Raw genomic sequence first — 223,544 nt, 5'->3', positions numbered from 1 at the left:
CTCCTGGATCAGGCCTTGCTGGAGGCCATACAGCGCAATGAAGTGGACCCCGACGATGCCTACCAGTACGCCACCGACAAGCAGGCCTTCCAGCGGTTCGTCACCGACTCCAGCCTGTTACCCCGGATCAACCTGGCGGGAGGGTGAGTGATGCATCAGGTGGATGGTTATCTGCGGGAGCTGATGGCGCGGGGTGGCTCGGACCTGCACCTGATCGGCGGGGACCCGCCGCGTGTGCGCATCAACGGTGAGTTGGAAAATCTGTCCGAGGAGGCCCTCACCTCCCAGGCGGTGAATGACCTCACGGCTGAGATCCTGCCCAATGCGGCGCGCCAGACCTTCGAGCGGGAGGATGGCGCGGATTTCGCCTATGCCATTGAGGATCTGGCACGTTTTCGTGTGAACCTCTCCCGCCATCTCAACGGCCTGGCGGTGGTCTTTCGTGCCATCCCCGCCCGGGCCCTGTCCCTGGACGAGCTGAAGATGCCGCCGGTGATCGCCAGCCTGGGGATGCAGCGCCACGGCCTGATCCTGGTGACCGGCAAGACGGGTTCGGGAAAGTCCACCACCCTGGCAGCCCTGGTGAATGACATCAACGAGCGCCGTCGTGGTCATATCATCACCATTGAAGACCCCATCGAGTTCATCCATGAGCGCAAGCGCTGTCTGATCAGCCAGCGTCAGCTGGGCCTGCACACACCCAGCTTTGCCGCCGCCCTGCGCTCGGCACTGCGCGAGGACCCCGACGCCATTCTGGTGGGGGAAATGCGTGATCTGGAGACCATTTCCCTGGCAGTGACGGCAGCCGAGACGGGCATCCTCGTGCTGGGCACCCTGCACACCAACGGGGCCGCCGCCACTGTGGACAGGGTCATCAATGCCTTTCCGGCCATGAAGCAGGCGCAGATCCGCACCATGCTCTCCACCTCGCTCAGGGGGGTGATCTCCCAGCAGCTGGTGCGGCGGGCCGATGGCGGTGGCCGAGTGGCTGCGGTGGAAATCCTGGTCAATACGCCCGCCGTGGCCAATCTGGTGCGCGAGGGCAAGACTGACCAGTTGCCCGGCACCATGCAGTCCGGTGCGTTGGTGGGCATGCAGACCATGGATACCGCCCTGCGGCGATTGGTGGATTCAGGCCAGGCCACCCCCGAGGAGGCCCGGCATCATGCGATCAACAAGTCCGACTTTGGCGGCAGTGCTCCGCCTTGAAACCCAAACCCCACGCTCTCGAGTTGCCCTGATGACCCTGCCCGCCCCCGAAGATCTGCCATTGGATGCCGTGCCCAAGGCGGCCCGCGCGAGTGTGAGCCATCTCGCTGACGACTTCCTCAAGGCCTGCGAGCGTGAGGGGCTGTCCCTGGATGCCTGGCCGGCGTTCACGGGGACCATCTGGTATTACAGTGACTTCGTCGCCCGGGCCTGCGTGCGCCGGCCGGCCTTGTTGGTGGACCTGGTGACCTCCGGTGACCTGGAGAGGGTGTATGAAGACGGTGAGATGACCCGTCACGTGGCGGATGCCCTGCAGGATGCCGCCGACGAGCCGGCCCTGATGCGTGCCCTGCGCCGGGTGCGCAATCGGGAGATGGTGCGCATTGCCTGGCGTGACCTGGCGGGCCTTTCCGACCTGAATGAGGCCCTGGAGGATCTGACCTGCCTGGCCGAGCATCTGATCGACGAGGCCCTCACCTGGCAGCATCGGGAACTGGCACGCCGGCACGGCGAGCCCCGGGATGCCCAGGGCCATGCCCAGCGGCTGGTGGTGCTGGGCATGGGCAAGCTGGGGGGGCGTGAGCTGAACTTCTCCTCGGATATCGACCTGATCTTCGCCTACCCCCAGCCGGGGCAAACCGATGGGGAGCGCTGCCTGGAGAACCAGCAGTTCTTCATTCGCCTGGGCCAGCGCCTGATCAAGGTGCTCAACGAGAAGACCGCCGATGGTTTTGTCTTTCGCGTGGACATGCGCCTGCGGCCCTTTGGCGATGCCGGCCCCCTGGTGATGAGTTTTGACGCCCTGGAGGACTATTACGAGAGCCATGGCCGTGAATGGGAGCGCTATGCCCTGATCAAGGCCCGGGCCGTGGCTGGAGATCGGGAGAGCGCCGAGCAATTGCATACCCTGCTCAGGCCCTTCGTCTACCGCCGCTATCTTGATTACGGGGCCTTCGCGTCGCTGCGGGATATGAAGGCCATGATCAACCGCGAGGCGGCGCGCAAGGGCAAGGAGCGGGACGTGAAGCTGGGCGAGGGAGGCATCCGCGAGGTGGAGTTCGTAGGGCAGGCCTTCCAGCTCATCCGTGCCGGCCGTGACCCCTCGCTGCAGTTGCGCGGTATTCGCCCGGTGCTGGATCAGCTGGCTCGCCAGGAGGTCATGCCGGAATACGCCGTGGAGCAACTCAAGGAGGCCTACGCCTTTTTGCGGCGTACGGAAAATCGTTTGCAGATGGTGGCGGATCAGCAGACCCATTGTCTGCCGTCCGACAGTGCGGGTCAGCTGCGCCTTGCCCTGTCCATGGGTTTTTCCGACTGGGAGGAGTTCGAGGCTGCCCTCGGGCGCCATATGCGTCGTATCCACGGGCACTTCGAACAGGTGTTCGCCGCGCCCCAGCGCGCCGACGAGGAAGAAGAGGCCGCCGCCCAGCCCGAGGCGCAGCGTGATCTGGCGGCCCTGTGGGCCGGCAGCCTGGGGCAGGAGCGTTCCCTGAGCGTGCTCGTTGGATTGGGGCTGAAGGACCCGGAGGCGGCCCTGAACGCCGTGGAACAGTTGCGTGAAAGCAGCGCCTGCCGTTCGCTCACCTCCACCGGGCGGGAGCGTCTGGACCGCCTGATGCCCCTGATGCTGAGCGTATTGAATGGCCTGGAGGAAGTGGATGCCACCCTGATCCGGCTGGTTCGGCTGGTGCAGACCATCGCTCGGCGCTCCGTATACCTCTCCCTGCTGGTGGAAAACCCCCTGGCCCTGTCGCAGCTGGCGCGTTTGTGCGAGGCCAGCCCCTGGATCGCCGATCACCTGACGCGCTACCCCTTGTTGCTGGATGAACTGCTGGATCCCCGCAGCCTGTATGCTCCGCCGGATCGTCAGGGGCTGCGCCAGGCGTTGGAAGATGAGCTGGTGCAGGTGCCCCTGGATGACCTGGAACAGGTGATGGACCGCCTGCGCATGTTCAAGCAGGTTCAGGTGCTCAAGGTGGCAGCGGCTGACATCATGGATGTGTTGCCGGTAATGAAGGTGAGCGATCACCTCACCTGGATCGCCGAGGTGGTGCTGGAGAAGGTGCTGGCGCTGGTGCTGGAGCAGCTCATCGCCAAGCATGGCCGCCCCCGCTGCATCATGGATGGCGAGCCCTACGAGCCGGGTTTCGCCGTGGTGGGGTATGGCAAGATGGGCGGGCTGGAACTGGGCTACGGTTCCGATCTGGATATCGTCTTCCTGCACGATAGCCGGGGTGAGCAGGCCATGACCGATGGTGATCGCCCCCTGGACAATAGCGAGTTCTTTGCCCGGGTGGGGCAGCGCATCCTGCATTTTCTGGGGGTGTTCACCGGGGCCGGACGGCTCTACGAGGTGGATACGCGCCTGCGCCCCAGCGGTGCTGCCGGGCTATTGGTGATCGGCCTTGAGGCCTTTGAGGACTATCAGATGAATTCCGCCTGGACCTGGGAGCATCAGGCCCTGGTACGGGCCCGCCCGGTGGCGGGGGATGCCCGCATCGCCGAGGCCTTCCAGGCCATGCGCCAGCGCGTGATGGAGCGGGAACGCGATCCTGAAGAGCTCAAGCGCCAGGTGCGGGAGATGCGCGAGAAGATGTGGAAGGAGCACGCCAGCCGCGATCCAGCGCGCTTTGACCTGAAGAGAGACCCCGGCGGTATCGCGGATATCGAATTTATGGTGCAATATCTGGTTTTGGCGCATGCCAGAAAGTATCCGGAGTTGTCCACCTATCCGGACAATATCCGTATCCTGGAATCACTGATCGAGACCGATCTCATGTCCAGGGACGACGCCGTGTTCCTGATGGATACCTATCGGGCCTTCAGGGATCGCATCCACGAACTGACGCTTCAGGATCAGACGACACGGGTGGATGCGACCCAATGGTCCCGGGAGCGGGACCAGGTGCGCGCTTACTGGCAGCAATTGATGACCTGACCCATCGCCCCAACCGGCGATGTTCCATCCCCCGGTGGGGGACCGATGACCGAATATTCAAGAGGAAGCATTGCATGTCCATCATGGCCGATCGCGATGGTCTGATCTGGTACGACGGTGAGATGGTGCCCTGGCGCGAGGCCAAGACCCATGTGCTCACCCACACCCTGCACTATGGCATGGGGGTGTTCGAAGGCGTACGCGCCTACCTGACCGACCGCGGTCCGGCCATTTTCAGACTGGGCGACCACACCCGTCGTCTGTTCCGCTCTGCCCACATCCTGGGCATGACCATTCCCTATACACCCGACGAGCTCAATGCCGCCCAGGTCGCCGCCGTGCGCGATAACAAGCTCACCAGCGCCTACCTGCGCCCCATGTGCTTCTTCGGGGCCGAGGGCATGGGTCTGCGGGCCGACAACCTGAAAGTGCACGCCATCGTGGCTGCCTGGGAGTGGGGCGCCTACCTGGGAGATGAGAGCCTGGAGCGCGGCATCCGCGTGAAGACCTCCTCCTACAGCCGTCACCATGTGAACGTGACCATGTGCAAGGCGAAGGCCAACGGCAACTACATGAACTCCATGATGGCACTGCAGGAGGCCCAGGGTTGCGGCTGCGACGAGGCCCTGCTGCTGGATACCGAGGGCTATGTGGCCGAGGGCAGTGGCGAGAACTTCTTCATGGTGTACGACGGCGTGATCTACACCCCCGAACTCACCTCGGCCCTGGATGGCATCACCCGGCGCACCATCATCACCCTGGCCGATGAGTGCGGCATCGAGGTGCGCGAGAAGCGCATCACCCGGGACGAGGTCTATGTGGCTGACGAGGCCTTCTTCACCGGTACCGCCGCAGAGGTGACCCCCATCCGCGAACTGGATGGCCGCAGCATCGGCAATGGCAGTCGCGGGTCCATCACCGAGAAACTGCAGACGTTGTATTTTGATGTGGTCAAGGGCCGCCATCCCAAGCATGATGAGTGGCTGACCTATATCTGACGTGCCCCAGGAGTGAGACGCCATGCCCAATCCGAATACCGCACTGCATCAGGATGAGTATCAGGTGGCCAACCAGCAGACGGCCATCCGGGTGACCCGCAAGGATCTGCCCCTGCATTGCCCCATGCCGGGCACGGCGCTATGGGCATCGCACCCGAGGGTGTTTCTGCCCATCGAAGACAGCAAGGATGGCCGGATCCTGTGCCCCTATTGCAGCACGGAGTTCACCCTGGAGGACTAGCGGTCGGTATCCCTTCGGCTTCCCCCTGCCTCTCTCAAGGGGCAGGGGCGTCAAACCGGTAACCGAACATCTCGATATCCGGTCGGTAATGGGCCTCGACGATGCTGGCCGTCTCGTCCGTGTAGTAGCGCCGGTAATCGTCCCGCCCCTCCGCCTTGCGCCGATGGGGTAGGGCAATCCGGGGAATGCCGATGCGGTCGCAGGCCGTGTCGAAATCCGCCTGCAGGCTTTCGTAGTGGCCGATGAAGTCGACGATGCACCGCCCGCTCATGTCGGTCACGTAATCCCGTTGTAACTCCTTCGAGGTATCCAGCATGTAGTTCCACTCCCGCTCGGGATCGAACTTGAGCTTCACGAACTGCTCGAAGGTTTCCACCCCCTCCAGCACATGGGGCCGCTCCCTGCGGATATGGAAGAAGGAACTCACCTGAAGATCCCAGGGGTTGCGCACGAACACGAACTTGAAGAGGTTGTCATACACTTCCGCCGGCAGCATCTCCCGGGCAGCGATGGCCTTGGCATGACGCGGGAACTTGGCACCGATCCGGTGCCCGCTCATCTGATCCAGCTTGTCGGCCAGGAACAGGGGCACGCCCCAGGGGCCCCGGTAACGGTAGCGGGACAGCGCCGCCCGCACGCTGGTGCCACCGGTCTTGGCGATGTGGACGAAGAGGAAGTTGTGCTTGAGGGAGAGGAGCATGGGGATCAGCGGGTTTCGACGTGGGGGCGACGGCAAGGTATCGAATTCAAAGGTGCCAGTGTATCACTGATGCTCCCTTCTCCACGTTGACCCCAGGGGCGCCCCTCTCCATGATGAAGATCCAACGATCTTCATCATGCCAGAAGCTGATGAGCGAACTTTCCTTCGATCCGCAGGCACTTCACGCCGTCGCCGCAGGCCTCGGCCTGAAGCTGGTCGTGCTCTACGGCTCCCATGCTCGCCAGCGTCCTCCCCCGGGCCCGGATAGCGACGTGGACCTGGCTCTTCTGGGATGCCCACGTGAGAAGTTGCTGGAGGCAGATCTCCAGCTTTCAGGCCTGTTCCCCAACCACGATCTTGACGTGGTGCGACTGGAAGACGCCGATCCCCTTTTTCGTCAGGAGATCATGTCCGTGGGACGCCTGTTATGGGGCGATCCGGACCTTTTCTGCGAATACCGGGTCTACGCCTTCCGCGACTATGTGGATTCCGCCGACCTGCGTCGACTGGAGCGGGCCCTGCAGCGTCGCAAACTGGCCTGGCTGGAGGAACAGCTGCGTGATTCGTGAGGATTTTGTTCGTCGCAAACTGCAACTGATCACGGATGACCTGGTGCGTCTGGTGCGTTTCAAGGAGCTCACCCTGGAGGAGCTGCTGTCTGATGACATTCGCCTGGCCGCGGTGGAACGCATCATCGAACGCATCGTCATGCGCGCCGTGGATGTGAACGAACACCTGCTGGCGGAATGTCTGCCACCCCAGGCCCGGAGCACGCGGATCACCTACCGGGACACCTTCCTCATGCTGGCGGACCTGGGCGTCTGTGACGCGGACTTTGCCCAGGCCATCGCCGGCAGCGCCGGTCTCAGGAACATTCTGGTCCACGACTACAACGACGTGGACCGAAGCATCCTGCATCGGTCCATCGGCAGTTGCCTGCGGGATTACACGGCATACGTGCAGCAGGTGGAGGCATTCATTTCGGGACCTGAAGGCCCATGACTTCCAGGTAGCGGCGTGCGCTGGTTTCGGCGTGGTATTCCTTGACGCCGTCCTTCAATACGGAGGCGTGGGTGGGGTGATCCAGCATCTCGCGCATGGCGCGGGAGAGTGCGTGATCGTCACCCACCGGCACGAGGGGGCCCAGGCGGCCGCCATCCAGCAACTCCCGGGGGCCACTGCGGCAATCGGTGGAGACCACCGGGATGCCCAGGGCCATGGCTTCCGTGAGCGCGTTGGGGGAGCCTTCCCAGGCGGAGGAAAGCACGAAAAGGCTCGCTCGGGATAGCCAGGCATAGGGATTGGGGTCGAACCCGGGCAGCAGGACCCGGTCCAGGATGCCCAGTTCCCCCGCAAGATCTTCAAGTTTCCTGCGGTCTGCGCCGTCGCCCAGAATCAACAGCCGAGCGGGCCTCTCGAGCAGGAGGCGTGCAAAGGCACGCATCAATGTGGGAAAATCCTTCTGGCGTGTGAGTCGGCCCATCCCCATGATCACGGGGTCGCCGTGATCGCTGAGCCAGGGGTGGGGGGAGGAGGCGGATGCCTGCCTAGCAAGACCCTCTGTGATCACGGGGTTGCGCACAATATGCAGGTGGCTGGCCGGCAGGCCGGCGATTTGCCTGACGTCCTCGGCCACCCCATGTGAGACGGCAATGATACCGGCAGATTCAGGGTAGCGCCGCCGCATCGGTCTGTAACGCAGCCATTTTCGGATTGCCGAGCGACCCTCCAGCGCTTGCGTCAGGGTCGTACCCAGTCGAATGTAGATTCGCGTGTCAACACCGGCCAGCCTGCGGGCCCTGAGTGCCGCGCGGCCGGCACGGTCCTTTGCGGCCAATAGGGTCTGGGGTCGATGCTGCGACAAAAAGCGCGCCAATGCGGGTACGCACAGTCCGGTATGGTTGACTCCCAAGTGGTGTACCTTGACGTGGTCGTGCAGGTCCGTCAGATGTCTTGTGTCTGACCGGATCAGGATGAGATTCACTGTTCGGTTCATCGCCGCCAATTGATTGGCAAGATTCAGGATCATGCGCTCGACGCCGCCCTCGCCGGATAACGACATCAAGATGTTAACTGTCTCATCTTCAGTTTTTTCAGATTTCAGCATGTATGAATCCTTCAATTGTAGTCGCATGCCGGGGGCGCTATGAAGACAATCACTTGGCGTGCACTAAGGTTGATTGAGCGAGAGCTCGCTCCACAACTGCGTAAGAGGTTGCTGCCCGAATTGCCCGGCAGCATCGTGATTGGCCAAGAAGAAATCACAAATTTGCGGCCACTTGGCTTTCGAACCCCAGGCCGAACCCGAGCGGGTCGGCTTTCGCTATCTGGTCGCCTGGGGGATACAAAGGTGAAAGTATACACTGCGCGCAATGAACAGCATGCAAATATTCGTCTGGCCCTGCAGGATGGAGCGCTTGGGCGTTTGAGGCTCCCGGATGTATTGGTCAATCATGGCGATTTGATAGTCGAGCGGTGGATCGATGGTGAGCCCCTGTCAGGGCTGACTTTAACCGATAAGGCCAAGGCGGCAGAACTCGTCCATGAGGCCTTGCTGTCCAAGTCGCTCACTGAGCTGCCATCCGGGTTTTTGAATGATCCTGGCTTCTGCTACCTCGTCGATTATCTTCTCGAGCGCATTGGTCCTTGGGTGCATTGGGATTCGGTCGATGATTTTGTTGCTGAATGGAAATGTCGATATTCCAGCCTGTCCCCCGTCATCCCCGCGAGAGTATGTCACCCCGATCTCTCCGAAGCGAATATCATTCGTGAGTTTGAATCCGGTGATCTGTATGTAGTGGATAATGAATTGCTCGGGGTCGGGCGCGGCTGGGTGCTTGACTACCAAAACTCGTTTGTCCATGGCTATGGGTTTTCCGAGTTGGACCATGAAGTCGCGGTTTTGACCTTCATTGATTATTCATGGCGTCTGCGGCATCTTAGTAAGGCGCTTGCGCTCGGTGATTTTTCAAGAGCAAAATCCATTCTGGAGCCCTCGGTGATGAAATGATCCCTTGGCTATCGGTATGTGTCGGGGCGATGGGGGTTGGTGTGAGGGTTGTAATGGATAGTTCTGTGGTTGAATTGGGTGCATGGGAAGATGCGTTTTCTGATGCCTTCAAGATTGTCAGTGGTGCGGTAAATTTGGGGCAGCCCACTGTTTACTCGGTCGTTCGCGATGAGATGTTTTTCCTCCCGGCATTTCTGAATCACTATCGATCTATCGGTGTTGAGCAGTTTCTTTTCTTTGATGATCAATCTCAAGATGGTTCAAGGCAGTATCTGGCTGCTCAGCCGGATTGTGTGGTGATTTCGAGTGAGATCAAGTATGGGGATGTCGTTGAGTTGTTGCCTGTGCCAGGCTACTCGGTAAGAAGTGGCAAAAAACGCTTTGGAGTGTTGCTTAAATCCCTTATTCCACGTGTTTTCCTGAAGGAGGGGTACGCCATCTACGCTGATGCAGATGAGTTCCTCGTTTTGCCTGAGCCATTTGAGAGTGTTTCAGAGCTTTTTGCCGCATTGGAGAAGAACCGGATAAGCGTCGTGGCGGCATCGTTAGTCGAGATGTATCCGGAGTCATTGGCCGATCTGGCAGAAGAGGCGGGCCAGCCGGAAACACTCCATGACCTGTTGGCGCTTGCGCCGTTCTTCGATGCGAAAGTCTTGCTCGAGTTGAGCCCCGGCTCGCAGGCAAGGACTGAATATCGAGGCGCATCATGGCGCCTTTTTAACCATTACGGTATTTCCAGGCGACACTGGATTAACCGCCACGCTCCAGCACTGATCGTGAAAGCGCTCGGCCTTGGAAATCCATCGACTGCCTGTGTGAAGACGCCAGTCATCTGCTGGGGGGGGGGTGTCTGTCTGGAGGGCTCGCATCGTGCCAATAAGCCACCTGGTGAGGCGATATTGCTGGCTCTTATGCATTTCAAGTTCACCCCCGACCTTTGGCGCAGGATGGGGTTTGCATTGAAGTCTGGTGCCTACGCCGGGGGTAGTAAGGCCTATAGATATTACGATGCGCTCTTCAGGCGGATGGCCAGGGAGGATGGGCTTTTTCTGGGAGAGGTTTCGGTGCGTTATGAAGGCCTGGAAGCGTATTCAAATGCTGGGCTGATCTTCAATAACCTGGGCAGTGATAGATGAATGTTTTATTCCTGACGGCCAAGCCGATACATGCGCTGGTATCGTCGATGCTGGCATCACACTTTGGCCGTCACGTAGAGTCGCATCTGCTTCAGGCATCTCGTAGAGAAGAATTCAATGATTTTGCGCCGAAGGTGCCAGGATTTGAATCTTTGGCTGCTGTTCATACGCCGGGCTTTGGGGTGCGCCAAAGCCGGGCATGGGGCCAGAGAAACGAGCGGGACTTCAAGATTATAAGACGTGAGATTGATCGGGCCTCTCCGAGCCTTGTATTTGTCTATTCGATTAGCAAGCCATTGAATTTGATGGTGGCTGAATATGCCAAGGATCAACATGATGCGAAAGTTGTTTTCCTGGAAGTATCGAACAGTATTTACGCCACCCTTGCCTCAAGAAAATTTGGTTTTTTACGGCGTTATTTGGGGCGCGCACCGCGGTTGGCTCAGGTCGATCAATGCGCTGTGAGGCGGCCGGACGATATACCCGTCTGGTTTCATGAGTCTCATGTCGTGACAACGCTCCCGGCAGGTTTTTTTCAACAGGGCGTGGCAGACAGGATCCTCGCGTCGTGTGGTGTCAATTCGGACGCGTTAATGGCGCTTGAGGCAAGAAAGGTGATCGTGTACCTGGGTGCGGCGCCAGGTAAAGAAAATCAAGGGCCGGTCAGGGATGCCGAGGCCCGCTCCATCGAGGAGCTGATAAGGCTTTGTGGTAAGAATGGCGCGGCCTTGTTGTATAAGCCGCATCCTAGAATGCGAGGAAAATTAACGTTGCCTGCATCATCTGACATCTTCCAGGTGGCTGAAGATACCTCGGTGCCTGCTGAGTTGATACCCGGGCTCTGTGAGGTTGCCGGTGCGGTGGCGGTTGATTCCAGTGCTGCCCAGAATCTTAGTTTTTTTTATGGTATCCCTTCCGCATTTCTCTATCCGCGGTTGGGTTTGCAGCGGCTTTGCAAGCCGGCTTCCAGTCAGGAATTCCTCATTTGGACAGCGGAGGATCTTGATCAATTCATTGGAGGCTGCCTGTCCGTGGGTGATGGCGCGCCTGGCCAGGGCAGCCTGTCGAACGACTGTCGGACCTGGCTGTCGAGTCACGGATTACTATGAATCTTTGACCGTGGTTCTATCCCGGTATGGCGCATGCTTATTGATGTCCCGCAATGCCCATGGCCTTGAGATATGAGTTTGCCGATGTATGGGCAGCAAATCGAGAAGCGCCTGCTTTCAAGGCGTCTGAGTCCATAGGGGTGTTGTAGGACCTTATCAGGGCTTGGGCGAAACTCTCGGCGTCCCCTGGCTGGACTAATTCTCCGAGCCTTCCGCCTTGCAGGGTATCGGCAGGCCCGGTGGGGCAGTCAGTGGCCACGACAGGAACGCCGAGCGCCAAAGCCTCGACAATCACCGCGCCCAAGCCTTCCCTTCTGGATGTGTGTGCAAAAATGCGGCCTTTGGAAATGTATTTGTAGGGGTTTTCCACGAATCCCGGCATCCACAGATGCTCTTCCACTCCGAGCGCCTTGGCAAGCCCCAGCAGTCTGCCTCTCTCAGGACCTTCGCCAAGAATGACCAAGTGCGCGTTGCCGATGTGTGTCCGGGCTGTCGAGAAAGCGCTTATAAGCGTTGCAAAGTCCTTGTTGGGACTGAGGGAACCGCACGCCACGACCAGTGGAGGACTGCCCGGAATAAACCAGGGATGGTCGACCGGCGCCTTTGCCTGAACGTAAAGAGATTTGTTAACGATAGGGTTGGGTATCGTTTCAATGGAGACGTTTGGCGTCCCGATCAGGCCCCTGAGGTCTTGCGTCACTCCTTCACTTGGCGTGATCAGCGCATTTGCTCTTGGGTAATGCCTGGCAATCTCCCTGGACAATTTCTTGAATCGTTTGGGCTGTTGTTCGGAAAGGGCGCTCAGTGATGTGCCTATTCGTAGGTGAATGCGTGTAGAGGCACGTGCCATCCTGCAGGCCCGAAGCACCGTCATGTTCAAGCGATGATGGTCTGAAAGTATATGAGTGGGGCGGTTCTTCCAAAGGTAGGCGGCCAACGGCAGCACTGCTGTGTTTTTGTGGTTGGCGGGTATTCTGACATGCCGTATGTTGGGGTGTTCTGCTAGGTATCGAGGGCCGTGGCCACCGATTTGTAGAAGGTGGTACGTATAATGGGTGTCTGCGAATTCTGGTAGCAGGTTGCTAACCAGTCTGTCGACACCGCTGGTTCCTGAGGTCGCAAAAAATAAGGCAATCTTTGGCGTCTGCTGCATGATTTAGGCCTTTGGAGATCTGCTCTGTGAAATAGTCGCGCTCAGGCTCTCGCCGCGTCTGTTCAAAAAATATGCGGCAATAGTGATTCCCAGTAAAATGGTGAAGGGTGCGCGAACATACATCTGCCAGAGCTTGGATTCTCCCATGAGCCAGATGGTTGAGAAGACCAGCGAGAGCGCCAGCCACGTGAGGATGTCATGGGTATTGTTGTGACTGCGGTATTGATGGTAGAGAGCGCGTAGTAAAATCAGGATCGCGACCAGGGTGAGTGCCACCCCTATCACGCCGACCTCAACCAGGTAATGAGCTGCAATGTTGTGCATGTGGGAATAGTGTTCGGGGAGAATTGCGCCCGCGCCAACCCCTTTCCCAAGCAGGGGTGATTCCGCCCAGTTCTCGATGCCTTGCTGAAACATATCAAAGCGCAAGCCGATAGATCGCTCTCCCAGTTGATCGATTTTCAGGGTGGCAAGCGAATGTAGCGCGCCATCCTCCGCAGAAAGCCGCTGAGTAAGTGTGTCCTGCTGACTTACGATCAAAGCCGAAAATGCGAGCAAGGCGATAATGGCGGGAGCATAAGAATAGCGTGCCCTTACGCGTGGGATGCGGGTGTCGCGCATAAAGGCGTAAGCCAGTACCGGGAGGATCGGGAGCAGGGCAATCCACACCATTCTGGTCTGGTTGAGTATGAGTGTGTAGCAAATCAACAAGAAGACCGCATAACCGAGGATTATCGTCATGATCCGTAACCCGACGGCATCCTGTTTTAGAATCAACCTTCGCATGAAGATGATAATGCCGATGGCCATTGGGACCGAATATAGTGGATAGTGTATGACCGATAACCCGAAGCCGATGCGGCCATAATCTTGTAGCCAGCCCACTGGGCTGCTCCAATCTACATAGAGTACGATGCGAGTCGTCAGGCCGATCATCGCCGTGAGTAAAAGCGGAAACAAAAGCCATGGTTTCCTGGATATATACCAGCCGATTCCCAGTCCCACCAATATGAGTTCCAGATACGCCCGCAGGGAGGTAACTATATCGCCGATATTGTCTGGGAAATGGTGGGTTGCGTATATTGCGGAAAAAACAAGATAAATGGAAATCATCGCGAGCGTGGCGATGAGCGGGTGTCCTATGAGTTCTCGCGTGTTTGTGAACGCCGTTAGGATAAGCGTGACACTAAGAAATGCGCCACCGACGTAGGCGAAGGAGGAACCCAGAGGTGCCAAAAAGTAGAGAAACAGGGCTGGGACTGAAGCTTTGGTTATCCACGATTCGACTTTAGCCCGCCAAGGCTGCCTGCGAACAAACCCGGGCGCTTGCCCATCCTGCGCACTAAATGCTTTAATGTGCATGGTGGTTGAGAGTGAGGTCGTGAGATGGTCTTGGTTGATTAGTCATTGTTCGTGCAGGGTCGAAGGCCAGGTGGTCGCGGCAGCGTGAGTCGCATGGTAGCGGATTGCGATGGTGGCTGTCGAGTTGTCTGGATCACAATGTCCAGCAGGTAAGATGACGATAGGTTTGGTATGGTTGAGGGTGATTGTGGGGTGGAGGTTCCGCTTTTGGTGGAGTTTGTCGGATTTCCCGGAGCTGGTAAGACGACAATTGCGAAGTCAGCGGTACGTCGCATTAGAGGGGACGCCTGTGGCGTCAATGTTGTGCATTATAACAAGGAGATCAAGGCGAGGTTCAGGGTTTCCGAGACACCAGAGGTGCTTGATCTTTTGAGAGGGACGATAAGGAGGCTGTGGAGAGAGCGGGGGGTCCGGGAGTTCATGAGGCTTTCGTCGGTGCTTGACCGGGTTCATGCGATTCGTCGTTGCAGGCGAATGCTGAGAGGGTGTGACATGGTGGTCCATGATCAGGCTCTGCTCCAGAGGCTTTACTTGATGCGAAGGCGTGAGCGTTTGGAGCGAGAGGGTCTGGAGGCGGTATTAAGGACGATAAAGCCGGATCTTGCGAACGTCTATGTCGTCTTGGAAATACCCCCAGAGGTCGCGGCGTCGCGGTATGCAAATCGTGGGAAGACCTCTTCGCGAAGGCCATACCGATTATGGTCTTTGGGAGCAATAACGGATATGTATCGTCGGTATGAGGAATTATTGGCCTGGTTGGCGGTGTGGCTTGAGAGGCAGGATAAGATAACGGTGATAAGATTGGATGCTCGTGTCGATGCTGAAGAGAATGGGCGTATCCTCGCGGAACGTTTGGTGCAGCTTGTCCGTGGCCCGGACTCTGCAGTAGGCCAGCAATGACATCGAAAGTGCCGACTTTTTTGTTCATCCGACTCTCAGCGATCGGTGATATTGTAATGGCGTCGCCGCTTCCGGCAGCACTGAAGTCAGCGTATCCTGATGCGAAAATCGTTTGGCTGGTGGAGCCGCAGGCAAGGCGTCTGGTGGAGCAGCATGAGCATGTAGATCGAGTCGTGGTATGGTCCAAGGATCGTTGGGTAGCATTGCTCAGAAAGTTTTCCTGGTTTCAGTTGATCCGGGAGGTGCGCGGGTTCCATAGGGAACTGCGTGGAGAACGCTATGATGTGGCGGTAGATCTGCAGGGCCTTCTCAAGAGTGGCATATTGGCGCGGCTCTCGGGGGCGCCCGTAAGGGTTGGTCTTGGAGCGCGTGAGGGTGGCCAGTATTTGATGACCCACGTGATCCCCCGAGGGGGTGACCCGCGTCGGATTGGATCGGAATATTTGTTCCTGGCGCAAGAGCTGGGCTGGGAGTCGGATGAATTCAGGATGCATGTGGGCCTGTCGGCGAGTGATGAAGAACAGGCTCGAGTGCTGTCACGCTCACATCCCACAGGGTATATTGTAGCTTGCCCCTTTACAACGCGTCCGCAGAAGCATTGGATAGAGGACAGGTGGGCAGAATTGGCCAAAAGGCTCAACGGTATATATGGGCTCACTGTCGTGCTGTTGGGTGGGGGCGGTGACAAGGCATCCGCTGAGCGTATCGCGGCCCGAGCGGGCCCCGCAGTGGATAACCAGGTGGGCGCAACCACGATCACTGGGGCGGCAGCGATCATCCGGCATTCACGCCTTCTGATTGGTGTGGACACGGGCCTCACCCACATGGGACCGGCCTTCGATGTTCCTACGGTGGCCCTGTTTGGTTCCACCTGTCCCTACCTGGATACTGGTAGGGACAACACCGTGGTCATTTACCATGATCTGCCCTGTTCTCCCTGCAAGCGTAACCCAACCTGTGACGGACGATTCGACTGCCTCAGAAATATTCAGGTGGATGAGGTAATTCGCAGTATTGAGGGTCTGCCGAGGCTTGGCAAAGGGCGGTAGATGTGATCTGGTGTTGGGCGAATTTCGGCGGTTGTGATCGCGGGGCTTTCTCGAATTAAACTTTACCTGGGTGCGCTGGGGGCGGGTTGTTGGCATGCTTTTGAAGAGAAAGGACAAGATGCGTAAAAGACTGCATCGTGTGGCTCGCGATGCGCATTTCCGATTGGTTAATGCGCTTTCGGATTTGGAGGGCGGGTCCGCCCCCAACGCCCGCAATGTGGTGCTTTATACCCAAGCGAGGATGGCTTATAACAGGATTAAAAAAGCGGCGAATTCGTCTACGCTGGCTTTTAATGCGGAAGTGTTATCAAGGAATGATTTGGTCAAGCTTGATTTTGAAGGGCTCGATTATTTGTCCGCGAAAAAAGCGGCGATCGACGTGGGTATTCAATTGCCTGATCTTTGGAAGTTTTCCGAAATCTCCAGCCTCGGGTCATACTATTGGTTTACGGTGGTTAGAGATCCATATGCGCGGTTACTCTCTGCTTTTCTGGAGAAGGGGAGCTAGGCGAAACGCGGGGCGCCGCGCTATCAGGATATCCCGGGGCTTGGTAATGACTCCTCTGCGGGGTTTAGGGATTTCGTGTGTTTTTTGGAGTCTGGCGGGTTATATGTGAATCGCCACTGGTGGCCGCAGATTGAGCTGCTATACCTGCCAGTGGAGAGATTTGATTATGTCGCGAAAGTCGAGAGTCTGCGCGACGACCTTTTGTCCATATACAACTCTGTGGGACTGGATGTGCGAGGTTGCAGGGGGTTTGATGAGCCACACTTGGCGGAGGCGCAAGCACAGGGCAAAATAACCGGGTCGGCAGGTCAGATGGATAGATACTATACCTCGGAGATCTATGGCCGTGTGTTTGAGCTTTATTCGGAGGACTTTAAGAAATTGGGCTATCCGGGATAGGGATCGTTGAGGGTCGGTCGTCCAGGCTGGGGTGATCGGCCAACTGAGGGAAATGTACCCCGAGCCTGGGAAAATAAAGGTCTTTCCTTCGCATAAGTCGAAACGGGCTTCTTGTGTAGTTAAAAGGGTCAGCATGAGTCTTACCGTCCTTCATGTGGAAGCGGGTCGCCACCTTTACGGGGGTGCGCTTCAGGTGCGTTATCTCATTGAGGGACTCTCAAAAAGGGGGGTCATCAATATATTGGTGTGTCCCCATGGCGCGGCGCTTGGCAGAGCGGTTGAACCATCGGGTGCTCAGGTACACGAATTACCGATGAGTGGAGAGTTGGATCTGGGTGCTGTAGGCCGACTGCGTCGCCTGATCCGGCAGGTTCAACCCGATCTGGTGCACTTGCACAGCCGCCGGGGTGCGGATGTATTCGGCGGTGTGGCGGCCCGCCTGTGCCGGGTGCCTGCAGTGGTGTCCCGGCGCGTGGACAACCCGGAGCGGGCCTGGGTGGCCCGTCTCAAGTACCGACTCTTCCATCGGGTGATCACCATTTCCCAGGCCATTCGTGAAGTTCTGGTGAGGGAGGGGGTGCCGGCGGACAAGGTGGTCTGCGTGCCCAGTGCCGTGGATGTGGCCGCATACGGCGGGGCGTGTGATGGGAGCGTGCTGCGCGAGGTCTTGGGGTTTTCCGGCGACGAGACGGTGGTGGGCGTGATTGCCCAGTTGATCCCCCGCAAGGGGCACCGCTATCTGCTTGAGGCCGCTCCCCGGATCCTTCAGGCACACCCCGGGGTGCGCTTCGTGTTCTTCGGGCAGGGCCCGCAGGAGGGCGAGATCCGGGAGCTGGTGTCGCGGTTGGGGCTCGATGCACATGTCCTGCTGGCAGGTTTTCGTGACGATCTGCCCCGTATCCTCCCGTGTCTGGATCTGGTGGTGCATCCGGTGGAGATGGAGGGACTGGGGGTGTCGCTGCTCCAGGCAGGGGCGGCGGGGGTGCCCATGGTGGGGGCCCGGGCCGGCGGCGTGCCCGAGATCCTGGGAGACGATGCCGGTCTCCTGGTGCCACCAGGCGATGTGCCGGCTCTGACGGAGGCGGTACTGTGTCTGCTGGACGACCCGGATCTGCGCCGGCACCTGGGCCGTGCGGCCCGGGAAAGGGTGAGCCGGCGGTTTTCCCTGGATGCCATGGTGGAGGGCAATCTGGCGATATACAGGGAGGTTATCGGCCAGGATGCCAGGCCCGACGGGCCGTGAACCCTCGCTCCTCCGTTCCATGAAGAAGATCCTTGCATGAACAAGACTCACCCTGCCTGGGGGGCCTGGCTGCTGCTTGGGCTCGCTGCCTATTTCCTGTTGCACACCGTGATACGTGCCACCGGCTCATCCGTCCTGGAACTGGACGAGGCGGAACTGATGGTGGTCACCCAGTGGTGGGCAGCCGGATATTCAGGCCAGCCGCCCCTGTATGCCTGGCTGCAGGCGGTCGCCTTCCAGGTGCTGGGCGCGAATACCGGGTCACTGGCCCTGGTGAAGAACACGCTCCTTTTCCTGACCTATGTCTTTATTTACCTGTCGGCCCGGCGACTGCTGGGGGATGTCCGCCTCGCGGTGCTCGCGACACTCTCGCTGTTGCTGATCCCGCAGATCGTCTGGGAATCCCAGCGGGATCTGTCCCATTCGGTGATGGCCACCTTCATGGCGGCGGCCAGCTTCCACGTGATGCTGCGCTGGCTGGATCGGCCCACGCTGTTCCATTACCTGCTGGCGGGCGTGGTCTTCGGGCTGGGCGTGCTCTCCAAGTACAACTATCTGGTGTTCGCGGCGGCGGCCGGGCTTGCGCTGCTCACCCTGCCCAGGGGGCGGGCAATGTTGCTGGATGTGCGCATTCTGATCAGTGGCCTGGCGGCGTTGCTGGTGACGGGGCCGCATCTTTACTGGCTGGTGCAAAGCCACGACGTGGCCGGGCGTGGCCTTGAGAAAATGCACTTCGGTGAGGGCCTCTGGCCCCTGGCCGGGCTGGGAGAGCTGCTGCTGGCGGTGATTGCCTTCATCACGCCGCTGTGGATCGTGATGGCGTTGATCTTCCGGCGGGACTTTGCCCGAACCCTGAGCCGCTGGCAGGCCCCGGTGGGCCCGTTCCCGTTGCAGCGTTATCTGCTGGCGGTGCTGCTGTTGCTGGTGATCATGGTGCTGCTGGGGGCGACCCACTTCAAGGATCGCTGGATGCTGCCCATGCTGTGGGTCTTCCCGTTGTACGTCTTTGCCATGATGGGGACGGCGAGCCTCACCCCGGTCCGTGTGCGGGCCTATCTGACCACCTGTCTGGTGGTACCGCTGCTGGTGTTGCTGGTGATGGCCTGGCGAGTCAACGACTGGGCGTTACTGGAAGATCACCAACGGCATGTGCATCCCTTTGATGCGCTGGCCGAGGCGGTGGCCAGCCGAGGATTCCAGCGGGGGATCATTGTCTCTGATGGAACGTTCGTGGCCGGTAACCTGCGGATGCATTTCCCGGGAAGCCAGGTGTTGACCCCCAGTGTGGCTTCGGGTTGCCTGCAGTGCCCGGATGGGGGAGATGTCCTGTTGGCTTGGGAGGCCAACCGGGGGGCGGAGTTGAGCCCCCGCATGGAAGCCTGGCTGGAGCTTTATCTGGGGCTGGATGCCGACCATGTGCGCGGGGACGTTCAGTTGATTTCGCTAGAGGCCTGGAACGACGAGCGCTTTGATTTTGCCGTGATGCTCTGGGCCGGTGCGCTGGATGGGGCGTGCGGCGTGAGTCGCCCGATTCAGTGACCATGTCCCACTTTACTGCCAGCATCCGCCGGACGTCCCGTGGGAGCGGCCCTTGGCCGCGAAAGGGCCAACCCGGGCGTCCGCCCCTTCGTTTGGCACCGGAGTGAACCTTGGCGGGGCGGTGTGCCTGTCCGCGGGACGCCGTGAATACCTCCCTGTAGGCTTGATCGCCGCATCCATGCGGCGAACACCCGCTCCCAGGCACACCGCCCCGCCAAGGTTCGGATACTTCTGTGACTTCGTTTTGAGGCCCTTTCGCGGCCAGGGCCGCTCCCACGGGGATGTCAGCGGGAGGGCGCGCGATAGGGGTCCGGTATGCCCCAGCGCTTCTTGTACTTGAAGCGGCGGTGGGTCCAGAAATACTGTTCCGGGGCTTCGCGGATGGCGCTCTCGATCACCTGGTTGATGCGTGTGGCATCCGCTTCCGGGGTGTCACCGGGGAAGTCCTCAAGCGGCGGGTGGATCACCAGGCGGTAGCCCTGGCTGCCAGGCAGCCGGTACCCGAAAAAGGGTACCACCGGTGCGCCGGTGATTTTGGCCAGTCTCGAGGTGGCCGGATTGGTGGCGGCCGGGTGGCCGAAGAAGGGCACGACCACGCTGGCGCGGGTCTTGAACGCCTGGTCGGGGGCATACCACACCACTTCGCCCTGACGCAGGGTACGAATCACGTCTTTGGCCTGATCACGCCGAATGGCCCGGGTGCAGTGTTTTTCCCGGTTGCGGCGAAAGAAGTACTCCACCACCGGGTTCTGGTTGGGGCGGTACATGGCCGACAGGGCCTGATGTCTCAGCATCAGACGCCCGCAAATCTCCAGGGAGGTGAAATGGGCCGAGAGCAGCAGCACCCCTTTGCCCTGAGCCTGCGCCTTCCTCAGATGCTCCAGGCCCTCGATTTGCCCCAGCGGGGCCAATTGCTTCTCCGACGCCCACCAGCCGAAGGGGGTCTCGAACAGGGCGGCTCCCATGGCGCGGAAATGGTCCTTGACCAGGCGCCGCTGGGCCGGGGCATCCAGTTCAGGGAAGCACAGGCGGATGTTGGTCTCGGCGATGCGGCGTCGCGCCCGGGCCAGAGGGTAAAGTGCTGTGCCGACGCCTTCCCCGAGACGCACGAGCCAGTGCCAGGACAGGGCCTTGACCAGCACCCACAGCAGCCCGACGCCGACCCACATGGGCCAGTGAAGGGGATGATGCAGTTGGGCGGAGGGTTTGCGCTTGGGCATGGGTTGCGGACAAAACCGTGATTGTATCAAATCGCGCTGTGATCGAGTTTCCTGTGGGAGCGGCCCTGGCCGCGAAGGGGCCAACCCGGGCGTCCGCCCCTTCGTCGGGCACCGGCGTGAACCTTGGTGGGGCGGTGTGCCTGTCCGCGGGACGCCGTGAATACCTCCCTGTAGGCTTGATCGCCGCATCCATGCGGCGAACACCCGCTCCCAGGCACACCGCCCCACCAAGGTTCGGATGCTTCCGTGACTTCGTTTGGAGTCCCCTTCGCGGCCAGGGCCGCTCCCACATCCACATCCATCTCCACATCCATCTCCACATCCATCTCCAGATCCATCTCCAGATCCATCTCCAGATCCACGCCCGGCATGCGCTGCCCCCCATGAGCGTGGACCGGTCTTGTATCATGCCCGGGATTGCTGAGTGAGGTGAATGCTGGTGAAACCTGGAATGCCCCCCTTCGAACAGGCCCGGGTCATGGTGGTGGGTGACCTGATGCTGGACCGCTACTGGTCCGGTGCCACGGCGCGGATCTCGCCGGAGGCCCCGGTGCCGGTGGTGCATGTCAATGAGGTGGAGGAACGCCCTGGCGGCGCCGCCAACGTGGCTCTGAACCTGGCGCGACTGGGTGTGCAAACGCACCTGGCGGGCGTGGTGGGCCAGGACGAGGCGGCCGCCTCGCTGGATCGGCTGCTGGCGGATGCGGGGGTGACCTGCGAGCTCGTTCGGGACCCGGCGGTTCCCACCATTACCAAACTTCGGGTGATGAGTCGGCATCAGCAACTGCTGCGCCTGGATTTTGAACAGCCGCTGGACAACGTGGATACCCAGGCCTTGCTGGATATCCTGCCCCATGCGCTGGCCTCGGTGTCGGTGCTCGTGCTTTCCGATTACGGCAAAGGAACCCTGGCAGCCGCACCTCAGCTGATTGCCCGGGCCCGTGAGGCGGGCGTGCCCGTGCTGGTGGACCCCAAGGGAAGGGACTTCGAGCGTTATCGCGGGGCCACGTTGCTCACGCCCAATCTGGCTGAGTTCGAGGCTGTGGTCGGCGCCTGCCCCAGGGACGACATGCTGGTGGAGCGAGGCGAACGGCTGCGCGCTGAACTGGGTCTCGAGGGGCTGCTGATCACCCTGAGTGAGCGGGGCATGCTGCTGATCCGCGAAGGGCACGATCCCGTGCATCTGCCCACCCGCGCACGGGAGGTTTTCGATGTGACCGGGGCAGGGGATACGGTGATCTCCTTGGTGGCCGCCGCCCTGGCCACGGGGCAGGACATGGCCGCGGCTGCGGCCCTGGCCAACCTGGGTGCCGGGATCGTGGTGGGCAAGCTGGGTACGGGCTACGTGAAGCCCGCTGAACTGCGGGCCGCGTTGCGCGGGAATCATGGCGGCTGGAGCAGTCTGCTGTCGGAGAGCGATCTCATGCTGGCCGTGGAGGAGGCGCGGGCCCAGGGAGAGCGCATCGTCATGACCAATGGCTGTTTCGACATCCTCCATGCCGGGCATGTGGCTTACCTGGAGCAGGCCCGCAAGCGGGGTGATCGTCTGATCGTCGCGGTGAACGACGATGCTTCCGTGGCCCGCCTCAAGGGCCCGGAGCGGCCGGTGAATCCGCTGGAGCGCCGCATGGCCGTACTGGCGGGGCTGGCCTGTGTGGACTGGGTGGTGCCCTTTGGTGAAGATACCCCGGAACGCCTGATCTGCGCGGTGCGGCCCGATGTGCTGGTCAAGGGCGGCGATTATCGCCCCGATGAGATTGCCGGAGCTGGCTGTGTGCGCGAAGCGGGTGGCACGGTGGAGGTGTTGCCGTTCCTGGATGGGGTGTCGACGTCGGGGGTGATTGATCGGATTCGGTCGGGCGGTTAGATGCCCGATGACGCAAGCACTCTATAATCTCCTGATCCATTTGCTCACGCCCGTTTTCCTGCTGCGACTGCTTTGGCGCAGCCGTCGCAACCCGGCCTATCGGCAGCGCTGGGGCGAGAGGCTGGGGTTTCCAGAGCCGCCTCGTGATAGGCGTCCCCATCTGTGGGTGCATGCCGTATCGGTGGGGGAGGTGGTGGCGGCCACTGCGCTGATCCGGGCCTGGCGGGAACGGCATCCGGAGCAGCCGGTGCTGGTCACGACCACCACCCCCACGGGGGCAGACGAGGTGGTCCGGCGCTTGGGGGATGCGGTGATCCATCGCTATCTGCCATTCGATCTGCCGGGTGCCGTGGGGAGGTTCCTCAAACGGATGCCCGTGGACCGGCTGCTGGTCATGGAAACCGAACTCTGGCCCAACCTCTACAGGGCCTGTCACGCCCATCGCACCCCGATCCTGCTGGTGAATGCCCGTCTGTCTCCCCGTTCCTTTCGCGGCTATCAGCGACTGCGCCCGCTGGTGCAACGCACCCTGGGGTGGCTGGAGGGCGTGGCGGCCCGCGGGCCGGAGGATGCTGACCGCTTCGTCGCCTTGGGGGCGTTGCCCGATCGGGTCCGGGTGGCCGGCAACATCAAGTATGACCTGACGCTCTCCGACGCCCTGCTGAATCAGGCCCGCGCCCTGCGCGACACCCTGGGCACGCGTCCGGTCTGGATCGCCGCCAGCACCCATCCCGGTGAAGATGAGCAGGTGCTCAAGGCCCACGCCATCGTGCGCCAGGCGCTGCCCGATGCCTTGCTCATTCTGGTGCCCCGGCATCCGGAGCGCTTCGAGACCGTGGCACGCCTGTGCCGTGAGTCAGGATGGGAGCCTTCAAGGCGCAGCGCGGGACAGGTGCCTGACAATACTCAGGCGGTATGGCTGGGCGACAGCATGGGGGAACTGCTCATGCTCTACGGCGTGGCCGATGTGGCCTTTGTGGGGGGGAGCCTGGTGCCTACGGGGGGACATAACCCCCTGGAGCCTGCTGCCCATGGCGTGCCTGTGGTGACGGGGCCTCAGGTGTTCAATTTTAGCGAAGTGTTTGCGGCGCTGTCCGACGCGGGTGGGGTGTGCAATGTGAAGGGCGCTGACGAGCTGGGCCAAATCATCCTGCAATTGCTATCCGCAGGTGAGGAACGTGAGGCCCTCGCCGGGGCGGCCTTGCAGGTGCTGGAATCAAATCGTGGAGCAGTGGCTCGAGTGCTCAAATGGGCAGAGGATATGGCGCCGACTCCCCCATAGTGTATGGGGGCGGGTCATTTCCGTTCCCATGAGTGTCGGGGTGACTTCTGTGGGAGCGGGCCTTGCCCGCGAAAGCGGTGGGCACATGGCCTGGCCCGGCCGAGTTATGTGGGAGCGGGCCTTGCCCGCGAAAGCGGTGGGCATATGGCCTGGCTCGGGCGCTGCTGTCGCAGCGCATCGCCGGCAGGCCGGCTCCCACAAGGGGGGGGCAGGCCGGCTCCCACAGGGGAGGTTGGCTGGCTCCGACTGAGGGGGCTGGCTGGCTCCGACTGAGGGGGCTGGCGATCAGCGGATCAGCTTCAGCAGATCCTTGAAGCGGGGGTGGGTGCACTCGCCCAGCCATTCGAACATCACCGACTCGGCATTGGTCACGATCACGCCGGCGCGGGCCATGCGGGCCAGGGCATTGTCCCGGTTGCGGGGGGCGCGGGAACAGATGCCGTCCTCCACCACGAATACCTGGAAACCCTCCTGGGTGAGCCGCAGGGCCGTCTGCAATACGCACACATGGGCCTCCATGCCGCAAACGATCACCTGCGGGCGGCGGGCGCTCTTGAGGGCATCCATGATGCCTGGGTCGCCGCAGCAGGAGAACGAGGTCTTGTCCAGCACCCGGGCCGTCTCGGGTAACTGTTCCAGGACCTGGCCAGCCGTGTGACCGATCCCCTGGGGGTACTGCTCCGTTACGGTGACCGGGATGTTCAGCATCCCGGCGGCCCGGGCCAGGCGGCCCGCGTTGTAGTAAACCTGGGTACGCTCGGCCTCGTCCATGGCCAGGGCCAGCTTTTCCTGGATGTCCACCACCAATAGGTGGCTGCGGCCGGGGTTGCAGAGCAGTTCGGTCATGGTCTCAATCCGGTTCCGCTTAATCCAGCCAGGTGTTCACGCTCACCAGATCTTCCTGGGTGAGGGTGCCCGCAGCCTGCTTCAGGCGCAGGGTGTTGAGCAGGTAATCGTAACGGGCCTCGGAGAAATCCCGCTCGGCCCGGAAGACCTGGCGCAATTCCAGCAGCACATCCACGGCCGTGCGCGTACCCACCTCGAAGCCGGCTTCGGCAGCCTCGAAGGAGGCCCGTGTGGACTCCAGGGCCTGTTCCAGCGCCCGCACGCGGGAGATGCCGGCATTCACGGAAAGGAAAGCGCTGCGGGTCTGCTGGACGGTGCGGCGCTCCGCCAGTTCCTGCTGCTCGCGGGAGGCATCGAAGTTCTCACGGGCTTCCCGGGTCAGGGAACTCACCCGGCCACCGGTGTAGATGGGCACGCGCAACTGCACGCCGATCTGGGTGTCCCGGCGGTCCAGGAATTGCTGGGCACGCTGTTGTGCTTCGGGGCCGCCACCGAAGCTTGGCAGATCATGGTACTCCTGATCCGTATAGCTGGCCGACAGCCCCAGGGTCGGGTAGTGACCGGAGCGCTGACGCCGGATCTCCTGGGCTGCCACCTCGGTACCCAGGCGCTGGGCCACCAGGTTCAGGTTGGCCTCCCGAGCCGTTTCCACCCACTGGTTCTTGTCCACGGGATCCGGTATCACCAGAGGCATGCGGTCGGAGAGTTCCGACATGCTCTCGTAGTACTGTCCGGTGATCACCGCCAGGTCCTCCCGGGCCTGATCCAGCCGGTTCTGGGCGGCAATCTCCTCGGCCACCGACAGATCGAACTGGGCCTGGGCCTCCTTGACGTCAGTGATGGCGATCAGGCCCACCTCAAAGCGACGATCCGCCTGCTCCAGCTGCCGGCCAATGGCCTCTTTTTCCGCCTCGGCGAAGGAGAGGTTGTCCTTGGCCGAGAGCACTCCGAAATAGGCCTCGGCCACCCGCAGGATCAGTTCCTGACGAGCGGCATCACGCACGGCCGTCGCCTGGGCGATGCCCAGATCCGCCTGGCGCAGGGCCACGTAGTTGGCGTGATCATAGATCGTCTGATTAAGGGACAACTCGAAGCTGCGGGTCTGAAAGTCCAGAGAGTCCCCGCCGTCCACGTCCCTGTCCGTGTAGGCATAGCCCAGGGTGCCCTCGATCTGCGGCAGCAGCACGGAGCGGGCCTGGGGGCGGGCCTGCAGGGCGGCGCGGAACTCGGCCTCGGCGGCGCGCACTTCCGCATCCCGCTCCTGGGCAGTGCGGTAAACCTCCAGCAAATCGGCAGCATACAGAGGCGCGGCCGCCGTGGTCAGTGAAACAAACAGGCCGGCCAGCAGCGGTTTGCGAAAGCGGATCATGGGCATCTCCAGCCGCAAGGGGTGGGGGTCACAGGGAACATCAGCATAATCTGATATCGTATCTTCATCGAGGCTGGATTGGGAACCTTGGCGGACTGCTTCAGTAGGTGGGCAGCTTCGGGTCCACCTGGCGGGCCCAGGCGTCCATGCCGCCCTCCAGATTGATCACCCGGGTGAAGCCCTGATGTTCAAGATAGTGGGCCACCTGCAGGGAGCGGATACCATGATGACAGATCAGCACCACTTCTTCGTCCGGGTCCAGGGTCTCTTCAAGTTCGTCCAGTTGCCCCAGGGGGAATAGCTGGGCCCCTTCCAGGTGCACGATTTCGTATTCCCAGGGTTCGCGCACGTCAATGAGTTGCGGCGGCTCCTGGCTCGACCGCAGATGATCGTGAAGCTGCTGTGCCGTCAGTCTCTGCATGGGCGGATTCAGAAGACGAAACGGGGGGCCTCTTCGAACCCCTGCAGTGGTTTCAGGCAGGTTTCGAAGAGGCCATGACGGGAGAAATCATTCTCACCCACGCGGATCACCAGCATCGCCTGCATGGCCGGCGGTTCTCCCACCACCACGAACAGACGTCCACCCAGATTCAATTGACGCTCGAAGTCTTCCCGATAGCGTGCCATGGAGGCGGTCACTGCGATGACGTCATACAGGCCATGGCGACCGGACCAGCCCTCGGCGGCATTGCCGGTGACCAGGTTGACGTTGCGCAGTTGCAGATCCTTCAGTGGCTGCCCCGCGGTGCGGGTGAAGTCTTCGTGAATGTCCACGCTCTCCACATGACTTCCCAACTGGGCAAGGCAGGCGGTGAGATAGCCGGAGCCGGTGCCCACTTCCAGGATGACGTCACGGGGCTGAATGTCCAGTGCCTGCAGGAGGCGTCCTTCCACGGTGGGGCGCATCATGGATTCGCCATGACCCAGAGGGACCTCCAGGTCGGCATAGGCCAGCATGCGCTGACTCTCGGGCACAAAACGCTCCCGGGGGGTGTGTTCCATCACGGACAGTACACGCGGATCCAGCACCTCCCAGGGGCGGATCTGCTGTTCAACCATATTGAAACGGGCTTGTTCGAGGTTCATGGTGGTGGTCTCTGCATCTTGTGGTTGTTATGCCGGGCGGCCATGATGGTGCGCCGCCCGGTGATGAGTCGTGAACGGAAGGTTAAGGTCTTGGGCAGGGTGGGGCAAGACCTGCGCCCATCGGGTGCGGGCATCACACGGTGACGGGGTCAGGCATGTTCGAAGCAGCGGAGTTGGGCAGAAAGGTATCGAAGCAGACTTACAAGGAGGCGGTGCCACGACTGCGGGCCGATCTGCTGGAGGCCCAACGCCGTCTGCGGGACACGGACGCCGCTGTGATCATCATCGTCGAGGGTGTCGATGGCGTCGGCCGTGGTGAGGTGGTGAACTGCCTGAATACCTGGCTGGATACCCGGGGGGTGGAGACCCATGCCTTCTGGGAGCAGAGTTCCGATCAGTTGCAGCGTCCGCCCCTATGGCGTTACTGGCAGTCCATGCCCCGCCGAGGCAGTATCGGCATCTTCTTCGGCGGCTGGTATGCCCGGCCCATCCGTCAGCGCATTCATGATGAATGGGACGAGGCCAGCCTGCATGAGTCCCTCACCCGCATCCGGGATTTCGAGAGCATGCTGGTGGTGGATGGGGCCCTGATCATCAAGTTCTGGTTCCATCTGACCCGTTCCGAACAGAAGGCCCGGCTCAAACAACGCCTCAAGGACCCCGCCAGCCGCTGGTATCGGTTGCCCAAAGGCAAGGATCAGACCATCCGCTATCAGCGCCTGGTGGAGACCGGGGAGCGGGTGATCCGCGAGACCGATAGCGGACTCGCCCCCTGGTATCTGATCGAGGCCACCGATCCCCGGTACCGGGATCTCACCGTGGGTCGCACCCTGCTCGATGCCATTAACGAGCGCCTGCAGGCAGGTGGGCCGCCCCATGAGGGCGTCTCGCTCTCCCACGCGCCGAGCCTGCCTCCCGAGCCTTCTGCCCGTGTGACGGTGCTGGACCATCTGGACATGACTCAGGCCCTGGAAAAGACGGACTACAAGAAACGCCTGGCTCGTGCCCAGGCGCGGCTGCGCGATCTGACCTGGCGGGCCAAGGACAAGGGGGTGGCCATGGTGATCGTGTTCGAGGGCTGGGATGCCGCTGGCAAGGGAGGGGCCATTCGTCGCCTCACCTCCGGGATTGATGCGCGTCTTTACCGTGTGGTGGCCGTGGCGGCCCCCACCGACGAGGAGCGCGCCCATCATTATTTGTGGCGCTTCTGGCGCTACGTGCCGCCCCGGGGACGCATGACGGTGTTCGACCGGTCCTGGTACGGACGCGTGCTCGTGGAGCGGGTAGAGGGGTTTGCCGCCGAGGATCGCTGGCGCCGGGCCTATCACGAGATCAACGACTTCGAGGAGCAGTTGGTGGAGCACGACATCGTGCTGGTGAAGTTCTGGCTGCACATCACGGAAGAAGAGCAACTGGAGCGTTTCCGGGAGCGCGAGAAGGTCGCTTACAAGCAACACAAGATCACCGACGAGGACTGGCGCAATCGCCAGCAGCGGGAGGGCTACAACGCGGCGGTGAACGAGATGGTGGTGCGCACCAGCACCGAATACGCGCCCTGGACGCTGGTATCGGCCAACGACAAGCGCTTTGCGCGGGTGACGGTGCTGGAAACGGTGTGCGAACGCCTGGAGGCGGCGATCAGTTGAGGTGAACGAGGAGCCCTTCGGGCTTGCCAAGCCCTGGCATCTGGGCTAGCTTGGGCGCCTGAAGCTAGGGGTGCCCCCGAAGGGGGCTGAGACAGTCCCTTGGAACCTGAACCGGATCATACCGGCGGAGGGAAGCTTCGGAGGCGCGCAACCGCGCCCCGTGGTGACCGCCGCCCCCTTGAGGTCATCGCATGAGCGCCATCCCCCAGGATTTTGTCACGCAAACCGCCCGTCTGTCCGACGAGATCACCCAGCCCTTCCCGGGCTCCCGCAAGATCCATGTGCCCGGTTCCCGCCCGGACATCCAGGTACCCATGCGCGAGGTCGCCCTGGCTGAGACCCAGACCAGCGCCGGTACCGAGCACAACCCTCCCATCACCCTGTATGACACCTCGGGCCCCTATACCGACCCCGAGGCCCGCATCGATCTGATGAAGGGCCTGCCCGCGTTGCGCGAGCCCTGGATTCTGGAGCGGGACAATACCGAGCAACTGGACGGACCCAGTTCCCGATTTGGTCGGGAGCGGGCTGATGATCCGGAGTTGGCGTCCTTGCGGTTTGAGCATATTCGCGCGCCGCGCCGTGCCCGTGAGGGGCGCAACATCACCCAGATGCACTATGCCCGCCAGGGGATCGTGACGCCGGAGATGGAGTATGTGGCCATCCGCGAGAACTGCCGCCTGCAGGAGATGCGCGCCGACCCTCGATACGCGGCCCTGCTGCGTCAGCACCCGGGGGAATCTTTCGGGGCCCACATCCCCGAGGTCATCACCCCGGAGTTCGTGCGCGACGAGGTGGCCGCGGGCCGCGCCGTCATCCCCGCCAACATCAACCATCCGGAGCTGGAGCCCATGATCATCGGGCGCAACTTCCGGGTGAAGATCAACACCAATATCGGCAACTCCTCACTCACCTCCAGCATCAGCGAAGAGGTGGAAAAACTGGTGTGGTCCTGCCGCTGGGGCGGCGACACCCTGATGGACCTGTCCACCGGCAAGAACATCCATGAAACTCGCGAGTGGGTGCTGCGCAACAGCCCGGTTCCCATCGGCACCGTGCCCATCTATCAGGCCCTGGAGAAGGTGGACGGCAAGGCCGAGGACCTCACCTGGGAGCTGTTCCGCGACACCCTCATCGAGCAGGCAGAGCAGGGCGTGGACTATTTCACCATCCATGCCGGCGTGCTGCTGCGCTATGTGCCGCTCACCGCCCAGCGGCTCACCGGCATCGTCTCCCGGGGCGGTTCCATCATGGCCAAGTGGTGCCTGGCCCACCATGAAGAGAACTTCCTCTACACCCATTTCGAGGACATCTGCGAGATCATGAAGGCCTATGACGTGGCCTTCTCCCTGGGGGACGGGCTGCGCCCGGGCAGCCTGGCCGATGCCAACGACGCCGCCCAGTTCGCCGAGCTGGAGACCCTGGGCGAGCTCACCCGCATCGCCTGGGAGCACGATGTACAGGTGATGATCGAGGGCCCGGGGCATGTGCCTTTGCACCGCGTGAAGGAGAATGTGGAAAAGGAGCTGGCAGACTGCTTCGAGGCGCCTTTCTACACCCTGGGGCCGCTGGTCACGGATGTGGCCCCGGCCTACGATCACATCACCTCCGGGATTGGCGCCGCCAACATCGGCTGGTATGGCACGGCCATGCTGTGCTACGTGACCCCCAAGGAGCACCTGGGGCTGCCCAACAAGCAGGACGTTCGCGACGGCATCATCACCTATCGCATCGCCGCCCATGCGGCGGATCTGGCCAAGGGTTTCCCCGGGGCACAGGTGCGCGACAACGCCCTGTCAAAGGCCCGCTTCGAGTTCCGCTGGCAGGATCAGTTCAACCTGTCGCTGGACCCGGAGCGGGCGCGGGAATTCCATGACGAGACCCTGCCCAAGGAGGCGCACAAGGTGGCCCATTTCTGCTCCATGTGCGGGCCACATTTCTGTTCCATGAAGATCACTCAGGATGTGCGGGAGTATGCGGCGCGCCAGGGCATGTCCGCTGAGGAGGCCCTGGAGAAGGGGATGCAGGAGAAGGCGGTGGAGTTCGTGGAGAAGGGGGGGAAGGTGTACCGGGAGGTGTAGGCTTTCTTGCCTTCCCCCAATGCCTGCGACTACTCAGGTTCCCCGAAGCGCTCCCCGATCAATCCCTCCAGCGCTTCCAGGGCCTGCTCGGCATCCTCCCCCTCGGCGATCAGGCGCACGGTGGTGCCGCGGCTGGCGGCCAGCATCATGATGCCCATGATGCTCTTGCCATTCACGCGGCGGCTGCCCTTTTCCACCTCCAGGTCAGCCGCATAACTACTGGCCAGGTTGACGAACTTGGCCGCTGCACGTGCATGCATGCCCAGCTTGTTGATGATCTCGACTTCCCGCGTGGGCATTTAACTGTGGGTCTCGCAGAGAAGGATGCCGTCGTGGCCACCACTGATGGCCTTGTTGACCAGTTCATGCAGGCGCAGGGTGGGGTAGTTCAGCACTCGCACCAGCATGGGGAGGTTCAGCCCGGCGATCACCTGGACCTTGGGCTGCTGGGTGAGACGGTTGGCGATATTGCTGGGGGTGGAGCCGTACATGTCGGTGAGCACCAGGACGCCGTCCCCCTGGTGGAGTCGATGATAGGCATCGATGGCCTTGCCCAGGAGGATGTCCGGGTCACCGGACTGGGAGACCGCCAGGCAGTACGTTTCCAGCGGGATGGTGCCCATCATGGAACGCGCCGTGTTGAGCAGGTCTTCCCCGATGTGATTGTGTGTAATGATCATGAGTCCGACGGACATGCTGGCATCCCGGTTCAAGGATCAGGAAAGTTCACGGTGACGGGTGCTCACCGCCTCGCCCCTGAGGCCGCGGAAATGTTCCGCCAGTCTCTCCGCTAGATAGACTGAGCGATGCTGCCCGCCAGTGCAACCAATGGATACGGTCAGGTATGAGCGGTTTTCACCCTCGAATCGCGGGATCCAGGTGGTCAGGAAGTCGCGCAACGAGGCAAACATCTCCTCCACCATGGGGTGATTGTCCAGGAATCGGGCCACTTCCTCGTCACGGCCGGTAAGGCCGCGCAGCAGCGGTTCCCAGTGAGGGTTGGGAAGACAGCGTACATCGAAGACAAAATCCGAGTCCACTGGTGCGCCATGCTTGAAACCGAAGGACTGGATCAGCAGGGAGATGCCCCGGTCGGCGGCCTGTTCCACACGCTCACGGATCGTCTGACTCAGCTGGTGCACGTTGGTGCGGGTGGTGTCGATGGCGAGATCGGCATGGTTGGCGATATTGGAGAGCAGCTTGCGCTCCAGATGGATGGCCTCCCACAAGGGCACGCCGTCGCGGGTGAGGGGATGCCGTCGACGGGTCTCGCTGAAGCGTCGCAGCAGGGTCTCCTCCTCTGCCTGGAGGAAGATGATCTGCAGATCCACGCCCATGGCGCGGATCTCCTCGACGATGGTGTCGAAACGATCCAGTTCCTCGATGCCGCTGCGGGCGTCGATGCCCACGGCGGCCTCGTCGTACAGGGTGAGGCGGGGGCTGCGCAGCTGCGCGACCACCGCTGTGAGCAGGCCCAGGTGCAGGTTATCGATGCAGTAATAGCCCGCATCCTCCAGGGCATGCAGGGCCACGGTCTTGCCGGAGCCGGACAGGCCACTGACGATGATGAGCTTCATGGGCTTTCGCTCTGCATCTGCTTGCGTTGTCGGGCAGCCAGGTCGTCGCCGGCATAATAACCGCGCAGGCGCAGCAGGTGGTTGCGAATCGCGCCTTCCACCATGACGGCCAGGTTGCGTCCCGGGGCGACCGGCAGGGTGATGACCGGGATTTCCAGCCCCAGCACCACCCGGGTGTAGCGCACCCCGTGCAGGCGGTCGATATCCTCGGCCTGCACCTTGGCCTGATCCTTGAGATCGATGATCAGGCGCAGGTACTTGCTGTTCTTGATGGCGCTATCGCCGTACATGGCCTTCACATTGAGCACGCCCAGCCCCCTCACCTCGAGAAAATTCTCCAGCACCGGCGGGCAGGTGCCACGCAGGATGTCCGGGGCGATGCGGGCGAATTCCGGGGCATCGTCCGCCACCAGGCGGTGGCCCCGGCTGATGAGCTCCAGGGCCAGTTCGCTCTTTCCCACGGCGCTATCGCCGGTCAAGAGCACCCCGATTCCCAGCACTTCCATGAACACCCCGTGCAGGGTGGTGGTCTCCGCCAGCTTGTTGCTGAAGAAGTAACGCAGGATATTGATCAGCTCATGGCTGGGCAGGGCGGTGCGCAGCAGCGGCACCGACTGGCGCTCCGACAGGGTGCGCAGCTCCGGGAGGGGCTCCAGGTTATCGGTCACGATCAGCATGGAGGAGGCGCCGCTGCACAATTGCTCCAGAATGTCTCGCTGGGAGTTCTTGCGCAGCGACCACAGGTAGCGCATCTCATCATTCCCCAGTACCTGGATCTGGTTGGGGTGGATGATGTTCAGGTGACCCACCAGGGACGGACTGCCATGGGGGGTGGACCGGTGCGATATGCTCCGGCCACCCCCCTGAGTACCCGCCACCCAGGTGAGGCCCAGGCGCTCCTCCATGACCTCCATGATGTTGCTGACGGTGAGCGAGTCGGTCATGGGCTCATCCCGGGGCTTCGGTGTCCCATTCCCGCACCAGAGTCAGCAGGTCCGAAGGACCGGAGGTGCTGCGCAGCCGGGCCAGCGTCTCCGGATCGGAGAACATCCTTGCCAGCAACGCGAGGATCTGGAGATGCTCGTCCGTGCAGTCTGCCGGCACCACCAGCGCGAACAGGATGTCCACCGGCTCACTGTCGGGGGCATCGTAGTCGACGCCCTTTTCCAGCTTGAGCAGCGCGGCACAGGCCTCGCTGGCGCCGGCCAGTCGACCGTGGGGGATGGCCACGCCATGCCCCAGGCCCGTGCTGCCCAGGCGCTCCCGGGCCAGCAGGCTGTCGAAGATCTCGCCCTGGGTGAGCTTGGGTAGATGATTGGAGAGCATCTCGCCCAGCATCTCCAGCGCACGTTTCTTGCTGCTCACGTCCGTCTGGCAGTGCACCCGCTCAGGGGCGAGAAGATCACCGATGTTCATGAAACGCTCACTCGATGTGGTTGCGGTGGGAGCCTTCCGCCCGGTGGTGGTCCTTGAGCTTCTCCTTGTGCTTCACCACCTGGCGATCCAGTTTGTCCACCAGGGCGTCGATGGCGGCGTACATGTCCGTATGCGTGGCCTCGGCATGGATGCTGTTACCGCTGAGCAACAGGTTGCTCTCGGCCTTTTGCTGCAGCTTCTCCACGGTCAGGATCACATGCACGTCGATGACGTTGTCAAAATGCCGCTCCAGGCGCTCGAACTTCTCGTTGACGTAGTTGCGCAGAGCGTCGGTCAGGTCGACGTGATGACCGGTGAGGTTGATCTGCATGAGATGACTCCTTGGGAATGGATAGGGATGGGTAATGATCAGGACGGCTGCGTGGGTTTGCTTCAAACGAGCCGCTTGCGTTCGTTGGATGGCGGAATGGACATGGCCTCACGGTACTTGGCGACCGTGCGTCGTGCCACATGAATGCCGCGATCCACCAGGACCTGGGCGATCTTGCTGTCACTCATGGGTTTGCCCTGGGGCTCCTCGGCAACCAGCTTGCGGATCATGGCGCGTATCGCGGTGGCTGAACACTCACCGCCGTCGGCCGTGCCCACGTGGCTGGAAAAGAAATACTTGAATTCGTAGATGCCCCGGGGGGTATGCATGAATTTTTGGGTGGTCACCCGGGAGATGGTGGACTCATGCATCTCTAGTTGCTCGGCGATATCGCGCAGCACCAGGGGTTTCATGGCCTCGTCACCGTATTCCAGGAAGGCACGCTGGTGCTCCACGATGGCTGTGCCCACCCGCAGCAGCGTTTCGTTGCGGCTTTGCAGGCTCTTGATGAACCAGCGTGCCTCCTGGAGGCTGTTGCGCATGTAGGTGTTGTCCTGGCTGGAATCGGCGCGGCGCACGAAACTGGCATACAGGGGGTTCACCCGCAAGCGCGGCGCGATTTCCGGGTTGAGCTCCACCTGCCAGCGGCCTTCGCGCTTGCGCACGAACACATCAGGGATGATGTATTCGGGCGAACTGCTGCTGATGAGCCCGCCCGGGCGCGGGTTCAGTGTCTGGATCAGGGCGATCACCTGCTGCAACTCGCCATCATCCAGCCCCAGGCGCCGCTGCACGCCCTTGTAGTCACGCGCACCCAGGGCATCCAGGTGTTCGCGGGCCAGGGCGCGGGCCTCGGCCAGCCAGGGGGTGTCCTCCGGGAACTGAGCCAGTTGCAGGGTCAGGCACTCGGCCAGGTCACGTGCGCCCACGCCCACCGGGTCCAGGTGCTGAACCATGTTCAGTACGGCTTCCACCTCATCCAGTTCCAGGTCCATTTCCCGGTCCGTGGCCAGGGTTGCATGGATCTGCTCGATGGGTTCGGCCAGATAGCCGTCTTCGTTAATGGAATCGATGATGGTCAAGGCAATGGCCCGGTCACGCTCACTCATGGACGACAGGTGCACTTGCCACATGAGGTGTTCATGCAGGCTTTCCGAGGGGCCGGTCTGGTTCTCGAAAAGGTCTCGCCCGTCGTGGTCCGACTGTCCGGCGCTGGAAGGGGGCACATCGTAGATGTCGTCCCAGTTGCTGTCCACCGGTAATTCGTCGGGGATCTGCTCCTGACTGCCGTCGGCGTTGCCTTCCGTCTCGGCGGCGGCCTCCGCTGCTTCTGCTGCCTCGGAGGTTTCGGCCTGCTCCTGCTCGCGAGGCTCCTCGCTGGCGGTCTCCTGATCGGCCTCCGTGCCCTCCACGGCCTCGAGCATGGGGTTGGTTTCCAGGGTCTCCTGGATCTGGGCCTGCAATTCCAGCGTCGAGAGCTGCAGCAGGCGAATGGCCTGCTGCAGCTGGGGGGTCATGGTCAGGTTTTGACCCAGCCGGAGCTGGACGGACGGTTTCAACATAGCACGATGTGCGCCATCGGGCCGGGGCCCGGGTCTTTGATGCCTGATGATGAAGGCGGGGGCAGGCCCCCGGCGTAAATGATGCTTTCAGGGGAGATTATACGGTGTGCCAGCAAAAATGGGACCCATGTCCCGAAAACCGCATGCTGAACGGGGGGGCTTGGCTTCACAGGCGGAAGTTCTCCCCCAGATAGACGCGGCGGACCTGCGGGTCGGCCAGTACGTCTTCCGGCGCGCCCTGGCTGATGATGTGCCCGCCACTGAGGATGTAGGCCCGGTTGCAGATGCCCAGGGTCTCGCGCACGTTGTGGTCGGTGATCAGTACGCCGATGTTCCGTGACGTGAGATGGGTGATGATCCGCTGGATCTCGATCACCGAGATGGGGTCCACGCCGGCGAAGGGTTCGTCCAGAAGGATGAAGGCCGGTTCGGTGGCCAGGGCACGGGCGATCTCCACGCGCCGTCGTTCGCCACCGGAGAGACTGACCCCGGCGTTGTCGCGGATGTGCTGGATCTGGAACTCCTCCAGCAGGGATTCCATCTTCTCCAGGCGCTGGGCCTTGTTGAGGTCGCGGCGGACCTCCAGCACGGCCATGATGTTGTCTGCCACGGAGAGCTTGCGGAATACCGAGGGCTCCTGGGGCAGATAGCCCACGCCCATGCGGGCCCTCGCGTGCATCGGCAGTCGGGTGATGTCGCGGCCATCCAGACGGATCTGGCCTTCGTCGCAGGGTACCAGGCCCACGATCATGTAGAAGCAGGTGGTCTTGCCGGCGCCATTGGGGCCCAGCAGGCCCACCACCTCACCGCTGTTGATGTGGATGGAGGCGCCGTCCACGGGTTTGACTGCCCGGTAACGCTTGACCAGCTTGTCGGTCTCCAGGCGGCTCATGGGGTGTCGCCGTCCTCCGGCCGGGAGCGAGAACGATCCCGGGGTGCGAAGATGGCCTCCACCCGGCCTGTGTCGCCGGTGCTGGCTTCAAGGGTGGCGGCCTCCAGGTTATAGACGATGCTGCTGCCGCGGAATTCGTCATCCCCCTGCCATACCCGGGCCTCGCCGGTGAGCACCACCCGCGGTCCATCCGGAAAGAACTCCATGCGTCGTGCCTCGGCGCGAACCTCACGGTTGGATTCATCCCGTGTGGTCAGGGTGGCCAGGCGCCCTTCTGAGACCATGCGCTGGAGTTGCCGCTGGGGGGCATGCACCGTCACCTCGTCGCCCGTGATGACGGTATCGCCCTGGGTGATGGTGACGTTGCCCCGGTAAATACTCACCCCCCGCTGATCGTCCAGGCTGGCGCGATCCGCCTCGATGCGGATGGGCAGGTCGGGGTCGTGCTGGCCCTGTGCAACAGGCATACATGACAGCAAAACGGCCAATAGCAGCCCCGCCACAAACGGACTCGTGGGGATGTCAGTGCGGAACATAGGTGCCTCTCACCTGACTCTCAAGTTCCAGGGTATCCCGGGTCAGATCCAAAGTCATGCCCACTCCCTCCGCCTCCCGATGAGTGCTCACCATGCGGGCCAGTGCATCGGTTTGTGCCTGGCGGGGCAGGGTCCACACCGTGACATCCCGGCTGGTGATGGTGATGGGGGGGTGATCAGGGGCCTCGGGGCGGTCCAGACGCACGTTGCCCAGCAGTTGCACTTCGTCGCCGGCGGGTGAAATCCAGCCGTGTTCGGAACGCAGGGTCCAGTCGGGAGCAGGGGGGTGTTCCATGATCAGCACCGGGGCCTCCACATGACTGGAACGGTCCGCCTGGCGCTGCTCCAGTCGGGCGCCGGAGAGCCGGTACTTGAGGTTGCCGGACTCGTCCATGCTCCAGACCACGAAATCCTCGGCAAAGAACTGATTGGCCTCGGGATCTATCTGGGTGGTCGGCACGACGCGTCGTTCCTGGGCATTCTCGGCGAGCCAGAAGCCGACCACGGCCACCAGGGTGAGTGCCAGGATCAGCAGCAGTCCTGAAAGGCGGCGACTCATTCCAGGTAGGGGGCCAGGGCGGCCTGCAGGTTGTCCTGGGCCTCCAGTATGAACTCGCAGGCCTCACGCACCGCTCCACGGCCGCCGCCTGTCCGGGTGATGTAGTGGGCATGCTCGCGCACCAGGGGGTGGGCATCGGCCACGGCAATGGCCATGACGACGCGACGCATCACGGGCAGATCCACCACGTCGTCCCCCATGTAGGCAGCATGTTCGATACCCACACCAGCCGCCTCCAGCAATCCACCCAGGGCATCCAGCTTGTCGCGACGGCCCTGGACGATGTGCTGGATGCCCAGGTCACGGCAGCGGTGTTCCACCACCTGAGAGCGTCGCCCGGTGAGGATGCCGATCTGAACGCCGCTGTCGGCCAGCATGCGGATGCCATGACCATCACGGCTGTTGAAGGCCTTGTACTGCTGGCCATCGTCCCCCAGGTAGAGGTTGCCATCGGTGAGCACGCCGTCCACGTCAAGGATGAGGAAGCGCACGTCGCGGGCACGTTGTCTTGGCGTATCATTCATGGGGCAAGGATACCACGGGGCCGTCGTACCACTTCAGACCACGCCGGCGCGCAGCAGGTCATGCATGTTCAGGGCTCCCACCAGGTGCTGGCCCACGTCCACCACCGGCAGGGCGCTGATCTTGTGGTCCTCCATCACCTTGAGGGCCTCGGCTGCCAGCATGCCCGACTGCACCGTCTTGCACTGGCGGGTCATGACATCACCGATGCACGTGCCACGGATGTCGATGCCTCGGTCCAGGGTGCGGCGCAGGTCGCCGTCGGTATACACGCCGATCAGGTTGCGGTGCTCGTCCACCACCGCGGTCATTCCCAGGCCCTGGCGGGTGATCTCCATGAGGGCGTCGGTCAGTGGGGCATCGGCCCGCACCAGGGGTATGCGTTCACCCGTGTGCATGATATCCCCCACATGCAGCAGCAGGCGCCGCCCCAGGCGACCACCGGGGTGGGAGCGGGCAAAGTCATCGGCGGTGAAGCCCCGGGCCTCCAGCATGGCCACAGCCAGTGCATCACCCATGGCCAGGGTGGCGGTGGTGCTGGAGGTGGGGGCCAGGCCCAGGGGGCAGGCCTCCGCGGCGACGCTCACATCCAGGTGCACGTTGGCCTCCCGGGCCAGCGTGGAACGCGGATTGCCGGTCAGGGCGATCAGGGGGACGCCCAGGCGGCGGATCAATGGCAGGATGGTGAGGAGTTCATCGGTCTCCCCGGAATTGGACAGGGCCAGCGCCGTATCCCCGGTGGTGATCATGCCCAGATCGCCGTGGCTGGCCTCGCCCGGATGGACGAAGAAGGCCGGGGTGCCGGTGCTGGCCAGGGTGGCGGCGATCTTGCCGCCCACATGGCCGGATTTTCCCATGCCGGTGACCACCACACGCCCGGTGCAGGCCAGCATGTACTCGCAGGCACGGACAAAGCGTTCATCCAGGCGGGGGATGAGATCGCGGATACCCTGAGCCTCGTTCTCCAGGACGGCCCGGGCCATGTCCAAAGTCTTGTCGGGATTGAGCTTCATCGGCGAAACACTACCTCAAGGCGGGAGCGGATTAAACAATGGGACAAGGCAAGTCTTTCCACCTCACGCTGGGTGCCCGTGACTGGGAGCACCCGGCGTGGGTGGCGCAATTCTACCCCCAGGACATGCCGGCGTCCTGGCGTCTGTGCTTTTACGCCAACGAGTTCTCTGCGGTCCTCGTGCCTGCACAGCGCTGGCAAGGCACAGAGGTGTCGGATTGGCGGGGCTGGCTCGGCGAGGTGCGGGAGGACTTCCGGTTTTATCTGGAACTGGCGGACCCCGGGGGAGTGGATGTGGAGCACCTGGGACGCCTGCGGGAGACCCTGGGGCCCCAATTGGCGGGCCTCGTGGTGCCCGAGGCCACGCGCGTGCCCATGGAGGGGGGAGGAGGCACCGCGGCCATGGGCCCGTGGCCGGATGGCCTGCCTTGTTACTCGGCCAGTGCCCCGGCGACACATGCCCGCTTGTGGACGGGGCCGGACACGCAGGCGCCTTGCGGGCCGGTGGGGCGGGTGGTCCTGCCATCAGGGGCGCACCCGCGTGTCCTGCGTGACCATCTGGAGGCGTTCGCTCGGTGCTCGCAAGGCCGCTCGGGCGTGTTGTTCCTGGATGCCCCGCCCGCCGTCATGGGGCAAACCGTCACCCTGGCCGGCTTGCTGGGGTTCACTTGACAGCCCCGGCGCTCCGACAGATCATGATCGCGGCTCGATTGATATTCGACGATCATTACCCTGCCAAGGAACGTCCCTATTTCCCCCATCCCCGATAAAACCCCCTGGATCGAGATCCGCGATGTGCATTTTGCCCGCGGTGACCGCAAGATCTTTGATGGGCTGGATATCACCATCCCCCGGGGGCAGGTGACGGCCATCATGGGTCCCAGCGGCACGGGCAAGACCACCCTGCTGCGGCTGATCGGCGGCCAGCTCAAGCCCGACCGGGGGCAGGTGCTCGTGGAAGGGCAGGACGTGCATCGGCTTTCCCTGCGGGAGCTTTACCGCCTGCGGCGGCGTATGGGCATGCTGTTCCAGAGCGGGGCGCTGCTCACCGATCTCAATGTCTTCGACAACGTGGCCTTCCCCATCCGCGAGAATACCCGCCTGCCCGAGCCGGTGGTGCGTAATCTGGTGCTGATGAAGCTGGAGGCCGTGGGATTGCGCGGCGCCTGGGCCCTGCAGCCCAGCGAACTCTCCGGCGGCATGGCCCGGCGCGTGGCCCTGGCGCGGGCCATCGCCCTGGATCCGCTGTTGATGATGTACGACGAGCCCTTCACGGGCCTCGATCCCATCACCATGGCCGTGATCGTGTCGTTGATCCGACGCCTGAACGATGCCCTGGGCATGACCAGCATCGTGGTCTCCCACGATGTGGCGGAGGCCAATTCCATCGCCGACTGGGTGTATCTCATCTCCGACGGCCGGGTGGTGGACCAGGGGTCGCCGTCGCAACTGCAGCGGGAGGCCTCGGACTGGTCGCGTCAGTTTCTGGAGGGGCTGCCCGATGGGCCGGTGCCGTTCCATTACCCGGCGCCGGACTATCTGGATGATCTGATGACGGGTGGACGATCCTGATGGGCGCATTCCAGCGGCTGGGACAATGGAGTCTGGGAGTGCTCGAGCGCCTTGGGCGTGGTCATCTGTTCCTGTTCCGTACCCTGCTGGCCCTGGGGCCGCTGGCGATGCGGCCCCGGCTGCTGATCCGCGAACTCTATTCGGTGGGCGTGCTGTCCTTGCTCATCATTGTGGTGTCAGGGCTGTTCGTGGGCATGGTGCTCGGGTACCAGGGCTATATCACCCTGGTGGACTTCGGTGCCGCCGAGATCCTGGGTGCGGTGGTGGCGCTGTCGCTGGTGCGGGAACTGGGGCCGGTGGTCACGGCATTGCTGTTTGCCGGCCGGGCCGGTTCGGCCCTCACTGCAGAGATCGGCCTGATGAAGGCCACCGAACAGCTCTCCAGCATGGAGATGATGGCGGTGGATCCCTACAAGCGGGTGATCGCGCCGCGTTTTCTGGCGGCGGTGATCTCCCTGCCCCTGCTGGCGGCCATCTTCAGTGCCGTGGGGGTGATGGGCGGATATTTCATCGGTGTGGGCCTGCTGGGCGTGGACTCGGGGTCCTATTGGTCGCAGATGCAGGCCAGTGTGGATCTGTTCGAGGATGTGATGAACGGTGTCATCAAGAGCATGGTCTTTGGTTTGGTGGCCGCCTGGATTGCCGTCTACGAGGGCTATGACTGTGCGCCCACGTCGGAGGGCGTGAGCCGGGCCACCACCCGCACCGTGGTGCATACCGCATTGGCCGTACTGGCCCTGGACTTTATTCTCACCGGACTGATGTTCGGTGACCTCTGATAACGGGACGGCAAGATGACGACACGCTGGATCGAAATCACCGTGGGCATCTTCGTGGCCCTGGGGCTGGCAGGCCTTTTCATGCTGGCGCTGCAGGTGAGCAACCTGGGTGAATACCGCGGTGGCGAAGGCTATGAGGTGCATGCCCATTTCAATAACATCGGCGGGCTCAAGGTGCGCGCCCCGGTGACCATCTCCGGCGTGCGTGTGGGTCGGGTCACGGATATTCGCTACGATCCCCAGCGTTACCAGGCGCGGGTGACCATGAATATCTCCGCTGCGCATGATTATCTGCCCACCGACACGCAGGCCAGCATCTATACCGCCGGTTTGCTGGGAGAGCAGTACATCGCTCTGGAGCCTGGTGGGGAGGAAGAGGTGCTGGCGGATGGCGACACCATCCTGTTCACCCAATCGGCGGTGGTGCTTGAGGAATTGATCGGGCGCATGCTGGTCAACATGACCAGTGATTAAGCCGTAAGGATTCGCCCGGCCCATTCAGCCCCGGTTCATGCCCCGGGGCGCAGCATCGCAGAACCATCGAACCGGAGTCCGTCATGAAGTCGTTCTTTCATTTACTGCTAGCCGCCCTGCTGGTCGTGGCCACCTCGATGTCCGTCGCCCAGGCCTCCCTGCCCGACAAGGACCCGGTCGACCTGGTCAGGAATACGGCCGACAAGGTCCTGGAAAAACTGCGCGAGGACCCGGAGCGGACCCGCGAGGATCCTGAATTCCTGTTCGAACTGGTGGATGACATCATCCTGCCGCTGATCGACTGGCAGGGCATGTCGCGGCTGATCCTGGCCCGCCACTGGCGCACTGCCGAGCCCGAGCAGCGGGAGCGGTTCGTGAGGGCCTTCCGCAACATGCTGGTACGCACCTACACCCTGCAGATGGCCGAGCACAAGGACAAGGACATCCGCGTACTGCCTCACCGCAGTTTCACCGATGACCGCATGGCCTCGGTGGCCAGCGAGATCGTCATGGGCCAGGGGCGCTCCAACATCAGCGTGAATTACAGCCTGCGCCCCGTGGACGGGGAATGGAAGGTCTTCGACCTGACCGTGGAGGGCCTGAGCTTCGTGACCAACTTCCGCACCAATTTCGGGGCCGAGGTGGATCGTCACGGCCTGGATGCCCTGATAGAGCGCCTGGAGGAGGGTGATGAGTCCCTCATCGAGGAGGCCATCGAGGCGGGGCAGGAACAGTGACCGAGGCCCGCCTGGAATCCGGTGATCAAGGCATGCGTCTGGTGGGGGAGCTCACCCAACAGACCGTGCCAGATCTCTGGGCCGAGTCCCGGAAACGCTTCAAGGAGGGGCAGGGCGGCTGCCGGGTGGATCTGTCCGGGGTGACCCGGACCGATTCCGCGGGGGTGGCCCTGCTGGTGGAGTGGATGCGTCTGTGCGGTGGTCCGGAGGGAGGGCTGCGGTTCGTGGGTGTGCCGGATCGCATGTGGGACCTGATCCGTCTCAGTGACCTGGATGGCGTGATGCCCCTGGAGCGGGACGACTGACGGCCGGATTTCCGCTATCATCCCACCCCCATGGACAAACTCATCATCAGCGGTGGCGGCCCTCTTAAGGGCGACGTGCGTATTTCCGGCGCCAAGAACGCGGTGCTGCCCATCCTGGCGGCCACGCTCCTGGCCGACGGGCCCATGACCATCGGCAACGTCCCGCATTTGCAGGACGTGACCACCACCATGGAGTTGCTCGGACGGATGGGCGTGACGCTCACCGTGGACGAGCGCATGCGCATCGAGGTGAACCCCGACACTCTTCGCGAATGCGTGGCGCCGTATGAGCTGGTGCGCACCATGCGCGCCTCCATCCTGGTACTGGGGCCCCTGCTGGCCCGGCATGGCGAGGCGGAAGTCTCCCTGCCTGGCGGTTGCGCCATTGGCTCGCGTCCGGTGAACATCCATCTGGAGGGGCTGGCGGCCATGGGGGCCGATATCCAGGTGGAGGGGGGCTACATCCGTGCCCGGGCGCGTCGCCTCAAGGGAGCGAAGCTGGTGCTGGACACGGTGACCGTGACCGGCACCGAAAACCTGCTCATGGCGGCCACCCTGGCCGAGGGCACCACGATCATCGAAAATGCCGCCCGGGAGCCGGAGATCATCGACCTGGCCAACTGCCTGAATGCCATGGGTGCCCAGGTGAGCGGTGCCGGCACCGATACCCTGATCATCGAGGGTGTGACCTCGCTCAGGGGGTGCGCCTATGACGTGCTGCCGGACCGCATCGAGACCGGGACCTTCCTGGTGGCCGGGGCCATCACCGGCGGCCAGGTGCGAACCCGCAACACCGAGCCCAAGACCCTGGACGCCGTGCTGGTGAAGCTGGAAGAGGCCGGGGCGGAGCTGGATGTGGGTCAGGACTGGATCAGCCTGGACATGAAGGGTCGACGCCCGCGGGCCGTGAGTCTGCGCACGGCGCCCTATCCGGCCTTTCCCACCGACATGCAGGCCCAGTTCGTGGCCCTGAATACCGTGGCGGAAGGTACGGCCACCATCACCGAGACGGTGTTCGAGAACCGCTTCATGCATGCCCTGGAGATGCAGCGCATGGGAGCGGACATCCGCATCGAGGGCAATACTGCCGTCATCCGCGGCGTACCGCGCCTCAAGGGGGCCCCGGTGATGGCTACGGACCTGCGCGCCTCGGCCAGCCTGATCCTGGCGGGCCTGGTGGGCGACGGCGACACCTTGGTGGATCGCATTTATCACATTGATCGCGGCTATGAGTGCATCGAGGAGAAGCTGTCCCAGCTTGGTGCCATCATTCGCCGCGTGCCCGGATGATTTCATGCCTGAACAGACATTGACCATCGCCCTGTCCAAGGGGCGCATCTACAAGGACACCCTCCCTTTGCTGGCCCAGGCCGGCATCGAGCCGGTGGACGATCCGGAGACCAGCCGCAAGCTCATCCTGGATACCAATCACCCGGATGTGAAGGTGGTGGTGATTCGTGCCACCGATGTCCCCACCTATGTGCAGTACGGAGCCGCCGATGTGGGCGTCTCCGGCAAGGATGTGCTCATGGAGCATGGCGGGGAGGGCATCTACGAGCCCTTGGACCTGCGCATTGCCCGCTGCCGTTTGATGGTGGCCGGACGCCCGGGGGCGACACAACGGGCCGGGCGCCTGCGGGTGGCCACCAAGTTCGTCAACACCACGCGCCGTTATTACGCTGAGCAGGGGCGGCAGGTGGAGATCATCAAGCTTTATGGCTCCATGGAGCTGGCGCCCCTGGTGGGTCTGGCCGATTGCATCGTGGACCTGGTGGACACCGGAAATACGCTGCGCGCCAATGGTCTGGAACCGCTGGAGCATATTGCCGACATCAGCTCCCGCCTGATCGTCAACAAGGCCTCGATGAAGATGAAGTCCGCTCGCGTCAAGGCGCTGATCCAGTCCATGGATACGGCGGTTTCTCAGGCGGCGTGAGCCTCCACCCGGGTGAAGTCGATGCCCGTGACTCAGCCAGGGAAGATCCTCCTCAGACTCGACACGCATTGCCCAAGGTACCCATGCAGCACCCCACCGACGACCTGAAGATCATCAATATCCGCGAGGCCCTGCCACCACGGCAGTTGCACGAGGAGTTGCCCATCAACGAGGCAGCCGCCACCACGGTCTACGAAGCCCGCCAGGCGATTCAGGGCATCCTGCAGGGCACGGATGACCGTCTTCTCGTGATTGCGGGCCCCTGCTCCATCCACGATGTGGAGGCAGGGAAGGATTATGCGCGGCGGCTGAAGGCCCTGCGGGACGAGCTGTCCCGCGACCTGGTGGTCATCATGCGCGTGTATTTCGAGAAGCCGCGCACCGTGGTGGGCTGGAAGGGCCTGATCAACGACCCCAACCTGGACGGCAGCTTCGAGATCAATAAGGGGCTGCGCCTGGCCCGGGGGCTGTTGCTGGACCTGGCCCGGGAGGGCATGCCGGCGGCCACGGAATACCTGGACCTGATCAGCCCCCAGTATGTCTCCGATCTGGTGGCGTGGGGCGCCATCGGCGCGCGCACCACCGAGAGTCAGGTGCACCGGGAACTGGCCTCTGGCCTGTCCTGTCCGGTGGGGTTCAAGAACAGCACCGATGGCAGCCTGCAGGTGGCCATCGACGCCATCCGCTCGGCCTCCAAGCCGCATCACTTCCTCTCCGTGACCAAGGCGGGTCACTCGGCAATCTTCTCCACAGCCGGCAATCCCGATTGCCACATCATCCTGCGCGGTGGGCGCAAACCCAATTACGATGCCAAGAGCCTGGACGAGGCGGCCGAGGCCCTTGGGGATGCCGGTCTGCCGGCTCACATGATGATTGATTGCAGCCATGGCAACAGCCGCAAGGACCCGGCAAAGCAGGTGGACGTGGCCCATTCAGTGGCCCGGCAGGTGGCCAGCGGCGATCGGCGCATCATGGGTGTTATGCTGGAGAGCCACCTGGTGGCTGGACGGCAGGATCTGGTTGCCGACAAGCCCCTCGTTTATGGGCAGAGCATTACGGACGCCTGCATGAACTGGGACGATACCATCCCCGTGTTGAGGGACCTGGCCGCAGGTGTGCGGGAGCGCCGTTCCAAGGCGTCGTAGCTGGAGATATCGTCATGCCAAAGATCAATCGACTGGATTCCACACAGACCGACTTCATGGCCCGGCTCGACGAGCTGCTGGCCTGGGAAGGGGTCTCCGATGAGGCCGTGACCCGCGCCGTCACCGACATCCTGGCAGACGTGCGCCAGCGTGGCGATGCGGCGGTGCTGGAATACACCGCCCGTTTCGATCGCCTGGAGTGCCACGACCTGCATGAACTGGAAATTCCCCAGATGCGCCTGGCCCGGGCACTGGAGACCATTCCTCAGGAACAGCGTGAGGCCCTGGAGCGCGCCGCCGATCGCGTGCGCAGCTATGCCGAACACCAGAAGATGTCTGATTGGTGCTACACCGAGGCCGATGGCACGATGCTGGGGCAGAAGGTCACGCCCCTGGACCGGGTGGGCCTGTACGTGCCCGGCGGCAAGGCCGCCTATCCCTCGTCGGTGATCATGAACGCCGTGCCCGCCAAGGTGGCCGGAGTGCCCGAGGTGATCATGGTGGTGCCTACCCCGGACGGCGTGGTGAACGACCTGGTGCTGGCGGCGGCGTCTGTAGCCGGTGTTGATCGGGTGTTCGCCATCGGCGGCGCCCAGGCGGTGGCCGCTCTGGCCTATGGCACCCAGACGGTGCCACCGGTGGACAAGATCGTCGGGCCCGGCAACATCTATGTGGCCACCGCCAAGCGCATGGTCTTCGGTACCGTGGGCATCGACATGGTGGCCGGTCCCTCGGAAATTCTGGTGGTCTGCGATGGCAAGACCGACCCGCGCTGGATCGCTGCTGACCTGTTCTCCCAGGCGGAGCATGACGAGGATGCCCAGGCCATGCTGGTCAGTCCGGATGGTGCCTTTCTGGATGGGGTGGCCGCTGCCATGGACGAGCTGCTCACCGAGATGCCGCGGGCCGGGATCATTCGCACCTCCCTGGCGGACCGGGGGGCACTGATCCAGGTGCGGGACATGGAGGAGGCGGTGCAGGTGGCCAACCACATTGCACCGGAGCACCTTGAACTGTCGGTGGCAGATCCCGAGACCCTGGTGCCGGGTATTCGTCATGCGGGCGCCATCTTCATGGGACGTCACACGGCCGAGGCGGTGGGGGATTACTGCGCCGGCCCCAACCATGTGCTGCCCACCTCGCGCACGGCCCGCTTTTCCTCGCCACTGGGGGTGTATGACTTCCAGAAGCGTTCCAGCCTGATCCAGTGCTCTCCGGCGGGCGCTGCCGATCTGGGCCGCACGGCCTCGGTTCTGGCCCGGGGCGAGGGCCTGGTCGCCCATGCGCGTTCCGCGGAATACCGCCAGGACCCGGATGCCCAGCCATGACCATGGCCACGCCTGCGGACCTTGTTCGGCCACAGATTCGGGAACTGTCTGCTTATCCCGTGCCCTCGTCCCAGGGACTGGTTAAGCTGGACGCCATGGAAAACCCCTACGAATGGCCCGCATCACTGCAATCAGCCTGGGCTGAGCGCCTGTCCCGGGTGGCCATGAACCGCTATCCCGATCCTCAGGGCACACGTCTGACCCTGACGCTGCGCCGGGTGATGCAGGTGCCCGATACGGCGCGATTGATGCTGGGCAATGGCTCGGACGAATTGATCCAGATCCTGCTCATGGCCGTGGCTGCTCCGGGGCGCGTGATCATGGCCCCAGAGCCGGGTTTCGTCATGTATCGCATGATCTCCCGCTGGCTGGGCCTGGAGTTCGTGGGTGTCCCCCTCAATGAGGACTTCTCCCTGGACATGCCCGCCATGGAGCGGGCCCTGGACACCCATCAACCCGCGGTGGTCTTCCTGGCCTATCCCAATAACCCCACCGGTAACCGCTGGTCGCGGCAGGACGTGGAGTCGCTGATTGCCCGTGCACCGGGGCTGGTGGTCGTGGACGAGGCCTATGGCCCCTTTGCCGATGACAGCTTTCTGGCCGACCTGGATCGGTATGAGCGCCTGCTGGTGATGCGGACCGTGTCCAAGCTGGGCCTGGCCGGTCTGCGACTGGGGTATCTGTGCGGCCCTGCGCCCTGGATGGACGAGTTGGAGAAGGTGCGTCTGCCCTACAACGTGAACGTGCTCACCCAGGTGGCGGCGGAATTCGCTCTGGACCATCACGAGGTGCTGGACGAGCAGGCGGCAGCCATTCGCCGGGATCGCGAGGTCCTGCACCAATCGCTGGGGTCGATATCGGGGGTCAAGCCGTTCCCCAGTGAGGCCAACTTCGTCCTTTTCCGGGTGCCGCGAGGCAAGGGGCGAGTGGTGTTCGAGGGTATCCGGGATCGCGGCGTGCTCATCAAGGACCTCTCCGGCCAGGGTGGCCTGCTTGCCGATTGCCTGCGCGTGACGGTGGGCACGCCCGCGGAGAATCAGCAGTTCCTGGAGGCCCTGAAAGGCGCACTCGCCACCGCCTGAAGCGACAGAGGATTGTGTGGGCGGCGACCCTCGGCCGCGAAAGCGCGAAAGCGGTGGTCGCTGAATCAGCGCCTCGCCGTCGGTCTTTTCCCCACCTCGGCCCGGATCTCGAAGGGCTCCCCATCCCGCAGCCCCTGAATGCGCAGGGTCTTGCCCGGTTTTTTGCGGGCGATGAAATTCAGGGCGTCCTGGGCGTCGTTGATGCGGTCGCCATCGATATGGGTGAAGATGTCCCCGGGGCGGATACCGGCCCGGGCCGCCGGTCCGGTGCCCAGCACGCCGGCGATGAGGATGCCCCGGCTGTCCGCGAGACCGAAGGACTGGGCCAGTTGCGGCGTGATCTCCTGTACCTCGATGCCCAGCCAGCCGCGCACCACGGCTCCCTGCTCGATGATCTGGGTCATCACGTCCCGAGCCAGATCCACGGGGATCGCGAAACCGATGCCCTGCGAACCCCCCGAGCGGGTGAAGATGGCGGTGTTCACGCCCACCAGTTCGCCATGGGCGTTGACCAGGGCGCCGCCTGAGTTGCCAGGATTGATGGCGGCGTCGGTCTGAATGAAATCCTCGTAGGTGTTGATGCCCAGTCGACTGCGGCCGGTGGCGCTGACGATCCCCTGGGTCACGGTCTGTCCCACGCCAAATGGGTTGCCGATGGCCAGGACCACATCCCCCACACGCAGGTGCCGCGAGTCTCCCACCACGATGCTGGGCAGGGGGCCTTCACCGGATTCGATGCGCAGCACGGCCAGGTCCGTCTCCGGATCCGTGCCCACCACCTGGGCCGGCAGGTTACGCCCATCGGCGAGCATGGTCTCGATCTCGTCGGCGCCCTCAATGACGTGGTTGTTGGTGAGGATGTACCCTTGCGGGCTGATGATCACACCGGAGCCCAGGCTGGTCTGGGTGCGACGTTGCGGAGTGTCGAAGCGATCACCGAAGAACTGACGAAACACCGGGTCGTCCATGAAGGGATGGCCCCGTTGCACCACCGTCTTGCGTGTGTGGATGTTCACCACTGCAGGGGTGGCCCGGTCGACCGCGTCGGCATAGGAGACCGGGCCCTCTCCCAGGGCGAGCGGCGCAGGCCGGTCGCTCTGCAACACCTCCACTCGCGGCTGCGGTTCCCGCAGCAGGTCGGGGAAGAACAGCAGCATGAGCACGGCCACAGCCACGCCGACGCCAACCACCTGCAGAAGGAAGGGACTGATTCGGATCATGCCGCTACAATAACACAATGCTTATATACGCAGTTTGAAGCGCTGCCCATTACGGAGGTCCCCCATGGTTGCCATCCAGGATCTGGTGAGTCACGTCGATGACCTGCTCAACGTGAGTGCCTTCACCGACTACAGCCCCAATGGGTTGCAGGTGCAGGGGCGACCCCATGTGGGTCGGCTGGTCACCGGCGTCACTGCCAGTCGCGCCCTGATCGAAGTGGCGATCCAGCATGGGGCCGATGCCCTGCTGGTGCATCATGGGTATTTCTGGAAAGGTGAGGATGCCCGCGTCACCGGCATGAAGCGCGAACGCTTGCGCCTGCTGCTGGCCCACGACATCAACCTGCTGGCCTATCATCTGCCTCTGGATGCTCATCCGGAACTGGGCAACAACGCCCAACTGGCGCGGTTGCTGGAGTTTCAGGTGGAGGGCCTCATGCGCCCCGACGGCGTGGGCAACTTTGGTCGTCCGCTGCAGGTCCTATCAGGACAGGAATTGAAGGATCGCATCGCCCGGCGACTGCAACGTGAGCCCTTGTGGATTGCATCCGGCCCGGAGTCCATCCAGCGTGTGGGTTGGTGCACCGGCGGTGCCCAGGGAATGATCGAGCAGGCCGTGGCCCTGGGGCTGGATGCCTTCATCACCGGCGAGGTCTCCGAGCAGACCGTGCATGTGGCCCGCGAGGAGGGCATTCACTTTTTTGCGGCGGGGCATCATGCCACCGAACGCTATGGACCGAAGGCTTTGGGTGAATACCTGGCGCAAACATTAGCACTTTCGCATGAATTTATAGATATTGATAACCCTATTTAAATCAATGCATTACGGATTTGGCTCGAGTTTTCTCTTGACCTGTGGGGCTTCTTCGGGAATGCTACCGCGTTTTGAGTGCCCCGGTGGGCCGAGGGGTTTTAGTGTCAGGCGGCGCGTCTTTCCTTGCGCTCGGTCGGCGCCGGGCGCCCAGCGGCCAGCGGCTTTTTGTTGGAACTCAACGGGAGATCTTAATTAATGTCTTATGAAGACGTGAACCAGAATCGACGGCGATTCCTGGTGGCGGCGACCAGCGTGGTCGGCGGGGCCGGGGTTGCAGCGGTAGGCTATGCGCATCTGGCGTCGTGGTCCCCCAGTGCGCGTGCTCAGGCGGCGGGTGCTCCGGTGGAATTCGATGTGAGCGGGGTCGAGCCCGGTCAGTTGGTCCGTGTCGAATGGCGCGGCCAGCCTGTGTGGATCACTCACCGCACGCCGGAAATGCTTGATCTGCTTGCGGAAAACCGGCCACGCCTGGTGGATCCGGACTCCCAGGTGGAGTCGCAACAGCCCGCCTACGCCCAAAACGAAACCCGCTCCAGAAAGCCGGAATACTCCGTGCTGGTCGGGATCTGCACCCACCTGGGCTGCTCGCCCAGTTACCGCCCCGAACTGGCTCCGTCCGACCTGGGGGAAAACTGGAAGGGCGGTTACTTCTGCGCCTGCCACGGCTCGCGCTTCGATCTGGCCGGGCGCGTATGGCGCAATATGCCAGCGCCCACGAACCTGGTGGTGCCCGTGCACAAGTATGAGTCGGAAACACTGCTCGTCATCGGTGAGGACGAGGAAGGAGTCGCATTATGAGAGCTCTTCTAGAATGGGTCGATGCCAGGTATCCCCTCACCAAGACCTGGAATGAGCACCTGGCGCAGTACTACGCGCCGAAGAATTTCAACTTCTGGTATTACTTTGGTTCCCTGGCCATGCTGGTGCTGGCCATCCAGATCGTGTCGGGCATTTTCCTGACCATGTTCTACAAGCCGGATGCCGAACTGGCATTCGCCTCTGTCGAATACATCATGCGTGACGTGGAATGGGGCTGGCTCATCCGCTACATGCACACCACGGGGGCGTCGGCCTTCTTCATCGTGGTCTATCTGCACATGTTCCGTGCCCTGCTCTACGGTTCCTACAAGAAGCCGCGTGAACTGGTGTGGGTGATCGGTGTGGCCATCTACCTGGTGCTCATGGCCGAGGCATTTGCCGGCTACATGCTGCCCTGGGGTCAGATGTCCTACTGGGGTGCACAGGTGATCGTGAACCTGTTCGCGACCATCCCGTTCATCGGCCCTGAACTGGTGACCTGGATCCGTGGCGACTTCCTGATCTCTGATGCCACGCTGACCCGGTTCTTCGCTCTGCACGTGGCCGCACTGCCGTTGGTGCTGATCATGCTGGTGTTTGCCCACATCGTGGCGCTGCACGCCGTGGGTTCCAATAACCCCGATGGCGTGGACATCAAGAAGTTCACCGACGATCAGGGCAGACCGCTGGACGGCATTCCCTTCCATCCCTACTACACCGTCAAGGACATGATCGGCTTTGGTGTGTTCCTGATCCTGTTCTTCGGGGTGGTGTTCTTTGCACCGGAAGCCGGCGGGTACTTCATCGAGAAGGCCAACTTCGAGCCGGCCGACCCGATGGTGACCCCGGAGCTGATTCACCCGGTCTGGTATTTCGGTACCTTCTACTCCATCCTGCGCGTGGTGCCGGATCCGTTCCTGGGTGTGTTGCTGATGTTCGGTGCGGTACTGATCCTGTTCTTCCTGCCCTGGCTGGACCGTAACCCGATCAATTCCGTGCGCTATCGCAGTGCCATCCACAAGTTCAACCTGATCGTGTTCGCCATTGCGTTCATCATTCTGGGTTGGCTGGGCATGCAGGCGGTGGAACCGTTCTACTCCGAGTTGAATCTGCGTCTGACCACCATCTACTGCGCGTTCTTCTTCGTGATCTGGTTTCATAGCAAGCCTCGATCCTTCACGTTCAGCTGGGCCTCCTTCGCGGTGATCGTGGCGGGTTACACCTACTGGGATTTCCTGCGGGTCGAGGGCGGCGCCGATCCGACCATGGCCATGACCTGGTGGTTGCTGCCCACGGCGTACCTGACGATCTGCCTGCTGGCACCCCTGTACACGAGCTTCAACGAGGAAAAGCCGGTTCCGGCGAGGGTGACTTCGTGATGAAAAAATTTGCAACGTTAGCATTTGTGATCGCCTGCCTCGCACCCGCGGGGCCGGCCCTGGCCGCCGGCCCGTCCGGCGGTCTGGACCGGGCCAATATCGATCTGACCGATACCGCGTCGGTGCAGCGGGGTGCCGAGTACTTCTTCCAGTACTGCATCGGCTGTCATTCCCTGGAGCATGCGCGTTACAACCGCATCGGCCAGGACCTGGGCCTCACCAACGAGCAGGTGGAGGAGATGTTCATCCACACCCGGGACGCCTCGGGTGATCCCACCGGCGTGGGCGAGTTGATCAAGATCGCCATGCGTCCGGATGATGCCGAGGAATGGTTCGCGCAGCCTGCGCCGGATCTGACTCTCACCGCTCGCGCCAACAGCCCGGACTGGATCTACACCGTGCTGCGCAACTTCTACCTGGATGATTCCCGCCCTCTGGGCGTGAACAACGCCACCTTCGAGGCCATGGGCATGCCCCATGTCCTGTGGGAGCTTCAGGGCTGGCAGAAGAACGTGGGCGAGGACGGCGAGATCAAGCTGGAACTGGTGGAAGAGGGCAAGATGTCCGCTGAGGAATATGACGAAGTGGTCCGCGACATCACCGCCTTCATGACCTACGTGGCCGAGCCGATCCGTCTGGAGCGCGAAGCCATGGGCATGTACGTGATCGGATTCCTGATCCTGTTCACCATCCTGGCCTACCTGCTGAAGAAGGAATACTGGCGCGACGTTCATTGATCGTCATCGTTAGCCCGGGGCAGGGACGCCCCCCGTGTTTGGCGGTCGCGCATGGCGCGGCCTGCCTTATGGAGAGCCTCCATGGCGTTAGTCGCCAACCGTAGATCCGTCATGACGCTCTTTTCAGCACCCGCCTGTCCGCGTTGCCACGCGGTGAGGGTTGTGCTGGCTGAAAAGGACATCACCGTCGATATCACCCATATCGACCCTGAATCCAGACCCGAAGACCTGTCCCATCTCAATCCCTACAATTCCGTACCCACCCTTGTGGATCGGGACCTGGTTTTGTACGGTACGCAGGTCATACAGGAATATCTGGACGAGCGATTTCCTCATCCGCCGCTGATGCCGGTGGACCCGGTTTCCCGTGCCACGGCCCGATTGGCCCTGTATCGCATCGAACAGGACTGGTATCGGGGTGTGGAGAATATGGAGGCAGCCACAGACAAGGCTGCAGCCAATCGCGCGCGCAAGATCCTGCTGGAGAGCCTCGTGTCCTCAAGCGAGATCTTCGCCATCAAGCCCTATTTTCTCAGTGATGAATTCAGCCTGGTGGATGCTGCGGTGGCGCCGGTGCTATGGCGCTTGCCCACCCTGGGAATCCCCATGGACAAGCTGCCAAAGCCCGTGCGGGACTATGGTCGCCGCGTGTTTGCGCGCGAGGCTTTCCAGCACAGCCTCACCGAGGCAGAAAAGGAAATGCACTGATCACGGGGCCTCGGGCGGTTGTGCTTCCGTTACCGGGCACCGCGCAGGCGCCCCGCGACCCACGTCAGCAAGAGCAGCCCAGTTTGAGCCCTACCATGACTTCCAGTCGTCCCTACCTGATTCGAGCCATTTACGAGTGGATCGCCGACAATGACATGACGCCCCACCTGCTGGTGGACGCGGCGCCGGAAGTGGTGGTGCCGCGCGAGTATGTGGAGGCGGGTCGTATCGTGCTGAACGTGGCCCCCATGGCGGTCAGCGCTCTGAGCATTGGCAATGAAGAGGTGACGTTCAGCGCCCGCTTTGGTGGGCGTCCCATGAACGTGATCATCCCCGTGGATCGGGTGCTGGCCATCTACACGCGCGAGAACGGCCAGGGCATGATGTTCGCCGAGCCCGGCGATGGCGATGAGCCTCCGCCGGAGGGTGGCGGGGACGATAACGGCTCCGGCCCCGGGGATTCCGGCGCCCAGAAGAAGGGCCCGAGCCTTCGGGTGGTCAAGTAAACCCTCACCCCTCGGTGTGAGTCTGGGTGTGGGAGCGGCCCTCGGCCGCGAAGGGTCAGAGCCCGCGCACCACCCCCGTCGGTTGGCAGCGGAGTGAACCTCTGCGGGGCGGTATGCCTGTCCGCGGGACGCCGTGAATACTTCCCTGTAGGCTTGGCCGCCGCATCCATGCGGCGAACACCCGCTCCCAGGCATACCGCCCCGCAGAGGTTCGGAGGCTGTTGTGGCTTCGTTTGGAAAAGACCCTTCGCGGCCGAGGGCCGCTCCCACGTGCGTACGCGGCGAAACGTCCGGTGGCGGGCTACCGTGGGGCGGGCGGCACGCCCTTGCCAGGATTGAGGATGCCCGCCGGATCGAAGGTGGCCTTGATGCCCTCCATCAGGCCGAGCACTTCTGCTCCCAGCTCCCAACCCACAAAATCCCGCTTGGCCAGCCCCACGCCGTGTTCGCCGGAGATGCTGCCGCGCAGCTCCAGTACCAGGGTGAACACCTGGTCCAGGCAGGTCGCGGCGGCCTTCATCTGACGGGCGTCGTCCGGGTCGATCAGCAGATTGACGTGGATGTTGCCGTTTCCGGCATGTCCGAAGCAGACGATGGTGATGTCATGTCGGCGGCCCAGTGACTCCAGACCCCGGATCAGCTCGGGGATGCGGGAGACCGGCACCACCACGTCCTCATTGATCTTCTTGGGTGCCACGCGCCGCAGGGCAGGGGAGAGTGCCTTGCGAGTGGCCCACAGGGCCTTGACCTCGTTTTCGGATTTGGCCAGCGCCACGCTCAGGTTGCCGTTCCCGCGGGCCGCATCGGCCACCCTTTGGGCTGCGTCATCCAGCCCTGCCAGGGGGCCGTCCACTTCAATCATCAGCAGCGCCCCCGCGGCTTCGGGAAGGTTTGCCTGGGAATAGTCGCGGATCATTTCGATGGCTCGGCCATCCATGAATTCCAGGGCGCAGGGCACCACCGGCTGGGCCATGATGCGGGAGACGGCCTGGGCGGCAGCATCCATGGAGTCGTACACTGCCTGCAGGGTGCGCTTTGCCTCTGCCAGGGGGGTGAGGCGCAAGGTGGCCTGGGTAATGATGCCCAGTGTTCCCTCCGAGCCGATCAACAGGCGGGTGAGGTCATAGCCCACCACGCCCTTGGTGGTGTAGACGCCCGTGCGAAGCAGGCGCCCGGCCCCGGTGACGGCCGTGAGGCCCAGGGTGTTTTCCCGGGGGGTGCCATATTTCACCGCCCGCGGTCCGGCCGAGTTATAGGCCAGATTGCCGCCCACGGTGCAGTAGGCCGCGCTGGTGGGGTCCGGGGGCCAGAAAAAACCGTGTTGGGCGGCGGCATCCTGCACCGCCTGATTGGTCACCCCTGGCTCCACCACCATCATCCGGTTGTCCGGGTCCACTTCCAGAATGCGGTTCATGCGCTCCATGGAGAGCACCACGCCTCCCTGATCGGGCACGGTGGCACCCGTGGTGCCCGACCCAAGCCCTCGGGTCACCAGCGGGATCCAGTGGCTTCGGCAGGCATCCACCAGGGCCTGGATCTGGTCCGCGTCTGTGGCGAAAGCCACCGCCTGCGGTGGCGCATGCAGACGCGAGTTGTCGCCGCCGTAGGGCCAGCGATCGGCCGCTTCCGTCAGTAGATTGCCTGCCCCCACCGCGTCCTTGAGGGCCTTGATGGCCGCCTTGGACAGAGGCCTTTCCGGATCGGGAGTGGTCATGGGCGGATACCCAGCAGCTGCCGATCAATCAGATCGCACAGGGAGTGGATGACCACCAGGTGCACCTCCTGGATACGTGCCGTGCGCTCGGAGGGTACACGGATCTCCACGTCGCGCTCCGTCAGTAATTCCGCCAGCGGGCCTCCATCCCGTCCGGTCAGGGCGATCACCTGCAGATCACGTTCACGCGCTGCATGGATGGCTTCAAGGATGTTGGGTGACCGGCCGGAGGTGGAAATGGCCACGAGCACATCACCCCCCTGGCCCAGCACGCGAACCTGCCGAGCGAAGATCTGCTCGAAGGCATCGTCATTGGCGATGGAGGTGAGGGTGGAGGTATCGGTGGTCAGGGCGATGGCGGGGAGGCCCGGTCGGTCATGTTCGAACCGGTTGACCATCTCCGAGGCAAAATGCTGGGCATCCGCTGCCGACCCACCATTGCCGCAGATCAGAACCTTGTGTCCGCCCAGAAGGGCCCCGAGCAGGTTGTTGGCGGCCAGTTCGATGGCGGGGGGCAGGGCGTCGGCTGCTGCCTGATGGGTTTCCAGGGTTTCGGCGAAGGTCTGGCGGATGATGTCTTGCAGATTCATTGAACGGGCTCGGTTGGATCAGGCTTGCGCCTCAAAGGCATTGGGTATCCACTGGATGCGGTCGTCGGCCTCGATGGCGATCACGTCGAGACGGGCCGGGCGCTGACAGCCGTGGATTTGCAGATAATACGCTGCGGCGCCCAGGATGCGCCGCTGCTTGCGGTGGTTGATGCTGGCGGCCGCGCCCCCGTAGCGCCCCGATCGGCGCTGACGCACTTCAACGAACACCAGGCTGCCGCGGTCCTCCATGATCAGATCGATCTCGCCCACCTTGCAGCGGAACTGGGCGCGAACGAACCGCAAGCCCCGGGATTCCAGATAGGTCCGCGCACGGGCCTCGGCCACGTCCCCCTGCGCCCGTCGGTTCACCATGCCGCGTCACCCAGTGGGTTGATCAGCCCATCGCCAATACCGATGACCCGCGGCTCCCCCTCGATGAAGCGTGCCCAGTTGAGTTCGCGGATGATGCGTCGTTGCTCGTCCAGGTGCAGTCGCCCGGTCAGGCCCTGGTGATACTCGCCCCGCTGGCGGGCCAGTCGTTCCACCATCGAACTCACCTGCAGGGCGTCGAAGCCCAGGGCCACCAGCCGTGGCAACTGCTGTGAGGTGCTCGAGAGCTGGTCGTTCAGGGTCTCGCGCAGTTCCGGGCGAGGGTTGACCTGATCCAGAAGCCAGGGGATGTCGGCAAAGACGATGCCGTTCAGGTCGGCATCGGCGCGGGCATCGGGTCGCCCGGAATAGATATGCGAGGTGGCGATCACCGGCAGGTCGCCGGCCTGGTAGTAGCGCAGTTGCGGGCGGATCAGGCGGGCCTGGCGAGGGCCGCCCGACAGGAAGATGACGTCTACATCGCCACGATACCGGGGCTCATCAGCGTCACGATCTGCCCGACCGTCGTCCGATGGACGGCGTCGATGGGTGGGGCGGGTATCGCGGATCTGCAGTCCCTGGATGATCGTGTCGCTGTAATCGGTGGCCTCGGGGGCATAGAACTGGACATCGCGCACCAGGCCACCCAGGGTCTCGTAACGGTCCTCAAAGGCGCGATGCAGACGCTCACCCAGTTCGGTGCGGGGCACCATCACCACTGCATCATGATGCCCGTCGAGTACCGCACGTTCTGCCGCCTGGACGGCCTCATCCTCCGGGTTCAGCCCGAATTGATAGAGATTGTCCGGGTAACTGTCCCGGGTTTCGGCCCGGTTCAGCGCCAGCACGGGCACCGGCAAGGAGGATTCTCGCGCGAAGCGGTTCACGGCCGAGCGCTCAAGAGGGCCGATCACCAGGCTGGCCCCGGCTTCCACGGCCTTTTCGTACTGGGTCCAGCTGGCGTCCGCCTGCTCGCCCGTGTCGTACACCCTAAGCGTTGTGCGTTCTTCCCTGGGGGTGTCGTAGTAGGCGGCGACGATGCCCTCGAGGATGGCGTTGGCGGAGGACCCGAAACGCCCGGTGAGCGGCAGCAGTACCGCCACGTGATCCGGGTGCCGTGTATAGGCAGCCCATTGCTCCCGCAGGCGCTCCAGGAAGACCGGGTCGGCCGGGTGATCCCGGTGGCGCTCACGCCAGTCATCCAGGGCATCCTCCAGAACGCGCGGACTGGGGGGGGTGGTCCGGGCCACATGACCCAGGTCCAGCCAGCCCCGGGTGGCCGCCCGGTCGGCCTGATCCCGCAGGGCTTCGAGGGCGCCCGGGTCCAGTTCCTGGGTCAGCGCCCAGAGTCGTTCGAATGCTTGCTGGCGTCGGTCGTCATCGGGCTGGCGTGCGCCCAGGGCGTCCCAGGCGTCCACTGCCCTGATCCAGTCCTCTCGATGGCCATGGGCGCGGGCCTCCACCTCCAGGGCCTGGCGGGCGAGGCGGTCGGGCAGGGCCCTGGGGTCTTCCGGCAGCCTCTCGAGGGCAGTGCCGGGGTCCCCCTCCAGTAATGCCAGTCGCGCCGCCAGGATGTCCAGGCGCGCTGGCTCGTCGCCCTCCAGACGACGTCGGTCGATCTCCTCCAGTAACCGCCCGGCCCGGTTCCGCTGGGCCTGGGGGGCGTCCTCCCGGGTGAGAATCTCCAGGGCCTCCAATTGAACGCGCGCACGGGGTGTGGCTCTCAGGCCCTGAGCGATCTCCAGGTAAAGATCTGCCGCTTGCTGATACTCCTGGGCCTCCTCGAGGGCCTGAGCCTGAGCCAGGCGCTCTTCGGCGTCGTCCATGGGGCGAGGGATGCCAGCGCAAGCGGAAAGCAGCAGCGTGATGACCAGCAGGAATGCCACGATCCCCACCCCGCGCCAGGGGGGACTTGCCCGGTGGGCGTTTCCATGGAGGGCCTGGCGGGCGTGGGGTTGTCTGTCCATCGGTGATCCACAGGGTCGCATTGGGCGGGTGGCCGAGCCTTCCCGGAGCGCTTCTGCCGGGTTAGACTGGCATATTGTTTTCATGGGAATGTCAGTATCTTGGCCGAGGTGCGGTGTGTCAATTGAAGGTGGGGTGCTCCATGTGGTGGCCACGCCCATCGGAAATCTGGGTGATCTGTCCCCGCGCGCCGTACAGGTGCTCGCTGGTGTTGACCTGATCGCAGCCGAAGATACCCGTCACACGGCCGGGCTGCTCACCCATTACGGGGTCCAGACTCCTCGAGTGAGCCTGCACGAGCATAATGAGGACCGGCAGGTGCCGGCCCTGGTCCAGCGGCTCACACAGGGTGAATCCCTGGCCCTGGTCAGTGATGCCGGCACCCCGCTGATCAGCGACCCGGGCTTTCGGCTGGTGGCGGCTGCCCGTGCCGCCGGCATCCGGGTGGTGCCCATCCCCGGCCCCGCCGCCCTGATCGCGGCCCTGTCCGCCAGTGGCCTGCCTTCCGATCGTTTCTGGTTCGAGGGCTTTCTCCCTGCCCGAGCCCAGGCGCGCCGCCACCGCCTGGAGGCCCTGATGGCCGTCTCCGGTACGCTGATCTTCTATGAATCCAGTCATCGCATTCAGGCCAGCCTTGAGGATATGGCCCACACGCTGGGGGGGGGGCGTCTGGCGGTGGTGGCCAGGGAGCTGACGAAGACCTTCGAGCAGATCCAGGGAGGGAGCCTGGAAGATCTGTGCGCCTGGGTGTGCAGCGACCCCCATCATACCCGGGGGGAATTCGTGGTGCTGGTCTCCGGGGCCCCCGACGCGCCCAGGGATGCCCTGTCGGCCGAGTGCATTCGGGTGCTGGAGCTGTGTCTGGCGCAGATGCCCGTGAAGCAGGCGGCGAAACTGGCGTCGCAGATCACTGGAGTCCCCAAGAATGACCTGTATCAGCAGGCATTGGCGCTCAAGGGGCAGGGGTGATGCCGGCTGCCCTTGGGACCGCCGGCGGTGAGTGAAAAAAAGGATGGCGGCCGCTCTTGAAACTATCGAAATTTACAGTATTATGTTCCCTGGAGTTGGCCAGACAGTCGCTGCGGACCCCACGCCGCAGAGGAAAGTCCGGGCTCCACAGGGCAGGGCGCCAGGTAACGCCTGGGCGGCGCGAGCCGACGGAAAGTGCCACAGAAAATATACCGCCGATGGTCCTCGGCCTTCGGGCACGGACACAGGTAAGGTTGAAATGGTGCGGTAAGAGCGCACCGCGCGGGTGGCAACACGCCGCGGCAGGGTAAACCCCGTCCGGAGCAAGGCCAAATAGGGGTGCGTTGGTGTGGCCCGCACTGCACCCGGGTAGGCTGCTAGAGGCGCGTGGTGACGCGCGCCCCAGAGGAATGATTGTCCACGACAGAACCCGGCTTACCGGCCGACTCCCCTTGTTTTCCCTCCGGGGGCCTCCCGGCCCCCACTTTTCCCCCGCTACCCCTTGGTGAGAAAAAAGCTCGGTGAGCCAAGCTCATGGAGCCTATTCCGTATTCTTTTTTCAGAAGTATTCCGCAACCAACTGACTATTGGTGAAACCCTTTCTGCAGGCTCTGGTTTCCGTTATCCCACCCGTGAAGGTTTTTGTAAGTATTTGTGACGTAAGTATAAATCTTCATGGCTGCTTCCGGCTTTTCCCTTGACACCCCAGCGAGGCCCTACCTATAGTGTCGAAAAGTGGGGAAACGTGGGGATGGGTGGTATCGGGTCGTGCTTCCGGGCATCGGCCGATGTGTTCCCGTGACTCCATCGCCACCCCTGCCGGTGGCGATACAGAGGGCCCGGGCTGTCGTGTTTAGAGGTATCACCAACCTGAATCTGGATGCCAAGGGGCGCATGGCGATGCCGGCACGGTATCGCGAGCGTCTGATGGAGTCCTGTCAGGGCCGTCTGGTGATCACCATTGATCGCGATGGCTGCCTCCTGGTGTATCCGTTGCCCGTGTGGGAACGGATCGAAGAGGCCCTCGTCTCCCGCCCCAATATGGATCGCAAGACGCGCCGCATGCAGCGTCTGCTCGTGGGTCATGCCACTGAATGCGAGCTGGACGGGCAGGGGCGCATCCTGCTTCCAACGCCCTTGCGCGACTATGCCGGTCTGGACAAGCGGGCCGTGCTGGTGGGGCAAGGCAAGAAATTCGAATTATGGGACGAGGATGCCTGGACACGTAGCCGGGATGCCTGGTTGCAGGAAGAAGATGAAGATGGTGATCCCAGCTCGACCCTTGAGTCCCTCGTCCTTTGATGGGGGGGCATCCGTGCCCGACACGCATCGACCGGTGTTGCTGGAAGAGGCCCTGGCGGGGCTTGCGGTGCAGGAAGACGGTATCTATGTGGACGCCACCTTCGGGCGCGGTGGTCACAGTGCGGCCATCCTCGAGCGCCTGGGGCCGGAGGGGCGGCTGATCGCCCTGGATCAGGATCCGCAGGCGCAGGCGGTGGCCAGCCGGCGCTTTGGTGACGAGCCGCGTTTTCAGTTCCTTCGCGGTTCATTCGCCGATCTGTCCGCTCTGCTGGAGGGGTGCGCCGTCATGGGCCAAGTGCGGGGGTTGCTCCTGGATCTGGGGGTCTCTTCGCCCCAGCTGGACGATGCAACAAGGGGTTTCAGTTTCATGAATGATGGCCCTCTGGACATGCGCATGGACCCGGACCGGGGTGAATCGGCGGCCCAATGGCTGGCGCATGCCGGTGAGGGGGAAATCGCCAAGGTCCTGCGGGAACTGGGCGAGGAGCGCTTCGCCCGTCGTATCGCCCGGCGCCTGGTGGAGGCCCGTGAGGAAGCGCCTGTGGAGCGCACCGGTCGCCTGGCGGAACTGATCAGTGAGGCCGTGCCGCGGCACGAGCGTCACAAGCACCCGGCAACGCGCAGCTTTCAGGCCATTCGGCTGCACGTGAATCAGGAACTGGAGTCCCTGGATGCATGCCTGGCCCAGATTTCTCGGGTGCTGGCGCCCGGCGGTCGCCTGGCGGTGATCAGTTTTCATTCCCTGGAGGATCGGCGGGTCAAACGTTTCATCCGACGTCAGGTGGAAGGTGAGCCCGTGCCCCGTGACTTGCCGGTGCGTGATCTGCCGCCAGGCCGCACGCTGCGCCACATAGGCAAGGCCCAGCGGGCTGGTGAGGCCGAGCTTGCGGTCAATCCTCGCGCTCGCAGTGCCGTGCTGCGCGTTGCCGAGCGCCTGTCATGAATTGGCAACTGGCCGGTGTCGGTGTGCTGTTCGTGGCGGTGATGGCCAGTGCCCTGGCCGTGATCCACAGCAAGCACCAGAGCCGCCTGCTGTTCATGGAGTTGCAAAGGGAGGTGAACCTGAGGGACGAGTTGAATATCGAGTGGGGGAAGTTGCAGTTGGAGCAGAGTACCTGGGCCACCCATGGACGGATCGAAGATGCAGCGAGTCAGCGGCTGGACATGCGCCTGCCCGATAGCCGCACCACCGTGATCCTGCTGGAGTGACGATGAAAGAAGAAACCACAGGGGTATCCCGCTGGCGGCGCCTTGTCGTGCTGGGCGCCCTTGTGCTCGCCTTTTCAGCCGTGCTCGTCCGGGGCGTGGACCTGCAGGTGGTGCAGCAGGACTTCCTGCGCGGTGAAGGGGATGCGCGGCATCTGCGCGTGGTCGCCCTGCCGGCTCATCGGGGCATGATCATGGACCGCCAGGGCGAGCCCATGGCGGTGAGTACACCCGTGGATACCGTGTGGGCCAATCCCCAGGAGGTCCTGGAAGAACCACAGCGCCTGCAGGAGGTGGCTCAGGTGCTGGGTGTGGACCCGACCGCTCTTTATCGAAGAGTGTCGGATCGGGCCGGGCGTGAATTCGTCTACCTGCGCCGGCACGTCACCCCCGAGGTGGGGGCGCGCGTGTCTGCACTGGGTGTGCCGGGCGTGGGGTTGCAGCGTGAATACCGCCGCTATTACCCCATGGGCGAGGTGGCTTCCCACGTGCTGGGCTTCACCAACATCGATGATCATGGTCAGGAGGGCATCGAGCTGGGCTACAACGCCTGGCTCACGGGCGAGCCCGGGGCCAAGCGGGTGCTCCGTGATCGCCTTGGGCGAGTGATCCGGGACGTGGAAAACATCCGGCCCGCAAGCCACGGACAGGATCTTCGCCTCACCATCGATCAGCGCCTGCAATACCTGGCTTATCGGGAACTCAAGGCCGCGGTCAGTGCCCACGGGGCGCGGGCGGGATCGGCCGTGATCCTCGACGCCCGAAACGGCGACGTGCTGGCCATGGTCAATCAACCCTCCTACAACCCGAACAACCGCGAGACCCTCCAGGGGGACCGGTTTCGTAACCGGGCCGTCACGGATCTGATCGAGCCCGGTTCCACCATCAAGCCCTTTACCGTGGCCGCTGCCCTGGAGTCTGGCCAGTTTCAGCCGGAAACCCTGCTGGAAACCAGCCCCGGCACTTTGCGCGTGGGACGACACACCATCCGCGATATCCGCAATTATGGTCTGATTGATTTGTCCACCCTGCTGGTCAAGTCCTCCAATGTGGGCGCCAGCAAGCTGGCCATGGCCATCGAGCCCCAGGCGTTGTGGGAAACCTTCTTCCAGTTGGGCTTTGGTCGGGCCACCGGCAGCGGTTTTCCCGGGGAGGCAGGCGGCACCCTGCGCGATTTTCTCTACTGGCGGGAAGTGGATCGCGCCACTCTGGCCTTTGGCTACGGTGTGTCCGTGTCCATGCTGCAACTGGCCCAGGCCTATGCCGCCATCGCCAACGATGGGGTGATGCCCGCGCCCCGCTTCGTGCAATCCCAGGAAGTCCGGCCCGGAGAGCAGGTCATGCATGCCAGCACGGCCCGCACTCTGGTGGACATGCTGGAGGCTTCGGTGGAGCCGGGTGGCACGGGTGTGCGCGCCCGCGTGGAGGGCTATCGGGTGGCGGGCAAGACCGGGACCGTGCGCAAGTCCGGTGCCGGCGGTTACACCGAGGGGCGGTATCTGTCCCTGTTCGCCGGCATGGCACCGGCCAGCAACCCCCGCCTGGTGATGGTGGTGATGGTGGATGAGCCCAGCGGTGATCAGTATTACGGTGGGCAGGTGGCAGCACCTGTGTTTTCCAATGTCATGCGGGGCGCCCTGCGTTTGATGGACATCCCGCCGGATGATCTGCCCGCGTTGCGTTCAGTCTCCGGCCCCGGACAGGGCAATCCCGCATGAATACGCGTCGCTCCTCCTCTCAAGCCTGGCGCCTCTCGGACCTTCTGAGTCCGCATGTGAGCGTGCCCGTGGAACGGGATCGAGAAATCAGCGGCCTGTGTCTTGATAGTCGCCGGGCTCAACCCGGCGAAGTCTTTTTTGCCTTGGCAGGCCATGATCATCATGGCCTGACGCATGCCAGCGAGGCCGTCCGCCGGGGCGTGGCGGCGGTGGTCTGGGAACCCCTCAAGGGGGTCAGTCCTCCTGACCTGGGAGAAGAGGTCTCTTATATTGAGGCGCCGGACCTTCGCCAGTACCTGGGGCAGGTGGCAGCGCGTTTTCATGGTCATCCCAGTCGGTCCATGAAGGTGGTCGGGGTGACCGGCACGGATGGCAAGACCTCGGTATCGCAGATCCTGGCTGCCGCGCTGGATAGCGAGAGCGCCCCCTGTGGCGTCCTGGGGACACTGGGCTACGGTCGCTGGGGCGAGTTGCGGGATCCGGGGCTGACCACGCCCGATCCGGTCACCCTGCAAGGGCGCCTGGCCGAGATGACTGCCCAGGGTGTTCGCCGGGTGGTGATGGAAGTCTCCTCCCATGCCCTGGCCCAGTCCCGGGTGGCGGGCGTGGACTTTGACCTGGCCATCCTGACCAACCTGGGCCACGACCACCTGGACTACCACGCCACCGCCGCCGCTTACGGCGAGGCCAAGGCCAGACTGTTCGAATGGCCGGGTCTGAAGACGGCCGTTCTCAATCTGGATGATCCCTTCGGTCAGATGCTGGTCGGTCGCATTGAAGATCATGTGCAGATACTCGGCTATGGCTTGCGCGCCGACCCGGGTGGGCGTGATCACCTGCATGCCTCAGACCTGCACTTCGGACCCGAGGGCGTGCGTTGTCGGGTGCACACCCCCTGGGGCGACGGGGAACTGGAAACCCGCTTGCTGGGCCGGTTCAACGTGCTGAATCTGCTTGCCGCCCTGGGCGCAATGCTCACCCTGGACGTCACCCTCTCCGATGCCCTGGAACGCCTGTCACGCAGTCCGGTCATCCCCGGGCGCATGGAGTGTTTTCGGGGCAGCCGGGGGCCGACTCTGGTGGTGGACTACGCTCACACCCCCGAGGCCCTGGCCCAGGCACTGCAAGCGGCGCGCGCCCACTGCGCTGGACGTCTGTGGTGCGTGTTCGGTTGCGGGGGGAACCGCGACCGGGGCAAGCGGCCGCTCATGGCCAGGGTGGCCGAACGGTATGCCGATCATGTGATCCTCACCAGCGACAACCCGCGGCGGGAGGACCCCATGGCCATCATCGCGGAGGTGAGCCGAGGGTTCGCGCGCGCAGATGCCGTACGCATCGAGGCGGACCGGGATGCGGCGATCCGCCATGCCTTCATGCAGGCTGGATCCCGGGATATGGTCCTGGTGGCCGGCAAGGGCCACGAAACCGGCCAGACGGTGGGCACCGAGGTCCGGCCCTTCAGCGACCGGCAACTGGCGTTGGCCCTGACAGGGGGTGGCGCATGATGCGGCTTTCCCTTCAGGAAGCAGCGAGCCTGTGTCACGGCAGCCCAAGCGGCGATGACGTCATGGTCACGGGCGTCTCCACTCACAGCCGCCAGGTATCGGGGGGGTCGTTATTCGTGGCCTTGCAGGGGCCGCGTTTCGATGCCCATGAGTTCATCCATGCCGCCTTGCCGGCCGCTGCCGTGATGGTGAGTCGTCCCGTGGCATCCGGGCATCCCCGGATCCTGGTGAAGGATACCCGCCAGGCCCTGGGCGCCCTGGCCGCAGGCTGGCGTCGTCGCTGCCCGGCCCGGGTGGTGGGCCTGACCGGCAGTAATGGCAAGACCACCGTCAAGGAGATGCTCGCCGCCATCCTGCAGCAGGCGGGGAGTACTCTCGCCACCCGCGGCAACCTGAACAACGATATCGGCGTGCCCCTGACATTGCTGGGGCTGTCCACGGAGCATCGGTTTGCGGTGATCGAGATGGGGGCCAATCATGCCGGGGAGATCGCGAACCTCACAGCCCTGGCGGGGCCTCAGGTGGCGCTGATCACCAATGCCGGTCCGGCGCACCTGGAGGGGTTCGGAAGTCTGGAAGGCGTGGCACGGGCCAAGGGCGAGATCTTCCAGGGACTGGGCCCCGACGGGGTGGCGGTGATCAACGCCGATGATCCCTATGCGCAGTTCTGGGAAAGCCTGAATACGGGGCGTCACACACTGCTGTTTGGCACCAGTGAACGGGCACAGGTACAGGTGGGGCAGGGGGCCGATGGCGTTGCATGGGTTCGTCATGAAGGCGTGTGCCTGCCCGTGAACCTGGCGCTGCCGGGTGCCCATAACCGTCTCAATGCGGCCGCGGCGGCCGCTGCGTCCCTGGCCCTGGGGCTTGACCTTGAGACCATCGCCGCCGGGCTGAGCTCCCTGGCACCGGTGCCCGGTCGATTGATGCGGCGCAAAGGGCGCGACGGCCTGAACATCATCGATGACAGTTACAACGCCAATCCCGCCTCCACGCGGGCCGCCGTGGACATGCTGCTGGACGAGCCGGGGCCCCGGATCCTGGTGCTCGGCGACATGGGGGAGTTGGGGGACGATGGTCCGGCCCTGCACCGGCAGACGGGTGAATATGCCGCTGCCAGGGGGGTGGACCGACTGCTGGCGGTGGGCCCGCTGTGTCGGCATGCGGTGGAAGGTTTTGGAGAACGTGCCCTTCATTTCAAGGATCAGGAGGCCCTGATCCGCGCCCTGGACACCCTCTTGCCCAAGAACGGAACCCTTCTGGTCAAGGGGTCGCGGGGGCAACGTATGGAGCGAGTGGTGGAAGCATTGATCACGCCGGATGAGCGGCAACAGGAACAATCGGAGAGCCAAGAGCATGCTGCTCATTCTGTTTGAGTATCTCAGCCAGTACTACACGGCACTGAGCGTCTTCCAGTACCTGACCCTGCGCGCCATCCTGGGCGTGCTCACGGCGCTGCTGATCGCATTCTGGGTGGGCCCCACCATGATCAAGCGCCTCACCCTGTACAAGATTGGCCAGCACATTCGTGACGATGGCCCCCAGACCCACCTGGGCAAGGCGGGTACGCCCACCATGGGGGGTGCACTGATCCTGGTGGCCGTGGCCGTCAGTACCCTGCTATGGAGTGATCTGGGGAATCGGTTTGTCTGGATCGTGCTCATCGTCACCCTCCTGTTCGGTTTAATCGGCGGGATCGACGATTACTTGAAGCTTCGTTACGGCAACAGCCAGGGCCTTTCGGCCCGCAAGAAATTCTTCTGGCAGTCGGTGGTGGCCTTTGCCACGGCCTTCCTGCTCTTCTACACGGCGCAGACGCCTATCGAGACCACCCTGATCATGCCCGTCTTCAAGGACGTGGCCATCGACCTGGGTTTGTGGTTCATCCCCCTCACCTGGCTGGTGATCGTGGGCTCGAGCAACGCGGTGAACCTCACCGACGGCCTGGACGGCCTGGCCATCATGCCCTGTGTGCTGGTGGCCGGCGCCCTGGGCGTGTTTGCCTATGTCTCCGGCCATGCCATCTTCGCCGACTACCTGGGCATTCCCTACGTGCCGGGCGTGGGGGATCTGGTGGTGTTCTCTGCCGCTCTGGTGGGGGCCGGCATGGGCTTTTTGTGGTTCAACGCCTATCCGGCGCAGGTCTTCATGGGCGATGTGGGCGCCCTGGCTTTGGGGGCGGCCCTGGGTGTGCTGGCGGTGACCACCCGCCAGGAGGTCGTGCTGGTGATCATGGGTGGGGTGTTCGTGATCGAGACCCTGTCGGTGATCCTGCAGGTGGTCTCCTACAAGCTGACGGGGCGGCGCATCTTCCGGATGGCGCCGCTGCATCATCATTTTGAACTCAAGGGGTGGCCGGAACCCAGGGTGATTGTCCGTTTCTGGATCATCACCGTGGTGCTGGTGCTCATTGGCCTGGCCACCCTCAAGATCCGCTGACAGCGGTGTGGATGTGACGACGAACATGAATACCTTGATCGTGGGACTGGGCAGCACAGGGCTTTCCGTGGCGCGGCATCTGACCGCCCGCGGCGAGTCCTTCTGCGTGGCCGATTCCCGCGAGACTCCCCCCGGTGCCGAGGCCCTCAGGGTGCTGGCTCCGGAGGTTTCCCTGCACTGCGGCCGCTTTGATCCCGAGCTGTTCGCGGGTTTTGATCGTCTGGTGGTGAGCCCCGGCGTCAGCGTGCAGGAACCTGCGGTGCGTGCCGCCGTGGCGGCAGGTGCCCGGGTGGAGGGGGACATCGAACTGTTCGCCCAGGCTGCCACGGCCCCGGTAGTGGCCATCACCGGCTCCAACGGCAAGAGCACCGTGACCACCCTGCTGGGAGAGATGGCCCGGGCCACCGGTCGCCGGGTGGCCGTGGGTGGCAACCTCGGCCCGCCGGCCCTGGACCTGCTCAGCGATCCGGAGCCGGACCTGTATGTGCTGGAGTTGTCCAGTTTCCAGCTGGAGACCACCCATTCCCTGGCCTGCGCCGCGGCGGTGGTGCTCAATGTTTCGGCGGACCACCTGGATCGCTATCACGACCTGGATGACTATGCCCGGGCCAAGGCCCGGATCTATCAGCGGGCCAGGGCCGCGGTGATCAACCGGGACGACCCGGTGGTCAGTGCCATGCATCCGGAGGTGACTCCGGTGAGTTTTGGTCTGGACGCTCCCGAAAAGGGGCAGTTCGGTCTGCATGTTCGCAGCGGTGTGCAATGGCTGTCCCGGGGGGAGCAGACCCTGGTGGCGGAATCCACGCTTCGGCTGGCCGGCAGCCACAACATCGCCAATGCCCTGGCGGCACTGGCCCTGGCCGATGCCATTGGCCTGCCCCTGGAGACCAGTATCGTGGCCCTGGGGGATTTCACGGGCCTGCCCCATCGGTGCCAGTGGCTGACCACCTTCCGAGGCGTGAACTGGTACAACGACTCCAAGGGGACCAACCTGGGCTCCACGCTGGCGGCCCTGACCGGTTTGCCCGGTCGCGTGGTGCTGATCGCCGGGGGGCAGGGCAAGGGCCAGGACTTTACTCCGCTGCGACAGGTAGCCCAGCAAAAGGCCCGGGCGGTGGTGCTTCTGGGGCAGGATGCCGGTGTCATCGAACAGGCCCTGGGGGGTGTGGTGCCGGTGGTGCGGGCTCGGGACCTGAATCAGGCGGTCGATGAGGCGGCGCGTCTGGCGCGCCGCAAGGACAGCGTGCTGCTCTCGCCGGCCTGTGCCAGCTTCGACATGTTCCGGGGCTACGAGCACCGGGGCGAGGTCTTTGAGGCGGCGGTACGGAGGCTGGTGTCATGAAGATGCTGGATCTCCAGGCAAGTCGCGATGCAGGCACCCGCCTGACGGTGGAGATTCACCAGCGGGTCGATGTGGGTCTGGCCCTGGTGGTGCTGGCCCTCTTGTCGCTTGGGTTGATCATGGTGGCATCTGCCTCCGTAGGCATGGCCGAGCCCTTCTATTTCCTGCAGCGGCAGGTGGTCTTCGTGGCGCTGGGGCTGGTGGCCGCCTGGGCCCTGTACTCCCTGCGCCTGGCCTACTGGGAGCAGGCAGGTTTGCTGGTGCTGGTACTGGTGTATGTCCTGCTGGTGGCGGTGCTGCTCCCCGGCGTGGGCAAGACAGTGAATGGCTCCACCCGCTGGATCTCTCTGGGCCTTTTCAACCTGCAGGTGTCCGAGGTGGTCAAGCTGCTGGTGACGGTCTATCTGGCGGGATACCTGGTGCGCCATGGACGCCAGGTGCGCGAGAGCATGATGGGCTTTGTCAAACCCCTGATGTTGCTGGGGCTGGCGACCATACCGCTGCTGATGCAGCCGGATTTCGGGGCCGCGGTGGTGTTGCTGGCCATCGGTCTGGGCATGCTCTTTCTGGGCGGGGCCCGTCTTTGGCAGTTCGTGCTGCTGCTCGGCGTGGTGAGCAGTGCCATGGCCTATCTGGCCATACAGACTCCTTATCGAATCGCTCGCCTCACCGGCTTCATGGATCCCTGGACCGATCCCTTCAACACCGGCTTCCAGCTCACCCAGTCGCTGATTGCCATCGGCAGTGGTTCCTGGTTCGGCGTGGGGCTGGGGGGCAGCGTGCAGAAGCTGTTCTACCTGCCCGAGGCCCACAATGACTTCCTGTTTGCGGTCATGGCCGAGGAACTGGGCCTGGTGGGGGTCTGCGTGGTGGTGGGACTGTTCGTTTTCCTGGTCTGGCGCAGTTTCGCCATCGGCCAGGCGGCCGAGGCGGTTGGCCATCGGTTCGGGGCCTTCCTGGCCTACGGCATTGGCATCTGGATCGGTCTGCAGGCCTTCATCAACATGGGAGTGAACATGGGACTGTTGCCTACCAAGGGTTTGACCTTGCCTCTGATGAGCTATGGAGGCAGTTCCATGCTGGTGACCTGCGCCGCCATGGGACTGCTGGCACGGGTGCATCGGGAAACCGTGGAAAGCGGAGGCTGGCGTCGCCGCAGCCCTCGGCGCAAGGTCCGAGCGGAGGCCAACGCATGAGCCAGCGTCCCATCCTCATCATGGCCGGGGGCACCGGTGGACATGTCTTCCCGGGGCTGGCGGTGGCAGCCCATCTTCAGGCCCAGGGGGAAGAGGTCTGCTGGCTGGGTACGGCGCGTGGCCTGGAGGCCCGGCTGGTGCCCGAGGCTGGCATCCCCTTTCACACGCTGCCGGTGAGCGGTTTGCGCGGCAAGGGGGTGGGCACCTGGTTGCTGGCCCCCTGGCGTGTGGGTGTGGCGCTCTGGGCCGCCCTTGCCCTGCTCATGCGCATCAAGCCTCGTGCCGTACTGGGGTTGGGCGGTTTCGCCTCCGGCCCGGGTGGGTTGATGGCTGCGGCCCTGGGCCGACCCCTGGTGATCCATGAACAGAATGCGGTGGCGGGTCTGACCAATCGCTGGTTGGCAGGTCCCGCTGATCTGGTACTGGAGGCGTTTCCCGATACCTTCGCCGCCCGTCACGAGGCAGTGACCGTGGGCAACCCGGTGCGCGAACAGATCCTGCATCTGCCGGCTCCCGCCCAGCGCATGGCCGGTCGGGAAGGCCGGCTGCGCCTGCTGGTGGTGGGGGGAAGCCTGGGGGCCCTGGCCCTGAACACCTGTGTGCCCGAAGCCGTGGCGCGGCTGCCCCGGGAAGAACGCCCCCTGATCCGGCATCAGGCGGGCGAGCGTACCGTGGAGCAGGCCCGGGCGGCTTATCAGGCCGCCGATGTGGAGGCCCGGGTAGACGCCTTCATCGAGGATATGGCCGAGGCCTATGCCTGGGCAGACGTGGTCATCTGCCGATCCGGTGCCCTGACCGTGTCCGAGCTGGCGGCGGCTGGCGTGGCCTCGCTGCTGGTGCCCTATCCCCATGCGGTGGACGACCATCAACGCATCAATGGGCGCTATCTGGCCGAACCTGGCGCGGCCTGGTTGGTGCCGCAAACGGAATTCAATCCCGAAGAACTGGCGGCGCGACTGCGGGCGATGACCCGTCCGCGACTGCAGGACATGGCCGAGAAGGCCCGCTCCCTGGCCCATCCCGAGGCGACCCGGCGGGTGGCAGAGGCCTGTCAGGCCCTGGCGCGAGGAGGTGACGGGCAATGAATGCACCCACTGCCATGATCGGTATGCGCCGCATCCGCCGTATTCACTTCGTGGGTATCGGTGGCTCGGGCATGGGCGGCATTGCCGAGGTGCTGGCCAACCTGGGGTATCAGGTCAGCGGCTCTGACATGGCCGAGAATGCCGTGACCCGGCGCCTGGAAGACCTGGGTGTGGATGTGTACCGGGGCCATGATGCGGCCCACATGGCCCGTGCCGACGTGCTGGTGGTCTCCAGCGCCATTCGTCCCGACAACCCGGAACTGCGTGCTGCCCGTGAGCGCCGCATCCCGGTGGTGGCCCGGGCCGAGATGCTGGCCGAGCTGATGCGGTTTCGCTATGGCATCGCCGTGGCCGGCACCCATGGCAAGACCACCACCACCAGCCTGGTGGCCAGCCTGCTGGCCGAGGGGGGGCTGGACCCCACCTTCGTCATCGGTGGACGCCTCAATAGTACCGCCAGCCATTCCCGGCTGGGGCAGGGCAGTTACCTGGTGGCTGAGGCCGATGAGAGCGACGCCTCCTTCCTGTGCCTGCAGCCCATGATTTCCGTGGTCACCAATATCGATGCGGACCATCTGGCGACCTATGAGGGTGATTTCACGCGGCTCAAGGACGCCTTCCTGGAGTTTCTGCATCACCTGCCTTTCTATGGTCTGGCGGTGCTGTGCGTGGATGATGACCAGATCCGCCAGCTGATCGAGCGTATTGGTCGCCCCATGCTCACCTACGGGGTGGAGCATCCAGCCGATGTGCGGGCCACGCAGGTGCAGGCCAATGGCACCCGTACCCATTTCCTTTTGCATCTGCCGGGGCGGGATACGGGCTTCCCGGTCACCCTGAACCTGCCCGGGCGTCACAACGTGCTCAACGCCCTGGCGGCCGTGGCTGTGGCCCACGAACTGGGGGTCGGTGACGAGGCCATCCAGCGGGCCCTGCAGGGTTTCCAGGGTATCGGGCGTCGTTTCCAGGTGTATGGTGAGTTGCAGATCGCCAACGGGCAGGTGCTGCTGGTGGATGATTATGGTCATCACCCCACCGAGGTGGCCGCGACCCTGGCCGCCGCCCGCGCCGCCTGGCCGGACCGCCGCCTGGTGCTGGCCTTCCAGCCTCATCGTTACACCCGCACCCGTGACCTGTTCGAGGACTTTACCGAGACCCTGTCCGAGCCCGATGCCCTGGTGCTGCTGGAGGTCTATCCGGCGGGCGAGGAGCCCATTCAGGGCGCCGATGGCCGCACCCTGGCCCGAGCGATCCGCATGCGTGGACGGGTGGATCCGGTCTTTGTGGACGCCCCGGAACGCCTGGTGGATGCCCTCAAGGGCGTTCTCGAGGATGGCGATGTGCTGCTGACTCAGGGCGCCGGCAATGTGGGCGCCCTGTCCGCCAGCCTGCCGCGGGCCCTGGGCGTGCAAGGGGGGTTGGAATGAGCACCGGCCATCTGCGAGGCGAGCTGCGCATCAATGAGCTGATGGCGCGCCACACCTCGTGGCGGGTGGGCGGACCTGCGGATCGCTGGTATCGCCCTGCCGATGCGCAGGATCTGAGCCACTTCCTGTCCGGGCTGCGTGCCGGCGAGCCCCTGATGTGGGTCGGACTGGGCAGCAATCTGCTGGTCCGTGACGGCGGCGTGCGCGGCACGGTGATCGCGTGCAGCGGCATCATGGACGACCTGGAGATATTGGAAGATCAGCGGATTCGGGTCGGGGCCGGCGTGAGCTGCGCCAAGCTGGCCCGTTTCTGCGCCGAGCATGATCGGGTGGGCGGTGAGTTCTTCGCCGGAATTCCCGGTGCCCTGGGCGGTGCTCTGGCCATGAATGCCGGGGCCTGGGGCGATGACACCTGGTCCCACGTGCGGGAGGTGTTGACCATCGACCGCCAGGGGCGGATGGAGCGGCGCCACCCCTCGGAATACCAGGTGGGGTATCGCTCGGTGCGAGGGCGGGGAGAGGCCTGGTTCGTGGAGGCCGTACTCCAGTTCGAGGCCGGTGATGGCACTCGCAGCCGCCAGCACATCAAGGAGCTGCTGGCCCGGCGCGGGGAGACCCAGCCCATTGGTCAGCCCTCCTGCGGTTCGGTGTTCCGCAACCCCCCCGGGGATCATGCGGCGCGTCTGATCGAGGCCTGCGGGCTCAAGGGTTTTGCCATCGGCGGCGCCCAGGTGTCGGAGAAGCATGCCAATTTCATCATCAACACCGGCGGTGCCCGGGCCCGGGATATCGAGGCCCTGATGAGCCATGTGCGGCAGGTGGTGCAGGCGCATTACGGTGTGGCGCTGGAGTCCGAGGTTCGCATCGTCGGTGAACCCCATCGGGAGGATCGGGCATGAATCAATCGAACATGGCGGACTTTGGCAAGGTGGCGGTCCTCATGGGCGGCTGGTCCGCGGAGCGGGAGGTGTCGCTGCGCAGCGGTGCCGAGGTACTCAAGGCCTTGCGTGCCGCCGATGTGGACGCCCATGGCGTGGATGTGGGGCGCGACATCCTGGACGTGCTGGCCCGGGAACGATACGACAGGGCCTTCATCGTCCTGCACGGCCGGGGCGGAGAGGATGGCCTCATCCAGGGTGCCCTGGAGGTGCTGGGCCTGCCTTACACCGGCAGCGGCGTGGCCGGCTCGGCCCTGGGGATGAACAAGCTGCTGACCAAACGCCTGTGGCGCGGCGCCGGTCTGCCCACGCCGGACTTCCGGGTGCTGGAGCAGGACACGGACCCCCGCGCCGTTGTGGATGCTCTGGGTCTGCCCTTGATCGTCAAGCCCGCCCTGGAGGGCTCCAGCATTGGCATGACCAAGGTCTCACAACTGGAGGAACTGGGTCAGGCACAGGAGACGGCCGCCCGCTGTGGCGGCCCGGTGTTTGCCGAACACTGGGTGCGTGGCGCCGAGTACACCGTCGCCATCCTGGATGGGCAGGCCCTGCCGCCGATCCGACTGGAAACGCCCCGGTCGTTCTACGACTACGAGGCCAAGTATCAAGCGGACGATACCCTCTACCACTGCCCCTGCGGGTTGCCCGCTGACGAGGAAGCGAGTCTGCAGCGGCTGGCCCTGGATGCCTTCAATGCAGTATCCGGCGAGGGCTGGGGCCGCGTGGACCTGATGCGGGATGGGCAGGGCGGCGCCTGGCTCATCGAGGTGAACACCGTGCCGGGCATGACGGATCACAGTCTGGTCCCCATGGCCGCACGCGCGGCGGGTCTGGACTTCCAGGCCCTGGTCGTCCGCATCCTGGCCACCACCCTGACGCCGGGAGGGCGGTGATGCAGTGCGCATGCGCAAACGCACCATGGCACGGCGTCATCTGTCGCGACCACCCTGGTGGCGCCGGCCCTGGCTGCGCCGTGGCCTGCGCCTTGTGTGGCTGGGAGGGGTGGCCGTGTTGCTGATGGCATTGGTGACCAAGGGCGTGGAGCGACTCCTGCATCCGGAGACCCTGCCGGTACGCAGCGTGGTGATCGAGGGGGACTTTCAGTACCTGGATCGTCAGGCCGTATCGGAGACTCTGGTGCCCTATGCCAGCGGCGGGTTCTTCAGTCTGGACCTGCGGCCGGTGGAGCGGGCGGTGGAGGCGATGCCCTGGGTGCATGGCGTCTCCGTGCGCCGGGAATGGCCGGACCGCCTGGTGGTGCGGGTGGATGAGCAGGTGCCCGTGGCCCGCTGGGGCGAGACGGCCCTGCTCAACCAGTATGGTGAGCTTTTCCACCCCCCGGTGGAGACTCAGCCCGAGGGATTGCCCGCCCTGTGGGGCCGCGACGGTCGGGAGCGGCCGCTCATGGAACGGTATCTGGCGGTCCAGGCCCGTCTCGCCGATGTGGGCCTGGAAGTGGAAGGGCTCCAGGAGGATGCCCGCCGCTCCTGGGTGATTCGTCTGCAGGACGGCAGTCAGGTGGTCATGGGGCGCGGCATGGATACGGACCGGCTGGATCGCCTGGTGCGCATGTATCCGCGTTTGACGGAGCACCGGGACGAGCCCATCAAGCGCATCGACATGCGTTACACCAACGGTATTGCCGTCGCCTGGGGAGAGCCAGCGGAGGCATTGGAATGAATGACTTGAAGACGTTTATGGCCAATAGGCAACAGCGACAGACAGCGAACGTCCGGGTACGGGAGAGCAAGATTTATGTCGAAGCGATCGGATAAGGGAATGATCGTCGGCCTGGATATCGGGACCTCCAAGGTGGAGGCCATCGTCGGCGAGATCTCCGATGAAGGAGAGATCGAGATCGTCGGTATCGGCTCGCACCCCTCTCGGGGCCTCAAGAAGGGTGTGGTGGTCAATATCGAGTCCACCGTGCAGTCCATTCAGCGGGCCATCGAGGAGGCCGAGTTGATGGCCGGCTGCCAGATCCACTCGGTGTTCACCGGCATCGCCGGTAGCCACGTGAAGAGTCTCAACTCCACCGGCGTGGTGGCCATCAAGGACCAGGAGGTGACACCGGCGGATGTGGAACGTGTGATCGATGCCGCCCGGGCGGTGGCCATCCCGGCGGATCAGCGCATCCTGCATGTGCTGCCCCAGGAATTCATCATCGACGAGCAGGAGGGTATTCGCGAGCCGGTGGGCATGTCCGGGGTACGGCTGGAGGCCAAGGTGCATCTGGTCACGGGCGCCGTCTCCGCGGCTCAGAACATCATCAAGTGCGTCCGTCGCTGTGGCCTGGAGGTGGACGACATCATCCTTGAGCAACTGGCGTCCAGTTACGCGGTGCTCACCGAGGACGAGAAGGAGTTGGGGGTGTGCCTGGTGGATATCGGTGGCGGCACCACCGATATTGCCGTGTTCACCGATGGGGCCATCCGTCACACGGCGGTGATCCCCATTGCCGGCGATCAGGTGACCAACGACATTGCCGTGGCCCTGCGCACGCCCACCCAGTATGCCGAGGATTTGAAGATCAAGTACGCCTGCGCCCTGCGTCAGTTGGCGGACCCGGAGGAAACCATCGAGGTGCCGGGCGTAGGGGATCGTCCCCCGCGTCGGTTGTCACGCCAGACACTGGCCGGGGTGGTGGAGCCTCGCTACGAGGAACTGATGTCCCTGGTGCAGTCGGAACTGCGGCGCTCCGGCTGCGAGGAGATGGTGGCGGCCGGCGTGGTGCTCACCGGGGGTTCCTCGAAGATGGAGGGCGTGGCCGAACTGGCGGAAGAGGTGTTCCACATGCCGGTGCGGCTGGGGTTGCCCCATTACGTGACCGGGCTGGTGGATGCGGTTCGCAACCCGGTGCATTCCACCGGTGTGGGGCTGCTTTTGTTTGGTCATGAAAGCCGTCTGGAGCGTACCGGTGAGGGAGTGCGTGGCGGTGGCATGAAGTCGGTTTGGGCGCGCATGCGCAGTTGGTTCCAGGGGAACCTGTGATGCGGGTCGGGTGAGGGAATGGCAAAGAACATACGGGAATGCGGCGGCTGGTTGGGTGAGATCGGGATTCGCAAAATCAATTCGGTTGAATGAACCAATGGGTTCTAGGAGGTAACGGAAATGTTTGAACTGATGGATACCTATCCGCAGAACGCGGTCATCAAGGTCATCGGCGTCGGTGGCGGCGGTGGTAATGCGGTGCAGCACATGGTCAACGCCTCCATCGAGGGCGTGGATTTTGTCTGCGCCAACACGGATGCCCAGGCACTGAAGCGGGTGGATGCCAAGACCCTGCTGCAGATGGGCGCCCACATCACCAAGGGCCTGGGTGCCGGTGCCGATCCCACGGTGGGCCGCGAGGCCGCCCTGGAGGATCGGGAGCGCATCCAGGAGATGATCGATGGGGCCGATATGGTCTTCATCACCGCCGGCATGGGCGGTGGCACGGGAACCGGCGCCGCCCCGGTGGTGGCGCAGATCGCCAAGGAGATGGGCGTGCTCACCGTGGCGGTGGTCACCAAGCCCTTCCCCTTCGAGGGCAAGAAGCGCATGCAGGTGGCGCAGACGGGCATGGAGAATCTGGCCAAGTATGTGGATTCCCTGATCACCATTCCCAACGACAAGCTGCTCTCGGTGCTGGGCAAGAACGTCACTCTGCTGGACGCCTTCAAGGCCGCCAATGATGTGCTGTTGGGTGCGGTTCAGGGCATTGCCGAGCTGATCACCCGCCCAGGCCTGATCAACGTGGACTTCGCCGACGTGCGCACGGTGATGTCGGAGATGGGTATGGCCATGATGGGCACGGGTACTGCCTCCGGTGGTGATCGTGCCCGGGTGGCCGCCGAGGCCGCCATCTCCAGCCCCCTGCTGGAAGACGTGAACCTCTCCGGGGCTCGTGGCATCCTGGTGAACGTGACCGCCGGCATGGATATGTCCATTGGCGAGTTCGAGGAAGTGGGCGCCGCCGTCAAGGAGTTCGCCTCCGAAGACGCCACTGTGGTGGTGGGTACGGTCATCGATCCGGACATGGGCGACGAACTGCGCGTGACCCTGGTGGCCACCGGTCTGGGCACGCCTGGGCAGGCCACCCGTCCCACCCGGGAGAAGCCGGCCGTCAAGCTGGTGGAGACCCATCAGGTGGCTGCCGCCGGCGGTGCAGCGGCTGCGGCCGTGCAGCACGGTCAGTCGGAACTGGAAGTGGTGGACTACGAGAAGCTGGACCGCCCCGCCGTCATGCGCAAGCAGCAAGGTGGTGGCGGTTATGACTCTTCCGGTAACGCCAACATGGACTACCTGGATATTCCGGCTTTCCTGCGCAAACAGGCAGATTGATCATGGCCCGGGTAGGGCCGGGGGGCCTCGCGGGGCGGGGCACCCCCCGGCGCCGGGTGGGCGCTCATCGGAGAGTTTTGGTCGATGACCGGCCACTTATGCTGCACTGCACATGACATAATGCTGTGCTATAGTCGTCAACTTTTATCGACGCCGCTCCGGCCCTGGCGGGAACGGCAGGGCGCCCTTCCGGGCCGTCCGATGCTCCGAGGACATCGCTGTGATCAGACAACGCACACTCAAGAACACCATCCGGGCCACCGGGGTGGGACTTCACACCGGGGAGAAGATCTACCTGATGTTGCGTCCCGCCCCGGCGGACACCGGTGTGGTCTTTCGGCGCGTGGATCTGGATCCGGTGGTGGAGATCAAGGCCCATCCCGAAAATGTGGGAGATACCTGTCTCTCCACCACCATGGTGGATGGCCCGGTGCGGGTTTCCACAGTGGAACATCTGCTCTCGGCCGTGGCGGGTCTTGGGATCGACAACCTTTACGTGGAGGTCAGTGCCGCAGAGGTGCCCATCATGGACGGCAGTGCAGGCCCCTTTGTGTTCCTGATCCAATCCGCGGGCATCGTTGAACAGAATGCACCTAAACGCTTTATCCGGATCAAGAAGCCGGTGGAGGTGCGTGAGGATGACAAGTGGGCCCGGTTCGAGCCCTTCGATGGCTTCAAGGTGGCCTTCTCCATCGGCTTTGATCACCCCATTTTCAGCGGTGGCATCCAGAGTGCCGAACTGGATTTTTCCACCACGTCCTTCGTCAAGGAGGTGAGCCGGGCCCGCACCTTCGGCTTCATGCGCGATATCGAGGCGTTGCGAGGCAAGCAACTGGCCCTGGGGGGTAGTCTGGACAATGCCGTGGTGCTTGACGACTTCCGTGTGCTCAACGAGGACGGCCTGCGGTACGAGGACGAGTTCGTCAAGCACAAGATCCTGGATGCCATCGGTGACTTGTACCAGTTGGGCTACAGCCTGATTGGCGCTTTCGAGGGCTACAAGTCCGGTCATGCCTTGAACAATCACCTGATCCGCCAACTGATCCACCAGCCGGACGCCTACGAGATCGTCACCTTCGAGGACGAGTCCGAGCGTCTGCCCATTTCCTACGCCCAGGCGGCCACCGCCTGAGCGTTTCAGCATCAGCCCTGCGTTGCAAAGCGACGCAGGGTCTCCCTCAGTTCCGGATCCTCTACTGAATCCGCTGCCCGGGAAAGGGCTTCGCGGGCGTCCTCGTTGAGCGGGGGCAGAGGCTTGCCGGGGCGTGGCGTGAAGGCCTGCATCACCGGGCGCACGCGGATCTTGATGGATCGGGCGCTGATGCCGTGGTGGGCCTTCATCTGCTTGAGCACCTCCCGCTGCATGTAGCGTAACGGGTGCGCCCAGGTGCCGGAGTCGGTCACCAGGACCAATACGCCGTCCTTGATGTTCCCCACCCAGCAATGATCCCTCAATCCCGGCGGCAGCAGTGTGCGCACGCTCTGGGTCATGGCTTCCAGTCGTCGCGCCTGGTCCAGCATCGTGGGATCGAGATAGGTTCGGGGGGCACGCATGGTGAATCTTCCCGGGGTGGTTGGGCGTGAATGGTTTCCCTTGAGCGGGTTCGTTCGCTATTATCCCAGAGTTTGTAGTTCTATACGGGATTGTGTCGAGCGCATCCCCCGGCTAACTCCGGCTCGTGGTTTGGTCGGGTGGTGTCACTCACAAACTCAGGTCGCCATGCAGATCATCCTATTGGCAGGTCAGGGCCAAAACGGTCCACGTCGTATCCAGTTCACCCGCTGGCAACAGTTTGCCATGCCCATCGCCGCCTTGCTGGTGGTCGGTGGTGCGCTACTGTGGGCCGGATACCAGTTGGGCAGCCGTCAGGCGCCCCCGGATGCCATTTTCGTCCAGTGGGAAAGGGCGCTGGTCGAACAACGTGAACAGCTCAGCCAGACCCGGGACACCACCAAGGCCAGCCTTGATGCCCTCACCCTCAGGGTGGCGCAGCTTCAGGCCCAGGCCACACGCCTGGACGCCCTGGGCAGCAAGCTGGTGAACATGGCCGGGCTCGACGACGGCGAATTCAATTTTGCCGGGCTCCCCGGTATCGGGGGGCCTGAGGATCTCCTGCAGGACACGCGGCGATCCGATCTGACGCGGGAGCTGGATGATCTGGCCCGTGTGCTGGACGATCGGGAATCCCAGTTGCGGCTGCTGGGTCGGCTGATCCTCTCGGACCAGTTGCAGGAAGAGGTCACCCCTGCGGGACGTCCGGTGAGGACGGGCTGGATGTCCTCTGGCTATGGCACCCGCACCGATCCCTTCACCGGCCGCCAGGCCTTCCATCGGGGGGTGGACTTTGCCGCCGCTCCGGGCACCGAGATCATCGCCGTGGCCGGTGGGCTCGTGGTCTTTGCCGACTATAACGATGCCTTTGGCAAGTTGGTGGAGATCGATCACGGTAACGGCTATGTCACGCGCTATGCCCACAATAAGGAAATGCTGGTCTCGGTGGGGGATACGGTGCGCAGAGGCGATGTGATCGCCAAAATGGGTGCCACCGGTCGGGCCACCGGCACGCATGTGCATTTCGAAGTGCTCAAGGACGGTCGGCATACCAATCCCCATCGGTTCATTCAGTCCTCCGGCTGACCTCTCCGGATGAGCCATCGGGCGCGGGCCCCGGCCTCCTGCGCCCTGACGGGCGATCAGTTATCATGGCCGACCAGAAACTCAGTCACGCAGCGCGAAACCTTCATGGTCACAACCCTCGTAAGAAAGATCTTCGGCAGTCGTAACGACCGCCTCGTCAAGCGCTATTCCAAGGTGGTGGAGCGCGTCAACGAACGGGAGGAGGAGGTCAAGGCCCTCTCCGACGAGGCCCTCAAGGCCAAGACCCGGGAATTCCGTGATCGTCTGGCCAAGGATGAAGCCCTGGAAGACCTCATGCCCGAGGCCTTCGCCGTGGTGCGCGAGGCAGGCCGGCGATTCATGGAGATGCGCCACTTCGATGTGCAGCTCATCGGTGGCATGGTGCTCAATGACGGTCGCATCGCCGAGATGCGCACTGGTGAGGGCAAGACCCTGGTGGCCACCCTGTCGGCCTACCTCAACGCCCTGCCCGCCAAGGGCGTGCATGTGATCACCGTGAACGATTACCTGGCCCGCCGGGACGCGGCCTGGATGGGGCGCCTCTATCACAACCTGGGCTTGTCCGTGGGTGTGATCAACGCCTCCGGCGGCAAGGGTGTGGACAGCGCTTCCTACCTTTTCGATCCGGATTTCCCCGGTGACGGCGAAGCACCCCTGCACCTGCGTCCGGTGACCCGCCGTGAGGCCTATGCGGCCGATATCACCTACGGCACGAACAACGAATACGGTTTCGACTATCTGCGCGACAACATGGCTTTTCGCGCAGAGGATCGGGTGCAGCGGGATCTGGCCTACGCCATCGTCGACGAGGTGGACTCCATCCTCATCGACGAGGCCCGCACGCCGCTGATCATCTCCGGGCCCACCAGTGAAAACTCCGAGCTCTACACACGGATGAAGGACATCGTCCCCAAGCTCGTTCCCCAGGAGGATGAGGAGTCCGAGGGCGATTATGTGGTGGACGAGAAGGCAAAGCAGGTCTTCCTATCAGAGGATGGTCAGGAGAGGGCCGAGCAGCTGCTGCTGGAAGCAGGCCTGCTCAAGGAAGGCCAGACCCTGTTCGATGCTGCCAGCATCCCGGTGCTGCATCACCTGAACGCCGCCCTGCGGGCCCATGCCCTGTTCCAGCGGGACGTGCAGTACCTGGTGCGGGACAACAAGGTGCTCATCATCGATGAGTTCACCGGTCGCGTGATGACCGGTCGGCGCTGGTCCGATGGCCTGCACCAGGCCGTGGAGGCCAAGGAAGGGGTGCCGATCCAGAACGAGAACCAGACGCTGGCGTCCATCACCTTCCAGAATTTCTTCCGCCTCTACGACAAGCTCTCCGGCATGACCGGTACGGCGGATACCGAGGCCTACGAGTTCCAGCATATCTATGCCCTGGAGGTGGTGGTGATCCCCACCAACCGCCCCATGGTGCGCAATGACATGCAGGACCTGGTCTACATGACCCAGCAGGAGAAGTACAAGGCCATCATCGAAGAGATCAAGGACTGCAGGGAACGCAAGCAGCCCGTTCTGGTGGGAACCGCGTCGGTGGAGGCCTCCGAGGCCCTGGCCAAGCTGCTCAACCAGGAAAAGATCCACCACGAGGTGCTCAACGCCAAGCAGCACGAGCGCGAAGCCCACATCATCGCTCAGGCAGGTCGTCCCGGCGCGCTGACCATTGCCACCAACATGGCCGGTCGCGGCACCGACATCGTGCTGGGGGGCAGCCTGGATGCCGAGCTGGAGACCCTGGGGGAGAACCCGGATCCAGAGCAGGTGAAGAAGATCAAGAGCGATTGGGAAAAGCGTCACGAGGCCGTCCTGGATGCCGGCGGCCTGCACATCATCGGTTCCGAGCGCCACGAATCCCGCCGTATCGACAACCAGTTGCGTGGTCGCGCCGGTCGTCAGGGCGATCCGGGCTCAAGCCGCTTCTTCCTGTCCCTGGAAGACAACCTGATGCGCATCTTCGCCTCCGACCGGGTCAAGGCCGTGATGCAGCGCCTGGGCATGCAGGAAGGCGAGGCCATCGAGAACGCCTGGGTCACCAAGGCCATCGAGAATGCCCAGCGCAAGGTGGAAGGGCATAACTTCGACATCCGCAAGAACCTGCTGGAATACGACGACGTGGCCAACGACCAGCGTCGCGTGGTCTACGAGCAGCGACGGGAGCTGCTGGACTCGGAGGATATTTCCGACACCATCGAGCCCGTGCTCAATGATGTGCTTGACCAGACCGTGAGTCAGTACATCCCCCCGGGTTCCATCGAGGAGCAGTGGGATGTTCCGGGCCTGACCCAGGCCCTGGAGAGCGATTTTGGCATGAAGCTGGATATCGCCGACTGGCTGGAAAAGGACGATGATCTCCATGAGGAAACCCTGCGTGAGCGCCTGCGCGAGGAATTCCAGCAGGCACTCAAGGCCAAGGGCGAACTGGTGGGGCCGGACATGATGCGCCGGATCGAAAAGGACGTGATGCTTCAGGTGCTGGACAGCCACTGGAAGGAGCATCTGGCCGCCATGGACTACATGCGCCAGAGCATCGGCCTGCGCGGCTACGCCCAGCGCAACCCCAAGCAGGAGTACAAGAAAGAAGCCTTTGCCATGTTCGAATCCCTGCTGGATCGCATCAAGCACGACGTGGTGTCCATGCTCATGCGGCTGCAGGTGCGCTCTCCCGAGGACGTGGCGGCCCTGGAAGAACAGACGCGCACCACCAAGCCCTCGAAGATGCAATTCCAGCATGCCCAGCCCGGTAGCCCCTTGAGTGAGGGTGACGAGGCGCGTGGTGGGCAAGGCGGCGCGCCCCAGCCCGTGGGTTCGGGTGCCCAGGCGGGCAAGGCGGATCAGGGGGAAGAAGCGCAGGAACAGCCATACCGTCGGGAAGAGCCCAAGCTGGGGCGCAACGATCCCTGCTGGTGCGGTTCCGGCAAGAAGTACAAGCATTGCCACGGTAAGCTGGGTTGAGCCGTGGCTGTTCACCTCTCTGAACCCGATCATCTGTTGCCCGTGCCCGGCGTGCGCCTGTGCGCCGTGGCGGCAGGCATCCGCTACAAGGACCGCGACGATCTTGTGCTGATGGAACTGGCGCCCGGGAGCGCGTGTGCCGCTGTCTTCACCCGGAACGCCTTCTGCGCCGCGCCGGTGCATGTGGCGCGGGATCATCTGGCCCGGGAGGCTCCGCGCTATCTGCTGATCAACGCCGGCAATGCCAATGCGGGAACAGGGCAGCCGGGCATGCGCGCGGCGCTGGCCTGCTGTGCCGCCGTGGCCGAAGTGGGGCACACCCAGCCCGAGCGGGTGTTGCCTTTTTCCACCGGCGTGATTGGCGAACCCCTGCCCGTGGAGCGCATCACCGGCGCCTTGTCGATGGCCATCCAGGGCCTGAACCCACAGGGCTGGATGGCTGCCATGCGCGCCATCATGACCACCGATACGGTGGGCAAGGGCATCAGCGAGCAGGTGGAACTCTCCGGCGGCACGGTGACCCTCACCGGGATTGCCAAGGGCTCCGGGATGGTCCATCCGGACATGGCCACCATGCTGGCCTATGTGGCCAGCGATGCGCGGGTGGAATCCGGCCTGTTGCAGACCATGCTGGGGCGCTGCGCCGATCAGAGTTTCAATGTCATCACCGTGGACGGCGATACCTCCACCAACGATGCCTGCGTGCTGGCCGCCACCGGGGCTTCGGGCGTGGCGGTGGAAAGCCCCGGGGACCGGGACGCCTTCGAGGCGGCCCTGCTGCGCGTGTGCCGTTACCTGGCCCAGGCCATCGTCAGGGACGGGGAGGGCGCCACCAAGTTCGTCACCGTGCGGGTGACCGGGGCCCGGGATGCCCGGGAGGCCCGCGCCGTGGGCATGACCGTGGCCCAATCACCGTTGGTGAAAACGGCCCTGTTCGCCTCCGACCCCAACTGGGGACGCATTCTGGCTGCCGTGGGCCGTGCCGGTCTTCCGGAGCTGGACGTGGATGCGGTGACCATCCACCTGGGCGATGTACGCATCGTGGTGGATGGCGGGCGGGCACCGGAGTACACCGAGCAGGCCGGTCAGCGGGTCATGGATCAGGCGGAGATCATGATGACCATTGACCTGGGTGGAAGAGGGCATGAGCAGGCCGAGGTGTACACCTGTGACTTCTCCTACGACTACGTGCGCATCAACGCAGAATACCGCTCCTGAGCCCGGGGAGGGCGGTCATGGGCACCCGTAATGATTGTTCTGCCCTGCCGGTGGTGGTGGCCGTCGTCATGGACGACCAGGGTCGGTGCCTGATCGCCCGCCGCCCGCAGGGTGTCCATCAGGGAGGGCGCTGGGAGTTTCCGGGAGGCAAGCGTGAGCCGGGGGAGTCGCTGGATCAGGCCTTGACCCGGGAGCTTCGGGAAGAGCTGGGCATCACACCCCTGAGCCACGAGCCCTTGATCAGTCTCACCCATGATTACCCGGACCTGAGGGTCCATCTGGACGTGGTCCGGGTGACCGATTTTCAGGGCACGCCTGGAGGGCTGGAAGGTCAGCCCCTGGAGTGGGTGCTCGTGGAGGCCCTTGATACCCGGGACTTCCCCGAGGCCAACCGTCCCATCATCCGGGCCCTCTCCCTACCGGATCGGTATCTCATCACCCCGGATCACTGGGACCCGGAGCAGTTGCGGGTCCATCTGGAGTGCAGCCTGGGGGATCCTGCCGTGAGCCTGGTGCAACTGCGTGCCCCCCAACTGGATGCCGGGGCCTATGGCTCGCTGGCCCGTGATGCCCTGGCCCTGTGCCGGCGGCAAGGGGTTCGACTGATGCTCAATGCCGACCCCGAACTCGCCCGTGACCTGGGGGCAGATGGCGTCCATCTCAACCATCGGCGCTTGTGCGGCTGGCAGGGGCTTCCGTCCGGTGTACCCTCCGGCTTTCTCGTGGCGGCCTCGGTACATGATGTTGCCTCCATGGCGATGGCCCGTCGGGCGGGCTGTGATTTCGTGGTGGTCTCCCCGGTTGCGCCCACACGCACACACCCCTCAGCCGAGCCGCTGAGCTGGTCGGGTTTCCAGGCCCTGGTCGACGAGGCGGTCTGTCCGGCGTACGCCCTGGGAGGCATGACCCCCGAGGATATCCCTCTTGCCCGTGCCCATGGAGGTCAGGGGGTGGCCGGCATCCGTGGGGTATGGCCCGGTTGTTCATCCGAATAGGAGTGCATGTTCATGAGCCTTCGCAACCCCCGTCCGTGGCAGGTTCTGCCGGTGATCCTGCTGGTACTTGGCCTGAGTATCTGGGGCAGCGAAACCTGGTTGCGCCCGATGCTGGACCCCGGCGCAGGGGACCGGGTGATGCTGGAGGTGCCCGAGGGCTGCGAGCTGAATCGTGCCGGCTGCACCGTGGAGCTGGATGGAATGCGCCTGGTCATTCGTGGTCCGGACACCATCCCGCCCCTGGAGGATTTTGACCTGATACTGGAAGCGCAAGGTCCGGTGGAGCCACTGGAGGTGTCCTACATCATGCCTGGCATGGACATGGGCGTGAACCGGTTTGCCTTCGGGGAGGGGGTCGATGGCGTATGGCGTGCCCCGTCGGCCCTGCCCCTGTGCATGTCGGGTCGACTGGACTGGGTGGCTCAGGTGCGGTTCGCCTACCAGGGTCAGGCTTACGAGGCGCGGGTGCCGGTGCTGCTCGAACGCCCGGTGCGAGGCATGTAGCGCGGCAGGGGCGACCTCAACCGCTTTCATTTCACGCGGTGGCTACAAGGCGCAGCAAGTCAGTGAGAACCGGATATCCCCCTGACATTGTGGCGCCCTTTCACGCATGTCTCCCGGCTGCAGGAAGCGCACATTGAAGCGCTGTCGACCTGCGCTGATCTCCGGGTAGAAGGGCGCGTTCTGGGGCAGGACGATACGGATGATCTGCCAGGGTTGACTGGTGTCCAGGGTCTGCTCAAAGAAGCCCTTGCTAGCGGTCAGTTCCCGCGGCGCGCCGGCATTACGGATGAGTTGCAGGATCAGCCCCACGGCCTCGTGAATGTCGTCGAAGGGGCGGGCCCACTCTTCCAGCAGCTTGCGTCGCTCGGAAACCGGTCGCATGAGCCAGAAATGGTAGGCGGGCAGGTCGAAGTCACAGGTGCCACCGGGGATGGAGACCCGTTGGCGCACACTGTTGAAAAAGTCGTTGCCCTTCACCTGCTGATCCAGCTGACCGCTGATGGTGTGAATGTTCTCGATCAGCTTGCGCTGTTGATCAATCACCGCCTGCAGGCGTCGCTGGTCCACGCCGGGATCTTCCCTGAGCCGGCTCAGGTTGGTGGTCTGGCGCTCCAGCTCCTTCATGAGTTCCCGCTTGAGATCCACCCGGTTGGTCAGGTTGAGTAACTCGATCAGGGTGAGCAGGGCATTATGGGTATCGGGGCCACCGTCGTGCTGCAGGCTGTGCCAGAAACGGTGCATCAACACTTCCAGGCGCATGAACAGGCGCATGCGCTCGTGGAGAGGCTGTTCGTAGATGACGGATCCCTTCACAGGTGCGACCGACGGCGGATTGTGAACCACATACTCGTTATTTTCCGCTTTACGGCCGAAATTCACAAACATGTCATCACCTCTGAATTGTGGGGCTGGCGCTATTGGCCGCAGTGGATCCGCCTTGTCTCAGCGGGCGTCGGCCAGGTCCAGATACTGCCGATGCAGCTCATCCACCCGGGTCGCAATGGCCTCGGTGGCGCCGCTGTTGTCGATCACGTCGTCGGCGGCGGCCAGACGCTGGGCTCGGGTGGCCTGCGCATCGAGGATTGCCTGAATCTGCTGTGGGGATACCCCATCCCGTGCGCTGGCCCGGGAGCGTTGCATGTCCTCGGGACAGTCCACCACCAGCACACGATCCACCCGCTCCTGCGAGCCCGACTCCACCAGCAACGGGATAACCAGCATGCAGTAAGGGGCGTTAGTTTCTGATTTCTGGCGGTCTATCTCAGCCCAGATCATAGGGTGTAACAAAGACTCCAATCTGTGACGGGCTTGGCTGTTCTGAAAGATCACTTCCCGCATGGCGGACCGGTCCAGATGGCCTTGGGCATCCAGAATGGTTTCGCCGAAGGCCTCGCGAAGGCGCTCGAGACCCTCGCTGCCGGGTTCCACCACCTGGCGGGCCACCACGTCCGAGTCGATGAGCGCGGCGCCACGCTCCTGAAACAGGCGCCCCACCGTGGACTTTCCGCTGCCGATGCCACCGGTCAGGCCAACGGTCAGCATCAGACAAGGGCCTGCAGATAGGCCCCGATGATGGCGTCTCCCCAGAGCAGGGCGATGAAGCCGGCGGCGGCCAGGTAGGGGCCGAAGGGGATGGGGATGTCGCGGTCGCGTCCCCGGGCCAGGATCAGGGCAATGCCCACCACCGCGCCCACCAGGGAAGAGAGCAGAATGACCAGTGGCAGGACCTGCCAGCCCAGCCAGGCCCCGATCAGGGCGAAGAGCTTGAAGTCCCCGTAGCCCATGCCTTCCTTGCCGGTGAGCAGCCGGAAGGCATGGTACACCAGCCACAGGCTGAGATAGCCGGCAATGGCGCCGATGACGCTGCTGGTGGCATCCGTGAACAGGCCGGGCAGGTTGACGATCAGGCCCAGCCACAGCACGGGCAGGGTGATCATGTCCGGCAGCAGTGTGGTGCGCAGGTCGATCACCGCCAGGGCGATCAGGGCCCAGGTGAACAGCAGGGCGGCGCCAGCGGCCCAGGTGAATCCGAAGTGCCACACCACCAGCATGGACAGCACCGCCGTGGCCGCCTCCACCAGCGGGTACTGGGGGGAGATGCGGGCACCACAGGCCGAGCAGCGCCCCCGCAGGAACAGGTAGCTCAGCACCGGGATGTTCTCCAGGGCCTTGATGCGGTGGCCGCAGTGGGGGCAGCCGGATCGGGGAACCACCAGGTTGTAGGGGCCGGCCACCTCGGCTTCGCCTCCCGGGTGTTGTCCCTGGGTTTGCAGCCAGGCACGGGCCTCGCTCTGCCACTGACGTTCCATGATGATGGGCAGCCGGTGGATCACCACGTTGAGGAAGCTGCCGATGAGCAGGCTGAACAGCCCGGTCACGGTGAGCAGCAGCCAGGGGGTACTTGCCATGAGGTCGATCACACCACTGCTCCCAGCTGGAAGATGGGCAGATACATGGCGATGACCAGGCCACCCACCACGATGCCCAGGAAGGCCATGATCATGGGCTCCATGAGGCTGGAGAGGCCATCGACCATGTTGTCCACCTCTTCCTCATAAAAATCTGCCACCTTGCCCAGCATCTCGTCCAGAGACCCGGATTCCTCGCCGATGGCCACCATCTGCACCACCATGTTGGGGAATACCCCGGTGTTGCGCATGGCCTGCTGCAGTTGCGTGCCCCCGGCGGTTTCGTCCCGCATGCGCATGGTGGCCTCGTAGTACAAAGCATTGCCGGTGGCCCCGGCCACCGACTGCATGGCCTCCACCAGCGGTACCCCGGCGGAAAACATGGTGGACAGGGTGCGGGCAAAGCGGGCGATGGAGGCCTTGCGCAGCAGTTCACCCACCACCGGGACCCTCAAGGACCACAGATCCAGTTGGCGCCGGAAGCCGGGAGATCGGCGTTTGCCCTGGGTGAAGGCGAACACCGCCAGACCGATCCCGCCGAAAATGGCCCACCAGTAGCTCTGGAAGAAATCGGAAATGCCGATCACGAACTGGGTGAACACGGGCAGGTCGGCGCCAAAGCCCTGGAACAGGTCCTGGAACTGGGGCACCACGAAGATCAGCAGGATGGCGGTGACGATGAAGGCCACCACGATGACCGCCGCCGGGTAGAACATGGCCTTCTTGATCTTGGCCTTGAGGGACTCGGTCTTCTCCTTGTAGGTGGCGATGCGATCCAGCAGGGTTTCCAGGGCCCCTGATTGCTCGCCGGCCCCCACCAGGTTGACCACCAGGTCGTCGAAGTAGAGTGGATGCTTGGCCAGGGCGCTGGCGAAGGTGGAACCGCCTTCAACATCCGACTTGATGCGCAGGATGAGTTCCTGCATGGAGGGGTTTTCATGGCCCCGCCCGACGATCTCGAAGGCCTGCACCAGGGGCACGCCAGCGCTCATCATGGTGGACATCTGCCGCAGGAACACGGCGATATCCTTGGGCGTGATCTTCTTCTTGCCACCAAACAGGGGCTTGGGTTTCTTGCGGACCTTGAGGGGGTTGATGCCCTGGCGGCGCAGATCCGCCTTGGCCAGGTTCTCGTTGGCGGCCGTGGTCTCTCCCTTGACCCGGGCTCCCTTCTTGTCCACGCCTTCCCAGACAAACACGGTCATTGTCTCGGCCATGGCTTAATCCTTGGTGATACGGTTGATTTCTTCAAGGCTGGTGATGCCGGCCTTGACCTTGAGCAGCCCCGAACGACGCAGATCCGCAATGCCTTCCTGCTCGGCCTGCTCCGCGAGTTGCATGGAGTTGCCCCCCTCCAGGATCAGTCGCTGCATCCCTTCGGAGATGGGTAGCACCTGGTAGATCCCCACGCGCCCCTTGTAACCCAGTGTGCAGCGGTCGCATCCCACCGGCTTGAACAGCTTGATGCCCTCCTTGACTTCCTGCTCCGTGAAACCCTCCTCCAGCAGCACTTCGTCGGGCACATCGTGGGGGGTCTTGCAATGATTGCACAGGCGACGCCCCAGTCGCTGGGCGATGATCAGCAGGATGGAGGAGGCGATGTTGTAGGAAGGTACCCCCATGTTGGCCAGTCGGGTGAGGGTCTGGGGGGCATCGTTGGTGTGCAGGGTGGAGAGCACCAGGTGGCCCGTCTGGGCCGCCTTGATGGCGATCTCGGCGGTTTCCAGGTCGCGGATCTCGCCCACCATGATGATGTCTGGATCCTGCCGCAAAAAGGCCCGCAGGGCGCTGGCGAAGGTGAGACCCACCTTGGGGTTCACGTTCACCTGGTTCACTCCGGGCATGTTGATCTCGGCCGGGTCCTCGGCGGTCGAGATGTTGCGGTCCGCCGTGTTGAGAATGCCCAGGCCCGTATACAGGGACACGGTCTTGCCGGAGCCGGTGGGGCCAGTGACCAGGATCATGCCATAGGGCTTGCTCAGGGCATTCATGTAGAGGTCTTTCTGGTGCGGCTCATAGCCCAGTTGGTCAATACCCAGAAAGGCGCTGGTGGGATCCAGGATACGCAGGACCACCTTTTCCCCGTACAGCGTAGGGCAGGTGTTCACCCGAAAGTCGATGGCCCGGTTCTTGGAGAGCTGCATCTTGATGCGGCCGTCCTGGGGGATGCGGCGTTCGGAGATGTCCATGCGGGACATGACCTTGATGCGGGCGGTGATGCGGGGGGCCAGGTTGGAGGGTGGGTGAGCCACCTCAGAGAGCACCCCGTCCAGGCGAAAGCGCACGCGAAAGTTCTTCTCGTAGGGCTCGAAGTGGATGTCCGAGGCCTTCTTGTTGATGGCATCCAGCAACACCTTGTTGACGAAGCGCACCACGGGGGTGTCGTCGATATCGCTTTCCGAGACGTCCTGGCCCCGGTCCTCGTCGTCCCCCTTGATCTGCAGATCGTCCAGATCCTCGTCCATGAGGCCTTCCATCATGGCCCCGGAATCGTTGAGGGCATCCTCGATCAGCTTGACCAGCTTGTCCTGCTCCACCAGCACCGGCTCGGTGGCGATACCGGTATTGAACTTGATCTCGTCCAGGGCGGTGAGGTTCATGGGGTCGGCCAGGCCCACGAACAGGCGATTGCCACGCCTGTACAGGGGCAGGGCCTGGTGCTGGCGGACCAGCTTTTCGTCCATCAGGTTCTTGGGCAGATGATCCCGGTCCAGGGTGTCCAGATCGAATACCGGGGTGCCAAACTCCTCGCAGGCGGATTGTGCCAGGCTGCGGGCTTCCACCAGCTTCTCGTCCACCAGGTAGGCCACCAGTGGCACGCGCTTCTTGCGCGACTGCTCAAGGGCCCGGTTGGCGTCTGCCTCATTGAGCTGGCCATCCTGGACAAGTCTTCGGGCGAGGCCGCTCAGGGGGATGGAACTGGCAGGTGTGGACATGGGCGACCGTTCAGGCAGAGGGTTGCGAGGGTTTAGTCTCGGGGTTAAGGGCGTCAGGCTCAAGTCCTGCGCCGCCTGTGGAACTGTCTTGATCCATCAGAAGTATATGGGCATTCCTCGTTGACGTCATTTCACGGCAGACCTCTTCGGGATGTCAGGGGCTCTCAAGCCCCAGTCGCCGCAGCCGAAAACCCAGTTGCCGGGGGCTCAGACCCAGCCTCTGCGCCGCTTGCTGGCGATCACCGCTTGCGGCCTCCAGTGCCTCCTGGATGACCTGTCGCTCCTCGTGGGCCAGGCGCTCTTCCAGAGACAGCCTGGACGCGTGCTGGCCCGGGTTCGGTGATTCTGCCCCCCGGGGGAGTTGCAGATCTTCAGCCTCGATGACCGCCCCGTCGCACAAGGTGGCGGCCCGCTCAAGGATGTTTTCCAGTTCCCGCACGTTGCCCGGATAGTGATAGCCCGCCAACTGGCTCGCGGCTGTCTCGCTCAGGCGCCTGGGCGGCTCGCCCCAGCGCTCGGCCAGCCGCCCAAGGATGTAATCGGCCAGTCGCGGCAGATCTTCAAGCCTTTCGCGCAGGCTGGGGACCTTGAGTTCGATGACGTTGAGCCGGTAGTAAAGGTCCTGGCGGAAGCGGCCGCCCTCCACCTCGTTGGCCAGGTTCTTGTGGGAGGCCGAGAGAATCCTGACGTCCACGGAGATCTCCCGGGCCGCCCCCACCGGTTTGATGGCTCGTTCCTGAATGGCACGCAGCAGCTTTACCTGCATGTGCAACGGCAGTTCCGCCACCTCGTCCAGGAACAGGGTGCCCCCCTGGGCGGCCTGGAAAAGGCCCTGCTTGTCGGTGACCGCCCCGGTGAAACTGCCCTTCATGTGCCCGAAGAATTCGCTCTCCATGAGCTCGGCGGGGATGGCGCCACAGTTCACGGGTACAAAGGGCCGCTCCGCCCGGGGGCCCAGCCGGTGGATCTCCTGGGCCACCCGTTCCTTGCCACTGCCCGACTCCCCCAGGATGTAGACCGGGGCCTGGCTGCGAGCCAGTTTGGCGATGGTGCCCTTGAGCTTGCGCATGGCCGGGGCGTCGCCCAGCAGGTGGTCGTCGTCCTGAGCCGTGTCCTGAGTCCGGTCAAGGGGGGGCGTTGTGGATGGTGCCGAAAGTTTGAGGGCGCTGCTCACCAGGTCCCGCAGGGTGGTCAGGTCCACGGGTTTGGAGACGAAGTCGAAGGCCCCGGACTTGAGTGCCTGCACGGCCGTGTCCATGCTGCCATAGGCCGTGATCACCGCCACCGGCAGGCAGGGGTGGTAGGCCTGGATATGTTCCACCAGTTCGATGCCATCACCGTCGGGCAGACGCATGTCGGTGAGGCACAGATCAAAGGCCTCGCTCTCCAGGAGGGCCTTGGCCTCCCGCACCGAGGCAGCAGAGTGGGTGTGCAGTTTCATACGGCCCAGAGTGATCTCCAGGAGCTCCCGGATGTCCGGCTCGTCGTCGATGATCAGTACGTGCTGGATGCCCATGGGGTCGTGTTCAGCTGTGGCTCAAGGGGCCGGTTGGGCGGCGGTGTGTTCGGGTATGGGGAATCGTATGCGAAAGCAGCTGCCACCGGTGGGCAGGGGCAGGTATTCCAACCCGCCTCCATTGTTCTCGCACAGCTCCCGCGCGATGTACAGCCCGAGTCCGGTGCCCTGGTTGCCCGAGGTGACGAATGGCTCGAAGAGCTGACGCGCGATCCCCGGCTTCACTCCCTGGCCCTCATCGATGACATCCACCACCGGTTGTCGGGATATGTCCTGGGTGCCGCCCTGGATGCGGATGCGCGGCGGCTCTCCAGCACGGGTCCCATAGCGCAGGGCGTTCACGCACAGATTCCACAGGACCTGGTGAAGCTGCTCCGGGTCGAAACGCCCACGGGCGTCATCGGGACGGATGGCCACCTGCAACTGCGCCGGTTCGAGATTGTAATGCCGCCGGAACTCCTCCGTGAACTGCTCAAGCCAGGGTTTGAGGAGCAGGGACTCACCCCGGGGCGAGGCCTGCCGGGACAGGCCGAGGATATTCTGGATCAGCGCGTTCATGCGCTGGCTCTGATCCTGGATGATGCCCGCCAGGCGGCGGTCTGCCTTGTCCAGGGATTCCGACTCCCCCAACAGCTGAGCGGCGTGACTGATGGCCCCCAGGGGGTTGCGGATCTCGTGGGCAATGCTGGCGGTCAGGCGCCCCAGGGAGGCCAGCTTGATAGCCTGCATCTGTCGGTGCAGTTCAGCGATGTCCTCCAGGAAGATCAGGGTCCCCACGGCACGGTCCACCCCCAGGCGCGTGAATCGCACCCGTAACTCGGGTCCGTAGGCCCCGGCCTCCAGGGTTTGATGGCCCTGAATGCCCGGCTTTGCCAGCCACTGTTGCAGGGCGGCCTCGATCTGCGGCGATATCTGCCCCAGATCGCTGGGATTGTCGGCGCTGGGGTTGCCCAGCAGCCCCCAGGCTGCCTCGTTGATCAAGTGCACGTGGCCGGTGTCGTTGACGACGATGACGCCCGATTGCATGCGCTCGATGATGTGGGCATTGAGCTCGGCCATGTTGGCCAGGTCCACGCTGTGACGCTCCGCCCGCGCCTCGCTCTCCCGCACCCGCCGGGACAACACCAGCCCCAGCAGTGCCGTGGCGAACAGTGCTGCACCCAGCAGGCCCGTCTGGGTCAGGGCTGCGTCCCGGGTGGGGTCGAACAGATAGCCGTGAATCTGCGCCAGCAACAGGGCGATGGAACCCAGCGCCGCAAAGAACAGTGCCGGGCGCCCCGGCGCCAGGATGCTCAAGCCGGCCATGGCCGGAATGGTCAGCATGCCCAGGCCACTGGTCACGCCGCCGCTGGCATACATGAGCAGGGTGATGCACAGGGTGTCGGTGACGGCCTGGCTGTAGACCTGAGTCTCTGCGGATGGGGTGAAAAGGCGAGCCGCCGTGCCGAACCCGAAGCTCAGTACCAGATAGACGGACGCGCACACCAGAAACAGCCGGGGGTGGGACTGCCCCAGGGTTTCGGGGCCGGTGCCCAGCACCACCAGGGCCAGCAGCATCCCGGCAATGAAGAAGCGATACAGGCTGAACAGGCGGAGCGCCCGCCAGACATCGTCCATCGGGCGCCGTGTCCAGCCGGTAGGGGGCAGGCCTGAGCGCTTCATGCCCCGTCAATCGGGGCTGGCGGTGCGGATGGGCTCATGCCGCGGCGAGTGTCATTCTCGTGTAGACTCTTGAGCCAATGCCAGTTCCCGGTGCTCGTTGGAGCAAAAGGCCCGCGGGCCTTCCTTGACCGCTTCGTTCTCCGGGACGTGCAGGCCACAGTACTCGCAACGCAGCATGTGGCTGGAACTCACCTGCTGTGGGTGCTTGGGTCGTTTCACGTCCGGGGTTTTGAGCAGCAGTCGGACCACCATAAAGACCAGTACGAAGGCAGCGATCAGGAACAGGATGTTCATGGGAGCGGTGATTCGGGTTTGAGTGGTGTATAAAAAGGTACTACATAAAAGGCGTCGGCAGTGAGTATGTGATCAGCCATTGCGGGCCTGGCCCTTGATATCGGGCAGCCTGCCGGCGAAATTCATCCCCTTTGATAATCAGGATCCATGAACCTTCACGAATTCCAGGCCAAGACCCTGTTCAGAGAACACCAGATCCCCGTGCCCGAGGGGGTTTCCATTCAGCGTCCCGAGGATGTGGACGAGGCCATGGAGCAACTGGGCGGCGACGCCTGGGTGGTCAAGGCCCAGGTGCACGCGGGCGGCCGGGGCAAGGCCGGCGGGGTCAGGCGGGTGCGTGGCCGCGCCGAGTTGCTGGCTGCGGTGTCGGACCTGCTGGGCACCACCCTGGTGACCCACCAGACCGGTCCCGAGGGCCTTCCGGTCAACACCCTGCTCATGGAATCCCTCACCGACATCCAGCGGGAACTCTATGTGAGCTTGCTGGTGGATCGCGGCACCCGGCGGGTGGCCGTGATGGTGTCCGCTTCCGGGGGGATGGATATCGAGGAGGTGGCCGAGAAAACCCCTGAAAAACTGCTCACGCAGTTTGTCGATCCGGCCGCCGGCATCATGCCCTACCAGGGGCGTCGGGCGGCTTTCGCCCTGGGCCTGGAAGGCAAGCAGGTGGGGGCCTTCGTGAAGCTGCTCAGCCGACTGTATGAGCTCTTCGTCGATAGTGACGCCAGTCTGGTGGAGATCAACCCCCTGGTGGTGACCGGCAGCGGCGAGCTCATCGCCCTGGACGGCAAGGTGAACATTGATGACAACGCCCTGTATCGCCGCCCGGCACTGGCAGACATGCGCGATATCTCCCAGGAAGAGGCGCGCGAGGCCCAGGCCCGGGAACATGAACTGAACTACGTGCGCCTGGATGGCAATATCGGCTGCATGGTGAATGGCGCCGGCCTGGCCATGGCCACCATGGACCTCATCAAGCTTCATGGGGGCGAGCCCGCCAACTTCCTGGACGTGGGAGGCGGCACCACCGCGGCTCGGGTGGCAGAGGCCTTCAAGCTGATCCTGTCCGATGATGCCGTGAAGGCGGTGTTCGTTAATATCTTCGGCGGCATCGTGCGTTGCGACCTGATCGCCGAGGGGATCATCGCGGCGGTCAAGGAAGTGCATATCACTGTCCCGGTGGTGGTGCGACTTGAGGGTACCAACGTGGAACAGGGCCGCCAGCTCCTGGCGGACAGCGGTTTCAACATCATTACCGCACCCAGCCTGACCGAGGGCGCCCAGCAGGTGGTCAAGGCGGCCTCCGAGGCCTGACCCCATCACGCCATCCCCATAGAATCAGCCAGATCAACAAGGGCGGACACGGACTTTTCATGAGCATCCTGATCGACAAGAACACCCGCGTCATCTGCCAGGGCTTCACCGGCAGGCAGGGCACCTTCCATTCAGAGCAGGCCATCGCCTATGGAACCCGCATGGTGGGTGGCGTCACTCCCGGCAAGGGTGGCCAGACCCACCTGGACCTGCCTGTATTCGACACCGTGCATGACGCGGTCCAGGAGGCGGGTGCCGAGGCCACCATGATCTACGTACCGGCTGCCTTCGCGGCCGATGCCATCCTGGAAGCGGCCGATGCCGGCATCCAGGTCATCGTCTGTATCACCGAGGGCATCCCGGTGCTGGACATGCTGCGGGTACGAGCGGCCCTGGCGGGCAGTTCGGCACGACTCATCGGCCCCAACTGCCCGGGCGTGATCACCCCCGGCGCCTGCAAGATCGGCATCATGCCGGGTCATATCCACGTGCCTGGCAAGGTGGGCGTTGTTTCCCGGTCCGGCACCCTCACCTACGAGGCCGTGAAGCAGACCACCGACGCCGGCCTGGGGCAGAGCACCTGCGTGGGCATCGGCGGTGATCCCATCCATGGCATGAACTTCGTTGACTGCCTGGAACTGTTCCAGCAGGACCCGCAGACCGAGGGCATCATCATGGTGGGCGAGATCGGCGGTACCGCCGAGGAAGAGGCTGCCACCTATATCCGGGAACATGTCAGCAAGCCCGTGGTGGCCTACATCGCCGGCGTGACGGCTCCGCCGGGGCGGCGCATGGGCCATGCCGGAGCCATCATCTCAGGGGGCAAGGGCACGGCCGACCAGAAATTCGCCGCCCTGGAGGAGGCCGGGGTGGCTGTGGTTCACTCTCCTGCCGACATGGGCGCACGCCTCAAGGACTTGCTGGGCTGAGCCACTCCCATTTCCGCATGACCCGGGCCCGAGGCTGCGCGATGATTCCTGGCGATGGCTTCGGGCCCGTATCCTTTTCGAGATTGCACTGACTCCATGACTCAGACGCTGAAGATCGCCCTGGCCCAGGTGAACCTCATGGTGGGCGACGTGGAAGGCAACGCCGAGCGGATCATTCATGCCGCCAGCCAGGCCCGTGATCGCCATGGCGCGCAGTTGGTCCTGTTTCCCGAACTGGCCCTTACCGGCTATCCGCCAGAAGACCTGCTCATGCGCGGCAGCCTGCTGGACCGCGTCACCCAGGCCCTGGAAGAGGTGGCTGACCAGGTGCGGGGTATCGACATCCTGCTCGGGGCGCCCCTGCGAGATGCCTGTGGCCTGTGCAACACTGCGGTGTGGCTGCGTGATGGGAAAGTACACGCCCGCTATCACAAGCAGATCCTTCCCAATTACAGTGTTTTTGACGAAAAACGTTACTTCTGCCCCGGTGACCAAGCCTGCGTCGTGGAAGTGGGTGGGCTGCCCATGGGCATCACGGTCTGCGAGGACATCTGGCAACCGGAACCGGCTCGCCGGGCCCGGGAAGCCGGTGCGAGGCTCATCCTCAATATCAATGCCTCGCCCTTTCATCGGGACAAACACCAGGAGCGCCTGGAGGTGCTGCGCGCGCGGGTGGCCGAAACCGGGTTGCCCATCGCCTACGTGAACCTGGTGGGCGGGCAGGACGAGCTGGTATTCGACGGTCATTCCATGGCCGTGGATGCCGACGGCTCACTGCGCCTGTGCGCGCCCCCCTGGCAGGAAGGGCTGTATCTGCTGGAGGTGCAGCACGATGCCGAGAGTGTGCGGTTTTCCGGTGGAGTCATGGCGCCGCCGCAACCGGCCGAGGCCAGCCTCTACGACGCCCTGGTGCTGGGAGTGCGGGACTACGTCAACAAGAATGGCTTCAAGGGGGCCGTGCTGGGTCTCTCCGGCGGGATCGACTCCGCCCTGACTCTGTGCATCGCCGTGGACGCCCTGGGGCCGGATGCGGTGGAGGCCATCATGATGCCCTACCACTACACCGCCAGCATGAGCCGGGAGGACGCATCAGCCCAGGCAAAGTTACTGGGCGTGCGCTTTCGGGAGATCCCCATCGCGCCCATGGTGGAGGCCTTCATGGGAAGCCTGTCCGACGCCTTCGCCGGCCTGGCTGCCGACACCACCGAGGAAAACATCCAGGCCCGTTGTCGGGGAACCATCCTGATGGCCTTCTCCAACAAGACCGGGCGCATGCTGCTCACCACCGGCAACAAGAGCGAAATGGCCGTGGGCTACGCCACCCTCTACGGGGACATGGCCGGCGGCTTTGCACCCCTGAAGGATCTGGGCAAGCTCTGGGTGTATCGCCTGTCTCGCTACCGCAACCAGCGGGGGCCTGCCATCCCGGAACGGGTCATCGAACGCCCCCCCTCGGCGGAACTGGCGCCGGATCAACGGGACGAGGACAGCCTGCCGCCGTACGAGATCCTGGACGCCATCCTGGAACGCTTTGTGGAACGGGATGAATCCTTCTCCCGCATTGTCGATGCCGGCTATGACGAGACCGTGGTACGACGGGTGATCGGTCTGGTCCTGCGCAACGAGTACAAGCGCCGCCAGGCCCCGCCGGGCGTGCGGGTCACGCCGCGGGCCTTCGGCAAGGATCGGCGCTATCCCATTACATCGGGCTATGGCAGGCTGTTAAGATAATCGTCTATACATTTCATCCTGACCGCGCCGCGCATCCTGCGGCTCAAACGGAATCCGGAACCCATGAAAAAGATCGAAGCCATCATCAAGCCTTTCAAACTCGAAGACGTGCGCGAAGCCCTCATGGAAATCGGCGTCACCGGGCTCACCGCCACGGAAGTGAAGGGCTTCGGACGTCAGAAGGGCCACACTGAACTCTACCGTGGTGCCGAATACGTGGTGGACTTCATCCCCAAGGTCAAGCTCGAGATCGGCGTCGACGACGGTCTGGTGGATGCCTGCGTGGATGCCATCATCAAGGCCGCCCGCACCGGCAAGATCGGCGATGGCAAGATCTTCGTCACCGACATGGAACGCGCCATCCGCATCCGTACGGGTGAAGAGAACAGCGACGCCCTCTAAGGGGGGCAATCGAGCAAGAGGGAAGCAGTAAGGAAGCAGCAAGAAGGAAGGAACGGTCCCCACCCCGATGCAGGTGCGAGCCGGGGGGCAGTGTTGTCGGCGGGTGTTCACCGCATGGATGCGGTGGTCAAGCCTACAGGGACGTATTCACGGCGTCCCGCGGACAACACTGCCCCCCGGCTCGGACCGGTCACAAAGCCCCCGGCCAAGGAAACCTCCGACGGTAAGGGGCCGGGACAGAGGGGACTGTCCCCTTTCTTGGCCGGCTACCGGTAGGTGACCACCTCATCAAGACGCCGCCGATGGGAGGCCTCCGGGATCTCCGCCGGATACCCCACGCACATCAGCGCCACCGGACGCAGGCCCGGCTCAAGATCCAGTGCCCGGATCACCGCATCCTCGTCGAAAAAGCCCACCCAGGTGGAGCCCATGCCGGCCGCCACGACAGCCAGTTGCGCATACGCGGCAGCGATGGTGGCATCCTGCAGCGCGAACAGATCCCGCCCCCGCTCACCGTACTGCTGCTCCGCCCGGGCCGCATCCGTGCAGAACACCAGGCATACGGGCGCCTGGGCGATGAAGGCCTGATCATGGGCGGCGCCCACCAACGACTGGCGCAGCGCGGCATCCTCGATACAGATGATCCGGTAGGACTGCAGATCCCCTGCGGATGGCCCTGTGACGGCGGTCTCCAGGATGGCATGCAGCTTTTCCGGCTCCACCGGCATGTCCGGCTGGTAGCTGCGGATGGAGTGACGGTGCCTGACGGTCTGAAAGAAATCCCACATCCCGGTTGTCTCCTCGTGCCTGTGCGATGATCGGGCGGGTGCACGGCGTCAAGCCGGTGCAGTGATCCGGTGCGGCAGGGCCGCCAGTTCGTCGGCTCTGTCCGGGAAATTCTGCCTCAGCACCCGCAGGGCATCCTCAGCCAGATCATCCATGTCCAGCTCCCGATAGGCCCTCACCATGACCTCCAGGGCGTCAGGCACGGACGCTGAGCCGTCATAATGCTCCAGAACGTAACGCCCCCGCTGGGCGGCCGCCACCCAGGCGCCTCGGCGCATGTAGAAGTCGGCCACGTGCATCTCATGGGCCGCCAGCAGATTGCGCAGACGCACCATGCGCTCCCGAGAATCCTGAGCGTAGCGACTGTCGGGGAAATACTGCACCAGAGTGCCAAAGTCCTGGAAGGCCGTGCGCAGCGGCGCGGCGTCGCGGCGGGCCTGATCCTGAGGGATCCAGCGATTCAGAAAACTCTGGTCCCGCTCGTAATTGGTGAGGCCACGCAAATAGTAGGCGTAATCCGCATGGGGGTGGCGAGGGTTCATCTGCAGAAAGCGATCGATGGCGGCGATGGCCATCTCCGGCTCCTGGGCCTTGTAGTAGGCGTAGGCGATCTCCAGTTGCCCCTGCTGAGCGTGGCGGCCGAAGGGGAAGCGGGCCTCCAGGGTTTCGTAATACTCCACGGCCTGGTCAAAATTGCCCCGTTCCAGCGCGGCCTTGGCCTCTTCATAGAGCTGGCTGGCGGACCAGTCCCGCGTGGGGTCCTGGCGCATGGCGCCGCAGCCGGAGATCAGGACGGCCAGGAGGATCAGGATCAGCGTATTGCGAAGAGCGGACATGGTGGCCACGAGATTGAAGCATCAGCCCCGGAGTATACTAAGGACCCGGGCGGTAAAGCCATCCAAGTGACTTGCGTCCCGGGGTCACCGACACCCACCTGACAGATGCGTTAGCCAATGCCCCAAACCACCATTCACCTGGACGCCACCATCCCCCCGGAACTGGCGGGAAAACGCCTGGATGCGGTTCTGGCGCGTCTATTTCCCGACTATTCCCGCAGTCGCATCCAGCAGTGGATCGAGGCGGGCTGGGTTCGGGTGGATGACGTGGTGCCACGTATCCGTGACAAGGCGACGGAGGGCGCGATGGTGGTGGTCCGCGCCTGCCTGGATGAGCCGGGAGACGATGCCCCTCAGGATCTGCCCCTGGACATCGTCCATGAGGACGACAGCCTGATCGTCATCCACAAGCCTGCGGGCCTGGTGGTGCATCCCGCCGCCGGTCATCCGCGAGGCACGCTGGTGAATGCCCTCCTGCACCACGCACCGGAGCTGGCGCATCTGCCTCGGGCGGGTATCGTCCATCGCCTGGACAAGGAGACCTCGGGGCTCCTGGTGGTGGCCCGTACCCTGGAGGCCCACACCGACCTGGTGCGCCAGTTGCAGGCGCGCACGGTGGGCCGTGAGTACCTGGCCCTGGTGCAGGGGGAGATGGTGGCTGGTGGCACGGTGGATGAGCCCATCGGCCGTCACCCGGTGGATCGCAAGCGCATGGCCGTGGTGGGCGGCGGGCGACCGGCCATCACCCATTACCGGGTCGAGGGCCGTCTGGAGGGTTTCACCCTGCTGCGCGTGAGCCTGGAGACGGGCCGCACGCACCAGATCCGGGTGCACATGGCCCACCTGCGCCATCCCATCGTGGGTGATCCGGTCTACGGTGGCCGCCTGAGGCTGCCTGCCGGGCTGTCCGACACGGCGATAGACACCCTTCAGGGCTTCCGTCGCCAGGCCCTGCACGCCACGCGGCTCACCCTGGTGCATCCCGCCCTGGGGGACACGATTTCCTGGGAGGCGCCCATGCCCCATGACATGCAGGGGCTGCTGGAGGTGGTGGGCCAGGCCCCGGACACTTGAAGCACCGGCGCGCTGGCACAGCCCGGTTGATGCGGGTTAGCATGTGCACCGCATCACGGGATGCCATCCATCCGTAACTCCACCGTGACATCATGAATGAAATACGCGAAGGGACGCAGGTTCCTTCGCCGGCACGCCGGGGACCCCAGCATGGAATTGACTCACCCATACGATCTGGAGCATGTGCGCGAATGCCTGGATGCCGGAGATGTAGCCGGCGTGCGCCAGCGCCTGGACGACATGCGCATTCAGGACATTGCTCATATCCTGATGGACCTTGAGCCGGAGCCGCGGCGGCAAGTCTTCCGCTTGCTGCCGCCCGGTCGCCGGGTCGATGTCTTCTCTTACCTGGACACTCATCATCAGTTCCAGTTGATCGAACAGGTCTCCACCGACGAGGGACGTTACATCCTCTCGGAGATGCTGCCCGATGACCTCACCGCCCTCCTGGAGGATCTGGACAAGGAGGACGTGCGCCGCCTGCTGCGCCTGCTGCCGTTTCGTTCCATCCGCCGTGCGCTGACACTGCTGGACTATCCCGAGGACAGCTGCGGCCGCCTGATGACCACCTCCGTGGTCAGTGTGCGCCCCGAATGGACCATGGCACAGTCCCTGAATCACCTGCGCACCCAGGCGGAGCGCGGTGAGACCGTCAATTTGGTCTACGTGACCGACGACGAGGGCGTGCTCAAGGGGGTTCTGGCCCTCAAGCATTTTCTCAAGCAGCGCACCGATACGCCGGTCTCCGAACTGATGACCAGCAACGTGGTGTTCATCGACGCCCATAAGCCTCAGGAAGAGGCGCTGCACACCATGCGCCACTACGACCTGCCGGCACTGCCGGTGGTGGACGATGACGGCGAACTGCTGGGCATCATCACCGTGGACGACGTGCTGGATGTGGAGGAAGAGGAGACCACCGAGGACTTCCAGAAGATGGGGAGCCTCGGGGCCCTGAATCTGAGCCTGCGCAACGCTCGCCCGTCGCTGCTGTACCGCAAGCGCGTGGGCTGGCTGCTGATCCTGGTGGCGGTGAACATCGTCGGTGGTTTCGTGATCGCCGGCTACGAGGAGGCCATCGAGGCCCTGGTGGTGCTGGTGTTCTTCCTGCCGCTGATCATCGACAGCGGCGGCAATGCCGGTACCCAGTCGTCCACCCTGATGGTGCGATCCCTGGCCACGGGGGATGTCAAACCCAGGGACTGGTTGCGGCTCTGGGGCAAGGAGTTGGTGGTCGCCATGGCCCTGGGCCTGACCATGGCCGCCGCAGTCTCGGGGCTGGGGCTCTGGCGAGGTGGCGGCGAGATCGCCATGCTGGTGGCCGTGGCCATGCTGCTGGTGGTGATGGTGGGCAGCATGGTGGGCATGATCCTGCCGTTCCTGCTGGCCCGCCTGAAGCTGGATCCGGCCACGGCCAGTGCCCCCCTGGTCACGTCCATCGCGGACGTGGCCGGCATCATGATCTACTTCGGCCTGGCTGCGGCCATGCTGGGACTGCCACGCTAGGAGGAGCCTGCTCATGGAAACGACACAGACCATCAGCGCCGAGCGCTTCAAGGCCCATATCCAGTCCCAGGATCAGGAAGGACTCCGGTCGCTCCTGGCGCCGTTGCAGGATCAGGACATGGCGGCCCTGGCGGTGCACCTGGAACCCGAAGAGTGGGCCGTGCTGGTCCGCCTGTTGCCCGAGGAGCGCGCTCCGGACGTGTTTTCCTACCTCACCCAGGAGCAGCAGCAGCGCATCCTGGCGGATCTCTCCGACGAGGAAAAGACGCATCTGCTCAAGCGGTCTTCCTACGATGACACCGCCGCGCTCATCGACAGCCTGCCGGATGATCATGCCCGGGAGGTGCTGGACCTGCTACCGGATCGCCATCAATGGGTGATCAAGAGCCTGCTGGCCTATCCGGAGGAGAGCGCCGGCCGGCGCATGACCCCCGGATTTCTCGCCGTGCGCCCCCACTGGACTCTGGAACAGGCCCTGGATCACCTGCGCCGGGAGTTCGAGGAGAGCGAGACGGTGAATGTGGTCTTCGTCACCGATGAGGAAGGGCGTCTACTGGGTGCGGTGAAGCTCAAGGATCTGCTGGTGGGTTCGCCCCGACGCCGGGTGGATTCGCTGCTGCGCGAGGATGTGGTGCGGGCTCAGACCCGCATGGACCAGGAGGAGGCCGCCGGTCTGATCCGCCGTTATGACCTGGAGGTGCTGCCCGTGGTGGATGAGCGGGACATTCTGGTGGGCATCATCACGGTGGACGATGTCATGGATGTGGCCACCGAGGAGACCACCGAGGACTTCCTGCGCATGGGGAGCGTGGGGCCCATCGTGCTGAATCTGAAGGATGCCGCCATGAGCCTGCTGTATCGCAAGCGGGTGGGCTGGCTGGTGATTCTGGTCTTCGTGAACCTGTTCAGTGGTGCGGCCATCGCGGTCTACGAGGATGCCATCGAGGCGGTGGTGGCCCTGGTGTTCTTCCTGCCGCTGGTGATCGCCACCGGGGGGAACGCCGGCACCCAGGCCTCGACGCTGATGGTGCGATCGCTGGCCACCGGTGATGTGCAGTTGAAGGATGGCATACGCCTGTGGGGCAAGGAGTTCATGGTGTCCATTGCCCTGGGGATCACCCTGGGCCTGGCCGTCTGGGGCGCCGGCATATGGCTGGGTGGCCCGGAGGTGGGCATGGCCGTGGCCATCGCCATGGTGCTGGTGGTCATCGTGGGCAGCATGGTGGGCCTGCTGCTGCCCCTGCTGCTGACCCGCCTCAAGCTGGACCCGGCCACCGCCAGTGCCCCGCTGGTCACGTCCATCGCGGACGTGGGCGGCATCCTGGTCTATTTCACCGTGGCCACCATGGTGCTGCAACTCAGCGCCTGAACAGGTGGGAGCGGCCCTTGGCCGCGAAGTTGCCGGCAAAAAAATGGCCCGGATGCGTGTTCAGCGCATCCGGGCCATTGCGTTCAGGTGCAAGCGGGGCGGATTACATCTCCCGGCCAAAGGCCTCCTTGAAGCGGGCTTCAATGTCGGCCCGACTGGGCGCGTGGTTCTGCGGACCCACCTGCTCGATCTTGATGGCGCCCATCAGCGAGGCGATGCGACCGGTGGTTTCCCAGTCCAGGTCATTCATCAGGCCCCACAGCAGGCCGGCACGGTAGGCGTCGCCGCAACCGGTGGGGTCCTTGATGCCGGCGATGGGGGCGGTTGGCACCTGGATCTTGCCGTGCTTGGTGTAGATGTCGGACCCTTCGCCGCCGCGGGTGATGATCAGGGTGTCCACGTGGCTGGCCAGTTCCTCGTGGCTCCAGCCGGTGCGCTCGCTCATGAGCTGGGCCTCGTAGTCGTTCAGGGTCACGTAGGTGGCCTGTTCCACGAAGCGGCGCAGGTCGTCGCCACCGAACATGGGCATGCCCTGGCCCGGGTCGAAGATGAACGGGATGCCGGCTTCCACGAACTGTTCGGCGTGCTGGATCATGCCGTCGCGGCCATCGGGGGAGACGATGCCGATCTTCACGCCGCTGGCGTCGCTCACCTTGTTGCGATGGGATTCACCCATGGCACCGGGGTGGAAGGCGGTGATCTGGTTGTCGTCCTGGTCGGTGGTGATGAAGGCCTGGCCGGTGTAGTGCTCGGGGACGACGGTGATGTGCTTTTGGGAGATGCCGCACTTGTCCATCCACTCGGCGTAGGGGTCGAAGTCGGCGCCGACGGTGGCCATGGGGAGGGGGTCGCCCCCCAGCAGTTTCAGGTTGTAGGCGATGTTGCCGGCGCAGCCGCCGAATTCCCGACGCATCCCGGGCACCAGGAAGGAGACATTGATCATGTGCACCTTCTCGGGGAGGATGTGGTTCTTGAAGCGGTCGGGAAAGACCATGATGGTGTCGTAGGCGTATGAACCGCAGATGAGAGCAGACATCGGATCTCCTGGCTTGGTTGAATGAGGGACCGACCGCGGGGTCGGCCCGGCGCTCCGGGCGAGCGCCGTGGCCTGTCCATGGGGGCCGGCGCAAGGCCGGGCGGCGTGAGTCCGTGGGACTGCCGCAGGGTCGTGGACAGGCGAGAGAGCTGTTGTAAGCCCCCCATGATAGTGGTGTTGGCCCGCAATTGCGAATCGGGGAGGGCCGGGTGTATCGTCATCGGGGACCCTGAGCCGCTGATGCGGTGGCCGCGAAGAGGAGGATGCAATCCATGAGTGCTGCTTCGAGTACCCTGGGCCAGCGTCGTCAGACGCTGGGTGAGGAGATCGCCAACAGTGTGAGTCACGGGGCTGCCCTGGTGGCGGTGATTGTGGGGATTCCGTTTCTGATCCTGGATGCTGTTCGGTCGGGCAGTGCGGCATTTGTGGTGGGTGTGAGTGTGTTTTCGGCCACCATGGTGGTGTTGTATCTGTCGTCAACCCTGTATCACGCGATGCCGCAGGGTCGGGCGAAGCGGGTGTTCCGGGTGGTGGATCATTCGGTGATCTTTTTGATGATTGCCGGCACGTATACGCCCTTTACGCTGGGGGTGTTGGGCGGGCCCTGGGGGTGGACGTTGTTTGGTCTGGTCTGGGGGCTGGCGGGGCTTGGGGTGTTGCTGAAGTCGTTCAATGGGCTGTCCCATCCTGTGCTGTCCACGGGTTTGTATCTGTTGATGGGCTGGCTGGTGGTGATTGCCATTGTGCCGCTCTATAACCTGATGCCTACGCCCGGGTTGATGTGGCTGGTGGCCGGGGGGCTGGCCTATACGGGTGGGGTGGTGTTTTATGCCCTGGATCAGCGGGTGCGGTATGGGCATTTCATCTGGCATCTGTTCGTGATCGCGGGGACGGTTTGTCATTATTTCGCGATTCTTTGGTATGGGGCGTAGGGGCTTCTGGGGCTTCACCCACCCGCAGGCTTCTGGCTGATGTGGTCTCCGCAGGGTGCCCGCCGTGGGGCGGGGGGCTGCTGCTATTGGTGGGCTTCGGTGGGGCAGAGAAGGGGGAGGCAGGTGTTGTCCTGGGGCTGGGCGTCGGGCGATCTGGTCACGGTTTCCAGGGTGCGCTGGTAGAAGGACTCGTTGGGGGCCATTCGCAGTGCGCAGGTGATGGCCTCGAGGGCCTGGGTGTTGCAGCCGCGGGCGTGGAGGACGTGGGCCAGGTTGTTCCAGGCGGCGTGGGCCTCGGGATTTCTCTGGATGAGTTGTCGGAAGGCCTGCTCGGCGCCGGTGTGGTCCTCGAGGGCGTACAGAGTGTTGCCCAGGCCGATCCAGGCCACGGGGTGGTCGGGCCACTGTTGGGTGGCGGTCCGGTAGGCCGTGGCGGCGGTGGTGAGCTGGCCGGTGGCTTCCAGGGCGTTGGCGGCGCGCAGCCAGCGCAGGGGCTGGGCAGTGGCGGGGAGTTGGCCGGGGGGCTGGACGACGAAGGCCCAGTAGTCGCCGCGCCGCCAGGTGCGTTCGAAGACGGGCATGCGGGTGACGTGGCGATGGATAGTGCCCGATCGCAGGATGATCTCTTCCTGGTCCAGATCGAATCCGATCACCACGGCGTAATGCCAGTAGGGGAAGGCGTTGAGGCCCAGGTTCTGGAAGACGAGCACCGGGTGTCCTGCGGCCACTTCCTTGAGGAGCGTTTCCATGCGGGGTTCGATGACGTAGGCCACGAGTCCGCGGGCCCTGGCGGCGGCCAGCATTTCGGTCTGCAGGCTGCCCTGGCGTTCGGGGACGTAGACTTCATCCACCAGGTCGTCGGGGTGCACCAGCAGGCCGCGGGCGCCCAGGGCGGTGGCCAGGGCGGCCGGTCCGCATTGATAGAGTTCCTGGGGGTGGAAGGGGGTCTGGTGCAGTTCCACCTGTCGGGGGAGTTCGTCGGGTGGTTCGCGCAGCAGGTCGCGGGTCTGCAGAGGGGTAGCGCAGCCGCTGAGCAGGAGGATGGCCAGCAACAGGCCGGTCAGTCCCCAGAGTCGGGCCCGGTCCTGTGGGTGTTTTTGTGGGAGCGGCCCTTGGCCGCGAAGGCCGCGCTCGGCCGGGGCGGTGCAATCCGGAAACACTTCGCGGCCGAGGGCCGCTCCCACAGGGGGTGTTTCGGGCTTATCGACGTTGAGTTTGACAGCCATGTGTCGCTCTTGCGGGGCTGGGGCCGTCCCAGCCCCGCAGTCATGGTCTCAGGTCATGGGGTGTGGGGGATCAGTTCACGGGGCGCACGAAGGGGAAGATGTCGGTGGCGCCGATGGCGTCGGTGATGATGAAGACGATGAAGATCAGCACCACCACGCCCAGCACGCTGGCGGAGCCCACGGGCATGTCTTCCATGCGTTCGTTCAGTTCGCGTACTTCCTGATCCGTCATGCGGGCCACTCGCTCGGCCGCTTCATTGGGGTCCACGCCCATGGCCGCCAGCTGTTCGCGCACGTCGTCACGGTCTAGGGTGGCCAGCAGTTGCTCGCGGTCTACCTGGGCCTGTTCGGACAGGATGAGTTGATCCGTTCCTACCATGGCGGCGTGCAGGGGCGCCGTGCCGGCCAGAAGCAGGGCCATGATGCAGACCAGGGTGACCAGGCGTTGCAGGAGGGGATTATTTTTCATGAGGTTGCTCGCGATTGAGTGAAGTGCTCTGTATTCTCGGTTGCTCCCACGGTTCCGGTCAATCGGCATCCTCTCGAGGGAGTGCCTGTAGCTGACTTGGTTCTTTCCCGTTAACCTGATCCCACAATCCAGACGATGAGTGCCATGAAGCGGGCCTCTTTCAAGGAAATCTTTGGCTGGGCGATGTTCGACTTCGCCAACCAGGCCTATACCCTGCTGATCATTACGGTGATCTTCGGGGACCTGTTCACGCGGGTGATTGTCGGTGACTCGGAGACCGACTATCGGTTGGGAAATCTGCTGTGGAGCGTTGCCCTGGCGGTGAGCTACCTGATGGTGGTGCTCGTGGGCCCGGTGGCGGGGGCGATCATGGATTTCTCCGCGGCCCGTAAAAGGTTTCTGTTTGCCAGCTACGTGCTCACCGTGGTGACGACGGGGTTGCTGTACTTTGTGGCCCCGGGGTACATCTGGCTGGGTATGCTGCTGATCATCTGCTCCAACTTTGCGTACGCCATCGGTGAGTCGTTCATTGCCAGTTTTTTGCCTGAGCTGGGGCCTCGGGAGCAGTTGGGGTGGATTTCGGGGTTCGGCTGGGCTCTGGGGTATGTGGGGGGCCTGGTGGCCACGGCCTTTGCACTGGTCATGCTCGGGGAGGTGAGCGAGGAGAATTTTGATCGCATCCGCTGGGTGGGGCCGTTTGCGGCGGTATTCTTCCTGTTGGCAGCCATCCCCACTTTCCTCTGGCTTCGCGAGCGGGGGCGGGCGCGGCGGCTCAAGGGTGGGGTTCGCAGTTATCTGGGGATTGGTTTCCGGCGGGTGCGGGCCACAATCAAGGATCTGCGGCATTACCGTGATCTGGCCACGTTGCTGGTCTCGATCTTCTTTGCAATGGCCGGTATCTATATCATCATCTCCTTCACCTTCATCTACGGTGCCCAGGTGATTCAATGGGATGAGCAGGTGAGGATCTGGATGTTCGTCACTGTTCAGTTGACTGCGGCTGCCGGGGCCCTGGGTTTTGGTTTTCTTCAGGACAGGATCGGCGCCCGCACCACTTATCTGGCCACCCTGGTGCTGTGGATCGTGGCGGTCACCTTGATCTTTTCCACGCCCTGGCTTGGGCGGGTGGTGCCCATGGAGGCCCAGCATGTGTTCCTGATCGTGGGTAGCGTGGCCGGGTTGTGTCTGGGTTCCACGCAATCGGCGGGGCGGGCTCTGGTGGGGGTGCTGGCGCCGCGTTTGCGGGCGGCGGAGTTCTTCGGCTTCTGGGGGCTGGCGAGTAAACTGGCGGCCATCGTGGGCCTGCTGGGGCTGGGCCTGCTGCAGGTGGCGGTGGGTCTGCATGCGTCGATCCTGTTCTGCGCCTTGTTGTTCGCGCTGGCGCTGGTGGTGGCCCTGGGCCTGAACGAGGCCCGGGGTCGCCGTGTGGCGGAGGAGCGCGAGGCGCCTCGCAGTTCAATTCTGCCGTGAGTCTTTACGGTATCACCTGAAGTTGGACATCAATCCTGTCGGGATTCAAATCATGTCAGTTACTGTTGTTTACCCCGGGACCTTTGATCCCATTACCAATGGCCATATGGATATTGTCCGTCGGGCCCATCGGTTGTTTGATCATGTGCTGGTGGCGGTGGCTGCCAATCCCACGAAGCGGCCCACCTTTACGCTGGAGGAGCGGGTGGATCTGGCGCGACAGGCGTTGCGGGGGATCGAGGGGGTGGAGGTGTGCGGGTTCGATGGTCTGCTGGCGGATTTCGCGGCTGCGCATGGGTCGCGGGTGTTGTTGCGCGGCCTTCGGGCGGTGTCGGATTTTGAGCATGAGTTCCAGTTGGCCAGTATGAACCGGCATCTGGCGCCGGACCTTGAGACGGTGTTTCTCACGCCTGCGGAGGAGTATTCGTATGTTTCCTCAAGTCTGGTGAGGGAAGTTGCTGCGTTGGGTGGTGATGTTTCACACTTCGTGGCGGAAAGCGTGGAGGCTGCGTTGCGCGCCCGCTTGGGCTAAGATGCGCGGTCATCCGCCGTGGGCGGGATTATAAGAAGCTGTGACGTGAGGTCTGCCAGTGGTTTGATAGTGGGGCTGGCAGGGGTTTTTGCAGTCACGGACAAGCGACTACATCTTATTGAGTTTGAAGAGGAAAGTGCGTTATGGCCCTGATGATTACCGACGAGTGCATCAATTGCGACGTGTGCGAGCCGGAATGCCCCAATGGTGCGATCTCTCCGGGTGATGAGATTTATGTGATCGAGCCGAGTCTGTGCACGGAGTGCGTGGGTCACTTTGATGCGCCTCAGTGTGTGGAGGTGTGCCCGGTGGATTGCATTCCCAAGGATCCGGATAACGAGGAGAGCCATGATGTGCTGATGGCGAAGTTCGAGCGGATCACTGCCGGGGCTTCCTGAGTCGATCATTTTTTTGGTGTTGTGCAGGGCCGGGGCTGTTACCCGGCCCTTTTTGTTTCTGGGTCGCCGTCTTGGTGGCCTCCTTGGGTTCGGTGGTGGCCTCCGGGTGGGTAAATCCCTCCGGGGGACGCCGTGAATACATCCTTGTAGGCTTGGCCACCGCATCCATGCGGTGAACACCCCCGGAGGGCTTCACCCGCCCGGAGGCTTCTGGCTTGTGTGCTCTCCGCAGGGTGCCCTCCGTGGGTTCGGTGGCGGCCTGCGGGTGGGTAAATCCCTCCGGGGGGCGCCGTGAATACGTCCTTGTAGGCTTGGCCACCGCATCCATGCGGTGAACACCCCCGGAGGGCTTCACCCGCCCGGAGACTTCTGGCTTGTGTGCTCGCCGCAGGGTGCCCTCCGTGGGTTTGGTGGCGGCCTGTGGGTGGGTAAATCCCTCCGGGGGGCGCCGTGAATACATCCTTGTAGGCTTGGCCACCGCATCCATGCGGTGAACACCCCCGGAGGGCTTCACCCACCCAGAGGCTTTTGGCTGTTTGCCTGCTGGGTGGGCGTTTTATAAGGGCAAGTGCTCAGGAAGTCATTTCTGGCAGGTGGGGCAGTAGTAGCTGGATCGGCCGCCCTGGGTGATGTGCTTGATAGGGGTCTGGCAGGTGGTGCAGGGTTCCTGGGGGCGTCCATACACTCTGAGGGACTGGCTGAAGTAGCCGTGGGCGCCGTCTTCGTGGACGAAGTCCCGGAGGGTGGTGCCGCCCTGGGCGATGGAGGCTTCCAGGACCTGGCGGATGGCGGCGACGAGGCGGGTGGCCTCGGCGCGGGTGAGGCGGCCGGCGGCGCGGCGGGGGCGGATGCCGGCCAGGAAGAGGGATTCGGAGGCGTAGATGTTGCCCACCCCTACCACGACCTGGCTGTTCATGATCAGGGCCTTGATGCTGATGCGGCGGCCGCGGCTGATGCGGAACAGGTAGTCGGCATCGAAGCTGTCGCCCAGGGGTTCGGGGCCCAGGTGGGCGAGCAGGGGGTGGTTGCCGGTTTCGGGGTCGAACCAGAGCAGGGCCCCGAAGCGGCGTGGGTCGTGCAGGCGCAGGGTGAGGCCGGAGTCCAGGGCGAGGTCCACGTGGTCGTGGGGACGGGGTGGCGCGCTGGGGGGCACCAGGCGCAGGCTGCCGGACATGCCCAGGTGGATGAGGACGGTCCCCGGGGGGCACTGGATGAGCAGGTATTTGCCCCTGCGCTCGACGCGGGTGATCGTGCGCCCCTGAAGTCGATGGGGCAGGTCGGTGGGTATGGGCCAGCGCAGTCGCGGCTGCCGGATGTGGACCTGGGTGATGCGGCGTCCGGTGAGGTGGGGTTCGATGCCGCGCCGGGTGGTTTCCACCTCGGGTAGTTCAGGCATGCAGGCCTTCGATCTCCACCAGCAGGTCGTCCCGGCAGATATCGCCTCGCAGGTAAATGGCGGGTGCCTTCGGGCCCAGGGCTTCCTGCAGGCGCGAGCGCACGGCGTCCACGTCCTGGGCGTGGCGTACGTAGACCTTGAGCAGGGAGAGGGCGCCGGGGTTGCCTTCCAGGGTGGCCATGGGGTCGCCGGCCGAGCCGATCAGGGCGCGCAGGTTTTCCAGGATTTCGTCCAGTTGTGTGATGACGTCGGTGTGCAGGGTTTCGTGGCCGACGATGCTGGCGGTGCCGGAAATGTACAGGTGCGGTTTGCCCGGCCAGGGCTTGAGGGTGGCTCGGGAGAACGACGGGCTCTTGGGTCCGTAGCGCCGGGGGTAATGAAAGGCGCTGACCTGGCGGGGGTTTTCGATCTGTATGCCCGGTTCGCGTCCGGCCAGGAAGTAGACCACCAGGCCGGGTGCGGTGGTTCCGATGGCGGTGGCGGCGGGCAGTTCGCCTTCGGTGAGGGGCACGCGCTCCAGGGCGCGGTGGCGCCCCAGGCAGAAGGCCTGGTAGCGATCCAGGCCGTCCACTTCGTCGTGCAGATGCGGGAAGTAGTTCCATATCCGTAGCAGGCTGGGGAATCCCATGGCTCGATGAAAGGCGAGCACACGGTCGTAGGCGTACTCCGCGGCCTGGTCCATGTCGTGATCGAAGCGGGCCTCGTCCACGAGGATCCAGCCGAACAGTGCGTCCCGGGTGTGGGCGTAACCCAAGTCATGGTCGCAACCGGCGGCCACCGGTTCGTTGGCCTCCCAGACCTCCACGGGGGTGTCGGCCGCCAGGGGTGGCAGGGCCAGGGTGAGTTCCGTGGGGCGCGCCGGATCCAGGAGATTCTCCTGGCCGAAGCGGATCACGGCCAGGCGGCGAGGGTCGCGCGTGGCAAGCTCGCTTTCGGTCAGTAGCCGGACGGTCAGTGGTGTCGATTCAGAGATGTTCGCCATGGGCCTAATGTTACCGGATCATGGGCGGTCGTCGTATCACCAACGGATGAAAAGGCTTGCGGTCGGGTGCCGAAAACGGTCGGGCTTGAAATATACCTGGGGTGCGTGATACTCGACTGTAAAGCGGGGATACACCCGCTCTTTCACTGTTGCGGGATAGCCAAAGATTGAAGGAGGGGGTGGAGATGTCGAATCTGCAGCATTTGCGTCAGGGTGTGAGTGACGCCTGGGAGAGCATCCTGGGTGGTTGGCAGCGACTCTATGCCCGCGCTTCGGGAGCCATTACCCCGTTCACGCCGGGGAGTCGGTCCGCCGAAGACCTTGAGCGGGATGAGCATGAACTGGAGGCCCGCAGTATCGGCTGGGGCGTGATGGCGGCCGAGGTCTTTGACGACACTGATCGTCTGGTGGTGCGCCTGGAGGCTCCGGGTATGGATCGGGACAGCTTTGATATTCAGGTGATCGATGATCATCTGGTGATCCGGGGCGAGAAGGGTATCCAGAAGGAGCTCAGCAGGGGGCGCTACCATATCGCCGAGTGTGCTTATGGGCGCTTTGAGCGGGCGATCCCGCTGCCGGGGCCGGTGAGCACCGAGGGTGCCCGAGCCACCTACGAGCATGGCGTCCTGCGTGTTGAGATGCCACGGCTCAGTAGCGCCCATGCGCAACGATCCATCAACGTGGAGGCGGGCTGAACGCCCGTCGCCGCCCGAGAGGGGGTGTGGCATGGAGCAGATCAAGGCCCCCATGGGGGAGGAGATCGAGTTGCGACAGGTGATGCACGAGAGTGGTGTGCCGCTGTTGCGGGTGCTCGTGCGAGACGGGGGGCGTTACACCTATCTGGATCTGGATCCCGCCACCGCCAATCGCTGGGGCAGGCTCATGCAGGTCTGGGCTCGGGAGACGGTGGAGCGGATGGAGGCGGCTCAGAGGGAGGAGTGACCGCCGGGCTGGCGGCCCACCGTCATACGGTGGGCCTATCAGCCAGGTGTTGCCGGGTCATGCCGGCAGGCAAGCCGGTATTACTTGATCTTGGCTTCCTTGTACATCACATGCTGACGCACGACGGGATCGAATTTCTTGATCTCCATCTTGTCGGGCATGTTCCGCTTGTTCTTGGTGGTGGTGTAGAAGTGGCCGGTGCCGGCACTGGACACCAGGCGGATCTTTTCACGAATGCCTTTCGCCATGGGTGCGTCTCCTTAGACCTTTTCGCCACGGGCGCGCAGGTCCGTCAGGACCGTGTCGATACCCTTCTTGTCGATGATGCGCATGCCCTTCTGGCTGATGCGCAGCTTCACGAAACGGTTCTCGCTCTCCACCCAGAAACGGTGTTCGTGCAGGTTGGGCAGGAAGCGACGACGCGTCTTGTTATTCGCGTGGGATACGTTGTTCCCGGTCATCGGGCGCTTACCCGTGATTTGGCAGACTCGGGCCATTGGTGTTCTCCGGAAAAACCAGGCTGATTTGAGGAAAGCCGGGAACCTTAGCAGAAGGGTGGGGTGGGGGCAAGTACGGGGCGCCATGTCGGGCCAGGTCGGGGGTGGTGCCCGCGCGGGGCGGCGTATATAGTCCAATTCCATGGACATCGTCTACATTCGTGATTTAAAGGTGAAAACCACCGTCGGCATCTTCGATTGGGAGCGCAGTATCCGTCAGGAGGTGCGCATTGACCTGGAGATGGGCACCGATATCCGCCCTGCGTCGGACTCCGACTGCATTGACCACACTCTGGATTACAAGGCTGTGGCCAAGCGCGTCATCGCCCTGGTGGAAAGCAATGAACGGGAATTGGTGGAGGCCATGGCCGAGGACATCGCCCGCATGGTGATGCAGGAGTTCTCCGTGCCCTGGTTGCGCCTTACCCTGGGCAAGCCGGGCGCCGTGCGCGGGGCTCGGGAGGTGGGTGTGAGCATCGAGCGTGGGGAGCGCGGATGACTCGGCCGGAATCCCCCTTGCGCCGTGCCTTCGTGAGTATCGGCACCAACGTGAACCGCGAGTGGCATGTGGAGGTTGCTCGTCAGGAACTCCTCAACGCTTTCCGGGAAGTGACCTTTTCCCCCGTCTATGAGACCGGGGCCGTGGGTTTCGACGGCAGCCCTTTCTACAATCTGGCGGCAGGCTTCGATACGGATCAACCGCCTGAGGCTCTGGTGGCCAGTCTCAAGGCCATGGAGGCGCGTCATGGTCGTCAGCGGGGTGGCGAGCGCTTCGCCGACCGCACCCTGGATCTGGACTTGCTGCTGTTGGGAGATCTCGTGCTGGAGGCCCCGGGGGTGCAGCTGCCGCGTGATGAGATCATCCGCCACGCCTTCGTGCTCGGCCCCCTGGCAGACATCGCGGCCGACGTGATCCATCCGGTGCTCCAGACACCCATCGGTCGCCTCTGGGAGACCTTTGACCCGGCGGGCCAATGGCTGCGTCGCGTGGACCTCCTGCCGTCGGATTAGCGCGCGGTATTCACTGTGCCGTGGTACGCCCCCCGTCCACAGGGATCACCTGGCCGGTGACGTAGCGGGCATCCCGGATCAGGAACAGCGCCGTGGTGGCGATATCCTCCGGCGACCCCTCCCGTTTGAGCGCGGTGCGCTGAATCATCTCTTCATGGGTGGCTGCGTTCTCTTCTGCCTCCGGCCAGAGAATGGCTCCGGGTGCGATGCCGTTCACGCGTACCCGGGGGCCCAGCTCCCGGGCCAGGGATTGGGTGAGCATCCACAGTCCTGCCTTGGCCGCGCAATAGACCGGGTAGCCCTTCAGAGGACGCAGGGCGTGGATATCCACGATATTGAGGATGCAGCCCTCAGCCTGCGTCAGGGCCGGTGCCAGCGCCTGGGACAGGAACAGGGGGGCCTTGAGATTGGTTCCCATCAGGTCATCCCAGTGGGCCTCGGTGATCTCGCTCAGGGCCGTGGGGTAGAAGGTGGAGGCATTGTTCACCAGCACATCCATGCCCCCGAAGGCGGCTTCCGCCTCGCTGGCCAGACGCCTGAACGCCCCGGGTTCCAGAAGCTCTCCTGCCACCAGACGCACCGAATCGGGCCGCTTGCGATGCAGCTCCTCCCGAAGTGCCTGGGCCGCCTGCCCGGAACTCCGATAGTGGATCACCAGGTTCATCCCCTGCGAGTGCAGTGTGCGTGCCATTTCGGCGCCGATGCGGCGGGCGCCGCCCGTGATGAAGGCGGTCTTGCCGCTCAGGTCGGGGTGTTTGGGCTGTTCCATGCGGTTTCCTTGTGCTGCTCGCGAAGCGGTGTGCCGACGGCTTGAGGCGCAGAGCGGGTGGGGCCACAATGCCCCTCCCCACGGCGCCGATCATCTTGGACTGCATGCATGCCCACGGATTCCCCATTACCCACGCCTGAACCCGAGGCCCTGCAGGTCAGCCAGCAGTTGCTGGAACTGGTCAGACAGGAGATTAACGCAGGCAATGGCTGGCTGTCTTTCCGACGTTACATGGAACTGGCCCTCTATGCCCCGGGGTTGGGGTATTACACCGCGGGCAGCCACAAACTGGGGCGGGGCGGCGACTTCATCACTGCCCCGGAGGTGTCGCCCCTGTTCGGTCGTTGTATCGCCCGCCAGTGTGCCCAGGTGCTGGAGAGGCTGGGGGGCGGCGATATTCTGGAATTCGGCGCGGGCACGGGCATCCTGGCGGTGGAGATTCTCACCACCCTGGAGGCGCTGGATGCCCTCCCGGAACGTTACCTGATCCTTGAGTTGAGCCCCGACCTGCGTCAGCGCCAGCAGGCCGCCGTGGCCGACTTGCCCGAGACCCTGCGTCATCGCGTGCAATGGCTGGATGCCCTGCCGGAGTCGGGCTGTTTCCGGGGCGTCATGCTGGGAAACGAGGTGCTGGATGCCATGCCGGTGCAGGTGTTCCATTGGCAGGATGGGGAAGTGCTGGAGCGGGGCGTGGTGCTCGGGCAGCGTCTGGAGTGGGCTGATCGACCGGCCGATGAGACGCTCACGAGCACGGTACGCGCCCTGCATGAAAGCACCGGCGGCGCATGGCCGTCCGGGTATGTCTCGGAGATCAACCCCGGCTTGTCCCCGTGGATGCGGGCCGCTGCGAACAGCCTCGTTGCCGGCGTGATCATTCTGGTGGATTACGGCTACCCGCGTCGGGAGTATTACAGCCCGGAGCGGTATCGGGGCACCCTGATCGCCCATTACCGTCATCGGGCCCTGGACGAGCCCCTGGTCTGGCCGGGGGTGGTGGACATTACCGCCAACGTGGACTTCACCGCCGTGGCCGAGGCCGGGGAGGCGGCGGGATTGTCGTTGCTGGGCTACACCAGCCAGGCCTGGTTCCTCATGGGTTCCGGGCTGGAGTCAGCCTTCCAGGCCTGTCAGGCACAGGGGCTGCGCGAGCAGATGGATCTGGCGGCCCAGGTGCGCATGCTCACCCTGCCCGGGGAGATGGGGGAACGCTTCCAGGCCATGGCCCTGGGGCGTGGTGTGTCGGGGCCGTTGATGGGTTTTTCCGGGCGGGATCTTATCCCTCGTCTGTAGTCTCTTCGGCCTTGAGCGCCTTGAGGGCCCGAATGCGCTGCTGCTGCAGGGCCTCGGCGATGGCCGGACCCCTGAGCCCTTGCTCCACCAGTTCCCGGGCCTGGATGGCGGCGCAACGTGCCTGGGCACGGCGCACGTAATCTGCCTGGGGATAGGGTCTGGCCTCAAAGCCCGTGCGCCCCCGGTAATCCGCCTCGCAGGCCAGCAATGCCGATTCCAGACGCTCGGGGCGACGATAGGCATCCAGCCCCTCCAGGGTGCGCGCCAGGGTCTGGGGGCGCAGCTCGAAAACCCGGTGCACCAGGCCATGGTAGCGGGCCACCAGACGCGCCAGTTCCCGGTACCGGTTCGGGACCCTGTATCGATCGCACAGGGCCTCGATCAAGACCACGCCGCGTTCCTCGTGCCCACGGTGGCTGGGCAGGATTTCCACAGGTGTGTTGCCCTTGCCCAGGTCGTGGGTGAGGGCTGCAAAGCGGACCAGAGGATCCTTGCTCAGGCGGGTGGCCTGATCCAGCACCATGAACACATGCACGCCGGTATCGATCTCGGGATGGTAGCGCGGCGGTTGGGGCACGCCATACAGGGCCTCCAGTTCCGGGAACAGCACCGCCAGGGCCCCGCAGTCACGCAGCACCTGGAAGAAGGCCGTGGGTGCCGGAGCCTTGAGCGCCTTTTCCGTCTCCTGCCAGACCCGTTCGGGGACCAGGGCATCCAGTTCGCCCTCGTCCACCATGCGTTGCATCAGCAATCGGGTCTCGTCCGCCACCCGAAAACCCAGAGGGGACAGGCGGGCGGCGAAGCGGGCCACGCGCAGCACCCGCACCGGGTCTTCCACGAAGGCGGGGGAAACATGCCGTAGCCAGCGCTCATGCAGGTCCCTCTGGCCATTGAACGGGTCGATCAGGTGGCCTTGTGCGTCCCGGGCCATGGCATTGATGGTGAGGTCGCGTCGCGCCAGATCATCGTCCAGGGTCACCTCGGGCGAGGCATGGACCTCGAACCCATGGTAACCGGGGCCGGTGTTGCGCTCCGTGCGGGCCAGGGCATGTTCTTCGTGGGTGTGGGGGTGCAGAAAAACCGGGAAATCCCTGCCCACTTGAGTGAAACCCTGGTCGAGCATCTGCTGCACGGTGCCGCCCACCACGACCCAGTCTCGTTCCTTGACCGGCAGGCCCAGGAGTTCGTCCCGCAATGCGCCACCCACCAGGTAGGTCTGCATGATCAGCGGGCGCTGCTGCGCAGATGCTGCAGGCGGTTATGATGCGTGGTATCGCCCAGATATTGGGGCACCACGGATTCCAGGGCGGTGGGGCAGATGCCTCCTCCCGGGCAGAGACTGTCCCGCTGGAGTGAGTGATAGTTGTCCAGGCTCAAAGGCTTGCCGGGCACGTATTCCATCACCCGGGCCTGCAGCAGGGAGAGCCGGTCAGACAGGCCGATGATCAGCCGGGATTTTCCCTGAAGCCTTGCGGTGTACTCCACCAGTTCCTTCAGGGTGTAAACCTGGGGGCCACATAGATCCAGGCGCTCACCGTGAGTGGTCGAATCCTTCAGGGCACCGACAAAGGCCTCCACCACGTCTCCCACGAACACCGGCGCGAAGCGTGCGTTCGGGCAGGCCAGGGGCAGCACGGGAGTGATGCGCAGCAGGCCGGCAAAGCGGTTGAAGAAACTGTCGCCCCGACCGAAGATCACCGATGGGCGGAAGCTGGTCACCGCCACATCCCCTGCCAGGGTATGCACGATGTTTTCTGCCTCGCCCTTGGTACGCAGATAATGGCTGGGGCCGCTGGCCGCGTCGGCGTTCAGGGCGCTCATGTGCAGGAGTCGTCTCACACCCATCTCGCGGGCCGATTCGATCACGGTATGGGCCAGGTCCACGTGGGTGCGGCGGAAACCGCTGCCATCGTGGCCGCGCTCGTTTAGAATACCCACCAGGTTGATCACGGCCTCGCAATCCTGGAAGTGGGTTCGAAGCACCGACCCGTCGTGGCAATCCGCTTCCACCAGTCTCACCCCGGGGAGCACCATCAGGTGCTTGGAACGAAAGGCTCGCCGAGTCAGAACCTTGACCCGGTATCCCTGGTCCACCAGTCGGGTGACCAGGTGGCTCCCAACAAAACCCGTGCCCCCCAATACACACACCGTCCGGATGTTCATGCTTTTGTTATTCCTGTCTTGAAGTACGTTGAAAGTCATAAGGCAACCGGCATCCGGAACCCTGTCTGTCGCCCCTCCCTTTTCTCTTGGAGGAGAGTGACGGCGGCGGTCCCGTTACATCGTCAAACGGCCAAATATACTATGGTATGGCCCCCTGCTTCCCAAGGAGTTCACCTGTGCCCATGAGTTCTGTCAATCCCGCCAATGGTTCCGTGCTCAACGTGTTCGAGACATGGGACCGGCCGCGTATTGACAAGGCCCTCGGCCAGGCCGAGCGCGTTGCCCGCCCCTGGCGGGATCTGCCGCTGGCCGAGCGAGCCGATTTGATGCGCCAGGCGGCGCATGTCCTGCGCCATCGGCGGGACCACTTTGCCCATATGATCACCCAGGAGATGGGCAAGCTGCTGCGCGAGTCACGGGGGGAGGTCGACCGCTGCGCCACCGTCTGCGATTACTATGCCGATCATGCGGCACAATTCCTGGCCGATGAGGCCGTGCCTGAAGTGGAGGGGGATGCCCGGGTGATCTTCCAGCCCCTGGGCACCATCCTGGCCGTCATGCCCTGGAACTTCCCCCTGTGGCAGGTGTTCCGCTTCGCCGCCCCCACCCTGATGGCAGGCAACACTGCCCTGCTCAAGCATGCCTCCAACGTCCCCCGGTGTGCGCTGGCCGTGGAGGAGGTCTTTCGGGACGCGGGCTTCCCCGCCGGGGTCTTTCAGACGCTGATGATCCCCTCCGATGCCGTGGCCGATGTCATCCGTGACCCGCGGGTCCATGGGGTGACCCTCACGGGCAGCGAGCCGGCGGGGCGCGCCGTGGCCGCCGTGGCCGGTGAGTCCCTCAAGCCATCCGTGCTGGAACTGGGAGGTTCCGATCCCTTCATCGTCCTGGACGATGCGGATCTGGACCGGGCCGTGGAGCAGGCGGTGGTCTCTCGATATCAGAATGCCGGCCAGAGCTGCATCGCGGCCAAGCGTTTCATTCTCCTGCCTGGCGCCGTCGATGGTTTCATGGAGCGCTTCAAGGCCGCAGTGAAGGCCCTCAAGCCTGGCGACCCCACCCGGGAGGGCACCACGCTGGCTCCCATGGCTCGCGCGGATCTGCGGGATGAGCTTCACCAGCAGGTGCAAGACTCCATCGCCGAGGGGGCCATCCCCGTGCTGGGATGCGAGCCGCTGCCTGGCAAGGGGGCCTGGTACGCCCCGTCGATCCTGGATCGGGTGGTGCCCGGCACCCGGGCCTATCACGAGGAGATGTTCGGTCCGGTGGCCAGCATCATCCGGGCCGAGGACGATGCGGACGCAGTGCGTATCGCCAATGACACCCGCTTCGGGCTGGGCGGCAGTGTCTGGACCCGCGACCCGGAGCGAGGGGCGGCGGTGGCCCGACAGCTGGCCTGCGGGGCCACCTTCGTGAATGCCATGGTCAAGAGCGACCCGCGGCTGCCCTTCGGTGGCGTGAAGGATTCCGGTTACGGTCGGGAACTGGCCCGGGCCGGCATCCTGGCCTTCGTGAACACCAAGACCCTCACCCTGCGTTGAGAGAGCGCTGACCCCTCATGGACATGGTCGAACTGGCAACGGACGCGATCGCCGACTACGGCTACTGGGCTCTGGGGGTCTTCCTGGTCATCCTGGCCCCGGAAGCCCTGATGCCTTTCGCGGGCTTCCTGGCCCACGAGGGCCTGCTGAACCTGTGGCTGTCCATCCTGGTGGGCTCACTCGGTGGCACCGCCGGGTCCACCCTGATCTACCTGCTGGCCCGCCGCGCCGGTGAGGAACGCGTGCGGGATCTTCTGCGGCGTCGTGGCCGCTGGGTGCTGGTGCGTGAGTCCGACCTGGATAAGGTGCTGGGGGTCTATGAGCGCAAGGGCGACTGGATCGTGGCCGGTGGGCGCCTGATCCCTACGGTGCGCAGTCTGGTGTCCATCCCGGCGGGGCTGCTGCCCATGTCCTTCGGTCGGTTCGTTGGGTTGACCTTCCTGGGGACATTCATCTGGAACAGCTTTCTGGGCCTGGCGGGATATACCCTGGGCGCGCAGTGGAGTGCCCTGGAGCCCTATCTCGGCGTGTACGGGGCCCTGGTCACGGCCACTGTGCTGGTGGTGGTGGGCATCTTTGTGGTGCGCCGGTTGCTGGCGCAAGGGATCAAGGGCAGGTGAGGGCGAAGGGGCTGCAAGGCGCGTGATGACGATGTCCAGAGGAGGGAGTGCGTGGGCTTCCTGGGTGATATCTGGGTGTGTGGCGGCCCTGTGCCTGTGGGTTACACCGGTCTTGTCGGAGCCCTCACTCGATGCCCCCGTGATCAGTGACATCCGTTTCGAAGGCAACCGGGTGACCCGTGAATCGGTGATGCGCCAGGAGCTGATCGTCGAGCGGGGCGATCCGCTGGACGCCCAGGCCATTGAGGACACGCGCCAGGCCCTGATGAACATGGGGCTGTTCCAGTCGGTGGAGTCCCGGGTGGAGGTGGTCAATGGCGAGGCCGAGGTGACCTTCACCGTGCGCGAGAAATTCTACATCTTTCCCTTGCCCCGGCTGAGCCGCACCTCCGATGGCGATATCCGCTACGGGGGCGATGTGCGCTTCGATAACTTCCTGGGCTACAACCAGGTGCTGCGTTTGAGGGCCGAATGGGAGGACGCCGGCAGCGACACCTCCGAAGAAGAGTCGCGCACGTTGAGCGCAAGTTACAGTATTCCCCGCATCCCCCACACGGCCTGGGGCCTGACGCTTTCCTTCGAGGATGAGAGGGTGGTGGAATCGGCCTCGGAGGAGGATGGTCATGGTGACCACGACAAGGACACCCTGCAGTTGGGCGCCTCCATCAGTCGCTGGCTGGATCGCCAGGGCCCGAGTGCCGGGTGGCGGGCCAGCCTGGGGGTGAACTGGAACGACCGGCGTTACAGCCCTCATGATGCGGGGGAGGCCGTCCCCGATGATGCGCGCGTGCTGAGCTGGAGTGGGGGCATTTCCTTTACCGATGTGGCGGATCTGGGGGTGCGTCGGGAGGGCGTGGAGTACGGGGCCTCCCTGTCCTTTGGGGGCGAGGCCATCGGCTCGGATACCAGTCACCAGAACCTGAGCCTGTTCTACCGTGCCTACCGGCCGCTGGGCAACGGCGAATTGTCTCCCAATCTGAACTACCAGGCCCGCTTTGCCGTGGCCAGTCGCACTGCCTTTGGCGACGAGGCCTACTCCCTGGGTGGCGGCAGCAACCTGCGCGGTTATCCCCGGGACTACCGGGAGGGAGATCTGCTCATGCTCCTTAATACCGAGTACCTGCACCCCCTGTTCGGTCGCCCCGATGTGCGCGGGGTGGGATTCGTGGACCTGGGCGGAGTCTGGCCGCGCCGCGACGTGGATTTGTCGGACGTACACGTAGGGGCCGGTCTGGGATTGCGCATCAACCTGCGGTGGTTCGTGCGCACGGATCTACGGGTGGACTATGCCTATGGATTCAGTGCCAATGAATCCCGGGCCTACTTCGGCACGAGTCACGCGTTCTAGGTCTGATGCCGTGCCAAAGCTTCCGGCGCGGCCCTTTTACTGCCTGTCGGTCCCTTGTAAAGTATTGATATATGGTCTTCAAGCGTCCCGAATCGGTCCTGGTGGTGGTTCATGATGACGCCGGCCGTGTGCTGTTGCTGCGGCGCCGTACCCCGGCGGACTTCTGGCAGTCGGTCACCGGCAGTCTGGAATGGGGCGAGTCCCCGGTGCAGGCTGCCCGCCGTGAGCTGGAGGAGGAGACGGGTCTGTCTGCCGACGGCCTGGTCAACCTGCATCGGCAGGTTCGCTTTCCCATCGTGCCCCCCTGGCGGGAGCGTTATCCGCCCGATGCCCATGAGAATCTGGAACATCACTTCACCTTGTGGGTCCCGGAGGGGGTGACCGTCCGGATCAGCCCCCACGAGCATGTTGAATACCGCTGGTTACCCAGGGATGAGGCGGCTCGCTGGGTCACCTCCTGGACCAATGCCGAGGTGATTCTGGACCACGTGCCCAAGGGGCCGGGTGCCCGGGATGCGTGAGGCCGTCGTCTACATACACGGGCTGTGGATGACCGGTCTGGAAATGAACCTGCTGGCGCGTCGATTGAGTGGGCAGGGCTTTGCGGTGCACCGTTTCCGCTATTCCAGTATCCTTGCCACCCCCGAGGGCAATGCGGCCCGACTGGATGCCTATCTGCGTACCCTGGATGCGGATGTGGTGCATCTGGTGGGGCATAGCCTGGGTGGGCTGGTGATCATGCACCTGTTCCATCAGTTTCCGCTGCAGCGTCCGGGTCGGGTGGTGATGCTGGGCACGCCGGTCTCGGGTAGTGGCGTGGCAGCCTCCCTGGCCCGCTCCCCCCTGAGCCGCTGGACCCTGGGCCGGAGCATCCAGAGGGGCCTGCTGGGCGATGTGCCCCGCTGGAAAGGCGCGCGTGATTTGGGCATGATCGCCGGCGCCCGCGGTGTGGGAGTGGGCCGCGCCCTGGGGGCTGCGCCGCCAGGGGAGGGGGATGGCACGGTGGATCTGCGCGAGACCTGGAGCGACGCGGTGACTGCACATCTCACCGTGCCCTATAGCCATTTCACGCTGCTCACGGCCCGGCCAGTGGCCCAGGCGGTAGCCAACTTCCTGCGCACCGGAGATTTCGCGGGTCGAACCACGCATTCATGATGCCCCTGAAGCACATCATCCAAGAGAAGAGATCACATGGCCGGACACAGTAAATGGGCAAACATCCAGCACCGCAAGAATGCCCAGGACGCCAAGCGCGGCAAGCTGTTCACCAAGCTCATCAAGGAGATCACCGTGGCCTCCCGCATGGGGGGATCGGACCCCAATTCCAACCCCCGTCTGCGCCTGGCCGTGGACAAGGCGCTGGACGCCAACATGACCAAGGATACGGTGGAGCGGGCCATCAAGCGCGGCGCCGGCGAGCTGGAAGGTGTTACCTACGAGGAGATTCGCTACGAGGGTTATGGCCCCGGCGGCGCTGCTGTCATGGTGGACTGCATGACCGACAACCGTAACCGCACGGTGGCCGAAGTGCGACATGCCTTCAGCAAGTGCGGCGGCAACCTGGGCACTGACGGCTCCGTGGCCTACCTCTTCGACAAGAAGGGCGTGCTCAGCTATCCGGAGGGCCTGAATGAGGAACGCATCATGGAGGCCGCGCTGGAGGCAGGTGCCGAGGATGTGGTGGTCAATGACGACGGCTCAATGGAAGTGCTCACCTCTCCGGACGAATACGAAAGCGTGCGCGAGGCCATGACCGAAGCCGGCTTCAAACCCGAGCGCGGCGAGGTGACCATGCGCGCTGCCACGGCCAGCAGTCTGGATGCGGACAGCGCTCAACAGGTGCTCAAGCTCCTGGACATGCTGGACGACCTGGATGACGTGCAGAATATCTATACCAACGCCGACTTCCCGGACGAGGTGATGCAGGGCATGTCCTGATGCGCATCATCGGCATAGATCCTGGCTCCCTGGTGACCGGCTACGGGGTCCTGGACACCGATGGGCGGCGCAGCACCTACGTGGAAAGCGGCTGTATCCGCGTCAAGGGCGAGGCGTTGCCCGAGCGTCTGGGTTTCATCTTTCGGCAGGTGCAGGAGATCATCGCCTTGCACCGGCCCGATACCATGGCGGTGGAACAGGTCTTTGTGTCGCGCAATCCTTCCTCGGCCCTCAAGCTGGGGCAGGCCCGTGGCGCCGCCATCTGTGCCGGTGTGGAGGGCGGGCTCACGGTGGCCGAATACACGCCCCGGTCCATCAAGCAGGCGGTGGTGGGCACCGGCGCGGCGGCCAAGGAGCAGATGCAGCACATGGTCACGCTGATCCTGGAGTTGCAGTCCACACCCGCCACGGATGCCGCCGATGCCCTGGCCGTGGCCCTGTGCCACGCCCATACCCATGCCACCCTGTCCCGCCTGCCGGCGGGGTTTGCCAGGAGAGGTCGATGATCGGACGTTTGCGTGGCGTGCTGGTGCTCAAGCAACCGCCGCAACTCATGGTGGAGGTCAATGGTGTCGGCTACGAGCTGGAGGCGCCCCTGTCCACCTTTTACGAGCTGCCCCAGACCGGCGACGAGGTGATCCTGCACACCCATTTGCACGTGCGTGAGGATGCCCATGTCCTGTTTGCATTTGCCAGCCCCAATGAGCGGGCCCTGTTTCGCAGCCTGATCCGGGTGAGTGGCGTGGGGGCCAAGATGGCCCTGGCCATTCTCTCGGGCATGAGTGCCGAGGCCTTTCACCGTTGCGTGATGGATAACGACATCACCACGCTCACCCGTCTTCCCGGTATTGGCCGCAAGACCGCCGAGCGCCTGATCATCGAGATGCGGGACAAGGTGACGGCGCAGATCCAGGGGCAGGTCGCGCCGGGTGGTGGCAGCGTTGCCCCGTTGTCGGGGCCGGCGGATCCCGCCGGTGATGCGGTGGCGGCGCTGGTCTCCCTGGGCTACAAGCCCCAGGAGGCCAGCCGTCTGGTGAGCAAGGTGGAAAAGGAGTGCGACAGCAGCGAGGAGATGATTCGCCAGGCACTGAAGGCCACGCTGAAGAACTGACGCCGGCCGGCCCGGAGCCCAAATGTTATCCTCCACACTTTTGAACGGCACCCCCCCATGACGGACCGCATCGTCACCCCCGCAGCCACCCCCAACGACGACGAGTCACTGGAGCGGTCCATTCGCCCCCAGCGGCTCGCCGATTATGAAGGCCAGCCCGTGGCGCGGGAGCAGATGGAGATCTTCATCTCCGCCACCCGGGCCCGCCAGGAGGCCCTGGATCATGTGCTCATCTTCGGCCCGCCGGGGCTGGGCAAGACCACCCTGTCCCACATCATTGCCCAGGAACTGGGCGTGAACCTGCGACAGACCTCCGGCCCGGTGCTGGAGCGCCCGGGCGATCTGGCGGCCCTGCTCACCAACCTGGAGCCCCGGGATGTGCTGTTCGTGGACGAGATTCATCGCCTCTCACCGGTGGTGGAGGAGGTGCTCTATCCGGCCATGGAAGACTTCCAGCTGGACATCGTCATCGGCGAGGGACCGGCGGCCCGCTCCATCAAGATCGACCTGCCGCCGTTCACCCTGGTGGGCGCCACCACCCGCGCCGGTCTGCTCACCTCGCCGCTGCGGGATCGATTTGGCATCGTGCAGCGCCTGGAGTTCTATTCCACCGAGGATCTGGCGCGCATCGTCACCCGCGCCGCCGGCATCCTGGGTGCGCAACTGGACCCCTCCGGCGCCCTGGAAATCGCCCGCCGCGCCCGGGGCACGCCACGCATCGCCAACCGCCTGCTGCGCCGGGTGCGCGACTACGCCCAGATCAAGGCGGATGGGGTGATCACCGCCCCGGTGGCTGACCAGGCCCTCAAGATGCTCAACGTGGACGCCAACGGCTTCGATGCCCAGGACAGGCGTTTGCTGATGTCCGTGATCGAGAAGTTCGACGGCGGGCCCGTGGGTGTGGACAGCCTGTCCGCCGCCATCGGTGAGGAGCGGGGAACCATAGAGGATGTGCTCGAACCCTACCTGATCCAGCAGGGCTTCCTGATGCGCACCACCCGAGGTCGCATGGCCACCAGTCACGCCTATCGCCATTTTGGCCTGCGCGTGCCCGCTGCCCTGGAGGCGCGCAGCGCCCAGCCGGATCTATTCGATACCCCCGAGGCAGCCGCCGATGGCGAGCCGAGTGCTCCCTGAAACGCACCTTCCACTTCAAACTGTGAACTGTTCTCGTGTCCCGATCTTCCCAAAACAGCACAATGTTGCCGGCCTTTCAGTGGCCCGTGCGCGTCTATTACGAAGACACCGACGCCGGCGGCGTGGTGTTCTACGCCAACTACCTCAAGTACATGGAGCGCTCCCGCACCGAATGGTTGCGTCACCTGGGGTTTGAGCAGGAACGGCTCATGCGGGAGCAGGGCGTCATCTTCGCCGTGCGCAGCGCCCGGGTGGATTACCTGCGGCCGGCTGTGCTGGACGACGCCCTGACCATCACGGCCCGGGTGGCCGACCAGCGTCGGGCCAGTCTGCACATTCATCATGAGGTCTGGCGCGGCATGGAAAGCGAAGCCCCGGAACTGTTATGCCGCGGCGAGGTCAAGATTGCCTGTCTGGATGCCAGGCAGTTCACGCCCCGCCCGATCCCCGACACCATTGCTGCCATCATGAATGCCGGAGACCCGCAGTGAGCGTTGATCTGTCCCTTTACCGCCTGATCCTTGAGGCCAGCCTGATCGTCCAGGTGGTGATGCTCATCCTGGTGCTGGCCTCGGTGTTCTCCTGGATGGTCATCGCCCTCAAGTGGCGGGTGCTGCGGGAGGCGCGGCGGGCCGCGGATGAGTTCGAGGAGCGCTTCTGGTCGGGCGCGGATCTGTCGCGGCTGTACGAAGGACTGAGGCGCAAGGACGATGTTGCCGGGCTGGAGCATGTCTTCGCCGTGGGCTTCAAGGAGTTTCTGCGGGGGCGGCGCCTGGCCCGGGATGCCAGCAGCGGTGCCCTGGTAGCCGCCAGCACGCAGCGCTCCATGCGGGTGGCCGTCTCCCGTGAGGTGGACAGCCTGGAGACCTATCTCACCTTCCTGGCCACGGTGGGGTCCACCAGTCCCTACATCGGACTGTTCGGCACCGTCTGGGGCATCATGCATGCCTTCATCGGCCTCTCCGGTGTGCAGCAGGCCACCCTGGCCATGGTGGCCCCGGGGATCGCCGAGGCCCTGATCGCCACGGCCCTGGGCCTGTTCGCCGCCATCCCGGCGGTGATCGCCTACAACAGCTACTCCGCCGAGATCGATCGGCTCATGGCCCGTTACGAGAACTTCTCCGAGGAACTCTCGGCCCTGTTGCAGCGCCAGCTGGGGAGCGCCGTGCAGGAGCAGGGGGAGGCGCCCGCCTGATGGCTGAAGGTGTCTCGCTGCGGCGTCGCCGCCGCTCCATGTCCCAGATCAACGTCGTGCCCTTCATCGACGTGATGCTGGTGCTGCTCATCATCTTCATGGTCACCGCGCCGTTGTTGCAGCAGGGGGTGGAGGTGGACCTGCCGCAGGCGGACGCGGAGGCCCTGGACACCACGCCCGACCAGGGTGAGCCCATTGTGGTGACTGTCTCGCGGGACGGCCGGATCACCTTGAACCAGGGCCCGCGCGTGGGTGAGGGGCTGGAGCGGGATGAGTTGCGTGGCATCGTCAGCGACCTGCTCAGCCGGCAGCCGGGCACGGATGTGTTCGTGCGCGGTGACCGATTCGTGGATTACGGTCGGGTGGTGGACGCCATGATCAGTGTCCAGGCGGCAGGGGCCGGGCGCGTGGGTCTGATCACCGACCCGCCTGAACAGGACGGCTGATTCCATGTGGTCCTTGCTGACGCAGCATGGCCGCCTGTTCGTGCTGGTGCTGTCCATTCACCTTCTGCTGTTCCTCGTCCTGGGGGTGAACCTGCACTTCAAGCCCAGCGCCGAACCTGCGGCCCGGGGCGAGCAGGCGCCGGTGGAAGTGGTGGAGGCGGTGGCCATGGACGCTGAGGCCTTCGATCGTGCGCAACAGGCCCGGGAGCAGGCCCGGGAGCAGGCCCAGGAGGAGGCGCGGCGCCAGGCGAGGGAGCGGGCCGAGGCCGAGCGTCGCCGTGAGGAAGAGGCCCTGCGTCGGGAAGAACAGCGTCGTGCCGAGGCGGAACGTCAGCGCCAGGAGGAACAGCGTCGTGCCCAGGCGGAACAGGAACGACGTGAGGCCGAGCGCCGTGCCCAGGCCGAGCAGGAGCGGGCCGAGGCCGAACGGCGGGCCCGGGAACAGCGGGAGCGTGAGCAGGCCGAGCGCCGTGCCCAGGAGCAGCGTGAACGCGAAGAGGCGGAACGCCGGGCCGAGGAAGAGCGTCAGAGGGAGGAGGCAAGACGGCAGGCGGAGGCGGAACGCCGCGAGCAGGAGCGTCAGGCGGAGGAACAACGCACCCGGGAGCGAATGGAAGCGGAACAGCGGCGTCTTGAGCAGGCCCAGGCCCAGGCCGAGGCAGAACGTCAGCGCGCCGCCCGGCAGCGGGAACTGGACAGGCAACAGAATGAATACGCAGCCGCCATCCGCTCAGCCGTGGAGCGCCGTTGGCGTCGCCCGGATGGGCATCGGTCCGGGCAGAGCGCTGTGGTGTTTGTCCGTCAGTCGCCCGGCGGTTTCATCCAGCAGGTGAGGGTGGAACAATGCACGGGAGATGCTGTGTTCTGCGATTCGGTAGAGCGAGCCGTGCGCCTGGCTGAGCCTCTGCCGTCACCACCGGACCCGGATCTGTTTGCCCGGGAGATCCGGTTTACCTTTGAACCGAGTTGACCCTGGCCATGGGTATGTTGATGCCCCCAGCGCCGCTGAGAGCCCAGGCTCTGGCACCCTCATCCCCGGCGCTCTACCTGAACATGATCGAGCCAAATAGATGAAATCACTGACCCGACTGCTGCTGCTCCTCCTGGTGATCGCACCCCTGATCGCCCAGGCTGCCCTGGAGATCCGTATCACCCAGGGGGTGGAGGGGGCCATGCCCGTGGCCATCGTCCCCTTCGACTGGGACGGCGAGGCCTCAGAGGCCCCGGAAGACATCGCCGGCATCATCGCCGCCAACCTCAACCGCACCGGCCGCTTCAGTCCCGCCGATCCGGATGACATGCCTCAGCGCCCCCATGGCGCTGACGAGGTGAGCTACGCCACCTGGCGCGACCAGGGCAGTGAATATCTGGTTGTCGGGCGCCTGCAGCAGACTGGCCGGGACCGCTACTCCGTGCGCTTCCAGCTCCTGGACGTGGCCTCCGAACGTCAGCTCACCGGTTACAGCATCCCCGTGGAGCGTGACAACCTGCGCCGCGCCGCGCATATGGTCAGCGACATCATCTATGAGCGCCTCACCGGCGATCGCGGCGCCTTTGACACGCAGGTGGCCTACGTGAGTCTCACCCGTCGGGACGGGGATCTGCGCTTCGCCCTGCAGGTGGCCGATGCCGATGGTCATAACCCCAAGACCGTCTTCAGTTCCAGTCAGCCCATCATGTCTCCCGCCTGGTCGCCGGATGGCCGTCGCCTCGCCTACGTGTCATTCGAGAACCGGCGCTCAGAGATCTACATCCAGGATCTGGATGGCGGTAACCGCACCCGGGTGGCCAGCCATGAGGGCATCAACGGCGCCCCGGCCTGGTCGCCGGACGGGCGTCGCCTGGCCCTGACCCTGTCCAGGGGGGGGCAGCCGGACATTTATGTGCTGGACCTGTCCGATCAGTCCCTGAACCGGGTCACCCAGCACCGCGCCATCGATACCGAGCCGGCCTGGATGCCTGATGGCCGCTCCATCGTCTTCACCTCCGATCGGGCCGGTCAGCCTCAGCTCTACGAGGTGCCCGCTCGGGGAGGTCAGGCCCAGCGCCTCACCTTCGAGGGACGCTACAATGGGGGCGTGACCATCTCGCCTGACGGTCGTCGCCTGGCCATGGTGCACGGCTCTGGCGGCCGTTTCCGCATTGGCCTGCTGGATCGGGATTCGAGACTGTTTCGCACCCTCACTGACAGCGGCATGGATGAGTCCCCCAGTTTTGCCCCCAATGGCAGCATGATCATCTACGCCACCTCGGAAGGCGGCCGCGGGGTGCTGGCGGCGGTCAGTGAAGATGGCCGCGTGCATCAGCGCCTGGTGCTGGAAGACGGCGAGGTGCGCGAGCCGGCCTGGTCTCCTTTTCTTGATTGAACCCCTGTTTTCCTGAATCCCTTACCGAGGTAACACCCCATGCTGAATATCCCCGCCTGGCCTCAGGCCCTGAAGATCTTGGTGATGCTGGTCGCCGTGGCCGCCCTTGGCGCCTGTGCCACTGCAGACCGCCATCCTGCGGGAACCCCCGCCGATCAGTGGCCGGGTGCGACCGATCCGGATGCCCGCGCCCCTGGTACCCTGGACCCGGATGTTCGGACGCGTCCCCTGGGTCGAGATGGCCGTCCCCTGGCAGAGGCCCTGGACGATCCGGATAGCCCCCTGTCCACCCGCGTGATCTATTTCGAGTTCGACCGTGACACGGTGCGTTCCGAGTTCGTGGACGTGATCGCCGCCCATGGCGATTATCTGTCCCGTGATCGCGATGCCCGGGTTCGCCTGGAGGGGCATACCGACGAGCGCGGCACCCGCGAATACAACCTGGGCCTGGGCGAGCGTCGGGCTCAGTCGGTGCGCCGCATGTTGATGCTTCAGGGGGCCCGTGGTGAGCAGATTCAGGTGATCAGCTATGGCGAGGAAATGCCGGCCGAGCTGGGCAGCAACGAGGAAGCCTGGGAGCGGAACCGCCGCGTGGAGATCGTCTACGAGGGTGAGCAATGATGTGGGGGCGTATCATTCCCCTGGTGGTGTCCGGGGTGTTGCTGACCGGCGCCGTGGTCGGTCCCGTGCAGGCTCAGGACCGGCTGGCGCAACTGGAAGAACGCCTGGAGCGCCTGGAACGCATCCTTGAAAACCAGGCCCTGATGGAAATGCTCAACCGCATGGAGGGCATGGATCAGGATCTGCGGGATTTGCGGGGTGAGTCGGACGCGTTGCGGCATGAACTGGAAACGGTGAAGACGCGGCAACGGGATCTTTACCTGGATGTGGATCAGCGACTGGAGCGACTGGAGCGGGCGGGTCCGGGTCGGCAGGCCGGTGAGCCCCCGTCGGAGCAACCGGCCCTGGTGGATCCCCAGGCGGCCGGCGATGATCGTCAGGCCTACCAGGATGCCTTCAACCTGCTGCGGGAGGGTCGCCATCGTCGCTCCATCGAAGCCTTTCAGGGGTTCCTGGAAAACCACCCCGACAGCCTCCTGGCTGCCAATGCGCAATACTGGCTGGCCGAAGCCTTCTACGTGACCCGGGACTTTGAGCAGGCCCTCAAGGAGTTTTCTCGGGTGCTGGATGAGCACCCCGGCAGCAACAAGGAGGCCGATGCCCGGCTCAAGAAGGGTTTCACCCATTACGAACTGGGGCAATGGGATGCCGCCCGGGAACAACTCACCCAGGTGAGGGACGAACACCCTGGCACCACCGTGGCACGCCTGGCAGAACAGCGTCTGGCCCGCCTGGCCGAGCGCTCCGACTAACTCCCATATGCCAAGGGGGTGAGTCACTCCCGATGATGAAAGATATGCTCCAGGCCCCTCTCCCCTGCGGGGAGAGGGGTTAGGGCCAAGGTCATTGATGAATACACCCACCCTCGAATACGCACCCCCGGCACCCATCAGCCTGAGGATCACCGAGATCTTCCTGTCCCTGCAGGGGGAGTCCCGCAGCGTGGGCTGGCCTACCGCGTTCATCCGGCTCACCGGCTGTCCGCTGCGCTGTGGTTATTGCGACACCGCCTACGCCTTCACCGGCGGACGGGTCATGCCCCTTGAGGACATCCTTGCCAGGGTACAGGACTACGGCGTGCATCATGTTTGTGTGACCGGCGGCGAGCCCCTGGCCCAGCCCGACTGTCTCCCCCTGCTCGCTGCCCTCTGTGATGCCGGTCATGAAGTCTCCCTGGAGACCAGTGGCGCCCTGGATATTTCCGCCGTGGACCCGCGGGCCATCAAGGTCATGGACCTGAAGACTCCGGGTTCCGGCGAGGTTGCCCGCAACCTGTGGGAGAACCTGGCGCATCTATCCAGCCATGACCAGGTCAAGTTCGTGATCCGTGATCGGGCCGATTACGATTGGGCGCGGGAGGTGCTGACCCGGTATGGTCTGGCGGACCGGGTGGAGGTGCTGTTCTCCGTCGCCTTCGGTGACCTGGCACCGGGCACCCTGGCAGACTGGATCGTGGAAGATCATCTGCCCGTGCGTTTCCAGTTGCAGCTCCACAAGGTCCTCTGGAACGATGCCCGGGGCAGATGACCGCAAGCGCCCCTCTCGGGGGAGCTTGTTCCACGGGCCAGGGGCATTTGAGCCTCTTCCTCACTGGCGGTAGAGAGAGGAGGGCAATCGCCGGCAGGGTGCAAATGAAGATTGAGGAAATCACCATGAAAAACGCTGTCGTCCTCCTCTCCGGGGGCATGGACTCTGCCACGGTCCTGGCCCTGGCCCGCGCCGAGGGTTTCGACTGTCATTGCCTGAGCTTTCGCTATGGGCAGCGCCACCACGCCGAACTGGTGGCGGCCGCTGAATTGGCGCAATCCCTGGGCGCCGCCGACCATCGGGTGGTGGACCTCAACCTGGGCCTGTTCGGTGGCTCAGCCCTCACCGATCAAGCCATCCAGGTACCCGATGCCCCCTCCAACGGTATCCCCGTCACTTACGTGCCCGCCCGCAACACCGTCTTCCTGTCCATCGCCCTGGCCTGGGCCGAAGTGCTCGACGCCCGGGACATCTTCATCGGCGTGAACGCCGTGGACTATTCCGGCTATCCCGACTGCCGCCCGGAATTCATCCAGGCCTTCGAGACCATGGCCAACCTGGCTACCAAAGCTGGGGTGGGTGGTGATCACTGCCATATCCGTACACCCCTGATTGACCTCTCCAAGGCCGAGATCATTCGCCGGGGCGTTGAGGCCGGGGTGGACTTCGCCCGCACCGTGTCCTGCTACAGCGCCGATGACCAAGGCCGCGCCTGCGGCCTGTGCGACGCCTGCCGCCTGCGCGCCTGGGGCTTTGCAGACGCCGGTCTGCCCGACACCACCCGCTATCGCCTCTGAGCCCTGAGTCTCAGGCGTCCAGAAAGCCCCCGTGGGAGCGGCCCTCGGCCGCGAATGGCGGTGTCTCCGGTGCCACCAGCTTCGCAGGCAGGCCGGTCCTGCAGCAGCCCCCCAAGTCCCATTGATCTGCCCATTCAAAACACTGAATGGGTGTGATCGGGCTCGCTGTTGCAGAATGTCAAGCTATGATAAGAAAAGTCCGGGCTTTCAGGCCCAAGGACATGGGCGCACAGACGCCCCCCGCTACCCGGAGGAGGAGATAACATGGTATTCGAGAGCTTTACCGCGGCGGCGGCCGTGGTGCTGACATCCATTTTCGTGCTGGCCTTCATCTTCGGCGCGGTGGCCAACAAGACCAACTTCTGCACCATGGGGGCCGTCTCCGACTGGGTCAACATGGGCGACCTGGGCCGTATGCGGGCCTGGTTGCTGGCCATTGCCGTGGCCATGCTGGGTGTGATCCTGTTCGAGATTTTCGGCATGGTGAACGCCGACGGGGCCTTCCCGCCCTACCGATCCCCCCAGTTCCGCTGGATCGAGCACCTGCTGGGCGGCCTGTTGTTCGGTATCGGCATGAGCCTGGCCAGTGGCTGCGGCAACAAGATCCTGGTGCGGGTGGGCGGCGGCAACATCAAGTCCATCATGGTGTTGCTCATTATTGCCGTGATCGCCTACTTCATGATCAATCCCTTCCCGGGCACCTCGCACACCCTTTACTCCACGCTGTTCTACCCCTGGATGAACCCCCTCGCCATCAACCTGGGCAACCAGCAGGATCTGGGCTCCCTGGTGGCAGGCACGGAGCATGGCGCCATCGCGCGCCTGATCATCGGTCTCATCCTGGCTGCCGGGGTCCTGTTCTTCATCTTCAAGAACGCAGATTTCCGTCGCAGTTTCGACAATATCCTTGGCGGTGTGGTGATTGGCCTGATGGTGGTGGGGGCCTGGTACGTGACCAGTCAGGCCATGATCGACGATGGTTTCGGTGGTCAGAACACCCTGAACGAATACGTGCAGGACTGGGATTTCCTGGCCGACGACCCGGATGCCCGACCCGCCGAGGCAGCCCCCTGGTCGGCGCAGTCGTTCACCTTCATCAACCCCATGGGGCAGAGTCTCCGTTATGTGGGCAGCGGGTTTGACTCGGCGGTGCTCTACATCGGTGTGATGGCCCTGGTCGGTGTCATCCTGGGCTCCCTGTTCTGGGCGCTGGTCACCAAGGCGTTTCGCATCGAGTGGTTTGCCTCGGTAAGGGATTTCGTCAATCACTTCGTCGGCGCCATCCTCATGGCCTTCGGTGGGGTGCTGGCCATGGGGTGCACCATCGGTCAGGGCATCACCGGCATCTCCACCCTGGCCCTGGGTGGTTTTCTCACCTTCGCCAGCATCGTCTTCGGGGCGGCGCTGACCATGAAGATCCAGTACTACAAGATGCTCTACGAGGATGAAGCCAGCTTCGGCAAGGCCTTCCTCACCAGCCTGGTGGACATGCGGCTGCTTCCGGGCAAGCTGAGGAAGCTGGAAGCCATGTGACCTCGAGGGTCATGGGGGGCGGGCACGGCTGCCCGCCCCCCATCAAAGCCCTTGCAATCCCCGAGAACTTCAGTAGAATACGTGCCCTTTCCGGCCCCCCGCCGGAGCGCATGATCCCCCCAGGAACGTCAGTTCAATGGGTCGTTAGCTCAGCTGGTAGAGCAGTGGACTTTTAATCCATTGGTCGTAGGTTCGAATCCTACACGACCCACCATTCAAATCAGGCACTTACGCCGCTCCCTCTCTCACCATCAATCCCGCCTCATGGCGCTGGGCCACACTGGGCCACCTAAGCGGGACAACTCGGACGGCTGATGCCGATCGCTCGGCCCTGGGACCGGGAATGAAAAAACCCACCTCAGGGGCGGGTCTCTGATGGTCTTCGAGAGTCGTGTCCTGGCGGATCTGATGCTATCCGGGGCTGACCAGACGGCGTGGAAGGCCGCGATCCATGACGGGAATCGTCTGCAGAAGGCGCGTCCCGCCACGGCGACGCGCGTGGGCAGCGCGGTTTGTCAGCGCCTTGAGCGGCTGGAACCGCCATTTTGGCAAGCGCTGCGGGATGGCGATGACCAGCTGGCGACCCAAGTGGCGTTCTGTGCCGCACTTGTATGCAGTGCACTCCTGGTTGAGTTCATCGAGACCGTGGTGGCCGATGTTTTCGTCACGCGAGCGGAGATCCTGGAAGTCTACCACTGGGACGATTTTCTTGATGAGCGCGTGTGCCGTGATGCATCGATGGCCGACTGGACGAGCGCCTCCAAACGCAGGAGGTGGATGCCTTCCTCGACGCACTCAAGCGCGAACTGGAAGAGGCGATCCAGTCCAACAAGCGTATTCGCCTGCGCTGATGTGAAGGGAAGACAGTAGGAAATCAGCTATGGACAATTTTAGCGACTACATCGTCTACGTGGACGAAAGCGGCGATCATGGCTTGCAGTCACTTGATCCTCATTACCCGGTTTTTGTATTGGCCTTCTGTATCTTTCACAAGTGCTATTACAGCGAGACTGTCGTTTCTGAGCTGCAGAAGTTCAAGTTCCGCCACTTTGGCCATGATCTGGTTATTCTTCACGAGCATGAAATTCGCAAGGAGAATGGCGACTTCACGTTTTTCAGGAATCGCGAGCACAAACAGGCATTTCTCGATGAATTGACGGGCATCATCAATACCAGTCAATTCATCCTGGTCAGCTGTGTGATCGAGAAGGCTCGGTTGACACCACAGCAAGCCGAGTCAGAAAACCCCTATCACCTCGCGCTGGGGTTTTGCCTGGAGAGCCTCTATGAGTTTCTTGCCGAGGAGAGGCAAGAGGACAGGGTGACGCATGTTGTGGTCGAGCGGCGTGGTCGCAGGGAAGATGACGAGCTGGAGCTTGAGTTTCGCCGCCTGTGTGATGGCCATAACCGCCTGAACAAGGCCTTCAACTTCGACATCCGCTTTGCCGACAAGAAGGCAAATTCGGCTGGGCTACAGCTGGCAGACCTGGTGGCTCGCCCCATCGGGCTGCACATCCTGAGGCCTGAGCAGAACAACCGTGCCTTCGAAACACTCAAGCAGAAATTCTACTGCCAGGGCGGCAGGCAGAATGCCGGGGTGGGCTACGAGCAGTGGGGATTAAAACGCTTCCCCCAGAAAAGCGAAGAGCCTCGATGACACTCACCGAAGCTCAGACGCCGACCGGGCACTCCCAGTCCATTTGCCACCATTATAGTCCGGGCTGGCCGGGACGAGCAAGCACGACTACGGCAGCGCTCAGCGAGAGCCGTACCATGATCGTGATCCATCGCTTGCCGTCATCACTGTTCCGCGACGAAGCCTGTCCCATGTCCTGGGACACAGGACAACCGAGAACTGGCGCACGGACCAGGAGGCATGTTCCTCCGTCAGGGCGATCAGGGCCTCGGTGACGACCGCTGACAGGCGCCGGGGCTGGCCACGATCCTGGCGTGGCTTGGGCAGCAGGGCGTCAAAGCCACCCTGGCGGTACTTCCTCATCCGGTGATCGGCGATTGGGGGTGGGAAACACCACCACCACCATTTCCTCAGGCCCCGCCCTCAAACACCTTTCTCAAGCCCATGCGTCAACCATGGCAGGCCGCCTGGGAAAGCCGCGGGTCGCCCATTGAGGCGGTCGCCTCAGTGATCCAGCTTCTTGTCGGTGAACAGCCAGTCGCGTAGTTCCTTGTCGAAGACCGGGTCGCGCCGACGAATCCATTCCAGAACCATGGCGGCGTGCTCTTTCTCCTCGTCGGCGTTGTGCTGGAGGATGGACCGGAGTTCGGCATCCTTGCAGGCGTCGACGCGCTGGTTGTACCAATCCACCGCTTCCAGTTCTTCCATCAGCGAGACGATGGCCCGGTGCATGTCGCGGGTCTCGTCGCTGAGTTCGTCAATGGGCTCGTGATAGCCTTCGTTCGCCATGCCTGTGCTCCAATCTGTGTTGTGGCCTCAGGCCTCAATACTACAGGCATTCGTGCCCGATTTGACCCGGTGCGGTGTTCCCCTTGGATGCTGCTACCTACCCCTTTCTTCTTTACTGCCCCCCTCCTGCAGTCGGCATACCCGGACGGCACATGGCGCTATCGCCTGTTGCCTGGGCACGGTGTGGTGGACTGGTGGTGAGAACCCGCTTTCCGGTCACGGCTTGGTCAGCGGCAGGCAGACGCTGATCCGCAGGCCACCCAGGGGGGAGGGTGCGGCGGTGATCCGCCCCCGGTGACCTTCCACGATACGCCGGCACAGGGCCAGACCCAGGCCCGCGCCACCGTGGCGCCGGCTGCGGGACGGCTCCACCCGGAACAGGTGTTCGAACAGCAGGGGCAGGGCGTCCGCGGGCACGCCGGGGGCGGTGTCATCCAGGGTGATGATGAGTTGCCGATCCTGTTGCCGGGTCTCCACATGCAGTCTGCCGCCCGGGTCCGTGTAACGCAGGGTGTTTTCCAGCAGGTTGTTCAGCAACTGCTTCAGGCGGGTCGGGTCGGCCTGGACGAAGGCCGGGGCCGGCAGCAGTGCCTGGGTGATGGTCAGTCGTTGCTGGGTGAAACGGGTCTGGTGCTGGGCCACGATCTCCCGCAGCAGGGCGGTCATGTCCACGGTTTCCCGGTGACAGTCCAGGGAGCCCACATCGCACAGGGCCAGCTGATAGAGATCATCCACCAGTTTTCCCAGCAGGGCCGCCTCCGCCTGCAGTGACTGGAGGGCCTGCATGTCCAGCGTGCGGATGCCGTCTTCCAGCGCCTCCATTTCTCCCCGCAGTACCGACAGGGGGGTACGTAGTTCATGGGAGATGTCGGCGATCCAGCGGCGCCTGGCCGCTTCATTCTGCTCCAGGGTGGCGGCCAGCTGGTTGAAGTCGTCGGCCAGGGCCTGGAATTCATCCCGGGTGCGCAGCTGTACCCGGGCCGAGTAGTCGCCCGTGGTCAGTGCGCGGGTGCCGCCCGTCAGGGCCTGCAGCGGACCCAGCAGGCGGTTGGCCAGCAGGTAGGAGGCGATGGCGGCCACCAGCAGGGCGATCAGGCCGATGAGACCCAGGATCCGTTCCTGCTGGCGCTCGAACTGCTGGGCCAGCCCGTCGGTGATGTGGGTGGACGGCATCACATACAGGATGCCCACGGTGGTGCCGTGCACCTGCACCGGGTAACGCTTGCCCTCGTCCGGGAACGGCAGGGGCGGTCCGATCAGCCTGTGGCCCGTCTCGTCCAGCAGTGCAAGACGTCCCGGCCGCCGGATCAGATCCTGGAGCACTGCGTCTTCGGACGGATAAGCGGGCGGCGCGCCGTTGGCCATGCGCTGCATGCGCCCCCATAGGCGCGGATTCTGCTGTAAAGACTCCCAATTACCGTGTGTCTGGTAATAGGCCGCCAGGGTGCGGCTGAAGTTCTGCGCCCGCTCCTGCTCCACTTGGTCCAGATAGCCTGTAAGCCCGTGCTGAAAGCTCAGGCGCATGGCACCCATGATGGCCAGGGTCAGGACGGCGAAGGTGATCAACATGGCCAGAAACAACTTGGTGCGCAGCCCAGGAGCAGGGGGGTGAAACGAGCGCATGGGCTCATGATTCCTTTGGAAATGTGAAGAGATTGTGAAACTTCACCATGATCATCGATCCGGATGTAGATGAAGCTTGCGGACAGCAATCAAGGGTGATTATCATTTGCAAAATTGTTTTTATTTATTAAGCCTATTTCTTTTGCTTATTCGTAGCCAGCCAGTCTGAATCCAGCACGACCGGGCAATGCCGGGGGAGACTGGATCGACAAGCCCGCCAACACCGATCCATTCTCATCAAGAAAGGAGTTTGAGTCATGGCGCAAGCCTGTCGATCTCGCCCCTGTCCTGTCTGTCCACTGAAACTTCGCGCTGCCGTTTGCATGGCCATGGGGCTGCTCGGCTCGTCCGTGGCCCACGCCTCCGAAACGGTGCGTCTGGACGAGATTACCGTCACCAGCGCAGCCGGTTTCGAGCAAAAGATTACTGATGCTCCAGCCAGCATCTCCGTGATCACTCGCGAGGAACTGGCCTCCAGGCCTTATATCACCCTGCTGGATGCCGTTCGTGATATCGAGGGTGTGGATGTGGGGGAAACCACCGACAAAACCGGTCAGGGCACCATCAGCATGCGTGGCATGGGGGCAGACTACACCCTGATCCTGATTGATGGTCGGCGGCAGAACAACATCGGCGATCTGTATCCAAATAATTTCGGTGGCAACCAGTTCAATCACATCCCGCCGCTGGAGATGATCGAGCGCATCGAGGTGATCCGCGGCCCCATGTCCACCCTCTACGGGGCGGATGCCATCGGCGGTGTGATCAACATCATCACCCGCAAGACCCCGGATCGCTGGACCGGTTCCATCACCCACGGCCAGACCATCGAGGAGAACTCGGATTTCGGCAATGACCGGACCACTGACTTCGTCGTGATGGGCCCATTGGTGCCGGGCAAGCTGGGGCTGAGTGTGCGGGGCAACTATTACGAGCGGGATGCCTCCAACCCCAGCTATGCACCGGTCCGCGATCCGTCGGGCGTGGTTCACGAGCGCACCCTGGGCTTTGGCGGCGGTGGCCGCACCGTGGATAACACCATCTACAGTGCCGGTGCGCGGTTGACCTTCACCCCCAGCGAACGGCACGAATTCACGCTGGACGTGGATGCCTCCCGCCAGAAGTACGACAACGATGACAGTCAGCTGGGCACCCTGGACGATTACGGCACCATATGGCGCGCATCCAATGCGGGCGTGGTCCAGCCGCGGGTGGGCTACACGGATGATCAGCGGTTTACCCGGGATCAGTGGTCCATCGGTCATGTAGGTTACTGGGATATGGGAGTCAGTGATATTGTCCTTTCCCACGTGAATACCCAGAACAAGGGACGTTCCCTGCCCTTTACCGTGGAAGAGCGCGCAGAGATGCAGGGGCTCTGGGATGCCGCCTGCGTGGCCGCTGGTTCCACCGCAGGGTGCTCGCCGGCCCAGATGGGCACCAACAACAATCATGACGAAGCCCAGAAGCTGGCGCTGCTGGAAACCCTGCTGACCCCCGATCAGCTGGCTCAATTCCAGAGCTTTCTGCCCCGGGATACCCGGGTGATGGAAACCCGTCAGACCACCCTGGATGCCAAGCTGGAGGTGCCACTGGAACGTCACTACTTGGTTGTGGGCGGTCAGTACATTGATGCCGAGATGGAGGATGGCGTGTTCGGCATGTACGGCGACGGTTTCCGTTCCGGCACGGTGCAACCCCATCGTCAGTGGGCGGTCTTCGTGGAAGACAACTGGGACATCACCGAGCGCCTGACCTTGACAGGAGGGGTGCGTTACGACGATCACAATCGTTTCGGTGGACAGACCAGCCCCCGTCTCTACGCGGTCTATACCGTCAACCCTGACTGGACCGTAAAGGGCGGTGTCAGCACCGGTTACAAGACGCCCAAGGCCAGCGACCTGTTTCCGGGGATCACCGGCTTTACGTCTCAGGGGGTGAACCCGACCGTGGGCAGTCCGGACCTGCAGCCGGAGACCAGCCTCAACAGTGAGCTGGCGGTGTATTTCAGCAGCCCGATGGGCCACAGCTTCAATGCCACCCTATTCGCCAACCGCTTCAAGGACAAGATCGCCCGAGGTGACAGCATCCCCAACTGCGAAATCGCGGCACCGGGCGAGCGCTGCGCTGATATCGGCGAAGGCTGGGCGGAGCTGGGGTACACCACCTTCAGCCAGCGCTACAACATTGATCGGGCGGATATTCAGGGCATCGAGCTGGCCGGACGTTACCGGATCACACCGGCGGTCTCCCTGCGCGGCAACTACACCTATACAGATTCCGAGCAGAAGAGCGGACCGCAGGAGGGCAGACCTCTGACCGGTACCGCCAAGCATATGCTCAACGCCACCCTCGACTGGCAGGTGAACCAGAACTTCAACACCTTCCTGACCCTGGAGGCCCGGTCCGACCGCTATCGCGGCTGGGATACCGACAACGATCGCGCCCTGTACTGGAAGGATTACGAGATTCTGCACCTGGGGGCCGGTTATCGACTGGGCAAGCATGTGACCCTCAATGGCCGCATCAACAACCTGCTGGACCAGGATTTCACCTCCTATCAGGTCCGATTCGTGGAGCAGCCTGACGGCACCTACACCCCCAGTTACACCGATGACTACAACATCAAGGCCAAGTCCCGGAATTACTGGATCAGCATGAACGTGGCCTTCTGAGCCGGGTTCGCCCCATCGATTAATCACTGACTGGAGATGAATGTCATGCGCTTTATGATCGTTGTCGTGTTACTGGGCCTGACGTTGCTGGCCCCGGCTCACGCCCACTACATCTGGGTGGAGCGGGAGGCGGACGGTGCCGCAAAGGTTCGTTTCGGTGAATGGCATCGGGGGATTGTTGAAAAAACCGGCGGTCGCCTGGACAACATCCAGGCTGCCATCGTGCTGCCCGATAGCCTGAAGGTGAGTGCCGAGCGTCGTCCGGATCATATCCGGCTTGCCACCACCCACCAGGGCGATCTGGCGGTGGTGGAGCCCATGGCACCTCGTGCCATGCGTCAGGCCACTTCGGTGACGCGCACCACCTTCATGGCCAGGGCCGGGCGTAGCGAGGTGAAATCCCTTCTGGAACTGGATCTGGTCCCCGATGCGCCCGGCAGCAACCGCTTCACCCTGTTGTTCCGTGGCGAGCCGCTGGCCCGTACCCGCCTCACCGTCTACGGACCGCCCCGCTGGGAGAAGTCTCTGGCCACTGATCAGGATGGCCGTGTCGAAGTGGAAACTCCCTGGGCAGGCCAGTATCTGGTGGAAGTGAATCATGTGGTGGAAGAGGGGGGTGAAGTGGCCGACGTCAGTTTCGATGCCTCTCGCTATAACCTGGTGCTGAGCTTCTCGGTGGATGAGGGTGCCCGCTGGTCCGAGGCGGACTGACGCCGTCCTGATTGCGGTCGGTTGATGTCCTCATGGACGGCGGTGACATCAACCGGCTTGCGGCGGTTTAAAGCGGTAGCCGACACCATAGACCGCCTGGATCCGCTGGTGTCCCGGCGCTGCAGCCTGCAGTTTCCTGCGCAGGTTCTTGATGTGGCTATCCACCGTGCGTGCCGTTACCACCCTATGGTCATCGTAGAGACCGTCGAGCAGGCTTTCCCGGCTCAGGGCGGTGTTCGGCTGATCATGAAACTGTTGCAGCAGACGAAATTCCACGGGGGTGAGGGTGAGTTCCCGGCCGTTGAACACGGCCCGGTGACGCGTGGGTTCAAGATGCAGTCCCAAGGCATCCTGGGTGTGCATCGACGCTGTTATCGGCTCTTGTCCCGCCCGGCGCAGCAGGGCCTGAACCCGGGCCATGACCTCCCGGGGGCTGAAAGGCTTGCAGACATAGTCATCCGCGCCCAGTTCAAAGCCCCTGAGCCGATCGGCTTCCTCGATCCGGGCGGTGAGCATGATGATGGGTACGGCGGAGATGCGCCGGATCTCCCGGCACAGGCGCATCCCGTCCATGTCGGGCAGCATGATGTCCAGCAGGATCAGGCTGGGGGGATCGGCGCGGACCTTGTCCATGACTGGCAGTCCGCTGTCCAGCAGGCTGACCGTGTAGTGCTCCTGATGCAGGTAATCCGAGAGCAGGGCGGCAATCTTGAGTTCGTCTTCCACCACCAGGACATGGGCGCGGGTCATGGGGTGAATGTCAGGCTGGGGGATTGGGATAGCAGACATGCCGTCGAAGGGAAGTCCATGAGGATTGTGGAGATTGTGTGAAGATGCGCCGCCCGTGTCGGTGGAAGGGGCGCGGACGCTGATAATATTAATCAATATTGATTTGCATTCGCACTCTTTTTTGTTTTTGTGTTTTTTGATGCCTTCGCTGCCGACTCGATGTGAACGACGCCCCTGGCGGAATCGCGCCGTGGGAGAAGGCGGCCCCCGGCGGCGAAGGACCTTGCCTGAGGACACCCGACGGCGATCTCCGTCGGCAGGCTGGTTCCCAGGGGCCTCATGTATTCGGCCGTGTTTTCTTCGCTTTTCCTTTTCCATGCACAGGCGCATTCTTCCATGCTACGCAAACTCTGGTTCCAGCTTCACTGGTTCATGGGCATCACTGTCGGTGTCGTGCTGATCATCCTCGGCGTGACCGGGGGAATGCTGACCTTCGAGCGCGAGATCATCCGCGCCATCAACAGCGATGTCCTGCGGGTGGAGCCCCTGGACACACAACGCCTGTCTCCGGAAGCCCTTTTGCGACAGGCCCAAGAGGTCCTGCCGGAACGGCAGATCAATTCCCTGAGCCTGTCCTCCGATCCCCGGGATGCGGCCACCGTGAACGTGGCCGGTGACGGGCCTCGGGCCCGCCGCGGGGTCAATCACTACTTCAATCCCTACACCGGTGAACTGATCGGCGCCGAACTCAAGGGGCAGGCCTTCTTCCGCACCCTGCAGCGCCTGCATCGCTGGCTGCTGATGGGGGATGTGGGCAAGCAGATCACCGGGGCGGCCACCATCATGCTGATCATCCTGGTGCTGTCGGGCATCTACCTGCGCTGGCCCCGGTCCTGGAAGGCCCTGGCCGGCTGGTTCACCTTCAGTTTTCGCCGCTCGGGGCGCGGGTTCGTCTCCAGCATGCATGGGGTGGTGGGTACCTGGGTGTTGCCTCTGTACCTGCTGGCGGCCCTGACGGGTCTGTACTGGTCCTATGACTGGTACCGGGCGGGTCTGCATGAAATCAGCGGTGTCCCCATGCCGGTGCGTCAGGCTCCCCCACAGCGCACACAGGAAGGTGAAGCCGCCGTGCGGCCCGATCATGCCCGAAGCGGCGAAGAGGCTCCCCTTGGTCGCATGGGCCGTGAGGCGTCTTCGCCCCGGGAGCCGGCGGCTGACCGTTTTGCACAGGTGAACGCCATCTGGCAGGCCTTCGAGCAGGCGGCACCTTTGGGCTATTCCACCGCCACCCTGCGTCTGCCCCAGCCGGGGGGAGACTATCAGTTCATGTATTTCGACCCCCGGCCGGCCCATGAGCGGGCCTGGAACCGCCTGACCCTGGCGGCCGGCACCGGCGACGTGCAAAACCATGTCCGCTATGCGGACCGTCCCCTGAATGAAAAGCTCATGTCCAGCATGCTGCCGCTGCACAGTGGCTCGTTCTTCGGCATGCCCGGCCGCATCGCCATGATGGTGGCCAGTCTGATCATGCCCCTGTTCGCCATCACGGGGCTGGTGCTGTATATCGATCGCCGCCGCAAGGCCCAGGTGGCCCGGTCGGCCCTGCTTCAGGCAGGGCTGAAGCCCTCGGGCGACAGCGGGATCGGGGAGGGCGAGCGCATCCATGTGGTCTTCGCCAGCCAGACCGGCAACGCCGAGACCCAGGCCTGGAAGACGGCTGGTGCGTTCCAGGCCGCCGGCCTTGCCGTGGCAGTCCACCCACTGGGCACGCTGACCCCGAATGACCTCAAGGACATGGGGCGCGTGTTGTTCATCGCCTCCACTTACGGGGATGGTGAGTCCCCCGATCCGGCCCGTCCCTTTGCCCGCCTGATGGACCGGCAGCATCCGGATTTGAGCACAATGGAATATGCCCTGCTGGCTCTGGGTGACCGGGGTTACTGCCACTTCTGCGCTTTCGGCCGCGCCCTGGATGAATGGCTGCGATCCTGCGGCGCCACCGCCGTGGCCCCCCGGGTGGAGGTGGACAGTACCGAGCCCGCCGCCCTGGGCCAGTGGCAGGTATTGCTCCGTTCCCTGGGGGCCGCGGAAATGGACATGAACGGGGAGATGTCGCCACCGACCTCCTGGACCCTGACGGAGCGGCGGGAACTCAATCCCGGTTCCGTGGGCGGTTCCACTTTCCACCTGTCCTTCAGGCCGGACCCGGGGGCGGATACACACTGGCAGGCCGGTGATCTGGTGGAGGTGCATGTCCCCGCCGCCGTCACCGGGGGGCATGAAGTCACTCGCCTGTATTCCATCGCCTCCGTGCCCGCCGAAGGCTGTCTGAACCTGCTGGTGCGGCAGGTCCACGGTGAGGACGGCCGGCTGGGCTTGGGCTCGGGCTATCTCACGGCCACGCTGGAGCCGGGGCAGTCGGTGTCCCTGCGCCTTCGTCCCAATCGCAATTTCCGTCTCGACCAAGAGACCCGTCCCTTGATCCTGATCGGCAACGGGACCGGCCTGGCCGCTCTGCGTGCCCACCTGGTGGCGCGGATCACCGCCGGGCAGCAAACCAACTGGCTGGTCTTCGGGGAGCGCCAGCGGGCGCATGATTTCTACTATGAGGACGAGATCCGAAGCTGGCAGGCCCAGGGTGGACTACCCATGCTATCCCTGGCCTTTTCCCGAGACGGGGAACAGCGGGAGTATGTCCAGCATCAGTTGCGGGCCCGTGCCGAGGAAGTGATCCGTTGGGTGGACGAAGGAGCGGTGGTGCTGGTCTGCGGCAGTGCCCTGACCATGGCGCCGGCGGTGGATGAGGCCCTCCGGGAGATTCTGGGCGAAGAAAGGTTCGAAACCCTGTCAACGGATGCCCGCTATCGGCGTGATGTGTACTGAAGGGGGGATGCTTCCCCCCAGTCGATGACCCAGTCGCCATCCGGAGCCTGAACCGCCCCATGAATCCGCCCATCCGTTCCCAACGGCGTCGGCCGCGCCGCCGTGCCTTCATCCTGCTGATGGTCCTGCTCCTGCTGGCCGGAGGGGCCTATGGTGCCTGGAGCTGGCTCGGCAGCGGCAAGGACGAGGAAGCCACCCGGCTGACCGCCAAGGTCAGTCGGGGTGACATCGAGAATCTGGTGACCGCCACCGGCACCCTGCAGCCCCGGACTTATGTGGATGTGGGGGCGCAGATCTCCGGTCAGGTGATGGCCATCCATGTGGAGGTGGGCAGCCAGGTGGAGGAGGGGCAGTTGCTGGCGGAGATCGATGCCACGGTCTATCTGGCCCGGGTGGATGCCAGCCGCGCCCAGCTCCGCTACCAGCGTGCCCAGCTGCAGGACCGGGAGGCTCAGCTGGCCCTGGCCCGAATCACCCACACTCGGCAACGCAACCTGTATGCGGAGGACGCCACCACCCTGGAGTCCCTGCAGACCGCCGAGGCCGGCCTGAAGTCGGCCCAGGCCCAGATCGAGATGCTCAAGGCCCAGATCGAGCAGACCGAATCCAGTCTGCGGGCCGACGAGGCCAATCTGGAGTACAGCCGGATCCTGGCCCCCATGGTCGGTACGGTGGTGTCCGTCACTGCCCGTCAGGGGCAGACCCTCAATGCCAACCAGCAGGCCCCCATCATTCTGCAAATTGCGGAACTCTCCACCATGACCGTGCAGACCCAGGTCTCGGAAGCGGATATCTCCCGCCTGCAGCCCGGCATGGCGGTCTATTTCACCACCCTGGGCGGGGGGGAACGTCGTTGGTACGGCAGTCTGGAACGTATCGAGCCCACGCCGACGGTCACCAACAACGTGGTGCTCTACAACGCCCTCTTCAATGTGCCCAATCCGCGCCACTTCCTCATGACCCAGATGACGGCGCAGGTCTTCTTCATCGAATCGGCGGCGCGGGACACCCTGCTGGTGCCCATGTCGGCGCTGACCCTGACCGGTCCGGCCGCGGGTCGCACGGGCCGTCCAGAAGGACGCGAGGGTCCCCCCGGGATGCGAGAGGCCCGTTCCGGGTCCGCGAACGAAGAACCCCCCGTCGTCCGGGCGCGTCGCGGTCTGGTCAAGGTGCTCAAGGACGATGGACGCACCGAGGAACGGGTGGTCGAGATCGGGGTCAGCAACCGGGTGCAGGCCCAAGTGCTGTCCGGTCTGGAGGAGGGCGAGACGGTGGTGCTGGCCGGTCGCGCGCCCACGGCCCCGTCCACGACGCCCCGCCAGGCCGGCGGTGACCGCATTCCGGGGCTGGGTCCCACCGGCATGGGGCCGGGGTTGCGCCGATGACGACCGCCGGAGCGCACCCACTCATCAGGCTCTCCGGCGTCACCCGTTGCTTCGTCAACGGGGATCTGGACGTGCCGGTACTCCACGGCATCGACCTGGAGATCCAGGCCGGCGAATTCGTGGCCATTGTCGGCGCCTCCGGTTCCGGCAAGTCCACCCTCATGAACATCATCGGTTGCTTGGATCGGCCTTCCCGGGGGAATTACCACTTCATGGGAGAGGACGTCTCCGGGCTGGACCCGGATGATCTGGCGGCCCTGCGCCGGGAGGCCTTCGGCTTCGTGTTCCAGAGCTACAACCTGATCCAGGGGCTGTCCGCCCGGGAGAACGTGGAGGTGCCCGCCCTGTATGCGGGTCTGGCTCCGGCGCAACGCCATGAGCGTGCCCAATCCCTGCTCACCCGGCTGGGGCTGGGTGAGCGTCTGGAACACCGTCCCGCCCAGTTGTCCGGCGGTCAGCAGCAACGGGTGTCCATCGCCCGGGCGCTGATGAACGGGGGCCGCATCATCCTTGCCGACGAACCCACCGGGGCCCTGGACAGCCGCAGCGGCAAGGAAGTGATGGAACTGCTCAAGGATCTGTCGGCCCAGGGCCATACCATCATCCTCATCACCCATGAGGCGGAAGTGGCCGCCTATGCGGACCGGGTGATCGAGGTGCGTGATGGCCGGGTGCTGTCCGATACCGGCACATCCCGGGTGGCAGAAGCCTTGCCGGAACCTTTGACCCATGGGCATTCCTCCCTCCCGGGGGAGGTGTTCGAGGCCACCCGTACCGCCTTCAGGGCTCTGAGTGCCAATCTGTTCCGTTCCATCCTCACCCTGCTGGGCATCGTCATCGGCGTGGCTTCGGTGATTTCCATGCTGGCCATCGGCGATGGGGCAAGGCAGGTGGTTGTGGACCGCATCAGCGCCATGGGCACCAACCTGCTGCTGGTGCGCCCCTGGGCGCCGAACATGCGCGGCTTCGGCATCACCACCCTGGTCCATGAGGACGTGGTGGCCATCAACGAGCTGGACAACATCATTGCCGCCGTGCCGGAACTGACGGGCAACGTGACCTTGCGATACGCCGGCAGGGATCAGTCCACTTCGGTGAATGCCACCTCCGCAAGCTTTGTCGCGGCCCGCAACTGGCCGGTGGCTCACGGGGTCTTTTTCGACGAGACGGATGATCGGAGCTATGCCACCGTGGCGGTGCTGGGCGATACCGTGGCCCGGGCGCTGTTTCCCGGAGAGGACCCCCTGGGCCGATTCGTGATGGTCAACAACATCCTGTTTCAGGTGATCGGCGTGATGTCGCCACGGGGCGCCTCGCCCACGGGTCAGGATCAGGATGATGTGGTGTTCATGCCCTTTCATACCGGCAGCCTGCGGGTATTCGGCCAGCGCAACCTGCGAAACGTCACCGTGGCGGTGGAGGATGTCTCCCGCATCGACGAGACCCAGGCGGCGGTGCATGCCCTGCTGCTGCAGCGCCATGGGGTGGAAGACTTCCAGATCCGCAACATGGCCTCCCTGCTGGACAGCGCCAGCGAAACCCAGAACACCCTCACCATCCTGCTGGCTTCCATTGCCGCCATCTCCCTGCTGGTGGGAGGGATCGGGGTGATGAACATCATGCTGGTGAGCGTCACCGAGCGGACCCGGGAGATCGGCATCCGCATGGCCACGGGGGCGCGCATGCGCAACATCCAGCAGCAGTTCCTGATCGAGGCGGTAACGGTGTCCGCCCTGGGCGGGGCCATCGGGGTGGTGATCGGGCTGGGGGTGGCGGCCCTGATCGGGCATCTGGGCACGCCCATCCAGTACAGCCTGACGCCGGTGGCGCTGGCCTTCGGTTGTGCCTTTGCCACCGGTCTGGTGTTCGGTTACCTGCCCGCCCGCAAGGCCGCCCGGCTGGACCCGGTGGTGGCCCTGGCCTCGGAGTGAACTTCATGACGATCAATACCGATAAACGTTTTGCCGCGGGCGCGGTGGTGTTGGTCGGTCTGCTTCTGGGCGGATGCGCCACCACGACGCCACTGACGGGGCCGGTTCTGGACATGCCCGAGGTCTACGGCCGCGATGCCCCGGAGGCGGTCCAGGTTCAGCCCGACTGGTGGCGGACCTTCGAGTCTCCGTTGCTGGAATCCCTGGTGCTGGAGGCCCTGGAATATAGCCCCGACCTGGCCATTGCCCGGGAACGGGTGGTGCAGGCGGAACTGCAACTGCGCAGCACCGGTGCCTCCCTGTTCCCGTCGGTGGACCTGTCCGGCGGCAGCACCTTCCGCGAGACGCGGACGGATGGGGGCGATACCGCCACCAGCCGTTCCAGCAGTCTGGCCCTGGGGGTGGGTTACGAGGTGGACCTGTGGGGTCGGCTGAGTGCCGGCGTGGACGCTGCCGAGGCCGGTCTGCAGGCCACCCGCCATGATCAGGAGGCCGTGCGCCTGAGCCTGGTGGCCGGGGTGGCCAGCGGCTATTTCCAGTGGCTGTCCCTGAACGAGCGGCTGCGTATCGGCCATCGGAACCTGGAAACCGCCGAGCGTCTGCTGGTCATCGTGGAATCCCGCCACCGCCATGGGGTGGCCACGGCCCTGGATGTGAGTCGCCAGCGCACGGCGGTGCTCAGTCAGCAGGCGTCCCTGGTGCCTTTGGAGGTGCAGGCTCGGCAGGCCCTGGCGGCGCTGGCGGTACTCAGTGGCCGGGCGCCCCAGGGGTTCGAGGTGGAACTTGAGTCCATCCAGGGTCTGGCGGTCCCCGAGGTGGGACCGGGACTGCCCTCGGAACTGCTGGTCCGGCGCCCGGACATCGCCGCCTCGGAGGCGCAGTTGCTGGCCAACCACGCCAATCTGCAGGTTGCTCGGGCGGCCCTGCTGCCCAGCATCCGCCTCACCGGCTCCGGTGGGCTGGCCAGTACGGCGCTGTTTTCCCTTGCCGATCCCACCCAGAGCCTGAGCCTGGGGGCCAGCCTGGCCCAGGTGGTGTTCGACGGCGGCCGCCTGCGGGCCCAGGTGGACAGCGCCGAATCCCGGCGACGGGAGGGGTTGGAGAGCTATCGGCGCACCGTGCTCATCGCCCTTCGGGAGGTGGAGGACGCCCTGGGGGACGTGGCCCGTCATGGGGAGCAGGAGCGGGTGCAGGAGGCCACCGTTGATGAGGCCGAGCGCAGCCTGAGGTTGGCGGAGTTGCGCTATCGGGAAGGGGCGGGGGATTTCACCAGCGTGCTGGATGCCCAGCGCACCCTGTTCCAGGCCCAGGAGCAGGCGGTCCAGCTGCGTCTGTCCCGCCTGGTGGCCGCCGTGGATCTGTACAAGGCCCTGGGCGGGGGCTGGCAAGGCCCTCGGATTGACGGTCAGGACTGATCCGCTAGCGCTACCGTATGGGCACGGAAAGACCACGGGCGATAGAAACCGTGGCCTTGCGCTCCCGTTGGATGAGGGGCTTGCCTGATCACGTTATCATGATGGGGTTATTTTGATCCCATTGATGGAATCTCGCATGAACCAATCCAAGGTGGAAGTGATTCAGGACGGCGCACGGGTGTCCTGGCCGGGCGTGACCATCTCGCTGGTGGTCCTGGTGCTGTTCATTCTCATGGTCTCGGTGACCTGGCCCCGGATCGAGGACTGGGTTTCGGGCATGGGAACCATCCAGATCGGCCTTCTCGCCAGTCTGGTGGCCGGGCTATTCACCGCCGTGGGGGCCATCCCCATCTTCTTCCTGCGCCGCATCCCCCAGTCGGTGGAGGATGCCATGATGGGCTTCGGCGCCGGGGTGATGCTGGCGGCCACCGCCTTTGAGTTGGTGCTGCCCGCCGTGGAGGGTGCCGAGGCTCAGTATGGCGCCGTGGGCATGGCCATCATGGTGCTGGCGGTGGGCATGGGACTGGGCGGCGGCTTCCTGTTGTTGCTGCACCGGCTGGTGCCCCATGAGCACTTCATGATCGGCCCCCAGAGCGGCGGCGATCCCATGAAGATCCGCCGCGTGTACCTGTTCATCTTCGCCATTGCCCTGCACAACCTGCCCGAGGGGCTGGCGGTGGGGGTGGGTTTCGGGGGGGATGTCAGTGACGGCATGACCCTGGCTGTGGCCATCGGCCTGCAGAACATGCCCGAGGGGCTGGTGGTCGCCATTGCCCTGTTGTCGCTGGGCTACAGCAAGGCCACGGCCTTCGGTGTGACCCTGTTGACCGGACTGGTGCAGCCGGTGGGCGGGCTGATCGGGGCGACGGCGGTTTCGGTGATGGAATTCCTGCTGCCCTGGGGGCTGGCCTTTGCGGCGGGTGCCATGCTCTTCGTGATCAGTCACGAGATCATCCCGGAATCCCATCGCAAGGGCCACGAGGCCAAGGCGACCCTGGGTGTACTGATCGGCTTCATCGCCTTGATCGCCATCGACCTGGCCTTGGGGTGACCGACCGCCCACGCCGGTACCGTCCAGCCCCCACACCCGGACGCGGGTTTCTTCGGTGACGGGCTGTGTCCGTTGTAGACTGATGCCGTGTGCATTCCGGGAGTGCGGCCGCCGTGGTGGTCTTTCTGGCTCTTACCCTGTTGCTGGCGTTGTTCTTCCTGCCGGCCTTCATTGCCCGTTCGGTTCTGCGTCATTACAGCGACGAGCGTGAGGATTTTCCGGGTACCGGCGGTGAGCTGGCGCGGCACCTGCTGGATCGGCGAGGCCTGAACGATGTGGTGGTGGAGGTGACCGAGGCGGGAGATCATTACGATCCCCAGGCCCGCGCCGTGCGTCTGTCGCCGCAGAACCACGATGGCCGTTCACTCACCGCCGTGACAGTGGCTGCCCACGAAGTGGGTCATGCGCTGCAGCATGCCGAGGGCTATGCGCCGTTGCAGATTCGTTCCACCCTGGCGCGTTCCGCCCAGCAGGCGGAACGCATCGGGGCCTGGGTGATGATGCTGGTGCCGGTGATGGCCGTTCTGACCCGTTCGCCGGTGGGCGCTGGTTTCGTGCTCCTGGTGGGGGTGGTTTCCTTCGGAGTGTCGGCCCTGGTGCATCTGGTGACGCTGCCGGTGGAGCTGGATGCCAGTTACCGCCGCGCCATGCCCATCCTGGCCATGGGCTACATTCCGCCCCGGGATCAGCGCGCCGCCCGGCGCATCCTCACTGCCTGCGCCTTCACCTATGTGGCCACGGCGTTGGCCTCGGTGCTGAATATGTGGCGCTGGCTGGCCTTGATCCGGCGTTGATGGGGGCTCTGCAGTCCAGTCTCCATGGGGACGTATTTGAATCCGTCCCCTGGCCCCTAACGGCTGGCTGGCGGTGCCATGCGCTCCATCAGGTAGCACAGGCAGTCCTGGCGGATGATGGTCTCGTCCAGGGTGAGCATGGAGGGCATCACCCGGCGGGTGAGCACGAGGCGGTCGCGGATGGTTTCGAAATAGCGGGGAGTGACGTCCACGCCCTGCTCGTCGTGGGCCAGCAGGTGCAGCGGCTGGCTTGAATTGACCCTGGCCAGCACGGTGCCCGATGGCAGTTCCCGAAAGTTCATGTGGTCCAGGTCCGGGTCGAAGATCAGCTCGGCCTCGCCAGGGGTGAAACTGATCTTCACGGAGTCGGGGACCTTCACCTGGGCAACCGTGTGGAACAGATCCAGGTCGTGGTGGGCCACCGGGGAATCAGGGATGTCCGCCAGATTCAGGCAGGCGTGGAGGTAATCCCGGGCATGCTCGATGCCGTGGGCGTCCTCCGGCTTGCCGCATTCCAGGGTGACTGCCGGGCAATGGGCGGCCAGGGCCATGGATTGCACGCCCCGGGGGCGAATGAAGTACACCACGGTCCGGCCAAACAGGGTGGCCAGCTGCAGGAAGCGGTTGTCCAGCCGGTTCACGCAGGCGTAGTGCGGGTTCAGGCCGGTATTGTTGTGCACGTCCACGCTGGCGAACAGCGGCGCCCGGGTCACGGTGTCCACCACCTGCCGCATCAGGTCGGTTTCCGCGCATTCCGGATGGTCGGTGCCCGGCCAGACGCGATTGAAGTCAGGCTGGCCCGGCAGGCGGCGCACGCCCTTTGCGGCGGCTTGCACATTGCCCACAAACAGGTAGAGGGAGCGGGGCAAGCCGGAGGCAGGCAGGTCTTGCAGCAGGGCTTGAACGGCCTGCAGGCCCACCGGCTCATTGCCGTGCAATAGTACGGAAATGAACAGCGGCGGCTCGCGCCGACCCTGGAGGTGAATCAGGGTGGGCGCCGGTAGCAGCTCATGGATCTGCCCGGGCGGGGTCTGGGTGAAGCCTTCGGGGAGTGTGTCGTAGTACTTGAGCATGGGATTGCCGTCAGGGCAGGGGCCATTGGTGGACCGGTTCGTCGGTCATCTGATGGAGGCGGTAGGCCCGGGTCAGGCCCGCCATGTCCCGGCCATGGGCCTTGACCCAGGCCCTTTGCCAGTGGCTGGCGGTGGCGCGGGCCTGCACCCGCTCGGCAACCACCTCCAGATAATGGTGGGCGTCGGCCTGTGCCACGCCCAGATGCTGCAGGCCGCGGCGGGCCCGGGGTAGCAGGTCCTTGAGGATCAATTCCCGGGCACTGATACGGTCCTTTGAATTCCAGTGCAGATGTGCCTCCAGGCCATGTCGGGCGGCCAGGTAGAAATTGTCCTTGGCGGTGGCGAAGTCAAGCAGGGCCTCGGCGCCCCCGGCGGAGCTCACCAGATCCTCCACCAGCCCGTAAAAGAAGGCCGCATTGGCGATGCTGTCGGTGAGCGTGGGGCCGGCGGGCATGACGCGGTGTTCGATGCGGATATGAGGTCTGCCGCTGGCTCCGAACCCGATCAGTGGCCGGTTCCAGCGCCAGATGGTGCCATTGTGCAGGCGCAGATGGGAAAAGGCCTCCGGCGGTGTGTCGCCACACATGGGCAGCAGAGGAGGGAAATGGTCCAGATTCTCCTGGAAGCACTCCATGATGGACTCGCGGGCATACCCGGAGCCGAAGCTCACGCGGCGCATGGGACCGCGCGCGGCATCCTGAAAGCCCCCGACCTCCACTGCCTGTTCAAACACCGGGATGCGCGTCTCTTCCCACAGATCCTTGCCGAACAGGTAGGGCGCATTGGCACTCAGCGCCACCATGGGGGCAGAGACCGCGATGGCGGCGTTGTACACCCGGTGAGCCACTTCCAACGGGGTTTGCAGATGAATCTGGAAAGACGTGGTGGCAGCCTCAAGCATCACATCCTTGTGGTCATGCACCAGGTGTTCCCGGCCGTTGATGTCCAGGTGCACCGGCCGGCCCTCGCGGGACTGGAACACCTGTCGATTCAGGGCCCGGTAACGTTTCATGGCGGACATGTTGTCCAGGCACAGGTCACGGGGCATGAGGGTGGGCAGAATGCCCATCATGAGGAAATGGGCATCCAGGGACTCGGCGGTGTCGCAGGCCCGTTCCCAGGTGGTGCGGATCTCCTGATGCAGGGCTGACAGCACGCGTTCACGGAGAGGGTGGACCTCGGTGTTGAGTTCCACGTTGAAACTGGCCAGTTCCGGAGTGGCCATGGGGTCGTCGAAACGGGCCAGAAAGCGCTCGTTGAGGCTGGCGGGTAACTCGTCGGGGGTCACCAGCCAGGCCTCGATCTCGAATCCGGCCATCGGCTCACCGGACTCAAAGTGGCCTTGCCTCGCCATTTCTCTGGCCAGGCGTGTCTCCTGGGTCACGAGTTCCCGAAACCGCTCGGCGTCACGGGGGGTAAAGCGGGTATTGTCGATTTCCTGGCCCACGGGCGTCACCGGATGGGGGATGCCTACCGATCGTGCTTGAAGGGCGGTGCCAGGTCAATCGGACACGGGCTGGAGGGGTTCACTCCTCCGGCGGGTCGTACTGGGACTCCAGCAAGTCGCCCCATGCCTTTTCATGATGTTCCATGAATTGCAGTAGTTCCTGGCGAAATTGCAGGATATCCTTCTCGAAGGCGGCGAAGTCTTCGCCGCCGTCCAGGACTTGCAGGCTGCGCTCCACGTGCAGAAGGCTATCGCGCAGGTTCAGGCTCGCCGCCATGGCCCCCTTGACCCGTTCCCGGGGCTGCGGGATCCAGCGCCGGTCGCGGGTGAGGGAGACCAGGTTTTCGCCCAGCTCCAGCCAGCGCTTGCGCAAACGGGGGAGGGTGCCGATCTTCGAGGTCTTTAAATCCCCCCAGAGACTGGTTTCCATCAACGCCAGCCAACGACTGCGCAGGCGCCCGACTGTCTCGGGGTTGAACTCGAAAGAGGCCTCGACGGCGCGCGGGTCCAAGGCCGGAGCCTAGAAGCCGTCGGTGGAGGTGAACAGGCCCACGCGCAGATCCTTGGCGGTGTAGATCAGGCGGCCATCCACAAAGACCTGGCCATCGGCGATGCCCAGCACCAGCTTGCGGGTGATCACGCGCTTGACGTCCACCTGGTAGTCCACCTTGCCGGCGGTGGGCAGGACCTGACCCGTGAATTTCACTTCACCCACACCCAGGGCGCGACCGCGGCCGGGGTTGCCGATCCAGGCCAGGTAAAAGCCCACCAGCTGCCACATGGCATCCAGGCCCAGGCAGCCCGGCATCACCGGGTCGCCGGGAAAATGGCAGCCGAAGAACCACAGTTCGGGGTTGATGTCCAGCTCGGCGCGCATCTCTCCCTTGCCATAGGCCCCCCCCTCGTCGCTGATGTGGGTCACCCGGTCCATCATGAGCATGTTCGGCACCGGCAGCTGGGCATTGCCGGGGCCGAACATCTGGCCATGGCCGCATTGAAGGAGTTCGTCGCGCTCGTAGCTGTTTTTTCGCATCGGGGGTTGGTCGGTCCTTTAGGGAGCCGCCTATTGGACCGGATTCGGTGAGGAGGCACAAGCCCCAGGGCGTCGGGTTCAGGCGTCCCAGCGCAATTGGGCCAGTTGCGAGCGGGTGAAGAAGCGGCCCTGGCGCATGAAGCCGGCCACAATGCCGTCCTTGAGCGCCGTGATGCGCCCCTGCTCGTCGCGCTCCACCACCCAGTGGTCGGGCAGTCCGTCCAGCAGATGAATGAGTGCCAGGCTGCCGTCGTCGTTTACCGACAGGTGCGTCTCATGGGTGTTGATGTCCTTGAATGCGGGGAGAAAGCCCAGCACCGCGGCCCCGGCCTTCATTTCGGGGAACTCACGATACGGTGCGTACTGGGCGCCAGCTTGCTGTTCCAGGTGGCTTCGGTTCATGGGGGCGTTCTCTTGGTATCCGTGGTCAAAGCTTCTCTCTCATCTTGGCGGCATGGCCGGAGAAAACTTTAGACACTGCCAAGCGGTGCCCTGATGCCCCATAATCTGGGCCCACTCGATCACAGCGTGCCCCGAATGTGTCACCGGATCTCACCTCCGACACACGGGCATTGGGGAGTTTTGCATGAGTCCTGATGGACTGATCGGCCTTTGGGCCGACAGCTTGAGCCTTTCCATCTTTATCTGGCTGGTTGTCCTGATACCGCTGGCCTACCTGGCCCGTGAGCAGGCCGAGCGGGTCATCCGGGCTTTTACCAGGATGCTGTCGTCCCTGTTGCGCCATGCGGGCAGGGGGGTAGGGCGGCGAGCCCAACGATTGCAGCGGTGGCGGCGAGATTACCTGCGCGGTGTGGAGGCGCGGCGCCTGGAGGGGCGCTTCGAGCAGGAGTATCAGGCCATTCATGCCCGCGTGAACCGCGATCTGGGCGGGTATCCTGCCCTGCAGCGGCGCATCAACGAGCAGATCAGTCAGCTGGAACGGGACTATCACACCGCCCAGGATCAGGTGCCTGAAGAGCCGTCGTGGGTGCGTACGGCCAATGCCCTGGCGGCGGCTCCGCCCAAGGGGGATCCGCGGGTGAGTCAGGTGCTGGAAGAGATGCATGACTCCCTGGCACGTTCGGCGCGTGATGCCCTGGAGGAATATCGCCGCTCCAGTCGCGATCGCATTGAAGCCTTGCGGGGGTTGCTGCCGGCCTGGCGTGAATTGAGTGATCAGTTGGGTCAGCTGGACCGCTCCGTGCGGGGGGTGCGTGATCACGCTCGTCGCATCGACGAGATGGTGATGCGTTTTCAACACCTCCAGCAGGGGCGAGTCCCCTCCCGCAGCCTCACCCTGGCCTCCACGGGAGTGCTGGCGTTCAGCAGTTTTCTTCTGGGGTTGCTTGCCTTGTGTGGTGTGGTGCTTTTTCACCTGCTGGAACGTCCCATGTGGGAGGTGCTGGGCGGCCTGCCCCGGGGCGATGGGGTGGGCTTGAGTCAACTGGCAGTGGCACTGCTGATCTTCATGGCGGTGTTTGCAGGGGCCATGATGAGCGAGACCCGGCAAGTGACCCGCATGATTCCGGCTTTTGGTGGTGTTGAGCCCCGGGTGAGGCGTCGTTTTTATCTGGCGGGGATGGTGGTGCTGGTCACCGTGGCCGTGCTCAGCGGTTCGCTGGCGGCCAGTCGGGGGCTCTACATGGCTCAGGAGGATGCGCTGGGGCTCTTGCTGCAGGGAGAACCGGACATGCTGCTGCCGGCGCTGGATTGGCTTTCCACGCTCACGCTCCTGCTGCTGGGGTTGTTGCTCACCTTCGTCCTGTCCCTGGGGGCCGTGCCGGTGCAGATGTTCATGCAGGCCCTGGGGGTGGTGACCGGGACCCTGGCGGTCTTCCTGCTGGAAATCCTCTCCGCCCTGTTGCTGTGGGTGTCCTGGGGCCTGACCCTGCTGGGCCGGTTGCTGCTGGCTCTCTACGAGTTGTGGATCTTCATTCCGGTCCGGATCGAGCGGGCCGTTCAGCGAGCGCGCAATTCTCGATCCGCGCCAGAGAAGCCCTTGGCCGTGATCACGCCCCCCTCGGATTCGCCCTCAGTCGCCCCCGGGGCCGAGGAAAGCCCGCCGGAGGGCGGCCGAGGGGCGTAATGGGTGTCAGCATTGCTCCCAGGGCAGGCCGTGGTAGCGCCAACCACCCACGCTGGAACGTTGGTGCTTGTCGTTGAGGTCGCCTTCAAAGCCCTCGCCCACGTGGAAAACCCTGGGCAGGCCGTCTTCCAGAAGGACTCGGCCAGCCTCCAGGGAGCGCTTGCCGCTACGGCAGATCAGGATGACCGGCGCGCCGCCTTCACCCTGATGCTGCCCGGAGGCGCCTCCCAGCAGCAGTTTGCGTACCTCAGTGGTAAAACGTGGGTTCAGGGTCCAGTCCGGTTCGTCCATCCAGGGGATGTGTACGGCACCTACCGGATGCCCCACGAACAGGAACTCCATGCTGGAGCGAATATCCACCAGCAGGGCCTTGGGGTCGGCCTGGAGCATGTCGTAGGCTTCCCGGGGTGAAAGATTGGCGGGTTCTTGATCGGGCATGGGCAGGATGATCCGTGATGGTTATGATGTTCGACTCTGACAAGTCTCCACGAATTTTGTGTTTGGTCAATGCAGAAGGATGATTCCGTGAAACGCGCCTTGCTTGCTGGTTCCGTCTGTGCCGTGGCTTTATCCATCACTCTGGTGGCCTTGCCGCCGGCGTTTGCGCAGTCCACCGCATACATCACTGATGATCTGCAAGTCGACGTTCGTCGTGGGCAGAGCCTGCAGCACCGGATACTGACTTTCCTCTCCAGCGGTACGCCAGTCACAGTGCTTGAGGAGGATGGCGATTACACGAGGATCCGAACCTCGGGGGGCACGGAGGGTTGGGTGCTGAGCCGTTACCTCATGGACCGCCCCCATGCCCGAGAGCAGTTGGCTGATGCCCGGGAGAGGGTGCAGTCCCTGGCGGCAGAGCGGGACCAGCTTGCCGCCGACCTTGAGGCTGCGCGTACACAGGGCGCCCGAGAAAGCGAGCGCGCTGACGAACTCATGGATCGAGTGTCGGAATTGGAAGCGGAATTGGAGCATTTGCAGGACATGGCGGCGGATCCCCTGCAGACGGCCCGGGAGAACGAAGAGTTGCGCCAGAGCCTGTCCCAGGAGCAGCAGCGGGTGAGCGATCTGCTGGATGAGAACCGTGCGCTGCGGGGTGATGAGCGTCTGAACTGGTTCCTCTACGGCGGCGGTGTGGCCATCGGCAGTCTGATCCTGGGGATCCTGCTCACCCGGGTCCGCCTGCGGCGCCGTCAGTCGGGATGGATAGATTGATCACCTTCGTTCGTCATTGATGCGGCGCATTAAAACGATTGATTTTGATCCAGGAAATGCTCTAGCATCTTCAATCTTGAGTGGGCAGCCTGCCCGGGCTGCTGGGCGCCCGGTCCACACCAGGATCGGGCTGGGGAATTCCCGGGCACACGATCCATACACCTGCAACCGAAAGGAGAAAGGCAGCCGCAGACAGCCCTTGTCGCGGCGCGGGGTCCTTGTCAGTCTGGAAATAATGGACCGCGTCACATCGCCGAAATAGATCGCCATGCTGCTCGCTATCCTATCCGGTTTCCTGCTAGCCACCGTCGCCCCCGCGGTCCATCGTCAGACCGGCATGAACAGTGGCTGGGTCCTGGCCATCCTGCCGGCTGCGTTGTTCCTTTATTTCCTCTCCTTCCTGCCGGCGGTGGGCAGTGGCGAGTCCATTGTCATCAGTTATCCCTGGGTGCCAGGGCTGGATATCCAGCTCTCCTTCCTGGTGGATGGCCTGAGTCTGCTGTTTGCCCTGCTGATCTCGGGGATCGGCTTCTTCATCGTGGCCTATGCCGGGCGGTACCTGGAAGGACACAAGGATCTGGGCCGGTTCTATGTGCTCATCCTCTCCTTCATGGCTTCCATGCTGGGCCTGGTGCTGTCCGACAATCTGATCTCCCTGTTCGTTTTCTGGGAACTGACCAGCATCACCTCCTACTTGCTGATCGGCTTCAACCATGAGGACGCCACGGCACGGCGCAGTGCCCTGCAGGGGCTGTTCGTCACCGTGGGGGGCGGGCTGGCGCTGCTCACCGGTCTGGTGATGATGGCGGTGGTCACGGGCAGCTACGAGCTCTCGGAAATCCTCTCTTCCGGTGATGCCCTGCGGGATCACGGCTGGTACGTGGCCATCGTCCTGCTGGTGTTGCTGGGGTGCTTCACCAAGTCGGCCCAGGTGCCGTTCCACTTCTGGTTGCCCCGCGCCATGGCGGCCCCCACGCCGGTATCCGCCTATCTGCATTCGGCCACCATGGTCAAGGCCGGCGTCTACCTGATGGCCCGCCTGAACCCCTCCCTGGGGGCCACCGACCTGTGGCTGATCCTGCTGGGGGTGTTTGGTGCGCTCACCATGTTCACCGGTGTGTTCATGTCCATTCGCTCCACGGGCGTCAAGCAGGTGCTGGCCTACTCCACGGTGATGGCCCTGGGCACGCTGACCATGCTCATCGGCGTGGGTACGGACACCGCCATCATGGCGGCCATGGCCTTCCTGTTGGCCCACTCCCTGTACAAGGGCGCGCTGTTCCTGATCGCCGGCATCCTGGACCACGAGGCGGGCTGCAAGGACTTCCTGCAAACGGGCGGGCTGCGCCATGCCTTGCCGATTACCGCCACCTTTGCCGCCATCGCTGCCCTGTCGCTGGGCGGGGTGATCCCCATGTTCGGGTTCGTGGCCAAGGAGCTTCTCTTCGAGGCCGTGCTCGAGGCCCCCAGCCTGTCGGGTCTGTTGTCCCTGCTGACCGTGGCCTCGGCCATCCTGGTGGTGGCTGTGGCCGCCGTGGTGGGTATCAAGCCCTACTGGGGGCCGCGGGTGGAAACGCCCAAGACGCCTCACCATGAGGCGCCCCCGGCCATGCTGGCGGGTCCCGCCGTGCTGGCTTCCCTGGGGCTGTTGTTCGGTCTGGGCGTGGCCATGGTGGATCGTGGCCTGCTGTCAGCGGCGGCCGGAGCCGTGTATGGCAGCCCGGTGGAGACCTATCTGAGCCTCTGGCACGGTTTCAACCTGCCGCTGATGCTGAGCCTGCTGAGCCTGGTGCTGGGCCTGACCATCTACTTCAATTGGGATCGTTTCCGCACTGCCACCGGCTTCATGGATGACCTCAAGCGCTTCGGGCCCGAAAGGGCCTACGACAAGGGCATGGATGGCCTGGTGTCGATCTCCGAATGGCAGACCCGCGTGCTGCAAAACGGTTACTTGCGTTATTACCTGCTGACCATCCTGCTGTCGACCGTGGCCCTGGTAACGTTCTCCATCGCGCGTGCTGGGGGGCTGGAGATACAGATGAGTCTTGCCGGCGTGCGCATCCAGGAGCTGGCCATCGTCGCCGTGCTGTTGCTGGCCGCGCTGGTCTCTGTGACCACGTCATCTCGCCTGGGTGCCGTGGCCTCGCTGGGCGCCGTGGGCTTCTCGGTGGCGCTGATCTACGTATTGTTCAGCGCGGCCGACGTGGGCATTACCCAGGTCCTGGTGGAAACCCTCACGGTGATCATGCTGGTGCTGGTCCTGTTCCGCCTGCCGGGTTTCCTGGGTCTGACCCCCCAGGCCTTGCGTATCCGTGACGCGGTGGTGGCCCTGGCGTTCGGGGTGATGGTGGCCCTGCTGTCCCTGGCGGCCAGTTCCACCCGCTATGCAGAGAGTATTTCGGAATACTTCATCCGCGAAAGCGAACCCTCGGGCTTCGGGCGCAACATCGTCAACGTCATCCTGGTGGATTTCCGTGCCCTGGATACCCTGGGGGAAATCGTCGTGCTGGCCCTGGCGGCGGTGGGCGTCTACGCCATGATCAAGCTGCGTGCTGAGGACAACCGGAAATGACCCGTGAGCTCAATATCCAGTCCCTGATCCTGAGGTCGGCATCGCAGTTGCTGTTGCCGCTGCTGCTGATGTTCTCGATATTCCTGCTGCTGCGCGGGCATGACGAGCCGGGCGGCGGTTTCATCGCCGGCCTGGTAGCCGCCTCGGCCATCGCCCTGCACATGTTTGCCCAGGACATCCATCAGGCCAAGCGGGTGCTGTATGCGGACCCTCGGGATCTGGTGGGCTGGGGGCTGGTGTTCGGTGTGATTTCCGGGGTGCCGGCCATCTTCAAGGGCCAGGCCTTCTTCACCTCCCAATGGCTGGAATTCACCATGCCAATCCTTGGGAAGATCAAGGTGGGAACGCCGCTGATCTTCGACATCGGCGTCTATCTGGTGGTGGTGGGCAGCGTACTGCTGATCCTGCTCACGCTGGCCGAAGCCGAAGACTGACCAACCGATCCTGAATTCATAACGCTATGCATGCATTGCAATCACAACGCCGGTCGCACCGGACGGCCCGACTCGGGCGCGTATCGGGGGCAAGGGGGCGCACATGGAAACCTTGATGGCCTTCGTGGTGGGGGGGCTGTTTGCCGCCGCCATCTACATGATGTTGCGCCGTTCCATCGTCAAGCTGGTGATCGGGCTGATCCTGCTCTCCAATGGCGCCAACCTGTTGCTGTTCACCCAGGCAGGGATGCTGCGCGGGGCACCGCCCCTGGTGCCGCTGGGGGCGACGCAACCCGAGGGGGTGGTGGCCGACCCGCTGGCCCAGGCCCTGATCCTCACCGCCATCGTGATCGGATTCGGCGTGCTGGCATTCGCCGTGGTGCTCATCCACCGTGCCTACGAGGTGGTGGAAGCCGACGATATGGACCAGATGAAGGATACTGACACATGAGGCCCGAGGTCGCGCTCCCGGTTGTCTTACCGCTGTTATTTGGTGCGATATCACTGGCGCTTTGGCGCTATCGCACCGCGCAGCGCGTCATCGGCGTGCTGGGCACCGGTACCCTGCTCGCCGCCGCAGTCTGGTTGCTGCTGGCCACCTGGCGCGATGGCGTGCTGGTCATGCACATGGGCAACTGGCAGGCCCCTTTCGGCATCGTGCTGGTGTCGGATCTGCTGGGTGCCATCATGGTGGTCCTGGCGGCCATCAGTGGTCTGGCCACAGCGGTGTACTCGCTCACGGCCATCAGCAAGCGCCACGAGCACTACGGCTATTATCCGCTGCTGCACCTGTTGCTGGCGGGCGTGAACGGCGCCTTCCTCACCGGTGACATCTTCAATATGTACGTGTGGTTCGAGGTGATGCTGGTGGCCTCGTTCGCGCTGCTCATTCTCGGTGGCGAGCGCGCGCAGATGGAAGGCGCCATCAAGTACGTCACGCTCAACCTGGTGTCGTCCGCCATTTTCCTGTCGGGCATCGGTCTGCTTTACGGTCTCACCGGCACCCTGAACATGGCGGACATCGCCGACAAGCTGGCGGATGTGGAAGACACGGGCCTCATCACCGTGATTGCGATGATGTTCCTGGTGTCTTTTGGCATCAAGGCGGGCGCCTTCCCGTTCTTCTTCTGGTTGCCGGCCTCCTATCACACACCCCAGGTGGCGGTCTCTGCCCTGTTCGCGGCCCTGCTCACCAAGGTGGGGGTGTATGCGCTGTTCCGGGTGTTCACGCTGATCTTCACCCAGGATGTGGGCTACACCCACGAGATCCTCCTGTGGGTGGCGGGGGCCACCATGCTCACCGGCGTGCTGGGTGCGGCGGCCCAGTATGAATTCCGGCGGATCCTGTCGTTCCACATCATCAGCCAGATCGGCTACATGATCATGGGGCTGGCGCTGTTCACGCCGCTGGCCCTGGTGGGCGGTGTCTTCTACATCATGCACCACATCATCGTGAAGGCGAATCTGTTCCTGGTCAGTGGCCTGGTGTATCGCCTCAAGGGCACGTATGAGCTCAAGGAACTGGGGGGCATGTACCGCAGCCACCCCATCCTGGGTCTGCTGTTCCTGGTGCCGGCACTGTCGCTGGCGGGGATTCCGCCCCTGTCGGGCTTCTTCGCCAAGTTCATTCTGATCCGGGCCGGTGTGGAGGCTGAATCCTGGTGGATCGTCTTCGTGGCTCTGCTGGTGGGTCTGCTGACGCTCTACTCCATGATCAAGATCTGGGCTGAAGTCTTCTGGAAGGCGCAGCCCGAGGAGCATGCGAACCGCCCGGCTCCCGGGCCCAAGGGAACTGGCGTCATGTACGGCACGATCGCCGTGATGGCCGCCATGACGGTGTTCATTGGATTTGGTGCTCAGCCCATCTATCTGATTGCAGAGCAGGCGGCGCATCAATTGCTTGACCCGCAGATCTACATTGAGGCGGTATTGGGGGATCGGTCATGATTGGACCTCTGGCGTGGAATATCCTGCTGGCCATGCTGTGGATGGGGTTCACCGGCAGTTTCACCGGCACCAACCTTTTCATTGGCCTGGCGCTGGGCTATCTGGTGCTTGCCTATGCTCTGCGCGGGATCCCGGCCTTCGCCAACTATGCCACCAAGGTGCCCAGGACAATCCGCTTCATCGGCTTCTTCCTGTGGGAGTTGATCCTCTCCAACCTGAAGGTGGCCTATGATGTGCTGACGCCCACGTATTACATGAAGCCGGGGGTGATCGCCTTTCCGCTGGAGGCCAGGACCGATGGCGAGATCACCATCGTCGCCAACCTGATTTCCCTGACACCGGGCACCCTGAGCCTGGATGTCTCCAGCGACCGCAAGGTGCTGTACATTCACGTGATGTACCTGGATGACGAGGCCGAAGTGGTCAAGAGTCTGCGCTACCTGGAACACCGCGCCCTGGAGGTGCTCAGATGATCCGTGCAACCACGACGGCCTTGCCCGCTCAATGCCATTCCCTGGGGGGCTACCATGCTTGAGGTCTCCATCTTTGTGTCCTACGTGATCCTGAGTATCGCCCTGGGGCTGACTTTCGTACGGCTGGTGATCGGCCCGAGTCTGCCCGACCGGGTGGTGGCTCTGGAGATGATCGCCACCCTCACGGTGGGCTTCATCGCTGTGTACACCCTGTCCAGCGGCGTGACCGCCTTCCTGGATGTGGCCATGGTGCTGGCCCTGACGGCCTTCCTGGCGGCGGTGGGCTTTGCGCGTCTGATCACCAAGGGGGGAGGGGTCCATCATGACTGATGTGGTGGTGAGCCTGTTTCTGTTGATTGGTGCCGGTTTCATGTTCGTGGCGGCCCTGGGGTTGCTGCGCATGCCCGATCTGCCCATGCGCCTCCACGCCACCACCAAGGCCGGCGCCCTCGGCGGTGGTCTGATGGTGATTGCCGTGGGTCTGGAGTTCTTCGGTGACGTGGCCGTGGCGGCCCGGGCGGCGGCGATCATCATCTTCATCGTGCTCACGGCCCCCATTGCCGCTCATTTGATCGGGCGTGCCGGGTACTTCGTGGGCCTGCCCATGTGGTCCAAGACCCTCAAGGACGAACTCAAGGATCGCTACGATCCCCAGAATCAGGTGCTGCTCTCGCCGGGGGAGGTTTCTTCGGAGGACAAGCCCGACCGTGACAAGGCCGAGTGAAACACCCCCGGCGCGGCCCGACCGCGACCACCTTCTTGATTGCCGAGGAATGACCATGCGACTCAGACTACTGACGGCCGCCGTGATGATGGGACTTGCCCCCGTAGCCGCGTCCAATACCCTGGATGCGTATCTGAGCAAGGATACGGCCCAGTTCACCTTCATCACCGATTCCGCCGCGATCGGCTTTGGTGGGGCGGATCTCTCCTTCGGGGTGTTCTTCAATGACGACAGCGACTACATGCTGACCACCGGCCTCAACGTGGTCGGCGTCCCCGCTGGCGAACAGCCGCTGACCTTCGGTGTGGGTGGCAAGGCGTACTTCGGCTTTATCGACACGCCGGACGATCGTTTCCAGTCCGTGGCCCTGGGCGGGGAAGTGCGCTACACCATTCCCGCCAACATGCCCATGTATCTGGCTGCCGAGGCTTACTACGGTCCCCGTGTGACCACCTTCGGCGATGCCCGGGATCTTCTGGATGCATCGGTCCGCTATGAACTGGAGGTCACGCCGGGTGCCCGTGGTTTCATCGGCTATCGCTATCTCGAGGCCGACATGGACCGGCGGCGCGATTACAAGATGGATGAGCACGTCCATTTCGGGGTTCGCTTCAACTTCTGACGCTGACCCGCTGCCATGCCGGATAAACCCTGCAAGGTCGGCTCCATGGATGAAGTGCTGGCCATCATGGCCCGCCTTCGGGATCCGCAGCGGGGGTGTGCCTGGGATCTGAAGCAGACCTTCGACTCCATCGTCCCGCACACACTTGAAGAAGCCTTTGAGGTCGCCGATGCCATCGAGCGTCGGGACTTCGATGAACTGCGCGGTGAACTGGGGGACCTGCTGCTGCAGGTGGTGTTTCACTCACGGATGGCCCAGGAAGAGGGCCGTTTTGACTTCCAGGACGTGGCCGCCACGCTGGCGGAGAAGCTGGTGCGACGCCACCCCCATGTCTTTGGCGACACCCGGTTCGAGTCCGAGGAGGCCCAGCATGCCGCCTGGGAGGCGGAAAAGGCCCGGGAACGTGCCGCAGGCCAGGGCGCGCCCGCTGATGGCAATGATGCCAGGGCCCTGCCTAGCCAGATGGACGGCATCGCCCGCACCCTGCCGGGCCTCAGCCGTGCCGCCAAGATCCAGAAGCGTGCCGCCCGGGTAGGGTTTGACTGGGACAACCCGGCACCGGTGCTGGACAAGATCCTTGAAGAACTGGATGAGGTACGCCAGGAGATGGCCGCCGGTGCCGGGCATGATCGCCTGGAGGACGAAGTCGGGGATCTGCTGTTCGCCGTGACCAACCTGGCCCGTCATCTGAAAGTGGACCCCGAGGCGGCCCTGCGGCGCACCAATCGCAAGTTCGAGTCCCGCTTTCGCTTCATCGAGCAGACCCTTGCCCGGGAGGGGCGCGCGGTGGAAGATCAGCCGCTGGAGGTTCTGGATGAGCTGTGGGAGAGGGCCAAGCGGGAAGGGTGACTTCAAGAAAGGAAAGGGGGCAGAGAAAAGGGGGCGGACGCCTTTTATGCCACGAACTCATCTTCCCGATGGGGGAGGGACCGTGGAGACCCCCCTCTATTCCTCCTCCAGACGCAGTGACAGGTCGACTGCCTGCACATGCTTGGTCAGACCGCCGATGGAGATCCGGTCCACCCCGGTGGCCGCGATGGCGCGGATGCTGTCCAGGTCCACGCCGCCGGAGGCTTCCAGCAGGCAGGCTCCGTTCACCAGGGCCACGGCCTCCTGCATGCCGTCCAGAGTGAAATCGTCCAGCATGATGATGTCCGCGCCTGCCTCCAGGGCCTGGCGCACCTCGTCCAGGGTCTCGGTTTCCACTTCCACCGGAACCTGATCGCCCAGATCACGGGCGCGCGTCACTGCTGCGGCGATGGACCCTGCGGCCATGATGTGGTTTTCCTTGATCAGCACGGCGTCATAAAGCCCCAGACGATGATTGTGACCACCCCCGCAGGTCACGGCGTATTTCTGGGCCAGGCGCAGCCCCGGCAGGGTCTTGCGGGTGTCCAGGATGTGTGCCCGGGTGCCAGCGACCGCTTCCACATACTCACGGGTGCGGGTCGCTGTGGCCGAGAGGGTCTGCAGGAAGTTCAGGGCGGTGCGTTCGCCAGTGAGGATGGCCCGGGAGGGGCCCGAGAGAGTGCACAGCCGGGTACCGGTGGGGATGATGTCACCATCCGCCACCTGCCACTGCACCCTGACATCGCCGTCGAGGGCCGCAAAGGTGGCGTCGAACCAGGCCTGACCACAGAGGATGGCCGTCTCCTTGCAGATCACGTGAGCGCGGCAGGTGGCATTCTCCGGGATGAGTTGTGCAGTCAGATCCCCGGGGCCGACGTCCTCGGCAAGGGCGATGCGGACAGATTCGCGGATGGCGCGGTCGGTTACAGGCAGTGTCATGGTTTGGAAAGTCATACAAGGATGGAGGACGGTGAGCATAACGCAAAGCATGGAGCCTGTAAGGCGTCCGTGCAGGTGCAGCATGGAGTCGAGCCATGCAATTACAGTATGCTCTCAAGGGGAAATCCTTCGCGGTACAACAACACACCATAACCCACGTTTCCAAAGCGCAGCCTCTTGAATCAGATCAAGGAATTCTACGAGCTTCTCAAGCACTCCTTCCGGAACCTGCTGCCCATCATCATTGTGGTAGCGATCTTCCAGTTTGCCGTCATGCAGCAGGTACCCGAAGGTTGGCTACCCATGGCAGTGGGCCTGCTGATCGTGGTGGTGGGTGTGGCCCTGTTCCTTCAGGGGCTGGAGATGGGGATCTTCCCCATCGGCAAGAACCTCTCCAACGAGTTTGCCAAGAAGGGCTCCCTGGCGTGGCTGATGATTTTTGGTTTTTGCCTGGGCTTTGCAGCGGTGGTGGCCGAACCGGCCTTGATCGCGGTAGCGAGTCAGGCGGAGATGATCAGTGGTGGCCATATCAGCGCCCTGGTGCTACGCCTGCTGGTGGCGGTATCCGTGGGGGCGGTGGTGGCACTGGGGATCGTGCGCATCATCCTCGGGCACAGCCTGCATTGGTACATGATCATCGGCTATCTGCTGGTGGTGATCATCACCTTCTTCGCGCCCGAAGAGATCGTCGGCCTGGCCTACGACTCCGGGGGCGTGACCACCAACATCGTCACCGTACCCCTGATCGCCGCCCTGGGCATCGGGCTTGCCGTCTCCATTCGCGGACGCAACGCACTCACCCATGGCTTCGGGCTGGTGGGCCTGGCGGTGATGGTGCCCATGATCGCCGTGCAGCTCTATGGCATCGTGGTGTACACCCTGGGGGACCCGGAGATGGTCCGAGGGGCAGCTCCCCTGGCCGAGGCGGTGGAAGACGAAGTGGTCAGCCGGGTAGGGGGCAGCGTGTTGCTGGGCATGCTCACGGACCTGCTGGTGATGTTTCGTGATGTGTTGCCCATCATTGCGGTGGTGCTGCTCTTTCAGTATCTGGTGATCCGCAAGGGCATCGCCCATGTGCACAAGGTGATGGGCGGTTTTGTTCTGGTCATCTTCGGCCTCTATGCCTTTGTGGTGGGTTTGAAGCTGGGCCTGTTCCCCATCGGTCGCAGCATGGCGGAACAGTTGATCACCCTGGATGGCTTCCTGTTCGTGTATCTGTTTGCCTTCAGTATCGGCTTTGCCACCACCATGGCTGAGCCTGCCCTGATCGCCATTGGTCAGAAGGCGCAGGAGGCGGGCAAGGGCAAGCTCAATGGCAACACCATCCGCCTGCTGGTGGCCATGGGTGTGGCCGTGGGGATCACGCTGGGCGTGCACCGGATCATCGTCGGTGACTCCATCCATTACTACATCATGGGTGGGTACGCGGTGGTGATCCTGCTCACCGTGCTGGCGCCACGCTATATTGTCGCCCTGGCCTACGACCTGGGTGGGGTGACCACCTCGGAGGTGACCGTGCCCCTGGTGACCGCCCTGGGCATAGGCCTGGCCACCCACATTGAGGACCGCAATGTGCTCATTGATGGTTTTGGTCTGATCGCCTTTGCGTCGATCTTCCCGATCATCAGCGTGATGCTCTATGCTATCGCCGTTGAACTCGCCAATCGCTGGAGGCAGCAACCGTCATGAAGTTTGCCGTACTGGTGGCCATCCTGGCCGACAACCTGGAAGAGAAGGCCATTGACGTGGCTCGCAAGGCGGGGGCAGGGGGCGTGACCATCCTCGATGCCCGGGGTATCGGCGGCAAGGAGAAGAAGACCTTCTTCGGGCTGACCTATGAAGGCAGTCAGTCGGCGCTTGTCTTCGTGCTGGAGAAAAAGCTGTCCCTGGCTGTGATGAAGGCCCTGCGCGATGAGCTGGAATTGAAATCCCACTCCCATGGCGTGGTCTTCACGGTACCCCTGGAGCATATCGCGGGTATCGACCTGAGTCAGGTAGAGCGCTTTGAGGAACGCATCAAGGATGACCTTTAGACCTGACCGTTGCCCCACGGCCGTCCTCTCACACTACCCAGAGGTTATTCATGCTGGTTAAAGATCTCATGGTCAAGAACGTGGCGACGATTTCCCCGCTCGCCACCATCCGCGAGGCCATGCAGGAAATGAAGCGCCATCGGGTCAAGTCCCTGGTGGTGGACAAGCAACACGCCCATGACGCCTATGGGATCATCACCTACACCACCATCTTGCGTACCATCGTTGCGGAGGAGGGGGACATTGACCTCATCAATGTCTACGACGTGTGCTCCAAACCCGTCATCACCGTGCCGGCGGAGATGGAGGTGAAGCATGTGGCGAGGCTGATGGTCCTGCAGCGCATTCGTCGCATTGTCGTGCTGAACGATAATGAACTGGCGGGCCTTGTCACCATGAACGACATCGTTTCCGCCATCGTGGACATGTCGGAGCATTAAAAAAACCCTGGGATGGCCTGGCCATCCCAGGGTGATGGGCACGGGGCCGTGGTGTTCTCACACCTTGAAGCGGCCCACCAGATCCTGAAGTTCATTGGCCAGTCGAGACAGTTGCTCGGAGGCGTGGGTGGTTTCCCTCGCGCCCTGAGCGTTCTCCTCGGCGGCATCGGAGATGCTGGTCACGTTCCGGTTCATCTCCTCGGCCACGGCGCTCTGCTCTTCGGCTGAACTGGCCACCTGCGTATTCACGTCGTTGATGGTGCTCACCGCCTGGGTGATGGAATCCAGGGAGTGACCCGCCTCGGCGGCGCTGTCGCGGCTGGACTGGGCATACTGCCGACTCTCCTCCATCACCACCACGGCGCGCTGGCTGGTCTGCTGCAGGCGCTCGATCATCTCCTGAATCTCCTGGGTGGAGCTCTGAGTGCGGGTGGCCAGTGAACGCACCTCATCGGCCACCACAGCGAATCCGCGCCCGGCCTCGCCGGCGCGGGCGGCCTCGATGGCCGCGTTCAGGGCCAGCAGGTTGGTCTGTTCGGCAATTCCGCGGATGACGTCCAGCACCTTGCCGATCTGTTCACTGTCCTTGTCCAGGTCACGGATGACATCGGCGGCTCGCTGCACCTCTTCAGCCAGTTTTTCGATGCGATCCATGGTGCCGGCCACCACGTCCTTGCCCCCCATGGCTGCGCCATGGGCGTCACGGGTGGCATCGGCCCCCTGCTGGGCACTGCGGGCCACCTCCTGGGCCGTTGCATTCATCTCGTTCATTGCGGTGGCCAACTGGTCCACCTCCGAGCGCTGCCGGCTCACACCGGCATCGGTGCGCTCGGTGATGGCGGCCAGGTCCGAAGCGGCCCGGGCCAGATGAGCGGTGGAGTCCAGCACCCGGCTGATCAGGTCGCGGAAGTTGTCCATCATGGCGTTGAAGGCCTGGGAGGCTTCACCAATCTCATCGTTGCCCTTGACCTGCAGGCGATGGGAGAGATCACCATCTCCTTCAGCGATACCCTTGAGCCCCCGGGTCATGTCGTTGAGGGGGCGCGTGACGAAACGGCGCACGAACAGGAACAGGAATACCAGCACCGGGATGCTCACCAGGATGGCCAGCAGGGTGATGCTCCAGCCAAAACGTTGTACGGCCGTGTTCACATCATCCAGGCGGATCTGCATGCTCGTGGCACCAAGCACGTCTCCCTCGGCGGCCAGCGCATGGCAGGAGGTGCAGTTCTTGCCCAGGTATTCACGTTCGTTGTAAACCGGCAGGACGGCCCTCAGGGTACTGCGGTCTTCCGCAAGCCGGATATGGGGCTCGCCGGTCTCGAGTACGCGCCGCTCCACCGCGTCCTGCGGACGTTCGTGTTCCGTGCCCTCCCCATACTGCCTGGAGACCGGTTCGCCGCGCAGGACGCGAAGGTCGGTGACGCTCTGGAGTTCGACGATCTGCTCGAGGAATTCCTCCCGCCGATGGGTGGTGCCGGTGATCATCATGGTGGTCAGGCCTGCCATGGTCATCTCGTGAATGGTGGACGAGAAGCCTTCTGCCTGCTCGATGGCGGTACTGCGTTGCTCGTGGATGGCCCACAGGATCATGCCGGCCCAGGCGGGCAGGAGTATCAGTCCCATGGCACCTACCAGGCGGACCCATATCGGTAGGTCAGAAATGCGTCGCATTGCGATTCCCCGTTGGCTGCCAGACCCTTGGCAGGATTTTTCGTGTCCGGCTCAGTATATCGGCAGTGACAGCCGCAACTTGATCGTCATCCATCCCTGATGGATGCGCCGGCTGTTTGGGCCGATAAGGGGTTCCCTTCGCGCATGGTGGGCCGTGCTTCGCGAGTATGATGCCACGTGCGCCAGGTGGACGCCGTTGATGGGGGTCAACCTTCCACCGGGACGTTTATCCCGGCAACCGCGTTTCAGTGTTCGCTCTTTTCGTCTCCGAGGATGCGTCGCTTCACCCGCTGCAGGAACATCCAGGCGCTGAAGACCACCAGCGGGGTGGCCAGACCCATCCCCAGGGCCGGGCTGATGGGCACGCCCTGACTCTCCAGACCCTTGAGGGCATAACCCACCAGGCCCACGCCATAGTAGCTGATGGCAATCACGGACAGCCCCTCCACGGTGTCCTGCAGCCGCAGTTGCAGGCTGGCACGACGGTCCATGGATTCCAGGAGGTTGCGGTTCTGGGCCTGCAGGCTCACCTCCACACGGGCCCGCAGCAGGGCGGTCAAGCGCGCTGCCCGCTCGGCCAGCCCCCGTTGCCGGTCACCCACAGACTCGCAGGTGGCTACGGCCGGTGCCAGTCGGGCCTCGAGAAATTCCGTGAAGGTCTGCAGCCCCTCGATGCGCTGCTGACGCAATTGTTGAAGACGCTGCTGCACCACCCGGTAATAGGCCCGGGAGGCCTCGAAACGGTAGGTGGTCTGGGCGGCCACGGCCTCGATCTGGGAGGCCAGGTGGGTGAGGTCCGCCAACAGTTCCCCCTGGGTTTCGCCGGAGTTGTGGCTGTTCTGTTCGGTCATGCGGGCCGCCAGTTCGGCCAGGCGGCGGTCGGCGGTGCCCAGGGAACGGCTGGCCTTGCGGGCCATGGGCAGTCCCATGAGTGACATGGCCCGATAGGCGTTCACTTCCAGGATGCGCTTGATCAGCCGCCCGGCCTGGGCATCGGTGAGGTTATCGTTGCGCAGCAGGATCCGGGCAAAGCCATCCGAATGGATACGCAGGTCCGACCAGGCCCGGCCCTTGCCACCCACCACCTCGGAACCGATGAGGATATTGCCACCAAACAACCCGGAGATTTCATCCAGGCTGCGCTCGGGCATGTCGGCGGAATCCATGGCCAGTGTGACGGCGGCAATCAACTCACCGGGGGAGTTCTCCAGCCAGTTGCTCGGCAGGCGCTCGATGACCGGATGGTCGAATGGGTGTGTGAATGGGCCGCAGTGAGTGAAGGTATAGGTGACAAACTCCGTGTGCCGTTCCCAATGCAGCCGGATATCCCCGAGATTCGCCACATGGTACTGCCCCACCTGCTCCGGAATGGGTGCACCGAAGTGCTCCAGCAGACGGTGCAGGTGGCGGGTGTTGATGCCGCTGCCCCGTTCGCCGCACAAAAACGCCAGGTGCGACACCCGTGCCGGCGCCTGGGTGGGCTCGAAGGTACGGGCGTGCAACTCACCGTTGAGGGCACGGCGCAGCGCATGTTCCTTGAAGGGCAGTTTCATGGGGCTGGGTTCATTCCACGGCGGCGAAGAGTTCTTCCGCCTCGATGAGATGAATGCCGGCACCCTTCAATTGCGCGATGGCTCGATCCGGCTGTTCGAACCGGAAGATCAAGGCAGCGCGGTCATTACGGCGCAGCGGGAAGGCGTACATGTATTCGATCTTGAGGTCCGCCCGTCCGGCCACCTGCAGCACTTCGGCGAGACCGCCGGGACGATCTTCCACGTCCACGGCCACCACCTCGGTGAGCTTGACCACCCAGCCGGCCTCCTTGAGGACCTGTTCGGCCTTCTGCCAGTCGCGCACGATGATGCGCAGGATCCCGAACTCGGCGGTGTCGGCCAGCGAGAGATTGAGCAGGTTGATGCCCTGTCGGGACAGCAGTTCCAGGGGTTCGGCCAGGTGTCCCGGGCGATTTTCCAGAAAGACGGAAAGCTGTTGCAGCTTCATGGGATGTGATGCTCCTGTGACGACTTACAGCGAACGGTTGTCGATCACCCGCTTGGCCTTGCCCTCGCTGCGGGCAATGGTGCGCGGTTCCACCAGGCGCAGGCCGACACGGATGCCCACGATGTGCTCGATGGCCTTGGCCAGGGCGGCCCGCACATCCTCCAGGGCCCGGACCTTGTCGCTGAACACCTCCGGCGTGACTTCCACCTCCACGGCCATCTGATCCAGCCCGTTTTCGCGGGTGAGGATGATCTGGTAGTGGGGCAGGGTGCCTTCCACCTGCAGCAGCGCGGCCTCCACCTGGGAAGGGAAGACGTTGACGCCGCGGATGATGAACATGTCGTCGGAGCGCCGACCCACGCGGCGGAAGCGCCGCGTGGTGCGTCCGCAGGGGCAGGTCTCGGGGATGATGCGGGTGATATCCCGGGTGCGGTAGCGGATGATGGGCATGGCCTGCTTGCTCAGGGTGGTGAGCACCAGTTCCCCTTCCTCGCCATCGGGCAGCGGCTCGCCGGTTTCCGGGTCGATGATCTCGGGATAGAAATGATCCTCGAAAACATGCAGGCCGTTCTGCTCCGAGCATTCACTGGCCACGCCGGGGCCGATGATCTCGGACAGGCCATAGATGTCGTAGGCCTTGATGCCGGCACCTTCCTCGATATGGGTGCGCATGGCATCGCTCCAGGGCTCGGCCCCGAAGATGCCGGTGTGCAGCGGCAGGTCGCGCATGTCCATGCCCATGTCGTGGGCACGTTCGATGATGTGGGTGAAATAGCTGGGCGTGGCGCACATGGCGGTGACGGAGAAGTCCTTCATCACCATCAGCTGGCGTTCGGTGTTACCGCCGGAGACCGGAATCACCGTGGCCCCCAGGGACTCGGCCCCGTAGTGGGCACCCAGGCCACCGGTGAACAGGCCATAGCCGAAGGCGTTTTGTACCACATCGCCCCGGTGCAGACCGCAGGAGGCGAAGGTACGGGTCATCACCTCGGCCCAGACCTCCAGGTCCTCCCGGGTGTAGGCCACCACGATGGGCTTGCCGGTGGTGCCGGAGGAAGCGTGCAGGCGCACGATGTCGCTCATGGGGCTGGCAAACAGACCAAAAGGGTAGGTGTCGCGCAGATCCAGCTTGGTGGTGAAGGGCAGGTGGGCGACATCGGACAACTGCTTGATGTCCTCGGGCGCCATGTCCTTTTCCTGCATCCGCGTGCGGATCAGCTCCACGTTGTCGTAGGCGCGCTTCACCACGGCCCGCAGGCGTCTGAGCTGCACCTCGCGCAGTTTGTCCTCGGGCAGAAAATCCGGCGCACTGGCCGGATGGAAGCCACCTTCCACATCGTTCCAGCGTTCTTTGAGCATTTAAACCCCCTCGGTCTCTTTCGCGCGGCCCATCTTTTGTCCCACTTCACGCCCGAGGGCAAAGGCCTGCTCGTTGACCGTGTGCAGTTTTTCGGCAAGACAGGTATGGATGGAGCGGATCCACTGGTCCTCATCGAAGTCCAGCATCACCGACAGGGCCCCCAGGATGGCCACGTTCAGGCTCTTGCGGTTGCGCAGGGCGCCCTCGGGAATGGCCTCGGGGGCGATGAGCACGCCACCGGGCTTGAGCCAGCCCCGGTTGATGTCCACCTGGCTGGACTCGAACACCAGCAGGAAGTCCGCCTCGCCCATGGGCACCATGGGGCTCAGTACCTTCTCCCCGAAACGCACGTCGCTGGTGACCGAGCCACCCCGCTGACTCATGCCATGCACTTCGCTCTTCTTGACCTCGAAACCGGCATTGAAGGCGGTGGTGGAGAGCAGATCCGATGCCTTGACCACGCCCTGGCCCCCCAGGCCGGCAAGTACGATATTGGTGACAGCCATTGCTGATCCTCTGAATTCTTTGGGTAAGTATGGAAGAAAGCCGGGATGCGTCGCGACGGATCAGTCCGTCATGGCGGCGGCGCACTGGGCCTGCTTCTCCTCCTGGGCCTTCTCGAACTTGCGGATCAGCGGCGCCGCCAGGATGCAGGGGCGCTCGGCGATCATGACGGAGAGCTCGTCCTTTTCCATCATGGCCCGCAGGCGGCCCTCGAAGTCCTCATCCGGTTTTTGAGGATCCACCACTTCCACGTTCTTCACGCCCATGGCGCGGCAGACGGCGGCGAAATCCATCTTGTTGGCGGGTTCGTGGTTCAGGCTGCGCCCGGTGCCGGGATGCTCCTGGCGGCCGGTCATGGCGGTGGTGCTGTTGTCGACGATGAGCACCACATGCCCCGTCGGCGGCGGGTTGTACACCATCTCGGCGATACCCGTCAGGCCGGAATGGACGAAGGTGGAATCGCCGATCACGCTGACCACGCGCCGGGCCTGGTCATCGGGCAGGGTGTGGCGCAATCCCAGACCCACGCCGATGGCGGCGCCCATGCACACGCAGGTGTCCATGGCCTCGAAGGGGGGCAGCACGCCCAGGGTGTAACAGCCGATGTCGCCGGCGACGATGCAGTCCATACGGCTCAGGGCCTCGAAGACCTCCCGGTGGGAGCAGCCCTTGCACAGCTCAGGCGGCTTGCCCCGCGGTGGTTTGGCCTCGGGGGTGGTGTCGCCGGAGAGGATGCGGCGCACCCGGGGCACGTTCAGCTCACTGAAGCGGTACATCTCCGGCTTGCCTTCCACGTCAAGCCCTTCCACCTTCAGGGCCTCGTACAGCAGGTGGTCGCCCTCCTCGATGATCACGCAGCGATCCACGCTGGCAACGAACTCCTTGATGCGCTGCATGGGCAGCGGCCAGGTGAGTCCCAGGGCCAGCATGGTGGCCTCGGGGGCCGCCTCGCGGGCATGCATCACGGCCACGCCCGAGGCGATGATGCCCAGGGAGCGGTCACCCGGGTAGATCCGGTTGAGATCACTCTGCTCGTTCCACTGGGCGATCTCTTCCATCTTGGCGCGCACCTTGTGGTGCGCGGGCCGGGCATAGGCGGGGATCATCACCCGGCCGGGGATGTCGCGTTCATAGCCGGGCTGGATACTGGAGGGACGCTCGGGTCCGGGGCGGACCTCGGTCTTGGCATGACAGATGCGCGTGGTCATGCGCAGGATCACCGGCACCTTCCAGCGTTCGGAAAGTTCAAAGGCGGCCAGGGTGAAATCATAGGCCTCCTGGGCATCGGCCGGTTCCAGCATGGGGACGATGGCGGCGCGGGCGTAATGGCGGTTGTCCTGCTCGTTCTGGCTGGACGCCATGCCCGGGTCATCGGCGGAAACGAGCACCAGGCCGCCGGTCATGTCGATGTAGGCGGCGGTGAACAGGGGGTCGGCGGCCACGTTCACGCCCACGTGCTTCATGGTGGTGAGGCTGCGCGCCCCGGCGAAGGACACGCCCAGGGCCACTTCCAGGGCCACCTTCTCATTGGGCGCCCACTGGGCCGGGCCGCCGATCAGGTCGAAGGCCTCGAGGATTTCGGTGGAGGGAGTGCCGGGGTAACCGGTTCCCAGTTTGACACCGGCATGCAGGGCGGCCAGGGCCACCGCTTCGTTGCCGCTCAGGAGAAGACGTTCGGTCGATGCCATGATCTGCTGCTCAATCTGTCTGTGGGACGACGGAGCCCGGCGACCGACGGCGCGGCAACGCGGGCGACAGCCCGCAAGTCTACATGATTCCTCAATGGGGGAGGAATTTCTGGGGTTTTTTCATGCCCTCACCCCAACCCCTCTCCCGCAAGCGGGAGAGGGGCTTTCATTTTCATGACTGCCTTCCCCGTCGCAGGCGGGAGCCTCTCATTTGGCGCCCTTCTCCCCTCAAAGGAGAAGGGTCGGGGATGAGGGGGAGCGGAGGGCACTATCCCCGGATCAGCGGGCCACCCAGGCGGTGCACCAGCCTTCGGCGGCCACATGCTTGCCCGGGAACACCGCGCAGGGGCCCCATTCCTTGGCATTGGGGTCGGAGTAGAGCATGCAGTTCAGGCAGTTGCTGCCCTCCTTGAACTGGGGATGATCCACTGTGCCCGCATCATGGGTGTAGGCCAGGGCCTGGGCGGAATCGGACTCCGGGTCCAGACGTTCCATGCCGGCCTGCGCGGCGGTGGTCCAGCCCAGGCCGGCCAGGGGCACGGCCACCAGGCCATAGGCACCGAACTGCAGGAAACGGCGGCGGCTCACGTTGTTGCTCAGGGTCTTCATGGTGTGCTCCTTCTCGCATCGAGGCGAATGGCTGTGTCGTTTGGCCCGGATCATTTCTCCAGGCTTCGGGGCCATTATTCGCCTTGTTCCCTGAACGGCACATGAATGAACGCGAGACCCTGTTTATTCCTCGCCTTCGTCGAAGTCCCCCTTGAACTTGGGGTTGGAGCGGGAACGGAAACGGGAGATCCGCGGTGGCGCGGTGGCGTCCTCGTGATCGGTGCCGTCCTCCTCCAGCAGGATCCGGGCCGGCGGTGCCTGGCCGGCCTTGTCTTCGCCAAAGTACAGCGTCATGTGCGGGAACGGGATCTCGATGCCGGCGGCGTCGAAATGGCGCTTGACCAGGCGGTTGTACTCGCGACCCACGGCCCACTGCATGCCAGGTGCGGTCTTGATGCGCACCCGCACGTTCACCGAGCTGTCGGCCAGGGCGGTGACGCCGTGCACCTCCAGGTCGCCCAGGACATTGGGGGCCACCTCCGGCATGCTGCGCAGTTCCGCAAAGGCATCCCGCAGGCGGGCGATCACCTGATCCGTATCCTCCCGGTAGGCCACGCCGTATTCGCCCACGTGATAGCCGAAGTCGCGCATGTAGTTGGAAACGGCGTCCACGGAGGAGAAGGGCATCAGGTGATAGGTGCCGGAGAGGTCCCTGAGCCCCATGGAACGGATGGTGAGGCGTTCCACGGTGCCGGTCATGCCCCCGGCGGTGACCACATCCCCCACGTTCACCGCATTCTCCAACTGTATGAAGACGCCGGTGATCACATCCTGGACCAGCTTCTGGGCCCCGAAACCGATGGCCAGGCCCAGCACGCCGGCACCGGCGATCAGCGGGCCGATGTTGATGCCGATCTCTGCCAGAACCACCATCACCGTCATCACGATCAGGGCAATGGCGATGGCATTGCGGAAAATGGTCAGCAGGGTGCGCGTGCGTGGATTGGGTTCGCCGTCACCTGCAGCCGGGTTGAGCTTGAATTCGATCCAGCTGGCGATCACCAGCCAAAGCAGCATGGCAAAGGCGATGATCAAGGCCACGGCGACGATCTTGCCGATGATCAGGGTGCCACTGTCCGAGGCCACCCACCCAGCCAGGCTGAAGGGGGTCCAGGCATCCAGGATCACACCGGCCACGATGGCCAGGATGGTGAACCGGGTGATCTTAAGGCTCATGGGGATGTAGGCGTTCAGCCGCTCTTCCAGTTGCGGGAACTTGGTCCGGGTATCCTCGGGCAACTGGATGCGACGCAGGATCACCCGGGTGAGAAACGCCGACAGGCCAATGCCCGCCGCCACGGCGATCAGGGTCTGAAAGGTGGCCGCCAGCATGAAGGGCAGGGCCTGTTCCGGGAAGAGCACGGCGGTGCCGAGAATGGCGGCCAGATACACCAGGGCGATCACGTGCCAGGTCTTGGCCACCAGGTTCAGGCTGATCTGGGCAAAGCCGGTTTCCATCCGTTCCGCCAGGGTGATCAGACGATCCTTGACACGCTTGCGGTTCTGCATCACCAGGGCCACACCCTTGAGGAAGGCCATGAAGATGATGATCAGGGCCACGGCGCGGCCCAGTTCCGGCGTCACGGTCTGGTTGACGACCGGCACCACGAACAGCAGGCCATATCCCAGAAAGGCCGCCATGCGCGTGGTCCAGGCGGTCCAGTAGGCGGCCTCCTCGTCGGTGAGGGGCACGGGTCGCAGGCCGGGCCAGCGCTTGGAGAAGACCAGACGGATGGCCGCGCGCAACAACTCCACGATGAGGAAGGCGTTGAGGAAAAGAGTTTCCTGGGCGGTCATCTCGCCCGATGTGCCCAGTACGAACAGGGCAATGGCATAGCCCGTCAGCCAGGCCAGCAGGACAGTGGCCACATCGATGATCAGGGAGGAAATGATGGCCACACCGCGGCGGATGATGCCAACCGTGCCGGTGCGGGAGAACGCGTACCCGTTCAGGCCCCGGTAGGCGAATCGTGCCAGCCAGGAGAGCAGCCACAGGGTGACCAGGGTGGCGGCGATGAGGCCGGCCAGCAGCCCCACCTGCAGGGTCAGATCCATGAGGTCTGCCGTCATGAGTTGTTGCCAGGCCTCGCGACCGGACTGCAGGGCAGCCTCCACCTCCTCAACGGTCCCCTCGGCCAGGGATTGGGTGAGTTGTGCCACCCGGCCCGGCAGCGAGACGGCGGGTTCTGTCTCCTCGGGCTGCACGGCATCCGCCTCCGCCGCACTGCGCCGCAGCTCCGCGATCAGTGCCGCACGGGCCTGGTCGTCCTCGAGAATATCGGCCAGGCGACTGTCTCCGGAAGGAGAGTCGGCCAGCGCGGGCATGGGCAGGATGAGCACGGCTGTCAGCAGTAACAGCAGAACACGGGCGAGCGTCTGGCGTGTGAGGTTCAACCTGGACTCCTTGGCTGCGTAGGGGTGTTCTTGGATGCAGTCGGCGCCTATTTATAACGCATCCGCTGGGGCTGCCTCCACCGTTGAACCCGCATGATCGGTCGTGGCAGCCCTCATGCGGGCCCTACGTCACCTGCCCTTGACACCCTTGATGGCCAGGGCTAGCGTCCTAAAGACTGTTGGCTGACGAGGCCCTCTCGGGCAGGTCATGATGATTGATGGCAGCGTCGCCCCTGTGGCGGCATTCGGGCCCATGATCCGGCCCGATGCACAGCGTGAGTTGCCGCCTTCAGACACCGAGCTGGAGGAGGGGGACGCGCTCGCGCCCGTGGATGAGGCAGAGGAGGGGGAGCAGGCGGGTCCCGAGGCCGATCGCAACCCGCTGGAACTCACCCCCGAGGAGGAACGGGTAGTACGCGAGTTGCAGCAGAGGGATCGTGCCGTGCGTGCCCACGAGCAGGCCCATGTGGCTGCCGGCGGCCAATATGTGACGGCGGCCCCCAGCTATGACTATGAGATGGGCCCCGATGGTCGCCGTTATGCGGTGGGCGGCGAGGTCTCCATCGATACCTCGCGGCCGGCCGACCCGGAAGAGGCCATTGCCAAGGCGCGGGTGGTGTTCAGTGCGGCCATGGCGCCCGTCGACCCCTCCCCCCAGGATTACCGTGTGGCCTCCCAGGCAAGAATGATGGAGGCCGAAGCACGCCGCGAACTGGCCGCCGAACGCCAGGAAGAGATGGCTGAGCGCCGCGATGAAGCCGCACGGGGCGGGGAATCGGCTCGCCTGGAACCCGGTGAGGCCCGTGACCGCCTGGCAGAGGTGTTCGCCGCAGTGGATCGGCCAGCCCCGGAGCCCATGTTCCGGCAGGTGGCTTGAGCGGTCGGGTACACCAGCCCGGCGGTGAGTAGACGCCGTGACCCCATAAGGACCTGCGATGAGTGATCCCCAGACCCTGGCGATGCAGTATCTTGGGGCCATTGAGGCCCATGACTACGACACCGCCCGCGCCTTGCTGTCGAACGAGGACTTTGTCTACAAGAGCCCCATCTCGCGGTTTTCCGATGCCGATGCGTTCGTTGCGCACATGTCGCTCAGTGGCAGCATCGTGCAGCGTATCGAGGTTCGCCGCGCTTTCGTGGACGGGCCGGACGTGTGTCATTTTCTGGTGTTTCATGTGCAGTTATCGGAGAAAATGGCCGTGGATCTGGTGCAGTGGGTGCACGTGGAGGGAGGGCGCATCGATCGGATCGAGGCCTTGTTCGATGCGCACCCATATCGGTTGTTGTTTGAGCCTTAGGCTCTCATCAGGAGGTTGATTGATGCCCCGGCTTTTCGTGCGTTCCCCCTATTGGCTGTTGCCCGCCCTGGCCCTATTCTTGGTGCTGACCGGCTGCACCGGCATCCCCGATGGCGTGAAACCCGTCCAGAACCTGGAGCCGGAGCGCTATCTGGGGACCTGGTATTCCATTGCGCGTCTGGATCACTCGTTTGAACGGGATCTCACCAACGTGACCGCCCATTATGAGTTGCGGGACGATGGTTCCATCCGGGTGGTCAACCGGGGTTATCATCCGGACAAGGAGGAATGGCGTGAGGCCCGAGGTGTGGCCCGGTTCATCGAATCACCCAACGTGGGCCGCTTGAAGGTGTCGTTCTTCGGGCCGTTTTACGGTGGCTACAACCTCATCGCCCTGGACGATGAGGACTACCAGTACGCCATGGTGAGCGGCCCGACCCGTTCCTACCTGTGGATCCTGGCCCGCTCGCCGGACCTGGACGAGGAGATCGTGGACTCACTGGTGGAACAGGCCCGGGAACTGGGTTTCGATGTGGATGACCTCATCTACGTGCAACATGATCAAGGAGACGATGTGTGAATGCTCACCCGCTGTTGATTGGCGCGGCCGATGGCCGCCCCGTGGCCATCACCCCGCGCATGGCCAACCGTCATGGATTGATCGCCGGTGCCACCGGCACCGGCAAGACCATCACCCTGCAGACCCTGGCCCAGTCCTTCTCGGACCTGGGCGTGCCGGTGTTCGTGCCGGACATCAAGGGGGATTTCTCCGGGATCGCCGCCCCGGGTGAACTCAGCGACCGGGTGCGGGAGCGGGCGGCCCAGGTGGGCCTGGACGAGTTGGAGATGCACGGAGCGCCCACGGTCTTCTGGGATGTGTTTGGCGAGCACGGTCACCCCCTGCGCCTGACCGTGGCGGACCTGGGGCCGACCCTGCTGTCCCGCCTGATGAACCTGAACGAGACCCAGAGCGGTCTGATGCAACTGGTGTTTCGGGTGGCCGACGACAAGGGCTGGCTGCTGCTGGACCTGAAGGATCTGCGGGCCATGGTGGGCTGGGTGGGCGAACAGCGACAGGCGCTCTCCCGCGATTACGGCAATATCGCCCCGGCCAGCATCGGTGCCATTCAGCGGGCCCTGCTGAATCTGGAATCCCAGGGGGCGGACGGCTTTTTCGGCGAGCCGGCGGTGACCCTGGAGGACTTCCTGCAAACCGATGAGCAGGGGCGGGGCGTGGTCAACATCCTGCACGCCGAGCGCCTGTATCGCAGCAGCCCTCTGGTGTATTCCACGCTGCTGCTCTGGCTGCTCTCGGAATTGTTCGAGCAACTGCCGGAGGTGGGGGATGCGGACAAGCCCCGCTTCGTGATGTTCTTCGACGAGGCGCATCTGCTGTTCAAGGATGCCCCCCGCTCGCTCACCGATCGCATCGAGCAGGTGGTGCGGCTGATCCGCTCCAAGGGGGTTGGGGTGTACTTTGTCACCCAGAGCCCGCTGGATCTGCCCGAGCCGGTGCTGGGGCAGCTGGGCAATCGCATCCAGCATGCCCTGCGGGCCTTCACGCCGCGGGATCAGCGGGCCGTGCGCACGGCGGCGCAAACCTTCCGGGCCAACCCCAAGCTGAACACGGAGCAGGTGATCATGGAGCTCAGTACCGGATCGGCCCTGGTGTCGGTGCTGGATGAGCAGGGCCAGCCCACACCGGTGGAACGTACCCTGATCCGCCCGCCGGCCAGCCGGATGGGGCCGCTCAGTGATGCGGAGCGTCGCAGCCTGATCCAGCAGTCCCCCCTGGCAGGGGCCTATGACACACCGGTGGACCGCGAGTCGGCCTATCAGATCCTGGAACAACAGGCCAAGGCGGCCCTGAGCGACGCCACGGTGGAGGCCAGTACGCAGCGGGCCGCCCAGACGCGTCGCCAGGGTCGGGCCCCGGCCCGGCGGGGTGACAGCCTGGTGACCGCCACCGCCAAGAGCACCGCCCGGGCCATCGGCACCCAGCTCGGTCGTCAGATCGTCCGGGGCCTGCTGGGCTCACTGACGGGGCGGCGTCGGTAGGCGCGCCCCTCAGGCGCTGGGGCGGGTGATCAGCCAGCAACGATGCGGGCGGCTGCGCCGAAAATCCTCCGGCACGGTCTGGGCCGTGATCTCCCGGGCCTCGCAGGGGGCCAGTTCGTCCTCGTAAAGCCGAAAACCCCGGCGGTTGTTGGAGAAGAACAGCTCGCCGCCTGGGCTGAGCAGGCCCAGGCAGCGGTTGATCATCCAGGGATGATCCCGCTGCACGTCCAGGGTGGCGTCCATGCGCTTGGAGTTGGAGAACGAGGGTGGGTCCAGCACGATCAGGTCATAGCGTGGCCCCAGGGTCGGCGCCGCTTCCATCCACTGCATCACGTCCACCTGCTCCAGGCGATGTTGGGTGGGGTCGATGTGGTTGAGTTCCAGGTTGCGCCGTGACCAGTCCTGGTAGGTGCGGGACATGTCCAGGCTCAGGCTTTCACTGGCGCCGCCAGCGGCGGCATGCACGGTGAAACTGCCGGTGTAGGCAAAGAGGTTCAGAAACCGCCTGCCCCGGCTGCGTTCGCGCACCATGGCCCGCGTCTGTCGATGATCCAGGAACAGGCCGGTGTCCAGGTAGGCATGCAGGTTCACCGAGAAGGCCAGGCCGTCCTCGTGGACGATCATCTCCTGGCCTTCGAGCCCGGTCTTTTCGTACTGGGCCTGGCCCTTCTGGCGCCGTCGCACCTTCATGGCGAGCCTTGTCGGGTCCACCTGAAAGGTCTCGGCTACCTGATCGCGTACCTGCCTCAACCAGGCGCCATATTCGGCATCATCCGCCTCCCAGCGGGTCTCGTACACATGCACATGGGGCACTCCCGCGTACACGTCGATGGCCACGGGGCATTCAGGGATGTCGCGGTCGTAGACACGGAAACACTCGATCCCGCGCCGGCGGGCCCATTTGCTCCAGTGGCGCAGGTTCTTGTTCAGTCGGTTGGTGAAGGCGTTGTTCATCCCCTCATTATGCACGGATGCGCCTCCGTTGATCCTTGTTGATCCATGCAGGGTTGAGGGTCCGGTTGGCTGGTCCGTCGCGGGTGCGGGGGGTATGATGCCCGCTGATAGGGAATACAGTGAGGCAGCACGGCAATGCGCATCAACAGTCTGGGACTGAGGGCCAAGTCCATGCTGGCCCTGGGGCTGGCCTGCGTCATTGCCATGGTGCCGGCGGGCTTGGTCGGCTGGAGTGTCCTGGAGGGGGTGCGTGCGTACTTCGGCGAGGCCTTCGCCGAGAACTTCACCCGGCTCAATCGGGAACAGATCCTTGCCCCCGTCTCCCGGGAACTGGCCCTGTCCATGCGCCTGGCCGACTCCCATGTGACCCGCCGATGGCTGCTGGACAAGGATGATCCGGACAAGCGTGACCTGTTCTTTGCCGAGGCGGAAGGGTACCGACGGGATTTTCGGGATCAGTCCTACTTTCTGGTCAGCGCGCAGAGTGGCCACTACTACTTCAATGACGCCGGCGAGGCTTTCAGCGACAAGCCCCGCTACACCCTCGATCCTGATAACCCGGACGATGCGTGGTTCTTCAATACCCTGGACCAGGAGGCGGACTACAACATCAACGTCAATCCGGACGTACAGCTGGGCACCACCCGGGTGTGGATCAACGTGCTGGTGCAGGAGGGCGAACAACGCATGGGTCTGGCCGGCACAGGCCTGGATCTGAGCGGTTTTCTGGCGGAGTTCATCCACGATCATCCCGAGGGCGTCACGCCCATGATCCTGGACCGTAATGGCGCCATTCAGGCCCACCCTGACCCGGAACTGATCAGTTTTGGTTCCACCACCGGTTCCCCGGGGGAGGGGCAGGCGATCATCACCCTGGCCGGACAATTCTCCGGCTCTGAAGACCGTGACCGGCTGGAGCGGGCCATGGCGATGGCTAAGGCCACACCGGATCAGGTGCCGTTGCTCGCCGTGAACCTGGACGGGCGCGAGCAACTTCTGGCCCTGGCCTATGCGCCGGAACTGAAATGGCACGTGGTCACCGCCGTGGATCTGGGGCTGGCGCCGGTGATGGAGGGGGCCTGGCTGCGTGGCGGCATGCTGGCCGTCGCCTTCATCCTGGTGATCATGCTGCTGGGGTTTGGCCTGGCGGTGGATCGTCTGCTGCTCAGACCCATCCGGGATCTGCGGCAATCCGCCGGTGCCATCGCCCAGGGAGATTATCAGGTGTCGTTGCCGCAGGCCGGGCGAGATGAACTGGGGGACTTGAGTCGTGCCTTTGCCATCATGGCACAGCGGGTACAGAACCATACCAAGGAACTGGAGGAGAGGGTCGAGGAGCGAACCGCGCGCCTGCGGCAGAGCAATCTGGAGATGGCCGCCGCCCAGCGTCAGATTCGCGAATCCATCGATTCAGCCAGCCTCATCCAGAGGGCCATCCTGCCCGATGCCCGCCTGCGGGACCGTTTTGGTCCCCATCATTTCGTGCTCTGGCGCCCACGGGATGTGGTGGGTGGCGATTTCTACGTGTTTCATCACGACCAGCGGGACCGCTACCTGGTGGGCGTGGTGGACTGTGCCGGCCACGGGGTGCCCGGCGCCCTGATGACCATGCTGGCCCGAAGCGCCCTGGATCAGGCGGTGAATCATCTGGGTGTGGATTCCCCGGCCGCCGTGCTCTCCCATGCCGACGCCACCATACGTGAAATGATGCAGGATGCGGATTCCCAGCGGGAGGTGACCACCCATATGGACGTGGGACTGGCTAATGTGGATCTGGAACGGGGGGTGCTGCGCTATGCGGGTGCCCGGATCAGCCTTTACCGTAGCGACGGTAACCGGGTGGAAACGGTCAAGGGTGGCAGACGGGCGCTGGGGGACCGGCGCGTGGGCCAGTACCAGGACACCGAGCTGCCCCTGGATTACGCCAGCACCTATTACCTGGTGACGGATGGTTACCTGGATCAGGCAGGGGGTGAAGCCGGCTACGGTCTGGGGCAGACCCAGTTCAAGGCCCTGATACTGGCCCATGCCCGGCGGCCCATGCCGGATCAGGCTGCGGCCCTGGAGCGGGCCCTGGAGGATTACCGGGGGGAGTACGAACAGCGGGATGATGTCACCGTGCTGGCCTTCCGCCTGGGGGCAGGGGGTGCCCCAACGAGCGAAACCGTCATATCATCACCCTCATGACCCTTGAGGATCCACTGCATCCATGTCCAGCATCGACCTGTACGGTCTGCGCAGTCAGTTCAATCGGGACCAGATCCTGTTGTGCTTCAATGGCCCCATCTCCCGCAGCCTGATTGAGGAGATCGGTAATGCCCTGAGGAACTACCTGGAGGCGGATCGCGCCGGACCCGGTGCGGCCATGGATGTGTTCGCCATCTATATCGAACTGACCCAGAACATCCGCCACTATGTGAGCCGCATGGGTTACAGCGACCGGGATGGCACGGCAACGGTTGTGGTGGCGCGTGATGACCAGGGGCGGTATGTGATCATGGCCGGTAACCTGGTTGAGCCAGAGCACGGCCAGACGCTCATGGAACGGGTGCAATCCCTGGCGGCCCTGGACAAGGCCGAGCTCAAGGCCGCCTACAAGGCCCAGCTGCGCAAGCCCCGCGAGCCGGGTGCGCTCTCGGGCGCCGGGCTGGGCCTGACCGATGTGGCTCGCAAGTCGGTGGAACCCTTGAGTGCGCGACTTTCCACCCTTGAAGGGGATCAACGGGTGTTTTTCAGTCTGCGGGCGGTGATATGACCCTACAACGACGACAAGACCAGGCAGCCATGCAGTCAGCCATCAGCGATCTGGATGTCCCGGAAACCCAGTCGACGCCGTCCATCTCCAGCCATTGGGGGAGGGGGGAGTTGTGCATGAAGGGCAATTCCTACCCGGAAAACTCCTTCGAGTTCTTCGGCCAGGTGTTCGCCTGGATCGAGGCCTATCTCGCCGGGGATAACGGCCCGCTGACCCTGCAGCTGTTGCTGATCTACATGAACACGAGCAGCGTCAAGGCCATGATGGATATCCTGGATCTGCTGGAGGAAGCCCACGGGCAGGGCCGGAAGGTGGAAGTGAACTGGCTCTATGACCCGCGCAACGAGCGCGTGATGGAGATGGCAGAGGAATTCCGTGAGGATTACACCTTTCCGTTCCATATCGTGCCCACCCCGGATGAGGATGACTAAGACGCGACCACCGCAGGCCGGCCCGGAAATCCTCGAGCAGGTACAGGCCCTGCTGGAGGATCCGGACCTCCAGGGTCATCCGCTTCATGAGGCCCTGGCACAGCTGCGGGACTACGCACTGGCCCAGGATCAGCGCCTGGAGCGGCTGATGCGTATCAGCGATGGCTATCATCTGCTGGAGCGCAACCACACCCAGAGCCTGGCCGATCGTTGCGACAGGCAATTGCGGCGCATGCATAAGCTGGCGCGCATCTCGGATCAGTATCAGAAGAACCTTTGGGAAGTCACCGAAAGCCTGCGGGAAGCCGCCAACCAGGACCCGCTGACCGGCCTGGCCAACCGCCGGTTTCTCATGGAACGTCTCAAGGACGAGATTCAACGGGCCGAGCGCAAGCACACCCCCCTGGTCCTGTGCCTGATGGACGTGGACCATTTCAAGCGCATCAATGACCGATTCGGCCATGAAGTGGGTGACACGGCGCTGTGCGAGATCGCTGGCGCGGTGCGCCAGGGCGTGCGCCGGTATGACGTGTATGGTCGCTGGGGTGGCGAGGAGTTCCTGCTGGTGTTGCCGCAGACCAGCCTCGCCGAGGCCGGGGCAGTGATTGACCGGGTGCGTCAGGAGATAGGTGGCATCACCGTGGGGGAGGATGAGTCCCTGAGCCTCTCCGCCAGCTTTGGCTATACCTGCCTGCGTGTGGGCGAGGATCCCAACGATATCCTCAAGCGCGCCGACATCGCCCTGTTCCGCGCCAAGGAGGCCGGCCGCAATCGGGTGGAGCAGGAGCTCTGACCCTCACGCCCTGGCGGTCTGTGCGATACTCCGGCCCCCATCCTGATCCGGAAGATTCGCATCATGTTGCTTGCGCTTTTCTTGCTGTTGCTGGGCGTGGCCCTGTTGACCTACGGCGCCGATCGCCTGGTGGCCGGCAGCAGCGCCATCGCCCTGCGCACGGGGGTTTCCCCCCTCCTGATCGGACTGACGGTGGTGGCCTTTGCCACCAGCAGCCCCGAGCTGGTGGTCAGTATCATGGCGGCCCTTCAGGGGCAGTCGGCCATCGCCGTGGGCAACGTGGTGGGGTCAAATATTGCCAATCTGGGTCTGGTGCTGGCTGCGGCGGCACTGCTCTACCCGGTGCGCTGTGAACAGGAGACCTTCAAAAGGGAACTGCCGGTGATGGTGGGCGCCGTGGCCTTGCCGTTCATTCTGCTCTACAACGGCATGATCACCCGTATTGAGGGCATGGCGCTGCTGCTTCTGCTGGTGGCCTTCGTGGCCTGGCAGGTGCATCTGGCCCGGCGTCAGATGGCGGGCCATCAGGTGGCGGAAGAGGTGGGGGCCTATGCGGGGATTACCGTGGGTCGGGCGGCCCTCTTCGTGGTCTTCGGGACGGGCTGTCTATACGTGGGTTCCGAGGCCTTCTTGAGTGGCGCCATCACCATTGGTCGGGCCCTGGGGGTGAGCGAGGCGGTAATCGGTCTGACCCTGGTCTCCGTGGGCACCAGTTTGCCGGAACTGGCCACCACCGTGGCGGCTGCCTTCAAGCGTGAAACCGGCATGGTGCTGGGCAACATCATCGGTTCCAACGTCTTCAACGTGCTGGCGGTGCTGGGCATCACCGCCACCATCATCCCGCTGGGGGCCGGCGGCATTTCCTACGTGGATCTGTCGGTGATGCTGCTGTTCGCGCTGGTGGTCTGGATGGTCTTCGCCTGGCGGCGTGACATGGGGCGTCTCTTCGGGGTGCTCCTGTTGGGGGCTTACCTGGCCTATCTGGCCTGGCTGCTGGTCTAGCGGCCTGCCTTGAAAAGCGCAGGCCCCGCCTTCGGGCGGGACCTGCCGTGGGATGAAACGGACTCAGCGGTCCAGATCTTCACCCTCGGGGGCTTCCATGTCCATGTCACTTTCGGGCGGTGCACCCATCCCATCGTCCGGGGGGGGAGCGCCCATTCCATCATCCGGCGGCGGGGCTCCCATCCCGTCATCGGCGGGCGGTGCGCCCATGCCGTCATCCGGAGGCGGTGCGCCCATGCCATCATCCGGCGGTGCACCCATGCCCTCCTGTTGCTCCATGTCTGGCTGATCGGCCGGCTCGAAGGGCTCGTCCATCTCCGGGCCCGGGTCGCCACAGCCCACCAGCAGGGCCAGCGGGACGGCGGCGAGCACGCCCAGGGTTTTCTTCACGTGTTTCATGGTGCCACTCCTATCGGGATTGACCAGGATCCCGGCCAGCGCCGGGCCGGCCGGGGTAGGCTTAATGATCTGCTGCGTTACAGGCGATCCTGGGTACGCTCGATCACCTCTTCAAGGCGCTCGGGGTCACCCTGCAGGGCCATGGCCACTTCGTTGTATTCCTCCACGTTCATGCCATTGGCCTCGACGGCCTCAACCATCTTTTCCTGAGCTTCCTGATGGATGGCCTGTGCTGCTGCCTGGTCTTCGGCGGCATCCAGCTGCTGGGCAAAGTCTTCCTCAATCTTCTGGACTTCCACGAAGACATCCACAAAGTCGTCGATCACCTGGTCGGTGAGCTCCACCGTGGGTTCGGGGGCGGCGCCAGGGGCGGCTGCGCCGCCGGCATCAGGAGGGGTGCCTTGCTGGGCATCCGGCGGGGCGCCGCCAGCATCATCGCCGAAGCCTTGAGCAGCAGCCGTGCCACCGAGAGCGAAGAGGGAAGTGATGGCCAGGGTCAAGGCTGTCTTGCGTAATGTCATTGATTGCTCCCATTGGGTTGGTGAAATGACAACCAAGGCTAAGCAGGAGATGTGCCAACTGAGTTATTGCGTTGTGAATGTCATCATGAACAGTCACTTATGGGCCTGATGTCACGATGTCTCCGGGGCGGTTGCCCAGGCCGCAGGCGTATCAAAACAGCACATGCGCACAAAGGGTGGTGTCACATCGGCAAAGGCCGGCGCGTGAGTTGGCGTAAGTCAGGTGCATTGACCCTGGAGACCTTGGGGACTATGTTGATCCCACCCCATCCCCAAGGGTCGTGTCCCATGCCCAGAGTCGATAACGAGGCCTTCTACCGCCGTGCCATGGCGGACCACGGGGCGACGCCACAGGGGCTGCACTGGCGCTCGGCCTACACTCAGACGGCGCGGTTTGTTGCATTGGCCCGCTGCCTGCCCGAGGACCTCAGTAGCACAACCCTGGTGGATGCCGGTTGTGGGTTCGGAGACCTCTATAACTTTTTGTGTGAGCACCGTGGCCCACCCGCCGGGTATGTTGGTCTGGAGGTGTGCGAGCCCATGATCCAGACAGCCCGTGAGCGCACGGGATGCCAGATATGGTTGATGGATGTACTAAAGGACCCCCTGCCCAAGGCAGACTTCTATCTATGCAGCGGCGCCATGAACAATCTCACCCGGGATGAAACGGGGCGCTTCATTCAGCACTGCTACGGTGCCACGCGGCAGGCCTTTGTATTCAATCTTCTCAAGGGCCAGCCGGGGCCATCACGCTTCAACTACTATCTGCCGGAGGAGATTCGGGCACACGGGGAGGCGCTGGGGGCACGAGTGGAGATCCTCGAAGACTATCTGGACAACGACTTCACCGCTGCCTTTTACAAGATATAGCCAGAGATATGGCAGGGTGATGAGATTTGACATACAGGGCAAGCTGCCCGGACGTGATTCCCGACAATGCCTGGCGGCGTCACAATGATGTAATCTGGACCTTGTCTCAAGACCACCCCAGTCCATCGTGCCAACACATCCAAAAACAACGCATCCCCCCTTGCCGGTAGAGGAAGTCGCGGCGGAGGCCTTTCGTGCGCGCCGTGGCCAACTGGTCAATGCCGTGGCCTTTCGGATGGGGCAGGATTCCCGGCTAGGGGAATGGCTGGGCAGTCATTCGCCAAGGCTGATGGATAGCACCCGTCGCCACCATGCCGCCTTCATGGGCGAGGTCATGGCGGGGAACGACGCTCGGCTGCTGGAGCAGGCCCTGGCCTGGGTATATGCCACGTATCATAATCAGGGCGTGTCCTTCGAGTTCTTTCTCCACGAGTGGAAAACCTGGGGGGACGTGATCACCGAGATCCTGCCCGCGCGGGAGGCCGAGGCGATCCTGCCCATTTATGAGTGGATGGTGCAGCACCATGATGAGCTCATCGAGGCCGCGCACCAGTACCGCACACGGCGGGTGTCCGTACAGCCTTGCTGGGAGGAAGACTATCAGTACATCGTCGACCACCTTATCCAGGGAGATACGACGGGCGTGATCGATCGCTGCCATGGCCTGTTGCTGGATGGAATGCCCTATGAATCGCTGCTGCAAAACCTGTTCTATCCGGCCATGGTGGATGTGGGGGCCCGCTGGGAGGCCGGTCAATTGTCGGTGACCATGGAGCACCAGACCACGGCCATGGTCTATCGAGTGCTGGCAGCACTTTATTACGACCAACCGTTTCCCGAGAGCGACCGGGGTCGCGGGCTGGTGTCTCCCGTGTCCAACGAGTTCCACGAGATGGGTTCCTGGATGCTGGCCGTGAGCCTGGAACTGGATGGTTGGGATATCACCTTGCTTACCGCCGATACGCCTCCCGAAACCCTGGTGGCCACGGTGCTGGATGAACGCCCTCGTTTCGTGGCCTTGTCGGTCACGCTGGTGGGTAATGTGGCCGAGGCCCGGGCCACCGTGGCCAGTTTGCGGGCGGCCCTGGGGCCGGATGATGCCACCCCCATCGTGGTCGGTGGCCAGGCCTTTCAGGACGCTCCCTGGCTGGTGCAGTCGGTCAACGCGGATCTGCATCTTGAGAGTGCCACGGCCGCGGTGGCCTGGGCCCGAAGCCTGGGTGACCCCGCTTGAGACCGGGTACCCGCGATACGCCGCCAGGGCCCGATCTGGTCGGAGCCTTGTACGACTACGTGGTGAATTCGGGACGTTTGCTGGTGCTGGAGGTGGGACGGGACGGCCGGATCATCTGCGCCAATGGCGCCTTCAGGTCTCGTTATGCGGGTTTTGCGGATGTGCGCGGAGAGCCAATTGCCCATTTTTTCAGTGACGAAGATGGGCCCGTGGACATTGAGCCCGGTGAGGCACAGAAAAAGACCGTGGCCCGGGTGTTTCGCGCGGCGGCGGAGGGGGAGCGTTGCCTGTTTCACGCCTATCCCCTGGATGGGCACACCCTGCTGATAGGCGAAGTGGCCGAGTCTGACGATCATGAAGTGGTAGCCCGTATGGGCAACCTCACCCTGGACATGTCCCGGCTGGTGCGTGACCTGAGGCGGGCCAACCGGGATCTGGCCCGGGTGAATGCCTTGAACGAGGAACTGGCCCGTACCGACGGGCTCACCCGCCTGGCAAATCGTCGCCATTTTCTGGAGCGACTTGAGTCCGGTGTGGCCCAGGCCAGGAGCCGGCAGCATCGATTGTCCATCCTGATGATCGATCTGGATCACTTCAAGCGGGTGAACGATACCTACGGTCACGCAGCGGGAGATCGGGTGCTCGTGGCCTTTGCCGATTTGCTGCGCGCCCTGGTGCGGGTGTCGGATCTGCCGGGGCGTCTGGGTGGTGAGGAGTTCGGTCTGTACATGTTCGACACCTCGTTGGACGTGGCCATGAAGGTGGGTGAGCGTTTGCGGGCGCGGACCCGGGAGTTGCAACCTCTGGGTGATGATTTCAGGCCCAGTACCAGCATTGGCGCAGCCGAATGGCGAGCAACGGAGGATGTGGACTCCCTGATACAGCGGGCAGACGCGGCCATGTACAGGGCGAAGGAGAATGGGCGTAACCGGGTGGTGGCAGACCGATAGGGTGAGGGGGCTCGCCCCTCACCCCACTCCCTGCATTCAAACTGACGAAAGCCCCGGGTTACCCTCGACTCCCCGCAGCTTCGGCTCGTTCAGTTCGCTGATGGACACCGTCTCGTGGTCGCGCAGGTGGTCGGTCACCACATCCCAGATCTTGCGACCGGTGTCGCCTGCAGGCTGCTCCTGCACGCTGGCCCAGCCGGCCACCACGTAATTCTGGTTGGGGTCGATGGGCTTGCCGTTCAGTTCCATGTCGGCAATGCGCTCGCCAATGGAGCGGGTGGGGTCGATGCTGTATTTCAGGCCACCCACCCGCACCATGTCGCCCCCCTGCTGGTAGAAGGGATCCGCGTTGTAGAGGTTGTCGGCCACGTCCTCCAGGATCTCCTTGATCATGGCGCCGCTCATCTCATTGCGGGTCACTGCCGGATAGGTGAGGCCGGTCTGGTCCATGATGTGCTCGAAGGTGATGGGCATGCCCGGCAGCACCGTGGTGCCCCAGCGGAAGCCCGGGGAGAAGGCGATCTCGGCATCCACCTGCTCCATCAGGGCATCGCAGATGAGCTGATCGAAGGTGCCGTTGAAATTGCCGCGCCGGTAGAGCAGGTCCTCGCTCACCGCCAACTCTTCCGAGAGCCTGTCCTTCATGTTGAAGGTCTGGCCATCAAAGGTGACCTCCTGGTCGCGCACCTGTTCAATGTAGCGGGCCATGTCCGGGTCCGGCTCGATCAGGTTGGCAAACACCGGCAGCAGCCGGTACTGGTAATCGCGAATGCGGCCATCCCGGAAGTTCAGATCCAGCACGCCCAGGAACTTGCCGTTGGAACCCCCGTTGGTGACCAGGCAGATGCCACCCTCCGGCCCCTTCACCTCCAACGGGGCAGGGACCGCGTCGTGGGTATGCCCGCCCATGATGGCGTCGATACCGTCCACCACCTGGGCCAGCTTGATGTCCACGTCCATGCCGTTGTGGGACAGCAGGATCACCACTTCCGCCCCCTCGGCCCGGGCATCGTTCACGGTATCCTGCATCTCCCGCTGGCGGATGCCGAAGGACCATTCGGGGATCATGTGGCGCGGGTTGGCGATGGGGGTGTAGGGGAAGGCCTGGCCGATCACGGCCACGTTGACGCCATTCATCTCGCGGATGGTATACGGCTTGAAGATGCGGTCGCCCCAGTCCACGTCCACCACGTTCTGGGCCAGGAATTCGATGTGACCGGCGAAGTCGTTTTCCAGGATCTCACGCACCCGGTCGGCACCGAAGGTGTACTCCCAATGGCCGGTCATGATGTCCACGCCCAGTTTCAGCTGTGCATCCACCATGTCCTGTGCGTTGGTCCACAGGCCCGTGCCCGAACCGCCACCCCAGGTGTCGCCCCCGTCCAGGAGCAGGGCGCCCGGACGCTGATCTCGGATCTTCTTCACCAGTGTGGCCAGATGGGCAAAGCCCCCCACGCGGCCGTAGTGTTCCGCGAGTTTCACGTAGTCCAGGTAGGTATAGGCATGGGAGAGCAGGCCGGGATGGTCAATGCCATAGTGCTCCAGCAGGTTCTTGCCCACCAGGTGCGGTGGGCGGCCATTCATGTCGGCCACTCCCAGGTTGACATGGGGCTCACGGAAATACACGGGCAGCAACTGGCCGTGGCAGTCGGTGTAATGCAGGATCGAGACATTGCCCTTGGGAGGCAACTCATAAGGATCACCGGGATTCTTGCTGGCAGCCCCGAGGCGGGCACAGGCGGGCAGTGAGAAACCGGCCACACCGGCGGCGGCGAGGATCTGCAGAAATTCTCGGCGGGACAGATTCATCTAGCTTCCTCCAGACATGATGCGCCGTTGTCCGGCGTCTTTCCCATGCAAAGAAAAGCCCGGCGAAAACCGGGCTTGCTCAAATGGCAGGTATGATTATGTTGTGTTCCTGCCGTGATCCGCCAACGCTCTGGATGGTCGGATCGCTCCTCCTGGTGGCCGTTCCCGTGGGAACGAATGGCGCGACGTACTGCAAGACTTGTGATCGGACTAACCTGTGATCGGACGGCCCGCGAAGCCTGCGGGGCGCCCGGTCTCATGATCTTGTGACGGTTAGCTGATCCGCACCTGAGTGCTGTCCGATTCCCCGTTGTTGTCCACCCAGGAGATATCCAGGGTGTCGCCGGAGGAGGCACCCTCGAACTGGAAGGACAGATAGGGATTGCGGGAGATGGCCGGGCCCCAGTTAGCGGTGAGGATCTCGCGATCCCCCAAACTGGCTTTGACCTCGGTGATGTAATGGGCAGGAATGGTGTTACCGCCGCTGTCGGTTCTCTGACCGGTCTCCATGGGATGACTGATCAGGGCGCGGACATTGGTTACACCGTCACTGAGCTGAGCGCGTACGCGAATGCTGGACATGGCAGGTTCTCCTGGTTTGGGCCTGGGGGTGCGCGGTCTGGTGGATCAGCCGCCGCAACCGCCGATGGTGACCTTGACTTCCCGCGAGCTGCTGTACAGCTGCCCGTTGGACTTGAGCACGGCAACAATGTCCGAGCTCTCGCCCATCTTGATGCGGGTAGCCACGTAGGCCTTGGTGCCCTCGCCCAACTTGTAGCTGGAGGTCAGCGGGGTGTTGTTGGCGGCCGCCAGGATGGCGATGTCCGTCACGCCGGTGAGGCTGGATTCCACAGTGATGGGAACGACGGCACCGTTTTCTGCCAGTTCCGGAGCGCTGATGGTGATGTCACCCGAGTCGTGGCTGTCCGACCCCATCACGGATTGCAGCGCATCGCTGATTGATCCCGCCTCGAAACCCTCCCGGGCACTGGCCAGTACGGTGCTGGGTGTGAGCAGGCCGGCGCCTACGGCCACCCCCACGGTGCCTGCCGCCAGGGTGCCCTTGAGAAACACTCGACGCTTGCTGTTCATGTGGTCTCCTCCAGTTATTTCAATGCGGGGCCTTGCCTGGCCCGTTAACCCATCCCTGAGGATTCGGGGTTGGATCGATCACTCGATCTCATGGTGTGGCAAGCCCTTCAAGCGGCGTGCCAATCTGCGATTCAGATTGCTTTGACGGATCACAATTCACAGCGTACCTAACTAAATCTTTTTTACAAGTGTTTTTTAGTTATATGCGAAATGTCGAATATCAGGATATGCTGAAGTGGTCTATCGGTCGTCCGTAAAACGCATGGCAATGTCCCTTTTGCTGCGTACCCGGGCCTCCAGGTGCGGGGTGAGGTCCGGTGACGCCAGGGCGCGATCCAGCTGTCTGACCGCCTCCCGGTACTGTCCATGATGAAAATAATATTCTGCCATGCTCTCGTGGCTGATCACCTGGCGATTGGCGCGAGCGGCGGCATCGGCCCGCAGGCGCAGCAGTTCCGGGGGCGGGTGATCCGCTTCCAGCAGTCGGTCGAGCACCTGAATGGCCTGGTGATGGTGGCCGGCGTCTTTCAGGGCCCTGGCGTAGGTCTGAGCCACGGGCAGGTAACCGGGATAGATGTCGTGCAGCCGCTCCAGGGTCTCGAGCGCCCGCGGGTGATCCGGGTTCCGGCCCTCCATATGGACTTCCGCCCGAGCAAGTTCCACGTACAGCGCCAGACTCTCGTTGTCCGAGGTGTCGATCCGCTCCAGGGCCGCCAGCGCCCGGTCTCGCTGCCCGCGCTCGTTCCGGGCAAGGGCATAGCCATAGAGTTGTTCCGGCGTGGGGGGCTCACCGTCATTTCGCCGTTCGTGAAGACTGATCGTGCGCGAGGGGTCCTGGAGTGCCTGGATACGAGCCCGAATCAGCCGGAACTCCTGGGAGTCGCTGCGGTAGTCTCCCTCGTACTGATCGGCGCGTGCGCGACTGTCGCTGATGCGGTTGCTGGTCACCGGGTGAGTGCGCAGGTACTCGGGAACGGCCTCAGCCAGCCCGCCACTGAGTTGCTGTAGACGTTCGAAGAAGCTGGGCATGGCCTGGGGATCGAAGCCGGTGGCCGCCAGGATGGAGATGCCGATGCGGTCGGCCTCCTGCTCGTTGGCGCGTGTGAAGTTGATTCGCGCCTGAGCACTGCCGGCCATGCCGCCGACAATGGCCGCCTGGCCCAATTCCGGGGCATACGCACTGGCAATGATGCCCGCCAGGATGGCCAGGCCTGCCGCCAGGTCGATGCGGGTGCTTCCGGCGTAGGCGCGAGCGATGTGGCGCTGGGTGACGTGGGCGATTTCGTGGGCCAGCACGGCCGCCAGTTCGGCCTCGTTGCGGGTGGCCTCGATCAGGCCGGTGTTGACCCCGACGATGCCGCCGGGCATGGCAAAGGCGTTGATGCCATCGTCTTCCACCACCAAAAAGGTGAAGTTGGGGTGCCCATCCGGGGCGCTGGAGACCAGACGCTGGCCCACGGCCTCCACATATCCCAGCAGTTGTGGGTCCTTGCTCAGGGGCAGGTTGCGGCGCACCTCCCGCAGTAGCGAGCGGCCCAGTTGCTGCTCCTGGGAGGGGGACAGCATGGCCGAGGAGGGGTCGCCGATCTCCGGCAGGGATACCTGGGCCGGCGCATGCACGGGCCACAGCAGGGCCAGGCAGAGCAGGGCGGTGACCAGTCGCGCCCAGAGGCGGGGGGCGTGTGCGCCCCGCCCTCGTTGCGACGGGCCGTGTCCGCGAGTGGTGTCGTCTACTTGCCCAGTCCCGGGGACGAAGAATAGGCGGCCATGGAACTTCGGTTTTCCCATAATTTCGGCTTTAACATGGCTTCGGGCAGCATGAAGCGTTTCTTGTCGGATACCGGCAGCGTGCGCACCACCCGCGCCACATCCTTATAAGGGATCTTGAACAGCAGGCCGGACTGGGCGCCGCCGTCGGTGCGGCGGGCGATCATGTCCTGGTCGAAGAGCTGGTGGACATACAGGTTGGCGGGCCGGAGCCGGCCATTGGTGTCACGCAGGGTGACAGCGTACTGGGTGTCAACGGCAAAGGCTTTCTTGTCCATGGTCTGGGGGTCCTCGGCTGATGTGGCGGGGATGGTCCCGGCCCGCTGAACACTACCACGCCTCAGACATCGACGCGGCCCCTTGGTTCAGGAGCGCAATCCCCGCATGAAATTTCCAGAGCGTCTAATTATATGTTGTCTTAGTATATGCTAATACGGTAACGTGTGTCGCAATTGAGTTGTCGCAAATCAACTCGGGCCGACCGGCTATAAGTATGATGCTTCAAGGGATAAAAAATCCTTAAGACGCCAAAGCCCCGGAGCCTGGCGCATTCATGCGATGATCTGGCGGCGAAGGCTTTTCCACATAACATTGGGGACATTGCCGCGGTTGCATCAGAATGCCGCTCGTCCCGCGCTAGAGGAGTGATTGAACCATGGCTGATTTCGACCAGGAACTGGATGCCTCCGGACTGAACTGCCCGCTGCCCATTCTGCGCGCCAAGAAGGCCCTGGCCTCCCTGTCCAGCGGACAGGTGTTGCACATCATCGCCACAGACCCGGGCGCGGTGAAGGACTTCGAGGCCTTTGCCAAGCAGACCGGCAACGAGTTGATGGAGCACAAGGAAGAGGGCGGCAAGTTCTACTTCCTGATGCGCAAGTCCTGACAAGGGCTGCGTGGCCGTCGCCCCGCGACGGCCATCTCGATCAAGAGCCCCTGGATCAAGGGCCAATGACCTGGCAGTTCAAGCAGGCAGATTTAAGGAGGTTGTAGGACGTGTCGGAAAAGAAACTCGCCATCATCGCCACCAAGGGTACCCTGGACTGGGCCTACCCCCCTTTCATCCTGGCCTCGACGGCCGCTGCCCTGGGTTACCAGGTGCAGGTCTTCTTCACCTTTTACGGCCTTCAACTGCTGAAGAAAAAGCCGGATCTGCAGGTGACGTCGCTGGGTAATCCGGGCATGCCCATGCCCATGCCGATGCCCGTGCTGCTGCAGGCCCTGCCCGGCATGCAGGGCATGATGACTTCCATGATGAAGAAGAAGATGAAGTCCAAGGGCGTGGCCAGCGTGGAAGAGCTGCGGGAGATGTGCCTGGAGGCCGACGTGAAGATGGTGGCCTGTCAGATGACCGTGGATCTGTTCGACATGGCCCGGGACGACTTCATCGAAGGCATCGACTATGGCGGTGCCGCCACCTTTTTCGAGTTCGCCGGCGACTCGGATATCTGCCTGTACGTGTAACGGCTCGCGAAGTCCTGGAAATGGTCTAGACTTCCTGAACAACTGAAAAGTTGACAGTTTTACTAGGGCATAGATCCATAACGCCCCGCGATATGCAAAGAGGTATCTCATGGCAACCTATGCGGAAATGCAGCAGATCTACGACGACATTCGTGGGGACTTCCGTTACGACCACGAGCTGAACGGGTGTCTCAACTGCGGTATCTGTACCGCCACCTGCCCCTCGGCCCAGTTCTACGATTACAGCCCCCGCGAGATCGTGCAGCTGCTCTGGACCGAGAACGTGGAGCAGATCTACGACGCCATGCAGGAAAAGATCTGGGCCTGCGCCCAGTGCATGACCTGCGCGGCCCGCTGTCCCTTCAAGAACTCCCCTGGCGGCCTGGTGGCCATCATGCGGGAGGTGGCCATCAAGCATGAGATGCAGTCGGCCAAGGATGTGCTGCGGCCTTTCGGCCGGGTGATGCTCAAGCTGATCACCACCGGCAACCAGCTCTCCCCCGACATGATCCAGCCCGACCACTTCCCCGACTGGGGTCCGAACATTCAAAAGGTGGACGGGGATCTGCGCATCCTGCGCAAGGCCATCCCCATGCAGACCTTGCAGACCACCGATACCGCCTGGGAGATCTCCCTGAAAACATCCGTAGAGATGTACACCATCTGGGAGATGACGGGGGTGCTCAAGTCGCTTGAGCTGATGGATGAAAACCTGTTCGACGTGATCGAGGATTTCATCGACGAGAAGAGGGAGGAATACGACGAGTGGCTCGAAGAACAGGAAGAAGATTGAGCCCACCTTCGCCTTGCACCACCACATGCCGAGCGTAGAGGAGTGGCACACCCATGACAGCTAAAGACCAGACCCCCGGCGGGCACAACGCCACCGCCGAAGGCACCGGCGCCGGTGCCATGAAGCCCGGTTTTCACAATACCGACGGCCAGGGCGTGGCCGGACACGGTTCCTTCTTCCAGCAGACCCAGCTCTCCCGCGAGGAGGCCGTCAAGGCCACCGACTGGGTGCGCAAGCACGTGGATCGACGCACCATCGATCTGGGTGACCGCATGGATGATGTGCGCGAGCACATGTACGAGCTGGAGAAGGAAGGCAAGATCCTGATCCATCGCATCGAGGACCAGCACGAGCCCAAGATGGTCAAGACCCTCTTCGGCTGGGACAAGAAGGTGCCCACCAAGCAGCTGTGGCACCACAAGTCCTGCGGCCAGTGCGGCAACATCCCAGGCTATCCCACCTCACTATTGTGGTTCATGAACGAGTTCGGCTTCGTGCCGGGCAAGGACTACCTGGACGAGACCGACCAGACCTCCTGCACCGCCTGGAACTACCATGGCTCGGGCATCGGCAATGTGGAATCCCTGGCGGCCGTGTTCCTGCGCAACTTCCATCAGGCCTATGTATCCGGCCAGCAGCACGGCCACGAGGCCGGGCATTTCTACCCGCTGGTGCACTGCGGCACCTCCTTTGGCAACTACAAGGAGATTCGCAAGTACCTGATCGAATCCCCGGAACTGCGCGAGAAGGTCACCAAGATCCTGGACAAGCTGGGGCGCCTGGTGGATGGCAAGCTCGTCATCCCCGAGGAGATCATCCACTACTCCGAGTGGGTGCACGTGATGCGCAACCGCATCGCCTCGGAACTGCAGAAGATCGATGTCTCCCACATCCGCACCACCGCCCACGTGGCCTGCCACTACTACAAGATGATCCACGAGGATGCGGTCTATGATCCCGAGGTGCTGGGTGGCAACCGCACCGCCATCATCACCTCCATGGCCCAGGCCCTGGGTGCCCAGGTGATCGACTACTCCACCTGGTACGACTGCTGTGGCTTTGGCTTCCGGCACATCATCTCGGAGCGCGAGTTCACCCGTTCGTTCACCATGAACCGCAAGATCCGCGTGGCCCGGGAAGAGGCCAATGCCGATGTGATGCTGGCCAACGACACCGGCTGCGTGACCACCATGGACAAGAACCAGTGGATCGGCAAGGCCCACGAACAGGACTTCCAGATCCCCATCATGGCCGAGGTGCAGTTTGCCGCACTGGCCTGCGGCGCCGATCCGCTCAAGATCGTGCAGCTGCAGTGGCATGCCTCGCCCTGCGAGGACCTGGTGGAAAAAATGGGCATCTCCTGGTCCGAGGCCAAGAAGAACTTCCAGGCCTACCTCAAGGAGGTGGAGCAGGGGAACATCGAATATCTCTACAAACCCGAACTGGCTTATGGGGGGTAAGGCATCATGCAGGATACAGTACTGATCGTCGGGTCGGGGCCGTCCGGCCTGTCGGCCGCCGCGCAGGTGGCCGGCGCCGGCTACAAGGTGGTGATGGTGGAAAAGGAAGAGGTGCTGGGCGGTGCCCCCATCCTCTCCGGCTACGCCAAGCTGGTGCCCTCCGGCGAGTGGGCCAAGGATGCCATCGGTCGCATGGTCAAGCGGGTGGAGGACGACAAGGCCGTCACCATCCACAAGGGAACCCGCGTCACGAAGCTGGATGGCGAGCCCGGCAACTTCACCGCCAAGCTGAGCAACAACAAGCAGGTGAAGGCCGGGGCCGTGGTCCTGGCCACCGGTTTCACCCACTTCGACTCCGTGAACAAGCCCGAGTGGGGCTTTGGCACCTTCCCTGATGTGCTCACCAGCACCCAGATGGAGCAGATGGTGGCGTCCGGCAAGATCGCCTGTCCCTCGGATGGGCGCGTACCCGAGCGGGTGGCCATCCTGCTGTGCGTGGGGTCCCGGGATCGGCAGATCGGGCGTGAGTGGTGTTCCAAGATCTGCTGCACCGTCTCGGCCAACCTGGCCATCGAGATCAAGGAAATGTCTCCCGAGACCGACGTGTTCATCTACTACATGGACATCCGTACCTTCGGGCTCTACGAGGACCGCTTCTACTGGAAGTCCCAGGAGGAGTTCAAGACCAAGTTCGTCAAGGCCCGTATCGCCGAGGTGACCGCCTCCGGGGATGGCCGCCTGCTGGTGAAGGGGGAGGACACCCTGGTCAAGCGCCCCATCGTCATTCCCTTCGACATGGTGGTGCACGCCATCGGCATGGATCCCAACCAGGACAACCCGGAGATCTCCAAGGTCTTCGGGGTGGAACTGGAGAAGCATGGTTTCCTGCAAAAGGGTGAGCAATACACCAACACCTGTGGCACCTCCCGGCCCGGCGTCTATTCCTGCGGCGCCGCCTATGGGCCGGAGACCATCGACGATTCCATTGCCCAGGGGGCGGCGGCCGGTGGCCGTGCCGTGATGGATCTGACGGCCCTGGTCCGCAAGGCGGGTTGACGCGGCCATGGACAAGCACATCCGGCCCGCCCCACTGAAGATCCGCCTGGAGCCCCGCATTGCCGCCAGCAAGCTTGAACAGTTGCTGGAGGACATGAAAGAGCGTGGGGGCGTGGAGACCTATCTGGAGGCGCTGCGCAGCAAGCACCAGGTCTTTACCGCGGCGCTGCCGGATAAACGCCCGGCAGCCTTGCGGGCGGACGTCTCCGGGGTGTTGCTGGAATGCGTCTTCCCGGCCCGGCGCAAGCTGGCCGGGCCCATGCAGAACCTGTCCCCGGAGGCCTTTTCCGAGGCCATCCTGGGGCTGGTGTATGGGCGGGGTGATTTGCTGAGCCGGATGCGCGCCTTCTGTGAGCGCATCCCCACCCAGACCCGCAAGGAATCCGGTGCGGCCTGGGATCTGGCGGCGGAGCTGCTGCATTTCCGTTACCCGGATGCCGTCCCCCTGATGACCCGCTGGGTGTGGGATACGCAGACCATGAGCGGTGCCGTGCGCGAGTTCGTGGCCGGCAACGAAGGCATGAACATCCTGCCCCTGGAGGCGACCCCGGAACACCTGGAGGGGGTGCGCGGCTGGTTTGTGGAGCATCTCACCGCCAGCGGGTTCTACCGGGATCTCCCGTTCGTGACGGATCTCATCCTGGCGCGGGCCTATTCGGATTATGTGCGGTCCATTTCCGGCGGCCTGGGCATCCTGCAGGGCGACTTTGGTGCCAAGCAGGACCCGATGGAGCTGGTGGTCAAACTGTTGGGTATCGATGCACGGCGCGGTGAGCGTCACGCCGCCGCGTCGCAGACATGGCATTAGCCGGCCTGTGTCGAACCCGTTAAAAGCGAGTTTCGGAGAACAGCATGGCGATACACGAGAAGTCCCTCATCGAGCCCGAACGCCTGCTCCACCACGACGAACTGGTGGTGGACGGGGTGGACGTGTCCGGGCACTGGAACACGATGATCACGCCGCGAACCCTCACCGACTACGATGATGATTTCGAGGCGAAGATCCAGGCCATCCCCGGCGGCGAGAACGTGCATCGCTGCTGGCAGTGTGGCTCCTGCACCAACTCCTGCACCATGTACGCCCAGAACGTGCAGTTCAATCCCCGCTACTGGATCTACGCGGTTCGCCTGGGGCTCAAGGAAGAGATCATCAAGGACAAGGACATCGTCTGGCAGTGCGTGTCCTGCAACAAGTGCACGAACATCTGCCCCAAGGACGTGCGGCCCGAGGGCGTCATGAAGGCCCTGGCCCACTGGATGGAAGAGGAGGGCATCACCGAGAAGACGCCGTCCACCATCTTCGACGAGGAATTCACCGAGCAGATCTATGCGCGTGGGCGCATCGAGGACAGCCACGTGCTCATGGGCTTCTACAAGAAGACCGGTCAGTCCATGTTCCAGAACTGGCTTCAGGTGTTCGGCCTGCGCCTGGCCCGGCATCTGCCGGTGAGCCTGGGGCTCAAGTTCGGTCGCAACGTGCTCATGAAGCCCCGCACCAAATCCTGGGGTCGCACCGGCGAGGTGCTCCAGCAATACGTCCGTGAACAGAAGGAGGCCGCCCATGGCTAAGGTTGCATACTACCCCGGTTGCGCGCTGGAAGGTTCCGGCGGTCCCTATGACAAGTCCACCCGGGTGCTGGTGAACTCCCTGGGCCTGGAAATGGAAAATCTGCGGGACTACAACTGCTGCGGGGCCATGGAGGTGAAGAACGTTCATCCCATGCTGCAGACCTATCTCTCGGCCCGCAACCTGGCCATCGCCACCGAGCAGATGGGCCTGGACACCGTCATGGCGCCCTGCAATGGCTGCTATCACAACCTCAAGAAGGCCGAGTTCGAAACCGCCACCTCCGAGGAGGTGATGCAGACCATTCAGGATCTGGCCCGCAAGTCCGATGACCCCGTCTACACCGGCGACGTGCGCACCCTGCACCTGCTGGAGTGGCTGATGGAGGAACTGGGCCCCGAGGGCATCAAGAAGAAGTTCACCAAGAGCCTCAACGGCATCAAGATCGCCAACTACTATGGCTGCATGTACACCCGGCCCCGGCAGATCTTCCCGGAAAAGGACCAGGGCCCGGGCTCCGAGTCCAGCTACAAGCCCCATTTCATGGATGACCTGCTGGAAGCCGCCGGCGGCGTGAATGTGGACTTCCCCCTCAAGACCGCCTGCTGCGGCGGTGCCCACACCCTGTCGGACTCCGACACCTCCACCCAGCTGGTGCTCAACCTGCTGCAGGCGGCGGAAGACTCCGGCGCCGAGGTGATCGCCACCGAATGCCCCACCTGCCATTCGGGGCTGGAGATGCACCAGGTGCGGGCCGAGACCGAATTCGGCATCAAGACCAACGTGAAGATCCTGTATTTCACCCAGCTGCTGGGCCTGGCCATGGGGCTCTCGCCACGCAAGCTGGGGATTCACGAAAACGTGAGCGACTCCATTGGTTTCCTCAAGGATCGGGGGGTATTCTGACCCGCATGGAATGCAATGGCTGCGAGTTCAAACCGGAGCTGTATTACGACGCGGAGTACCAGATCTGGCTGCGTCTGGAAGAGGACGACACCCTCACGGTGGGCATGACCGATCTCTCCCAGGCCATTGCCGGTCACATTCTCCATGTGCGTGTTCGTCGCCCCGGCACACGGCGGCCACCGGGTAAACCGGTGGCCACCATCGAGAGCGGCAAGTGGGCCGGTCCCATTCCCAACTTCATGGACTGCACCATCGTGGAGGCCAATGAGGCGGTGATGGATCAGCCCGATCTGCTCAACAAGGACCCCTACGGGGCCTGGGTCGCGCGGGTGGAAGTGGAAGGGGGTGGTGCGAGCGTGCTGGAGGACTACCTGACCGGCGATGCCGCCTACGAGGGCTACTGCGATCGGGCCCGGCGCGATGACATCCACTGTCATCGGGACTGACGGGGCGCACCGTGACCAAGCAGCCGGATTACCTGTACGGAGACGAACAGACGGTGGTGCTGGTGATGACCAGCGGCCCCAGTACGCCGGCCCGCTGTGCCACCCCGTTCTACCTGGGGTCGGTGCTGGCCGCCATGGATGCCGATGTGCATCTGTTCTTCACCATGGAAGGGGTCAAGCTCATGCAAAAGGGCGTGGCCGAGGGCTTGCAGGCCATGGAGGGGGGCAAGTACCTGATCGATTTCATCCGGGATGCCAAGCGCGCGGGGGTGACACTGCACGTGTGTGACCCGGCGCTGCCGGGCTACGGCCTGGATCCGGCCACCGATCTCATCGACGAGGTGGACCACGTGGCCCGGGCCAGCGACCTGGGGGACCTGATGCTGCGGGGGGACAAGGTCCTGTCCTTCTAGGGCCGGTGTGCCACGCGCCTTGATCCAGATCACCATGTGATGGGGCGGTGACCCGGATACTGATCAAGCGAACATCAATAACCATATAAGCATCAGGAGGAAAGCATGAGCGAAGTCAAAGGTTGTGACCTACCGGAGGACCTCCTCTACAGCATCGAGAACAACGTCTGGGTCCGCCAGGAATCCGACGGCACGGCCACCATCGGCCTCACTTCCTATGCCGGCTCCCTGGCCGGTCAGGTGGTGTCCTACACCCCCAAGAAGGCGGGCAAGTCCGTGAAGAAGGACAAGTCCTGCGCCACGGTGGAATCCGGCAAGTGGGTGGGGCCTGCCAAGTCCCCCATCGGTGGTGAGGTGGCCGCGGTGAATGACGCCGTGTCGGCCAATCCCGCCCTGATCAACGACGATCCTTATGGCGAAGGGTGGCTGGTGAAGATCACGCCCGATAACTGGGATGGCGACTCTGCCACCCTGAAGACCGGCAGCGATGCCCTCGAAGCCTTCAAGGCCAAGATGGAAGCGGATGGCTTCAAGGGCTGCTGAAGGCCCCATTGCCTCCAGGAGCGGCCCAGGGGCGGGCTGACCGGTCCGCCCCCCGTTCACCCGCCCTCATGGTTCCCATGGCCAGGGGGGCGCCCCGGGGCTTTCCCTGAGCCAGCCTCTCCCCGTAACACGGACCTCAAAAAGGAACCCCATGAGCCTCATCAGCGACACCTCCTCGAGCCCCTGGGAAGACCTCGTGCGCCGCGTGGAGCCCCTTGAGGACATCCCGCTGGACGCGGACCTGGTGCAAACCCTCGAGGCAGAGAACGAACCCCGATTCCGCGGCAGGGGCCATCCCGTGGACCTCTACACCCCCACCTTCAAGAGCTTCCAGACCTCGGAGATCAGCAGCTGTGGCAAGAACGCCTGGCCGGCGGTGTCCATCACCGGGCCCGACTGCAAGCTGCGCTGCGATCACTGCAAGGCCAAGCTGCTGGAGCCCATGATCCCGGCCCGCACCCCCGAGGCCCTGTGGCGAGTGGTCAATGACATCGTGGAGCAGGGCGGGCAGGGCATGCTGCTCACCGGCGGCTCCAACCACCGCAATGAGGTGGAGTACGGCCCCTTCTACGACACCATTCGTCGCATCAAGGACAGCTTCCCCGGATTTCGCATCGCCCTGCACACGGCGCTGGTGGATGACGACGCCGCCCGGTGCATGGAACAGGCCGGCATCGACGCGGCCATGATGGACGTGATCGGCGCCCAGGAGACCATCACCCAGGTCTATCACCTCAAGCGGACGGTGGCGGATTTCGAGGCCACCCTGGAGGCCCTGGTGAACACCCGCATGAAGGTGGTGCCCCATATCGTCATGGGCCTGCACTACGGGCACTTCCTGGGGGAATGGGAGGCCCTTAAAATGATCCAGCGTCATCGGCCCGATGCCGTGGTGCTGGTGGTGGTCATGCCCTTCTATGCGCCCGACAGCAAGCCCTTCGTCACGCCCCGGGCGGTGGACGTGGGGCACTTCTTCCATGATGCACGCCGCGCACTGCGGGACCTGCCGCTGCTGCTGGGCTGTGCCCGTCCGGCGGGGCAGGTGAAGGGCGAGATGGATGCCTACGCAGTGATGGCCGGCATCGATGGCCTGGCCCACCCCGCCGACGGCGTGGTGGAGCTCTCGGCCCGCCTGGGCCGCCGGGTGCGGGTGATCCCTTCCTGCTGCTCCATGGCGGTGGGGGAGGAGGTCATGGCCCTGAACGACGGCCAGGCCGCCCTGGAAGTTGATCTGAAGGCCATCGTCGCCGATGAGCGGGCGCGGCGGCGGCAACGCAGTGCCTCGGGAATGGGGCCTGGCGGTATCCCGGTGGTCATGGAACAGGGGGCCTCCGGGCCCTGAATGCTGGTTGGAGATTGATGATGCGCGACGAACGTACCCTGCGGGTTCTGGATACGGGCCTGAGACGGGCTGCCGAGAACCTGGCCCTGAACCGCTCCCTGCTGGAATGTCATCAGGAGGGGCACTCCCCCCATACCCTGCGCTTCCTGCGTTTCGAGCCCTCGGCCCTGGTGGGGTTTCACCAGAACGTGGACCAGGAACTGCTCACCGAGGTCTGCCGCGCCGAGGGCATCGACATCCAGCGCCGCATCACCGGCGGTGGTGCCATCTATTTCGATCCCACCCAGATCGGCTGGGAGCTCTACGTGGACAAGCGTTTCGTGGGCTCGTCAGACATGGAAAAGATCGCCGGGCGCATCTGTCGCGCGGCGGCCCGGGGCATCAGCCGACTGGGGGTGGATGCCCAGTTCCGTCCCCGCAACGACATCGAGGTGGACGGGCGCAAGATCTCCGGCACGGGAGGGGCCTTCGATGGCGACTCCATCATGTACCAGGGCACCCTGCTCATCGACTTCGACGTGGAACGCATGCTGCGGGTGCTGCGCATCCCCGCCGAGAAACTGTCCGACAAGGCCATCGCCTCCGCCCGGGACCGGGTGGCCAACCTGCGTGAACTCCTGGGCGAACTGCCGCCGCTGGAAACCATCCAGCAATCACTGGCCGAGGCCTTTGCCGAAACCTTCAATGTGGAACTGGCCCCCGCTGATAGCATGGATGGCGTGGAACAGAGCCGTTTCGAGCAGGCCCTGCGGGAGATGGACAGCGACGAGTGGATCTACCAGCGCAACCGTCCGGCGGTGGATTCGCCGCTGCTGGAAGCCGTGCACCGCGCCCCCGGGGGCCTGATGCGGGCCGGGGTCAGCCTGGATCGGGAGCGGGGGCGCATCGGTCAGGTGTGGATCACCGGTGACTTCTTCACCAACCCCCGGCGCATGCTGGTGGACCTGGAGGCGGCCTTGCGCGGCATTGCCGTGGCAGACCTGGAGCGCACCCTGCACGACTTCTTCGATGACTACCCGGTGGAAATGCTCATGCTCACCCGGGATGACTTCATCCGCGTGCTGCGTCTGGCCCTGGATTCGGACGACGCCGCGCCCGCCAACGGTGACAACCCCACCCATGCCGTCGGTTGACGTCCTGGTGGTGGGGCTGGGCCCGGCCGGGGGCAGTGCCGCCCGGGTGGCCGCTGCGGAGGGCCTGTCGGTGCTGGGCATCGACCGACGGGCAGTGATCGGCCAGCCCGTGCAATGCGCCGAGTTCATCCCCCTGCCCATGGGCAGCTATGCCCGGGACCCGGGCGTGTTCTCCCAGCCCATCCGGCACATGACCACCCTGTTACCGTCCGGTGCCAGCCAGGCATCGGATTTCCCCGGCATCATGATCGACCGGGCAGCCTTCGATCAGGCCATCGCCGCGCGAGCCCAGGCACAAGGTGCCACCCTCTGGACCGACGCCATGCTGCTGGAGGTGGATCCCGAGGCCCGCCGCGCCCGGGTGCGCCATGCAGGCCGGGAGCAGACCATCACCTTCCGCGCCCTGGTGGCCGCCGACGGCCCCCATTCCCCGGTGGCCGCCCAGCTGGGCTGGCCCGCCCTCGAGACCGTGCAGACCCGTCAATACACCGTCCCCCTGACACAGCCCCGGGACGACACCGTGATCTGGCTCTCCCCGAACTACCCGGGTGGCTATGCCTGGCTGTTCCCCCGCGAGGGGCAGGCCAACCTGGGCCTGGGCATGGACAAGGCCCTGGCCCCGGACCTCAAGACCCCTCTGGATGCCTTGCACCGGGAACTGGTAGAAGCCGGCTGGGTGGGGGAGGCGATCCTGAGCCGCACCGGCGGCGCCATCCCCGTGGGCGGACTGCGCCCTCGCGTGTTCGAGGGGGCGGTGGTGTTCGCCGGCGACGCGGCGGGCCTGACGCATCCCATCACCGGCGGCGGCATTGCCCCGGCCGTGGTCTCCGGCGAACTGGCGGGGGAGGCGGTGGCTGCCTGGCTGGGGGGCGATGAAGCGGCCCTGGCGGATTATCAGGAAGACCTGTGCGACCGTTACGGCCCCAGCCTGGAGCGGGCCGTGGCCCGGCGCCGGGAACTGGGCCGCGTGTGGCATCGGCCCGAGGCCCGCGAGGATGCCGTGCACCGGCGTGGCTGGATTGCGTTTGGCGAATACTTCAATGATCCCATCGCCCAGTGAGCGGCGCGGATCCAAGAGACAGACGTGCGGGCTGACACCGCACCAGAGGAGGAGACATCCATGAGCACCCCGGAGAGCATGGTCGCCGACGAACCCGTTAACTTCTATCGGCCCGATCCCTATATCAAGACCCCGGAGATGCGTTCGCCCGAGTACGTGCAGATGTCCACGGCGGCGGCCATCACCCTGGGGCTGGTGCGTGGCTGGATGCACCGCACCGACTGCACCCATTGCCTCAACCTGCTGGTCACCTATCCCGAGGGCTGCCGGGCCAACTGCAGCTACTGCGGCCTGGCCCGCCACCGGGAGGAATCCCAGGACTATGCCGATCGCAACTTCATCCGCGTGGACTGGCCCACCGCCCGTTACGAGGATGTGATCCAGCGCATGCAGGAAGGCGCGGACCGGGGCCGTTTCGAGCGCATGTGCATCTCCATGATCACCCACCCGGACTCCGACGCCGACACCCTGGCCCTGCTCAAGCGCTGGGTGGAGGCCGTACCCCACATCCCGGCCTCCATCCTCTCCAACCCCACCTCCATGTCCCGGGACGACCTGGTCCAGCTCAAGGAGGCGGGGGCCCAGATCTTCACCGTGGCCCTGGACGCGGCCACACCACAGATCTTCGAGCGCACCCGGGGCGCCACCGTGGACAGCCCCCACCGCTGGGACAAGTACTGGGAAACCCTGGAATGGGCCGCCGAGATCTACGGGCCGGAGCGCTTTGGCGTGCACCTGATCTGCGGCATGGGCGAGACGGAACAGGAAATGCTGGAAGTGTGTCAGCGAGTGCGAGACATGGGGGGCCACAATCATCTGTTTGCCTTCTTCCCCGAGGAGGGCTCGCTGATGGAGGACTGGTCCCCGGTGCCCCGAGCCCAGTGGCGTCGGGTGCAGCTGGCCCGCTACATCATCGACTTCATGGATGTCCGGGTGGAAGACATGCGCTTCAACGCCGCCGGCGAGGTGGTGGAATACGGGCTGGAACCGGCAGAACTGGAGGCCCTGATCAACGAAGGCACCCCCTTCCGCACCTCCGGCTGCCCGGGTCGCTCGGACGAGGACACCGTCTCGGCCTGCACCCGCCCCTATGGCGACTCCAGCCCCACCGACATCATGTCATTCCCCTTCGCCCTCAATGAGCGGGATGTGGCCGTGGTGCGCCGGCAGATGGCGGGGGAGTCGGTGGGCACCTTCGATCACGACGCCGACTGAAGGCCCGGCCCGGGAGGCCCGATGAAAAAGATCGACATCACCAATGTCAGTGACCTGCGCAACCAGCTCAACCGCTACCGGCGGGGCAAGAAGTTCGACATCCACCAGTTCAACCAGGTGGCCCGTCTGGCCTGGCTGGGCAAGGTACTGATGCAGCCCCTGGAGCCCGAAGATGAAACCTGCAAGGCCTTTCTGATCTATGTGGAACAGCCGGACGAGCTGGTGTCCCATTGCCTCAGCCCCGACCAGGACCTGGTGGGGCAGATGCACATCGTCGACGGTCAGCAGGCGCAGGCCCTGATCCAGATCCTCAAGCTGGGGGTGGAGGAGCGGGCCAAGCTCTACGACGACCTGTCCCGGTCGGATTTCTACTTCCGCTACTTCTCCTGAGGCACCATGGCACCCCAAGACCCCGCCGACCTGGGGCAGGGCCCCACCATCGAGTCCCGCATGGAGCGGCGCTTCATCGTCATGAGCACCCGGGATGCCCTGCTGCAATCACTGGAGCCGCTGACGCCGGCGGGCTGGACGCAGGTGACGGTGACGGACCTGGACGATATCGGCCCCTGGAACGAACTCCTGCTGCATCGCTTCATGGTGCTGGATCTGGATGATCCCGAGGCCTTCGATCCGCTGGACGTGATCCAGACCCTGCGCATGCAGTACCAGATCAACCTGCCGGTGTTCTGCGTGGGGGGCGATGCGGATCTGCAGGGAGACATGCGCCTGGCCCGGGCGGACCGGTTTTTCACCGAGGCAGAACTGCAGGAGATGCTGCCCCGGTTTTTCGAGCTCTACGGCTGGGGAGGCTGAACCCGATCAGCCCACCCAGGCATGTTCCGTGGTGTCGATACGGATGTCCTGGGTGAAGGTTTCGCCGTTGCCCTCGATGCTGAGAGTGCCCACCCGGGTGCCGGCGGTGTCGTACTTGAAACGGCAGTCGAAGGTGCCGGGCATCGGGACCTGCGTCTCGCACAGGGTCTTGCCCTCGGCCACAAAGCGGGCCTTGGCGCTGCCGGTGCCGTTCAACACGGCCTGCAGCCGGAATTCCTTGCCCACCGGGCGGCGATAGAACTCCGGGTCGCGATTGGCGTTGTATTGCAGGTTGTTCAGTTTGACCAGCTTGACCAGTGCCATCGGCTACCTCAGTGTCGTCTTGTTTAAGGTTATGATTATATAACCAGATGTCCATGCACCGTCCATAGCCCGGGAACCTCGTGAGCAAAAAAAATCATCTCATCCCCGGCGCCGCCACCCGCGCCGCCACCCAGGCCTACGCCGAGGCCCATCAAAGCGCCGGCCGGGTGGCCGAGGGGCATTACAGCGAGTTCCCCCGGGAACACCTGCGCCTGTCCAGCCTGGGCGTGGGCAGCTTCGGCGGTGAACCCAGCGCCGCCGTGGACGCCCGCATCAGCGCCATCGTGGCCCGGGCCCTGGGGGCCGGCATCAACGTGATCGACACCGGCGCCCACTACCGCTACGGCCGCTCCCTGGCCGCCGTGGGCGCCGGCGTGCGCACCGCCCTGGAGGCCGGCGTGCCCCGGGAGGCCATGTTCCTGGTCTCCAAGGGCGGCTTTCTCACCCTGCGCGGCGGCCCACCCGCCGACATGGCCCAGTGGTTCCAGGACGAGATCACCGCCCAGGGGCTCGGCAGCCGCGAACACCTGGCCAAGGGCGCCCACCTGCTCACCCCCGAATACCTGAACTACCAACTGGAACTGTCGCGCCACCTCATGGGCGTGGAAACCCTGGACGCCTTCCTGGTGGACCAACCCGAGGTCCACATCCCCGAGTGCGGCAAGGAGGCCACCCTGCAACGACTGGAGCCCGTGTTCGAAATGCTCGAGCGCGCCGTGCAGGAAGGCCGCCTCCGCCGCTACGGCCTCTCCACCTTCGAGAGCTTCCGCGTGGAGACCGACGCCCCCCTGTTCCTCTCCCTGACCTCCCTGGTGGGCCTGGCCGAACGCGCCGCCCGCACCGTCACCGGCGACCCCCAGGCCCGGCATCATTTCAAGCTGGTAATGATGCCCTTCAACCAGGTGATGCTGGAGGGCTTCACCCGCTTCAACACCGCCACCGGCCAGGGCAACGTCGCCTCCCCCATCCAGGCCGCCCATCAACTCCAGCTCTACCTCATGGCCTCCCACACCCTCCTCAAGGGCCACCTGGGCAACCAGTCAGTGGACACGGTTGCGCGTGCCCTGGCGGCTCTGCCCAATCCTGCCCAAAGGGCCTTGCAGTTCAATCGATCGACGCCTGGGGTGGGGACGAGCCTGGCGGGCATCAGCACCCCGGAGCATCTGGAGGATGTGCTGGCGGTGGCGGGGTTGCCGGTGATGGCGAGGCAGGCTTATTTGGGGATGTTTGAGAGGGTGGGGGAGTGAGAGGGGCGCAGACTTGATGCAAATCAGCCTTCCGAGTTGGCCCCTTTGGCAAATCCGAACTGAAACGTGAAATGGGCCTGAGAATCGGATAGCCTTAAAATCAGGACCACGCAGCAGCACGGAAAAGGACATGGAATACAGGGAAGCGGTACGGCCTGAATGGGGTAGGGTGGGTACATCTCACCACGATCAATCCCCGGTCAAATTCCACGCGCTCTACGCGAAGCCGCAGACATTTCATCAATCTCATCCCGGTCCCGTAGAGCAGAGAGGCGACCAGCCAAGGAACCCCCGCCAATTCACCAAGCATGCGCCGCACTTCTTCCCTGGAGAGCACCGTGGGCGCCTCTCCATCGCAATGGTGGATGAATCTGCAGATCCAGCCCATATAGGATTTTTCCGTCCTGATGGACATATTGCGAGTTCGCATCACCGCAATCAGCTTTTCAAAAACAGGCTGATGGGAAAGTATCAACGGCGCAAAGCGTTTGTCGCCCACATGCTGGGCAAACTGCGCTGGTGTGAGGGGCACATACTCACGGGCCAGGGTCGCGTGCTGTGGTTCCAAGGCCTTGGCCGAAGCACGCCAGTAGTCCCAGTCGAAAGTGTCACTCCATTCCGTGTGTGCCAACTTATACAGAATCTGTATAGCGTCGATGACCTGCAGGTACTGCCAAGGCTCCAGGTTAGGGGATTCGCCCACCTTGAGCAGATAGTCCGAGATGTCGTCAGGGGTGAGGGAGGCCAGTCGTCGACGGGGGAAAGCACGGATGACCTGCTCCGCCCGAATCCGATACCAGCGCACCGATTCCGGCTTGATTCCTTTTTGAATCAGATGTTTGCTAAAGCGGGACCAGAAAGCGCGCTCTTTGTCCGTAAGAGGAGGGTTGGCCATGTCCTTGGCTCCAATCTGGGTCTGACGAAACGATTCCTGGATGATGCAATACTTTGGGGATGGGTGGCAAGATCTGAAGAATTGCAGGCATGCTATACAGAATCCGTCTTTCCTGGGGAAGGCCGATTCTGTCGAATATACTGTTAGTTGTTGGATAAGGAGGGGGGGGGGATGCATAAATCGATAAACTGGTTCGTTTCTGCGGCGCTAATTTTAGTACTCACAATCCTTTTGTGGGTTGTGCTAGAGCAAATGACATCTAAAGATAGCGTATCAGACAATGTTGTTATTGCTTTGATTGGCGCAATCACAGCAGCAACTACCATAGTAGGATCGGTTTTCATCGCACAGATAACAGCATCGCATGAGGGCCGGAAGCAGCGACAAACAGAAGCCAGAAATCTTAAGAGAGAATTCTATAACAGGTTTCTTGAGCATTTCAGCAGAAAGCTGGCCACTCAGAACTCACCTGCGGGATATGATTTTGAAGGGAATCAAAAGTTTTGTATTGAGGTTAATAGGCTTCCGTTATATGCCTCTCAAGCTGTTGTTGAGCTTGTTAATCACATCGCATCAGGAAGGGCTGTTTCGCCAGGAGAGGCGGACTTTAATAAGCTTTTTTCTGCAATTAGAGAAGATCTTTGCGATGACGACTATAAGGGTTTCAGGGATTTAAAAACCATACATTTTCAAATTCCTAATAAACCGCAAGGAGAAAGCAACTAACAAGGCAATGCACGCGACATGCGCGTGATTGCGGCGTTAGACTTGAAATCACAAATATTTCATAGTTTTGGAGGATATCGTGAGCGAGGCTATAGCAGTTTTTCTTGGCGCAGTGATAGGTTCTGTAACTACTTTTCTTGGGGTCTTGTACAGCGCCAGAAGAAAATCTGCCAACTACACAAAAGAGGTCATCGCCAGGGTTGTGACCGAGGAACGCGCTAAGTGGCGCCAGGACATGAGAGTATTTTCAGCAAACTATGTTGCCGTCGCAAGGCAGATTATGAAAGAAGGTAAGGCATCTTGGGTTGATCTTGAGGAGTGTCGCGTTCATCTTCGCCTGAGGTTAAATCCAAATTCATCGCATGAGCTTGATAGGGACATTCTTCAGTCAATTGATCGGATCCGGGATTATCTGGAGACTAAGCGTTATGCGGAAGTTTTATGTTCGATTGATAAGTTTGAGAAAAAGTGCCAGCTCCTGATAAAGCAGGAGTGGGATAAGTCAAAAAGTGAAGCTGAGCGGGGCGCGCTTGGTGCGCCAGACGGGCCTGAAAAAGCGCAGTATTCCTCCTCGTTGGTTGATGACTATTTTGATTACTCGAACCAGCTTCTTGGCGTGCTCGCATTTACGATCGGCGTTGCGGCGCTAGCATTCCAAGACCCACGTCCTATCGCCTGGATTGGTGTCGTCTTCGTCATCCTCGCTTGGGGTGCAGGACTCTATCGCTATAAAGTGCGCTGGAAAGCGGATCACGGGGCAAAAACCTTATCCATTTGGGCAGTTGTTAAACGCGGATACCTCTCGATAATTGGCCTAGCGTTTTTAGGAGCGCTTGCGCTTGGTATCATACCTGGAGAAGTTGCACCATGGTTAGCGCTAAAGACTGCCGGCTAGTCGCTTAATTCTGGAAGTCTAACAAGGGCTTGAAACCGAAAAATCCTTCCGCAGCTTCACCGCTCCAGGTTTTTCGGGTTAAGCCAGCGTTAGCCCGCATAAGAAAAGGAGCGAGAATCAACATGACTACACCCCGTGAGCTACAAGCATTGTATAAGCAAGGGAAGAATATTACCCAACTCTTGCGAGAGGAGCATGGGCTCCAGCACAACTCAGATGAAATTATCGAAATTGCATATGACTTACAGACGGGAAGTTACATCGCCGCGATGGAAAACGCGGAAATGAACAGTCATAAAAGAGATTACACGGCAGAGATAGCCAAGATAATTCTCTCCTTGTGCACACCGAGGTCGATATTGGAAGCCGGTGTTGGCGAAGCTACTACTCTGTCCGGCGTGCTTGAAAACATGGACTCTGACATCAGCAGCTATGGCTTTGATCTTAGTTGGTCACGAGTTGCATACGCGAAGCGCTGGCTTCTGAGCAAAGGTGTAGATACTACGACCCTCTGCACAGGTAATCTGTTTCATATTCCTTTTGCTGACAATTCAATTGACATTGTTTACACATCGCATTCGATAGAACCCAATGGAGGAAACGAAGAACCCATCTTACAAGAGCTATTTCGAGTCACCAGAAAATACCTCATCTTGTTGGAACCCGGCTTCGAACTTGCACACGACGAAGCAAGGAAGCGAATGGACCTTCATGGGTATTGTAAGAATCTAAGAGGTACAGCAGAAGGACTGGGTTATAGGGTTTTAACGCACAATCTGTTCCCGTTTACAGCCAATCCACTTAATCCGACAGCAATAACGATTATTGAGAAACAAGCTGATGAAGTGCCACCATCGTACATTTTCGCGTGTCCTAAGTTCAAAACGCCGCTGGAACAGATTGGGGGCATGCTGTTCAGTCCAGAAGCATTGGTGGCTTACCCAATTGTTGGGGGAATCCCTTGCTTAAGGATTGAGAATGGCATCTTTGCGAGTAAATATGCAGAAGTAGTCGGAGCGGGCTAACAAGGCGCTGCACCGGACGGCAATTCCGCTGCGCTCCATTGCCGCCGGTGAGCTTGGTCGTTAGCCTTCCGAGGTAAGTCTGAGCAAGCTTCCTCAATGGGAAAAATATGAAATTTAAGGTACTTCCGGCAGGACGGATTTGCCCTGTAGACATACCAAATCGTGCATACCTGATTGAGGATAATTGGGATGATTGGTTCGAATTCTCAACAATGTATACATTGGTTTACGTGGACTCAAAAAAGGAGAAGAACCTAATTGGCTCGACCAAGATAGGCCAATTCGACATGGAGAAAGGCCAAAGAAGGCCGGCAATACCAGCTGAATTTCACACGCTAGATGAGAAGTTTTTCTCCGTTGGTCAAGATGATAGCTTTTATGAAGAGTTGAATAGTCTTGGGGAGGGTATTAGAGATCAAATATTGTCAGCGCTTAATGATATTGCTTTACATGAGGATGTATACGACAAAGCAATAAGGGAGCGCGTAACTAGTACATCTCTACTTAGATCTGTTAGTCATACATCAATTAAGGGACAATATCGCCGCCTTGCAAAAGGTGGTGCAAGACTTTCAAAATATTCTTTTACTTATAAATCTCCAGTAATTAAAGGCACCGGCTCAGAACGAATTATTTTAAGTTTTGATGTGGTTCCTGAGAGTAACCCACCTACAAACATCCATGTGCTCATTGGTAGGAATGGTGTAGGTAAAACCCATCTGATGAATAACATGATTAGCTCACTCATTGATGATAGTTCACCTATATCAAAGGTTGGAAAATTTACTTCTTCAGATGAGTTTGAAGGTGAACTGTTTTCTAATATCGTTTCCGTGACATTTAGCGCATTTGATGAGACGGAACCGCTACCTGAAAAGAAAGACAAATCTAAAGGGATACAATTTTCATACGTTGGATTAAAAAGGGTTAGAAAGGGAGGCGAAAAAAGCTTGCCACCCAAGAGCCCTATTATACTGAAGAACGAATTTGTAAAAAGCATATCAGCCTGTAAGGCTGGGAATAAGGTCGAGCGATGGAAAAGGGCTGTGGGGAAGCTGGAGTCAGATCCTGTATTTGGTGATGTTGATGTAGTCTCCATTTTAAATCATGAAGATGAAGAGGAATTCGAAAATGTCGCAGGGCGAATATTCAAGAACTTAAGCTCGGGCCATAAAATCGTACTGCTCACAATTACAAGACTGGTCGAAACAATGGAGGAGAGAAGCTTAGTATTCTTAGATGAGCCGGAGGCGCACCTCCACCCTCCACTACTGTCAGCTTTCGTGAGATCGCTTTCTGACCTGCTCATCAACAGAAATGCTGTTTGTATAATAGCAACCCACTCTCCTGTTGTGCTTCAAGAGGTCCCTAAAAATTGTACGTGGAAGCTATGGAGAAGTGGTTATTTTTCAAAAGTCGAACGGTTAGAAACAGAATCATTTGGTGAAAATGTAGGAATATTGACTAGAGAGGTATTTGGGCTGGAGCACACAGACTCGGGTTTTCATAATCTTCTAAACGATGCGGTAAACAAATTTGACGATTATGACTCAGCCGTCCAAAGTTTTGATGGCCAATTGGGACTGGAGGCAAAAGGTATTTTACGAGCCTTGTTTGGCGTCAAGGATGGAGGATTATGAAAAAACTTTTGAAGCCGAACTATGCTGCAATAGATGTCTTTCAAGTGTGTATAGAGCGAGTTCGAGATGCCGAATTAAAAAGAAGACTTTTATCTTGTATTCACGAAATAGAAACAGCCTCTGTTGAATTTGATGAAAAAGCTTCAATAGCGCAACTTCATACAATTATTCCTAAAGATAATGTCTCTAATGCCGTTACAGTTGATGAAATGAAAAGTGTTTATACATCGCGTATGGCGAAAAAGCTTGCTCCTGGCCGTGGTTATTATGATAGGTTAATGTCCCATCCCGAGCATGGAAGATGCCCTCTTTGTTCCCAGCGCGTAGTGTCGACACTGGATCATCACTTGCCCAAAGCGCACTTTCCGTCGCTGGTAGTTTCGCCTCTAAATCTGGTTCCAGCTTGCCAGGACTGTAATAAAACGAAAAGCGAAGATATACCGAGGTGCTCAGAACAGGAAACTCTTCACCCATACTACGATGACGTGGAGAGCTTTGTTTGGATCAAAGCGCGGATTATAGAAACTATTCCGGTAGCTATAGAATTTTATGTAGATCCCCCTGAAGAGTGCGGAATTGTCTTGATAGAAAGACTAAGAAATCATTTTAATACTTTCAAGCTGGCTCCTTTATATTCTTCCCATGCTGCCGAGGAGTTGGCGAGCATCGAGTATGTTTCAAGAAGGGTATATAATGACAGTGGAAGCATTGAATTAAAAAGGCATTTAACCGACATAGCTGATGGAAAGCGGTCTGTTAATTTAAACTCATGGCAGGCAGCATTATATAGTTGTCTTTCAGAAAGTGACTGGTTTTGCGAAACAAGATTTCAGTTGTAAAAAAGGCTAACAAATTGCTTCACTCGGAAAAATTACTCGCTGCGCTCCTAATTTTCCGGTGAGCAAAGCGTTCGGCAGTACAAGATTTTGGATGAGAGGTGTTAGATGAATATCAAAGACCTGATTCATGAGGCAGAGGCCCTTCCGGTAGAGGAACGGGCGCTCGTTGTTGATTCGCTCCTTCGTAGCCTAAATCCGCCCGAATCCAAGATCGACGAGAAGTGGGCGGCGGTGGCAGCTAAGCGTTTGAAGGAGGTTCGCTCCGGAGCGGTCGAAAGCGTTCCTGGTGAAGAGGTGTTTGCAAGGATTTGGAGGGACCGGGCCCGATGAGCTTTCGTCTCCATCCGGAGGCCGAGCGCGAGTGGGCGAGGCTGTCGAATATTACGAAGATATCGAGCCTGGCCTCGGATATGATCTCTCGGTTGAGATCTACTCAGCAATTCAACGCGCTGTGGCCTATCCACGGGCGTGGCCGGTTCTTGAGGGCGAAGTCCGGAGGGCGTTGGCTCGGAGATTCCCATATGGGGTGCTTTACTCCGAAGAAGAGGGAACGCTTCTTTTGACATCCTCCCCGGCCTGAAGGCCGGAGATTCCTACGGCGCTCAGTTCGCTGATGCGATTTGAGTCGCTTCGGTGGGTTCCTGCTTCATCGGAGCTGCCGTGCCTACACCGAGGTGTGGGTGCGGCCTTACATCCCCTCCACAGGCCATGACGGCATGCCCTGCCGCCAATACATTGTTGGCTGCATTCACATCGGCATGAGCCGTGTGACCGCAGGCAACACATTTGAATCGGGCC

General features: G+C 63.3%; 229 protein-coding genes, 1 tRNA gene, 1 other RNA gene, 2 pseudogenes and 1 riboswitch (1 of these 234 running past the window's edge). Of the genes and pseudogenes, 156 read left to right on the top strand and 77 right to left on the bottom strand.

Annotation, left to right across the window (positions count from 1 at the left end):
- The 5 genes from LPW30_RS03680 to LPW30_RS03660 form a co-directional block, all read left to right on the top strand.
- Window positions 1-147, top strand: partial view of a type IV pilus twitching motility protein PilT gene (locus LPW30_RS03680; protein WP_025282815.1) — the end only. The gene continues 948 nt to the left of window position 1, outside the view; the window shows 147 of its 1,095 coding nt (coding positions 949-1,095); its start codon lies off the left edge, out of view; its stop codon occupies window positions 145-147.
- Between the two features lie 3 nt (window positions 148-150).
- Window positions 151-1,209 (top strand): type IV pilus twitching motility protein PilT, encoded by a 1,059-nt coding sequence (locus tag LPW30_RS03675; protein WP_025282814.1) that lies wholly within the window; start codon window positions 151-153, stop codon window positions 1,207-1,209.
- Window positions 1,210-1,240: 31 nt separating this feature from the next.
- Window positions 1,241-4,147, top strand: a complete 2,907-nt coding sequence (glnE, locus tag LPW30_RS03670; RefSeq protein ID WP_239680107.1) for a bifunctional [glutamate--ammonia ligase]-adenylyl-L-tyrosine phosphorylase/[glutamate--ammonia-ligase] adenylyltransferase — start codon at window positions 1,241-1,243, stop codon at window positions 4,145-4,147.
- Between the two features lie 74 nt (window positions 4,148-4,221).
- Window positions 4,222-5,145: a branched-chain amino acid transaminase gene (locus tag LPW30_RS03665; RefSeq protein WP_025280436.1), complete on the top strand. Its 924-nt coding sequence runs from the start codon at window positions 4,222-4,224 to the stop codon at window positions 5,143-5,145.
- 22 nt (window positions 5,146-5,167) lie between these two features.
- On the top strand, window positions 5,168-5,386 hold the full coding sequence (locus LPW30_RS03660) for a zinc-finger domain-containing protein (RefSeq protein WP_025280437.1): 219 nt from the start codon (window positions 5,168-5,170) through the stop codon (window positions 5,384-5,386).
- A 34-nt stretch (window positions 5,387-5,420) separates the two neighbouring features.
- Here LPW30_RS03660 and LPW30_RS03655 read toward each other — a convergent pair whose 3' ends face one another.
- Complete coding sequence (locus LPW30_RS03655; protein ID WP_239680106.1) at window positions 5,421-6,086, bottom strand: sulfotransferase family 2 domain-containing protein; 666 nt, start codon at window positions 6,084-6,086, stop codon at window positions 5,421-5,423.
- Between the two features lie 149 nt (window positions 6,087-6,235).
- On the opposite strand from LPW30_RS03655, the gene LPW30_RS03650 reads away from it, so the two are divergent.
- Both LPW30_RS03650 and hepT read left to right on the top strand, forming a co-directional pair.
- The gene (locus tag LPW30_RS03650) at window positions 6,236-6,655 is read left to right on the top strand and encodes a nucleotidyltransferase domain-containing protein (protein ID WP_238623731.1); all 420 of its coding nucleotides are present in this window, start codon (window positions 6,236-6,238) and stop codon (window positions 6,653-6,655) included.
- A complete protein-coding gene (hepT, locus tag LPW30_RS03645; protein WP_239680105.1) occupies window positions 6,645-7,088 on the top strand; it encodes a type VII toxin-antitoxin system HepT family RNase toxin in 444 nt (147 codons plus the stop codon). Before LPW30_RS03650 ends, hepT begins: the two co-directional genes overlap by 11 nt.
- Here hepT and LPW30_RS03640 read toward each other — a convergent pair.
- Window positions 7,063-8,148: a glycosyltransferase gene (locus LPW30_RS03640; protein WP_239680226.1), complete on the bottom strand. Its 1,086-nt coding sequence runs from the start codon at window positions 8,146-8,148 to the stop codon at window positions 7,063-7,065. The genes hepT and LPW30_RS03640 overlap by 26 nt on opposite strands.
- 288 nt (window positions 8,149-8,436) lie before the next feature.
- On the opposite strand from LPW30_RS03640, the gene LPW30_RS03635 reads away from it, so the two are divergent.
- From LPW30_RS03635 to LPW30_RS03625, 3 genes are read left to right on the top strand one after another with little or no spacing between them, the layout of a single operon-like run.
- A complete protein-coding gene (locus LPW30_RS03635; protein ID WP_239680104.1) occupies window positions 8,437-9,096 on the top strand; it encodes a hypothetical protein in 660 nt (219 codons plus the stop codon).
- A 53-nt stretch (window positions 9,097-9,149) separates the two neighbouring features.
- Window positions 9,150-10,232 carry a glycosyltransferase family 2 protein gene (locus LPW30_RS03630; RefSeq protein ID WP_239680103.1) on the top strand — a complete coding sequence of 361 codons (1,083 nt, stop codon included), beginning with the start codon at window positions 9,150-9,152 and terminating at the stop codon, window positions 10,230-10,232.
- Entirely contained in the window at window positions 10,229-11,341 is a 1,113-nt protein-coding gene (locus tag LPW30_RS03625) for an alpha-2,8-polysialyltransferase family protein (protein ID WP_239680102.1), read from the top strand. Before LPW30_RS03630 ends, LPW30_RS03625 begins: the two co-directional genes overlap by 4 nt.
- A 37-nt stretch (window positions 11,342-11,378) precedes the next feature.
- On the opposite strand, the gene LPW30_RS03620 is transcribed toward LPW30_RS03625, so the two are convergent.
- Together LPW30_RS03620 and LPW30_RS03615 are read right to left on the bottom strand one after the other, a co-directional pair.
- A complete protein-coding gene (locus LPW30_RS03620) occupies window positions 11,379-12,494 on the bottom strand; it encodes a glycosyltransferase (RefSeq protein WP_239680101.1) in 1,116 nt (371 codons plus the stop codon).
- A gap of 3 nt (window positions 12,495-12,497) precedes the next feature.
- Window positions 12,498-13,856 (bottom strand): O-antigen ligase family protein, encoded by a 1,359-nt coding sequence (locus LPW30_RS03615; RefSeq protein WP_239680100.1) that lies wholly within the window; start codon window positions 13,854-13,856, stop codon window positions 12,498-12,500.
- A gap of 171 nt (window positions 13,857-14,027) precedes the next feature.
- Here LPW30_RS03615 and LPW30_RS03610 point away from each other — a divergent pair, with 171 nt between their 5' ends.
- From LPW30_RS03610 to LPW30_RS03590, 5 genes and pseudogenes are all read left to right on the top strand, one after another.
- Window positions 14,028-14,756 carry an AAA family ATPase gene (locus LPW30_RS03610; protein WP_239680099.1) on the top strand — a complete coding sequence of 243 codons (729 nt, stop codon included), beginning with the start codon at window positions 14,028-14,030 and terminating at the stop codon, window positions 14,754-14,756.
- The gene (locus tag LPW30_RS03605) at window positions 14,753-15,805 is read left to right on the top strand and encodes a glycosyltransferase family 9 protein (protein WP_239680098.1); all 1,053 of its coding nucleotides are present in this window, start codon (window positions 14,753-14,755) and stop codon (window positions 15,803-15,805) included. The genes LPW30_RS03610 and LPW30_RS03605 overlap by 4 nt, the downstream gene beginning before the upstream one ends.
- Before the next feature lie 94 nt (window positions 15,806-15,899).
- Window positions 15,900-16,712: pseudogene (locus LPW30_RS03600) on the top strand (sulfotransferase family protein).
- A gap of 133 nt (window positions 16,713-16,845) precedes the next feature.
- Window positions 16,846-17,955 carry a glycosyltransferase gene (locus LPW30_RS03595; RefSeq protein WP_239680097.1) on the top strand — a complete coding sequence of 370 codons (1,110 nt, stop codon included), beginning with the start codon at window positions 16,846-16,848 and terminating at the stop codon, window positions 17,953-17,955.
- 36 nt (window positions 17,956-17,991) lie between these two features.
- Window positions 17,992-19,494: an ArnT family glycosyltransferase gene (locus LPW30_RS03590; RefSeq protein WP_239680096.1), complete on the top strand. Its 1,503-nt coding sequence runs from the start codon at window positions 17,992-17,994 to the stop codon at window positions 19,492-19,494.
- Between the two features lie 284 nt (window positions 19,495-19,778).
- On the opposite strand, the gene lpxL is transcribed toward LPW30_RS03590, so the two are convergent.
- Together lpxL and LPW30_RS03580 are read right to left on the bottom strand one after the other, a co-directional pair.
- On the bottom strand, window positions 19,779-20,714 hold the full coding sequence (gene lpxL / locus LPW30_RS03585) for an LpxL/LpxP family Kdo(2)-lipid IV(A) lauroyl/palmitoleoyl acyltransferase (RefSeq protein ID WP_238623720.1): 936 nt from the start codon (window positions 20,712-20,714) through the stop codon (window positions 19,779-19,781).
- Between the two features lie 26 nt (window positions 20,715-20,740).
- Window positions 20,741-21,085, bottom strand: coding sequence for a hypothetical protein (locus tag LPW30_RS03580; RefSeq protein WP_239680095.1), 345 nt, complete (start codon window positions 21,083-21,085; stop codon window positions 20,741-20,743).
- A 68-nt stretch (window positions 21,086-21,153) separates the two neighbouring features.
- On the opposite strand from LPW30_RS03580, the gene hldE reads away from it, so the two are divergent.
- Both hldE and waaA read left to right on the top strand, forming a co-directional pair.
- Window positions 21,154-22,581, top strand: a complete 1,428-nt coding sequence (gene hldE, locus LPW30_RS03575) for a bifunctional D-glycero-beta-D-manno-heptose-7-phosphate kinase/D-glycero-beta-D-manno-heptose 1-phosphate adenylyltransferase HldE (protein ID WP_239680225.1) — start codon at window positions 21,154-21,156, stop codon at window positions 22,579-22,581.
- Between the two features lie 7 nt (window positions 22,582-22,588).
- Complete coding sequence (gene waaA, locus LPW30_RS03570; protein WP_239680094.1) at window positions 22,589-23,863, top strand: lipid IV(A) 3-deoxy-D-manno-octulosonic acid transferase; 1,275 nt, start codon at window positions 22,589-22,591, stop codon at window positions 23,861-23,863.
- Window positions 23,864-24,148: 285 nt separating this feature from the next.
- On the opposite strand, the gene LPW30_RS03565 is transcribed toward waaA, so the two are convergent.
- From LPW30_RS03565 to LPW30_RS03550, 4 genes are all read right to left on the bottom strand, one after another.
- Window positions 24,149-24,709 carry a hydrolase gene (locus LPW30_RS03565; RefSeq protein WP_239680093.1) on the bottom strand — a complete coding sequence of 187 codons (561 nt, stop codon included), beginning with the start codon at window positions 24,707-24,709 and terminating at the stop codon, window positions 24,149-24,151.
- A 19-nt stretch (window positions 24,710-24,728) separates the two neighbouring features.
- The gene (locus LPW30_RS03560) at window positions 24,729-26,078 is read right to left on the bottom strand and encodes a TolC family outer membrane protein (protein WP_239680092.1); all 1,350 of its coding nucleotides are present in this window, start codon (window positions 26,076-26,078) and stop codon (window positions 24,729-24,731) included.
- A 100-nt stretch (window positions 26,079-26,178) separates the two neighbouring features.
- Window positions 26,179-26,499, bottom strand: a complete 321-nt coding sequence (locus LPW30_RS03555) for a rhodanese-like domain-containing protein (RefSeq protein WP_025280563.1) — start codon at window positions 26,497-26,499, stop codon at window positions 26,179-26,181.
- An 8-nt stretch (window positions 26,500-26,507) separates the two neighbouring features.
- A complete protein-coding gene (locus tag LPW30_RS03550) occupies window positions 26,508-27,164 on the bottom strand; it encodes a protein-L-isoaspartate O-methyltransferase family protein (RefSeq protein ID WP_239680091.1) in 657 nt (218 codons plus the stop codon).
- A 155-nt stretch (window positions 27,165-27,319) separates the two neighbouring features.
- On the opposite strand from LPW30_RS03550, the gene pap reads away from it, so the two are divergent.
- Window positions 27,320-28,810 (top strand): polyphosphate:AMP phosphotransferase, encoded by a 1,491-nt coding sequence (pap, locus tag LPW30_RS03545; protein WP_239680090.1) that lies wholly within the window; start codon window positions 27,320-27,322, stop codon window positions 28,808-28,810.
- 56 nt (window positions 28,811-28,866) lie between these two features.
- A riboswitch (TPP riboswitch) is annotated at window positions 28,867-28,960 on the top strand.
- 41 nt (window positions 28,961-29,001) lie between these two features.
- Window positions 29,002-30,891, top strand: a complete 1,890-nt coding sequence (thiC, locus tag LPW30_RS03540) for a phosphomethylpyrimidine synthase ThiC (RefSeq protein ID WP_239680089.1) — start codon at window positions 29,002-29,004, stop codon at window positions 30,889-30,891.
- 29 nt (window positions 30,892-30,920) lie between these two features.
- Here thiC and LPW30_RS03535 read toward each other — a convergent pair whose 3' ends face one another.
- From LPW30_RS03535 to LPW30_RS03480, 12 genes are all read right to left on the bottom strand, one after another.
- Window positions 30,921-31,190, bottom strand: a complete 270-nt coding sequence (locus tag LPW30_RS03535; protein ID WP_025280567.1) for an HPr family phosphocarrier protein — start codon at window positions 31,188-31,190, stop codon at window positions 30,921-30,923.
- Window positions 31,191-31,586: a PTS sugar transporter subunit IIA gene (locus tag LPW30_RS03530; RefSeq protein WP_025280568.1), complete on the bottom strand. Its 396-nt coding sequence runs from the start codon at window positions 31,584-31,586 to the stop codon at window positions 31,191-31,193.
- A gap of 21 nt (window positions 31,587-31,607) precedes the next feature.
- A complete protein-coding gene (gene rapZ, locus LPW30_RS03525; RefSeq protein WP_238623716.1) occupies window positions 31,608-32,468 on the bottom strand; it encodes an RNase adapter RapZ in 861 nt (286 codons plus the stop codon).
- Window positions 32,465-33,412, bottom strand: coding sequence for an HPr(Ser) kinase/phosphatase (gene hprK, locus LPW30_RS03520; RefSeq protein WP_026623567.1), 948 nt, complete (start codon window positions 33,410-33,412; stop codon window positions 32,465-32,467). Before hprK ends, rapZ begins: the two co-directional genes overlap by 4 nt.
- A gap of 4 nt (window positions 33,413-33,416) precedes the next feature.
- Window positions 33,417-33,884, bottom strand: a complete 468-nt coding sequence (locus LPW30_RS03515; RefSeq protein WP_025280570.1) for a PTS sugar transporter subunit IIA — start codon at window positions 33,882-33,884, stop codon at window positions 33,417-33,419.
- Window positions 33,885-33,891: 7 nt separating this feature from the next.
- Window positions 33,892-34,215, bottom strand: coding sequence for a ribosome hibernation-promoting factor, HPF/YfiA family (hpf, locus tag LPW30_RS03510; RefSeq protein ID WP_025280571.1), 324 nt, complete (start codon window positions 34,213-34,215; stop codon window positions 33,892-33,894).
- A 62-nt stretch (window positions 34,216-34,277) separates the two neighbouring features.
- A complete protein-coding gene (locus LPW30_RS03505; protein ID WP_239680088.1) occupies window positions 34,278-35,777 on the bottom strand; it encodes an RNA polymerase factor sigma-54 in 1,500 nt (499 codons plus the stop codon).
- Between the two features lie 166 nt (window positions 35,778-35,943).
- Window positions 35,944-36,669, bottom strand: coding sequence for an LPS export ABC transporter ATP-binding protein (gene lptB, locus LPW30_RS03500; RefSeq protein WP_025280573.1), 726 nt, complete (start codon window positions 36,667-36,669; stop codon window positions 35,944-35,946).
- The gene (lptA, locus tag LPW30_RS03495) at window positions 36,666-37,136 is read right to left on the bottom strand and encodes a lipopolysaccharide transport periplasmic protein LptA (RefSeq protein WP_238623714.1); all 471 of its coding nucleotides are present in this window, start codon (window positions 37,134-37,136) and stop codon (window positions 36,666-36,668) included. The genes lptB and lptA overlap by 4 nt, the downstream gene beginning before the upstream one ends.
- Window positions 37,137-37,191: 55 nt before the next feature.
- Window positions 37,192-37,764, bottom strand: coding sequence for an LPS export ABC transporter periplasmic protein LptC (gene lptC / locus LPW30_RS03490; RefSeq protein WP_238623713.1), 573 nt, complete (start codon window positions 37,762-37,764; stop codon window positions 37,192-37,194).
- Window positions 37,761-38,288, bottom strand: coding sequence for a 3-deoxy-manno-octulosonate-8-phosphatase KdsC (gene kdsC / locus LPW30_RS03485; RefSeq protein ID WP_239680087.1), 528 nt, complete (start codon window positions 38,286-38,288; stop codon window positions 37,761-37,763). Before kdsC ends, lptC begins: the two co-directional genes overlap by 4 nt.
- A 33-nt stretch (window positions 38,289-38,321) precedes the next feature.
- Window positions 38,322-39,299 (bottom strand): KpsF/GutQ family sugar-phosphate isomerase, encoded by a 978-nt coding sequence (locus tag LPW30_RS03480; RefSeq protein WP_025280577.1) that lies wholly within the window; start codon window positions 39,297-39,299, stop codon window positions 38,322-38,324.
- 38 nt (window positions 39,300-39,337) lie between these two features.
- Between LPW30_RS03480 and LPW30_RS03475 the strand changes: the two genes are divergently transcribed.
- The 11 genes from LPW30_RS03475 (at window position 39,338) to hisC (ending at window position 48,656) form a co-directional block, all read left to right on the top strand.
- Complete coding sequence (locus LPW30_RS03475; protein WP_239680086.1) at window positions 39,338-39,970, top strand: DUF72 domain-containing protein; 633 nt, start codon at window positions 39,338-39,340, stop codon at window positions 39,968-39,970.
- A gap of 54 nt (window positions 39,971-40,024) precedes the next feature.
- Window positions 40,025-40,870, top strand: coding sequence for an ATP-binding cassette domain-containing protein (locus LPW30_RS03470; RefSeq protein ID WP_238623879.1), 846 nt, complete (start codon window positions 40,025-40,027; stop codon window positions 40,868-40,870).
- Entirely contained in the window at window positions 40,870-41,649 is a 780-nt protein-coding gene (mlaE, locus tag LPW30_RS03465; RefSeq protein WP_203225295.1) for a lipid asymmetry maintenance ABC transporter permease subunit MlaE, read from the top strand. The genes LPW30_RS03470 and mlaE overlap by 1 nt, the downstream gene beginning before the upstream one ends.
- 15 nt (window positions 41,650-41,664) lie before the next feature.
- The gene (gene mlaD, locus LPW30_RS03460) at window positions 41,665-42,123 is read left to right on the top strand and encodes an outer membrane lipid asymmetry maintenance protein MlaD (RefSeq protein WP_025280581.1); all 459 of its coding nucleotides are present in this window, start codon (window positions 41,665-41,667) and stop codon (window positions 42,121-42,123) included.
- A gap of 83 nt (window positions 42,124-42,206) precedes the next feature.
- Complete coding sequence (locus tag LPW30_RS03455) at window positions 42,207-42,860, top strand: MlaC/ttg2D family ABC transporter substrate-binding protein (protein WP_025280582.1); 654 nt, start codon at window positions 42,207-42,209, stop codon at window positions 42,858-42,860.
- Window positions 42,857-43,165 (top strand): STAS domain-containing protein, encoded by a 309-nt coding sequence (locus LPW30_RS03450; protein WP_238623710.1) that lies wholly within the window; start codon window positions 42,857-42,859, stop codon window positions 43,163-43,165. Before LPW30_RS03455 ends, LPW30_RS03450 begins: the two co-directional genes overlap by 4 nt.
- Before the next feature lie 30 nt (window positions 43,166-43,195).
- Window positions 43,196-44,455, top strand: a complete 1,260-nt coding sequence (gene murA, locus LPW30_RS03445; RefSeq protein ID WP_238623709.1) for a UDP-N-acetylglucosamine 1-carboxyvinyltransferase — start codon at window positions 43,196-43,198, stop codon at window positions 44,453-44,455.
- Between the two features lie 4 nt (window positions 44,456-44,459).
- Window positions 44,460-45,101, top strand: a complete 642-nt coding sequence (hisG, locus tag LPW30_RS03440) for an ATP phosphoribosyltransferase (protein ID WP_238623708.1) — start codon at window positions 44,460-44,462, stop codon at window positions 45,099-45,101.
- Window positions 45,102-45,184: 83 nt separating this feature from the next.
- Window positions 45,185-46,246 (top strand): 3-deoxy-7-phosphoheptulonate synthase, encoded by a 1,062-nt coding sequence (locus tag LPW30_RS03435; protein ID WP_025280586.1) that lies wholly within the window; start codon window positions 45,185-45,187, stop codon window positions 46,244-46,246.
- Window positions 46,247-46,260: 14 nt separating this feature from the next.
- Entirely contained in the window at window positions 46,261-47,574 is a 1,314-nt protein-coding gene (gene hisD, locus LPW30_RS03430; protein WP_239680085.1) for a histidinol dehydrogenase, read from the top strand.
- Window positions 47,571-48,656: a histidinol-phosphate transaminase gene (gene hisC, locus LPW30_RS03425; RefSeq protein WP_238623706.1), complete on the top strand. Its 1,086-nt coding sequence runs from the start codon at window positions 47,571-47,573 to the stop codon at window positions 48,654-48,656. The genes hisD and hisC overlap by 4 nt, the downstream gene beginning before the upstream one ends.
- Window positions 48,657-48,721: 65 nt before the next feature.
- On the opposite strand, the gene LPW30_RS03420 is transcribed toward hisC, so the two are convergent.
- Window positions 48,722-49,876 carry a Do family serine endopeptidase gene (locus LPW30_RS03420; RefSeq protein ID WP_239680084.1) on the bottom strand — a complete coding sequence of 385 codons (1,155 nt, stop codon included), beginning with the start codon at window positions 49,874-49,876 and terminating at the stop codon, window positions 48,722-48,724.
- Window positions 49,877-49,940: 64 nt separating this feature from the next.
- Here LPW30_RS03420 and LPW30_RS03415 point away from each other — a divergent pair, with 64 nt between their 5' ends.
- From LPW30_RS03415 to LPW30_RS03390, 6 genes are all read left to right on the top strand, one after another.
- On the top strand, window positions 49,941-50,690 hold the full coding sequence (locus tag LPW30_RS03415; protein WP_239680083.1) for a Nif3-like dinuclear metal center hexameric protein: 750 nt from the start codon (window positions 49,941-49,943) through the stop codon (window positions 50,688-50,690).
- 195 nt (window positions 50,691-50,885) lie between these two features.
- Window positions 50,886-51,488, top strand: coding sequence for a ubiquinol-cytochrome c reductase iron-sulfur subunit (gene petA, locus LPW30_RS03410; RefSeq protein ID WP_238623705.1), 603 nt, complete (start codon window positions 50,886-50,888; stop codon window positions 51,486-51,488).
- Window positions 51,485-52,867 (top strand): cytochrome b, encoded by a 1,383-nt coding sequence (locus tag LPW30_RS03405; protein WP_238623704.1) that lies wholly within the window; start codon window positions 51,485-51,487, stop codon window positions 52,865-52,867. Before petA ends, LPW30_RS03405 begins: the two co-directional genes overlap by 4 nt.
- Window positions 52,867-53,604 carry a cytochrome c1 gene (locus tag LPW30_RS03400; RefSeq protein WP_238623703.1) on the top strand — a complete coding sequence of 246 codons (738 nt, stop codon included), beginning with the start codon at window positions 52,867-52,869 and terminating at the stop codon, window positions 53,602-53,604. The genes LPW30_RS03405 and LPW30_RS03400 overlap by 1 nt, the downstream gene beginning before the upstream one ends.
- Window positions 53,605-53,685: 81 nt before the next feature.
- On the top strand, window positions 53,686-54,312 hold the full coding sequence (locus LPW30_RS03395) for a glutathione S-transferase N-terminal domain-containing protein (RefSeq protein ID WP_239680082.1): 627 nt from the start codon (window positions 53,686-53,688) through the stop codon (window positions 54,310-54,312).
- A gap of 95 nt (window positions 54,313-54,407) precedes the next feature.
- Window positions 54,408-54,818 carry a ClpXP protease specificity-enhancing factor gene (locus tag LPW30_RS03390; RefSeq protein ID WP_239680081.1) on the top strand — a complete coding sequence of 137 codons (411 nt, stop codon included), beginning with the start codon at window positions 54,408-54,410 and terminating at the stop codon, window positions 54,816-54,818.
- 301 nt (window positions 54,819-55,119) lie between these two features.
- On the opposite strand, the gene LPW30_RS03385 is transcribed toward LPW30_RS03390, so the two are convergent.
- Genes LPW30_RS03385 through LPW30_RS03370 form a run of 4 tightly spaced genes read right to left on the bottom strand, consistent with a single transcriptional unit; the run spans window position 55,120 to window position 59,458 of the window.
- On the bottom strand, window positions 55,120-56,532 hold the full coding sequence (locus tag LPW30_RS03385) for an FAD-binding oxidoreductase (protein ID WP_239680080.1): 1,413 nt from the start codon (window positions 56,530-56,532) through the stop codon (window positions 55,120-55,122).
- A complete protein-coding gene (locus LPW30_RS03380) occupies window positions 56,529-57,122 on the bottom strand; it encodes a phosphoheptose isomerase (RefSeq protein WP_025280597.1) in 594 nt (197 codons plus the stop codon). The genes LPW30_RS03385 and LPW30_RS03380 overlap by 4 nt, the downstream gene beginning before the upstream one ends.
- 18 nt (window positions 57,123-57,140) lie before the next feature.
- Window positions 57,141-57,494: a YraN family protein gene (locus LPW30_RS03375; RefSeq protein WP_239680079.1), complete on the bottom strand. Its 354-nt coding sequence runs from the start codon at window positions 57,492-57,494 to the stop codon at window positions 57,141-57,143.
- Window positions 57,488-59,458, bottom strand: coding sequence for a penicillin-binding protein activator (locus tag LPW30_RS03370; RefSeq protein WP_239680078.1), 1,971 nt, complete (start codon window positions 59,456-59,458; stop codon window positions 57,488-57,490). Before LPW30_RS03370 ends, LPW30_RS03375 begins: the two co-directional genes overlap by 7 nt.
- Before the next feature lie 88 nt (window positions 59,459-59,546).
- Here LPW30_RS03370 and rsmI point away from each other — a divergent pair, with 88 nt between their 5' ends.
- From rsmI to lpxC, 19 genes and pseudogenes are all read left to right on the top strand, one after another.
- Window positions 59,547-60,425: a 16S rRNA (cytidine(1402)-2'-O)-methyltransferase gene (rsmI, locus tag LPW30_RS03365; protein WP_476588331.1), complete on the top strand. Its 879-nt coding sequence runs from the start codon at window positions 59,547-59,549 to the stop codon at window positions 60,423-60,425.
- A gap of 91 nt (window positions 60,426-60,516) precedes the next feature.
- An RNA gene (rnpB, locus tag LPW30_RS03360) (RNase P RNA component class A) lies at window positions 60,517-60,879 on the top strand.
- Between the two features lie 395 nt (window positions 60,880-61,274).
- Window positions 61,275-61,727 (top strand): division/cell wall cluster transcriptional repressor MraZ, encoded by a 453-nt coding sequence (gene mraZ, locus LPW30_RS03355; protein WP_025280602.1) that lies wholly within the window; start codon window positions 61,275-61,277, stop codon window positions 61,725-61,727.
- A pseudogene (rsmH, locus tag LPW30_RS03350) lies at window positions 61,727-62,670 on the top strand (16S rRNA (cytosine(1402)-N(4))-methyltransferase RsmH). The gene mraZ and the pseudogene rsmH overlap by 1 nt, the downstream one beginning before the upstream one ends.
- Window positions 62,667-62,936, top strand: coding sequence for a cell division protein FtsL (gene ftsL, locus LPW30_RS03345; RefSeq protein ID WP_239680075.1), 270 nt, complete (start codon window positions 62,667-62,669; stop codon window positions 62,934-62,936). The pseudogene rsmH and the gene ftsL overlap by 4 nt, the downstream one beginning before the upstream one ends.
- A 2-nt stretch (window positions 62,937-62,938) precedes the next feature.
- On the top strand, window positions 62,939-64,651 hold the full coding sequence (locus tag LPW30_RS03340) for a peptidoglycan D,D-transpeptidase FtsI family protein (RefSeq protein ID WP_239680074.1): 1,713 nt from the start codon (window positions 62,939-62,941) through the stop codon (window positions 64,649-64,651).
- Entirely contained in the window at window positions 64,648-66,156 is a 1,509-nt protein-coding gene (locus LPW30_RS03335; RefSeq protein WP_239680073.1) for a UDP-N-acetylmuramoyl-L-alanyl-D-glutamate--2,6-diaminopimelate ligase, read from the top strand. Before LPW30_RS03340 ends, LPW30_RS03335 begins: the two co-directional genes overlap by 4 nt.
- On the top strand, window positions 66,153-67,532 hold the full coding sequence (locus LPW30_RS03330; protein ID WP_239680072.1) for a UDP-N-acetylmuramoyl-tripeptide--D-alanyl-D-alanine ligase: 1,380 nt from the start codon (window positions 66,153-66,155) through the stop codon (window positions 67,530-67,532). Before LPW30_RS03335 ends, LPW30_RS03330 begins: the two co-directional genes overlap by 4 nt.
- Window positions 67,513-68,595, top strand: a complete 1,083-nt coding sequence (gene mraY, locus LPW30_RS03325) for a phospho-N-acetylmuramoyl-pentapeptide-transferase (RefSeq protein ID WP_239680071.1) — start codon at window positions 67,513-67,515, stop codon at window positions 68,593-68,595. The genes LPW30_RS03330 and mraY overlap by 20 nt, the downstream gene beginning before the upstream one ends.
- A 25-nt stretch (window positions 68,596-68,620) precedes the next feature.
- On the top strand, window positions 68,621-69,937 hold the full coding sequence (murD, locus tag LPW30_RS03320; RefSeq protein ID WP_029762225.1) for a UDP-N-acetylmuramoyl-L-alanine--D-glutamate ligase: 1,317 nt from the start codon (window positions 68,621-68,623) through the stop codon (window positions 69,935-69,937).
- Entirely contained in the window at window positions 69,934-71,133 is a 1,200-nt protein-coding gene (gene ftsW, locus LPW30_RS03315; protein WP_025280609.1) for a putative lipid II flippase FtsW, read from the top strand. Before murD ends, ftsW begins: the two co-directional genes overlap by 4 nt.
- A complete protein-coding gene (gene murG / locus LPW30_RS03310) occupies window positions 71,130-72,218 on the top strand; it encodes an undecaprenyldiphospho-muramoylpentapeptide beta-N-acetylglucosaminyltransferase (RefSeq protein ID WP_025280610.1) in 1,089 nt (362 codons plus the stop codon). The genes ftsW and murG overlap by 4 nt, the downstream gene beginning before the upstream one ends.
- Window positions 72,215-73,645 (top strand): UDP-N-acetylmuramate--L-alanine ligase, encoded by a 1,431-nt coding sequence (murC, locus tag LPW30_RS03305; RefSeq protein WP_025280611.1) that lies wholly within the window; start codon window positions 72,215-72,217, stop codon window positions 73,643-73,645. Before murG ends, murC begins: the two co-directional genes overlap by 4 nt.
- The gene (gene murB / locus LPW30_RS03300; RefSeq protein ID WP_025280612.1) at window positions 73,642-74,544 is read left to right on the top strand and encodes a UDP-N-acetylmuramate dehydrogenase; all 903 of its coding nucleotides are present in this window, start codon (window positions 73,642-73,644) and stop codon (window positions 74,542-74,544) included. The genes murC and murB overlap by 4 nt, the downstream gene beginning before the upstream one ends.
- Window positions 74,541-75,476, top strand: a complete 936-nt coding sequence (locus LPW30_RS03295; RefSeq protein ID WP_025280613.1) for a D-alanine--D-alanine ligase — start codon at window positions 74,541-74,543, stop codon at window positions 75,474-75,476. The genes murB and LPW30_RS03295 overlap by 4 nt, the downstream gene beginning before the upstream one ends.
- A gap of 10 nt (window positions 75,477-75,486) precedes the next feature.
- Window positions 75,487-76,263, top strand: coding sequence for a cell division protein FtsQ/DivIB (locus LPW30_RS03290; protein WP_051582580.1), 777 nt, complete (start codon window positions 75,487-75,489; stop codon window positions 76,261-76,263).
- A 75-nt stretch (window positions 76,264-76,338) separates the two neighbouring features.
- A complete protein-coding gene (gene ftsA, locus LPW30_RS03285) occupies window positions 76,339-77,574 on the top strand; it encodes a cell division protein FtsA (protein ID WP_025280615.1) in 1,236 nt (411 codons plus the stop codon).
- 120 nt (window positions 77,575-77,694) lie between these two features.
- On the top strand, window positions 77,695-78,906 hold the full coding sequence (gene ftsZ, locus LPW30_RS03280; protein ID WP_025280616.1) for a cell division protein FtsZ: 1,212 nt from the start codon (window positions 77,695-77,697) through the stop codon (window positions 78,904-78,906).
- A 220-nt stretch (window positions 78,907-79,126) separates the two neighbouring features.
- Window positions 79,127-80,038 carry a UDP-3-O-acyl-N-acetylglucosamine deacetylase gene (lpxC, locus tag LPW30_RS03275; RefSeq protein WP_239680070.1) on the top strand — a complete coding sequence of 304 codons (912 nt, stop codon included), beginning with the start codon at window positions 79,127-79,129 and terminating at the stop codon, window positions 80,036-80,038.
- 11 nt (window positions 80,039-80,049) lie between these two features.
- Here the strand turns inward: lpxC and LPW30_RS03270 are convergent, their stop codons facing one another.
- Window positions 80,050-80,460 (bottom strand): DUF721 domain-containing protein, encoded by a 411-nt coding sequence (locus tag LPW30_RS03270; RefSeq protein WP_025280618.1) that lies wholly within the window; start codon window positions 80,458-80,460, stop codon window positions 80,050-80,052.
- A gap of 166 nt (window positions 80,461-80,626) precedes the next feature.
- Here LPW30_RS03270 and LPW30_RS03265 point away from each other — a divergent pair, with 166 nt between their 5' ends.
- The 5 genes from LPW30_RS03265 (at window position 80,627) to LPW30_RS03245 (ending at window position 87,219) form a co-directional block, all read left to right on the top strand.
- The gene (locus tag LPW30_RS03265; protein ID WP_025280619.1) at window positions 80,627-81,544 is read left to right on the top strand and encodes a M23 family metallopeptidase; all 918 of its coding nucleotides are present in this window, start codon (window positions 80,627-80,629) and stop codon (window positions 81,542-81,544) included.
- 105 nt (window positions 81,545-81,649) lie between these two features.
- Complete coding sequence (gene secA / locus LPW30_RS03260) at window positions 81,650-84,502, top strand: preprotein translocase subunit SecA (protein WP_239680069.1); 2,853 nt, start codon at window positions 81,650-81,652, stop codon at window positions 84,500-84,502.
- A gap of 3 nt (window positions 84,503-84,505) precedes the next feature.
- Window positions 84,506-85,720 carry a bifunctional glutamate N-acetyltransferase/amino-acid acetyltransferase ArgJ gene (gene argJ / locus LPW30_RS03255; RefSeq protein ID WP_239680068.1) on the top strand — a complete coding sequence of 405 codons (1,215 nt, stop codon included), beginning with the start codon at window positions 84,506-84,508 and terminating at the stop codon, window positions 85,718-85,720.
- 17 nt (window positions 85,721-85,737) lie between these two features.
- Window positions 85,738-86,715 (top strand): Nudix family hydrolase, encoded by a 978-nt coding sequence (locus LPW30_RS03250; RefSeq protein ID WP_239680067.1) that lies wholly within the window; start codon window positions 85,738-85,740, stop codon window positions 86,713-86,715.
- Window positions 86,716-86,727: 12 nt separating this feature from the next.
- Window positions 86,728-87,219: a hypothetical protein gene (locus LPW30_RS03245; RefSeq protein WP_239680066.1), complete on the top strand. Its 492-nt coding sequence runs from the start codon at window positions 86,728-86,730 to the stop codon at window positions 87,217-87,219.
- 42 nt (window positions 87,220-87,261) lie between these two features.
- Here LPW30_RS03245 and zapD read toward each other — a convergent pair whose 3' ends face one another.
- The 8 genes from zapD to LPW30_RS03205 all read right to left on the bottom strand — a co-directional run bounded on the left by zapD (window position 87,262) and on the right by LPW30_RS03205 (window position 96,035).
- Window positions 87,262-88,104, bottom strand: coding sequence for a cell division protein ZapD (gene zapD, locus LPW30_RS03240; protein WP_025280622.1), 843 nt, complete (start codon window positions 88,102-88,104; stop codon window positions 87,262-87,264).
- Window positions 88,105-88,161: 57 nt separating this feature from the next.
- Entirely contained in the window at window positions 88,162-88,761 is a 600-nt protein-coding gene (gene coaE / locus LPW30_RS03235; protein ID WP_239680065.1) for a dephospho-CoA kinase, read from the bottom strand.
- A complete protein-coding gene (locus LPW30_RS03230) occupies window positions 88,761-89,627 on the bottom strand; it encodes a prepilin peptidase (RefSeq protein WP_029762227.1) in 867 nt (288 codons plus the stop codon). The genes coaE and LPW30_RS03230 overlap by 1 nt, the downstream gene beginning before the upstream one ends.
- An 8-nt stretch (window positions 89,628-89,635) precedes the next feature.
- Complete coding sequence (locus LPW30_RS03225; RefSeq protein ID WP_239680064.1) at window positions 89,636-90,844, bottom strand: type II secretion system F family protein; 1,209 nt, start codon at window positions 90,842-90,844, stop codon at window positions 89,636-89,638.
- A 3-nt stretch (window positions 90,845-90,847) separates the two neighbouring features.
- A complete protein-coding gene (gene pilB / locus LPW30_RS03220) occupies window positions 90,848-92,563 on the bottom strand; it encodes a type IV-A pilus assembly ATPase PilB (protein WP_238623680.1) in 1,716 nt (571 codons plus the stop codon).
- Window positions 92,564-92,717: 154 nt separating this feature from the next.
- Entirely contained in the window at window positions 92,718-94,079 is a 1,362-nt protein-coding gene (locus tag LPW30_RS03215; protein ID WP_238623679.1) for a sigma-54-dependent transcriptional regulator, read from the bottom strand.
- Window positions 94,080-94,100: 21 nt separating this feature from the next.
- Complete coding sequence (locus tag LPW30_RS03210) at window positions 94,101-95,741, bottom strand: two-component system sensor histidine kinase NtrB (RefSeq protein WP_025280628.1); 1,641 nt, start codon at window positions 95,739-95,741, stop codon at window positions 94,101-94,103.
- 51 nt (window positions 95,742-95,792) lie between these two features.
- On the bottom strand, window positions 95,793-96,035 hold the full coding sequence (locus LPW30_RS03205) for a PP0621 family protein (protein ID WP_025280629.1): 243 nt from the start codon (window positions 96,033-96,035) through the stop codon (window positions 95,793-95,795).
- A 147-nt stretch (window positions 96,036-96,182) separates the two neighbouring features.
- On the opposite strand from LPW30_RS03205, the gene sucC reads away from it, so the two are divergent.
- The 4 genes from sucC to LPW30_RS03185 all read left to right on the top strand — a co-directional run bounded on the left by sucC (window position 96,183) and on the right by LPW30_RS03185 (window position 100,411).
- Window positions 96,183-97,349 carry an ADP-forming succinate--CoA ligase subunit beta gene (sucC, locus tag LPW30_RS03200; RefSeq protein WP_025280630.1) on the top strand — a complete coding sequence of 389 codons (1,167 nt, stop codon included), beginning with the start codon at window positions 96,183-96,185 and terminating at the stop codon, window positions 97,347-97,349.
- A gap of 59 nt (window positions 97,350-97,408) precedes the next feature.
- Window positions 97,409-98,278, top strand: a complete 870-nt coding sequence (sucD, locus tag LPW30_RS03195; RefSeq protein ID WP_238623678.1) for a succinate--CoA ligase subunit alpha — start codon at window positions 97,409-97,411, stop codon at window positions 98,276-98,278.
- Window positions 98,279-98,374: 96 nt separating this feature from the next.
- Complete coding sequence (locus tag LPW30_RS03190; protein WP_238623677.1) at window positions 98,375-100,009, top strand: NAD+ synthase; 1,635 nt, start codon at window positions 98,375-98,377, stop codon at window positions 100,007-100,009.
- A gap of 63 nt (window positions 100,010-100,072) precedes the next feature.
- Complete coding sequence (locus tag LPW30_RS03185) at window positions 100,073-100,411, top strand: P-II family nitrogen regulator (RefSeq protein ID WP_025280632.1); 339 nt, start codon at window positions 100,073-100,075, stop codon at window positions 100,409-100,411.
- Between the two features lie 266 nt (window positions 100,412-100,677).
- Here the strand turns inward: LPW30_RS03185 and LPW30_RS03180 are convergent, their stop codons facing one another.
- The gene (locus LPW30_RS03180) at window positions 100,678-101,199 is read right to left on the bottom strand and encodes a nitroreductase family protein (protein WP_238623676.1); all 522 of its coding nucleotides are present in this window, start codon (window positions 101,197-101,199) and stop codon (window positions 100,678-100,680) included.
- 48 nt (window positions 101,200-101,247) lie between these two features.
- Complete coding sequence (locus tag LPW30_RS03175) at window positions 101,248-102,033, bottom strand: outer membrane protein assembly factor BamD (RefSeq protein ID WP_029762229.1); 786 nt, start codon at window positions 102,031-102,033, stop codon at window positions 101,248-101,250.
- 117 nt (window positions 102,034-102,150) lie between these two features.
- Between LPW30_RS03175 and rluD the strand changes: the two genes are divergently transcribed.
- From rluD to mgtE (LPW30_RS03160), 3 genes are all read left to right on the top strand, one after another.
- Window positions 102,151-103,107 carry a 23S rRNA pseudouridine(1911/1915/1917) synthase RluD gene (gene rluD / locus LPW30_RS03170; RefSeq protein WP_238623675.1) on the top strand — a complete coding sequence of 319 codons (957 nt, stop codon included), beginning with the start codon at window positions 102,151-102,153 and terminating at the stop codon, window positions 103,105-103,107.
- Between the two features lie 150 nt (window positions 103,108-103,257).
- Window positions 103,258-104,613, top strand: a complete 1,356-nt coding sequence (gene mgtE / locus LPW30_RS03165) for a magnesium transporter (RefSeq protein ID WP_238623674.1) — start codon at window positions 103,258-103,260, stop codon at window positions 104,611-104,613.
- A 13-nt stretch (window positions 104,614-104,626) separates the two neighbouring features.
- Window positions 104,627-105,982 carry a magnesium transporter gene (mgtE, locus tag LPW30_RS03160; protein ID WP_238623673.1) on the top strand — a complete coding sequence of 452 codons (1,356 nt, stop codon included), beginning with the start codon at window positions 104,627-104,629 and terminating at the stop codon, window positions 105,980-105,982.
- A gap of 103 nt (window positions 105,983-106,085) precedes the next feature.
- Here mgtE (LPW30_RS03160) and LPW30_RS03155 read toward each other — a convergent pair whose 3' ends face one another.
- Complete coding sequence (locus LPW30_RS03155; protein WP_239680063.1) at window positions 106,086-107,018, bottom strand: carbohydrate kinase family protein; 933 nt, start codon at window positions 107,016-107,018, stop codon at window positions 106,086-106,088.
- A 272-nt stretch (window positions 107,019-107,290) separates the two neighbouring features.
- Here LPW30_RS03155 and trhA point away from each other — a divergent pair, with 272 nt between their 5' ends.
- Complete coding sequence (gene trhA / locus LPW30_RS03150) at window positions 107,291-107,950, top strand: PAQR family membrane homeostasis protein TrhA (protein WP_239680062.1); 660 nt, start codon at window positions 107,291-107,293, stop codon at window positions 107,948-107,950.
- A gap of 83 nt (window positions 107,951-108,033) precedes the next feature.
- Here the strand turns inward: trhA and LPW30_RS03145 are convergent, their stop codons facing one another.
- Window positions 108,034-109,176 (bottom strand): PA2778 family cysteine peptidase, encoded by a 1,143-nt coding sequence (locus LPW30_RS03145; protein WP_239680061.1) that lies wholly within the window; start codon window positions 109,174-109,176, stop codon window positions 108,034-108,036.
- A gap of 70 nt (window positions 109,177-109,246) precedes the next feature.
- Window positions 109,247-109,645 (bottom strand): DUF6627 family protein, encoded by a 399-nt coding sequence (locus tag LPW30_RS03140; RefSeq protein WP_239680060.1) that lies wholly within the window; start codon window positions 109,643-109,645, stop codon window positions 109,247-109,249.
- Between the two features lie 144 nt (window positions 109,646-109,789).
- On the opposite strand from LPW30_RS03140, the gene LPW30_RS03135 reads away from it, so the two are divergent.
- The 3 genes from LPW30_RS03135 (at window position 109,790) to LPW30_RS03125 (ending at window position 112,045) form a co-directional block, all read left to right on the top strand.
- Window positions 109,790-111,115 (top strand): MFS transporter, encoded by a 1,326-nt coding sequence (locus LPW30_RS03135; protein WP_239680059.1) that lies wholly within the window; start codon window positions 109,790-109,792, stop codon window positions 111,113-111,115.
- A gap of 52 nt (window positions 111,116-111,167) precedes the next feature.
- A complete protein-coding gene (gene coaD, locus LPW30_RS03130; RefSeq protein ID WP_025280642.1) occupies window positions 111,168-111,647 on the top strand; it encodes a pantetheine-phosphate adenylyltransferase in 480 nt (159 codons plus the stop codon).
- A 143-nt stretch (window positions 111,648-111,790) separates the two neighbouring features.
- Window positions 111,791-112,045, top strand: coding sequence for a YfhL family 4Fe-4S dicluster ferredoxin (locus LPW30_RS03125; protein WP_025280643.1), 255 nt, complete (start codon window positions 111,791-111,793; stop codon window positions 112,043-112,045).
- Between the two features lie 580 nt (window positions 112,046-112,625).
- Here LPW30_RS03125 and mutM read toward each other — a convergent pair.
- Together mutM and LPW30_RS03115 are read right to left on the bottom strand one after the other, a co-directional pair.
- A complete protein-coding gene (gene mutM, locus LPW30_RS03120) occupies window positions 112,626-113,441 on the bottom strand; it encodes a bifunctional DNA-formamidopyrimidine glycosylase/DNA-(apurinic or apyrimidinic site) lyase (protein ID WP_239680058.1) in 816 nt (271 codons plus the stop codon).
- Entirely contained in the window at window positions 113,434-114,423 is a 990-nt protein-coding gene (locus tag LPW30_RS03115; protein WP_026623553.1) for a chorismate transformation FkbO/Hyg5 family protein, read from the bottom strand. The genes mutM and LPW30_RS03115 overlap by 8 nt, the downstream gene beginning before the upstream one ends.
- A 185-nt stretch (window positions 114,424-114,608) precedes the next feature.
- Here LPW30_RS03115 and LPW30_RS03110 point away from each other — a divergent pair, with 185 nt between their 5' ends.
- Together LPW30_RS03110 and LPW30_RS03105 are read left to right on the top strand one after the other, a co-directional pair.
- Complete coding sequence (locus tag LPW30_RS03110; RefSeq protein ID WP_025280646.1) at window positions 114,609-115,118, top strand: Hsp20/alpha crystallin family protein; 510 nt, start codon at window positions 114,609-114,611, stop codon at window positions 115,116-115,118.
- 31 nt (window positions 115,119-115,149) lie between these two features.
- Window positions 115,150-115,365, top strand: a complete 216-nt coding sequence (locus LPW30_RS03105) for a DUF6967 family protein (RefSeq protein WP_025280647.1) — start codon at window positions 115,150-115,152, stop codon at window positions 115,363-115,365.
- Window positions 115,366-115,445: 80 nt separating this feature from the next.
- On the opposite strand, the gene rpmG is transcribed toward LPW30_RS03105, so the two are convergent.
- Window positions 115,446-115,613, bottom strand: a complete 168-nt coding sequence (gene rpmG / locus LPW30_RS03100) for a 50S ribosomal protein L33 (RefSeq protein WP_025280648.1) — start codon at window positions 115,611-115,613, stop codon at window positions 115,446-115,448.
- Between the two features lie 12 nt (window positions 115,614-115,625).
- Window positions 115,626-115,862, bottom strand: a complete 237-nt coding sequence (gene rpmB / locus LPW30_RS03095) for a 50S ribosomal protein L28 (protein WP_025280649.1) — start codon at window positions 115,860-115,862, stop codon at window positions 115,626-115,628.
- A gap of 142 nt (window positions 115,863-116,004) precedes the next feature.
- Between rpmB and folB the strand changes: the two genes are divergently transcribed.
- Window positions 116,005-116,361, top strand: a complete 357-nt coding sequence (gene folB / locus LPW30_RS03090; protein ID WP_025280650.1) for a dihydroneopterin aldolase — start codon at window positions 116,005-116,007, stop codon at window positions 116,359-116,361.
- Window positions 116,358-116,873: a 2-amino-4-hydroxy-6-hydroxymethyldihydropteridine diphosphokinase gene (folK, locus tag LPW30_RS03085; protein ID WP_035369146.1), complete on the top strand. Its 516-nt coding sequence runs from the start codon at window positions 116,358-116,360 to the stop codon at window positions 116,871-116,873. The genes folB and folK overlap by 4 nt, the downstream gene beginning before the upstream one ends.
- A 10-nt stretch (window positions 116,874-116,883) precedes the next feature.
- Here folK and LPW30_RS03080 read toward each other — a convergent pair whose 3' ends face one another.
- Window positions 116,884-117,642 carry a pteridine reductase gene (locus LPW30_RS03080; protein ID WP_239680057.1) on the bottom strand — a complete coding sequence of 253 codons (759 nt, stop codon included), beginning with the start codon at window positions 117,640-117,642 and terminating at the stop codon, window positions 116,884-116,886.
- 108 nt (window positions 117,643-117,750) lie between these two features.
- Between LPW30_RS03080 and LPW30_RS03075 the strand changes: the two genes are divergently transcribed.
- Window positions 117,751-118,932, top strand: a complete 1,182-nt coding sequence (locus LPW30_RS03075; protein WP_025280652.1) for a class I SAM-dependent methyltransferase — start codon at window positions 117,751-117,753, stop codon at window positions 118,930-118,932.
- Here the strand turns inward: LPW30_RS03075 and LPW30_RS03070 are convergent.
- Both LPW30_RS03070 and LPW30_RS03065 read right to left on the bottom strand, forming a co-directional pair.
- On the bottom strand, window positions 118,916-120,154 hold the full coding sequence (locus LPW30_RS03070; protein WP_239680056.1) for a multifunctional CCA addition/repair protein: 1,239 nt from the start codon (window positions 120,152-120,154) through the stop codon (window positions 118,916-118,918). The two genes, LPW30_RS03075 and LPW30_RS03070, sit on opposite strands and share 17 nt — an antisense overlap.
- A 2-nt stretch (window positions 120,155-120,156) precedes the next feature.
- Window positions 120,157-121,095 (bottom strand): complex I NDUFA9 subunit family protein, encoded by a 939-nt coding sequence (locus LPW30_RS03065; RefSeq protein ID WP_025280654.1) that lies wholly within the window; start codon window positions 121,093-121,095, stop codon window positions 120,157-120,159.
- 182 nt (window positions 121,096-121,277) lie between these two features.
- On the opposite strand from LPW30_RS03065, the gene LPW30_RS03060 reads away from it, so the two are divergent.
- From LPW30_RS03060 to LPW30_RS02955, 22 genes are all read left to right on the top strand, one after another.
- The gene (locus LPW30_RS03060; protein ID WP_239680055.1) at window positions 121,278-122,636 is read left to right on the top strand and encodes an NAD-dependent succinate-semialdehyde dehydrogenase; all 1,359 of its coding nucleotides are present in this window, start codon (window positions 121,278-121,280) and stop codon (window positions 122,634-122,636) included.
- 17 nt (window positions 122,637-122,653) lie between these two features.
- The gene (locus LPW30_RS03055; RefSeq protein ID WP_025280655.1) at window positions 122,654-123,256 is read left to right on the top strand and encodes a DedA family protein; all 603 of its coding nucleotides are present in this window, start codon (window positions 122,654-122,656) and stop codon (window positions 123,254-123,256) included.
- A gap of 139 nt (window positions 123,257-123,395) precedes the next feature.
- Window positions 123,396-124,604, top strand: a complete 1,209-nt coding sequence (locus LPW30_RS03050; protein ID WP_025280656.1) for a BamA/TamA family outer membrane protein — start codon at window positions 123,396-123,398, stop codon at window positions 124,602-124,604.
- 71 nt (window positions 124,605-124,675) lie between these two features.
- On the top strand, window positions 124,676-125,125 hold the full coding sequence (gene nudB, locus LPW30_RS03045; RefSeq protein WP_025280657.1) for a dihydroneopterin triphosphate diphosphatase: 450 nt from the start codon (window positions 124,676-124,678) through the stop codon (window positions 125,123-125,125).
- Window positions 125,109-125,759, top strand: a complete 651-nt coding sequence (locus LPW30_RS03040) for an esterase/lipase family protein (RefSeq protein WP_025280658.1) — start codon at window positions 125,109-125,111, stop codon at window positions 125,757-125,759. The genes nudB and LPW30_RS03040 overlap by 17 nt, the downstream gene beginning before the upstream one ends.
- 36 nt (window positions 125,760-125,795) lie before the next feature.
- Window positions 125,796-126,542, top strand: a complete 747-nt coding sequence (locus LPW30_RS03035) for a YebC/PmpR family DNA-binding transcriptional regulator (RefSeq protein ID WP_239680054.1) — start codon at window positions 125,796-125,798, stop codon at window positions 126,540-126,542.
- The gene (gene ruvC, locus LPW30_RS03030) at window positions 126,539-127,048 is read left to right on the top strand and encodes a crossover junction endodeoxyribonuclease RuvC (protein WP_420796511.1); all 510 of its coding nucleotides are present in this window, start codon (window positions 126,539-126,541) and stop codon (window positions 127,046-127,048) included. Before LPW30_RS03035 ends, ruvC begins: the two co-directional genes overlap by 4 nt.
- Window positions 127,045-127,653, top strand: a complete 609-nt coding sequence (gene ruvA / locus LPW30_RS03025; RefSeq protein WP_239680053.1) for a Holliday junction branch migration protein RuvA — start codon at window positions 127,045-127,047, stop codon at window positions 127,651-127,653. The genes ruvC and ruvA overlap by 4 nt, the downstream gene beginning before the upstream one ends.
- Window positions 127,654-127,710: 57 nt before the next feature.
- On the top strand, window positions 127,711-128,790 hold the full coding sequence (gene ruvB, locus LPW30_RS03020) for a Holliday junction branch migration DNA helicase RuvB (RefSeq protein WP_238623656.1): 1,080 nt from the start codon (window positions 127,711-127,713) through the stop codon (window positions 128,788-128,790).
- Window positions 128,791-128,852: 62 nt separating this feature from the next.
- Entirely contained in the window at window positions 128,853-129,281 is a 429-nt protein-coding gene (gene ybgC / locus LPW30_RS03015) for a tol-pal system-associated acyl-CoA thioesterase (protein ID WP_239680052.1), read from the top strand.
- Window positions 129,278-129,985, top strand: coding sequence for a protein TolQ (tolQ, locus tag LPW30_RS03010; RefSeq protein ID WP_239680051.1), 708 nt, complete (start codon window positions 129,278-129,280; stop codon window positions 129,983-129,985). The genes ybgC and tolQ overlap by 4 nt, the downstream gene beginning before the upstream one ends.
- Window positions 129,985-130,431 carry a protein TolR gene (gene tolR / locus LPW30_RS03005; protein WP_025280665.1) on the top strand — a complete coding sequence of 149 codons (447 nt, stop codon included), beginning with the start codon at window positions 129,985-129,987 and terminating at the stop codon, window positions 130,429-130,431. Before tolQ ends, tolR begins: the two co-directional genes overlap by 1 nt.
- A gap of 4 nt (window positions 130,432-130,435) precedes the next feature.
- Window positions 130,436-131,401 carry a cell envelope integrity protein TolA gene (gene tolA, locus LPW30_RS03000; RefSeq protein ID WP_239680050.1) on the top strand — a complete coding sequence of 322 codons (966 nt, stop codon included), beginning with the start codon at window positions 130,436-130,438 and terminating at the stop codon, window positions 131,399-131,401.
- Window positions 131,402-131,501: 100 nt separating this feature from the next.
- Window positions 131,502-132,797: a Tol-Pal system beta propeller repeat protein TolB gene (tolB, locus tag LPW30_RS02995; RefSeq protein ID WP_239680049.1), complete on the top strand. Its 1,296-nt coding sequence runs from the start codon at window positions 131,502-131,504 to the stop codon at window positions 132,795-132,797.
- Between the two features lie 39 nt (window positions 132,798-132,836).
- Window positions 132,837-133,418 (top strand): peptidoglycan-associated lipoprotein Pal, encoded by a 582-nt coding sequence (pal, locus tag LPW30_RS02990; RefSeq protein ID WP_026623548.1) that lies wholly within the window; start codon window positions 132,837-132,839, stop codon window positions 133,416-133,418.
- Entirely contained in the window at window positions 133,415-134,170 is a 756-nt protein-coding gene (ybgF, locus tag LPW30_RS02985; protein WP_239680048.1) for a tol-pal system protein YbgF, read from the top strand. The genes pal and ybgF overlap by 4 nt, the downstream gene beginning before the upstream one ends.
- Before the next feature lie 97 nt (window positions 134,171-134,267).
- Window positions 134,268-134,945: a 7-carboxy-7-deazaguanine synthase QueE gene (queE, locus tag LPW30_RS02980; protein WP_239680047.1), complete on the top strand. Its 678-nt coding sequence runs from the start codon at window positions 134,268-134,270 to the stop codon at window positions 134,943-134,945.
- A gap of 119 nt (window positions 134,946-135,064) precedes the next feature.
- Entirely contained in the window at window positions 135,065-135,742 is a 678-nt protein-coding gene (gene queC / locus LPW30_RS02975) for a 7-cyano-7-deazaguanine synthase QueC (RefSeq protein ID WP_239680224.1), read from the top strand.
- Window positions 135,743-136,006: 264 nt separating this feature from the next.
- A complete protein-coding gene (locus tag LPW30_RS02970; protein ID WP_025280671.1) occupies window positions 136,007-137,275 on the top strand; it encodes a YeeE/YedE family protein in 1,269 nt (422 codons plus the stop codon).
- A gap of 138 nt (window positions 137,276-137,413) precedes the next feature.
- A tRNA-Lys gene (locus LPW30_RS02965) sits at window positions 137,414-137,489 on the top strand.
- 161 nt (window positions 137,490-137,650) lie between these two features.
- The gene (locus tag LPW30_RS02960; protein ID WP_239680046.1) at window positions 137,651-138,145 is read left to right on the top strand and encodes a BrxA family protein; all 495 of its coding nucleotides are present in this window, start codon (window positions 137,651-137,653) and stop codon (window positions 138,143-138,145) included.
- 10 nt (window positions 138,146-138,155) lie between these two features.
- Window positions 138,156-138,932 carry a DUF3800 domain-containing protein gene (locus tag LPW30_RS02955; protein WP_025282394.1) on the top strand — a complete coding sequence of 259 codons (777 nt, stop codon included), beginning with the start codon at window positions 138,156-138,158 and terminating at the stop codon, window positions 138,930-138,932.
- A gap of 99 nt (window positions 138,933-139,031) precedes the next feature.
- Here LPW30_RS02955 and LPW30_RS02950 read toward each other — a convergent pair whose 3' ends face one another.
- The 3 genes from LPW30_RS02950 to LPW30_RS02940 form a co-directional block, all read right to left on the bottom strand.
- Window positions 139,032-139,274 carry a helix-turn-helix domain-containing protein gene (locus LPW30_RS02950; protein WP_128571940.1) on the bottom strand — a complete coding sequence of 81 codons (243 nt, stop codon included), beginning with the start codon at window positions 139,272-139,274 and terminating at the stop codon, window positions 139,032-139,034.
- A 141-nt stretch (window positions 139,275-139,415) separates the two neighbouring features.
- Window positions 139,416-139,700 (bottom strand): encapsulin-associated ferritin-like protein, encoded by a 285-nt coding sequence (locus LPW30_RS02945; protein ID WP_238623648.1) that lies wholly within the window; start codon window positions 139,698-139,700, stop codon window positions 139,416-139,418.
- A 216-nt stretch (window positions 139,701-139,916) separates the two neighbouring features.
- Window positions 139,917-141,323 (bottom strand): ATP-binding protein, encoded by a 1,407-nt coding sequence (locus LPW30_RS02940; RefSeq protein ID WP_239680045.1) that lies wholly within the window; start codon window positions 141,321-141,323, stop codon window positions 139,917-139,919.
- 257 nt (window positions 141,324-141,580) lie between these two features.
- On the opposite strand from LPW30_RS02940, the gene LPW30_RS02935 reads away from it, so the two are divergent.
- The gene (locus LPW30_RS02935; RefSeq protein ID WP_239680044.1) at window positions 141,581-143,998 is read left to right on the top strand and encodes a TonB-dependent receptor domain-containing protein; all 2,418 of its coding nucleotides are present in this window, start codon (window positions 141,581-141,583) and stop codon (window positions 143,996-143,998) included.
- Between the two features lie 45 nt (window positions 143,999-144,043).
- Window positions 144,044-144,709, top strand: coding sequence for a DUF4198 domain-containing protein (locus tag LPW30_RS02930; protein WP_239680043.1), 666 nt, complete (start codon window positions 144,044-144,046; stop codon window positions 144,707-144,709).
- 48 nt (window positions 144,710-144,757) lie between these two features.
- Here LPW30_RS02930 and LPW30_RS02925 read toward each other — a convergent pair whose 3' ends face one another.
- Window positions 144,758-145,459, bottom strand: a complete 702-nt coding sequence (locus LPW30_RS02925; RefSeq protein WP_239680042.1) for a response regulator — start codon at window positions 145,457-145,459, stop codon at window positions 144,758-144,760.
- Between the two features lie 375 nt (window positions 145,460-145,834).
- Between LPW30_RS02925 and LPW30_RS02920 the strand changes: the two genes are divergently transcribed.
- From LPW30_RS02920 to LPW30_RS02895, 6 genes are all read left to right on the top strand, one after another.
- A complete protein-coding gene (locus LPW30_RS02920; RefSeq protein ID WP_239680041.1) occupies window positions 145,835-148,321 on the top strand; it encodes a PepSY domain-containing protein in 2,487 nt (828 codons plus the stop codon).
- Between the two features lie 59 nt (window positions 148,322-148,380).
- Window positions 148,381-149,706: an efflux RND transporter periplasmic adaptor subunit gene (locus LPW30_RS02915; protein ID WP_239680040.1), complete on the top strand. Its 1,326-nt coding sequence runs from the start codon at window positions 148,381-148,383 to the stop codon at window positions 149,704-149,706.
- Window positions 149,703-151,637, top strand: coding sequence for a MacB family efflux pump subunit (locus LPW30_RS02910; RefSeq protein WP_239680039.1), 1,935 nt, complete (start codon window positions 149,703-149,705; stop codon window positions 151,635-151,637). The genes LPW30_RS02915 and LPW30_RS02910 overlap by 4 nt, the downstream gene beginning before the upstream one ends.
- Before the next feature lie 5 nt (window positions 151,638-151,642).
- Window positions 151,643-153,052: an efflux transporter outer membrane subunit gene (locus tag LPW30_RS02905; RefSeq protein WP_239680038.1), complete on the top strand. Its 1,410-nt coding sequence runs from the start codon at window positions 151,643-151,645 to the stop codon at window positions 153,050-153,052.
- A 136-nt stretch (window positions 153,053-153,188) separates the two neighbouring features.
- Entirely contained in the window at window positions 153,189-154,103 is a 915-nt protein-coding gene (locus tag LPW30_RS02900; protein WP_238623645.1) for a ZIP family metal transporter, read from the top strand.
- A gap of 116 nt (window positions 154,104-154,219) precedes the next feature.
- Complete coding sequence (locus tag LPW30_RS02895; RefSeq protein WP_420796510.1) at window positions 154,220-154,897, top strand: zinc metallopeptidase; 678 nt, start codon at window positions 154,220-154,222, stop codon at window positions 154,895-154,897.
- A gap of 56 nt (window positions 154,898-154,953) precedes the next feature.
- Here LPW30_RS02895 and LPW30_RS02890 read toward each other — a convergent pair whose 3' ends face one another.
- The 5 genes from LPW30_RS02890 to LPW30_RS02870 all read right to left on the bottom strand — a co-directional run bounded on the left by LPW30_RS02890 (window position 154,954) and on the right by LPW30_RS02870 (window position 158,852).
- Window positions 154,954-155,970 carry a M14 family metallopeptidase gene (locus LPW30_RS02890; RefSeq protein WP_239680037.1) on the bottom strand — a complete coding sequence of 339 codons (1,017 nt, stop codon included), beginning with the start codon at window positions 155,968-155,970 and terminating at the stop codon, window positions 154,954-154,956.
- A gap of 10 nt (window positions 155,971-155,980) precedes the next feature.
- A complete protein-coding gene (locus LPW30_RS02885) occupies window positions 155,981-157,417 on the bottom strand; it encodes a glutamate-cysteine ligase family protein (RefSeq protein WP_025282385.1) in 1,437 nt (478 codons plus the stop codon).
- Window positions 157,418-157,496: 79 nt separating this feature from the next.
- The gene (locus LPW30_RS02880) at window positions 157,497-157,928 is read right to left on the bottom strand and encodes a hypothetical protein (RefSeq protein WP_025282384.1); all 432 of its coding nucleotides are present in this window, start codon (window positions 157,926-157,928) and stop codon (window positions 157,497-157,499) included.
- 9 nt (window positions 157,929-157,937) lie between these two features.
- Window positions 157,938-158,450, bottom strand: coding sequence for a 3-hydroxyacyl-[acyl-carrier-protein] dehydratase FabA (fabA, locus tag LPW30_RS02875; RefSeq protein WP_025282383.1), 513 nt, complete (start codon window positions 158,448-158,450; stop codon window positions 157,938-157,940).
- Window positions 158,451-158,528: 78 nt separating this feature from the next.
- Entirely contained in the window at window positions 158,529-158,852 is a 324-nt protein-coding gene (locus LPW30_RS02870; protein ID WP_025282382.1) for a hypothetical protein, read from the bottom strand.
- A 184-nt stretch (window positions 158,853-159,036) separates the two neighbouring features.
- Between LPW30_RS02870 and LPW30_RS02865 the strand changes: the two genes are divergently transcribed.
- Window positions 159,037-160,536 carry a basic helix-loop-helix domain-containing protein gene (locus LPW30_RS02865; RefSeq protein WP_238623641.1) on the top strand — a complete coding sequence of 500 codons (1,500 nt, stop codon included), beginning with the start codon at window positions 159,037-159,039 and terminating at the stop codon, window positions 160,534-160,536.
- A gap of 6 nt (window positions 160,537-160,542) precedes the next feature.
- On the opposite strand, the gene LPW30_RS02860 is transcribed toward LPW30_RS02865, so the two are convergent.
- Window positions 160,543-160,974 (bottom strand): rhodanese-like domain-containing protein, encoded by a 432-nt coding sequence (locus LPW30_RS02860; protein ID WP_025282380.1) that lies wholly within the window; start codon window positions 160,972-160,974, stop codon window positions 160,543-160,545.
- 87 nt (window positions 160,975-161,061) lie between these two features.
- Here LPW30_RS02860 and LPW30_RS02855 point away from each other — a divergent pair, with 87 nt between their 5' ends.
- The 10 genes from LPW30_RS02855 (at window position 161,062) to mazG (ending at window position 169,369) form a co-directional block, all read left to right on the top strand.
- A complete protein-coding gene (locus LPW30_RS02855) occupies window positions 161,062-161,748 on the top strand; it encodes a TIGR04211 family SH3 domain-containing protein (RefSeq protein ID WP_158407566.1) in 687 nt (228 codons plus the stop codon).
- 268 nt (window positions 161,749-162,016) lie between these two features.
- The gene (locus LPW30_RS02850) at window positions 162,017-164,320 is read left to right on the top strand and encodes a putative monovalent cation/H+ antiporter subunit A (RefSeq protein ID WP_238623639.1); all 2,304 of its coding nucleotides are present in this window, start codon (window positions 162,017-162,019) and stop codon (window positions 164,318-164,320) included.
- Window positions 164,317-164,754, top strand: coding sequence for a Na+/H+ antiporter subunit B (locus tag LPW30_RS02845; RefSeq protein ID WP_026623541.1), 438 nt, complete (start codon window positions 164,317-164,319; stop codon window positions 164,752-164,754). The genes LPW30_RS02850 and LPW30_RS02845 overlap by 4 nt, the downstream gene beginning before the upstream one ends.
- A gap of 103 nt (window positions 164,755-164,857) precedes the next feature.
- A complete protein-coding gene (locus LPW30_RS02840; protein ID WP_025282376.1) occupies window positions 164,858-165,205 on the top strand; it encodes a Na+/H+ antiporter subunit C in 348 nt (115 codons plus the stop codon).
- A complete protein-coding gene (locus LPW30_RS02835; RefSeq protein ID WP_238623638.1) occupies window positions 165,202-166,701 on the top strand; it encodes a Na+/H+ antiporter subunit D in 1,500 nt (499 codons plus the stop codon). The genes LPW30_RS02840 and LPW30_RS02835 overlap by 4 nt, the downstream gene beginning before the upstream one ends.
- Window positions 166,698-167,174 carry a Na+/H+ antiporter subunit E gene (locus LPW30_RS02830; RefSeq protein WP_025282374.1) on the top strand — a complete coding sequence of 159 codons (477 nt, stop codon included), beginning with the start codon at window positions 166,698-166,700 and terminating at the stop codon, window positions 167,172-167,174. The genes LPW30_RS02835 and LPW30_RS02830 overlap by 4 nt, the downstream gene beginning before the upstream one ends.
- A 54-nt stretch (window positions 167,175-167,228) precedes the next feature.
- Window positions 167,229-167,504 (top strand): monovalent cation/H+ antiporter complex subunit F, encoded by a 276-nt coding sequence (locus LPW30_RS02825; RefSeq protein WP_025282373.1) that lies wholly within the window; start codon window positions 167,229-167,231, stop codon window positions 167,502-167,504.
- Window positions 167,497-167,898, top strand: coding sequence for a monovalent cation/H(+) antiporter subunit G (gene mnhG / locus LPW30_RS02820; protein ID WP_025282372.1), 402 nt, complete (start codon window positions 167,497-167,499; stop codon window positions 167,896-167,898). The genes LPW30_RS02825 and mnhG overlap by 8 nt, the downstream gene beginning before the upstream one ends.
- A gap of 55 nt (window positions 167,899-167,953) precedes the next feature.
- Window positions 167,954-168,520, top strand: a complete 567-nt coding sequence (locus tag LPW30_RS02815; RefSeq protein WP_025282371.1) for a YfaZ family outer membrane protein — start codon at window positions 167,954-167,956, stop codon at window positions 168,518-168,520.
- A 45-nt stretch (window positions 168,521-168,565) separates the two neighbouring features.
- Window positions 168,566-169,369: a nucleoside triphosphate pyrophosphohydrolase gene (gene mazG / locus LPW30_RS02810; RefSeq protein ID WP_128572028.1), complete on the top strand. Its 804-nt coding sequence runs from the start codon at window positions 168,566-168,568 to the stop codon at window positions 169,367-169,369.
- Window positions 169,370-169,465: 96 nt separating this feature from the next.
- Here the strand turns inward: mazG and nadC are convergent, their stop codons facing one another.
- Complete coding sequence (gene nadC, locus LPW30_RS02805) at window positions 169,466-170,308, bottom strand: carboxylating nicotinate-nucleotide diphosphorylase (protein ID WP_026623540.1); 843 nt, start codon at window positions 170,306-170,308, stop codon at window positions 169,466-169,468.
- Between the two features lie 177 nt (window positions 170,309-170,485).
- Between nadC and LPW30_RS02800 the strand changes: the two genes are divergently transcribed.
- Genes LPW30_RS02800 through LPW30_RS02790 form a run of 3 tightly spaced genes read left to right on the top strand, consistent with a single transcriptional unit; the run spans window position 170,486 to window position 172,781 of the window.
- Window positions 170,486-171,997 (top strand): DUF1538 domain-containing protein, encoded by a 1,512-nt coding sequence (locus LPW30_RS02800; RefSeq protein WP_238623635.1) that lies wholly within the window; start codon window positions 170,486-170,488, stop codon window positions 171,995-171,997.
- Entirely contained in the window at window positions 171,994-172,341 is a 348-nt protein-coding gene (locus LPW30_RS02795; protein WP_025282367.1) for a P-II family nitrogen regulator, read from the top strand. The genes LPW30_RS02800 and LPW30_RS02795 overlap by 4 nt, the downstream gene beginning before the upstream one ends.
- Window positions 172,342-172,391: 50 nt before the next feature.
- The gene (locus LPW30_RS02790; RefSeq protein ID WP_025282366.1) at window positions 172,392-172,781 is read left to right on the top strand and encodes a CBS domain-containing protein; all 390 of its coding nucleotides are present in this window, start codon (window positions 172,392-172,394) and stop codon (window positions 172,779-172,781) included.
- Window positions 172,782-172,838: 57 nt separating this feature from the next.
- Here the strand turns inward: LPW30_RS02790 and LPW30_RS02785 are convergent, their stop codons facing one another.
- From LPW30_RS02785 to LPW30_RS02750, 8 genes are all read right to left on the bottom strand, one after another.
- A complete protein-coding gene (locus LPW30_RS02785; RefSeq protein WP_025281863.1) occupies window positions 172,839-174,455 on the bottom strand; it encodes a methyl-accepting chemotaxis protein in 1,617 nt (538 codons plus the stop codon).
- A 245-nt stretch (window positions 174,456-174,700) separates the two neighbouring features.
- Window positions 174,701-176,008: a DUF3422 family protein gene (locus LPW30_RS02780; protein WP_025281864.1), complete on the bottom strand. Its 1,308-nt coding sequence runs from the start codon at window positions 176,006-176,008 to the stop codon at window positions 174,701-174,703.
- A 10-nt stretch (window positions 176,009-176,018) separates the two neighbouring features.
- On the bottom strand, window positions 176,019-176,456 hold the full coding sequence (locus LPW30_RS02775; protein ID WP_238623632.1) for an amino acid-binding protein: 438 nt from the start codon (window positions 176,454-176,456) through the stop codon (window positions 176,019-176,021).
- 24 nt (window positions 176,457-176,480) lie between these two features.
- Window positions 176,481-177,815 carry a phenylacetate--CoA ligase family protein gene (locus LPW30_RS02770; RefSeq protein ID WP_025281866.1) on the bottom strand — a complete coding sequence of 445 codons (1,335 nt, stop codon included), beginning with the start codon at window positions 177,813-177,815 and terminating at the stop codon, window positions 176,481-176,483.
- A complete protein-coding gene (locus LPW30_RS02765) occupies window positions 177,816-178,322 on the bottom strand; it encodes an indolepyruvate oxidoreductase subunit beta (protein ID WP_025281867.1) in 507 nt (168 codons plus the stop codon). It lies immediately after the preceding gene.
- Window positions 178,323-178,382: 60 nt separating this feature from the next.
- Entirely contained in the window at window positions 178,383-180,008 is a 1,626-nt protein-coding gene (locus LPW30_RS02760; RefSeq protein WP_239680036.1) for a thiamine pyrophosphate-dependent enzyme, read from the bottom strand.
- Window positions 180,009-180,287: 279 nt separating this feature from the next.
- Complete coding sequence (locus tag LPW30_RS02755) at window positions 180,288-180,617, bottom strand: high-potential iron-sulfur protein (RefSeq protein WP_025282137.1); 330 nt, start codon at window positions 180,615-180,617, stop codon at window positions 180,288-180,290.
- A 123-nt stretch (window positions 180,618-180,740) separates the two neighbouring features.
- Window positions 180,741-182,942, bottom strand: a complete 2,202-nt coding sequence (locus tag LPW30_RS02750; RefSeq protein ID WP_051582596.1) for a mechanosensitive ion channel domain-containing protein — start codon at window positions 182,940-182,942, stop codon at window positions 180,741-180,743.
- A gap of 277 nt (window positions 182,943-183,219) precedes the next feature.
- Between LPW30_RS02750 and LPW30_RS02745 the strand changes: the two genes are divergently transcribed.
- Genes LPW30_RS02745 through LPW30_RS02730 form a run of 4 tightly spaced genes read left to right on the top strand, consistent with a single transcriptional unit; the run spans window position 183,220 to window position 186,367 of the window.
- Window positions 183,220-183,888 carry a putative metalloprotease CJM1_0395 family protein gene (locus LPW30_RS02745; protein ID WP_239680035.1) on the top strand — a complete coding sequence of 223 codons (669 nt, stop codon included), beginning with the start codon at window positions 183,220-183,222 and terminating at the stop codon, window positions 183,886-183,888.
- Window positions 183,889-183,946: 58 nt separating this feature from the next.
- Window positions 183,947-184,309 (top strand): nuclear transport factor 2 family protein, encoded by a 363-nt coding sequence (locus LPW30_RS02740; protein WP_025282134.1) that lies wholly within the window; start codon window positions 183,947-183,949, stop codon window positions 184,307-184,309.
- A 22-nt stretch (window positions 184,310-184,331) separates the two neighbouring features.
- Window positions 184,332-184,889, top strand: coding sequence for a lipocalin family protein (locus LPW30_RS02735; RefSeq protein ID WP_051582573.1), 558 nt, complete (start codon window positions 184,332-184,334; stop codon window positions 184,887-184,889).
- The gene (locus LPW30_RS02730) at window positions 184,886-186,367 is read left to right on the top strand and encodes a helicase HerA-like domain-containing protein (protein WP_238623628.1); all 1,482 of its coding nucleotides are present in this window, start codon (window positions 184,886-184,888) and stop codon (window positions 186,365-186,367) included. The genes LPW30_RS02735 and LPW30_RS02730 overlap by 4 nt, the downstream gene beginning before the upstream one ends.
- A 9-nt stretch (window positions 186,368-186,376) precedes the next feature.
- Here the strand turns inward: LPW30_RS02730 and LPW30_RS02725 are convergent, their stop codons facing one another.
- Window positions 186,377-187,321 carry a class I SAM-dependent methyltransferase gene (locus LPW30_RS02725; RefSeq protein ID WP_239680034.1) on the bottom strand — a complete coding sequence of 315 codons (945 nt, stop codon included), beginning with the start codon at window positions 187,319-187,321 and terminating at the stop codon, window positions 186,377-186,379.
- A gap of 135 nt (window positions 187,322-187,456) precedes the next feature.
- Between LPW30_RS02725 and siaA the strand changes: the two genes are divergently transcribed.
- The 5 genes from siaA to LPW30_RS02700 all read left to right on the top strand — a co-directional run bounded on the left by siaA (window position 187,457) and on the right by LPW30_RS02700 (window position 192,302).
- A complete protein-coding gene (siaA, locus tag LPW30_RS02720; protein WP_239680033.1) occupies window positions 187,457-189,508 on the top strand; it encodes a biofilm regulation protein phosphatase SiaA in 2,052 nt (683 codons plus the stop codon).
- A gap of 22 nt (window positions 189,509-189,530) precedes the next feature.
- Window positions 189,531-190,076 carry a biofilm regulation protein kinase SiaB gene (gene siaB, locus LPW30_RS02715; protein ID WP_238623625.1) on the top strand — a complete coding sequence of 182 codons (546 nt, stop codon included), beginning with the start codon at window positions 189,531-189,533 and terminating at the stop codon, window positions 190,074-190,076.
- Window positions 190,073-190,507: a biofilm regulation phosphoprotein SiaC gene (siaC, locus tag LPW30_RS02710; RefSeq protein ID WP_274520598.1), complete on the top strand. Its 435-nt coding sequence runs from the start codon at window positions 190,073-190,075 to the stop codon at window positions 190,505-190,507. Before siaB ends, siaC begins: the two co-directional genes overlap by 4 nt.
- Window positions 190,500-191,300, top strand: a complete 801-nt coding sequence (gene siaD / locus LPW30_RS02705) for a biofilm regulation diguanylate cyclase SiaD (protein WP_238623624.1) — start codon at window positions 190,500-190,502, stop codon at window positions 191,298-191,300. The genes siaC and siaD overlap by 8 nt, the downstream gene beginning before the upstream one ends.
- Window positions 191,301-191,363: 63 nt before the next feature.
- Window positions 191,364-192,302 (top strand): calcium/sodium antiporter, encoded by a 939-nt coding sequence (locus LPW30_RS02700; protein WP_239680032.1) that lies wholly within the window; start codon window positions 191,364-191,366, stop codon window positions 192,300-192,302.
- 63 nt (window positions 192,303-192,365) lie between these two features.
- On the opposite strand, the gene LPW30_RS02695 is transcribed toward LPW30_RS02700, so the two are convergent.
- Together LPW30_RS02695 and LPW30_RS02690 are read right to left on the bottom strand one after the other, a co-directional pair.
- A complete protein-coding gene (locus LPW30_RS02695) occupies window positions 192,366-192,701 on the bottom strand; it encodes a hypothetical protein (protein WP_239680031.1) in 336 nt (111 codons plus the stop codon).
- 77 nt (window positions 192,702-192,778) lie between these two features.
- Entirely contained in the window at window positions 192,779-193,222 is a 444-nt protein-coding gene (locus LPW30_RS02690; RefSeq protein WP_025282125.1) for a DUF4168 domain-containing protein, read from the bottom strand.
- A gap of 288 nt (window positions 193,223-193,510) precedes the next feature.
- On the opposite strand from LPW30_RS02690, the gene LPW30_RS02685 reads away from it, so the two are divergent.
- From LPW30_RS02685 to LPW30_RS02675, 3 genes are all read left to right on the top strand, one after another.
- Window positions 193,511-194,092, top strand: coding sequence for a class I SAM-dependent methyltransferase (locus tag LPW30_RS02685; protein WP_025282124.1), 582 nt, complete (start codon window positions 193,511-193,513; stop codon window positions 194,090-194,092).
- Between the two features lie 160 nt (window positions 194,093-194,252).
- Complete coding sequence (locus LPW30_RS02680) at window positions 194,253-195,326, top strand: cobalamin B12-binding domain-containing protein (protein WP_239680030.1); 1,074 nt, start codon at window positions 194,253-194,255, stop codon at window positions 195,324-195,326.
- Window positions 195,323-196,276 (top strand): GGDEF domain-containing protein, encoded by a 954-nt coding sequence (locus LPW30_RS02675; protein WP_239680029.1) that lies wholly within the window; start codon window positions 195,323-195,325, stop codon window positions 196,274-196,276. Before LPW30_RS02680 ends, LPW30_RS02675 begins: the two co-directional genes overlap by 4 nt.
- A 36-nt stretch (window positions 196,277-196,312) precedes the next feature.
- Here LPW30_RS02675 and soxB read toward each other — a convergent pair whose 3' ends face one another.
- The 5 genes from soxB to LPW30_RS02650 all read right to left on the bottom strand — a co-directional run bounded on the left by soxB (window position 196,313) and on the right by LPW30_RS02650 (window position 201,222).
- The gene (gene soxB / locus LPW30_RS02670) at window positions 196,313-198,085 is read right to left on the bottom strand and encodes a thiosulfohydrolase SoxB (RefSeq protein ID WP_239680028.1); all 1,773 of its coding nucleotides are present in this window, start codon (window positions 198,083-198,085) and stop codon (window positions 196,313-196,315) included.
- A gap of 273 nt (window positions 198,086-198,358) precedes the next feature.
- On the bottom strand, window positions 198,359-198,667 hold the full coding sequence (gene soxZ / locus LPW30_RS02665; protein WP_025282120.1) for a thiosulfate oxidation carrier complex protein SoxZ: 309 nt from the start codon (window positions 198,665-198,667) through the stop codon (window positions 198,359-198,361).
- Between the two features lie 45 nt (window positions 198,668-198,712).
- On the bottom strand, window positions 198,713-199,177 hold the full coding sequence (gene soxY / locus LPW30_RS02660) for a thiosulfate oxidation carrier protein SoxY (RefSeq protein ID WP_025282119.1): 465 nt from the start codon (window positions 199,175-199,177) through the stop codon (window positions 198,713-198,715).
- A gap of 240 nt (window positions 199,178-199,417) precedes the next feature.
- Window positions 199,418-200,965, bottom strand: coding sequence for a M48 family metalloprotease (locus LPW30_RS02655; protein WP_084306704.1), 1,548 nt, complete (start codon window positions 200,963-200,965; stop codon window positions 199,418-199,420).
- Entirely contained in the window at window positions 200,908-201,222 is a 315-nt protein-coding gene (locus tag LPW30_RS02650) for a hypothetical protein (RefSeq protein ID WP_025282117.1), read from the bottom strand. The genes LPW30_RS02655 and LPW30_RS02650 overlap by 58 nt, the downstream gene beginning before the upstream one ends.
- 377 nt (window positions 201,223-201,599) lie before the next feature.
- On the opposite strand from LPW30_RS02650, the gene LPW30_RS02645 reads away from it, so the two are divergent.
- The 17 genes from LPW30_RS02645 (at window position 201,600) to LPW30_RS02565 (ending at window position 215,155) form a co-directional block, all read left to right on the top strand.
- On the top strand, window positions 201,600-201,830 hold the full coding sequence (locus LPW30_RS02645; RefSeq protein WP_025282116.1) for a sulfurtransferase TusA family protein: 231 nt from the start codon (window positions 201,600-201,602) through the stop codon (window positions 201,828-201,830).
- A 110-nt stretch (window positions 201,831-201,940) separates the two neighbouring features.
- Window positions 201,941-202,408 (top strand): sulfur carrier protein DsrE2, encoded by a 468-nt coding sequence (gene dsrE2, locus LPW30_RS02640; protein ID WP_239680027.1) that lies wholly within the window; start codon window positions 201,941-201,943, stop codon window positions 202,406-202,408.
- A 127-nt stretch (window positions 202,409-202,535) separates the two neighbouring features.
- On the top strand, window positions 202,536-203,201 hold the full coding sequence (locus tag LPW30_RS02635) for a 4Fe-4S dicluster domain-containing protein (protein WP_025282114.1): 666 nt from the start codon (window positions 202,536-202,538) through the stop codon (window positions 203,199-203,201).
- A gap of 53 nt (window positions 203,202-203,254) precedes the next feature.
- Complete coding sequence (locus tag LPW30_RS02630) at window positions 203,255-204,661, top strand: heterodisulfide reductase-related iron-sulfur binding cluster (RefSeq protein ID WP_025282113.1); 1,407 nt, start codon at window positions 203,255-203,257, stop codon at window positions 204,659-204,661.
- A gap of 6 nt (window positions 204,662-204,667) precedes the next feature.
- Window positions 204,668-205,717 (top strand): CoB--CoM heterodisulfide reductase iron-sulfur subunit A family protein, encoded by a 1,050-nt coding sequence (locus LPW30_RS02625; protein ID WP_029762543.1) that lies wholly within the window; start codon window positions 204,668-204,670, stop codon window positions 205,715-205,717.
- Window positions 205,718-205,724: 7 nt separating this feature from the next.
- On the top strand, window positions 205,725-206,525 hold the full coding sequence (locus LPW30_RS02620; protein ID WP_025282111.1) for a hypothetical protein: 801 nt from the start codon (window positions 205,725-205,727) through the stop codon (window positions 206,523-206,525).
- Between the two features lie 44 nt (window positions 206,526-206,569).
- Window positions 206,570-207,286, top strand: a complete 717-nt coding sequence (locus LPW30_RS02615) for a 4Fe-4S dicluster domain-containing protein (RefSeq protein ID WP_025282110.1) — start codon at window positions 206,570-206,572, stop codon at window positions 207,284-207,286.
- Window positions 207,279-208,190: a CoB--CoM heterodisulfide reductase iron-sulfur subunit B family protein gene (locus LPW30_RS02610; protein ID WP_025282109.1), complete on the top strand. Its 912-nt coding sequence runs from the start codon at window positions 207,279-207,281 to the stop codon at window positions 208,188-208,190. The genes LPW30_RS02615 and LPW30_RS02610 overlap by 8 nt, the downstream gene beginning before the upstream one ends.
- Before the next feature lie 5 nt (window positions 208,191-208,195).
- Entirely contained in the window at window positions 208,196-208,636 is a 441-nt protein-coding gene (locus LPW30_RS02605) for a biotin/lipoyl attachment domain-containing protein (protein ID WP_239680026.1), read from the top strand.
- 65 nt (window positions 208,637-208,701) lie between these two features.
- Window positions 208,702-209,049, top strand: a complete 348-nt coding sequence (locus LPW30_RS02600) for a DsrE family protein (protein WP_084306756.1) — start codon at window positions 208,702-208,704, stop codon at window positions 209,047-209,049.
- Between the two features lie 105 nt (window positions 209,050-209,154).
- Window positions 209,155-209,592 carry a glycine cleavage system protein GcvH gene (gcvH, locus tag LPW30_RS02595; RefSeq protein ID WP_239680025.1) on the top strand — a complete coding sequence of 146 codons (438 nt, stop codon included), beginning with the start codon at window positions 209,155-209,157 and terminating at the stop codon, window positions 209,590-209,592.
- A gap of 151 nt (window positions 209,593-209,743) precedes the next feature.
- Window positions 209,744-210,934: a radical SAM protein gene (locus LPW30_RS02590; RefSeq protein WP_239680024.1), complete on the top strand. Its 1,191-nt coding sequence runs from the start codon at window positions 209,744-209,746 to the stop codon at window positions 210,932-210,934.
- A gap of 20 nt (window positions 210,935-210,954) precedes the next feature.
- Complete coding sequence (locus LPW30_RS02585; RefSeq protein WP_239680023.1) at window positions 210,955-212,067, top strand: lipoate--protein ligase family protein; 1,113 nt, start codon at window positions 210,955-210,957, stop codon at window positions 212,065-212,067.
- Window positions 212,054-213,127 (top strand): geranylgeranyl reductase family protein, encoded by a 1,074-nt coding sequence (locus LPW30_RS02580; RefSeq protein ID WP_239680022.1) that lies wholly within the window; start codon window positions 212,054-212,056, stop codon window positions 213,125-213,127. Before LPW30_RS02585 ends, LPW30_RS02580 begins: the two co-directional genes overlap by 14 nt.
- A 60-nt stretch (window positions 213,128-213,187) precedes the next feature.
- Entirely contained in the window at window positions 213,188-214,342 is a 1,155-nt protein-coding gene (locus LPW30_RS02575) for a radical SAM protein (RefSeq protein ID WP_239680021.1), read from the top strand.
- A 21-nt stretch (window positions 214,343-214,363) separates the two neighbouring features.
- Complete coding sequence (locus LPW30_RS02570; protein WP_239680020.1) at window positions 214,364-214,732, top strand: hypothetical protein; 369 nt, start codon at window positions 214,364-214,366, stop codon at window positions 214,730-214,732.
- 6 nt (window positions 214,733-214,738) lie between these two features.
- Entirely contained in the window at window positions 214,739-215,155 is a 417-nt protein-coding gene (locus tag LPW30_RS02565) for a hypothetical protein (protein ID WP_239680019.1), read from the top strand.
- Between the two features lie 6 nt (window positions 215,156-215,161).
- On the opposite strand, the gene LPW30_RS02560 is transcribed toward LPW30_RS02565, so the two are convergent.
- Complete coding sequence (locus LPW30_RS02560) at window positions 215,162-215,479, bottom strand: hypothetical protein (RefSeq protein WP_025282099.1); 318 nt, start codon at window positions 215,477-215,479, stop codon at window positions 215,162-215,164.
- Window positions 215,480-215,559: 80 nt separating this feature from the next.
- On the opposite strand from LPW30_RS02560, the gene LPW30_RS02555 reads away from it, so the two are divergent.
- Window positions 215,560-216,726, top strand: a complete 1,167-nt coding sequence (locus LPW30_RS02555) for an aldo/keto reductase (protein ID WP_239680018.1) — start codon at window positions 215,560-215,562, stop codon at window positions 216,724-216,726.
- A 100-nt stretch (window positions 216,727-216,826) separates the two neighbouring features.
- Here the strand turns inward: LPW30_RS02555 and LPW30_RS02550 are convergent, their stop codons facing one another.
- Complete coding sequence (locus LPW30_RS02550) at window positions 216,827-217,621, bottom strand: phage integrase N-terminal SAM-like domain-containing protein (RefSeq protein ID WP_239680017.1); 795 nt, start codon at window positions 217,619-217,621, stop codon at window positions 216,827-216,829.
- A gap of 171 nt (window positions 217,622-217,792) precedes the next feature.
- Between LPW30_RS02550 and LPW30_RS02545 the strand changes: the two genes are divergently transcribed.
- From LPW30_RS02545 to LPW30_RS02520, 6 genes are all read left to right on the top strand, one after another.
- Window positions 217,793-218,347 (top strand): hypothetical protein, encoded by a 555-nt coding sequence (locus LPW30_RS02545; RefSeq protein WP_239680016.1) that lies wholly within the window; start codon window positions 217,793-217,795, stop codon window positions 218,345-218,347.
- 79 nt (window positions 218,348-218,426) lie between these two features.
- Complete coding sequence (locus LPW30_RS02540; RefSeq protein WP_239680015.1) at window positions 218,427-219,242, top strand: hypothetical protein; 816 nt, start codon at window positions 218,427-218,429, stop codon at window positions 219,240-219,242.
- 122 nt (window positions 219,243-219,364) lie between these two features.
- Window positions 219,365-220,267, top strand: coding sequence for a methyltransferase domain-containing protein (locus LPW30_RS02535; protein WP_239680014.1), 903 nt, complete (start codon window positions 219,365-219,367; stop codon window positions 220,265-220,267).
- Window positions 220,268-220,374: 107 nt separating this feature from the next.
- The gene (locus tag LPW30_RS02530; RefSeq protein WP_239680013.1) at window positions 220,375-221,907 is read left to right on the top strand and encodes an AAA family ATPase; all 1,533 of its coding nucleotides are present in this window, start codon (window positions 220,375-220,377) and stop codon (window positions 221,905-221,907) included.
- Entirely contained in the window at window positions 221,904-222,746 is an 843-nt protein-coding gene (locus LPW30_RS02525; protein ID WP_239680012.1) for an HNH endonuclease, read from the top strand. Before LPW30_RS02530 ends, LPW30_RS02525 begins: the two co-directional genes overlap by 4 nt.
- 105 nt (window positions 222,747-222,851) lie before the next feature.
- Complete coding sequence (locus LPW30_RS02520) at window positions 222,852-223,076, top strand: addiction module protein (RefSeq protein WP_239680011.1); 225 nt, start codon at window positions 222,852-222,854, stop codon at window positions 223,074-223,076.
- Window positions 223,077-223,544 lie beyond the last annotated feature (468 nt).

The sequence above is a fragment of the Ectothiorhodospira variabilis genome (genome assembly GCF_022227625.1).
Classification (GTDB): domain Bacteria; phylum Pseudomonadota; class Gammaproteobacteria; order Ectothiorhodospirales; family Ectothiorhodospiraceae; genus Ectothiorhodospira; species Ectothiorhodospira haloalkaliphila.
Note: the sequence above shows the minus strand (reverse complement) of the source record. Positions and strands in the feature narration are given on the sequence as shown.

Coding starts and splice junctions, on each gene's coding strand:
- LPW30_RS03675 (WP_025282814.1), top strand. CDS start 151: ATGCATCAGGTGGATGGTTATCTGCGGGAGCTGATGGCGCGGGGTGGC.
- glnE (WP_239680107.1), top strand. CDS start 1,241: ATGACCCTGCCCGCCCCCGAAGATCTGCCATTGGATGCCGTGCCCAAG.
- LPW30_RS03665 (WP_025280436.1), top strand. CDS start 4,222: ATGTCCATCATGGCCGATCGCGATGGTCTGATCTGGTACGACGGTGAG.
- LPW30_RS03660 (WP_025280437.1), top strand. CDS start 5,168: ATGCCCAATCCGAATACCGCACTGCATCAGGATGAGTATCAGGTGGCC.
- LPW30_RS03655 (WP_239680106.1), bottom strand. CDS start 6,086: ATGCTCCTCTCCCTCAAGCACAACTTCCTCTTCGTCCACATCGCCAAG.
- LPW30_RS03650 (WP_238623731.1), top strand. CDS start 6,236: ATGAGCGAACTTTCCTTCGATCCGCAGGCACTTCACGCCGTCGCCGCA.
- LPW30_RS03640 (WP_239680226.1), bottom strand. CDS start 8,148: ATGTCGTTATCCGGCGAGGGCGGCGTCGAGCGCATGATCCTGAATCTT.
- LPW30_RS03630 (WP_239680103.1), top strand. CDS start 9,150: ATGGATAGTTCTGTGGTTGAATTGGGTGCATGGGAAGATGCGTTTTCT.
- LPW30_RS03625 (WP_239680102.1), top strand. CDS start 10,229: ATGAATGTTTTATTCCTGACGGCCAAGCCGATACATGCGCTGGTATCG.
- LPW30_RS03620 (WP_239680101.1), bottom strand. CDS start 12,494: ATGCAGCAGACGCCAAAGATTGCCTTATTTTTTGCGACCTCAGGAACC.
- LPW30_RS03615 (WP_239680100.1), bottom strand. CDS start 13,856: ATGCACATTAAAGCATTTAGTGCGCAGGATGGGCAAGCGCCCGGGTTT.
- LPW30_RS03610 (WP_239680099.1), top strand. CDS start 14,028: ATGGTTGAGGGTGATTGTGGGGTGGAGGTTCCGCTTTTGGTGGAGTTT.
- LPW30_RS03605 (WP_239680098.1), top strand. CDS start 14,753: ATGACATCGAAAGTGCCGACTTTTTTGTTCATCCGACTCTCAGCGATC.
- LPW30_RS03595 (WP_239680097.1), top strand. CDS start 16,846: ATGAGTCTTACCGTCCTTCATGTGGAAGCGGGTCGCCACCTTTACGGG.
- LPW30_RS03590 (WP_239680096.1), top strand. CDS start 17,992: ATGAACAAGACTCACCCTGCCTGGGGGGCCTGGCTGCTGCTTGGGCTC.
- lpxL (WP_238623720.1), bottom strand. CDS start 20,714: ATGCCCAAGCGCAAACCCTCCGCCCAACTGCATCATCCCCTTCACTGG.
- LPW30_RS03580 (WP_239680095.1), bottom strand. CDS start 21,085: ATGCCGGGCGTGGATCTGGAGATGGATCTGGAGATGGATCTGGAGATG.
- waaA (WP_239680094.1), top strand. CDS start 22,589: ATGACGCAAGCACTCTATAATCTCCTGATCCATTTGCTCACGCCCGTT.
- LPW30_RS03565 (WP_239680093.1), bottom strand. CDS start 24,709: ATGACCGAACTGCTCTGCAACCCCGGCCGCAGCCACCTATTGGTGGTG.
- LPW30_RS03560 (WP_239680092.1), bottom strand. CDS start 26,078: ATGATCCGCTTTCGCAAACCGCTGCTGGCCGGCCTGTTTGTTTCACTG.
- LPW30_RS03555 (WP_025280563.1), bottom strand. CDS start 26,499: ATGCAGAGACTGACGGCACAGCAGCTTCACGATCATCTGCGGTCGAGC.
- LPW30_RS03550 (WP_239680091.1), bottom strand. CDS start 27,164: ATGAACCTCGAACAAGCCCGTTTCAATATGGTTGAACAGCAGATCCGC.
- pap (WP_239680090.1), top strand. CDS start 27,320: ATGTTCGAAGCAGCGGAGTTGGGCAGAAAGGTATCGAAGCAGACTTAC.
- thiC (WP_239680089.1), top strand. CDS start 29,002: ATGAGCGCCATCCCCCAGGATTTTGTCACGCAAACCGCCCGTCTGTCC.
- LPW30_RS03535 (WP_025280567.1), bottom strand. CDS start 31,190: ATGCCCACGCGGGAAGTCGAGATCATCAACAAGCTGGGCATGCATGCA.
- LPW30_RS03530 (WP_025280568.1), bottom strand. CDS start 31,586: ATGTCCGTCGGACTCATGATCATTACACACAATCACATCGGGGAAGAC.
- rapZ (WP_238623716.1), bottom strand. CDS start 32,468: ATGAAGCTCATCATCGTCAGTGGCCTGTCCGGCTCCGGCAAGACCGTG.
- hprK (WP_026623567.1), bottom strand. CDS start 33,412: ATGACCGACTCGCTCACCGTCAGCAACATCATGGAGGTCATGGAGGAG.
- LPW30_RS03515 (WP_025280570.1), bottom strand. CDS start 33,884: ATGAACATCGGTGATCTTCTCGCCCCTGAGCGGGTGCACTGCCAGACG.
- hpf (WP_025280571.1), bottom strand. CDS start 34,215: ATGCAGATCAACCTCACCGGTCATCACGTCGACCTGACCGACGCTCTG.
- LPW30_RS03505 (WP_239680088.1), bottom strand. CDS start 35,777: ATGTTGAAACCGTCCGTCCAGCTCCGGCTGGGTCAAAACCTGACCATG.
- lptB (WP_025280573.1), bottom strand. CDS start 36,669: ATGAGCCGCCTGGAGACCGACAAGCTGGTCAAGCGTTACCGGGCAGTC.
- lptA (WP_238623714.1), bottom strand. CDS start 37,136: ATGCCTGTTGCACAGGGCCAGCACGACCCCGACCTGCCCATCCGCATC.
- lptC (WP_238623713.1), bottom strand. CDS start 37,764: ATGAGTCGCCGCCTTTCAGGACTGCTGCTGATCCTGGCACTCACCCTG.
- kdsC (WP_239680087.1), bottom strand. CDS start 38,288: ATGAATGATACGCCAAGACAACGTGCCCGCGACGTGCGCTTCCTCATC.
- LPW30_RS03480 (WP_025280577.1), bottom strand. CDS start 39,299: ATGAAGCTCAATCCCGACAAGACTTTGGACATGGCCCGGGCCGTCCTG.
- LPW30_RS03475 (WP_239680086.1), top strand. CDS start 39,338: ATGGGACAAGGCAAGTCTTTCCACCTCACGCTGGGTGCCCGTGACTGG.
- mlaE (WP_203225295.1), top strand. CDS start 40,870: ATGGGCGCATTCCAGCGGCTGGGACAATGGAGTCTGGGAGTGCTCGAG.
- mlaD (WP_025280581.1), top strand. CDS start 41,665: ATGACGACACGCTGGATCGAAATCACCGTGGGCATCTTCGTGGCCCTG.
- LPW30_RS03455 (WP_025280582.1), top strand. CDS start 42,207: ATGAAGTCGTTCTTTCATTTACTGCTAGCCGCCCTGCTGGTCGTGGCC.
- murA (WP_238623709.1), top strand. CDS start 43,196: ATGGACAAACTCATCATCAGCGGTGGCGGCCCTCTTAAGGGCGACGTG.
- hisG (WP_238623708.1), top strand. CDS start 44,460: ATGCCTGAACAGACATTGACCATCGCCCTGTCCAAGGGGCGCATCTAC.
- LPW30_RS03435 (WP_025280586.1), top strand. CDS start 45,185: ATGCAGCACCCCACCGACGACCTGAAGATCATCAATATCCGCGAGGCC.
- hisD (WP_239680085.1), top strand. CDS start 46,261: ATGCCAAAGATCAATCGACTGGATTCCACACAGACCGACTTCATGGCC.
- hisC (WP_238623706.1), top strand. CDS start 47,571: ATGACCATGGCCACGCCTGCGGACCTTGTTCGGCCACAGATTCGGGAA.
- LPW30_RS03420 (WP_239680084.1), bottom strand. CDS start 49,876: ATGATCCGAATCAGTCCCTTCCTTCTGCAGGTGGTTGGCGTCGGCGTG.
- LPW30_RS03415 (WP_239680083.1), top strand. CDS start 49,941: ATGGTTGCCATCCAGGATCTGGTGAGTCACGTCGATGACCTGCTCAAC.
- petA (WP_238623705.1), top strand. CDS start 50,886: ATGTCTTATGAAGACGTGAACCAGAATCGACGGCGATTCCTGGTGGCG.
- LPW30_RS03405 (WP_238623704.1), top strand. CDS start 51,485: ATGAGAGCTCTTCTAGAATGGGTCGATGCCAGGTATCCCCTCACCAAG.
- LPW30_RS03400 (WP_238623703.1), top strand. CDS start 52,867: ATGAAAAAATTTGCAACGTTAGCATTTGTGATCGCCTGCCTCGCACCC.
- LPW30_RS03395 (WP_239680082.1), top strand. CDS start 53,686: ATGGCGTTAGTCGCCAACCGTAGATCCGTCATGACGCTCTTTTCAGCA.
- LPW30_RS03390 (WP_239680081.1), top strand. CDS start 54,408: ATGACTTCCAGTCGTCCCTACCTGATTCGAGCCATTTACGAGTGGATC.
- LPW30_RS03385 (WP_239680080.1), bottom strand. CDS start 56,532: ATGACCACTCCCGATCCGGAAAGGCCTCTGTCCAAGGCGGCCATCAAG.
- LPW30_RS03380 (WP_025280597.1), bottom strand. CDS start 57,122: ATGAATCTGCAAGACATCATCCGCCAGACCTTCGCCGAAACCCTGGAA.
- LPW30_RS03375 (WP_239680079.1), bottom strand. CDS start 57,494: ATGGTGAACCGACGGGCGCAGGGGGACGTGGCCGAGGCCCGTGCGCGG.
- LPW30_RS03370 (WP_239680078.1), bottom strand. CDS start 59,458: ATGGACAGACAACCCCACGCCCGCCAGGCCCTCCATGGAAACGCCCAC.
- rsmI (WP_476588331.1), top strand. CDS start 59,547: ATGTCAGTATCTTGGCCGAGGTGCGGTGTGTCAATTGAAGGTGGGGTG.
- ftsL (WP_239680075.1), top strand. CDS start 62,667: ATGAATTGGCAACTGGCCGGTGTCGGTGTGCTGTTCGTGGCGGTGATG.
- LPW30_RS03340 (WP_239680074.1), top strand. CDS start 62,939: ATGAAAGAAGAAACCACAGGGGTATCCCGCTGGCGGCGCCTTGTCGTG.
- LPW30_RS03335 (WP_239680073.1), top strand. CDS start 64,648: ATGAATACGCGTCGCTCCTCCTCTCAAGCCTGGCGCCTCTCGGACCTT.
- LPW30_RS03330 (WP_239680072.1), top strand. CDS start 66,153: ATGATGCGGCTTTCCCTTCAGGAAGCAGCGAGCCTGTGTCACGGCAGC.
- mraY (WP_239680071.1), top strand. CDS start 67,513: ATGCTGCTCATTCTGTTTGAGTATCTCAGCCAGTACTACACGGCACTG.
- murD (WP_029762225.1), top strand. CDS start 68,621: ATGAATACCTTGATCGTGGGACTGGGCAGCACAGGGCTTTCCGTGGCG.
- ftsW (WP_025280609.1), top strand. CDS start 69,934: ATGAAGATGCTGGATCTCCAGGCAAGTCGCGATGCAGGCACCCGCCTG.
- murG (WP_025280610.1), top strand. CDS start 71,130: ATGAGCCAGCGTCCCATCCTCATCATGGCCGGGGGCACCGGTGGACAT.
- murC (WP_025280611.1), top strand. CDS start 72,215: ATGAATGCACCCACTGCCATGATCGGTATGCGCCGCATCCGCCGTATT.
- murB (WP_025280612.1), top strand. CDS start 73,642: ATGAGCACCGGCCATCTGCGAGGCGAGCTGCGCATCAATGAGCTGATG.
- LPW30_RS03295 (WP_025280613.1), top strand. CDS start 74,541: ATGAATCAATCGAACATGGCGGACTTTGGCAAGGTGGCGGTCCTCATG.
- LPW30_RS03290 (WP_051582580.1), top strand. CDS start 75,487: ATGCGCAAACGCACCATGGCACGGCGTCATCTGTCGCGACCACCCTGG.
- ftsA (WP_025280615.1), top strand. CDS start 76,339: ATGTCGAAGCGATCGGATAAGGGAATGATCGTCGGCCTGGATATCGGG.
- ftsZ (WP_025280616.1), top strand. CDS start 77,695: ATGTTTGAACTGATGGATACCTATCCGCAGAACGCGGTCATCAAGGTC.
- LPW30_RS03270 (WP_025280618.1), bottom strand. CDS start 80,460: ATGCGTGCCCCCCGAACCTATCTCGATCCCACGATGCTGGACCAGGCG.
- LPW30_RS03265 (WP_025280619.1), top strand. CDS start 80,627: ATGCAGATCATCCTATTGGCAGGTCAGGGCCAAAACGGTCCACGTCGT.
- secA (WP_239680069.1), top strand. CDS start 81,650: ATGGTCACAACCCTCGTAAGAAAGATCTTCGGCAGTCGTAACGACCGC.
- LPW30_RS03250 (WP_239680067.1), top strand. CDS start 85,738: ATGGGCACCCGTAATGATTGTTCTGCCCTGCCGGTGGTGGTGGCCGTC.
- LPW30_RS03245 (WP_239680066.1), top strand. CDS start 86,728: ATGAGCCTTCGCAACCCCCGTCCGTGGCAGGTTCTGCCGGTGATCCTG.
- zapD (WP_025280622.1), bottom strand. CDS start 88,104: ATGTTTGTGAATTTCGGCCGTAAAGCGGAAAATAACGAGTATGTGGTT.
- coaE (WP_239680065.1), bottom strand. CDS start 88,761: ATGCTGACCGTTGGCCTGACCGGTGGCATCGGCAGCGGAAAGTCCACG.
- LPW30_RS03230 (WP_029762227.1), bottom strand. CDS start 89,627: ATGGCAAGTACCCCCTGGCTGCTGCTCACCGTGACCGGGCTGTTCAGC.
- LPW30_RS03225 (WP_239680064.1), bottom strand. CDS start 90,844: ATGGCCGAGACAATGACCGTGTTTGTCTGGGAAGGCGTGGACAAGAAG.
- pilB (WP_238623680.1), bottom strand. CDS start 92,563: ATGTCCACACCTGCCAGTTCCATCCCCCTGAGCGGCCTCGCCCGAAGA.
- LPW30_RS03215 (WP_238623679.1), bottom strand. CDS start 94,079: ATGGGCATCCAGCACGTACTGATCATCGACGACGAGCCGGACATCCGG.
- LPW30_RS03210 (WP_025280628.1), bottom strand. CDS start 95,741: ATGAAGCGCTCAGGCCTGCCCCCTACCGGCTGGACACGGCGCCCGATG.
- LPW30_RS03205 (WP_025280629.1), bottom strand. CDS start 96,035: ATGAACATCCTGTTCCTGATCGCTGCCTTCGTACTGGTCTTTATGGTG.
- sucC (WP_025280630.1), top strand. CDS start 96,183: ATGAACCTTCACGAATTCCAGGCCAAGACCCTGTTCAGAGAACACCAG.
- sucD (WP_238623678.1), top strand. CDS start 97,409: ATGAGCATCCTGATCGACAAGAACACCCGCGTCATCTGCCAGGGCTTC.
- LPW30_RS03190 (WP_238623677.1), top strand. CDS start 98,375: ATGACTCAGACGCTGAAGATCGCCCTGGCCCAGGTGAACCTCATGGTG.
- LPW30_RS03185 (WP_025280632.1), top strand. CDS start 100,073: ATGAAAAAGATCGAAGCCATCATCAAGCCTTTCAAACTCGAAGACGTG.
- LPW30_RS03180 (WP_238623676.1), bottom strand. CDS start 101,199: ATGTGGGATTTCTTTCAGACCGTCAGGCACCGTCACTCCATCCGCAGC.
- LPW30_RS03175 (WP_029762229.1), bottom strand. CDS start 102,033: ATGTCCGCTCTTCGCAATACGCTGATCCTGATCCTCCTGGCCGTCCTG.
- rluD (WP_238623675.1), top strand. CDS start 102,151: ATGCCCCAAACCACCATTCACCTGGACGCCACCATCCCCCCGGAACTG.
- mgtE (WP_238623674.1), top strand. CDS start 103,258: ATGGAATTGACTCACCCATACGATCTGGAGCATGTGCGCGAATGCCTG.
- mgtE (WP_238623673.1), top strand. CDS start 104,627: ATGGAAACGACACAGACCATCAGCGCCGAGCGCTTCAAGGCCCATATC.
- LPW30_RS03155 (WP_239680063.1), bottom strand. CDS start 107,018: ATGTCTGCTCTCATCTGCGGTTCATACGCCTACGACACCATCATGGTC.
- trhA (WP_239680062.1), top strand. CDS start 107,291: ATGAGTGCTGCTTCGAGTACCCTGGGCCAGCGTCGTCAGACGCTGGGT.
- LPW30_RS03145 (WP_239680061.1), bottom strand. CDS start 109,176: ATGGCTGTCAAACTCAACGTCGATAAGCCCGAAACACCCCCTGTGGGA.
- LPW30_RS03140 (WP_239680060.1), bottom strand. CDS start 109,645: ATGAAAAATAATCCCCTCCTGCAACGCCTGGTCACCCTGGTCTGCATC.
- LPW30_RS03135 (WP_239680059.1), top strand. CDS start 109,790: ATGAAGCGGGCCTCTTTCAAGGAAATCTTTGGCTGGGCGATGTTCGAC.
- coaD (WP_025280642.1), top strand. CDS start 111,168: ATGTCAGTTACTGTTGTTTACCCCGGGACCTTTGATCCCATTACCAAT.
- LPW30_RS03125 (WP_025280643.1), top strand. CDS start 111,791: ATGGCCCTGATGATTACCGACGAGTGCATCAATTGCGACGTGTGCGAG.
- mutM (WP_239680058.1), bottom strand. CDS start 113,441: ATGCCTGAACTACCCGAGGTGGAAACCACCCGGCGCGGCATCGAACCC.
- LPW30_RS03115 (WP_026623553.1), bottom strand. CDS start 114,423: ATGGCGAACATCTCTGAATCGACACCACTGACCGTCCGGCTACTGACC.
- LPW30_RS03110 (WP_025280646.1), top strand. CDS start 114,609: ATGTCGAATCTGCAGCATTTGCGTCAGGGTGTGAGTGACGCCTGGGAG.
- LPW30_RS03105 (WP_025280647.1), top strand. CDS start 115,150: ATGGAGCAGATCAAGGCCCCCATGGGGGAGGAGATCGAGTTGCGACAG.
- rpmG (WP_025280648.1), bottom strand. CDS start 115,613: ATGGCGAAAGGCATTCGTGAAAAGATCCGCCTGGTGTCCAGTGCCGGC.
- rpmB (WP_025280649.1), bottom strand. CDS start 115,862: ATGGCCCGAGTCTGCCAAATCACGGGTAAGCGCCCGATGACCGGGAAC.
- folB (WP_025280650.1), top strand. CDS start 116,005: ATGGACATCGTCTACATTCGTGATTTAAAGGTGAAAACCACCGTCGGC.
- folK (WP_035369146.1), top strand. CDS start 116,358: ATGACTCGGCCGGAATCCCCCTTGCGCCGTGCCTTCGTGAGTATCGGC.
- LPW30_RS03080 (WP_239680057.1), bottom strand. CDS start 117,642: ATGGAACAGCCCAAACACCCCGACCTGAGCGGCAAGACCGCCTTCATC.
- LPW30_RS03075 (WP_025280652.1), top strand. CDS start 117,751: ATGCCCACGGATTCCCCATTACCCACGCCTGAACCCGAGGCCCTGCAG.
- LPW30_RS03070 (WP_239680056.1), bottom strand. CDS start 120,154: ATGCAGACCTACCTGGTGGGTGGCGCATTGCGGGACGAACTCCTGGGC.
- LPW30_RS03065 (WP_025280654.1), bottom strand. CDS start 121,095: ATGAACATCCGGACGGTGTGTGTATTGGGGGGCACGGGTTTTGTTGGG.
- LPW30_RS03060 (WP_239680055.1), top strand. CDS start 121,278: ATGAGTTCTGTCAATCCCGCCAATGGTTCCGTGCTCAACGTGTTCGAG.
- LPW30_RS03055 (WP_025280655.1), top strand. CDS start 122,654: ATGGACATGGTCGAACTGGCAACGGACGCGATCGCCGACTACGGCTAC.
- nudB (WP_025280657.1), top strand. CDS start 124,676: ATGGTCTTCAAGCGTCCCGAATCGGTCCTGGTGGTGGTTCATGATGAC.
- LPW30_RS03035 (WP_239680054.1), top strand. CDS start 125,796: ATGGCCGGACACAGTAAATGGGCAAACATCCAGCACCGCAAGAATGCC.
- ruvA (WP_239680053.1), top strand. CDS start 127,045: ATGATCGGACGTTTGCGTGGCGTGCTGGTGCTCAAGCAACCGCCGCAA.
- ruvB (WP_238623656.1), top strand. CDS start 127,711: ATGACGGACCGCATCGTCACCCCCGCAGCCACCCCCAACGACGACGAG.
- ybgC (WP_239680052.1), top strand. CDS start 128,853: ATGTTGCCGGCCTTTCAGTGGCCCGTGCGCGTCTATTACGAAGACACC.
- tolR (WP_025280665.1), top strand. CDS start 129,985: ATGGCTGAAGGTGTCTCGCTGCGGCGTCGCCGCCGCTCCATGTCCCAG.
- tolA (WP_239680050.1), top strand. CDS start 130,436: ATGTGGTCCTTGCTGACGCAGCATGGCCGCCTGTTCGTGCTGGTGCTG.
- tolB (WP_239680049.1), top strand. CDS start 131,502: ATGAAATCACTGACCCGACTGCTGCTGCTCCTCCTGGTGATCGCACCC.
- pal (WP_026623548.1), top strand. CDS start 132,837: ATGCTGAATATCCCCGCCTGGCCTCAGGCCCTGAAGATCTTGGTGATG.
- ybgF (WP_239680048.1), top strand. CDS start 133,415: ATGATGTGGGGGCGTATCATTCCCCTGGTGGTGTCCGGGGTGTTGCTG.
- queE (WP_239680047.1), top strand. CDS start 134,268: ATGAATACACCCACCCTCGAATACGCACCCCCGGCACCCATCAGCCTG.
- LPW30_RS02970 (WP_025280671.1), top strand. CDS start 136,007: ATGGTATTCGAGAGCTTTACCGCGGCGGCGGCCGTGGTGCTGACATCC.
- LPW30_RS02960 (WP_239680046.1), top strand. CDS start 137,651: ATGGTCTTCGAGAGTCGTGTCCTGGCGGATCTGATGCTATCCGGGGCT.
- LPW30_RS02955 (WP_025282394.1), top strand. CDS start 138,156: ATGGACAATTTTAGCGACTACATCGTCTACGTGGACGAAAGCGGCGAT.
- LPW30_RS02950 (WP_128571940.1), bottom strand. CDS start 139,274: ATGAGGAAGTACCGCCAGGGTGGCTTTGACGCCCTGCTGCCCAAGCCA.
- LPW30_RS02945 (WP_238623648.1), bottom strand. CDS start 139,700: ATGGCGAACGAAGGCTATCACGAGCCCATTGACGAACTCAGCGACGAG.
- LPW30_RS02940 (WP_239680045.1), bottom strand. CDS start 141,323: ATGCGCTCGTTTCACCCCCCTGCTCCTGGGCTGCGCACCAAGTTGTTT.
- LPW30_RS02935 (WP_239680044.1), top strand. CDS start 141,581: ATGGCGCAAGCCTGTCGATCTCGCCCCTGTCCTGTCTGTCCACTGAAA.
- LPW30_RS02930 (WP_239680043.1), top strand. CDS start 144,044: ATGCGCTTTATGATCGTTGTCGTGTTACTGGGCCTGACGTTGCTGGCC.
- LPW30_RS02925 (WP_239680042.1), bottom strand. CDS start 145,459: ATGACCCGCGCCCATGTCCTGGTGGTGGAAGACGAACTCAAGATTGCC.
- LPW30_RS02920 (WP_239680041.1), top strand. CDS start 145,835: ATGCTACGCAAACTCTGGTTCCAGCTTCACTGGTTCATGGGCATCACT.
- LPW30_RS02915 (WP_239680040.1), top strand. CDS start 148,381: ATGAATCCGCCCATCCGTTCCCAACGGCGTCGGCCGCGCCGCCGTGCC.
- LPW30_RS02910 (WP_239680039.1), top strand. CDS start 149,703: ATGACGACCGCCGGAGCGCACCCACTCATCAGGCTCTCCGGCGTCACC.
- LPW30_RS02905 (WP_239680038.1), top strand. CDS start 151,643: ATGACGATCAATACCGATAAACGTTTTGCCGCGGGCGCGGTGGTGTTG.
- LPW30_RS02900 (WP_238623645.1), top strand. CDS start 153,189: ATGAACCAATCCAAGGTGGAAGTGATTCAGGACGGCGCACGGGTGTCC.
- LPW30_RS02890 (WP_239680037.1), bottom strand. CDS start 155,970: ATGCTCAAGTACTACGACACACTCCCCGAAGGCTTCACCCAGACCCCG.
- fabA (WP_025282383.1), bottom strand. CDS start 158,450: ATGCGAAAAAACAGCTACGAGCGCGACGAACTCCTTCAATGCGGCCAT.
- LPW30_RS02870 (WP_025282382.1), bottom strand. CDS start 158,852: ATGAACCGAAGCCACCTGGAACAGCAAGCTGGCGCCCAGTACGCACCG.
- LPW30_RS02865 (WP_238623641.1), top strand. CDS start 159,037: ATGAGTCCTGATGGACTGATCGGCCTTTGGGCCGACAGCTTGAGCCTT.
- LPW30_RS02860 (WP_025282380.1), bottom strand. CDS start 160,974: ATGCCCGATCAAGAACCCGCCAATCTTTCACCCCGGGAAGCCTACGAC.
- LPW30_RS02850 (WP_238623639.1), top strand. CDS start 162,017: ATGCTGCTCGCTATCCTATCCGGTTTCCTGCTAGCCACCGTCGCCCCC.
- LPW30_RS02845 (WP_026623541.1), top strand. CDS start 164,317: ATGACCCGTGAGCTCAATATCCAGTCCCTGATCCTGAGGTCGGCATCG.
- LPW30_RS02840 (WP_025282376.1), top strand. CDS start 164,858: ATGGAAACCTTGATGGCCTTCGTGGTGGGGGGGCTGTTTGCCGCCGCC.
- LPW30_RS02835 (WP_238623638.1), top strand. CDS start 165,202: ATGAGGCCCGAGGTCGCGCTCCCGGTTGTCTTACCGCTGTTATTTGGT.
- LPW30_RS02830 (WP_025282374.1), top strand. CDS start 166,698: ATGATTGGACCTCTGGCGTGGAATATCCTGCTGGCCATGCTGTGGATG.
- LPW30_RS02825 (WP_025282373.1), top strand. CDS start 167,229: ATGCTTGAGGTCTCCATCTTTGTGTCCTACGTGATCCTGAGTATCGCC.
- mnhG (WP_025282372.1), top strand. CDS start 167,497: ATGACTGATGTGGTGGTGAGCCTGTTTCTGTTGATTGGTGCCGGTTTC.
- LPW30_RS02815 (WP_025282371.1), top strand. CDS start 167,954: ATGCGACTCAGACTACTGACGGCCGCCGTGATGATGGGACTTGCCCCC.
- mazG (WP_128572028.1), top strand. CDS start 168,566: ATGGATGAAGTGCTGGCCATCATGGCCCGCCTTCGGGATCCGCAGCGG.
- nadC (WP_026623540.1), bottom strand. CDS start 170,308: ATGACACTGCCTGTAACCGACCGCGCCATCCGCGAATCTGTCCGCATC.
- LPW30_RS02795 (WP_025282367.1), top strand. CDS start 171,994: ATGAAGTTTGCCGTACTGGTGGCCATCCTGGCCGACAACCTGGAAGAG.
- LPW30_RS02790 (WP_025282366.1), top strand. CDS start 172,392: ATGCTGGTTAAAGATCTCATGGTCAAGAACGTGGCGACGATTTCCCCG.
- LPW30_RS02785 (WP_025281863.1), bottom strand. CDS start 174,455: ATGCGACGCATTTCTGACCTACCGATATGGGTCCGCCTGGTAGGTGCC.
- LPW30_RS02780 (WP_025281864.1), bottom strand. CDS start 176,008: ATGAAACTGCCCTTCAAGGAACATGCGCTGCGCCGTGCCCTCAACGGT.
- LPW30_RS02775 (WP_238623632.1), bottom strand. CDS start 176,456: ATGAAGCTGCAACAGCTTTCCGTCTTTCTGGAAAATCGCCCGGGACAC.
- LPW30_RS02770 (WP_025281866.1), bottom strand. CDS start 177,815: ATGCTCAAAGAACGCTGGAACGATGTGGAAGGTGGCTTCCATCCGGCC.
- LPW30_RS02765 (WP_025281867.1), bottom strand. CDS start 178,322: ATGGCTGTCACCAATATCGTACTTGCCGGCCTGGGGGGCCAGGGCGTG.
- LPW30_RS02760 (WP_239680036.1), bottom strand. CDS start 180,008: ATGGCATCGACCGAACGTCTTCTCCTGAGCGGCAACGAAGCGGTGGCC.
- LPW30_RS02755 (WP_025282137.1), bottom strand. CDS start 180,617: ATGAAGACCCTGAGCAACAACGTGAGCCGCCGCCGTTTCCTGCAGTTC.
- LPW30_RS02750 (WP_051582596.1), bottom strand. CDS start 182,942: ATGCCCGCGCTGGCCGACTCTCCTTCCGGAGACAGTCGCCTGGCCGAT.
- LPW30_RS02745 (WP_239680035.1), top strand. CDS start 183,220: ATGATGATTGATGGCAGCGTCGCCCCTGTGGCGGCATTCGGGCCCATG.
- LPW30_RS02740 (WP_025282134.1), top strand. CDS start 183,947: ATGAGTGATCCCCAGACCCTGGCGATGCAGTATCTTGGGGCCATTGAG.
- LPW30_RS02735 (WP_051582573.1), top strand. CDS start 184,332: ATGCCCCGGCTTTTCGTGCGTTCCCCCTATTGGCTGTTGCCCGCCCTG.
- LPW30_RS02725 (WP_239680034.1), bottom strand. CDS start 187,321: ATGAACAACGCCTTCACCAACCGACTGAACAAGAACCTGCGCCACTGG.
- siaA (WP_239680033.1), top strand. CDS start 187,457: ATGCGCATCAACAGTCTGGGACTGAGGGCCAAGTCCATGCTGGCCCTG.
- siaB (WP_238623625.1), top strand. CDS start 189,531: ATGTCCAGCATCGACCTGTACGGTCTGCGCAGTCAGTTCAATCGGGAC.
- siaC (WP_274520598.1), top strand. CDS start 190,073: ATGACCCTACAACGACGACAAGACCAGGCAGCCATGCAGTCAGCCATC.
- siaD (WP_238623624.1), top strand. CDS start 190,500: ATGACTAAGACGCGACCACCGCAGGCCGGCCCGGAAATCCTCGAGCAG.
- LPW30_RS02700 (WP_239680032.1), top strand. CDS start 191,364: ATGTTGCTTGCGCTTTTCTTGCTGTTGCTGGGCGTGGCCCTGTTGACC.
- LPW30_RS02695 (WP_239680031.1), bottom strand. CDS start 192,701: ATGAAACACGTGAAGAAAACCCTGGGCGTGCTCGCCGCCGTCCCGCTG.
- LPW30_RS02690 (WP_025282125.1), bottom strand. CDS start 193,222: ATGACATTACGCAAGACAGCCTTGACCCTGGCCATCACTTCCCTCTTC.
- LPW30_RS02685 (WP_025282124.1), top strand. CDS start 193,511: ATGCCCAGAGTCGATAACGAGGCCTTCTACCGCCGTGCCATGGCGGAC.
- soxB (WP_239680028.1), bottom strand. CDS start 198,085: ATGAATCTGTCCCGCCGAGAATTTCTGCAGATCCTCGCCGCCGCCGGT.
- soxZ (WP_025282120.1), bottom strand. CDS start 198,667: ATGTCCAGCATTCGCGTACGCGCTCAGCTCAGTGACGGTGTAACCAAT.
- soxY (WP_025282119.1), bottom strand. CDS start 199,177: ATGAACAGCAAGCGTCGAGTGTTTCTCAAGGGCACCCTGGCGGCAGGC.
- LPW30_RS02655 (WP_084306704.1), bottom strand. CDS start 200,965: ATGGGAAAACCGAAGTTCCATGGCCGCCTATTCTTCGTCCCCGGGACT.
- LPW30_RS02650 (WP_025282117.1), bottom strand. CDS start 201,222: ATGGACAAGAAAGCCTTTGCCGTTGACACCCAGTACGCTGTCACCCTG.
- LPW30_RS02645 (WP_025282116.1), top strand. CDS start 201,600: ATGGCTGATTTCGACCAGGAACTGGATGCCTCCGGACTGAACTGCCCG.
- LPW30_RS02635 (WP_025282114.1), top strand. CDS start 202,536: ATGCAGCAGATCTACGACGACATTCGTGGGGACTTCCGTTACGACCAC.
- LPW30_RS02630 (WP_025282113.1), top strand. CDS start 203,255: ATGACAGCTAAAGACCAGACCCCCGGCGGGCACAACGCCACCGCCGAA.
- LPW30_RS02625 (WP_029762543.1), top strand. CDS start 204,668: ATGCAGGATACAGTACTGATCGTCGGGTCGGGGCCGTCCGGCCTGTCG.
- LPW30_RS02620 (WP_025282111.1), top strand. CDS start 205,725: ATGGACAAGCACATCCGGCCCGCCCCACTGAAGATCCGCCTGGAGCCC.
- LPW30_RS02615 (WP_025282110.1), top strand. CDS start 206,570: ATGGCGATACACGAGAAGTCCCTCATCGAGCCCGAACGCCTGCTCCAC.
- LPW30_RS02610 (WP_025282109.1), top strand. CDS start 207,279: ATGGCTAAGGTTGCATACTACCCCGGTTGCGCGCTGGAAGGTTCCGGC.
- LPW30_RS02605 (WP_239680026.1), top strand. CDS start 208,196: ATGGAATGCAATGGCTGCGAGTTCAAACCGGAGCTGTATTACGACGCG.
- LPW30_RS02600 (WP_084306756.1), top strand. CDS start 208,702: ATGACCAGCGGCCCCAGTACGCCGGCCCGCTGTGCCACCCCGTTCTAC.
- gcvH (WP_239680025.1), top strand. CDS start 209,155: ATGAGCGAAGTCAAAGGTTGTGACCTACCGGAGGACCTCCTCTACAGC.
- LPW30_RS02590 (WP_239680024.1), top strand. CDS start 209,744: ATGAGCCTCATCAGCGACACCTCCTCGAGCCCCTGGGAAGACCTCGTG.
- LPW30_RS02585 (WP_239680023.1), top strand. CDS start 210,955: ATGCGCGACGAACGTACCCTGCGGGTTCTGGATACGGGCCTGAGACGG.
- LPW30_RS02580 (WP_239680022.1), top strand. CDS start 212,054: ATGCCGTCGGTTGACGTCCTGGTGGTGGGGCTGGGCCCGGCCGGGGGC.
- LPW30_RS02575 (WP_239680021.1), top strand. CDS start 213,188: ATGAGCACCCCGGAGAGCATGGTCGCCGACGAACCCGTTAACTTCTAT.
- LPW30_RS02570 (WP_239680020.1), top strand. CDS start 214,364: ATGAAAAAGATCGACATCACCAATGTCAGTGACCTGCGCAACCAGCTC.
- LPW30_RS02565 (WP_239680019.1), top strand. CDS start 214,739: ATGGCACCCCAAGACCCCGCCGACCTGGGGCAGGGCCCCACCATCGAG.
- LPW30_RS02560 (WP_025282099.1), bottom strand. CDS start 215,479: ATGGCACTGGTCAAGCTGGTCAAACTGAACAACCTGCAATACAACGCC.
- LPW30_RS02550 (WP_239680017.1), bottom strand. CDS start 217,621: ATGGCCAACCCTCCTCTTACGGACAAAGAGCGCGCTTTCTGGTCCCGC.
- LPW30_RS02545 (WP_239680016.1), top strand. CDS start 217,793: ATGCATAAATCGATAAACTGGTTCGTTTCTGCGGCGCTAATTTTAGTA.
- LPW30_RS02535 (WP_239680014.1), top strand. CDS start 219,365: ATGACTACACCCCGTGAGCTACAAGCATTGTATAAGCAAGGGAAGAAT.
- LPW30_RS02530 (WP_239680013.1), top strand. CDS start 220,375: ATGAAATTTAAGGTACTTCCGGCAGGACGGATTTGCCCTGTAGACATA.
- LPW30_RS02525 (WP_239680012.1), top strand. CDS start 221,904: ATGAAAAAACTTTTGAAGCCGAACTATGCTGCAATAGATGTCTTTCAA.
- LPW30_RS02520 (WP_239680011.1), top strand. CDS start 222,852: ATGAATATCAAAGACCTGATTCATGAGGCAGAGGCCCTTCCGGTAGAG.